General features: G+C 73.7%; 191 protein-coding genes, 1 tRNA gene and 4 pseudogenes (1 of these 196 only partly in view). 102 read left to right on the forward strand and 94 right to left on the reverse strand.

Annotated features, from left to right (window positions below):
* Positions 1-1,214 (forward strand): hypothetical protein (locus ACIA8O_RS12280; RefSeq protein ID WP_396293614.1); only part of this gene is annotated, 1,214 nt, incomplete at its 5' end.
* Positions 1,211-2,092 carry a tetratricopeptide repeat protein gene (locus tag ACIA8O_RS12285; protein WP_396293615.1) on the forward strand — a complete coding sequence of 294 codons (882 nt, stop codon included), beginning with the start codon at positions 1,211-1,213 and terminating at the stop codon, positions 2,090-2,092. The genes ACIA8O_RS12280 and ACIA8O_RS12285, both read left to right, overlap by 4 nt.
* An 83-nt stretch (positions 2,093-2,175) precedes the next feature.
* On the opposite strand, the gene ACIA8O_RS12290 is transcribed toward ACIA8O_RS12285, so the two are convergent.
* On the reverse strand, positions 2,176-3,528 hold the full coding sequence (locus ACIA8O_RS12290) for a DUF1015 family protein (protein ID WP_396293617.1): 1,353 nt from the start codon (positions 3,526-3,528) through the stop codon (positions 2,176-2,178).
* A gap of 93 nt (positions 3,529-3,621) precedes the next feature.
* On the opposite strand from ACIA8O_RS12290, the gene ACIA8O_RS12295 reads away from it, so the two are divergent.
* Both ACIA8O_RS12295 and ACIA8O_RS12300 read left to right on the forward strand, forming a co-directional pair.
* Complete coding sequence (locus ACIA8O_RS12295; RefSeq protein ID WP_396293618.1) at positions 3,622-4,080, forward strand: tetratricopeptide repeat protein; 459 nt, start codon at positions 3,622-3,624, stop codon at positions 4,078-4,080.
* A 43-nt stretch (positions 4,081-4,123) separates the two neighbouring features.
* Positions 4,124-5,152 carry an HAD-IIA family hydrolase gene (locus tag ACIA8O_RS12300; protein ID WP_396293619.1) on the forward strand — a complete coding sequence of 343 codons (1,029 nt, stop codon included), beginning with the start codon at positions 4,124-4,126 and terminating at the stop codon, positions 5,150-5,152.
* A 119-nt stretch (positions 5,153-5,271) separates the two neighbouring features.
* Here ACIA8O_RS12300 and ACIA8O_RS12305 read toward each other — a convergent pair whose 3' ends face one another.
* A complete protein-coding gene (locus ACIA8O_RS12305) occupies positions 5,272-5,619 on the reverse strand; it encodes a sterol-binding protein (RefSeq protein WP_396293620.1) in 348 nt (115 codons plus the stop codon).
* Positions 5,620-5,725: 106 nt separating this feature from the next.
* Between ACIA8O_RS12305 and ACIA8O_RS12310 the strand changes: the two genes are divergently transcribed.
* The 4 genes from ACIA8O_RS12310 to ACIA8O_RS12325 all read left to right on the forward strand — a co-directional run bounded on the left by ACIA8O_RS12310 (position 5,726) and on the right by ACIA8O_RS12325 (position 8,437).
* A complete protein-coding gene (locus tag ACIA8O_RS12310; protein WP_396293621.1) occupies positions 5,726-6,409 on the forward strand; it encodes a hypothetical protein in 684 nt (227 codons plus the stop codon).
* Positions 6,402-6,578, forward strand: coding sequence for a hypothetical protein (locus ACIA8O_RS12315; RefSeq protein ID WP_396293622.1), 177 nt, complete (start codon positions 6,402-6,404; stop codon positions 6,576-6,578). The genes ACIA8O_RS12310 and ACIA8O_RS12315 overlap by 8 nt, the downstream gene beginning before the upstream one ends.
* A 20-nt stretch (positions 6,579-6,598) precedes the next feature.
* Positions 6,599-7,405, forward strand: coding sequence for a TlyA family RNA methyltransferase (locus ACIA8O_RS12320; RefSeq protein WP_396294244.1), 807 nt, complete (start codon positions 6,599-6,601; stop codon positions 7,403-7,405).
* A gap of 129 nt (positions 7,406-7,534) precedes the next feature.
* Positions 7,535-8,437, forward strand: coding sequence for an NAD kinase (locus ACIA8O_RS12325; protein ID WP_396293623.1), 903 nt, complete (start codon positions 7,535-7,537; stop codon positions 8,435-8,437).
* 183 nt (positions 8,438-8,620) lie between these two features.
* Here ACIA8O_RS12325 and ACIA8O_RS12330 read toward each other — a convergent pair whose 3' ends face one another.
* Positions 8,621-10,096 carry a PLP-dependent aminotransferase family protein gene (locus ACIA8O_RS12330; protein WP_396293624.1) on the reverse strand — a complete coding sequence of 492 codons (1,476 nt, stop codon included), beginning with the start codon at positions 10,094-10,096 and terminating at the stop codon, positions 8,621-8,623.
* Positions 10,097-10,206: 110 nt separating this feature from the next.
* Between ACIA8O_RS12330 and ACIA8O_RS12335 the strand changes: the two genes are divergently transcribed.
* The 3 genes from ACIA8O_RS12335 to ACIA8O_RS12345 all read left to right on the forward strand — a co-directional run bounded on the left by ACIA8O_RS12335 (position 10,207) and on the right by ACIA8O_RS12345 (position 13,941).
* Positions 10,207-10,845 carry a YitT family protein gene (locus tag ACIA8O_RS12335; RefSeq protein ID WP_396293625.1) on the forward strand — a complete coding sequence of 213 codons (639 nt, stop codon included), beginning with the start codon at positions 10,207-10,209 and terminating at the stop codon, positions 10,843-10,845.
* An 87-nt stretch (positions 10,846-10,932) separates the two neighbouring features.
* The gene (recN, locus tag ACIA8O_RS12340) at positions 10,933-12,666 is read left to right on the forward strand and encodes a DNA repair protein RecN (protein ID WP_396294245.1); all 1,734 of its coding nucleotides are present in this window, start codon (positions 10,933-10,935) and stop codon (positions 12,664-12,666) included.
* Positions 12,667-12,777: 111 nt separating this feature from the next.
* Positions 12,778-13,941 (forward strand): glycosyltransferase family 4 protein, encoded by a 1,164-nt coding sequence (locus ACIA8O_RS12345; protein WP_396293626.1) that lies wholly within the window; start codon positions 12,778-12,780, stop codon positions 13,939-13,941.
* Positions 13,942-13,990: 49 nt separating this feature from the next.
* Here ACIA8O_RS12345 and ACIA8O_RS12350 read toward each other — a convergent pair whose 3' ends face one another.
* Complete coding sequence (locus ACIA8O_RS12350) at positions 13,991-15,946, reverse strand: glycoside hydrolase family 15 protein (RefSeq protein ID WP_396293627.1); 1,956 nt, start codon at positions 15,944-15,946, stop codon at positions 13,991-13,993.
* A gap of 686 nt (positions 15,947-16,632) precedes the next feature.
* Here ACIA8O_RS12350 and ACIA8O_RS12355 point away from each other — a divergent pair.
* The 10 genes from ACIA8O_RS12355 (at position 16,633) to ACIA8O_RS12400 (ending at position 28,977) form a co-directional block, all read left to right on the forward strand.
* Positions 16,633-18,267: a CTP synthase gene (locus ACIA8O_RS12355; RefSeq protein ID WP_396293628.1), complete on the forward strand. Its 1,635-nt coding sequence runs from the start codon at positions 16,633-16,635 to the stop codon at positions 18,265-18,267.
* A 96-nt stretch (positions 18,268-18,363) separates the two neighbouring features.
* Positions 18,364-19,005, forward strand: coding sequence for an NUDIX domain-containing protein (locus ACIA8O_RS12360; RefSeq protein WP_396293629.1), 642 nt, complete (start codon positions 18,364-18,366; stop codon positions 19,003-19,005).
* Between the two features lie 308 nt (positions 19,006-19,313).
* The gene (locus ACIA8O_RS12365; RefSeq protein ID WP_396293630.1) at positions 19,314-21,341 is read left to right on the forward strand and encodes an AAA family ATPase; all 2,028 of its coding nucleotides are present in this window, start codon (positions 19,314-19,316) and stop codon (positions 21,339-21,341) included.
* A 241-nt stretch (positions 21,342-21,582) separates the two neighbouring features.
* Positions 21,583-22,698, forward strand: a complete 1,116-nt coding sequence (gene ald, locus ACIA8O_RS12370; protein ID WP_396293631.1) for an alanine dehydrogenase — start codon at positions 21,583-21,585, stop codon at positions 22,696-22,698.
* Between the two features lie 378 nt (positions 22,699-23,076).
* Positions 23,077-24,168: a ParA family protein gene (locus tag ACIA8O_RS12375; RefSeq protein ID WP_396293632.1), complete on the forward strand. Its 1,092-nt coding sequence runs from the start codon at positions 23,077-23,079 to the stop codon at positions 24,166-24,168.
* 41 nt (positions 24,169-24,209) lie between these two features.
* A complete protein-coding gene (locus tag ACIA8O_RS12380; RefSeq protein WP_396293633.1) occupies positions 24,210-24,647 on the forward strand; it encodes a hypothetical protein in 438 nt (145 codons plus the stop codon).
* 55 nt (positions 24,648-24,702) lie between these two features.
* On the forward strand, positions 24,703-25,545 hold the full coding sequence (locus ACIA8O_RS12385; RefSeq protein ID WP_396293634.1) for a segregation and condensation protein A: 843 nt from the start codon (positions 24,703-24,705) through the stop codon (positions 25,543-25,545).
* Between the two features lie 236 nt (positions 25,546-25,781).
* Positions 25,782-26,414 carry an SMC-Scp complex subunit ScpB gene (gene scpB / locus ACIA8O_RS12390; protein WP_396294247.1) on the forward strand — a complete coding sequence of 211 codons (633 nt, stop codon included), beginning with the start codon at positions 25,782-25,784 and terminating at the stop codon, positions 26,412-26,414.
* Between the two features lie 54 nt (positions 26,415-26,468).
* Positions 26,469-27,776, forward strand: a complete 1,308-nt coding sequence (locus ACIA8O_RS12395; protein ID WP_396293635.1) for a pseudouridine synthase — start codon at positions 26,469-26,471, stop codon at positions 27,774-27,776.
* A 220-nt stretch (positions 27,777-27,996) separates the two neighbouring features.
* Entirely contained in the window at positions 27,997-28,977 is a 981-nt protein-coding gene (locus ACIA8O_RS12400; RefSeq protein WP_396293636.1) for a helix-turn-helix domain-containing protein, read from the forward strand.
* Between the two features lie 159 nt (positions 28,978-29,136).
* On the opposite strand, the gene ACIA8O_RS12405 is transcribed toward ACIA8O_RS12400, so the two are convergent.
* The 3 genes from ACIA8O_RS12405 to ACIA8O_RS12415 form a co-directional block, all read right to left on the reverse strand.
* On the reverse strand, positions 29,137-29,499 hold the full coding sequence (locus tag ACIA8O_RS12405; RefSeq protein ID WP_345285179.1) for a DUF952 domain-containing protein: 363 nt from the start codon (positions 29,497-29,499) through the stop codon (positions 29,137-29,139).
* A gap of 83 nt (positions 29,500-29,582) precedes the next feature.
* Entirely contained in the window at positions 29,583-31,127 is a 1,545-nt protein-coding gene (locus ACIA8O_RS12410; RefSeq protein WP_396293637.1) for a DUF4139 domain-containing protein, read from the reverse strand.
* A 4-nt stretch (positions 31,128-31,131) separates the two neighbouring features.
* Positions 31,132-33,159, reverse strand: a complete 2,028-nt coding sequence (locus tag ACIA8O_RS12415; RefSeq protein WP_396293638.1) for a DUF4139 domain-containing protein — start codon at positions 33,157-33,159, stop codon at positions 31,132-31,134.
* Positions 33,160-33,552: 393 nt separating this feature from the next.
* On the opposite strand from ACIA8O_RS12415, the gene ACIA8O_RS12420 reads away from it, so the two are divergent.
* Positions 33,553-34,638, forward strand: coding sequence for a prephenate dehydrogenase (locus ACIA8O_RS12420; RefSeq protein WP_396293639.1), 1,086 nt, complete (start codon positions 33,553-33,555; stop codon positions 34,636-34,638).
* A gap of 60 nt (positions 34,639-34,698) precedes the next feature.
* Here ACIA8O_RS12420 and ACIA8O_RS12425 read toward each other — a convergent pair whose 3' ends face one another.
* The 3 genes and pseudogenes from ACIA8O_RS12425 to ACIA8O_RS12435 form a co-directional block, all read right to left on the reverse strand.
* Positions 34,699-35,964, reverse strand: coding sequence for a hypothetical protein (locus tag ACIA8O_RS12425; protein WP_396293640.1), 1,266 nt, complete (start codon positions 35,962-35,964; stop codon positions 34,699-34,701).
* Between the two features lie 9 nt (positions 35,965-35,973).
* Complete coding sequence (locus tag ACIA8O_RS12430; RefSeq protein WP_396294248.1) at positions 35,974-36,291, reverse strand: M23 family metallopeptidase; 318 nt, start codon at positions 36,289-36,291, stop codon at positions 35,974-35,976.
* Positions 36,292-36,372: 81 nt separating this feature from the next.
* Positions 36,373-36,612: pseudogene (locus ACIA8O_RS12435) on the reverse strand (peptidoglycan-binding protein); the annotation flags it as partial.
* 365 nt (positions 36,613-36,977) lie between these two features.
* On the opposite strand from ACIA8O_RS12435, the gene ACIA8O_RS12440 reads away from it, so the two are divergent.
* Positions 36,978-37,739 carry a histidine kinase dimerization/phosphoacceptor domain-containing protein gene (locus tag ACIA8O_RS12440; protein WP_396293641.1) on the forward strand — a complete coding sequence of 254 codons (762 nt, stop codon included), beginning with the start codon at positions 36,978-36,980 and terminating at the stop codon, positions 37,737-37,739.
* Between the two features lie 7 nt (positions 37,740-37,746).
* Here the strand turns inward: ACIA8O_RS12440 and ACIA8O_RS12445 are convergent, their stop codons facing one another.
* Complete coding sequence (locus tag ACIA8O_RS12445; protein ID WP_396293642.1) at positions 37,747-38,310, reverse strand: TetR/AcrR family transcriptional regulator; 564 nt, start codon at positions 38,308-38,310, stop codon at positions 37,747-37,749.
* A gap of 135 nt (positions 38,311-38,445) precedes the next feature.
* Between ACIA8O_RS12445 and ACIA8O_RS12450 the strand changes: the two genes are divergently transcribed.
* Positions 38,446-39,315: an alpha/beta fold hydrolase gene (locus tag ACIA8O_RS12450; RefSeq protein WP_396293643.1), complete on the forward strand. Its 870-nt coding sequence runs from the start codon at positions 38,446-38,448 to the stop codon at positions 39,313-39,315.
* An 82-nt stretch (positions 39,316-39,397) separates the two neighbouring features.
* Positions 39,398-39,901 (forward strand): HPP family protein, encoded by a 504-nt coding sequence (locus tag ACIA8O_RS12455; protein WP_396293644.1) that lies wholly within the window; start codon positions 39,398-39,400, stop codon positions 39,899-39,901.
* A 101-nt stretch (positions 39,902-40,002) separates the two neighbouring features.
* Here ACIA8O_RS12455 and purN read toward each other — a convergent pair whose 3' ends face one another.
* Positions 40,003-40,590, reverse strand: coding sequence for a phosphoribosylglycinamide formyltransferase (gene purN / locus ACIA8O_RS12460; RefSeq protein WP_396293645.1), 588 nt, complete (start codon positions 40,588-40,590; stop codon positions 40,003-40,005).
* Between the two features lie 42 nt (positions 40,591-40,632).
* Positions 40,633-41,223: a TetR/AcrR family transcriptional regulator gene (locus ACIA8O_RS12465; RefSeq protein WP_396293646.1), complete on the reverse strand. Its 591-nt coding sequence runs from the start codon at positions 41,221-41,223 to the stop codon at positions 40,633-40,635.
* Between the two features lie 65 nt (positions 41,224-41,288).
* Here ACIA8O_RS12465 and ACIA8O_RS12470 point away from each other — a divergent pair, with 65 nt between their 5' ends.
* A complete protein-coding gene (locus ACIA8O_RS12470; protein WP_396293647.1) occupies positions 41,289-41,729 on the forward strand; it encodes a DUF3995 domain-containing protein in 441 nt (146 codons plus the stop codon).
* Between the two features lie 40 nt (positions 41,730-41,769).
* On the opposite strand, the gene ACIA8O_RS12475 is transcribed toward ACIA8O_RS12470, so the two are convergent.
* Complete coding sequence (locus tag ACIA8O_RS12475) at positions 41,770-42,561, reverse strand: alpha/beta fold hydrolase (RefSeq protein ID WP_396293648.1); 792 nt, start codon at positions 42,559-42,561, stop codon at positions 41,770-41,772.
* A 168-nt stretch (positions 42,562-42,729) separates the two neighbouring features.
* Between ACIA8O_RS12475 and cmk the strand changes: the two genes are divergently transcribed.
* Both cmk and der read left to right on the forward strand, forming a co-directional pair.
* Positions 42,730-43,440 (forward strand): (d)CMP kinase, encoded by a 711-nt coding sequence (gene cmk, locus ACIA8O_RS12480; RefSeq protein WP_396293649.1) that lies wholly within the window; start codon positions 42,730-42,732, stop codon positions 43,438-43,440.
* Between the two features lie 122 nt (positions 43,441-43,562).
* A complete protein-coding gene (gene der, locus ACIA8O_RS12485; RefSeq protein WP_396293650.1) occupies positions 43,563-45,002 on the forward strand; it encodes a ribosome biogenesis GTPase Der in 1,440 nt (479 codons plus the stop codon).
* A gap of 43 nt (positions 45,003-45,045) precedes the next feature.
* Here the strand turns inward: der and ACIA8O_RS12490 are convergent, their stop codons facing one another.
* Positions 45,046-45,474 (reverse strand): hypothetical protein, encoded by a 429-nt coding sequence (locus ACIA8O_RS12490; protein WP_396293651.1) that lies wholly within the window; start codon positions 45,472-45,474, stop codon positions 45,046-45,048.
* Positions 45,475-45,689: 215 nt separating this feature from the next.
* Positions 45,690-46,568 (reverse strand): hypothetical protein, encoded by an 879-nt coding sequence (locus ACIA8O_RS12495; RefSeq protein WP_396293652.1) that lies wholly within the window; start codon positions 46,566-46,568, stop codon positions 45,690-45,692.
* A 590-nt stretch (positions 46,569-47,158) separates the two neighbouring features.
* Between ACIA8O_RS12495 and ACIA8O_RS12500 the strand changes: the two genes are divergently transcribed.
* From ACIA8O_RS12500 to ACIA8O_RS12510, 3 genes are all read left to right on the forward strand, one after another.
* Positions 47,159-47,923: a transglycosylase family protein gene (locus ACIA8O_RS12500; protein ID WP_396293653.1), complete on the forward strand. Its 765-nt coding sequence runs from the start codon at positions 47,159-47,161 to the stop codon at positions 47,921-47,923.
* A gap of 157 nt (positions 47,924-48,080) precedes the next feature.
* On the forward strand, positions 48,081-48,416 hold the full coding sequence (locus tag ACIA8O_RS12505; protein ID WP_396293654.1) for a transglycosylase family protein: 336 nt from the start codon (positions 48,081-48,083) through the stop codon (positions 48,414-48,416).
* Positions 48,417-48,455: 39 nt separating this feature from the next.
* Positions 48,456-49,121 carry an alpha-ketoglutarate-dependent dioxygenase AlkB family protein gene (locus ACIA8O_RS12510; RefSeq protein ID WP_396293655.1) on the forward strand — a complete coding sequence of 222 codons (666 nt, stop codon included), beginning with the start codon at positions 48,456-48,458 and terminating at the stop codon, positions 49,119-49,121.
* Between the two features lie 19 nt (positions 49,122-49,140).
* On the opposite strand, the gene ACIA8O_RS12515 is transcribed toward ACIA8O_RS12510, so the two are convergent.
* Together ACIA8O_RS12515 and ACIA8O_RS12520 are read right to left on the reverse strand one after the other, a co-directional pair.
* Positions 49,141-51,762: a DUF6493 family protein gene (locus ACIA8O_RS12515; protein ID WP_396293656.1), complete on the reverse strand. Its 2,622-nt coding sequence runs from the start codon at positions 51,760-51,762 to the stop codon at positions 49,141-49,143.
* 241 nt (positions 51,763-52,003) lie between these two features.
* Positions 52,004-53,407 carry an SWIM zinc finger family protein gene (locus ACIA8O_RS12520; RefSeq protein WP_396293657.1) on the reverse strand — a complete coding sequence of 468 codons (1,404 nt, stop codon included), beginning with the start codon at positions 53,405-53,407 and terminating at the stop codon, positions 52,004-52,006.
* A gap of 152 nt (positions 53,408-53,559) precedes the next feature.
* Between ACIA8O_RS12520 and ACIA8O_RS12525 the strand changes: the two genes are divergently transcribed.
* The 4 genes from ACIA8O_RS12525 (at position 53,560) to ACIA8O_RS12540 (ending at position 57,794) form a co-directional block, all read left to right on the forward strand.
* A complete protein-coding gene (locus ACIA8O_RS12525; RefSeq protein WP_396293658.1) occupies positions 53,560-53,859 on the forward strand; it encodes a WXG100 family type VII secretion target in 300 nt (99 codons plus the stop codon).
* Between the two features lie 2 nt (positions 53,860-53,861).
* Positions 53,862-55,496 carry an alpha/beta hydrolase gene (locus ACIA8O_RS12530; protein ID WP_396293659.1) on the forward strand — a complete coding sequence of 545 codons (1,635 nt, stop codon included), beginning with the start codon at positions 53,862-53,864 and terminating at the stop codon, positions 55,494-55,496.
* A 107-nt stretch (positions 55,497-55,603) separates the two neighbouring features.
* Positions 55,604-56,008 carry a hypothetical protein gene (locus tag ACIA8O_RS12535; RefSeq protein WP_396293660.1) on the forward strand — a complete coding sequence of 135 codons (405 nt, stop codon included), beginning with the start codon at positions 55,604-55,606 and terminating at the stop codon, positions 56,006-56,008.
* A 217-nt stretch (positions 56,009-56,225) separates the two neighbouring features.
* Positions 56,226-57,794, forward strand: a complete 1,569-nt coding sequence (locus ACIA8O_RS12540; protein ID WP_396293661.1) for an APC family permease — start codon at positions 56,226-56,228, stop codon at positions 57,792-57,794.
* A gap of 54 nt (positions 57,795-57,848) precedes the next feature.
* Here ACIA8O_RS12540 and ACIA8O_RS12545 read toward each other — a convergent pair whose 3' ends face one another.
* Together ACIA8O_RS12545 and ACIA8O_RS12550 are read right to left on the reverse strand one after the other, a co-directional pair.
* Positions 57,849-58,643: a VOC family protein gene (locus tag ACIA8O_RS12545; RefSeq protein ID WP_396293662.1), complete on the reverse strand. Its 795-nt coding sequence runs from the start codon at positions 58,641-58,643 to the stop codon at positions 57,849-57,851.
* Between the two features lie 91 nt (positions 58,644-58,734).
* A complete protein-coding gene (locus ACIA8O_RS12550) occupies positions 58,735-59,451 on the reverse strand; it encodes a TetR/AcrR family transcriptional regulator (RefSeq protein WP_396293663.1) in 717 nt (238 codons plus the stop codon).
* A gap of 170 nt (positions 59,452-59,621) precedes the next feature.
* Here ACIA8O_RS12550 and ACIA8O_RS12555 point away from each other — a divergent pair, with 170 nt between their 5' ends.
* From ACIA8O_RS12555 to ACIA8O_RS12575, 5 genes are all read left to right on the forward strand, one after another.
* The gene (locus ACIA8O_RS12555; protein WP_396293664.1) at positions 59,622-61,076 is read left to right on the forward strand and encodes an APC family permease; all 1,455 of its coding nucleotides are present in this window, start codon (positions 59,622-59,624) and stop codon (positions 61,074-61,076) included.
* Positions 61,077-61,192: 116 nt separating this feature from the next.
* Positions 61,193-62,830, forward strand: coding sequence for an amidohydrolase (locus ACIA8O_RS12560; protein ID WP_396293665.1), 1,638 nt, complete (start codon positions 61,193-61,195; stop codon positions 62,828-62,830).
* Between the two features lie 166 nt (positions 62,831-62,996).
* Positions 62,997-63,362, forward strand: a complete 366-nt coding sequence (locus ACIA8O_RS12565) for a hypothetical protein (protein WP_396293666.1) — start codon at positions 62,997-62,999, stop codon at positions 63,360-63,362.
* A 510-nt stretch (positions 63,363-63,872) separates the two neighbouring features.
* Positions 63,873-64,814, forward strand: coding sequence for an esterase/lipase family protein (locus tag ACIA8O_RS12570; RefSeq protein WP_396293667.1), 942 nt, complete (start codon positions 63,873-63,875; stop codon positions 64,812-64,814).
* A 137-nt stretch (positions 64,815-64,951) separates the two neighbouring features.
* Positions 64,952-65,812 carry a hypothetical protein gene (locus tag ACIA8O_RS12575; RefSeq protein WP_396293668.1) on the forward strand — a complete coding sequence of 287 codons (861 nt, stop codon included), beginning with the start codon at positions 64,952-64,954 and terminating at the stop codon, positions 65,810-65,812.
* A 14-nt stretch (positions 65,813-65,826) separates the two neighbouring features.
* Here ACIA8O_RS12575 and ACIA8O_RS12580 read toward each other — a convergent pair whose 3' ends face one another.
* Complete coding sequence (locus ACIA8O_RS12580) at positions 65,827-66,357, reverse strand: GNAT family N-acetyltransferase (RefSeq protein ID WP_396293669.1); 531 nt, start codon at positions 66,355-66,357, stop codon at positions 65,827-65,829.
* A gap of 153 nt (positions 66,358-66,510) precedes the next feature.
* On the opposite strand from ACIA8O_RS12580, the gene ACIA8O_RS12585 reads away from it, so the two are divergent.
* Together ACIA8O_RS12585 and ACIA8O_RS12590 are read left to right on the forward strand one after the other, a co-directional pair.
* Positions 66,511-67,554, forward strand: coding sequence for an NlpC/P60 family protein (locus ACIA8O_RS12585; RefSeq protein ID WP_396293670.1), 1,044 nt, complete (start codon positions 66,511-66,513; stop codon positions 67,552-67,554).
* Between the two features lie 223 nt (positions 67,555-67,777).
* Entirely contained in the window at positions 67,778-68,365 is a 588-nt protein-coding gene (locus ACIA8O_RS12590; RefSeq protein WP_396293671.1) for a lytic polysaccharide monooxygenase, read from the forward strand.
* A 117-nt stretch (positions 68,366-68,482) separates the two neighbouring features.
* Here the strand turns inward: ACIA8O_RS12590 and ACIA8O_RS12595 are convergent, their stop codons facing one another.
* Genes ACIA8O_RS12595 through ACIA8O_RS12610 form a run of 4 tightly spaced genes read right to left on the reverse strand, consistent with a single transcriptional unit; the run spans position 68,483 to position 72,663 of the window.
* Positions 68,483-69,784, reverse strand: a complete 1,302-nt coding sequence (locus ACIA8O_RS12595; protein WP_396293672.1) for a cytochrome P450 — start codon at positions 69,782-69,784, stop codon at positions 68,483-68,485.
* Positions 69,781-70,332, reverse strand: a complete 552-nt coding sequence (locus tag ACIA8O_RS12600; protein ID WP_396293673.1) for a cupin domain-containing protein — start codon at positions 70,330-70,332, stop codon at positions 69,781-69,783. The genes ACIA8O_RS12595 and ACIA8O_RS12600 overlap by 4 nt, the downstream gene beginning before the upstream one ends.
* 10 nt (positions 70,333-70,342) lie before the next feature.
* Positions 70,343-71,566 carry a cytochrome P450 gene (locus tag ACIA8O_RS12605; protein WP_396293674.1) on the reverse strand — a complete coding sequence of 408 codons (1,224 nt, stop codon included), beginning with the start codon at positions 71,564-71,566 and terminating at the stop codon, positions 70,343-70,345.
* Positions 71,563-72,663, reverse strand: coding sequence for a type III polyketide synthase (locus ACIA8O_RS12610; RefSeq protein ID WP_396293675.1), 1,101 nt, complete (start codon positions 72,661-72,663; stop codon positions 71,563-71,565). The genes ACIA8O_RS12605 and ACIA8O_RS12610 overlap by 4 nt, the downstream gene beginning before the upstream one ends.
* Positions 72,664-72,913: 250 nt before the next feature.
* Between ACIA8O_RS12610 and ACIA8O_RS12615 the strand changes: the two genes are divergently transcribed.
* Both ACIA8O_RS12615 and ACIA8O_RS12620 read left to right on the forward strand, forming a co-directional pair.
* Complete coding sequence (locus ACIA8O_RS12615) at positions 72,914-73,516, forward strand: hypothetical protein (protein WP_396293676.1); 603 nt, start codon at positions 72,914-72,916, stop codon at positions 73,514-73,516.
* On the forward strand, positions 73,516-74,220 hold the full coding sequence (locus ACIA8O_RS12620; RefSeq protein ID WP_396293677.1) for a hypothetical protein: 705 nt from the start codon (positions 73,516-73,518) through the stop codon (positions 74,218-74,220). Before ACIA8O_RS12615 ends, ACIA8O_RS12620 begins: the two co-directional genes overlap by 1 nt.
* Here ACIA8O_RS12620 and ACIA8O_RS12625 read toward each other — a convergent pair.
* From ACIA8O_RS12625 to ACIA8O_RS12635, 3 genes are all read right to left on the reverse strand, one after another.
* Entirely contained in the window at positions 74,189-74,851 is a 663-nt protein-coding gene (locus tag ACIA8O_RS12625; RefSeq protein WP_396293678.1) for a hypothetical protein, read from the reverse strand. The genes ACIA8O_RS12620 and ACIA8O_RS12625 overlap by 32 nt on opposite strands.
* Before the next feature lie 115 nt (positions 74,852-74,966).
* On the reverse strand, positions 74,967-75,404 hold the full coding sequence (locus ACIA8O_RS12630) for a PPOX class F420-dependent oxidoreductase (protein WP_396293679.1): 438 nt from the start codon (positions 75,402-75,404) through the stop codon (positions 74,967-74,969).
* 10 nt (positions 75,405-75,414) lie between these two features.
* Positions 75,415-76,998 (reverse strand): cytochrome bc complex cytochrome b subunit, encoded by a 1,584-nt coding sequence (locus tag ACIA8O_RS12635; RefSeq protein WP_396293680.1) that lies wholly within the window; start codon positions 76,996-76,998, stop codon positions 75,415-75,417.
* A 93-nt stretch (positions 76,999-77,091) separates the two neighbouring features.
* On the opposite strand from ACIA8O_RS12635, the gene ACIA8O_RS12640 reads away from it, so the two are divergent.
* On the forward strand, positions 77,092-77,748 hold the full coding sequence (locus ACIA8O_RS12640; RefSeq protein ID WP_396293681.1) for a TetR/AcrR family transcriptional regulator: 657 nt from the start codon (positions 77,092-77,094) through the stop codon (positions 77,746-77,748).
* Positions 77,749-77,753: 5 nt separating this feature from the next.
* Here the strand turns inward: ACIA8O_RS12640 and ACIA8O_RS12645 are convergent, their stop codons facing one another.
* Entirely contained in the window at positions 77,754-78,203 is a 450-nt protein-coding gene (locus ACIA8O_RS12645) for a pyridoxamine 5'-phosphate oxidase family protein (protein ID WP_396293682.1), read from the reverse strand.
* Between the two features lie 133 nt (positions 78,204-78,336).
* Between ACIA8O_RS12645 and ACIA8O_RS12650 the strand changes: the two genes are divergently transcribed.
* Positions 78,337-78,882: a hypothetical protein gene (locus ACIA8O_RS12650; RefSeq protein WP_396293683.1), complete on the forward strand. Its 546-nt coding sequence runs from the start codon at positions 78,337-78,339 to the stop codon at positions 78,880-78,882.
* Positions 78,883-78,889: 7 nt separating this feature from the next.
* Here ACIA8O_RS12650 and ACIA8O_RS12655 read toward each other — a convergent pair whose 3' ends face one another.
* The gene (locus ACIA8O_RS12655) at positions 78,890-79,369 is read right to left on the reverse strand and encodes a VOC family protein (RefSeq protein ID WP_396293684.1); all 480 of its coding nucleotides are present in this window, start codon (positions 79,367-79,369) and stop codon (positions 78,890-78,892) included.
* Between the two features lie 90 nt (positions 79,370-79,459).
* Here ACIA8O_RS12655 and ACIA8O_RS12660 point away from each other — a divergent pair, with 90 nt between their 5' ends.
* Both ACIA8O_RS12660 and ACIA8O_RS12665 read left to right on the forward strand, forming a co-directional pair.
* Entirely contained in the window at positions 79,460-79,684 is a 225-nt protein-coding gene (locus ACIA8O_RS12660; protein WP_396293685.1) for a hypothetical protein, read from the forward strand.
* Between the two features lie 162 nt (positions 79,685-79,846).
* The gene (locus tag ACIA8O_RS12665) at positions 79,847-81,922 is read left to right on the forward strand and encodes a discoidin domain-containing protein (RefSeq protein ID WP_396293686.1); all 2,076 of its coding nucleotides are present in this window, start codon (positions 79,847-79,849) and stop codon (positions 81,920-81,922) included.
* A 74-nt stretch (positions 81,923-81,996) separates the two neighbouring features.
* Here the strand turns inward: ACIA8O_RS12665 and ACIA8O_RS12670 are convergent, their stop codons facing one another.
* Complete coding sequence (locus tag ACIA8O_RS12670) at positions 81,997-82,521, reverse strand: NUDIX domain-containing protein (protein WP_396293687.1); 525 nt, start codon at positions 82,519-82,521, stop codon at positions 81,997-81,999.
* Positions 82,522-82,673: 152 nt separating this feature from the next.
* Here ACIA8O_RS12670 and ACIA8O_RS12675 point away from each other — a divergent pair, with 152 nt between their 5' ends.
* The gene (locus tag ACIA8O_RS12675) at positions 82,674-82,895 is read left to right on the forward strand and encodes a hypothetical protein (protein WP_396293688.1); all 222 of its coding nucleotides are present in this window, start codon (positions 82,674-82,676) and stop codon (positions 82,893-82,895) included.
* Between the two features lie 40 nt (positions 82,896-82,935).
* On the opposite strand, the gene ACIA8O_RS12680 is transcribed toward ACIA8O_RS12675, so the two are convergent.
* The 4 genes from ACIA8O_RS12680 to ACIA8O_RS12695 form a co-directional block, all read right to left on the reverse strand.
* Positions 82,936-84,066 carry an aminotransferase class I/II-fold pyridoxal phosphate-dependent enzyme gene (locus ACIA8O_RS12680; protein ID WP_396293689.1) on the reverse strand — a complete coding sequence of 377 codons (1,131 nt, stop codon included), beginning with the start codon at positions 84,064-84,066 and terminating at the stop codon, positions 82,936-82,938.
* 108 nt (positions 84,067-84,174) lie between these two features.
* Positions 84,175-87,060: a hypothetical protein gene (locus ACIA8O_RS12685; protein ID WP_396293690.1), complete on the reverse strand. Its 2,886-nt coding sequence runs from the start codon at positions 87,058-87,060 to the stop codon at positions 84,175-84,177.
* Positions 87,060-88,922, reverse strand: coding sequence for an HSP90 family protein (locus ACIA8O_RS12690; protein WP_396293691.1), 1,863 nt, complete (start codon positions 88,920-88,922; stop codon positions 87,060-87,062). The genes ACIA8O_RS12685 and ACIA8O_RS12690 overlap by 1 nt, the downstream gene beginning before the upstream one ends.
* A 53-nt stretch (positions 88,923-88,975) precedes the next feature.
* Positions 88,976-90,001: a hypothetical protein gene (locus ACIA8O_RS12695; RefSeq protein WP_396293692.1), complete on the reverse strand. Its 1,026-nt coding sequence runs from the start codon at positions 89,999-90,001 to the stop codon at positions 88,976-88,978.
* Between the two features lie 279 nt (positions 90,002-90,280).
* Between ACIA8O_RS12695 and ACIA8O_RS12700 the strand changes: the two genes are divergently transcribed.
* Positions 90,281-91,297 (forward strand): glycosyltransferase family 2 protein, encoded by a 1,017-nt coding sequence (locus tag ACIA8O_RS12700; protein WP_396293693.1) that lies wholly within the window; start codon positions 90,281-90,283, stop codon positions 91,295-91,297.
* Between the two features lie 103 nt (positions 91,298-91,400).
* Positions 91,401-92,297 (forward strand): polyprenyl synthetase family protein, encoded by an 897-nt coding sequence (locus ACIA8O_RS12705; protein ID WP_396293694.1) that lies wholly within the window; start codon positions 91,401-91,403, stop codon positions 92,295-92,297.
* Between the two features lie 8 nt (positions 92,298-92,305).
* On the opposite strand, the gene ACIA8O_RS12710 is transcribed toward ACIA8O_RS12705, so the two are convergent.
* The 4 genes from ACIA8O_RS12710 to ACIA8O_RS12725 form a co-directional block, all read right to left on the reverse strand.
* Positions 92,306-93,985: an FAD-dependent oxidoreductase gene (locus ACIA8O_RS12710; RefSeq protein ID WP_396293695.1), complete on the reverse strand. Its 1,680-nt coding sequence runs from the start codon at positions 93,983-93,985 to the stop codon at positions 92,306-92,308.
* 238 nt (positions 93,986-94,223) lie between these two features.
* Positions 94,224-94,868: a bifunctional 4-hydroxy-2-oxoglutarate aldolase/2-dehydro-3-deoxy-phosphogluconate aldolase gene (locus ACIA8O_RS12715; RefSeq protein ID WP_396293696.1), complete on the reverse strand. Its 645-nt coding sequence runs from the start codon at positions 94,866-94,868 to the stop codon at positions 94,224-94,226.
* Complete coding sequence (locus tag ACIA8O_RS12720; protein WP_396293697.1) at positions 94,865-96,466, reverse strand: amidohydrolase family protein; 1,602 nt, start codon at positions 96,464-96,466, stop codon at positions 94,865-94,867. The genes ACIA8O_RS12715 and ACIA8O_RS12720 overlap by 4 nt, the downstream gene beginning before the upstream one ends.
* Complete coding sequence (locus ACIA8O_RS12725; RefSeq protein WP_396293699.1) at positions 96,466-97,773, reverse strand: alanine racemase; 1,308 nt, start codon at positions 97,771-97,773, stop codon at positions 96,466-96,468. Before ACIA8O_RS12725 ends, ACIA8O_RS12720 begins: the two co-directional genes overlap by 1 nt.
* A gap of 120 nt (positions 97,774-97,893) precedes the next feature.
* Here ACIA8O_RS12725 and ACIA8O_RS12730 point away from each other — a divergent pair, with 120 nt between their 5' ends.
* From ACIA8O_RS12730 to ACIA8O_RS12740, 3 genes are read left to right on the forward strand one after another with little or no spacing between them, the layout of a single operon-like run.
* On the forward strand, positions 97,894-98,940 hold the full coding sequence (locus tag ACIA8O_RS12730) for a sugar kinase (protein ID WP_396293700.1): 1,047 nt from the start codon (positions 97,894-97,896) through the stop codon (positions 98,938-98,940).
* 49 nt (positions 98,941-98,989) lie between these two features.
* The gene (locus ACIA8O_RS12735; protein WP_396293701.1) at positions 98,990-99,742 is read left to right on the forward strand and encodes an IclR family transcriptional regulator; all 753 of its coding nucleotides are present in this window, start codon (positions 98,990-98,992) and stop codon (positions 99,740-99,742) included.
* 29 nt (positions 99,743-99,771) lie between these two features.
* Complete coding sequence (locus tag ACIA8O_RS12740) at positions 99,772-100,179, forward strand: RidA family protein (RefSeq protein ID WP_396293702.1); 408 nt, start codon at positions 99,772-99,774, stop codon at positions 100,177-100,179.
* Between the two features lie 7 nt (positions 100,180-100,186).
* On the opposite strand, the gene ACIA8O_RS12745 is transcribed toward ACIA8O_RS12740, so the two are convergent.
* The 3 genes from ACIA8O_RS12745 to ACIA8O_RS12755 form a co-directional block, all read right to left on the reverse strand.
* On the reverse strand, positions 100,187-101,284 hold the full coding sequence (locus ACIA8O_RS12745; RefSeq protein WP_396293703.1) for a Dyp-type peroxidase: 1,098 nt from the start codon (positions 101,282-101,284) through the stop codon (positions 100,187-100,189).
* Positions 101,285-101,481: 197 nt separating this feature from the next.
* Positions 101,482-102,243 (reverse strand): hypothetical protein, encoded by a 762-nt coding sequence (locus tag ACIA8O_RS12750; protein WP_396293704.1) that lies wholly within the window; start codon positions 102,241-102,243, stop codon positions 101,482-101,484.
* Between the two features lie 90 nt (positions 102,244-102,333).
* Positions 102,334-102,696 carry a hypothetical protein gene (locus ACIA8O_RS12755; protein WP_396293706.1) on the reverse strand — a complete coding sequence of 121 codons (363 nt, stop codon included), beginning with the start codon at positions 102,694-102,696 and terminating at the stop codon, positions 102,334-102,336.
* A gap of 172 nt (positions 102,697-102,868) precedes the next feature.
* Between ACIA8O_RS12755 and ACIA8O_RS12760 the strand changes: the two genes are divergently transcribed.
* The gene (locus ACIA8O_RS12760; RefSeq protein WP_396293707.1) at positions 102,869-103,225 is read left to right on the forward strand and encodes a hypothetical protein; all 357 of its coding nucleotides are present in this window, start codon (positions 102,869-102,871) and stop codon (positions 103,223-103,225) included.
* Positions 103,226-103,231: 6 nt separating this feature from the next.
* Here the strand turns inward: ACIA8O_RS12760 and cpt are convergent, their stop codons facing one another.
* From cpt to ACIA8O_RS12780, 4 genes and pseudogenes are all read right to left on the reverse strand, one after another.
* Complete coding sequence (cpt, locus tag ACIA8O_RS12765) at positions 103,232-103,774, reverse strand: chloramphenicol phosphotransferase CPT (RefSeq protein ID WP_396293708.1); 543 nt, start codon at positions 103,772-103,774, stop codon at positions 103,232-103,234.
* 34 nt (positions 103,775-103,808) lie between these two features.
* The gene (locus tag ACIA8O_RS12770; RefSeq protein WP_396293709.1) at positions 103,809-105,797 is read right to left on the reverse strand and encodes a calcium-binding protein; all 1,989 of its coding nucleotides are present in this window, start codon (positions 105,795-105,797) and stop codon (positions 103,809-103,811) included.
* A 199-nt stretch (positions 105,798-105,996) separates the two neighbouring features.
* Positions 105,997-106,356, reverse strand: coding sequence for a helix-turn-helix domain-containing protein (locus tag ACIA8O_RS12775; RefSeq protein WP_396293710.1), 360 nt, complete (start codon positions 106,354-106,356; stop codon positions 105,997-105,999).
* 151 nt (positions 106,357-106,507) lie between these two features.
* A pseudogene (locus ACIA8O_RS12780) lies at positions 106,508-106,969 on the reverse strand (DJ-1/PfpI family protein); the annotation flags it as partial.
* Between the two features lie 71 nt (positions 106,970-107,040).
* Here ACIA8O_RS12780 and ACIA8O_RS12785 point away from each other — a divergent pair.
* Positions 107,041-107,691: an HD domain-containing protein gene (locus ACIA8O_RS12785; RefSeq protein WP_396293711.1), complete on the forward strand. Its 651-nt coding sequence runs from the start codon at positions 107,041-107,043 to the stop codon at positions 107,689-107,691.
* 104 nt (positions 107,692-107,795) lie between these two features.
* Here the strand turns inward: ACIA8O_RS12785 and ACIA8O_RS12790 are convergent, their stop codons facing one another.
* Positions 107,796-116,720 (reverse strand): SpaA isopeptide-forming pilin-related protein, encoded by an 8,925-nt coding sequence (locus ACIA8O_RS12790; protein ID WP_396293712.1) that lies wholly within the window; start codon positions 116,718-116,720, stop codon positions 107,796-107,798.
* A 213-nt stretch (positions 116,721-116,933) separates the two neighbouring features.
* The gene (locus ACIA8O_RS12795) at positions 116,934-118,379 is read right to left on the reverse strand and encodes a glyceraldehyde-3-phosphate dehydrogenase (protein WP_396293713.1); all 1,446 of its coding nucleotides are present in this window, start codon (positions 118,377-118,379) and stop codon (positions 116,934-116,936) included.
* A gap of 315 nt (positions 118,380-118,694) precedes the next feature.
* On the opposite strand from ACIA8O_RS12795, the gene ACIA8O_RS12800 reads away from it, so the two are divergent.
* Positions 118,695-120,014, forward strand: a complete 1,320-nt coding sequence (locus tag ACIA8O_RS12800; protein WP_396293714.1) for a hypothetical protein — start codon at positions 118,695-118,697, stop codon at positions 120,012-120,014.
* A gap of 28 nt (positions 120,015-120,042) precedes the next feature.
* Here ACIA8O_RS12800 and ACIA8O_RS12805 read toward each other — a convergent pair whose 3' ends face one another.
* On the reverse strand, positions 120,043-121,071 hold the full coding sequence (locus ACIA8O_RS12805) for a BadF/BadG/BcrA/BcrD ATPase family protein (protein ID WP_396293715.1): 1,029 nt from the start codon (positions 121,069-121,071) through the stop codon (positions 120,043-120,045).
* A 566-nt stretch (positions 121,072-121,637) separates the two neighbouring features.
* Between ACIA8O_RS12805 and ACIA8O_RS12810 the strand changes: the two genes are divergently transcribed.
* From ACIA8O_RS12810 to ptlI, 3 genes are all read left to right on the forward strand, one after another.
* Positions 121,638-122,558: a transporter substrate-binding domain-containing protein gene (locus ACIA8O_RS12810; RefSeq protein ID WP_396293716.1), complete on the forward strand. Its 921-nt coding sequence runs from the start codon at positions 121,638-121,640 to the stop codon at positions 122,556-122,558.
* A gap of 140 nt (positions 122,559-122,698) precedes the next feature.
* Positions 122,699-123,043: a gamma-glutamylcyclotransferase family protein gene (locus ACIA8O_RS12815; protein ID WP_396293717.1), complete on the forward strand. Its 345-nt coding sequence runs from the start codon at positions 122,699-122,701 to the stop codon at positions 123,041-123,043.
* A 100-nt stretch (positions 123,044-123,143) separates the two neighbouring features.
* On the forward strand, positions 123,144-124,595 hold the full coding sequence (ptlI, locus tag ACIA8O_RS12820) for a pentalenene oxygenase (RefSeq protein ID WP_396293718.1): 1,452 nt from the start codon (positions 123,144-123,146) through the stop codon (positions 124,593-124,595).
* 78 nt (positions 124,596-124,673) lie between these two features.
* On the opposite strand, the gene ACIA8O_RS12825 is transcribed toward ptlI, so the two are convergent.
* Positions 124,674-125,456: a DUF4253 domain-containing protein gene (locus tag ACIA8O_RS12825; protein ID WP_396293719.1), complete on the reverse strand. Its 783-nt coding sequence runs from the start codon at positions 125,454-125,456 to the stop codon at positions 124,674-124,676.
* Between the two features lie 81 nt (positions 125,457-125,537).
* Between ACIA8O_RS12825 and ACIA8O_RS12830 the strand changes: the two genes are divergently transcribed.
* The gene (locus ACIA8O_RS12830; RefSeq protein WP_396293720.1) at positions 125,538-126,011 is read left to right on the forward strand and encodes a macro domain-containing protein; all 474 of its coding nucleotides are present in this window, start codon (positions 125,538-125,540) and stop codon (positions 126,009-126,011) included.
* A gap of 2 nt (positions 126,012-126,013) precedes the next feature.
* On the opposite strand, the gene ACIA8O_RS12835 is transcribed toward ACIA8O_RS12830, so the two are convergent.
* From ACIA8O_RS12835 to ACIA8O_RS12850, 4 genes are all read right to left on the reverse strand, one after another.
* Positions 126,014-126,910 (reverse strand): LysR family transcriptional regulator, encoded by an 897-nt coding sequence (locus tag ACIA8O_RS12835; RefSeq protein ID WP_396293721.1) that lies wholly within the window; start codon positions 126,908-126,910, stop codon positions 126,014-126,016.
* 135 nt (positions 126,911-127,045) lie between these two features.
* Positions 127,046-127,243 carry a hypothetical protein gene (locus ACIA8O_RS12840; protein WP_396293722.1) on the reverse strand — a complete coding sequence of 66 codons (198 nt, stop codon included), beginning with the start codon at positions 127,241-127,243 and terminating at the stop codon, positions 127,046-127,048.
* A gap of 44 nt (positions 127,244-127,287) precedes the next feature.
* Positions 127,288-128,775 carry an MFS transporter gene (locus ACIA8O_RS12845; protein ID WP_396293723.1) on the reverse strand — a complete coding sequence of 496 codons (1,488 nt, stop codon included), beginning with the start codon at positions 128,773-128,775 and terminating at the stop codon, positions 127,288-127,290.
* 46 nt (positions 128,776-128,821) lie between these two features.
* Entirely contained in the window at positions 128,822-129,175 is a 354-nt protein-coding gene (locus ACIA8O_RS12850; protein ID WP_396293724.1) for a VOC family protein, read from the reverse strand.
* A gap of 195 nt (positions 129,176-129,370) precedes the next feature.
* Between ACIA8O_RS12850 and ACIA8O_RS12855 the strand changes: the two are divergent.
* A pseudogene (locus ACIA8O_RS12855) lies at positions 129,371-129,592 on the forward strand (aldo/keto reductase); the annotation flags it as partial.
* A gap of 297 nt (positions 129,593-129,889) precedes the next feature.
* Here the strand turns inward: ACIA8O_RS12855 and ACIA8O_RS12860 are convergent.
* Both ACIA8O_RS12860 and ACIA8O_RS12865 read right to left on the reverse strand, forming a co-directional pair.
* Positions 129,890-130,378: a GNAT family N-acetyltransferase gene (locus ACIA8O_RS12860; RefSeq protein ID WP_396293725.1), complete on the reverse strand. Its 489-nt coding sequence runs from the start codon at positions 130,376-130,378 to the stop codon at positions 129,890-129,892.
* 91 nt (positions 130,379-130,469) lie between these two features.
* Positions 130,470-130,796: a nuclear transport factor 2 family protein gene (locus ACIA8O_RS12865; protein ID WP_396293726.1), complete on the reverse strand. Its 327-nt coding sequence runs from the start codon at positions 130,794-130,796 to the stop codon at positions 130,470-130,472.
* 269 nt (positions 130,797-131,065) lie between these two features.
* Between ACIA8O_RS12865 and ACIA8O_RS12870 the strand changes: the two genes are divergently transcribed.
* The 4 genes from ACIA8O_RS12870 to thpR all read left to right on the forward strand — a co-directional run bounded on the left by ACIA8O_RS12870 (position 131,066) and on the right by thpR (position 135,997).
* Positions 131,066-133,279 (forward strand): MMPL family transporter, encoded by a 2,214-nt coding sequence (locus ACIA8O_RS12870; protein WP_396293727.1) that lies wholly within the window; start codon positions 131,066-131,068, stop codon positions 133,277-133,279.
* A 96-nt stretch (positions 133,280-133,375) separates the two neighbouring features.
* Positions 133,376-134,620, forward strand: coding sequence for a sensor histidine kinase (locus ACIA8O_RS12875; RefSeq protein ID WP_396293728.1), 1,245 nt, complete (start codon positions 133,376-133,378; stop codon positions 134,618-134,620).
* Complete coding sequence (locus ACIA8O_RS12880; protein WP_396293729.1) at positions 134,617-135,288, forward strand: response regulator; 672 nt, start codon at positions 134,617-134,619, stop codon at positions 135,286-135,288. Before ACIA8O_RS12875 ends, ACIA8O_RS12880 begins: the two co-directional genes overlap by 4 nt.
* Before the next feature lie 112 nt (positions 135,289-135,400).
* Positions 135,401-135,997 (forward strand): RNA 2',3'-cyclic phosphodiesterase, encoded by a 597-nt coding sequence (gene thpR, locus ACIA8O_RS12885; RefSeq protein WP_396293730.1) that lies wholly within the window; start codon positions 135,401-135,403, stop codon positions 135,995-135,997.
* Positions 135,998-136,004: 7 nt separating this feature from the next.
* Here the strand turns inward: thpR and ACIA8O_RS12890 are convergent, their stop codons facing one another.
* The 3 genes from ACIA8O_RS12890 to ACIA8O_RS12900 form a co-directional block, all read right to left on the reverse strand.
* Positions 136,005-136,949 (reverse strand): RNA-binding protein, encoded by a 945-nt coding sequence (locus ACIA8O_RS12890; protein WP_396293731.1) that lies wholly within the window; start codon positions 136,947-136,949, stop codon positions 136,005-136,007.
* A gap of 85 nt (positions 136,950-137,034) precedes the next feature.
* Positions 137,035-137,406, reverse strand: a complete 372-nt coding sequence (locus ACIA8O_RS12895) for a hypothetical protein (protein ID WP_396293732.1) — start codon at positions 137,404-137,406, stop codon at positions 137,035-137,037.
* Positions 137,407-137,469: 63 nt separating this feature from the next.
* Positions 137,470-137,748: a hypothetical protein gene (locus ACIA8O_RS12900; protein WP_396293733.1), complete on the reverse strand. Its 279-nt coding sequence runs from the start codon at positions 137,746-137,748 to the stop codon at positions 137,470-137,472.
* A gap of 226 nt (positions 137,749-137,974) precedes the next feature.
* On the opposite strand from ACIA8O_RS12900, the gene ACIA8O_RS12905 reads away from it, so the two are divergent.
* From ACIA8O_RS12905 to ACIA8O_RS12950, 10 genes are all read left to right on the forward strand, one after another.
* A complete protein-coding gene (locus ACIA8O_RS12905; RefSeq protein WP_396293734.1) occupies positions 137,975-138,343 on the forward strand; it encodes a hypothetical protein in 369 nt (122 codons plus the stop codon).
* A gap of 83 nt (positions 138,344-138,426) precedes the next feature.
* Entirely contained in the window at positions 138,427-138,987 is a 561-nt protein-coding gene (locus tag ACIA8O_RS12910) for an ArsR/SmtB family transcription factor (protein WP_396293735.1), read from the forward strand.
* Complete coding sequence (locus tag ACIA8O_RS12915; RefSeq protein WP_396293736.1) at positions 138,984-140,258, forward strand: MFS transporter; 1,275 nt, start codon at positions 138,984-138,986, stop codon at positions 140,256-140,258. Before ACIA8O_RS12910 ends, ACIA8O_RS12915 begins: the two co-directional genes overlap by 4 nt.
* 107 nt (positions 140,259-140,365) lie before the next feature.
* Positions 140,366-141,991, forward strand: coding sequence for a phospholipase D-like domain-containing protein (locus ACIA8O_RS12920; RefSeq protein ID WP_396293737.1), 1,626 nt, complete (start codon positions 140,366-140,368; stop codon positions 141,989-141,991).
* A 270-nt stretch (positions 141,992-142,261) separates the two neighbouring features.
* Positions 142,262-151,039: a toxin glutamine deamidase domain-containing protein gene (locus ACIA8O_RS12925; protein ID WP_396293738.1), complete on the forward strand. Its 8,778-nt coding sequence runs from the start codon at positions 142,262-142,264 to the stop codon at positions 151,037-151,039.
* Between the two features lie 121 nt (positions 151,040-151,160).
* Positions 151,161-152,402: a serine hydrolase domain-containing protein gene (locus ACIA8O_RS12930; protein ID WP_396293739.1), complete on the forward strand. Its 1,242-nt coding sequence runs from the start codon at positions 151,161-151,163 to the stop codon at positions 152,400-152,402.
* 146 nt (positions 152,403-152,548) lie between these two features.
* Positions 152,549-153,211 (forward strand): hydrolase, encoded by a 663-nt coding sequence (locus ACIA8O_RS12935; RefSeq protein ID WP_396293740.1) that lies wholly within the window; start codon positions 152,549-152,551, stop codon positions 153,209-153,211.
* A 5-nt stretch (positions 153,212-153,216) separates the two neighbouring features.
* The gene (locus tag ACIA8O_RS12940) at positions 153,217-153,738 is read left to right on the forward strand and encodes a DoxX family protein (protein WP_396293741.1); all 522 of its coding nucleotides are present in this window, start codon (positions 153,217-153,219) and stop codon (positions 153,736-153,738) included.
* Positions 153,739-153,827: 89 nt separating this feature from the next.
* Entirely contained in the window at positions 153,828-154,409 is a 582-nt protein-coding gene (locus tag ACIA8O_RS12945; RefSeq protein WP_396293742.1) for a Dps family protein, read from the forward strand.
* An 83-nt stretch (positions 154,410-154,492) separates the two neighbouring features.
* Positions 154,493-155,134 carry a GPR1/FUN34/YaaH family transporter gene (locus ACIA8O_RS12950; protein ID WP_396294249.1) on the forward strand — a complete coding sequence of 214 codons (642 nt, stop codon included), beginning with the start codon at positions 154,493-154,495 and terminating at the stop codon, positions 155,132-155,134.
* 39 nt (positions 155,135-155,173) lie between these two features.
* Here ACIA8O_RS12950 and ACIA8O_RS12955 read toward each other — a convergent pair whose 3' ends face one another.
* The 11 genes from ACIA8O_RS12955 to ACIA8O_RS13005 all read right to left on the reverse strand — a co-directional run bounded on the left by ACIA8O_RS12955 (position 155,174) and on the right by ACIA8O_RS13005 (position 170,619).
* The gene (locus tag ACIA8O_RS12955; protein ID WP_396293744.1) at positions 155,174-157,906 is read right to left on the reverse strand and encodes an ATP-binding protein; all 2,733 of its coding nucleotides are present in this window, start codon (positions 157,904-157,906) and stop codon (positions 155,174-155,176) included.
* A 223-nt stretch (positions 157,907-158,129) separates the two neighbouring features.
* Positions 158,130-160,844, reverse strand: a complete 2,715-nt coding sequence (locus ACIA8O_RS12960) for a LuxR C-terminal-related transcriptional regulator (RefSeq protein WP_396293745.1) — start codon at positions 160,842-160,844, stop codon at positions 158,130-158,132.
* A gap of 103 nt (positions 160,845-160,947) precedes the next feature.
* Complete coding sequence (locus ACIA8O_RS12965) at positions 160,948-161,913, reverse strand: helix-turn-helix domain-containing protein (RefSeq protein WP_396293746.1); 966 nt, start codon at positions 161,911-161,913, stop codon at positions 160,948-160,950.
* A 219-nt stretch (positions 161,914-162,132) separates the two neighbouring features.
* Positions 162,133-164,043, reverse strand: a complete 1,911-nt coding sequence (locus ACIA8O_RS12970; RefSeq protein WP_396293748.1) for an amidohydrolase — start codon at positions 164,041-164,043, stop codon at positions 162,133-162,135.
* A gap of 38 nt (positions 164,044-164,081) precedes the next feature.
* Entirely contained in the window at positions 164,082-164,894 is an 813-nt protein-coding gene (locus ACIA8O_RS12975) for an alpha/beta fold hydrolase (protein WP_396293749.1), read from the reverse strand.
* A gap of 74 nt (positions 164,895-164,968) precedes the next feature.
* A complete protein-coding gene (locus ACIA8O_RS12980; protein ID WP_396293750.1) occupies positions 164,969-165,601 on the reverse strand; it encodes an FMN reductase in 633 nt (210 codons plus the stop codon).
* Positions 165,598-166,716, reverse strand: a complete 1,119-nt coding sequence (locus ACIA8O_RS12985) for an LLM class flavin-dependent oxidoreductase (RefSeq protein WP_396293752.1) — start codon at positions 166,714-166,716, stop codon at positions 165,598-165,600. The genes ACIA8O_RS12980 and ACIA8O_RS12985 overlap by 4 nt, the downstream gene beginning before the upstream one ends.
* An 86-nt stretch (positions 166,717-166,802) precedes the next feature.
* Positions 166,803-167,639, reverse strand: coding sequence for an alpha/beta fold hydrolase (locus tag ACIA8O_RS12990; RefSeq protein WP_396293753.1), 837 nt, complete (start codon positions 167,637-167,639; stop codon positions 166,803-166,805).
* A 213-nt stretch (positions 167,640-167,852) separates the two neighbouring features.
* On the reverse strand, positions 167,853-168,440 hold the full coding sequence (locus ACIA8O_RS12995; RefSeq protein WP_396293754.1) for a histidine phosphatase family protein: 588 nt from the start codon (positions 168,438-168,440) through the stop codon (positions 167,853-167,855).
* Positions 168,441-168,472: 32 nt separating this feature from the next.
* Positions 168,473-169,996, reverse strand: a complete 1,524-nt coding sequence (locus ACIA8O_RS13000; RefSeq protein WP_396293755.1) for a pyruvate, phosphate dikinase — start codon at positions 169,994-169,996, stop codon at positions 168,473-168,475.
* Complete coding sequence (locus ACIA8O_RS13005; protein ID WP_396293756.1) at positions 169,990-170,619, reverse strand: transcriptional regulator; 630 nt, start codon at positions 170,617-170,619, stop codon at positions 169,990-169,992. The genes ACIA8O_RS13000 and ACIA8O_RS13005 overlap by 7 nt, the downstream gene beginning before the upstream one ends.
* Positions 170,620-170,790: 171 nt before the next feature.
* Here ACIA8O_RS13005 and ACIA8O_RS13010 point away from each other — a divergent pair, with 171 nt between their 5' ends.
* The gene (locus ACIA8O_RS13010; protein WP_396293757.1) at positions 170,791-171,915 is read left to right on the forward strand and encodes a TetR family transcriptional regulator; all 1,125 of its coding nucleotides are present in this window, start codon (positions 170,791-170,793) and stop codon (positions 171,913-171,915) included.
* 407 nt (positions 171,916-172,322) lie between these two features.
* Here ACIA8O_RS13010 and ACIA8O_RS13015 read toward each other — a convergent pair whose 3' ends face one another.
* From ACIA8O_RS13015 to ACIA8O_RS13045, 7 genes are all read right to left on the reverse strand, one after another.
* Positions 172,323-173,768: an RICIN domain-containing protein gene (locus tag ACIA8O_RS13015; protein WP_396293758.1), complete on the reverse strand. Its 1,446-nt coding sequence runs from the start codon at positions 173,766-173,768 to the stop codon at positions 172,323-172,325.
* A gap of 236 nt (positions 173,769-174,004) precedes the next feature.
* Positions 174,005-175,144 (reverse strand): ABC transporter substrate-binding protein, encoded by a 1,140-nt coding sequence (locus ACIA8O_RS13020; protein WP_396293759.1) that lies wholly within the window; start codon positions 175,142-175,144, stop codon positions 174,005-174,007.
* Positions 175,145-175,290: 146 nt separating this feature from the next.
* The gene (locus ACIA8O_RS13025) at positions 175,291-178,038 is read right to left on the reverse strand and encodes a SpoIIE family protein phosphatase (RefSeq protein ID WP_396293760.1); all 2,748 of its coding nucleotides are present in this window, start codon (positions 178,036-178,038) and stop codon (positions 175,291-175,293) included.
* 60 nt (positions 178,039-178,098) lie between these two features.
* On the reverse strand, positions 178,099-179,850 hold the full coding sequence (locus ACIA8O_RS13030) for a beta-galactosidase family protein (protein WP_396293761.1): 1,752 nt from the start codon (positions 179,848-179,850) through the stop codon (positions 178,099-178,101).
* Positions 179,851-179,931: 81 nt separating this feature from the next.
* Positions 179,932-181,269, reverse strand: a complete 1,338-nt coding sequence (locus ACIA8O_RS13035) for an ABC transporter substrate-binding protein (protein ID WP_396293762.1) — start codon at positions 181,267-181,269, stop codon at positions 179,932-179,934.
* 62 nt (positions 181,270-181,331) lie between these two features.
* Complete coding sequence (locus ACIA8O_RS13040) at positions 181,332-182,225, reverse strand: carbohydrate ABC transporter permease (RefSeq protein WP_396293763.1); 894 nt, start codon at positions 182,223-182,225, stop codon at positions 181,332-181,334.
* The gene (locus tag ACIA8O_RS13045) at positions 182,222-183,172 is read right to left on the reverse strand and encodes a carbohydrate ABC transporter permease (protein WP_396293764.1); all 951 of its coding nucleotides are present in this window, start codon (positions 183,170-183,172) and stop codon (positions 182,222-182,224) included. Before ACIA8O_RS13045 ends, ACIA8O_RS13040 begins: the two co-directional genes overlap by 4 nt.
* A gap of 421 nt (positions 183,173-183,593) precedes the next feature.
* On the opposite strand from ACIA8O_RS13045, the gene ACIA8O_RS13050 reads away from it, so the two are divergent.
* From ACIA8O_RS13050 to ACIA8O_RS13065, 4 genes are all read left to right on the forward strand, one after another.
* Positions 183,594-184,640 carry a substrate-binding domain-containing protein gene (locus ACIA8O_RS13050; protein ID WP_396293765.1) on the forward strand — a complete coding sequence of 349 codons (1,047 nt, stop codon included), beginning with the start codon at positions 183,594-183,596 and terminating at the stop codon, positions 184,638-184,640.
* Positions 184,641-184,770: 130 nt separating this feature from the next.
* Positions 184,771-186,330 carry a sugar ABC transporter ATP-binding protein gene (locus ACIA8O_RS13055; protein WP_396293766.1) on the forward strand — a complete coding sequence of 520 codons (1,560 nt, stop codon included), beginning with the start codon at positions 184,771-184,773 and terminating at the stop codon, positions 186,328-186,330.
* Positions 186,327-187,325, forward strand: coding sequence for an ABC transporter permease (locus ACIA8O_RS13060; RefSeq protein WP_396293767.1), 999 nt, complete (start codon positions 186,327-186,329; stop codon positions 187,323-187,325). Before ACIA8O_RS13055 ends, ACIA8O_RS13060 begins: the two co-directional genes overlap by 4 nt.
* 250 nt (positions 187,326-187,575) lie before the next feature.
* Entirely contained in the window at positions 187,576-188,637 is a 1,062-nt protein-coding gene (locus ACIA8O_RS13065; protein WP_396293768.1) for a LacI family DNA-binding transcriptional regulator, read from the forward strand.
* Positions 188,638-188,694: 57 nt separating this feature from the next.
* On the opposite strand, the gene ACIA8O_RS13070 is transcribed toward ACIA8O_RS13065, so the two are convergent.
* Positions 188,695-191,175 carry an RICIN domain-containing protein gene (locus ACIA8O_RS13070; RefSeq protein WP_396293769.1) on the reverse strand — a complete coding sequence of 827 codons (2,481 nt, stop codon included), beginning with the start codon at positions 191,173-191,175 and terminating at the stop codon, positions 188,695-188,697.
* An 82-nt stretch (positions 191,176-191,257) separates the two neighbouring features.
* Positions 191,258-192,697 carry an RICIN domain-containing protein gene (locus ACIA8O_RS13075; protein WP_396293770.1) on the reverse strand — a complete coding sequence of 480 codons (1,440 nt, stop codon included), beginning with the start codon at positions 192,695-192,697 and terminating at the stop codon, positions 191,258-191,260.
* Positions 192,698-193,192: 495 nt separating this feature from the next.
* Here ACIA8O_RS13075 and ACIA8O_RS13080 point away from each other — a divergent pair, with 495 nt between their 5' ends.
* Positions 193,193-194,062, forward strand: coding sequence for an LLM class flavin-dependent oxidoreductase (locus ACIA8O_RS13080; protein ID WP_396293771.1), 870 nt, complete (start codon positions 193,193-193,195; stop codon positions 194,060-194,062).
* A 54-nt stretch (positions 194,063-194,116) separates the two neighbouring features.
* Here the strand turns inward: ACIA8O_RS13080 and ACIA8O_RS13085 are convergent, their stop codons facing one another.
* Positions 194,117-194,710: a TIGR03086 family metal-binding protein gene (locus tag ACIA8O_RS13085; protein ID WP_396293772.1), complete on the reverse strand. Its 594-nt coding sequence runs from the start codon at positions 194,708-194,710 to the stop codon at positions 194,117-194,119.
* Between the two features lie 63 nt (positions 194,711-194,773).
* Between ACIA8O_RS13085 and ACIA8O_RS13090 the strand changes: the two genes are divergently transcribed.
* Positions 194,774-195,586 carry a DUF6597 domain-containing transcriptional factor gene (locus tag ACIA8O_RS13090; protein ID WP_396293773.1) on the forward strand — a complete coding sequence of 271 codons (813 nt, stop codon included), beginning with the start codon at positions 194,774-194,776 and terminating at the stop codon, positions 195,584-195,586.
* 91 nt (positions 195,587-195,677) lie between these two features.
* On the opposite strand, the gene ACIA8O_RS13095 is transcribed toward ACIA8O_RS13090, so the two are convergent.
* Entirely contained in the window at positions 195,678-196,652 is a 975-nt protein-coding gene (locus ACIA8O_RS13095; protein WP_396293774.1) for a LuxR C-terminal-related transcriptional regulator, read from the reverse strand.
* Between the two features lie 357 nt (positions 196,653-197,009).
* Between ACIA8O_RS13095 and ACIA8O_RS13100 the strand changes: the two genes are divergently transcribed.
* The 10 genes from ACIA8O_RS13100 (at position 197,010) to ACIA8O_RS13145 (ending at position 204,889) form a co-directional block, all read left to right on the forward strand.
* Positions 197,010-197,183: a hypothetical protein gene (locus ACIA8O_RS13100; RefSeq protein ID WP_396293775.1), complete on the forward strand. Its 174-nt coding sequence runs from the start codon at positions 197,010-197,012 to the stop codon at positions 197,181-197,183.
* A gap of 9 nt (positions 197,184-197,192) precedes the next feature.
* Positions 197,193-197,462 (forward strand): hypothetical protein, encoded by a 270-nt coding sequence (locus tag ACIA8O_RS13105; RefSeq protein WP_396293776.1) that lies wholly within the window; start codon positions 197,193-197,195, stop codon positions 197,460-197,462.
* 195 nt (positions 197,463-197,657) lie between these two features.
* On the forward strand, positions 197,658-198,089 hold the full coding sequence (locus ACIA8O_RS13110) for a hypothetical protein (RefSeq protein ID WP_396293777.1): 432 nt from the start codon (positions 197,658-197,660) through the stop codon (positions 198,087-198,089).
* 200 nt (positions 198,090-198,289) lie between these two features.
* The gene (locus tag ACIA8O_RS13115; RefSeq protein ID WP_396293778.1) at positions 198,290-199,198 is read left to right on the forward strand and encodes a peptidoglycan-binding protein; all 909 of its coding nucleotides are present in this window, start codon (positions 198,290-198,292) and stop codon (positions 199,196-199,198) included.
* A gap of 66 nt (positions 199,199-199,264) precedes the next feature.
* Positions 199,265-200,083, forward strand: coding sequence for a CHAP domain-containing protein (locus ACIA8O_RS13120; protein ID WP_396293779.1), 819 nt, complete (start codon positions 199,265-199,267; stop codon positions 200,081-200,083).
* Positions 200,084-200,474: 391 nt separating this feature from the next.
* Positions 200,475-200,807, forward strand: a complete 333-nt coding sequence (locus ACIA8O_RS13125) for a hypothetical protein (RefSeq protein ID WP_396293780.1) — start codon at positions 200,475-200,477, stop codon at positions 200,805-200,807.
* Between the two features lie 137 nt (positions 200,808-200,944).
* Entirely contained in the window at positions 200,945-201,346 is a 402-nt protein-coding gene (locus ACIA8O_RS13130; protein ID WP_396293781.1) for a hypothetical protein, read from the forward strand.
* A gap of 703 nt (positions 201,347-202,049) precedes the next feature.
* Positions 202,050-203,897 (forward strand): hypothetical protein, encoded by a 1,848-nt coding sequence (locus ACIA8O_RS13135; RefSeq protein ID WP_396293782.1) that lies wholly within the window; start codon positions 202,050-202,052, stop codon positions 203,895-203,897.
* A 163-nt stretch (positions 203,898-204,060) separates the two neighbouring features.
* The gene (locus ACIA8O_RS13140) at positions 204,061-204,471 is read left to right on the forward strand and encodes a hypothetical protein (RefSeq protein ID WP_396293783.1); all 411 of its coding nucleotides are present in this window, start codon (positions 204,061-204,063) and stop codon (positions 204,469-204,471) included.
* Positions 204,472-204,577: 106 nt separating this feature from the next.
* A complete protein-coding gene (locus ACIA8O_RS13145) occupies positions 204,578-204,889 on the forward strand; it encodes a hypothetical protein (RefSeq protein ID WP_396293784.1) in 312 nt (103 codons plus the stop codon).
* 357 nt (positions 204,890-205,246) lie between these two features.
* Here ACIA8O_RS13145 and ACIA8O_RS13150 read toward each other — a convergent pair.
* The 4 genes from ACIA8O_RS13150 to ACIA8O_RS13165 form a co-directional block, all read right to left on the reverse strand.
* Positions 205,247-205,323: transfer RNA gene (locus ACIA8O_RS13150), tRNA-Pro, on the reverse strand.
* A gap of 143 nt (positions 205,324-205,466) precedes the next feature.
* Positions 205,467-206,834 carry an MFS transporter gene (locus ACIA8O_RS13155; protein ID WP_396293785.1) on the reverse strand — a complete coding sequence of 456 codons (1,368 nt, stop codon included), beginning with the start codon at positions 206,832-206,834 and terminating at the stop codon, positions 205,467-205,469.
* Positions 206,835-206,943: 109 nt separating this feature from the next.
* The gene (locus tag ACIA8O_RS13160) at positions 206,944-207,732 is read right to left on the reverse strand and encodes a DUF1684 domain-containing protein (protein ID WP_396293786.1); all 789 of its coding nucleotides are present in this window, start codon (positions 207,730-207,732) and stop codon (positions 206,944-206,946) included.
* Positions 207,733-208,009: 277 nt separating this feature from the next.
* Complete coding sequence (locus ACIA8O_RS13165; RefSeq protein ID WP_396293787.1) at positions 208,010-208,879, reverse strand: acyl-CoA thioesterase; 870 nt, start codon at positions 208,877-208,879, stop codon at positions 208,010-208,012.
* A 207-nt stretch (positions 208,880-209,086) separates the two neighbouring features.
* Between ACIA8O_RS13165 and ACIA8O_RS13170 the strand changes: the two are divergent.
* Positions 209,087-210,861 (forward strand): annotated as a pseudogene (locus ACIA8O_RS13170) (TerD family protein).
* A 66-nt stretch (positions 210,862-210,927) separates the two neighbouring features.
* Here the strand turns inward: ACIA8O_RS13170 and ACIA8O_RS13175 are convergent.
* From ACIA8O_RS13175 to ACIA8O_RS13185, 3 genes are all read right to left on the reverse strand, one after another.
* Positions 210,928-212,292: a nitrate/sulfonate/bicarbonate ABC transporter ATP-binding protein gene (locus ACIA8O_RS13175; protein ID WP_396293788.1), complete on the reverse strand. Its 1,365-nt coding sequence runs from the start codon at positions 212,290-212,292 to the stop codon at positions 210,928-210,930.
* Positions 212,293-212,317: 25 nt separating this feature from the next.
* The gene (locus tag ACIA8O_RS13180) at positions 212,318-214,042 is read right to left on the reverse strand and encodes an ABC transporter permease (RefSeq protein ID WP_396293789.1); all 1,725 of its coding nucleotides are present in this window, start codon (positions 214,040-214,042) and stop codon (positions 212,318-212,320) included.
* Positions 214,043-214,347: 305 nt separating this feature from the next.
* The gene (locus ACIA8O_RS13185) at positions 214,348-215,130 is read right to left on the reverse strand and encodes an IclR family transcriptional regulator (RefSeq protein WP_396293790.1); all 783 of its coding nucleotides are present in this window, start codon (positions 215,128-215,130) and stop codon (positions 214,348-214,350) included.
* Positions 215,131-215,352: 222 nt separating this feature from the next.
* Here ACIA8O_RS13185 and ACIA8O_RS13190 point away from each other — a divergent pair, with 222 nt between their 5' ends.
* The 4 genes from ACIA8O_RS13190 to ACIA8O_RS13205 all read left to right on the forward strand — a co-directional run bounded on the left by ACIA8O_RS13190 (position 215,353) and on the right by ACIA8O_RS13205 (position 219,154).
* Positions 215,353-216,645, forward strand: a complete 1,293-nt coding sequence (locus ACIA8O_RS13190) for an extracellular solute-binding protein (protein WP_396293791.1) — start codon at positions 215,353-215,355, stop codon at positions 216,643-216,645.
* On the forward strand, positions 216,635-217,567 hold the full coding sequence (locus ACIA8O_RS13195) for a carbohydrate ABC transporter permease (protein ID WP_396293792.1): 933 nt from the start codon (positions 216,635-216,637) through the stop codon (positions 217,565-217,567). Before ACIA8O_RS13190 ends, ACIA8O_RS13195 begins: the two co-directional genes overlap by 11 nt.
* The gene (locus tag ACIA8O_RS13200) at positions 217,564-218,427 is read left to right on the forward strand and encodes a carbohydrate ABC transporter permease (protein WP_396293793.1); all 864 of its coding nucleotides are present in this window, start codon (positions 217,564-217,566) and stop codon (positions 218,425-218,427) included. Before ACIA8O_RS13195 ends, ACIA8O_RS13200 begins: the two co-directional genes overlap by 4 nt.
* 190 nt (positions 218,428-218,617) lie before the next feature.
* Entirely contained in the window at positions 218,618-219,154 is a 537-nt protein-coding gene (locus ACIA8O_RS13205; RefSeq protein ID WP_396293794.1) for a GNAT family N-acetyltransferase, read from the forward strand.
* Between the two features lie 45 nt (positions 219,155-219,199).
* Here ACIA8O_RS13205 and ACIA8O_RS13210 read toward each other — a convergent pair whose 3' ends face one another.
* From ACIA8O_RS13210 to ACIA8O_RS13220, 3 genes are all read right to left on the reverse strand, one after another.
* A complete protein-coding gene (locus tag ACIA8O_RS13210) occupies positions 219,200-219,565 on the reverse strand; it encodes a MerR family transcriptional regulator (RefSeq protein WP_396294250.1) in 366 nt (121 codons plus the stop codon).
* 29 nt (positions 219,566-219,594) lie between these two features.
* Positions 219,595-220,629: an MDR family NADP-dependent oxidoreductase gene (locus ACIA8O_RS13215; protein ID WP_396293795.1), complete on the reverse strand. Its 1,035-nt coding sequence runs from the start codon at positions 220,627-220,629 to the stop codon at positions 219,595-219,597.
* 71 nt (positions 220,630-220,700) lie between these two features.
* A complete protein-coding gene (locus ACIA8O_RS13220) occupies positions 220,701-221,141 on the reverse strand; it encodes a MarR family winged helix-turn-helix transcriptional regulator (protein WP_396293796.1) in 441 nt (146 codons plus the stop codon).
* Between the two features lie 67 nt (positions 221,142-221,208).
* Between ACIA8O_RS13220 and ACIA8O_RS13225 the strand changes: the two genes are divergently transcribed.
* Positions 221,209-222,267, forward strand: coding sequence for a hypothetical protein (locus ACIA8O_RS13225; protein WP_396293797.1), 1,059 nt, complete (start codon positions 221,209-221,211; stop codon positions 222,265-222,267).
* Between the two features lie 50 nt (positions 222,268-222,317).
* Positions 222,318-222,620 carry a putative quinol monooxygenase gene (locus tag ACIA8O_RS13230; RefSeq protein ID WP_396293798.1) on the forward strand — a complete coding sequence of 101 codons (303 nt, stop codon included), beginning with the start codon at positions 222,318-222,320 and terminating at the stop codon, positions 222,618-222,620.
* 9 nt (positions 222,621-222,629) lie between these two features.
* On the opposite strand, the gene ACIA8O_RS13235 is transcribed toward ACIA8O_RS13230, so the two are convergent.
* The 3 genes from ACIA8O_RS13235 to ACIA8O_RS13245 form a co-directional block, all read right to left on the reverse strand.
* Positions 222,630-223,424, reverse strand: a complete 795-nt coding sequence (locus tag ACIA8O_RS13235) for a TIGR03943 family putative permease subunit (protein WP_396293799.1) — start codon at positions 223,422-223,424, stop codon at positions 222,630-222,632.
* 8 nt (positions 223,425-223,432) lie between these two features.
* Complete coding sequence (locus tag ACIA8O_RS13240; RefSeq protein WP_396293800.1) at positions 223,433-224,449, reverse strand: permease; 1,017 nt, start codon at positions 224,447-224,449, stop codon at positions 223,433-223,435.
* A gap of 106 nt (positions 224,450-224,555) precedes the next feature.
* On the reverse strand, positions 224,556-225,143 hold the full coding sequence (locus tag ACIA8O_RS13245; protein ID WP_396293801.1) for a GNAT family N-acetyltransferase: 588 nt from the start codon (positions 225,141-225,143) through the stop codon (positions 224,556-224,558).
* A gap of 145 nt (positions 225,144-225,288) precedes the next feature.
* On the opposite strand from ACIA8O_RS13245, the gene ACIA8O_RS13250 reads away from it, so the two are divergent.
* The gene (locus ACIA8O_RS13250) at positions 225,289-226,557 is read left to right on the forward strand and encodes an ATP-grasp domain-containing protein (protein ID WP_396293802.1); all 1,269 of its coding nucleotides are present in this window, start codon (positions 225,289-225,291) and stop codon (positions 226,555-226,557) included.
* On the forward strand, positions 226,554-227,133 hold the 5' portion of the coding sequence (locus ACIA8O_RS13255; protein ID WP_396293803.1) for a Rossmann-like domain-containing protein. 440 nt of this gene lie beyond the right edge of the window; 580 of the gene's 1,020 nt are visible here — the first part of the coding sequence; the start codon lies at positions 226,554-226,556; its stop codon lies beyond the right edge, outside the window. The genes ACIA8O_RS13250 and ACIA8O_RS13255 overlap by 4 nt, the downstream gene beginning before the upstream one ends.

The following is a 227,133-nucleotide window of genomic DNA, read 5'->3' on the forward strand; positions in this document are numbered from 1 at the left end:
CAACCGTGACGACCGTGGCGGCCGTCCGTCCTACGGCAACCGGGATGACCGCCCGCGCCGCGACGACCGCGGTGACCGTCCCTCGTACGGCAACCGTGACGACCGCGGTGGTCGCCCGTCCTACGGTGACCGTCCCTCGGGTGGTGGCTTCCGCCGTGACGACCGTGGTGACCGCCCGTCGTACGGCAACCGTGACGACCGTGGCGGCCGTCCGTCCTACGGCAACCGGGATGACCGCCCGCGCCGCGACGACCGCGGTGACCGTCCCTCGTACGGCAACCGCGATGACCGTGGCGGCCGCCCGTCCTACGGCAACCGCGACGACCGTCCCTCGGGTGGTGGCTTCCGTCGTGACGACCGGGGCGACCGCCCGTCGTACGGCAACCGCGATGACCGTGGCGGCCGTCCGTCCTACGGCGACCGTCCTTCCGGTGGTGGCTTCCGCCGGGACGACCGTGGTGACCGCCCGTCGTACGGCAACCGTGACGACCGTGGCGGCCGTCCGTCCTTCGGCGACCGTGGTGACCGCCCCTCGTTCGGTGACCGTCCCCGTCGGGACGACCGTCCGTCCGGTGGTGGCTTCCGTCGTGACGACCGGGGTGACCGTCCCTCGTACGGCAACCGCGACGACCGTGGTGGTCGCCCGTCCTTCGGTGACCGTGGTGACCGCCCCTCGTACGGCAACCGTGACGACCGTGGCGGCCGTCCGTCGTACGGCAACCGGGATGACCGCCCGCGCCGCGACGACCGTCCGTCCTACGGTGACCGTCCCTCGGGTGGTGGCTTCCGTCGTGACGACCGTGGTGACCGCCCGTCGTACGGCAACCGCGATGACCGTGGTGGCCGTCCGTCCTTCGGCGACCGTGGCGACCGTCCTTCCGGTGGTGGCTTCCGCCGGGACGACCGGGGCGACCGTCCCTCGTACGGCAACCGTGACGACCGTGGCGGCCGCCCGTCCTACGGCGACCGTGGCGACCGTCCCTCGTACGGCAACCGCGACGACCGCGGGCCGCGCCGGGATGACCGCGGCGGCGACCGTGGCGGCTTCCGCCGGGACGACCGTGGTGGCCGTCCGTCCTACGGCAACCGCGATGACCGTGGTGGCCGGCCGTCGTACGGGGACCGTGGGCCGCGGCGTGAGGAGCGGTCGGACTACGACGACCGCCGGGGCAACTACGAGCCCGTCAAGCGGCTTCCGATCCCGGAGGACGTGACCGGCTTCGAGCTGGACGCGGACGTCCGTCAGGACCTGAAGAGCCTGCCGAAGACCCTCGCCGACGACGTGGCGCGCAACCTGGTCATGGTGGCCCGGACGCTCGACAGCGACCCGGAGGAGGGGTACCAGTACTCCCGTGTGGCGCTCCGCCTCGCCTCCCGCGTCGCGTCGGTCCGCGAGGCGGCGGGCTTCGCCTCGTACATGACGCAGCGTTACTCGGAGGCGCTGACCGAGTTCCGCGCCGCGAAGCGGATGACCGGCCGGGTGGACCTGTGGCCGGTGATGGCGGACTGCGAGCGCGGTCTGGGTCGTCCGGAGCGGGCGCTGGCGATGGCCGGTGAGCCCGAGGTGAAGCAGCTGGACAAGGCCGGCCAGGTCGAGATGCGTCTGGTCGCGGCGGGTGCCCGCAGCGACATGGGCCAGTTCGACGCGGCCGTGGTGACCCTGCAGAGCCCGGAGCTGGCCTCCAACGCGGTGCACCCGTGGACCGCCCGTCTGCGGTACGCCTACGCCGAGGCGCTGATCGCGGCCGGCCGTGCCGACGAGGCGCGCGAGTGGTTCGCCAAGGCGGCCGAGGCGGACACCGACGGGGCGACCAACGCCTCGGAGCGGCTGGCCGAGATCGACGGCCTGGAGTTCACCGACACCATGGACCCGGAGGTCGAGGACGAGGCCGAGGGCGCCGAGGACGAGGCTCCCGAGGCCGAGGAGAAGCCGCGTCGCAAGGTCTCCGTGGACGACACCGGCGAGGACCGGGTCATCTACGAGGACGAGGAGGACGTCGAGGAGTACTACGACGAGGACGACCTCGAGATCGACGAGGCGGACGAGCACGAGCTCCGCGACGGCAAGGGCAACGGCGACGACCGTCGCTGAGGCTGAGTGAACGTCAGAAGGCCCCGGCCACCGAGAGGTGGCCGGGGCCTTCTGCGTTGCGGAGCCCGGTGCCTGACGCCGGTTCAGCCCAGTTCGAGGCTGCGGATCACCAGGCCGGTGGCCGGCTTGGGGCCGAAGGAGGTGGACTTGCGGGGCATGGTGACGCCCTGTTCGGCCAGGCGGCGGACCACGCTCTCGTCCACCGGGTGGAGCAGGACGGCGGTGCCGCCGGTGCGGGCGGCCTCGCGTTCCGCGGCGGCGGCGGCGTGCAGGTAGCCGATGTCGTCGGGTCCGTCCGGCACCCGCCAGGTGTGGTCGAGCAGGACGGAGTGCAGGACGGTGGCGTCCAGGTGGCGCCACTCCTCGGGGCGGTCGGCCCGGACGTTGGCCTCCAGCAGGGCCGGGTCCGGGTCGGTGAGCAGGCGGAAGGCGCCGTCGCCGGAGGTGAGCAGGAAGGCGTTGCCGCCGTGGCGCTTGGCCTCGCCGAGGGCGGCCAGGGCGTGGTCGAGCGGGCCGGGGACGTCCTTGACGTGCCACTGCTCGCCGAGGGCGGCCAGGGCGTCGGCGAGCGGCAGGCGGTAGAGCACGCGGTGGATGGCGCGGACCCGGAGCGGGTAGCGGGCGGTGTCCACCAGCAGGACCATGCCGCGGTCCCAGGGGCTGCGGGGGAGGTGCCGGTGCTCGCGCTGGAGGCGCAGGTACATCTCCCAGCGGTGGTGGCCGTCGGCGATCAGGGCCCGGCAGGTGGCCAGGTCGCGGGTGACGTCGGCCAGTTCGGCGGGGTCGGTGACGGCCCAGAGCCGGTGGTGGGTGCCGTCGGTGGTGGTCGTGGTGAGCAGGGGCTCGCGGAGCACGGTGCGCTCGATCACGCCGGCCGCGCCGCCGTTGCCCCGGTAGGTGAGCAGCAGCGGTTCGAGGTTGGCCTTGGTGGTGCGCATCAGGCCGACCCGGTCGGCGACCGGGCGGGGCATCACGTCCTCGTGCGGGAGGACGACGCCGGCCTCCTTGCCGCTGACGGCGAGGGAGCCGATCAGGCCGCGCTGGAGGATGCCGCCGGCGGTCTGCTCGTAGACGTAGAGGGCGGCCTCGGGGTCGGGGGCGAGCACGCCCTCGCGCTGCCACTCGGCGAGCAGCCGGGCGGCGTGGCGGTAGCGGGTGTCGCGGTCGGGCCGGTCGCCGCTGTCCTCGGGCTCGGGGCGGGGGAGGATCAGCCGGACGATGTTGTGGGGGTCGGCGGTCTCCAGGTCGAGCCGCCGGTTCGGGTCCACCACGTCGTAGGGCGGCGAGGTGACGGCGGCCAGGTTGCCGACCCGGTCCGGGCGGTAACGGAGGGCGCGGAACGGGGACAGGGAGAGCCCCGCCGTGGCGACCTGCCCGGGGTCTCCGGGGCCGCCCGACGGGACACCTGCTCCACTGGGTGCACTGGGTGTCGTCATCCTGGGCATGGTAACCGGGTATGTGCTGTTGAGTGATCACAGTGACTGCAAGCTGTGTCAGATTCTGTGCCGGCCGGAGGGAGCGGGGACGGTATGAGCAACGGTGACGGGGCGCCCGAGGGCGAGGTCTACGACTGGTTCCGGCGCGGGGCGCAGCTGCTGGAGCAGGGGCATCCGGCGGCGGCGGTGCAGCTGCTGCTGCGGGCGGCGGAGGCCGAGCCGCACTCGCGCAGCGTGCTGGAGGCGCTGGCCCGCGCGCAGTACGGGGCGGGGCTGTACCGGGAGGCGCTGGAGAACTTCAGGACGGTGGCGCAGCTCGATCCGTCGGACGACTACGCTCAGTTCGGGTGGGGCCTGACGGCGGCCCGGCTGGGTGACTTCGAGGCCTCGGCCGAGCACCTGGCGCTGGCGGTGGCGATGAGGCCGGACGCCGAGCACTACCGGGCGGCGCTGCGGCAGACCAAGGCGACGCTGGCGGCCCGGGCCGGGGCGTACGGGCCCCTGCTGCCGGGGGCGCCGGGGTACCGGGAGCCCGGGCAGGACTCCGCCTGACGGGGCGACAGACCGACGACGACGAGCACGAGGTGGCAGCAGCATGACCCAGACCGCGAGCGGTACGGCCCGGACGGCGCCCGGGGGCAGTGGGCTCCCGCTGGCCGAGGCGTACGACACGGCGCTGCTGGACCTCGACGGGGTCGTCTACGCGGGCCCGTACGCGATCGACCACGCGGCGGCCTCGCTGGAGGTGGCCCGGGCGGGCGGGATGCGGTTGGCGTACGTGACCAACAACGCCTCCCGGCCGCCGCGGGTGGTGGCGGAGCACCTGACCGAGCTGGGCGTGCCGGCCGAGCCGGCGGACGTGATCAACTCGGCGCAGGCGGCGGCCCGGCTGGTGGCCGAGAAGGTGCCGGCCGGGGCGAAGGTGCTGGTGGTCGGCGGGGCCGGGCTGGTGGAGGCGCTGGCCGAGCACGGGCTGGTGGCGGTGCGCTCGCTGGAGGAGGGGCCGCTGGCGGTGGTGCAGGGGTACGACCCCTCGGTGGGCTGGCCGCAGCTGGCGGAGGCCTCGTACGCGGTGGCTTCCGGGCTGCCGTGGGTGGCCTCGAACACCGACCTGACGGTGCCGACGGCGCGCGGCATCGCGCCGGGGAACGGGACGCTGGTGGCGGCCGTGCGGACGGCGACCGGGGTGGAGCCGGAGGTGGCGGGCAAGCCGCTGCCGCCGATGCACCGGGAGACGGTGATCCGGACGGGCGCGAAGCGGCCGCTGGTGGTCGGTGACCGGCTGGACACCGACATCGAGGGGGCGTGGAACGGCGGGGTGGACAGCCTGCTGGTGTTCACCGGTGTGACCACCCCGGCGCTGCTGCTGGCGGCGCCGCCGGAGCACCGGCCGACGTACCTGGCGGCGGACCTGCGTGGGCTGCTGACGGCCCATCGGGAGGCCGTGGCGGTGGACGGCGGCTTCGAGTGCGGCGGCTGGCGGGCCTGGGCGGAGGACGGCGTGCTGCGGCTGGCGGGGGGCGGCGAGGACGTCTACGACGGGCTGCGGGCGCTGTGCGGCGCGGCCTGGTCGGCGGAGCGGCCGGTGGACGGGCGGAAGGCGCTGGCGGAGCTGGGGCTCTGAGCCCGGCCGGTCCGGTGATCCGGTGGTGCGGAGGGCGGTGGCTGCCGCCCTCCGGCGTTCCGTCTGACGGTCCGTCGGGTCCTGGGGCAAGCGCTTTCCTGCGGGGAGGGTGGAGCGGGTCAGAGCAGTGAGCGCAGGCGGAGCAGGTCGCGGAAGCCGGCCTCCAGCTTGACCCGGCCGGAGGCCCAGGCGGAGGCGAACTTCAGGGAGCCGCCGACCAGCGCGACCAGGTCGTCGCCGGTCATGGTGAGGCGGATCTCCGCCTTGGTGGTGGGCGAGCCGGGGTGCTCGGTGAGGTCGGTGATCTCGCCGCCGCGCAGCCGGCCGGTGAAGGTGACGTCCAGGTCGGTGAGGCGGCAGCTGAGCGAACGGTCCAGGGCCGCGGCCTGGCGCACGTCGCCGTCGGCGCCCGTGAGGTTGCGGCTGAGCTGTTCCAGTGCCGTGCGGCACTCCTCGGTGCTGGCCATCGCTGTGATCTCCCGTCAGGTCCGGCCGCCCACGCTATCGCAGTGCCGGGCGCCTCCCTCGGGTAGCGTCGTCGGCGAGGGCCGGAACGGCACGGAGGAGGCGGAGATGCTGCGGGATCTGGTGCGCGGGGTGGTCGTGGTGGCCACCGAGGTCGCCGAGGAGGCGGGCAAGCGGGTGGCCGGGCTGCTGGTGCAGCTGCCGCCGACGGTGAAGCGGGTGGAGACCCTGGCCGGGGAGGCCGTGACGGCCGGACGGGCCGGGATCGACCTCGCGGTCGGGGTGACCCGGGCCGAGGTGGAGAAGGTCGTCGAGAAGGTCGGCGACCAGGTGGTGAAGGTCGGCGTGGTGCTGAGCTACCTGGAGAAGCAGCTCGTCGGCGGGGCGGAGGAGGAGAAGGCGGCGGAGCCCGAGCAGCCCCAGGAGCGGCGTGCGGCGGGGCTGTTCGACCAGGGCTGGGAGCAGGAGGTCCGCCGTCCGGAGCCCGGGCCCGAGCCCGAGGAGGAGCCGGAGGAGGAGGTGGGGCCCGACGCGTGGTTCGTGCCCGAGCCCGAGGAGGAGCCCGAGCCGGTGGCGGCTCCGCCGGTGAAGAAGGCGGCGGCGAAGCGGACGGCGGTGAAGAAGGCCGCTCCGGTGAAGAAGGCGGCGGTCAGGAAGACGGTCGTGAAGAAGACCACGACGGTGAAGAAGACGGCCGCCGCGAAGAAGACCACCGCCGCGAAGACCGCCGCCCGGAAGGCGGCGCCCGCGAAGAAGGCCGCGCCCGCGAAGAAGAAGCCCACCGATGACTGACCCCGGTGTCGCGGAGGAGTCCTACGACCCCACCGGCCTCCCCGAGGTGGACGCCGAGCTGGCCCGGCTCGCCGAGTCGGCCGGGGCGGGGACCGGTGAGCGGGTGGCGGTGTACGAAGATGTACAGCAGCGGCTGGCGGACGTGCTGGCCGCGCTCGACCGGCAGTAGGAGATGGAACCCCAGTGGCAGTGGCACGACGCCGACTCGACGCGGAGCTGGTCCGCCGCAAGCTGGCCCGTTCGCGTGAGCACGCGAGCGAGCTGATCGCGGCCGGGCGGGTCACCGTCGGCGGCACCACCGCGACCAAGCCGGCCACCCAGGTGGAGACCTCGGCGGCCGTGGTGGTGGCGAAGGACGAGAACGACCCGGACTACGTCTCGCGCGGCGGGCACAAGCTGGCCGGGGCGTTCGCGGCCTTCGTGCCGCAGGGGCTGGTGGTCGAGGGCCGCCGGGCGCTGGACGCGGGCGCGTCCACCGGCGGGTTCACCGACGTGCTGCTGCGGTCCGGGGCCGGGCACGTGCTGGCGGTGGACGTCGGCTACGGGCAGCTCGCCTGGTCGCTGCAGAGCGACGAGCGGGTGACGGTGATGGACCGCACCAACGTCCGGGAACTGACGCTGGAGCAGATCGGCGGCGAGCCGGTCGACCTGGTGGTGGGCGACCTGTCGTTCATCTCGCTGGGCCTGGTGCTGCCGGCGCTCGCGGGCTGCTGCGCGCCGGACGCGGACCTGGTGCTGATGGTGAAGCCGCAGTTCGAGATCGGCAAGGACCGGCTCGGCAGCGGCGGGGTGGTGCGCAGCCCGCAGCTGCGCGCCGAGATGGTCCGTCAGGTGGCCGCCCACGCCTGGGAGCTGGGGCTCGGGGTGCGGGCGGTGACCGCCAGTCCGCTGCCGGGGCCGTCGGGGAACGTGGAGTACTTCCTGTGGATGCGCCGGGACGCGCCGCAGCTCGACCCGGCGGACGCGGAGCGGGCGGTGGCGGAGGGCCCGCAGTAGGCGTGCGTGGCCGCCTACCGCCGATCAGGTCTGAACCGCCCCCGGCGGGTGGGTGCCCGGATAGGGTGCTCCGCAGGCGTCCGGTCCGTTGCGCCGCAGCGGGGCAGGTGTGAGGGAGAGGGCAGCAGCATGAGCGACGAACGTACGGTCTTCCTGATCGCGCACACCGGCCGGGAGACCGCGCTGCGCAGCGTCGAGGCGCTGGTGCACGGCCTGCTGAAGGCGGGGATCAGGATCCGGCTGCTCTCCGCCGAGGCGGTCGGCCTGGACCTCCCCGACGGGGTGGAGCTGGTCGGCGGCGGGCACGGCGCGGCGGACGGCTGCGAGCTGATCCTGGTCGCCGGCGGGGACGGCACGCTGCTGCGCGGGGCCGAGCTGGCCCGGGAGTCCGGGCTGCCGATGCTCGGCATCAACCTGGGCCGGGTGGGCTTCCTGGCGGAGGCCGAGCGGGACGACCTCGCGGTGGTGGTCGAGCGGGTGGTCGACGCCGACTACGAGATCGAGGACCGGATGACCCTCGACGTGGTGGTGCGCACCAACGGCGACGTGCTGTACGAGGACTGGGCGCTGAACGAGGCCTCGATCGAGAAGGCGTCCCGGGAGCGGATGCTGGAGGTCGTCACGGAGGTGGACGGCCGGCCGGTGTCCAACTTCGGCTGCGACGGGGTCGTGCTCTCCACCCCGACGGGGTCGACGGCGTACGCGTTCTCGGGCGGCGGGCCGGTGGTGTGGCCGGAGGTGGAGGCGCTGCTGATGGTGCCGATCTCCGCGCACGCGCTGTTCGCGCGGCCGCTGGTGACCTCGCCGCACTCGGTGCTGGCGGTGGAGGTGCAGCCGAAGACGCAGAACGGGGTCCTCTGGTGCGACGGGCGCCGCTCGTTCGAACTCCCGGCGGGGGCACGGGTGGAGGTCCGCAGGGGGCGCACCCCGGTCCGGCTGGCCCGGCTCCACCGGGCGCCGTTCACGGACCGGCTGGTGGCCAAGTTTGCGCTGCCGGTCACGGGGTGGCGCGGCCGCGGCGGGTCCTGCTGACGGGAACTCGGTGATCGCGGGGACCGGGGTGGTTGGTCACCCCGGGGGCGCGGGGAACTGCGCGCTTCGGAAGGCGGCTCACCTGCAACTGAGGCTCCGTCAGCCGGTTGCAGGTGCTGCCGTTCCCCTGCGCGCAGTTCCCCGCGCCCCTGCGGGGCGCAACCACCTGCGCCACCGGTTCCGTCAGACGGCCAGGGGCAGGGCCGAGTCGAGGCCGGGCCAGTGGCCGGTGGCGGCGAGGGCGGCGGTGGCGGCCAGGCGGGCGGCGGCGTCGGGGGCGGCGGCGGGCGGGACGGTGAGCGGGATGCGGATGTGGTGCTCGAAGGCGCCGTCCACGCCGAACCGGGAGCCGGCCGCGATGCGGACGCCGGTCTGTTCGCCGGCCTGGGCGAGGGCCGCGCCGGAGAGGCCGTCGGTGGAGACCCAGAGGGTGAGGCCTCCCGGGGGCAGTTCGGCTCCCCAGCGGGGGAGTTGATCGCGTAGGGCGGCCAGGAGGGCCTCCGCGCTGGAGCGCAGCCGCTGGTGCCGGTCGGCCCGTGCCTCGTCCAGGTGTTCGGTGAGCAGTTCGGCGGCGATGAGCTGCTCCATCACCGGGCTGCCGATGTCGGTGAAGGCCCGGTCGGTGGCCAGGCGGCGGATCAGGCCGGGGGCGGCGCGGACCCAGCCGATCCGCAGGCCGCCCCAGAGGATCTTGCTGGCGGAGCCGACCGTGACCACCTGGGCGCCGCGGTCCAGGGCGGCGGTGGGGCGGGGCATCTCGGTGGTGTTCCAGCCGAGTTCGGCCGGGGTCTCGTCGACCAGGACGGTGGTGCCGGAGGTGCGGGCGGCGGCCAGCAGGGCGCGGCGCTGGTCCTCGTCGATGAGGGCGCCGGTGGGGTTGTGGAAGTCGGGGATGACGTAGGCCAGCCGCGGGGCGGCGTCGCGCAGGACCCGCTGCCACTCGGGCAGGTCCCATCGGCCGCGGTGCTGGGCGACGGGCACCAGGCGGGTGTCGGCGCGCTGGAGGGCGCGCAGGGTGTGGGCGTAGCTGGGGGCCTCGACGGCGACCCGGTCGCCGCGGGAGAGCAGCGCGTGGTGGACGAGCTGAAGGGCCGTCATGGCGCCGGTGGTGACCAGGATCTGGTCGGGGGTGGTGGGCAGGCCGCGCGCGGTGAAGCGGCGGGCGATGGCCTCGCGCAGGACCGGGACGCCGGTGGGGAAGTTGCCGTGGCCGGCGGCGTAGGCGGGCAGTTGCTCGACGGCGCGGGCGGCGGCCTGCCCGAGCCAGGGCTGCGGGGCGGGCAGGGCGGCGATGCCGAGGTCGAGGGTGCGGCCGCTCTCGTCCGGCGGGAGGGGGTGCAGGGCGTCGCTGGGTGGGCTGCTGCCCTCGGGCAGGGTGGTCCAGCTGCCGGAGCCGCGGCGGCTGCGCAGGTAGCCGTCGGCGCGCAGGGCCTCGTAGGCGGCGGCCACGGTGGTGCGGCTGAGGGCCAGGGCCTGGGCCAGTTCGCGTTCGGCGGGGACCCGGGTGCCGACGGCCAGGCGGCCCTCGGAGACCAGCAGGCGGACCTGCCCGGCGAGTTCGCGGTAGGCGGGGCGGTGGCCGGCGGGCTCGGGCAGGTGCGCGGTGCGCAGCTGGCGGGCCAGGGCGACGGGGGAGACGGTGCTCTGCCACTCGGCCATTTCAGTCCACTTCCATCAGATTGGCCCTGTCGGTACCTCAGGTGGACTCCCCATGATGGCAGGGCGGCCGCTCGGCCGCCAGCATCCACCCGTACGAGGAGCGCCCTGCCATGGCCACTTTCACCCAAGCACCCCGCAGTGTCTGGACCGCCGGCCGGCTCGGCCGCCGGGTGCCGCAGCTGCTGGTGGGCCTGTGGCTGTACGGGGCGAGCCTGGCGCTGATGATGCGGGGCTCACTGGGCGTCAATCCCTGGGACGTGCTCAACCAGGGGCTGCGACATCACCTCGGCCTCAGCATGGGCAGCTGGGTGACCATCGTCGGCGCGCTGGTGCTGCTGCTCTGGATCCCGCTGCGGCAGGTGCCCGGCGTCGGGACGGTCGGCAACGTGGTGGTGCTCGGCATCGCGATGGACGTCACCCTCGGCCTGCTGGACGCGCCCCAGGCCTGGGCGGCCCGGATCGCCCTGTTCGTCTCCGGCCTGCTGCTCAACGGGCTGGCCACCGGCCTCTACATCGGCGCCCGGCTCGGCGCCGGGCCCCGGGACGGCCTGATGACGGGCCTGCACCGGCTGACCGGCCGTTCGATCCGGCTGATCCGCACCTGCATCGAGGTCACCGTGCTGCTGGTGGGCGTCGCGCTGGGCGGATCGGTCGGTGTCGGTACCGTCGCCTACGCTCTGGCGATCGGGCCGCTTGCACAGTTCTTCCTGCGCAGGTGCACGGTGCCCGAGGACGCCCGGAAGGGATGAACTTGCCCCGCAAGTTCCCCGTCCGACACCGGTGCTCGTCGCGCGCCGGGGGTGGAACCTCGTAAGGTCGTCACCGTGTTGGACGAGATGCGGATACGGGATCTTGGCGTCATCGACGACGCGGTGGTCGAGCTGGCGCCGGGCTTCACGGCGGTCACCGGCGAGACCGGGGCGGGCAAGACCATGGTGGTGACCAGCCTCGGGCTGCTGCTCGGCGGTCGTTCGGACCCGGCCCTGGTGCGGCGCGGGGCCGAGCGGGCCGTGGTCGAGGGGCGGCTCACGCTGCCCGCCGGCTCCTCGGTGCTGGAGCGGGCCGTGGAGGCCGGGGCGGAACTGGACGAGGGCGAACTGCTGATCAGCCGGACGGTCTCCGCCGAGGGCCGCTCGCGCGCCCACGTCGGCGGCCGCTCGGTGCCGGTCGGCCTGCTCGCCGAGCTGGGCGAGGACCTGGTCGCCGTGCACGGCCAGACCGACCAGCAGCGGCTGCTGCGCCCGTCCCGCCAGCGCGGCGCGCTGGACCGCTACGCGGGCGCCGCGGTGGCCGGTCCGCTGGCCCGCTACCGGGAGACCTACCGCGCGCTGCGCGAGGTGGCCGCGACCCTGGAGGAGCTCACCACCCGGGCCCGCGAGCGGGCCCAGGAGGCGGACCTGCTCCGCTTCGGCCTGGACGAGATCGCCGCCGCCGAGCCGGTGGCCGGCGAGGACGTCGAGCTGGCCGCCGAGGCCGAGCGGCTCGGCCACGCCGACGCGCTCAGCTCCGCCGCCGCGCTGGCCCAGGCCGCCCTCACCGGCCACCCCTCGGACCCGGAGGGCGTGGACGCGGGCACCCTGCTCGGCCAGGCCCGCCGGGCGGTGGACGCGGTGCGCCACCACGACGAGCGCCTGGCCGCGCTCTCCGACCGGCTGAACGAGGTCGGCTACCTGCTGGCCGACGTCGCCCAGGACCTGGCCGGCTACGCCGACGACCTGGACGCCGACCCGGTCCGCCTGGCCGCCGTCGAGGACCGCCGGGCCGTGCTGGCCCAGCTGCTGCGCAAGTACGCCGGCGAGGAGAACACCCTGGCCGAGGTGCTGGAGTGGTCCGAGGCCTCGGCGGCCCGGCTGGCCGAGCTGGACGGCGACGACGACCGGATCGTCGAGTTGACGGAGCGTCACGCGCAACTGCGGGCAGAGCTCACGGAGTCGGCGGCCGAGCTGTCGGCCGCCCGGCAGGCCGCGGCCGGCCGCTTCGCCGAGGCGGTCTCCGCCGAGCTCGCCGAGCTGGCCATGCCGCACGCCCGGGTCACCTTCGACCTGAGCCGCACCGACGACCCGGACGGGCTCGAACTCGACGGCCGCACCGTCGCGTTCGGCCAGCACGGGGTGGACGAGGTCGAGGTGCTGCTCGCCCCGCACCCCGGCGCCTCGCCCCGGCCGATTGCCAAGGGCGCCTCGGGCGGTGAGCTGTCCCGGGTGATGCTCGCGGTCGAGGTGGTCTTCGCCGGTGCCGACCCGGTGCCGACCTACCTCTTCGACGAGGTGGACGCCGGCGTCGGCGGCAAGGCGGCGGTCGAGATCGGCCGCCGGCTGGCCAAGTTGGCCGAGTCCGCCCAGGTCGTGGTGGTCACCCACCTCCCGCAGGTGGCGGCCTTCGCCGACCGGCACCTGGTGGTGGAGAAGACCAACGACGGCACGGTCACCAGGAGCGGCGTCAAGGTGCTCTCCGACGAGGAGAGGGTGCGCGAACTCTCCCGGATGCTGGCCGGTCTGGAGGACTCCGAGCTCGGCCGTGCCCATGCGGAGGAACTGCTCGCGGCCGCCCGGGGCCCCCGGCACGCCTGACGCGGCGGAGCCGACACGGAAGGCGCCGACTGTCCAAAGGGGCGCCTCACCTGGCATGGTGGCGGCTGGAAACTGACTGACCAGGCCGTGATCGAGTCGGAGCGAGACGACGTGGACCATTCCGCCACCCGCGCCACCAAGGGCACCGAAACGGGGCAGCTGCACGTGGTGCTGGTGCTCTCCGCAGGGAGCGGGGGCATCGGCGCCCACGTGCGCTCGCTGGCCCAGGGCCTGGTCGCGCACGGCGTGGTGGTCACCGTCTGCGCCCCCGGCGGCACCGACGCGCTGTTCGGCTTCGGCCGCACCGGCGCGCGCTTCCACCCCGTCGACATCACCCCCACCTCCGGGGCACGCAGCGACGCCACGGCGATCGGCGAGCTGCGCCGCGCCTTCACCGGCGCCGACATCGTGCACGCGCACGGCCTGCGCGCCGGTCTGCTCTCCGACCTGGCGCTGCGCACCGCCGGCCGCTTCCCCGGCCTGCGGCCGGAGACGCCGCTGGTGGTGACGTCCCATCACGCGATGCTGGCCACCGGCCTGGACCGGCGGCTGCAGCGCCTGATGGAGCGTCGGGTGGCCCGCTCGGCGGACCTGGTGCTCGGCGCTTCGTCCGATCTGGTCGCCCGGGCCCGCGAGTTGGGCGCCACGGACGCCCGGCTCGGGCCGGTGGCCGCCCCGCCGATGCCGCCCGCCGAGCTCGGCCGCGAGGCGGCCCGCGCCGCGCTGCTCGGCGGCGGCCCCGACCGGCCGCTGGTGCTGGCGATCGGGCGGCTGGTGGCGCAGAAGTCCTTCGGGCTGCTGCTGGACGCGGCGCGGCTGCCGGAGTTCGGCGAGGCCGACCCGCTGGTGCTGATCGCCGGGGACGGGCCGGAGCGGGAGCAGCTCGCGGAGCGGATCGCCGCGGAGAAGCTGCCGGTCGAGCTGCTCGGGCACCGCACCGACGTGCCCGACCTGCTGGCGGCGGCCGACCTGGTGGTGGTCAGCAGCCGCTGGGAGGCGCGCTCGTTGGTCGTCCAGGAGGCGGTCCGGGCGGGTGTCCCGGTGGTCGCCACGGCGGTCGGCGGCATCCCCGAACTGGTCGGCGAGGCGGTCGCGTTGGTGCCGTACGGGGACCCCGCGGCGCTGGCCGGGGCGGTCGGCGGCCTGCTCGCGGACCCGGCCCGGCGGGCGGCCCTGGTGGAGGCGGCCCACCAGCAGGCGGCCACCTGGCCCGAGGAGTCCGACACCGTCGCCCAGGTGCTCAGCACCTACGACGAACTCGTCCAGCGGACCTAGGGGCGCTAGGAACGTACGTGGTCATGCCGGGGGCGCGGCCCGGATGCCGTCAGAGGGTGGCCTGCTCGCGTTCGCGGCCGTCGGGCTGGGCCGAGAGGTAGGCGCCGGCGCAGGCGGTGAGCCGCAGTGCGGTGTCGATCAGCGGGACGTGGCTGAAGGCCTGCGGGAAGTTGCCGACCTGCCGCTGGGTGCGGGAGTCCCACTCCTCGGCCAGCAGTCCGAGGTCGTTGCGGAGCGAGAGCAGCTTGTCGAACAGCTCCCGGGCCTCCTGCACCCGCCCGATCATCGCCAGGTCGTCGGCCAGCCAGAACGAGCAGGCCAGGAAGGCGCCCTCGTGGCCGGACAGGCCGTCCACGTTGTTGCCCTGGTCGTCGTGGGTCGGGTAGCGGAGCACGAAGCCGTCCTCGGTGGAGAGCTCGCGCTGGATCGCCTCGATGGTGCCGATGACGCGCTTGTCGTCCGGCGGCAGGAAGCCGACCTGGGGGATCAGCAGCAGCGAGGCGTCCAGCTCCTTGCCGCCGTAGTACTGGGTGAAGGTGTTGCGCTCCGGGTCGTAGCCCTTCTCGCAGACGTCCCGGTGGATCTCGTCGCGCAGCTCCTTCCAGCGCTCCAGCGGGCCCTCGGTCGGGGTCTGCTCGATCAGCTTGATGGTGCGGTCCACCGCGACCCAGGCCATCACCTTGGAGTGCACGAAGTGCCGGCGGGGCCCGCGCACCTCCCAGATGCCCTCGTCCGGCTCGCGCCAGTGCTCCTCGAGGTAGCTGATCAGCCGGAGCTGGAGCAGGTGGGCGTGGTCGTTGCGGGTCAGGCCGGTCATGTGGGCCAGGTGCAGGGCCTCGACCACCTCGCCGTAGACGTCCAGCTGGAGCTGGTTGGCGGCGCCGTTGCCGACCCGGACGGGCCGGGAGCCCTCGTAGCCGGGCAGCCAGTCGAGCTCGAACTCCTTGAGCTCCCGCTCGCCGGCGATGCCGTACATGATCTGCAGGTTCTCCGGGTCGCCCGCGACGGCCCGCAGCAGCCACTCGCGCCAGGCCCGGGCCTCCTCGCGGTAGCCGGTGCGCAGCAGCGAGGAGAGGGTGATCGCGGCGTCCCGCAGCCAGGTGTAGCGGTAGTCCCAGTTCCGCTCGCCGCCGATGTCCTCGGGCAGCGAGGTGGTGGGGGCGGCCACGATGCCGCCGGTGGGGGCGTAGGTGAGCGCCTTGAGGGTGATCAGCGAGCGGACCACCGGCTCCCGGTAGGGGCCCTGGTAGGTGCACTGGGCGACCCAGTCGCGCCAGAACTCGGCGGTGTGCTTGAGCGCCGCCTCGGCGTCCGGGGCCTCGGGGGCGGGCAGGTGGCTGGCCTGCCAGGTGAGGGCGAAGGCGATCCGCTCGCCCTCGGTCACGGTGAAGTCGGCGTAGGTGGTCAGGTGGGCGCCGTAGGTCTCGGCCTCGCCGTCCAGCCAGACCGAGTCCGGCCCGGCCACCGCCACCGTGCGGTGCCCGCCGTCGGGCTGCTCGACCCGGTGCACCCAGGGCACCACCCGGCCGTAGCTGAACCGCATCCGCAGGGCCGAGCGCATCCGGACCCGGCCGGAGACGCCCTCCACGATCCGGATCATCTGCGGCACCGCGTCCGGCCCGGTGAGCGGGCGCGGCGGCATGAAGTCGGTCACCCGGACGGTCCCGCCGGGGGCGTCCCACTCCTGCTCCAGGACCAGCGAGTCGCCCCGGTAGCGGCGCCGGTCGGCCGGCACCGCGGGTGCGGCGGCCGTGGCCGGGGGCTGCCGGTCCTCGCCGGGGGCGGAGTGGGCCGAACGGGGGTCCGGAGCGGTCGAGGCGGCACCGACCGGCTCGGCCGGGCCGATCCGCCAGAAGCCGTGTTCGTCCGTTCCCAACAGCCCGGCGAAGACCGCCGGCGAGTCGAACCGGGGCAGACAGAGCCAGTCCACGGCCCCGTCCCTGCTGACCAGGGCGGCGGTCTGCATGTCCCCGATGAGTGCGTAGTCCTCGATACGGCCGGCCACGTTCGGTTCTCCAGTTCGCAAGATGTGCTCGGCGGGCACCGGCGACGGGCGCGCGCGGCCGCTGCGGGACCGGAGCCGTCCTCGGCGGGCGGGGCTGGTGGCCACCGGGGCGGGGCCGTGGTGGGCCCCTGGCCTGGGACGGGTGAACTGGTACGGGAGGATCCGGTCGCGCATCGGGGACCGAAAGGGCGTCGTCCGGCCCCCTCGCCCTCCGCGTGCTGTGCTGTCGGCGATGCGTCCGTGCAGGATACTTCGGGCGGCTCGGGCAGGGCACGCGCAAGTGCCGCGAACCCGACGCAGTCCCACTGATTGCCCGCAAACTGGTCCGAACGGGTCAGCCCGGATGATCCACTCGGACCACCCGGAGTTGATCCTTCCGGGCCAGTCCGTTCAGTGTCGAGGGAACGGTGGATGAACGTCACACGGACGGGCCACACCGCCCGGGACGCCGTCAGGTTCGGCTCGCTGATACCCTGGTATCCCGTGGACTGGTGGGCAGACGCCCCGGAACCGCCGACCCCGACGACCCCGCCGGAGCAGCCGAGAGGCCTCCGGCCGAGTGCGAACTCCTCGTCGTGAGCCGGCGCCCCGGTGGCCGCTCCACCGGCGTTACACCTCGACACGCGACCCACGGGAGCCCCCTCTTGGCACAGCCCCATTCCGGCAAGGCAGCGAACGGCCGCGCCGTGACGACCAAGCACCTCTTCGTCACCGGGGGTGTCGCCTCGTCGCTCGGCAAGGGCCTCACCGCCTCCAGCCTCGGTGCCCTGCTCAAGGCACGCGGCCTGCGCGTGACGATGCAGAAGCTCGACCCGTACCTCAACGTGGACCCGGGCACCATGAACCCGTTCCAGCACGGTGAGGTCTTCGTCACCGACGACGGCGCCGAGACCGACCTCGACATCGGTCACTACGAGCGTTTCCTCGACACCAACCTGCACGGCTCGGCGAACGTCACCACCGGCCAGGTGTACTCGACGGTCATCGCCAAGGAGCGCCGCGGCGAGTACCTGGGCGACACCGTCCAGGTCATCCCGCACATCACCAACGAGATCAAGTCCCGGATCCGCCGGATGGCGACCGAGGACGTCGACGTGGTGATCACCGAGGTCGGCGGCACCGTCGGCGACATCGAGTCGCTGCCGTTCCTGGAGGCGGTCCGCCAGGTCCGCCACGAGGTCGGCCGGGACAACGTCTTCTTCGTGCACGTCTCCCTGCTGCCGTACATCGGCCCCTCGGGCGAGCTGAAGACCAAGCCGACCCAGCACTCCGTCGCCGCGCTGCGCAACATCGGCATCCAGCCGGACGCGATCGTGCTGCGCGCCGACCGCGAGGTCCCGCAGGCCATCAAGCGCAAGATCTCGCTGATGTGCGACGTGGACGAGGAGGCCGTGGTCGCGGCCATCGACGCCAAGTCGATCTACGACATCCCCAAGGTGCTGCACGGCGAGGGCCTGGACGCCTACGTGGTGCGCCGCCTGGACCTGCCGTTCCGCGACGTGGACTGGACCACCTGGGACGACCTGCTGCGCCGGGTCCACGAGCCCCAGCACATCGTCAAGGTGGCGCTGGTCGGCAAGTACATCGACCTCCCCGACGCCTACCTCTCGGTCACCGAGGCGCTGCGCGCGGGCGGCTTCGCCAACAACGCGCGGGTCGAGATCAAGTGGGTCACGAGTGACGACTGCCTGACCCCCGAGGGCGCGCAGGAGCAGCTCGGCGACGTGGACGCGATCTGCATCCCCGGTGGCTTCGGCGACCGCGGCGTGGACGGCAAGGTCGCGGCCATCACCTACGGCCGGGAGAACGGGATCCCGCTGCTGGGCCTGTGCCTGGGCCTGCAGTGCGTCGTGATCGAGGCGGCGCGGAACCTGGCCGGCCTGCCGGACGCCAACTCCACCGAGTTCGACGCGGCGGCCAAGTACCCGGTCGTCTCGACGATGGCCGAGCAGCTGGCGATCGTGGACGGCAAGGGCGACCTGGGCGGCACCATGCGCCTGGGCCTCTACCCGGCCAAGCTGGCCGAGGGCTCGATCGTGCGCGAGGTCTACGGCGGCGAGCAGTACGTCGAGGAGCGCCACCGCCACCGCTACGAGGTCAACAACGCCTACCGCGCCGACCTGGAGAAGACCGGCCTGCAGTTCTCGGGCCTGTCCCCGAAGGGTGACCTGGTCGAGTACGTCGAGTACCCGCGCGAGGTCCACCCCTACCTGGTCGCCACCCAGGCGCACCCGGAGCTGAAGTCCCGCCCGACCCGCCCGCACCCGCTCTTCGCGGGTCTGGTGGCGGCGGCCATCAAGATCAAGACCGCCGCGGAGTAATTCCGCGGGCGGTTCCCGGACGGCGGTCGTGCGTTTCGCACGGCCGCCGTTCGCATGTGGGTTAATGTCTGAGTGACGAGAAGGGGAGTGGCAGACATGACCGAGGTTCAGCGCAGGCAGGTCCGGGACGAGGCGGAGGAGTGGACCGTGCGGTCCACCACGGAGCCGTTCCGCGGGCGGGTCACCGGGGTGCGGACGGACGAGGTCCTGATGCCCGACGGCAGCTACGCCCGGCGGGACTACCAGACCCACCCGGGGTCGGTGGCGGTGCTCGCCGTGGACGAGCGGCAGCGGGTGCTGATCCTGCGTCAGTACCGGCACCCGGTGCGGCAGCGGCTCTGGGAGCTCCCGGCCGGACTGCTGGACGTACCGGGGGAGAACCCGCTGCACGCCGCCCAGCGCGAGCTCTTCGAGGAGGCCCACTGCAAGGCGGGCGAGTGGCGCGTCCTGGTCGACTTCTACACCTCGCCCGGCGGGACGGACGAGGCGCTGCGGCTCTTCCTGGCGACCGGCCTGTCGGCGGCGGAGGGGGACCGCTACGCCGCCCACGGGGAGGAACTGGAGATCGAGGTGGAGCGGGTGCCGCTCGCGGAGCTGCTGCGGCTGGTGCTGGCGGGGGAGCTGCACAACCCGACGCTGGCGATGGGGACGCTGGCGCTGCACACCGCCCTGACGACGGACGGGATCGACGCGCTGCGGGCGGCGGACTCGCCGTGGCCGGCGCGGCCGTTCAACTGACCACCTGAGGGCGCACGGCAGGTTGGTGGCTACCCCGGGGGCGCGGGGAACTGCGCGCTTCGGAAGGCGGCTCACCTGCAACTGAATCGCTGTCAGCCAGTTGCAGGTGCTGCCGTTCCCCTGCGCGCAGTTCCCCGCGCCCCCGGCATCGCCGCTCCGGGCATCGCCGCCTCGGGCGGGGTTGCCGCCGGGTGGGTGATTCGGTGGTTCGTAGTACTGGTGTCCGGGCATGTGCGGGCGGGGGGTCGAACTACGCTCGCCGCAGGGCCCGGCCGGGGTCCGTCGGCTGACGGTCGGGAGTGGCGCGGGTGGCGAGGAAGACGGCGACGGTGGAGGCGCGGCCGGCTGTCGAGCTGGGCGGGCTGCCGCCGGGGCCGGGGCTGTTCGTGGGGCGGCGGGCGGAGCTCGCGGCGTTGGAGGCGGGCCGGGGCGGGGTGGTGGCGGGGCGCTGCCCGGTGCTGGTGGTGGCGGGGCGGCCGGGGTCGGGGCGGAGTTCACTGGCCGTCAGGTTCGCCGCCTCGGTGGCCGCGGAGTACCCGGACGGGGTGGCGTCCGCGCGGATGTCGGCGCCGGACGGGCGCCGGGTGGCGCCCGAGCGGGCGGCGCGGGAGCTGTTGGAGCAGCTGGGCGTGGAGCCGCCGGCCGCGCTGCCGGAGGGAGCCGAGGCGGAGGCCGGGGACGGACCGGCCTGCCGGGCGCTGCGGGAGGCGGTGGCGGGGCGGCGGACGCTGCTGGTGCTGGACGACGTCCGGGACGCCGGTCAGCTGTGGCCGTTGCTGGCGGTGGCGCCGGGGGCGCTGGTGGTGGTGACCACGGCGGGGCCGTTGACGGGGATCGAGGGGATCGACCCGGTGATCCTCGGGGGGCTGGGGCTGCGGGCCTCGATCGAGCTGGTGAGCGCGCTGGCCGGGGGCACCCGGGTGGCGGCGGACCCGGTGGCGGTGGCCGGGCTGGTGGAGGCCTGTGCGGCGCGGCCGGCCGCGCTGCGGCTGATGGCGGGCTGGCTGCGGGCGGTGCCGAAGGCGGCGGTGACGGAGGCGACCAGGGCGCTGAACGGGGCTGCTGCGGCCGGGCTGATCGACCTGACCGCGGAGGGGCGCCGTCGCGGCAAGGAGGAGCGGAACGGCGGGCGGGCCCCGGCCAAGCCGACCGGCAGCCCGCAGGGGGTCGGCCCGGCGAAGGCGCCGGCGGGGGAGAAGGGCCCGAAGGCCGGGCGGCCGGTGCTGGAGGACGTCGGCGAGCCGGTGCCGGTGCCGGACAGCGATCCGCTGGACGCCGCCTTCCTGCTGACCTACCGCGCGCTGCCGGCTCCGCAGGCCCGGATGCTGCGGATGCTCACGCTGGCCCCCCGGCAGCAGGCGGACGTGCGCACCGCCTCGGCCCTGCTGGGCTGCCCGGCGCCCGAAGCCGCCTCCGTGCTGCAGAAGTTGACGGACCGTGAGCTGCTGGAGGAGGAGCCGCCGGCCGCCGACGGGACCGCGCGCTACCGGGTGCCGGGCCGCTTCCTGCCGAGGCTGGTGCGGATGCGGGAGGAGCTGGACCGGCCCTCGGAGGTGCAGCTGGCCCGGGCCCGGCTGCTGGAGCGGCTGGTGCGGCTGGTGGAGTCGGCCCGGGCGCTGCTGGATCCGGCGGCGGGCCCCGGGCCGGAGCCGCTGCCGGGGGCGCTGCGGCTGCGCGACGCGGCGCACGCCCGGCTCTGGCTGGCCCAGGAGCGCGGGCGGCTGCTGGCGGCGGTGGCGGACGCGATCGGGCAGGCGGACCTGGACGGTTCGGCCGGCCGGCTGGTCTCCGCGCTGCTGCGGGCGCTGCCGCTGACCGGGCAGGCGGCCCCCGCCGACCTGTACCGGCTGCACGGGCTGGTGCTGCGGGTGGCCGAGCGCGGCGGTGCGCCGCGCCGGGCGGCGGCCGCGCTGCTCAACCTGGGGAACCTCCAGGCGGCGGCGGGCCACTGGGAGGACGCCGCCGAGCGGTACCAGCAGGCGCTGGGCCTGGCCCGGACGGCGGGCGACGAACTGGCCTGTGCCCGGGCGTTGGAGGGCGTGGCGGAGAGTCGCAGGGCGCTCGGGGACGCGGTGCGCGCCGCCGACTGGTACGGCCGGGCGCTGGCGCTGCGGCAGGGGCTGGGCGACCAGCGGGCCGAGGCGCGGCTGCTGGCCCGGGTGGCGGAGGCGCACCTGGCGCAGCGCCGGTACGAGGAGGCCGAGCGGGAGTACCGGGCGGCCCTGGCGGTACTGCGGCGGTTGGCCGACGAACGGGGCCTGCGGGCGGTGGGTGCGGCGCTGGAACGGCTGCGCGCGCTGGTCGAAGCCGAGCGCCTCCATCCGTCTTCGGAGTAATGTCCGAAGAGTCACATTCGCCCCTGTTTGACAGGCTCTGGCCCAGGCAAGCCTACGAATCTGCCAATGCTCCGAGCTGATTTATTCAGTTTGGAAGGCTGACGGATGCCCTGGGCTTCATTACACTCGACCTTAGTCGCGCAGCGCAGCGTGCCCCGGCGTCTTCCGGAGGCTTGGCCGTGCGCGTCTCCCGCCGGTGTTCCCCGGCCGGGTTCCACAGGCAAGAGGGACGTGTTCAGTCGTGAAGGTCGGCATCCCCCGCGAGGTCAAGAACCACGAGTACCGCGTGGCCATCACGCCCGCCGGCGTGCATGAGCTGGTCCGCAACGGACACGAGGTCGTCATCGAGAACGAGGCCGGTCTCGGCTCCTCGATCTCCAACGAGGAGTACGTGGCCGCCGGCGCCACCATCCTCCCCACCGCCGACGAGGTGTGGGCCGCCGCCGACCTGCTCCTGAAGGTCAAGGAGCCGATCGCCGAGGAGTACCACCGCCTCCGCAAGGGCCAGACCCTCTTCACCTACCTGCACCTGGCGGCCGACAAGGCCGGTACGGACGCCCTGGTCGCCTCCGGCACCACCGCGATCGCGTACGAGACCGTGCAGCTGGCCAACGGCGCGCTGCCGCTGCTCGCCCCGATGTCCGAGGTCGCGGGCCGGCTGGCCCCGCAGGTCGGCTCGTACCACCTGATGCGCCCGGCCGGCGGCCGCGGCACCCTGCCGGGCGGCGTCCCCGGCACCCACCCGGCCAAGGCCGTGGTCATCGGCGGTGGCGTCTCCGGCTGGCACGCCGCCACCATCGCGATCGGCATGGGCTACGACGTGACCCTGCTGGACCGCGACATCAACAAGCTGCGCGAGGCCGACAAGATCTTCGGCAACAAGATCAAGGCCATCGCCTCCAACGCCTACGAGCTGGAGAAGGCCGTCCTCGAGGCCGACCTGGTCATCGGCGCGGTGCTGATCCCGGGCGCCAAGGCCCCGAAGCTGGTCACCAACGAGCTGGTCTCCCGGATGAAGCCGGGCTCCGTGCTCGTCGACATCGCGATCGACCAGGGCGGCTGCTTCGAGGACTCCCGTCCGACCACCCACGCGAACCCGACCTTCGAGGTCCACAACTCGGTGTTCTACTGCGTGGCCAACATGCCGGGCGCCGTTCCGAACACCTCCACCTACGCGCTCACCAACGCGACCCTGCCCTACGTGGTCGAGCTGGCGAACCGTGGCTGGAAGGAGGCGCTGCAGCGTGACGCGGCGCTCGCCAAGGGCCTGAACGTGCACGAGGGCCAGATCACCTACGCCGCCGTGGCCGAGGCCTTCGGCCTGCCGTCGGTGACGCTGGAGAGCGTCCTCGCCTGACGTCCCGTCAGCCCCCGGTCGGATCCGTTCCGGCCGGGGGCTTCGGCATGCCCGCGCGCGCGTACCGGAGGCCGGCCGCGCGGCGGGGGTGTCGCCAGGAGTTCGCCGACGGTTCGTCAACTCGCTTTGTCGACATTTGCGTTCCGTCGGGCGACCGTGTCAATTTGTGTGCACCACGTCACCCGACGCAGAAACGTTGGGGTCCGACGGCCGCGCAAGCCTTGACAGTGAGCGGTCCGGAGCCCGACACATCCGGCCCACAACCGTGGATTGTGTTGCTGCGAACGCCGCGGACAGCCTAGAGTCGCAAACCGTCGGCATGCTGCCACGCTGACGAATCGACAACAGTCCCGGATGCCCAAGGAGGTAAGACGACTTGTGAATGAGTCGACATTTGCTCCCGGGGGTGGTCAGCCTGGACTGGCGGAGCACTCGGTCGCCGTCCGCACCTTCGAGGCGCGCCAGAGCACCGCACCCACCGCCGACGAGGCCGACCTGCTGCCGACCCACGGCCTGGCCTACGGCGACTTCGCGTACGGCTCCTACGAGGACCCGGACGCCGAGTACGAACCCGATCCGGAGTACGCCGCCACCTTGGCCCCCGATGCAGCCCGCCAGCGCCGTGAACGAGTCGGACCGACCGGACGGCCGCTGCCGTACTTCCCGATCCCCGCGCCGCTGGCCGAGCACGGCCCCGCGCAGATCATCGCCATGTGCAACCAGAAGGGCGGCGTCGGCAAGACCACGTCGACCATCAACCTGGGCGCCGCGCTGGCCGAGTACGGCCGCCGGGTGCTGCTGGTGGACTTCGACCCGCAGGGCGCGCTCTCGGTCGGCCTCGGCGTCAACCCGATGGAGCTGGACGTCACCGTCTACAACCTGCTCATGGAGCGGGGCCTGACGGCCGACGAGGTGCTGCTGAAGACCGCCGTCCCCGGCATGGACCTGCTGCCCTCCAACATCGACCTGTCGGCCGCCGAGGTGCAGCTGGTCAGCGAGGTCGCCCGCGAGTCGGCACTGGCCCGCGCGCTCAAGCCGCTGCTGCCGGACTACGACTACGTCATCATCGACTGCCAGCCCTCGCTGGGCCTGCTCACGGTGAACGCGCTGACCGCCGCGCACAGCGTGATCGTCCCGCTGGAGTGCGAGTTCTTCGCGCTGCGCGGTGTGGCGCTGCTCACCGAGACCATCGAGAAGGTCTGCGAGCGGCTCAACCCCGACCTGCGGCTCGACGGCATCCTGGCCACCATGTACGACTCCCGCACGGTGCACAGCCGCGAGGTGCTGGCCCGGGTGGTCGAGGCCTTCGGCGACCACGTGTTCCACACCGTGATCGGACGGACCGTCAGGTTCCCCGAGACCACCGTGGCCGGCGAGCCGATCACCACCTACGCGACCAACTCGGTCGGTGCCGCCGCCTACCGCCAGCTCGCCAGGGAGGTGCTCGACCGGTGCCGCCCCGCCGAGTGAGTCTCCCGGGTGCCGACGAGCTGTTCCGGACCACCGGAGGGATGGCCCTGTCGCCCTCCCTCAACCGGCCCGAGGCACCCCGCACGGAGACCGCCCGGCCCGCCACCGAGGAGGGCGGCGCGGCGGAGGTCCCGCAGGCCCGTCAGGAGCCCCAGCAGGCCCCGGCCGAGGGCGCGGTGACACCGCGTCAGCACGCCGAGGGGGAGACCGCCGCGGAGGCCGCCCGGCGGTCGTCCCGCGCCCGGGGCCGCGGCACCCGCCGCCCGACCGGGCGGGAGCGGCACGACGAGAAGATCACCGTCTACGTCTCCGCCGAGGAGCTGATGGACCTGGAGCACGCCCGCCTGGTGCTCCGCGGCGAGCACGGCCTGGCCGTGGACCGCGGCCGGGTGGTCCGGGAGGCCATCTCGGTCGTCCTGGCCGACCTGGAGCAGCGCGGCGAGGCGAGCATCCTGGTCCGGCGCCTGCGCGGCCGCTAGGTTTCCGGGTACCGGCCCGACCCGCTCCACCCGCACCGCACGTACGGACCCGCCCATGCCAGCACCCGCAGGACCCGAAGCCGCCGGACCGCGCGCGGGCTTCCAGGTGCGGCTGGACAACTTCGAGGGACCGTTCGACCTCCTCCTCGGGCTGGTCGCCAAGCACAGGCTCGACATCACCGAGCTGGCGCTCTCCAAGGTCACCGACGAGTTCGTGGCGCACATCCGGGCCATGGGCCCGGACTGGGACCTGGACGCGGCCACCGAGTTCCTGGTGGTGGCCGCCACCCTGCTCGACCTCAAGGCGGCCCGGCTGCTGCCGGCCGCCGAGGTGGAGGACGAGGAGGACCTGGCCCTGCTGGAGGCCAGGGACCTGCTCTTCGCCCGGCTGCTCCAGTACCGGGCCTACAAGCGGGCGGCCGGCGTGCTGGCCGACCGCTGGGCCGCCGAACTGCACAGCCGCCCGCGCACGGTCGGCCTGGAGCCCCGGCACGCCGCCCTGCTGCCCGAGGTGGTCATCACCATCGGCCCCGAGGGCTTCGCGCGGCTGGCGGCCGGGGCGATGACCCCCAAACCGAAGCCGGTGGTCTACGTGGACCACATCCACACCCCGCCGGTCAGCGTCCGCGAGCAGGCCGCCCTGGTGGTGGAGCTGCTCGCCACCCTCGGCGAGGCCCGGTTCGGGCAGCTGGTGGCCGACGCCGACGGCGACACCCTGGTGGTGGTCGCCCGCTTCCTGGCCCTGCTGGAGCTCTACCGCGAGAAGGCGGTGGACTTCGACCAGCCCGAGGCGCTGGGCGAGCTGACGGTCCGTTGGGTGGCCGGGGCGGGGCAGGCGATCGAGGTCACCGACGAGTTCGACCGGCCGCCGGAGCCGGACGGGAAGGAACGGCCGTGAGCGAGCGGGACGGGACCGAGAGGCCGGAGCGGCCCGCCAGGCGCTCGCTGGGCGTGCCGGGGCGGATCCGGGCCGAGGAGTGGCAGCCGTCCGCCTACGCGTGGGTGGAGCCCCCGGACGAGGCCCCTGAGGCCCCCGCCGCGGTGCCCGGGCCCGCCCCGGCCGCTCCCGCGGGGGTTCCGGAGGCCGGCGAGGTCGCCGAGGCGGCCGAGACGGCCGAGGTCGCTGCGGCCGCCGTGGCCGTCGTGGCGGAGGCCGGGCCCGAGCGGGGCCCCGGGCTGCGGGCCGAGCTGGAGGCGGTGCTGCTGCTGGTCGACGAACCGGCCACCGAGCAGCACCTGGCCTCGGTGCTGCTCCGCCCCCGGGCCGAGGTGGCCGCCGTCCTGCGGGAGCTGGCCGCCGAGTACACCGCCCAGGGCCGCGGCTTCGACCTGCGGTTCGTCGCCGGGGGCTGGCGCTTCTACACCCGCGCCGAGTGCTCCCCGGCGGTCGACCGGTACGTCCTGGACGGCCAGCAGGCCCGGCTCACCCAGGCCGCGCTGGAGACCCTGGCGGTGGTCGCGTACCGGCAGCCGGTGTCGCGCGGCCGGGTCTCGGCGGTCCGTGGTGTGAACTGTGACGGCGTGATGCGTACCCTGGTACAGCGAGGACTGGTGGAAGAGACCGGATCCGAGCCCGAAACAGGTGCGATCCTGTATCGGACGACGAACTACTTCCTGGAACGGATGGGGCTGCGCGGCCTGGAGGAACTCCCGGAGCTCGCGCCCTTCCTGCCCGAGGTCGACGACGTGGAAGCGGAGTCCCTCGAAGGCACGATGATCGCGGAGGCGGTCGCCGCCGCACGCGCGGACGGCGGGGAAGTGCAGTGAGGTCGGCCGGGCACGACGAGCACTTCCAGACGGATACGACGTACGGACATTTTGATGCGTAGCAGTGGCAACGGCAGGAACAGCGGCGGCGGTGGCGGGAGCCAGGGCGGCCGGGGCGGACAGGGCGGGGGCCGGAGCGGCGGTTCCTCGTACGGCGGCGGTGGCCGCAGCGGAGGGTCGGGCGGCGGCTCGTCGTACGGTGGCGGCCGCGGTGGCGGCGGCTCGTACGGTGGCGGGTCGGGCGGCGGCTCCTACGGCGGCGGTTCGCGCGGCGGGTCGGGCGGCGGCTCCTACGGTGGCGGCCGCGGTGGCGGCTCGTCGTACGGCGGGGACCGGCGGGACGACCGTCGCGACGACCGCGGCGGCCGCCGGGACGAGCGGAGCGGGCAGCGCGACGAGCGCCGTCCGCTGCGTCCGGAGGAGCGCCGGTACGACCGTCCCGAGTACGGTGGCGGCCCGAACGCCACCCCCGGGCGCGGCAAGTACGAGGCCCGCCGTCCGGGCCCGGCCCCGCGGCCGCGCCGCGAGGGCCAGCCGGCCCCGGGCGACCCGCGGCGCCAGCCGCAGCGCTCCCGGGAGCTGCAGGCCAAGATCGAGGACGCGGTGCTGGCCCGGCACGAGCAGGGCGTGACCGTCGGCGCCGAGGGCGAGCGCCTGCAGAAGGTGCTGGCGCGGGCCGGCATGGGCAGCCGCCGGGCCTGCGAGGAGCTGATCGAGCAGGGCCGGGTCGAGGTGAACGGCAAGCGGGTCACCGAGCAGGGCAAGCGCGTCGACCCGATGACGGACGAGATCAAGGTGGACGGCCTGACCGTCGCCACCCAGTCCTACCTGTTCTTCGCGCTGAACAAGCCGGTCGGCGTGGTCTCCACCATGGAGGACCCCGAGGGCCGGCAGTGCCTGGGCGACTACGTGAACAACCGGGAGACCCGGCTGTTCCACGTCGGCCGCCTGGACACCGAGACCGAGGGCATCATCCTGCTCACCAACCACGGCGAGCTGGCCCACCGTCTGACCCACCCCAAGTACGGCGTCACCAAGACCTACCTGGCCGCCATCCAGGGCCCGATCCCGCGCGACCTGGGCCAGCAGCTCAAGCGCGGCGTCGAGCTGGAGGACGGCTGGGCCCGGGTCGACGACTTCAAGGTGGTCTCCAACCTCGGCAAGAACTACATGGTCGAGGTGACCCTGCACGAGGGCCGCAAGCACATCGTGCGCCGCCTGATGGCCGAGGCCGGCTTCCCGGTGGACAAGCTGGTGCGCACCCACTTCGGGCCGATCTCGCTCGGCGACCAGAAGTCCGGCTGGCTGCGCCGCCTGACCAACCCCGAGGTCGGCCAGCTGATGGCCGAGGTCGGCCTGTGATGGTCGTCCGCTAGGACCGGCAGTTCAGAGGGCCTCCCCGCCGAACGGCGGGGAGGCCCTCCGTCGTTCGGCGGGCACGGTGTGAGTCTGACCGCATACGGCTTGTCAGGCCCAGCGCTCCTGGCGGAGGATGGCCAGCGGACAGCGGCGCGCCGAATGGCGGACTCGCGCCACCAGGGGCGGTGGCGGACGGGTGCCGGTGGGGGAAAGAGGGAGCAAGGTGCTGGACGCATTCGGGGTGCTGGGACTGGGGAGACCGGACGGGCAGGTCTACGCGGCCCTGGTCGTCGCGCCGCAGTCGACGGCCGAGGAGATCGCCGCCCAGTGCGGGCTGCCCCTCGACCAGTGCCACGCGGCCCTCGACCGGCTGGCCGACCAGGGCATGGTCACCCGCGCCCCGGTCGACCGGGACCGCTTCATGGCGGTCGCCCCCGACGTCGCCATCGGCACCCTGATCGGCCACCGCGAGGCCCAGCTGCGCTCCGCCCGGGCCGAGATGCACCGCCTGATGGACGCCTTCCGGGAGGCCTCCCGGTTCACCGACCCGGCGCACTCGGTCGAGGTCCTGACGGGTGGTGAGGCGATCGCCCAGCGGCTGGAGCACCTGGTCGAGACGGCCCAGTACCAGGTCCGCGGCTTCGACTGCCCGCCGTACATCCAGGACCCGATGGCCAACCTGCCGCGGCAGCGGCAGCGCCTGAAGGCCGGCGTGCGGTTCCGGACCGTCTTCGACAAGGAGGCGGTCGCCTGGCCCGGGCGGCTGGAGAAGGAGATCCTGGTCGGCGTCGCGGACGGCGAGGAGGCCCGGGTCCGGCCGGTGCTCCCGATGAAGCTGATGATGGCCGACGACCGGATGGCGATCATCCCGATCAGCGTCGGGGACGCGGTGCTCGACGCCGCGTACGTGATCCATCCGTCGGCGCTGCTGCAGGCGCTGGACGCGCTGTTCGAGGCGGAGTGGGAGCGGGCGGTGCCGCTGCAGGCGGCGATCGGCGACGGCGACGACGGGCTGGGGCCGGAGGAGGACCAGCGCAAGCTGCTGGGGCTGCTGGCGGCGGGGCTCACGGACGAGTCGATCGCGCGGTCGTTGGGGTGGAGCGCGCGGACGACGCAGCGGCGGTTGCAGACGCTGATGCGGCAGCTCGGGGCGACGACGCGGTTCCAGGCGGGGATGGCGGCCCGCGAACGCGGGTGGCTCTAGGGGCGCGTCGGGTTGCGCCCCGCAGGGGCGCGGGGAACTGCGCGCTGGGGTACGGCAGCACGTGCAACTGGCTGACGGAGCCTCAGTTGCAGGTGGGCTGCCTTCCGCACTCGCGCAGTTCCCCGCGCCCCTGGGGCGCTGCCCTGCCGGGCGCCGTCGCTAGCTCCACGGGGTCAAGGCTGCCCAGACGCCGTTCTCGTTGCGTTCGAGTTTTTCGAGGCCGATGACGGCGGTGCGGTTGAGGCGGCCGTAGATGTGGGGGAAGAGGGTGCCGGGGGTGGCGCCGGGGGGCGGGGCTCCGTTGGGGGCTTCCCACTTGACCATGGGTTCGACCAGGCGTTCCTCGATGAGGAGGGCCATCAGGGGGTCCCGCGCGTCCTGGAAGAAGGCGTTGGCCACGGCGAGGGCGGTGGGCTCGTCCGCCGAGCAGTGGATGAAGCCGTCGGTGAGCAGGGAGGCGGCGGTGTAGGGCCGCCCGGGTTCGCGCAGCCAGTCGTCCAGGGGTGCGAGATGGTAGATCATGCCTCTAGTTCTACCGGAGTTGACGGCATTTCACCGGAGTTGAGTGGGTGTGCCCCGCCCGGTCGGACGGGGCACACCCGAGGTCAGAGGCCGGCGACCTTGGCGGAGGCGGAGAGCTCGTAGACCAGGGTGACGGTCCGTCGGGCGCCGGGCTCCAGGGGGAGGTCCCAGCGGACGATGCCCTCGGCGTCGACCTCGTCGGGGGCGGGGGCGCAGTGCTCCTTGCGCAGCTTGACCTCCACGGCGGAGACCTCGGCGACCGGGACGCGCTCCCGGAGGGTGACGGTCCGGGTGCCGTGGTCGTCGGGGGCGGAGAAGCGGGTGAGGTGGAGCCGGACGGTGCGGGTGAGGACGGTGCGGCCGGTCAGGCCGGTGGTGGCGCGCTTCTCCTCGGTCTCGCGCAGGACGCGGTAGTCGTCGGAGCTGCCGAAGGAGAGTTCGGCGGGGGCGCCGGGGGCGGTGAACTCCAGTTCGCCGCGCCCGGTGAAGCCGCCGCCGACCACCAGGTCGACCGGCCCGGCGAGCAGGGCGTGGCCGGAGGAGTTGGTGAACCGGGCCACCCGGGTGACGAGGGGGGAGAGCTCGGGGGCACAGGCGTACTCGGTGCGGGCGGGGGCGGTGAGGACGGTGAGCGGGACCCGGTGGGGGCGTCCGTCCGAGGGGATCCGGGCGGGTGCGGGGGCGCGGAGCACCCGGACCTCGCCGCCGTCGTCCACGCCGGGGAGGCCGTCGGCGGCCGGGCCGGTGGAGCCGATCTCCTCCTCGCGCAGCTCCACCTCGACGGTGCGGCGCTCCTCGGTGGTGCGGTCCCGCAGGGCGAGGTGGTCCTCGGTGAGCCACGGCGGGTCCCCGGCCAGGGCGGAGCGGGCGGTGGAGAGGGTGAGCCGGACCTCCGGCCAGTCCTCGCCGGTCCGCTGCCAGACCACGGCCTCGGTCTCCAGGGTGAGGCTGCCGTCCTCGCCGAGGGCGGCCCGGTAGGCGGGGCGCCAGAGCGCACAGGGCGTCAGGTGGCCGACCGTCAGCTCGGAGGGGCCGCCCGGGGTCTCCACGGTCAGTTCGAGGTGGGCGAGCAGCTCGGGCTCGGGCTGCTCGGTGAGGTCCAGGGCCTGCCGGGCCTCGGCCAGCTCCAGACGGGTGGCGTCCAGGCGGATCCGGGCGTTCACGGTGCGCTCGGCGCAGTGGTCCCGTTCGGCGTCCACCCGGTCGAGCTCGCGGGCCCAGCGGACCGGTTCGCTCTCGCCCAGGCCGGCGCCCTCGGCGACCTCCCGGAGCAGGTCGGCGGCGAGCGAGTCGAGCAGGGCGGTGCGGGCGGCGAGGCGTTCGAGTTCGGCCTCCAGGGTGCTCTCCCGGCGCTGGAGCTCGTCCTCGCGGTGGCGGAGCGCGGAGTCCCGCTCGCCGGGCGGGAGCGGGGCGGGCTTGGTCCAGGCGCGGGTGATCCGGGCGTCCAGCACGGTGCCGGCGGTGAGTTCGGCGCGCAGCGTGCGGTCCACCGCGAGGGCGCTGACCGGGCCGAGGCGCAGCCGGTGGACGCCCGGCGGCAGGTCGAGGGCGGTGGTGCGCTCGACCTGGGCGCGGTCCTCCAGGCAGGTGACGGCGGTGACGGGCAGGGGGATGGTGGTGGTCGTCATCGGGTCAGTTCCTCCGGTCTCCGCCGAGCAGGGTCTTTCCGGCCGGGATGCGGATCTCGTAGCCGCCGTCCAGCTCCGCGCGGCCGTGCGCGGGCAGCTCGACCCGGCGCAGCCGGGTGCTCGGCGGGTACTCCTCCGACGGTCCGTCAGGGGCCGTCCAGCCGGGCCGTTCCTGCACCTTGATGTCGGGTTCGCCGGCGACGGGCACCCGTTCGCGGACCTCGACGGTGACGGGGTGGGCGAGGCGGTTGACCAGTTCGACGTGGACCCGGTGGTCCAGCACGGTGGTCTTGGACAGGGCACCGGTGGTGGACTCCCGCAGCTCGGTGCGGCGGGCCACCCGGACGCCCTCGGCCACGCCCAGCCCCAGCCGCCGGGTGGCGCCCGGGGCGAGGGTGGGCAGGGCGGCGGTGAGCAGGAAGTCGCCGTCCACGGTGACCTCCACCGGGCCGGCCAGCAGGGCGTGGTCGGTGGCGTTGGCCAGCAGCAGGGTCGCGTAGACCGTCTGCTCCACCGAGGGCACGCAGACGTGCTCGGTGGCCAGGCCGACCGGGACCTCCCCGACGGTGACGGTGTGCCAGGTGCCGTCCGAGGGGACGTCGACGGGCGCGGCGGTGTCGTACCGCTGGTCGAAGGAACCGGCCGAGATCCGGGGCGGCACGCCGTAGCGGGGCAGCGTGGTGGTGACCGCCGGGGCGGAGGCGGGCGCGGCGGGCGGGGCGGGGACCAGTTGGCCGCGGTGGCGGCCGCCCGGGCCCTGGAGGGTGAGGGCGCGGTAGTCGAGCCAGCGGGCGTCCGGGTGCGGCGCGCCCTCCGGCTCGGGCGGGGGCGGAGGTGCGGCCTGCGGGGCGGGCGCGCCGGGCGGGGGCGGGGCCGCGAAGGCGGCGGGCGCGGCCGGTGCGGCGGGGGCGGGTGGCGGCGAGCCGCCGTACGTGGGGCGGGCGACGGAGCGGGCCGGGCCGGAGGGGGCCGAGGGCAGCGGGGCCGGCGGGGCGCCGCCGGCGGTCAGGAAGCCGGTGCTCTCCTCGGCGGCGGGCGCCCGGGTGCCGCCCCGGGCGGCGCGGCGCGGGGTGCTCGCCGCGACCGCCACCGGGGAGGAGAGGGTACGGGCCGTGGACGGGCGCGGGCCGGCGCTCTCGTACGCCGTGAAGAGGTCGGACAGGCCGGGCGGGACGTCGCGCCAGCCCGAGGGCGGCGGGGCGCTCTGGCGGCGGCCGATCCGCAGGGAACGCAGGCGGGGCAGGTCGGTACGGCGCTGCAGGTCGGCGGTGGAGAGGCCGAGGCGGACACCGGTCCAGTCCTCGCCGGTGCGCTGCACCACCGAGGCGCGCAGCACCAGGCGGCCGGTGGACTCGCCCTGACGGTGGCTCAGCCGGTAGGAGGGCACCCAGCGGGCGCCGGGGATGCCGTACTCGAGGGTGAGCCCGACGGGGCCCGCGGGCTGGTCGGGGGCGGTCGGGGTGAGGGTGAGGAGGGCGGTCGCGGTGGGGGTGACCGGGCCGGTGGAGGCGGCGCTGTCGGCCCGTCGGAGGCGCTGGTCGGCGTCGGTGACGGCGTGTTCGGCGAGGGCGTGCTCCTCGCGGAGGCGGGCGACGGCCTCGTGCAGCGCGGTGAGGCGCTCCTCGGTGAAGTCGGCCAGGGCCAGCCAGGACTCGGCGGGGGTGCGGCGGTGTGGCGGGTCGTCGCGGCGGCGGGGCGGGGCGACGGGCCGCAGGGCGGTCAGTTCGGCGATCCGGGCCTCGTGGCGGTCGATCCGGGAGCGCACGGCGTCGGCCTCCTCGCGGGCGCGCAGGAGGGCTCGGAGCAGCTCGGAGGTCTGCTCGGGGGCGCGCAGTTCGGTGGCGTACTCCACCCGGGCCTCCGTGACGCGCCAGCCTCCGGCGGTCACCCGGCCCCGGAGGGAGGACGGGTCCAGCCCCGCCGGCAGCCCGGTCAGCCGCACCACTCCGTCCGGTGGCACCTCACCGCTCGCCCGGCGGCGGCAGAGCGCCCCGGCGGCGTACACCACCACCTCGTCCAGTACCGACTCCACGCCTGCCCCTCTCGTCCTATGGCCACGGGCTGGGCCAGTCTGCCGCGCCCTTGACGGGGTGTCAGCGGGTTTGCGGCCGACGGGCGCCGTGTGTCGTGGGACGTGGGGGAGGGACGGGCGGTTCTGGGGGCGAGGACGTACGTGGTGAGGCCGGGGGCGCGGGGAACTGCGCGCGGGGGAACGGCAGCACGTGCAACTGGCTCGCCTGCCCCGATCCAGCGCTGGTCCGCCTTCCGAACTCGCGCAGTTCCTCGCGCCCCCAGAGGTGTAGCCACTTGCGTGTCCCCGATGTCTCGCGCCGCCGGTCCGGTGGGTGGGCCGTGGCGGCGAGGGGGTGGGGGAGTGCGAGAGGATGGGCGGAACTGGAACGCGCTGTTGGGAGACGTACGAGCCATGCGCACTGTCGCCGTTGTCGGCACCGGACTGATCGGCACCTCCGCCGCCCTGGCCCTCACCGGCCGTGGGCTGCACGTCTATCTGGAGGACGCCGATCCGGATGCGGCGCGGACGGCCGCCTCGCTCGGTGCGGGCACCACCGAGGTGCCGGACGGGCCGGTGGACCTGGCGGTGATCGCGGTGCCGCCCGCTCTGGTGGGCAAGGCGCTGGCGGACTGTCAGCAGCGCGGGCTGGCGCGGTGGTACACCGATGTGGCGAGCGTGAAGAGCGGGCCGCGGGCGGAGGTGACGGCGCTCGGCTGTGACACCAAGCACTACATCGGCGGCCACCCGATGGCGGGGCGGGAGCGGTCGGGCCCGTTGGCGGCGCGGGCGGACCTGTTCGAGGGGCGGCCGTGGGTGCTCACGCCGACCGCCGACACCGACACCGAGACGCTGAACGCGGCGCTGGAGCTGGTCGCGCTCTGCGGGGCGATGCCGATCGTGATGGACGCCGCCGCGCACGACCGGGCGGTGGCCTTGGTCTCGCACGCGCCGCAGTTGTTCTCCTCGCTGGTGGCGGCCCGGTTGGAGCACGCCGACGAGACGGCCATAAGGCTCTCCGGCCAGGGGGTCCGGGACGTCACCCGGATCGCCGCCTCCAATCCGGCGATGTGGGTGGACATCCTGTCGGCCAACGCGGGGGTGGTCGCCGACATCCTGGAGGAGCTGGCGGTGGACCTCGGTGAGACCGTGACCGCGCTGCGGGCGATGCAGGCCGTGGACGAGGGCGAGCGGCAGGCCGGGGCGGCCGGGATCGAGGCCGTGATGCGGCGTGGCAATTCCGGTCAGGCCCGCATCCCCGGCAAGCACGGTGCCCCGCCCACCCGCTACGAGACCGTCGCGGTGGTCCTGGGCGACCAGCCGGGCGAGCTCGGCCGGCTGTTCGGCGAGGTCGGCGTGCTCGGGGTCAACATCGAGGACGTCGCGATCGAGCACTCCTCCGGCCAGCAGGTCGGCTTCGTCCAGCTCTCGGTGGCCCCGGCGGAGGCCAAGCGCCTCACCGTGGCGCTCCGTCAGCAGGGCTGGAGCGTCCGGGACTAGGGCTGTCTCCCGGGTCCTGTCCGACGGGGGTCGTCGGACAGGACCCGGAGCCCTCCGGGGTCAGGCGCCGGCCTGGAAGCCGTGCAGGTCGGCGAGTTTGCGGAGGCTGGTGAGGCCGGGGTGGCCGTCGGCGTCGGGGCCGGTGAAGCCGCAGCGCTGCTGCCACTTGGAGTAGGCGTCGAGGGTCAGGGTGCCCCAGGAGCCGTCGGCGAAGGAGGGGGCCAGCAGGCCCTCGGCGACCAGGGCCTGCTCGACCAGCAGGACCTGCGGCCAGCTGTACGAGCGGTGGCCGGTCGGGGCCGGTACGTCGGCGGCGATGGCGTGCTCCAACTGGCCGGCGTACACCCAGGGGCGGGGGTCCGAGGTGGCGGAGGCGGTGTGGCCGGTGGGGGCGGGCAGGTCGAGGTACGTCCCGGTGGTGCGGCCGCCCCAGCGGGGGTCGGCGGAGATCCGGCCCTCGGGGAAGGGCGGGCAGCCGTAGCCGTACACCCGGACGTCCTGGCGCGGGATCGGGCCCCGCAGGTAGACGCCGTCGCCCTGGCTGGAGCCGGTGGTGTTGGTGTTGCCGCCGACCGTCCAGATGCTGTCGGGGTTGAACTTGTACACCCGCTCGATGTGCGAGCCGCCGGCTCCCCACTGCTCGCCCGCCGTGCCGTAGAAGACCTCGGCGCCGACCATCGGGTACTCGGACCACCACTTCCGGTCCGGGTGCTTGTAGTAGTTCACCCCGTCGGGGCAGAAGGCGGAGAGCAGGCAGTAGCTCTCCAGCCCGGCCTTCCAGGTGCCCCAGGACTGGAAGACGTAGCACCACGCGTTGTTCTGCCACCAGGCCGGTGCCTTGCCGGCGGCGATCAGCTCCTCGGCGTACTTGGTGTGGTTGTCGGGGCCCTCGCGGTAGCCCTCCTCGGCCATCAGCAGTTCCAGGCAGAGCCGGACGGCGGAGCCCGTCCCGGGGTCCCCGTCGTGCTCGTGGGGCAGGTGGGCCTTGTAGGCCCCGCCGGTGAACGTCGACCAGGGGCCGAAGCCGCCGGCCTCGGCGTGGATCGCCTTGGCGGTCTTGGCGTTGTAGGTGGGGGAGCGGAGCGCGGACTCCACCCGGAGGTTGTCCGGGAAGCCGAAGTCCTGGGGCCTGCGGAGCGATCTGATCTGGAAGAGGCCGATGCTCGGCCCCCACTTCGCGTCCTGCAGGTCGACGTCGCCCACCGCGTCCGGATTGCCGCTGGACTCGGCCAGCGCGACGGCCGCCGCGATGTCGACGTCCTCGCCGCCGAAGCCCGCTTCCCGGGTCAGGTCACAGAGTTGGGAGAAGGTCAGCACCGTACTCACCGTGTCCTTTCACCAGGTGGGGGAGACGTCGGAGCCGAAGCCGCCCCCGGCGGGGCGCTTCTCGAAGTGCAGGTGCGGCCCGGTGGCGTTGCCGGTGGAACCGACCCGGCCGACCGCCTGTCCGGCACCCACGCCCTCCCCGTCGCCGACCGACCGGGAGGAGAGGTGGCAGTACCAGTAGTCGAAGCCGCCGCTCCGCAGCACCAGGAAGTGCCCGAAGCTGTTGTCGTCGCCGACCCGGGCGATCGAACCGCCGCGCACCGCGACGCAGGTGGTGCCCTCGGGGGCGGAGTAGTCGGCTCCGGTGTGGCGGCCGAGGCTCCACATCGGCCCGGTCTTGTTGTAGGCGGTGGTCACGCCGTGGCCGGGCACCGGGGAGTCGACCCCGCCGCTGCCGGACACACCGTCGACCGCCGGGACCCGGAGCTCGTCCCAGGACCGCTGGCCCGGGATGCCGTCCGCGTCGGAGCCCGAGAACCCGAGCTTCTGCTGCCAGGCGGAGTAGGACTGGCGGTCGACGTCGGTCCACTGGGGCCCCGGCCCCACCTGGTACCGCCCGCATCCCTCCGCCACGAGCCGGTGGCCCATCGCGGTGATGACCGGGCTGTGCTGTCCGTCGTGGAAGAACTCCGCTCCCGGGAATGGTTGGGTAGGCATGGCGCCTCCTCGGAAAAGACCTCGGACGGGCGCGCTCCGTCAGGACGCAGCCCTCTCCCGGGGCGCCCGACACGAGGTGGCCAGGCCCGTCCTGCGCGGCAGAACCAGTCCCGTGCCTCTGCTACGGGCTGGGCCGCACACGATCTCAGTCAACCACCGGTGCACCGTGGACGGAAGACCCGCACGGCCCGATCGGCGAAATGGCGTACAGCTGACAGGAATTGGGGGCCGGGCGGTGAGTTGACGCCAGCTCAGTGAGGGTGGGGCGCGACGGGGCCGGGGTACCTCCGGAGGAGGAGGGCGGATCGGCTCGCGGGCTGACTCGGGGTCAGGTGACCGTTCCGTAGCGTGGGGGGATGCACCGACTCCACCAGTGGTCCCTCCGGCATCCCGCCGTCGGCGACGGTCTGTGGGCCGTGGCCGCGCTGCTGTTCGGCCTGGGGGAGACGCACGTCGAGCCGTGGCCCGGCTGGCCGGGGCCGTACGGCGGTCTGGTGCTCGGGGTGCTGTACGCCGGGCTGGTACCGCTGCGCCGCCGGTACCCGGACGCCGTGGTGCCGGCGGCCGTGCTGGTCGAGGCGGGCCGGCTCGCCGCCGGTGCCTGGCTGCTGGTACCGGACCCGGGCTTCCTGGTGCTGCTCCACTGGGCGGCCGACCGCTGCTCGCCCCGGACCGGACGGGCCGCGCTGGCGGTCGCGCTGCTGACCGGGCCCGCCGCCGTGCTGCGCGCCCTGGCCGGCAGCGGCGGCCACGGCACGGGGTTCGCCGACCTGGGGTACCTGGCGGCCGTCGCGGGGGCGTGCTCGCTGCCGTTCCTGCTCTGCTGGCTCCTGGGCCGGCGGGCCCGTTCCCGCCGGGAGGCGGCGGAGGCGGCGCTGGCCAGGGCGGCCGAGGCCCGGACCGAGCTGGCCCGGGCCGAGGCGCGGTCGCGGATCGCCGGTGAGCTGCACGACGTGATCGCCCACGACCTGATGGCGATGACGGTCCAGGCGGGGGCCGCGGGCCACGTGCTCCCGGCGCACCCGGGGCCCGCCGGGGAGGCGGCCCGGGGGGTGGGCGACCTGGGCCGCCGGGTGCTGTCCGAGCTCGCCCACCTGGAGCGGGTGCTCCGGGCCTGAGGTCCCGTCAGGCCTTCGGCAGCGCCGCGTCGAGCAGGACCTCGGCGGCGGCGCGGGCCTGGCCGGCGGTCTCGGGGGTGCCCATGATGCCGGCGGTGGCCATGGCGCCGTTGGCCAGGATGGCCAGCTGGTCGGCGAGCAGGGGCGGGCCGCCGGCGGCGGAGACCAGGACGCGGAAGTGGTTGTTGAGGCTCTGCTTGTGGGCGCGGGCGAGCTCGGTGACCTCGCTGGAGACCCCGCCGAGCTCCCCGAACGAGTTGATGAAGTTGCAGCCGCGGAACGTGGGCTGTGCGAACCATTCGGCAAGATGATCGAAGACGTCGAGCATCCGCTCGCGGGGGCTCGCGCCGGGGCGGGCGTGGGCCAGGATCGCCTGGTCGGAGGCCGTGGCCCGGCGGCGCAGGACGGCGCCGACCAGGTCGTCCTTGGAGGGGAAGAGCTGGTAGAGGCGTTTCAGTGACACCCCCGAGGCGGTCCGGATGGCGTCCATCCCGACGGCCTGCACGCCCCGCTCGTTGAACAGTTCCTCGGCGCTGTCGAGCACTCTGAGTTCGGCTGTCTCGGCGTCCATGAGTGATCTCCCCTTGCAACGAGAACGAAGGTTCTCTACTGTATACCTCGGGGCGGGAGAACGAAGGTTCTCCTGCGTCATCGGGAGAACGGTCGTTCTCCACCTTTTGTTCACTTTTTTATCAAGGAGCCCGTTGTGACCGCCTTCGCCACCCGCTACCGAACCGCCGAGGTCGACGGTGTGCAGCTCGCCTACCGGGAGGCGGGCGACCCCGCCAAGCCCACCCTGGTACTGCTGCACGGCTTCCCGTCCAGCTCGCACATGTTCCGCAACTTGATCGCAGACCTTGCCGACGAGTACCACCTGATCGCCCCCGACCATGTCGGCTTCGGCCGCTCGGCCGCCCCGGCCGTCGAGGACTTCGAGTACAGCTTCGCCAACCTCAGCCGGCTCACCCTCGGCCTGCTCGACCAGCTCGGCCTCGAGAAGTTCTTCCTCTACATCCACGACTACGGCGCCCCGATCGGCCTGCGGATCGCCTCCGCCCACCCGGAGCGGGTCTCCGGCCTGATCGTGCAGAGCGGCAACGCCTACGAGGCCGGCTTCACCCCCTTCTGGAAGGTGCTCTTCGACCACGCGGCCGACCGTCCGGCCCACGAGCCCGAGGTGCGCAAGCTGCTCACCGTCGAGGCCACCGAGTGGCAGTACACCCACGGCGTGCCGGAGGACCGCCTGGAGCGGATCGCCCCCGAGGCGTGGCTGCTGGACCAGGCGGGCATGGACCGGCCGGGCAACAAGGAGGTGCAGCTCCAGCTGTTCTGGGACTACCAGTTCAACCTCGGCGAGTACCCCGCGTTCCAGGAGTACTTCCGCACCCACCAGCCCCCGACGCTGGTCACCTGGGGCAAGAACGACGAGATCTTCGGCGAGGCCGGAGCCGTCGCCTACACCGACGACCTGCCGGACGCCGAGCTCCACCTGCTCGATGCCGGGCACTTCGCCCTGGAGAGCCACGGCACCGAGATCGCCGCGCTGATCCGCGACTTCCTCGGCCGCACCGCCTGACCTGACGCACCGCCAGCGGGCCGACCCCCGACCGGCGTACCGTCCCGTCCCGTATGCCCTGCCGCTCCCGAGGAGGAGTCCGATGTCCGAGTCCACGGCCACGAGGCCGCCCGTCTCCCTGCTCCGCGTCCTCGCCGGCCGGCGGGCGGCGCTCACCGCCGGCGGCGTGGCGCTCGGATCGGTGCTGCTGCTGGCCGTCTTCCAGCAGCTGACCGGCCTGCACGTGTTCGCCATCCCCTACATCGCCACCGCCGCGGTCCTGGCGCTGGCGCCCGGTGCTCCGCTGGCGACGCCCAGGGCGGTGCTGATCTCGTATCCGGTGTCGGTGCTGGTCGCCCTGGCGGTGACCGAGCTGTTCGGGCACTCGCACTACTCGACCGGGGTGGCGGTGGCGCTCACCGTCCTGGCCCTGGCCCTGCTCAAGGCTCCGCACGTGCCGGCGGTGGCGGCGGCGGCGTTCGTCGGGCTGCAGTCGCCCGGTGCCTGGTACCTGCTCGACCCGATGGTGCCGGGGGTGGTGCTGGTGCTGGCGGTGCCGCTGCTGGTGAGCCTGCTGAAGATCGGTTACAAGTACCCGGCCGGCTGAACGCGCCGGTGACGCACGGGAAGGCCCCGCCGAGGGAATCGGCGGGGCCTTCCGGCGTCTTTGGCAGGAGGCGCAAGGAACGCGGCGGGGCTGACGCGGGGTCAGGGGGCGGCCGCGAGGCGGCGGACGGTGGCCGGGAGGAGGGTGTGTTCGGCGGTGAGGACGCGGGCGGCCAGGGTGTCGGGGGTGTCGTCGGGGAGGACGGGGACTTCCCGGCGGGCGATGACCGGGCCCTCGTCGTACTCGGCCGTGACGTGGTGGACGGAGGCGCCGGAGACGGTGTCGCCCGCGGCGAGGACGGCGGTGTGGACGTGGGTGCCGTGCATGCCGGGGCCGCCGTGGCGGGGGAGGAGGGAGGGGTGGACGTTGACGATCCGTCCGGCGTAGGCGGCGAGCACCGCGGGGCCGACCCTGCGGAGGTAGCCGGCCGTCACGACCAGGTCGACGCCGTGGTGCAGGAGGGCGTCGAGCAGGGCGCGGTCGAGGGCGTCGGGGTCCGGGTGGGTGCGGCCGGAGAGGTGGAGGGCCGGGATGCCGAGCTCCCGGGCGTGGGCGAGTGCGCCCGAGCCGCTGTTGTTGCTGACCACCAGGGCGACGGCGTAGCCGGAGCCGGGGAGCGGGGCGTCGGCGGTGAGGGCCCGGAGGTTGGAGCCGGTGTGGGAGGCGAGGACGGCGACCTTGAACGTCATGGTGGGGAGCATGGCAGCCGGGCCCCGGGTGGTGCGGGGTGATTAGCGGGCGGTTGGTGCCGGGGTCAGCAGCAGGGTGATCAGGTGGTCCAGGGCGGCCGCGGCCTCCGGGTGGCCGGGGGTGAGCTCCGGGGCCGGGCCGGGGGAGGTGCGGCGCAGCTCCAGCCAGCCCAGGTAGGCGGCGTAGCAGGCGAGGGCCCGGTGGCGGGCGGCCTGCGGGGCGAGGCCGATGTCCTCGGCGAGTTCGGTGAGGAAGGCGAGCCGCGCCCGGGTGACGCGGTCGATCACCTCGGCGACGGCCGGGTGGGCGGCCTGGGTGGCCAGGGCCGGTTCGAGGCCGGCGATCTCCTCGGTGCCGAGGGCGGTGGCGAGCAGGGCCCGGGCCCGTTCCCGCGGTCCGCCGCCGACGGCCCGGACGGCGGCCACCACGTCGGTGGTGGCGTGCTGCTCCCAGGCCTCCAGGGCGGCCACCAGGAGGGCCTCGCGGTTCTTGAAGTGCCAGTAGAAGCTGCCCCGGCTGACCTCCAGCTCCTTGGCGAGCACGTCCACCGCCACCGCCGGGACGCCGCCCCGGGCCAGGGCGCGGAGCGCGGCCATCGTCCAGTCGTCGCGGGTGACTCTCCCCTTCGCCATGTCCGTACAGTACTGTACGGATCGGTTCCATACAGGACTGTACGGAACGGGGAGAGGGGTGTGCCGTGGGAACGGACGGGACGAGGGCCGCTGCGGCGGTGGCGGCGGCGGGGCTGTTCGCGGCCGGGGCGCTGCACCTGGTGTGGACGGTTTCGCCGTGGCCGCTGGGGTCGGCCGCCGAACTGGCGGAGGCGGTGGTCGGGGTGACGGAGGATCAGCTGCCCCCGACGGGGCTCACCCTGGCGGTGGCCGGGCTGCTCGGCGCGGCGGGCGGGCTGGTGCTGGCCCGGCCGGGGAGCGGCGCGTGGGTGGTGCGGGCCGGGGTGTGGACCGTCTCCGGCGTGCTGCTGGTGCGCGGGCTCGGCGGACTGGTGGTCTCCGGGGCCGGGCTGGGGGAGGCGCCGGAGGCCTTCCGCCGCTGGGACCTGGCGCTGTACTCACCGCTCTGCGTGGCCCTCGGCGGCCTGGCCGGGTACGTCGCGCTGCGGGCCCGCCGGCGGGGCTGACCGTTCGTCAGGGGCGGTCGGGGAAGGGGCTGGCCGCCCGTCAGAGGCGGGCGAGGAAGGTGCGGACCGCGTCGGCGAAGGCGGCCGGGGCGGCGGCGTGGACGAAGTGGTCGGCGTCCAGGGTGACCAGGTCGGTGTGCGGGCGGCGTCCGGCCATCGCGGTGGCCAGGGCGGGGGGCAGGCAGGGCATCCGGTTGCCGCTGACCAGGAGGGCGGGGCAGCTGCTGCCGAGCCAGTCGGCCCAGTGGTCGCCGTGCACCAGGGCCTCGGAGCGGACGGTGTCCCCGGGGTGGAAGGGCAGGCGCCAGGAGCCGTCCGGCAGCGGGCGCAGGCGGTCGCCGGCCATCGGGGCGATCGGGCCGATGGCGGCGAGCAGGTCCTCGCGGGTGGGTGCGGTGTAGGGGAAGGAGAGGACGAAGGAGAGCGGGCTGGGGCCGTCGGGCAGTTCGGCCGCGCCCTCCTCGTCGATCAGGGCGGAGACCAGCTCGGGGTGACGGGCCGCCAGTTGGTACGCGGTGACGGCGCCGCCGGAGTGGCCGAGCACCGGCAGCGGGCCGAGGCCGAGGTGGTGCAGCAGGGCCACCGCGTCGGCGAGGTAGCCCTCGCGGGAGTAGTCGGCGGCCCGGTCGGAGTCGCCGTGGCCGCGCTGGTCGGGGGCGATCACCCGCCACTCGGGGGCGAGCAGGGCGGCCGTGCCGGCGAAGTCGGCGCCCTCGGCGAGGTGGCCGTGCAGGGCGAGCAGCGGGCGGCCGGGGCCGCCGAAGTCCAGCCAGGAGAGGCGGCGGCCGTCGGCGAGGACCAGGGTCGAACGGACGGGCGTGGTGGTGGTCATGGTGGCTCCCTCGGGTCGGTGCGGGCTGACGACCGAACTCTAGCGAGGATTTGCACAAGCGTGCAAGACGTTTGTCTTACCCGCTCCGCGGCCCTGGCCGGGGAAGCCCGGCGGGTCGACTAACCTAGAGGTGGTCCCCCGCCTGGAGTACGAAGAGAGGTTCGCGCCGTGGACACTGCCGACCGAGCGGACGCCCCGGTCGTCGTCGCCATCGACGGACCCTCCGGCTCCGGCAAGTCGACCGTCTCGCGGGCGGTCGCCGCCCGGCTGGGGCTGAGCTTCCTGGACACCGGCGCGATGTACCGCGCGATGACCTGGTGGATGCTCACCAACGAGGTGGACGTCAACGACCCCGACGCGGTGGCCATCGCCTGCTCCAAGCCGGTGATCGTCTCCGGCACCGACGCGGCCGGCCCCACCATCACCGTCGACGGCCAGGACGTCTCCGGCCCGATCCGCGGCCAGGAGGTCACCTCCCAGGTCAGCGCCGTGGCCGCGGTCCCGCAGGTGCGGGCCCGGCTGGTGGAGCTGCAGCGCGGCTGCGCCCGGGTGGCCGGGCGCGGCATCGTCGCCGAGGGCCGGGACATGGGCTCGGTGGTGTTCCCGGACGCCACCGTCAAGGTCTTCCTCACCGCCTCCGAGACGGCCCGCGCCGAGCGCCGGGCCGCCGAACTGCGGGCCAAGGGCCTGGACGAGGCGACCATCACCGCGATGGCCGCCGACCTGGCCCGCCGGGACGCGGCGGACTCCTCCCGGGAGACCGCCCCCCTCACCCAGGCGGCCGACGCCGTCCTGGTGGACACCAGCGACCTGACGCTGGACCAGGTGATCGACACCATCGCCACCCTGGTCGAGCAGCGGGCAGGTCTCGCGGTCTGACGACCGCTCACCCCCTCGCGTCTGCCGGAGGAACCGGCCGGACGCACCGCGCTGCCCCCGTGGGGCAGGTACGCACGGCGCATCCCTGGGAAGGGACGGGCCGGGAAACGGAAGTACGGAACATGAGCAACGACAACGACTCGTACGGCGAGCTCGACGCCGCCGACTACGCCGAGTTCATGGCGCTGGCCGCCGAGGAGGGCCTCGACGGCGAGTTCCCGGACGGCGAGATCGAGGGTCCGCTGCCGGTGCTGGCCGTGGTCGGCCGCCCGAACGTCGGCAAGTCGACCCTGGTCAACCGCATCATCGGCCGCCGCGAGGCGGTCGTCGAGGACAAGCCCGGCGTCACCCGTGACCGGGTCACCTACGAGGCCTCCTGGAACGGCCGCCGCTTCAAGCTGGTCGACACCGGCGGCTGGGAGATCGACGTCCTCGGCATCGACGCGATGGTCGCCGCGCAGGCCGAGCTCGGCATCGAGCAGGCCGACGCGGTGCTGTTCGTGGTGGACGCCACCGTCGGTGCCACCGACACCGACGAGGCGCTGATCAAGCTGATCCGCCGGGCCGGCAAGCCGACCGTGCTCTGCGCCAACAAGGTGGACGGCCCGTCCACCGAGGCCGAGGCCGCGTACCTGTGGTCGCTGGGCCTGGGCGAGCCGTACCCCGTCTCGGCCCTGCACGGCCGCGGCTCCGGCGACCTGCTCGACGCGGTGTTGGCCGCGCTGCCCGAGGCCCCGCCGCAGACCTTCGACGGCACCCCCCTCGGCGGCCCGCGCCGGGTCGCGCTGATCGGCCGTCCGAACGTCGGCAAGTCCAGCCTGCTCAACAAGGTGGCCGGCGAGGACCGGGTGGTCGTCAACGAGCTGGCCGGGACCACCCGTGACCCGGTCGACGAGATGATCGAACTCGGCGGCAAGACCTGGAAGTTCGTGGACACCGCCGGCATCCGCCGCCGGGTGCACCTGACCGCCGGCGCCGACTACTACGCCTCGCTGCGCACCTCCTCCGCGCTGGAGAAGGCCGAGGTCGCGGTGGTCCTGATCGACGCCAGCGAGACCCTGGCCGAGCAGGACACCCGGATCATCTCGATGGCCGTCGAGGCCGGGCGCGCCGTGGTCGTCGCCTACAACAAGTGGGACCAGCTCGACGAGGAGCGCCGCTACTACCTGGAGCGCGAGATCGAGCGGGACCTGGTGCAGGTCCAGTGGGCGCCCCGGGTGAACGTCTCGGCCAAGACCGGCCGGCACATGGAGAAGCTCGTCCCGGCGATCGAGACCGCGCTGGAGGGCTGGGAGACCCGCGTCCCGACCGCCCGGCTGAACGCCTTCCTCGGCGAGCTGGTGGCCGCCCACCCGCACCCGATCCGCGGTGGCAAGCAGCCGCGCATCCTGTTCGGCACCCAGGCCGGCATCCGCCCGCCGCGGTTCGTGCTCTTCGCCTCCGGCTTCCTGGAGGCGGGCTACCGCCGCTTCGTCGAGCGCCGGCTGCGCGAGGAGTTCGGCTTCGTCGGGACGCCGATCTCGATCTCGGTGCGGGTGCGCGAGAAGCGCAAGCGCAAGTAAGCGGTGGCGAAAGGGCCCCCTCCGGGGGGCCCTTTCGCATGGGTCAGTACTGGCCCGGGGGGAGCGAGAGCATCGGGCTGCTGCGGTGGCGGCCGCCGACGGTGGGGGAGAGGTAGCCGGTGGCGACCCAACCCTGGCCGGTGCTCGGGCCGCCCTGCTGGGCGGGCATGAACTGCGGGGTGCCCTGGGCGTGGCCCGGGTAGGTGTGGAAGGTCTGCTGCTGCGGCGGGTACGCCTCGGGGCGCTGCGGGCTCTCGTACGGGGAGCGGGTGGCGAAGCCCTCGAAGCGCATGGACTCCTCGCCGGAGCGGTCGCCGGGCAGGGCGCGGAAGAGGCGGCGGTACTCGGAGTACAGCGCGTCGTAGATCGGCGTCGGTGAGGTCGGGTGCTCGGCGTCGTACGACGGGCGCATGCCCGGGATGGGACGGGTCGTGGGCTGGCGGTTGGCGGCGGCGACCTCGTAGCTGTACACGCAGGAACCAACGAGCCAGTCGGGCCGGGGATGCGGGCAGCGCGGATGCTGGCATGTGCCGACCTGCGGGGATGCCGGGGTGTGACCGGGTCGTCACGGGAGCGGGGCGGGCGGGGTGGGTGTCTGCGCGGGCAGGGGGTGCGGGGGCCGGCCGGGCACGGGCCGGGGCCCGGACGTGGGGTGGTGTCCGGGCCCCTGACGGTGCGTCGGACGGCTCAGGTGCCGGCCAGCGGGAGGGAGGCGGCGACCAGCAGGCCGCGTCCGGCGGCCCGGTCGAGGGCGGCGCGGAGCAGGTCCTCGCGGGGCTGGCGGCCGATGGTCCCGGCCGGGGCGGCGTACATGGTGACGGCGGAGAGCTGGCGGGCGGCGGACCGCCAGGACTCGGTGACCTGGAGCGGCTGGTGGGCCTGCCACCAGGCGGCGTTGCTGCCCGCCGGGGTGGGGTGGAGGATCGCGTGCAGCTGGCCCATCGCCATCAGGACCGACCAGCCGGGGAGCTGGCCGGGCGCCTTGTCCACGTCGGTGACCTGGTGGAAGCCCTGCTCCAGCAGGAGGTCGAGGAACTCGTCCTGGCCCGAGGTGTTGCCCGGGCGGCCGACCGGGCCGGTCGGCTCGATCACCAGGGCGGCGTGGCCGGTGTTCTCGCAGAGCACCAGGCCGCAGGTGATGCCGAGGACGGCGGGCTGGCCGGTGCTGGAGACCGAGGGCTGTCCGGCCACCGGCGCGGGGGCGGCCGGGACGGGGGCGGGCGCCGGAGCCGGGGCCGGGGCGACCGGAGCGGGAGCGGTCGGGAGGGGGGACGGGGCCGGTGCGGACTGGGACTCGTTGATGCTGCGGACGGCGCCGAGCAGCTGGTCCTCGGAGACCGGCACCACCTGGGAGGGGATGCAGCGGGCGTGGGCGAAGGCGAGCACGGCGGTCTCGTCGGCGACGAAGAGCACCGTGCTGGTGGCCTCCTGGCTGGAGTTGCCCGGGGTCCGGCAGGAAGCACAGTCGTAGCTGTCGGGGGCGTGGGCGCCGGCGAGCAGGTTGTCTGCCTCGTCGTCACCGATCTCTGCTCGGACCTCGTCGCTGACTTCGAGCAAGCGCGGCACGGGGGACTCCTCGGTTCGTCTGGGGGTGGTGCGGGCAGCCCCGACCGCCATTACCAACGGGCCGTTGTGGCTGGGGTCACGGGTGAACGGCGCCGCGACGGGATTTGCCGCGATTTCGACTGCGCTGTGTGGATGGGAGGTCGCAATCTGTCGATGCTGTGCGCGAGGTCACAGGGGCGCGAAAGTGGCCCAGGTCACATGGCGAGGATGTTTGATCATGGAAATAGTGGTCAAATCGGACATAGGGCCCACATTTACTTGATCTTTACTGCGGGTAACACCTGGCTGAGCTGCGAAAACCCGAGAACGTTTGGGATCTGCTGATCCGGCTCGTAGCTTCGTAACCAGTGCAACGAGCACTACCCGGGTTCACCCCCCGGCGCACGGCCCACCGGTTCACTCCGGCGCGGCAGGTGCCCACCAGCGTGAACGCTCCGACGAGCGGCGCAGGTGCGCGGGGAAGGTTGCCGGGACGGCGCGGCACGTCGGAACAGCGACGGGCACGGCCGTCTTGCGGACGCGGCGGACGAAGACCAGCTCTCACGGGGCTTGGTTCCGGCTGCCCGCCCGGGATTGTCGAGAGGATACTCATGACCTTCCGTAACGAGACCGCCGCTGCCACCACCGCCGTCAAGCGCAACCGCGTTCGCATGGCGGTCATGGGCGGCGCCGTCGCCGTCCTGCCCGTGGCCGGCCTCGTCACGGCGACCTCCGCCTCCGCCGCCGACGTCTCCACCTGGGACAAGGTCGCGCAGTGCGAGTCGACCGGTAACTGGAGCATCGCCAACGGCAACGGCTTCTACGGTGGCCTCCAGTTCACCTCCAGCACGTGGGCCGCCTACGGCGGCACCCAGTACGCCCCGTCGGCCAACCAGGCCACCAAGGCGCAGCAGATCGCCGTCGCCGAGAAGGTGCTCGCGGGCCAGGGCCCCGGCGCCTGGCCGGTGTGCTCCGTCAAGGCGGGCCTGACCAAGGGCGGCGCGGCCGCCAAGGTCGACACCTCCAGCACCTCCGAGAACAAGGCCTCGCGCTCCGAGACCCGCACTGCCGCCCCGAAGCAGCAGGCCGCGCCGAAGACCGAGCAGAAGGCCGCGGCCGCCCCCAAGGCCGCCGCCGCGCCGAAGAGCACCCCGAAGGCCGCCGAGGCCCCGAAGGCCGCTCCGAAGGCCGCCACCCCGAAGACCCAGGCCCCGGCCAAGTCCAACGGTGGCAACTACACCATCAAGGCCGGCGACACCCTGAGCAAGATCGCCGCCAAGAAGGGCCTGGACTGGAAGGTTGTGTACAACAACAACGCCGGTGTCCTGGGCTCCAACCCCGACCTGATCTTCCCGGGCCAGGTCATCAACCTCTGAATCGTCTGACGCTCCCGCGAGCTGACGAAGTGCCAGCACGGCCGCCCCTTCCTGACGGAGGGGCGGCCGTTGGCGTTTCCGCGCGACACGCCGGGGGTCGTCGCCTGGACGGACCGGTGGTGGTGCCGGGCGGTACCGGCCGTGCCTTCATGGGCCCATGATGCGACCGACAGTCCTGCTCGCCCTGACCACCGCGCTGCTCCCGCTGGCCGCCGCCACCCCGGCCGGGGCCGCCGCCGTCCCGGACGCCACCTGGCAGCGGCTGGCCGACTGCGAGAGCGACGGCGACTGGCACGCCAACACCGGCAACGGCTTCTACGGTGGGCTGCAGATCTGGCAGCCCACCTGGCAGGAGACCGGCGGCCTGCGCTACGCCGAGCGGCCGGACCTGGCGCCGCGGCGCCACCAGATAGCCGTCGCGCAGGAGATCCAGCGCCGGCAGGGGTGGAGCGCCTGGCCGCAGTGCGCACGGGAGTTGGGGCTGATCCGCTGATCGTCCGCGGGGCTGGGCGCGGGCTGGGAGGATGGGGGCATGGAGCTCTTCCCGCGTGAGCGGTCCGTCGTCGCCCCGGGCGTGGTGCACGTGCCGGACTGGCTGGACCCGGCGGAGCAGCGCGCGTTGGTCGAGGCCTGCCGGGAGTGGGCCCGGCCGCCGGCCGGGATGCGCACGGTGCGGATGCCCGGCGGTGGCGAGATGTCGGTGCGCTCCTTCTCGATGGGCTGGCACTGGTACCCGTACCGCTACGTCCGCACGGTGGTGGACGGGGACGGGGCGCCGGTGAAGCCCTTCCCGCCGCTGCTGGGCGAGTTGGGGCTGCGGGCGGTGGCCGAGGCGTACGGGGACGGGGCGGCGGAGATCGCCGGGGCGGTCGGGTACCGGCCGGACATCGCGGTGGTCAACCACTACGCGCACGGCAGCCACATGGGCCTGCACCAGGACAAGGACGAACGGGCCGACGCGCCCGTGGTCTCGTTCTCGCTCGGCGACAGCTGCGTCTTCCGGATGGGCAACACCGAGACCAGGACCCGGCCCTGGACCGACGTCGAACTGCGCAGCGGCGACCTGCTGGTCTTCGGCGGGCCGATGCGCTTCGCGTACCACGGGGTGCCGCGCACCCTGCCGGGGACGGCCGATCCGGAGCTCGGGCTGACCGGGCGGCTGAACGTGACGCTCCGTCAGTCGGGGCTGGAGGGCTGACGGGGCGCCGGTACCGCGTTCAGAGCAGGGCGTGCAGGGCGCGGGCCTCCTGGAGCAGCTTGGTGGTGCCGGGGCGGGCGGCCAGGGCGGCCAGGGCGGGGAGGTCGAGGCCGGAGGGGCCGCAGCGGCGGACGCAGTCGGCGGCGAGGGCGAGCAGGTCGGCGGTGCCGCGCGGGGGGTCGGTGGTGAGCAGGGCGGGGAGGGTGGCGGCCAGGACGGTCCAGGCGGTGCGGTACGCGCCGGTCTCGGCGGCGGCGCGCAGTGACCGGGCCGCACGGGAGGGCGGTGTCGTGCCGTCCAGGATCAGCTCGACGGTCTCCCGTCCGAGCAGGGTGGGGTCGAGATCGCCCCGGGCGGCCAGGACCAGCAGGGCGTCCACGGCGGCGGTGCGGTCCTCGGGCTGCTTGGCGCCGAGGCCGTAGGCCAGCGCGAGGTGCAGGGCGGGCCCTGCCGGACCCTCGGCCTCGGCGAGGAAGGGGAGCAGGGGGCCCCAGTCCCCGATGCCGTCGTGGTTCACCAGGGCGGCCAGGACGAACCTGGAGGCCAGCTCCTCCCGGTGGTTGGGGAGGACGGCGACGGCGTGCACGTCCGCGGGCGGTTGGTAGTCGAACCGGACCACCGTCTCGGTCGGGCCCAGCAGTTGGGCGGCGCAGTGGGGCAACACCGGTGTGCCGGGCCCGACTTCGGGCAGCAGGGCGTCCGGGGCCAGGCCCGGCTGGACGGCCGAGCGGTGGCTGAAGCGCAGCAACCGGTGGGCCCCCGTGCCCGGGACGGTCCGCCCGACGGTGGTCGGCTGGTGCGGCAGGCCGCCGGTGCGCAGCCAGGCGGCGAGCCGCCGACCGTGCGGAGAGTTCAGCCGGGCGGCGGCGGCCCGGACCTCGGGCCCGGCGGGGGTGGCCCGGAGCAGGGCCTGACCGTAGTCGGCCGGGCCGGGGGTGACGCCCAGCTCCTCGTACCGGGCGAGCCGGTCCACCAGCACGGCCGGGGCCAGCGCACCGGTCTCCAAGGTGGGGGTGGCGAGCAGGAAGGGGACCCGCTCGGTGGCGAGTTGGCGGGCCGCTTCGGCCAGGCGGGAGGCGATCTGGTCGGGGAAGGGGTAGTGGAGCGGTTCGTGGAAGGCGGGGTGCCGGCCGTCGGCGGGCACGGTCGTCCAGTTCTCGGCGCGCAGGCCGGCGGCCGCCTCGGCGAGGAAGCGCAGCGGTACGTACGGGGCGGCCGCCAGCACCGGGGCGAGGGCCTCGGCGAGCCCGGGGGCGTCCAGCCAGGCCCAGCGGACCAGGCCGTCCAGGGCGCGCTCGAACTCGGCGACGCCGGGCGAGCCGGCGATCGCGGCGGAGAGCTCCTCGGCGGCCTCGGCCGGGCCGGCGACCGGGGCGGGGACGGCCCGGGGGAACGGGACGGGCGGGAGCTGCTCGCGGTACTCCTGACCGTCGGCCGCAGGGGCGGCAAGGCCGAGCAGCTCGGCGGCGGCCGCGTGGTTCGCCGGGTCCAACTGCTGTGCGGTGCTGCGGAGTTCGGCCATGGTGGGGTCGTCGGCCGCCTTGAGGTGACGGGCCGTCAGCTTGAGGGCCTGCTCCTGGAGGGTGCGGTCCGGGTGACCGTAGGCGTCCGAGGCGGCGAGCAGGACGGCGGCGGCCCGGGACGGATCCTGCTTCGCTGTCCGGTCCAGCCAGGCGAGTTGGGCCTTGACGAGCTTCTTCTCGGGGCGGAACAGCACGGTGCGGGAGGCCTCGGTGAGCACCTCGGGCTCCAGGGCGCCGGTGGCGTCCAGCTCGGTCAGGGCCTGCTGGGCCCAGCCCGCCACCGTGGAGGAGCCGTCCAACAGGGCCAGCAGGGTGCGGACCTCGGCGGCGAGCTCGGCGGCGGTGGGGGCGAGGGCGGTCAGGGTGGCGAGCACCGGCCGGAGGTCGGCCGGGCGGCCGCCGCGCAGCAGACGGGCCAGCACCCGGGAGACCAGGGCCGCGCGGTCCAGGACGCCCTCGGCGGCGAGCCGGGAGAGGGCGGCGGGCCAGCGGTCGGACTCCGGCTGGCCGCTCCAGCTGTGCTCCAACACCCGCTCGGTGCCCACGACTTCGAACATCAGCGGGGCGAGCAGCGGGGTGAAGGAGTCGGCCAGCAGGCGGGCGTGCAGACCGGTGCCGACCGGCAGGCGGCCGGGCAGGTCGGGGCGGGGCTGCGGGAAGGAGCGGTCCTCGGCCCAGTTGAGCACCAGGGCGTCGGTGAGCGGGAGCGGGCAACCGGTGGTGCGCACCAGGTACTCGGTGACCTGGAACGGCACCGAGAAACCCCAGCCGACGGTGCGGCGGCGGTGCTCGGCCAGCCGGGCGGCCACCTCGGCCCGCCAGGCCTCCGGCTGGGCATCGATCAGGCGGCGCAGGGCCGGACGGTGCCACTCGGTGGCGCCGTCGAACTCGGCGGCGCGGAGCCAGGCGGCGGCCTGGGAGGGGGCGGAGTGGCAGACCGCACCCGCGACCATCAGGGCGGGGGCGGCGGTGGAGCGCAGCCGCCAGTCCTCCCGGAGCTGCGCGCGCAGGGCCTTCAACTCGGGGAGCAGGGCCCTCCGTTGGGCGGTGGTGAGCGGGAGGACGGCCGCGCTGACGGCGGGGGTGCGGCCGGCCAGGAGGTCGTCGGCGAGGCTCATCGGGGCGGGTCCTTGTCGGGAGTGGGGACGGGGAGTGGGGTGGCGGCGGGGGCAGGTGTAGGTGGTCACACCGGGGGCGCGGGGAACTGCGCGAGGCGGGAGGAGGTGGCCCGTGTGCCGGGTACGGACATCCACTTGCAAGTGAGTCTCCGTACCCGGCGTACGGTTTGCTTCTTCCGATTCGCGCAGTTCCCCGCGCCCCTGATGGCCCTTCGGGCCGCCAGGGGCGCGGGTCCGCAGGTCAGGGGGTGGGCTGCTTCTCGGGGGTCGTGGTCAGGGTGACGGCCAGGGCGTGCTTGCACGGGCCGCGGCCGCCGCGGTACTTGGCCCACCAGAGGCAGGTGCAGCTGAGCCTGCCGTCCTCGGCGATCCGCACCCGCTGCTCGTGGTCCTCCACGGTGACGGTGGCGATCGGGCCGGAGCGGTGCACGGCACCGGCCGCGACCAGTGCGCGGGCGGCCCGCAGGCGGGGATTGTCCGCCTCCGCGCGTCCTGCGTGGTACGGGAGCCGGCGGTGGAAGTAGGAGGCCTCGGCGGTGTCGTAGCCGACCTGGCCGGCCGTGCCGAGACGGACCAGTGCGGCCCGTACCCGCTCCACCGGCAGCCCGGCCTCCCGGGCCAGCTCGGCCGGGTCGATCCGGGGCTCCCAGGCGAGCAGCACCGAGACCAGTTCGGCGTCGGCCTCCGAGGGCCCGCCGGTGAGGGCGGTGAGCACTCCGCCCTCACCGGAGAAGCCGCGCGAGACGTCCGGCGAGAGGGTGAGGGTGAGCCGCATCCCGGCGGGCAGCACCACCTCCCAGGCCGAGGCGGACGGGGCGGCCCCGGCGGTGACCGGCGGCCCGTACACCCGCAGGGCGAGGGCGTGCCGCAGCACCCGTTGGAGCGCGGTCAGGCGCTCGGGGCCGGGCAGGCAGACGGCTCCCGGTGCGGGCCGGGTGGCGGGGCGCAGTGTCCGGCCGCCCGGGCCGGGGAGCACCCAGCCGACCGGGCCCCGGCTGCCGCCGCGGCCGTTGGCGGCCTGGCCGCCGCGCGGCAGTGAGCGCAGGAAGCGCACCGCCTCGGCGGCCGGCAGCTCGGCCCGCAGGTCGAAGCCGGCGGCCACCACCTGGGTCTCGGCGAAGCCGCGGACCCAGCGCTCGGGCAGCGGGACCTTCTTCTCCAGCAGCGGGCCCTCGGGGCCGGTGACCGCCAACTCCTCGGCGCCGACCGAGAGTCGGAGGGCGTCGGTGGAGCCGATCCGGCTGAGCGCCTCGCGCAGCGGGTGGTTCACGTCCACGTTGGTGGTGCCGTGGCCGGGCTCGGCCCCGGCCAGGCCCTCGGCGGTCACGTCGAGGCGGGCGTACACGCCGCAGCAGGCGGAGAAGGACTCGAAGCGCAGGCGGTCCCCGTTGGCGGTGACCACCGGGTCGAGCAGCACCGGGCGCTGCGGCTGGTGGTAGCGGGTGGCGGCCACGTCGGCCACCGCGAGCAGGCCGGCGGCCGCGGCGGCGGGGGCGGTGAGGGCGCCGGTGAAGAAGTGCGGGTGGGCCGTGGCGCCGAGCGGACCGGTGCCGCCGGAGGTGGCCAGGGCGAGCCGGGGCCCGTCGGGGGCGGCCAGCACGGCGGAGGGGTGGCGGTAGGCGTACGCCAGTACGGCTTGCGTCATGACTGCACGTTAGGGCCCCGGACCGACAGTGAGCCGGGGGCGGTCTGTCCCAGGTGGGTGACGGTTCGTCCGAGTGGATCGCGGACGGGCCGGTCCGTTCACTAGGGTGTGGCCACTGTTGACCGAGTGCAGACGTACCGCGGGGGCGGACCTTGTCATCGTTCGAAGTGAAGCCGGAGGACCTGCGCGCTTCCGCGCAGGTGATCTCCGATGTCAGTGGGGAGCTGCGCCCGTCCTCGGACCGGGCGGTCCGGGACGCGGGCGACGCGGCGGCCTCCACCGCCGGGTGGTCCGTCTCCGGCGGGCTGGCCCAGGTCTCGGACAGTTGGCGCACCGCGCTGACCGGTCTGCACGGGTTGCTGGAGAAGAACGCGGAGGGCCTGCGCACCAACGCCGACGACTACGAGGGCACCGAGCGCCGCGAGGCCAGCCGCTTCCGGGCGGTGATGTAGCGGTGGCGAACAGCTTCGCGCTGCTGCTGCGGCAGAACTTCGGCGACCTGGAGGAGGCGGCCTCCTCCTGGCGCAAGCTCGGCGAGTCGGCGGGGGAGGCGCAGCAGCGCCACCGCTCCCAGGCCAGTGGTCCGCTGGGGAACTGGAGCGGTGCGGCCGCCGAGGCCGCCCGGCCGGAGATCGACAAGGCCGAGCAGCGGCTCGGCATCGTGAACGCCGAGGCGATGGCGATCGCGGTCACCATCGACACCGTGTTCCAGCGGATGTCCGCGGCGCAGCAGGAGCTCCGCTCCGCGGTGGCCGAGGCGGAGGGCAACAACTACCGGGTCGGCGACGACGGTTCGGTGACCGGGCCGCAGCTGGACCCGGCCTACCGGAACGACCCGGACTACCAGGAGATCAACCGTCAGCAGAACGCCCGGCTCGGCGAGTTCAGGCAGCGGATCGAGGACGCGGTCCGCAAGGCGGAGCAGGCGAGTGCGGACGGCGCCGCCTCGCTGTCGGGGCTGAACGGGGACATCCTCGAAGCGGACCTGAACAAGGCCCAGGCGGAGGTCGCCAACGACGTCTCGGGCATGCGGTCCAGCCTGGGCCTGGCCTCGGTGGTGCCCAACCACGACAACCCGGCGGACAACGCCAAGTGGTGGAACTCCCTGACCGACCGTCAGCAGCGCGAGTACCTGGCGCTCTACCCGGGTGAGGTCGGCAACCGGAACGGCATTCCCAGCGACAAGCGGGACGTCGCGAACCGGGCCTTCCTGGAGCAGCAGTTGGACCTGGCCAGGACCGACGGCTCGGAGGACGGCCGCAAGCGGCTGGGCGCGCTGCAGAAGCTCAAGGACCGGTTGGACAAGGAGGACCGCGACCCGAACGGGCCGGAGGTCTACGTGATCGGTCTGGACCCGAAGGACGACGGGCAGGCGATCGTGGCGTTCGGCAATCCGGACACCGCGAAGAACACCGCCGTGTACGTCCCGGGCACCACCGCCGACCTGGACAGCATGGGCGGCGACCTGGACCGGATGAAGCGGCTCCAGCAGGCGGCCGGCCAGTACGGCGACCCGGGTGAGACCGCGACGGTCATGTGGCTCGGGTACGACGCGCCGGACTCGGTGTGGAAGGACGCGCCGTTCGACAACTACGCGGAGGCCGGCGCACCCAGGCTCGACCGCTACATCGACAGCCTCGGCACCACGCACGACGGCGGGCCGCGCCACACCTCGGTGGTGGGCCACAGTTATGGTTCGGTCGTGATCGGTGACGCCGCGCGCAACGGCAACGGGCTGGCCGTCGACGAGATCGTCGTCGCGGGGAGTCCCGGCATGCACGTCCAGCACGCCAAGGACCTGAACATCGACCCCAAGCACGTCTGGGCGGCCGAGGCGGACTGGGACCCGGTGCCCGCCGCGGGGGTGGCCAAGCACGGACGGGGTGGCTGGTGGGACCTGCCCAACCACCCGACCTCGGACGACTTCGGCGCGAACCGGATCACCACCGAGGGGAACAGCGGCCACAGCGAGTACTGGAACGACAACAAGGTGGAGAGCGGCCGGCCGCACAACGCCTTGGACAACCAGGCCGCGATCATCACGGGGCAGTACGGCAGCGTCGACCTCGAGCACGGGACGCGTCCGTGAGGCCGCCCGGACCGCGGAGGAGGACGGCCGCGGCCGTCGCGGCCGCCTTCGCACTGACCCTGCTGACCTCCTGCGGGCTGACCGCGGGCTCCACGAAGGACGAGTCGATGCGCGTTACCAACGAGGCCACGATCGAGGCGGAACTCAGGAAGGTGTCCGAGCAGGTCTACGGCGTGCTCGGGGTGAAGGGCCGGCGGGGCGAGGGCGACGCGGTGAACTTCTCGCAGTGCGAGGGGCAGAGTGATCCGAACGTGCGCGACGCCATCCACTTCTGGCAGGTGGACGACCTCGACCCGGCGGAGCTGAACCCGGCGGTCGAGCGGCTCCGTGACCACCTGAAGGCGAGCGGCTGGATCGGCCTCGGCGAGAAGTGGGACGCCGGCAAGGTGGACCTGGAGGTCTGGGGCAAGAACCCGGAGAAGACGGTGGCGGTATGGGCGCAGGCCTTCCACCCCAAGAACCGGGTGATCTTCCGGGTGAGCACGCCGTGCTTCCGGCTGCCGGCCGCGTGAGGCAGATCACAGGGGTGGTGCGAACACCCCGGATTTGGTAACGGTGCGGGTTTCGTTGCCCGGGCGAACCAGGCATGCGCCTCTGATTTGAAGATCCTTTATTGATTACGGCTGGTAATCATTGGGGAAATGCAGATCAGGGGCGCATGATCCATGTCACGGTTCGTCACCCTCGCGCCGCTGAGCTGCGGAAACAGTTCAACGTACGGTCGGGGGCATGGTTCAGCTCGACTCCAAGCCCGCGACCGGCCGCAGCGCGGCGGCCGGCGGAGCTGACGCCGCCCAGGGCGTCCGCTCCAAGGGGCTCAACAGCAACTCGGTCGGCCTGCTCGGGAACTCCGTCATCGGAGTCTCGACGGTGGCCCCGGTCTACTGCCTCACCACCACCCTCGGGACCACGGTGGCGGCGGTCGGCCTGCAGATGCCCGCGCTCTTCCTGGCCGGGTTCCTGCCGATGATGCTGGTCGCCTTCGCCTACCGGGAGCTCAACAAGGCCGTCCCGGACAGCGGCACCTCCTTCACCTGGACGGTGAAGGCGTTCGGCCCGAAGGTGGGCTGGATGTGCGGCTGGGGTCTGGTGGTGGCGACCATCATCGTGCTCTCCAACCTGGCCGGTGTCGCCACGGAGTACTTCTACATCCTGCTCGGCGAGGTCACCGGGAGTGACTGGCTGGCCGGACTGAACGACAACAAGGCCGCCCACGTGCTGACCTGCCTGGCGCTGATCGCGGTCGCCACCGCGATCAGCTACCGGGGCATGACGGCCACCAAGGGCGTGCAGTACGCGCTGGTCGGGCTGCAGCTCACGGTGCTGGCGGTGTTCGCGGTGATGGCGATCTCCAAGGCCGTCTCCGGTGACGTCGCGGGCTCGCTGGACTTCTCCTGGAGCTGGCTCGACCCCTTCCAGGCCTCGTCCTGGTCGGCGTTCATCGCCGGGCTCTCGCTCTCGCTCTTCATGTACTGGGGCTGGGACGCCTGCCTGAGCGCCAACGAGGAGACCGGCGGCAGTGAGAAGACCCCGGGCCGGGCCGCGATGCTGGCCATGGTGGTGCTGGTCGGTTCGTACCTGTTCACCGCCGTCGCGGTGCAGATGTACGCGGGCGTCGGCGAGACCGGGACCGGCCTCGGCAACCCGGAGACCTCGTCCAACGTGTTCCGTGCGCTGGCCGGCCCGGTGATGGGCCCGACCCTGGGCGTGCTGCTCTTCGTGGCCGTGCTCGCCTCGGCGGCCGCCAGTCTGCAGACCACCTTCATCCCGGTCAGCCGCACGGTGCTGGCGATGAGCGTCTACGAGGCGCTGCCGCCGTCCTTCACCGAGGTGAACCGCAAGTACGGCACCCCGGGCCGGGCGATCGTCACGGCGGGCGTGGGTACCGGGGTCTTCTACACCGTGATGACGCTGATCAGCGAGAACGTGCTGACCGACACCATCGCGGCGCTGACCCTGATGATCTGCTTCTACTACTCGCTGACCGCGTTCGCCTGCGCCTGGTACTTCCGCAAGGACTTCACCCGCTCGGTCCGGGACGCGGTGCTCAAGGTGGTCTTCCCGGTCACCGGCGGGCTGATCCTGACCGGGATCTTCCTGCAGAGCCTCAAGGACATGTACAGCACCGACTACGGCAGCGGCAGTTCGGTGCTCGGGATCGGCTCGGTCTTCGTGATCGGTGTGGGCGTGCTGCTGCTCGGCCTGGTGGTGATGGCGGTCATGATGAAGCGCAGCCCCGCGTTCTTCCGCGGCGAGGTGCTCACCAAGGAGACCCCGGCGTTGGTGCTGCCGGAGTGACGCACGTCCGGGAGGGCGGGACACCAGCCGGTGTCCCGCCCTCCCGGCGTACCGTCAGACGTCGGTGAGGTCCGGCATCTCGCCCTCGACGGTGGCGAGGTCGATGACCGAGAAGTTCGCCCCCTGCGGGTCCGTCAGGGCGGCGAAGCGGCCGAACGGGCTGCTCATCGGGCCGAACTGGAGGGTGGCGCCGAGCTTCTGGGCCTTCTCCAGCGCGGTGTCGCAGTCCGGCACGGCGAAGTAGACGTTGACGTAGGCGGGGACCTCGGGCGGGAACTCCTCGCCCATCCCCATCCGGCCGAGGGCGGGGCCGCCGGGGAGGTTGTAGGTGCGGAAGTCGACGTGCTCGTCCGCCATGGTCTTCACGCCGTACGGGAAGACCGCGGGGAAGAACGCGTCGGCCTTCTCCGGCTCGCGGGTGAAGACCTCGGCCCAGCAGAACGCGCCGGGCTCGTTGACCTTCTCGAAGCCCTGGTGGGCGCCGCCCTGCCAGACGCCGAAGACGGCGCCGCCGGGAGCGGCGGCGATGGCCATCGTGCCGAAGTCGCCGACCTGCATCGGCTCCATCAGCACCTGGCCGCCGGCCGCGGTGATCTTCCGCGCGGTGGCCGCCGCGTCCGGCGAGGAGATGTACAGGCACCAGGCGGACTGGCCCTCCTGACCCGGCATCGGCGGCACCACGGCGGCCACCGCCTTGCCGTCCGAGTACGCCTGCGTGTAGCCGCCGTACTCGGAGGAGGCCTCGGCGAAGGTCCAGCCGAGCACCTCGCCGTAGAAGGCCTTGGCGCCCTCCACGTCGGAGAACATCGCGTCGGCCCAGCAGGGGGAGCCTTCGGTGAATGCGGTCATGACCCTGATCCGTCTCTCGTGGGGAGCTTCCGTGGCGTGTGTCCCACGTCACGCTAGCCAGGGCCACTGACAACCGCGCGCCGACGGTGCGTCAGGTGTGCCCGGGCGCCTGCCCGGGCAGGCGGGCGGCGAAGGAGTCGAGGAGGAGGTCGAGGGCGAGCGGGTAGGCGGAGCGGTTCATCTCGGCGATCAGGAGCGGGGTGGTGGCCGCGATGTTGGGGTGGGTCTCGGCGTCGAGGGTGGCGTAGCGGGTGGTCCAGACGGCGGAGTCGGCGGCCCGGGCGGGGGCCGGGAGGGCCTCGACGGCGGCGTCCAGGGCGGCGAAGGCCAGGCTCTGGTCGACGAAGACGTGGTAGAGCCGGACGGCCTCCGGGTCGGGGAAGCCGGCCCCGCGCAGGATGCCGAGGATCGACTCGACGGCCCGGATCTCGTGCTGGCGGCCGGTGGTGCGGGCGGCGGAGAGGGCGGCGGCCTGCGGGTGGGCGCGGTAGGCGCGCTGGATCCGCAGGCCGATCTCGCGCAGGTCGGCCTGCCAGTCGCCGGTCGGCTCGGCGCCCTCCTGGGCCCGGGCGATCAGCTCGTCGGTGATCGCCACCACCAGGTCGTCGGCGGAGTGGAAGTAGCGGTAGAGGGCGCTCGGGTCGGCGCCGAGGGCGGCGCCCAGGCGACGGACCGTCAGGGCCTCGGAGCCGTGCTGGCCGAGCAGTCGCAGCGCCGTCTCCACGATGACCTGCTCGGAGAGGACGGTGCCGGTCTTGGTGGGCCGGCGGCGGCGCCGGTCGGGTTCGCGCACCACGCGTTCACTCATGCTTCGGAGCCTAGGCGCGGCCCGTTCTTATGACAACGGCATTGACGTGAGAATGGGGCCGGAGTTTCATGTGCGCACCCGGGGCTGACGGAAAGCCCCCTGGTCAAGGCGGTGGTCTGTTGGGCGCGACTGCGAAGGACGGGGTAAGAACCCCCGCTCCGGCTCCTGTGATGAAGAAGTCCATCGGGATGGTGGACGGTGTGGCCATCGCCGCCTCCAGTACGGCGGCCACCTCCAGCATCGGCATCGGGCTCGGCCTGACCGCCGGAGTGGTCGGCCTGCACCTGCCGGCCATCATGCTGCTCGCCTTCCTGCCGGTGCTCGGCATCGCGGTGGCGTACGGCCGGCTGAACCGGGTCGAGCCCAACGCGGGCAACGCCTACACCTGGGTCGGCCGCACGCTCAGCCCCTGGCTGGGCTTCCTGACCGGCTGGGTGAACACCGTCGGCACCATCGTCTTCATGTCCTACACCGTCGCGGTGACCGGCTCGGCGCTGATCCAACTGGCCGCCAAGGGCGGCGTGGAGAGCGTGGCCGGGCTGCACCTGGACCCGGACTCCACCCTGCAGACCACCCTGATCGGCCTGGTCGTGCTGGCCGGTGCCACCGCGATCGCGGTCCGCGGCCTGGGCCTGGCCGCCCGGCTGCAGAAGTACCTGCTGGTCTTCGAGTACCTGGTGCTGCTGGGCTTCTGCGGGTACGGGCTGTTCGCCGGTGACCAGCCGTTCTCGCTGGAGTGGTTCAACCCCTTCGCGATCCCGACCACGGCCGCGCTGGCCCAGGGCATGGTGCTCGCGGTCTTCTGCTACTGGGGCTTCGAGTCGGTCTTCACCGTGGCCGAGGAGACCCACGACCCCAAGGACGCCTCGCGCGGCGGCATCATCGCGCTGGTCATGATGCTGCTGCTGTTCCTGCTGGCCGGCACCGCCTTCCAACGGGTGCTGCCGCTGGAGGAGTTGGCCGACAACGGCGCCCAGGGCCTGACCTACTTCGGCGAGAAGCTGGCTCAGCAGCCGCTGGCCGCGCTGCCGCTGATCGCCCTCACCATGTCCGCCGTGGCCTCGCTCCAGGCCTCCGTGATCCCGACCGCGCGCGGCACCTTCGCGATGGGCCGCGACCGCACGCTCGGCCCGGTCTGGACCCGGATCCACCCCAAGTACGGCACCCCGGCCGTCGGCACCGTGCTGCTGGTGCTGATCGCCTCCGCGATCGCCCTGCTCGCCCTGGTCATCCCGACCGTCACCGACCTGATCAGCGCCGCGGTGAACGCGATCGGCATCGTGGTGGTGCTCTACTACGCGCTCACCGCGCTGGCCGCCGCCGTCCGCTTCCGCGGCCTGCTGCGGACCGAGCCGCTGGCCGGGCTGCGGGTGGTGGTCGCGCCGCTGCTCGGCGCGGCCGTGCTGCTCGCCGTCGGCGGCTACCTGGCCTGGTCCTTCTGGGACTCGGCCGACCACTTCGAGGTCAGCGCGGCGAACGGCTGGTTCCAGCTGCTGGTGCCGGCGCTGATGATCGGCAGCGGACTGGTGGCGGCCGCCTGGGCGCGCTACGTCCGCAGGTCCCCCTACTTCACCACCGGCCGGGGCACCGACGCGGACCGCGCCGACCTGCTGCCCGCGGGCTGACCGGCACCGGCCGGGCCGTGTCCCGCGGCCCGGCCGGCCCGTACCGTACGAACCGCATCTCACCCGAATCACATCTCACCCGAAACACATCGAACGACGTGTCAGGAGCACTCCTCATGACCCACGCCGACCTGGTCTTCACCGGCGGCCCGGTGTTCACCGCCGACGCCGCCCGCACCCGGGCCACCGGCCTCGCCGTCACCGGCGAGCGGATCACCGCCGTCGGCCACCACGAGATCCGCGAGCTGATCGGCCCGCGCACCGAAGTGGTGGACCTGACGGGCAAGTTGCTGGTCCCCGGCTTCCAGGACTCGCACATCCACGCGGTGTTCGGCGGTACCGAGCTGGGCGAGTGCGACCTGAGCGGCACGGTCGGCGTGGCGGACTACCTGGAGCGGATCCGGGCCTTCGCCGAGGCCCACCCCGAGCGGGAGTGGATCACCGGCAGCGGCTGGTCCATGGAGAGCTTCGAAGGCGGGCTCCCCAGCCGCCAGTTGATCGACTCGGTGGTGCCGGACCGCCCGGTCTACCTGGTCAACCGGGACCACCACGGCGCCTGGGCCAACACCCGTGCCCTGGAGCTGGCCGGCCTCACCGCCGACACCCCGGACCCGGCCGACGGCCGGATCGAGCGCGAGGCCGACGGCACCCCGAACGGCGTGCTCCAGGAGGGCGCCACCGCCCTGGTCGCCAGGCTCGTCCCGCCGACCACCGCCGCCGACCGGCTGGCCGGGCTGCTGCGCGCCCAGGAGCTGCTGCACTCGCTCGGCATCACCGGCTGGCAGGACGCCCTGCTCGGCGTCTTCAACGGCCAGCCCGACCCCTCCGACGCCTACCTGGCCGCCGCCCGCTCCGGCGAGCTGACCGCCCGGGTCCGGGGCGCGCTCTGGTGGGACCGGGAGCGCGGCGGCGAGCAGATCGCCGAACTGGTCCAGCGTCGGCAGGAGTTGACGCACGGCCGGTTCCGCCCGTGGTCGGTCAAGATCATGCAGGACGGCATCGCGGAGAACTTCACCGCCGCCATGACCACCCCGTACCTGGACGGCTGCGGCTGCGCCACCGCCAACTCCGGCCTCAGCTTCGTCGACCCGAAGGCGCTGCGCGCCTACGTCACCGAGCTCGACGCGCTCGACTTCCAGGTGCACTTCCACGCCCTCGGCGACCGCGCCGTGCGCGAGGCGCTGGACGCGGTCGAGGCGGCGCTGGCCGCCAACGGCCAGCGCGGCAACCGCCACCACCTGGCCCACCTCCAGGTGGTGCACCCGCAGGACATCGGCCGCTTCGCCCCGCTCGGCGCGATCGCCAACCTGCAGCCGCTGTGGGCCGCCCACGAGCCGCAGATGGACGAGCTCACCATCCCGTTCCTCGGCCCCGAGCGGGCCGCCTGGCAGTACCCGTTCGGCGACCTGCTGCGCGCCGGGGCCACCCTGGTGGCCGGCAGCGACTGGCCGGTCTCCAGCCCCGACCCGCTGGCCGGCCTGCACGTGGCGGTCAACCGGATGGAGCCGGGCAGCGAGGACGAGCGGGTCTTCCTGCCCGAGCAGCGCCTGGACCTGGGCACCGCGCTGGCCGCGTACACGGCCGGCTCGGCGCACGTGAACGGCTGCGACGAGGCCGGCTCGCTCCAGGAGGGCCTGCTGGCCGACCTGGTGGTGCTGGACCGCGACCTGTTCACCCGCCCGGCGGCCGAGATCGCCGAGGCCCGAGTGGAGCGGACGTACGTCGGCGGGAAGCTGGTCTTCCAGGCGGAGTGAGGCGGGGTCAGCCGGGCGGGGGCGCTGGGGTGACGCCGGGTCAGCCGGGTGGGTGCGGTCCCGACGGGTGACGCGTACGCCGCACGGGCGCGGGGCGTACGCCGTCCGGGGTGCGCGGCGGTAGAAGTGCGGTGAAACGGTTCCCTTCCGAGGAGACGAGATCCCCGTGCGTCCTTGGCACACCCTCGGCGCCGTGTGCGGCGCCCTCGCCGTCACCGCCACGCTCACCGCCACCCCCGCCCAGGCCGTCCAGGTCGCCACCGGCAGCTTCACCTACCGGTACACCGACCTGGACGGCCAGGTCAGGACCCGCAGCATGCAGAACCCCACGGCCGCCCTCTGCATCACCATCGAGGAGGCCGCCGACCCGGCCTCCACCCGGCCCGCCTTCGCCCCGCACAACGACACCGACTGGTGGACCATGGTCTACGACGACGCGGTCTGCGCGGGCGACGCCCGCAGCCTGCGCCCGCACGGCATCACCACGGGGGACCGGCTGAAGCTGCGCTCGGTGAAGTTCCTCTATCGCTAGGGGCTGTCTCCCCGAGGGCGCGGTGGCGCAGCGCCGCCTCCAGCTCGAACCGGGCGTCCGGGTCGGCACCGACGGTCCGACCACCGCGCCCCGCCCGTCCATCAGCCGTTCGGGCGGGGCGTCGGAGGGCGGCCGGCGGACGGGCCGGAGCAGGTGCAGGGCAGGGGAGTTGAGGTCCGCCGGCACCTCGTCCGGCACCTCGTCCGTCACCCGGCGGCGGATCTCGCGCCGTACCTCGGCCACCGGGACGGCCGGGAAGGCGGGGCCGACGGTGCTCTCGCTCCCGCTCCTGCGGGCCGCTCCCTCCGTCGTGTTCCGGTGACGGTTTCCGCGTGGGCGCCGCCGCACTTCCGGGCATCCGCGCGAACTTCTCCGGTGCCGTGCCGCTTCCGCCGCCCGCTTGGTGCCCGCTCGTGGCGTCACCGTCCGGCTCCTGCGGCAGTTACCACTTCTGACGCTCCGTCGGGAGCGGCGGGTTCCGGTTTTCCCGCATCCGGAGAGGGACGTCCTGTGACCAGAGTTCTGAGGCCCCGTGTGCTCGCGGCCGTGGTGGCCGCCGCGTTCGCGCTGGTGGCGGGCGGCGGTGGTGCCGCGGCGGCCGGGCAGCGGCCGGTGGAGACCAACTTCACGGTCGGCTTCCTGAAGGGCTTCCCCAAGCCCGGCGAGGCACCGGACGGCGCGAACGACTGGGCCTGCCGGCCGGGCGCCGCGCACCCCGCACCGGTGGTGCTGGTGCACGGCACCTTCGAGAACCAGAACGACAACTGGGGTGGCGCGGCCCCGCTGCTGGTGAACAACGGCTACTGCGTCTTCTCCTTCAACTACGGTGCGGCGGAGGGGAATCCGATCCAGGGGACCGGTCCGGTGGCGCAGAGCGCCGGGCAGCTGGCCGCCTTCGTGGACCGGGTGCGGGCCGCCACGGGGGCGGCGAAGGTGGATCTGGTCGGGCACTCGCAGGGCGGCATGATGCCGCGCTACTACCTCAAGCACCTGGGCGGCGCGGCCAAGGTGGGCACCCTGGTCGGCATCGCGCCCAGCAACCACGGCACCACCCTGGACGGCATCGCCACCCTGGCCCGCGGGCTCGGCCTGCTGGAGCCCGTCAACGCCTTCCTGCTCGGCCCGGCCTGCCCCGCCTGCGTGGACCAGGAGTTCGACTCCCCGTTCATCACGGCCCTCAACGCCGGCGGCGAGACCGTCCCCGGGGTCCGCTACACCGTGATCGCCTCGAAGTTCGACGAGGTGGTCACCCCCTACACCTCGGCCTTCCTCGACGGCCCCGGGGTCACCAACATCACCCTCCAGGACGGCTGCCCGCTGGACGCCGCCGACCACCTGGAGATCGCCTACGACCCCGTCACCCTCACCCACGTCCTCAACGCGCTCGACCCGGCCCACCCGCGCACCGTCCCCTGCACGGTGGTCCTCCCCCTGACCGGCCCGCTCGTCTGACGGGCCGTCGGGCAGGGGCGGCTCGAACCCCGGGTCGCCCCTGCCCGTTCCCCACGCGCGACCCCGGTGATCACGGGGTGGACCGCCGGGTGTAGAACTTCGGCCGGAACACACGAGATCCTGAGGGGGAACCGACCGTGAAGAGACGCGCCCTGCGCGACGCCGTGGTCGCACTGCTCGCCGCGACGGCGCTGGCCGCCACCGTGCCCGCGACGGGGGCCGCGGCCGCCGACGGGCCGAACTGCCAGCAGCCGCCGAACGACCTGAGCGCGGCCACCGGTCTGAACCCGGGAGGCCGGCTGGCCCCCGGCGCGGGCATCACCACCAGGGACAACACCGCCACCCTGCGGATGCAGGCCGACGGCAACCTGGTGCTCTCGCTCGTGAACGCCACGGGCGGACCCGACCACGTGCTCTGGGCCAGCGGTACCTGGGGGAACCCCGGTGCCCACGCCGACATGCAGACGGACGGCAACCTGGTGGTCTACGGGGACGGCGGCGCCGCGCTGTGGTCCAGCGGCACCTGGGGCGCCGTCCAGGCCAGCGCCGTCCTGACCAAGGGCGGGGCCCTCTACGTGGCAGGGGTGGGGGACGGGCCGACCTGGCACTCCGGCACCGGGCAGTTCTCGGCCGTCTTCTGCTCCCACGACGCCTCCTGGCCGTACGCGGAGGGGGCGCTCGGCCTCGGCAACTGGGCGGAGTCGGCGAAGGTCTGGCTGGTCCTCCAGCGGGACGGCAACCTGGTGATGTACCGCAAGCGGGACGACGCCCCGATCTGGCAGAGCGGCACCTACGGCAAGCCCGCCTGGAGGTTCACCGTGCAGAACGACGGCAACCTGGTGATCCTCGACGGCAGCGGCTACCGGGCCGTCTGGGCAGCCGGCACCTGGGCCAATCCGGGGGCCCACGCGGTCCTCCAGGACGACGGCAACCTGGTCGTCTACCGCCGCGACGGCGCGGCCCTGTGGGCGAGCGGGACCTGGCGCACCGCGGGCTGACCCGGGACGGAGGTTCAGCGGGTCGGGCGGACCATCACCGCGAGCCGGGGTGAGTCCGCCGTGGCCGGCTGGCTGTTGAACTCCCGGTAGCCCCAGGACTCGTAGAGCCGCTGGACCCTGCCCTCCCCGGCGAGCGGGTTCACCATCAGGGTGACGCGCTCCTCGGGGCGGGCGGCCAGCAGCGAGTCGTGGATGCGGCGGGCGGTGCCGGTGCCGCGCCAGGGCGTGCGGACGCCGATCTCCCGCAGGGCCAGCACCGGGGTGTCGGTGAAGCCAGGGGGGAGGGGTTCGCCCATCCGCCGCCAGTACGGGTCGGCGGCGTCGACGGAGGTGCCGTAGGCGTAGCCGGCCACCGTCCCGTCGCGGTGGCCGAGGACGAGTTCGAAGCCGGGGTCGGCGGCGTACCGGTCCAGGCGTTCGGCGAAGGCGGGGAGCGAGTAGTTCGGCAGGTGCAGCAGCGGCGCGCGGACGTCGGCGTAGACCTCCAGCAGGGCCCGGCGGGCCCCGGGCGTCAGGGCGGTGTGGTGCTGGAGGTCGACGGTCACGCGGGACAGCCAAGCACAGCGGCAGCCGACGGGTACTCAGCGGGTGTGCCCTAAAGGGCAGTTCACAGGTCACGGCGTGGACACGGAGGTGGACGTCCGATTACGTTCGAGGTCCACCCCGTTCGGTCTTCGCTCTGACGAAGGAGCTTTCCCATGGCCTCCCACCGGCGCCCCCGGCGGCCCAGTCGCGCGCACACCTCGGTGCTGACCGCCGCCGCCGCGACCGCGGTGGCGCTGTCGGCCCAGGCGGGCGCGCACGCGGCTCCGGCTCCGGCGGGCAAGGACCAGGTGAAGGCGCAGGTGGACAAGCTGCTGCTGGAGCAGGAGGAGGCGGCCGAGAAGTACAACGGGGTGAAGGAGCGGGCCGACCGGCTGCGCGAGCAGGGCGGCCGCCTGCAGGACCAGATCGCCCGCGGCCAGGAGCGGATGGCGGAGCTGGCCTCGGGGCTGGCGGCGGTGGCGGGGGAGGAGTACCGGCACGGCGGGGTGGACCCGACGGTGCAGCTGATGTTCTCCTCCGACCCGGACGGCTACCTCTCGCGGGCCTCCTCCGCGGACCAGGCGGCGAGCACCCAGGCGGGCGTGCTGCGGGCGCTGCGCGCGGAGCAGCTCCGGCTGGACCAGCAGAAGCAGGAGGCCTCGGCCGTCCTGGGCGAACTGGACCGCTCCACCCAGGTGTTGAACTCGACCAAGGCCGAGGTGCAGCAGAAGCTGCAGGAGGCGCAGCGGCTGCTCTCCACCCTGAACGCCGCCGACCGGGCCGCCGTCATGCGCCAGACCGACGGTGCGACGACGGCGTCCCGGAGCGCGAACCGGGTCGACCCGTCCACCCTGCCGCAGGCGAGCGGGAACGCGGCCGCCGCGGTGCGCACCGCCCTGGACCAGCAGGGCAAGCCGTACCACTGGGGTGCGGTCGGCTCGTCCACCTTCGACTGCTCGGGGCTGATGGTCTACGCCTACGCCAAGGCCGGGGTGGCGCTGCCGCGGACCTCGCAGGAGCAGGCCACGGTGGGGACCGCCGTGGGCAAGGACTGGCGCAACGCGCAGCCGGGCGACCTGGTGGTCTACCGGGCGAACCGCTCCCACGTGGCGATGTACATCGGCAACGGGCTGGTGGTGCACGCGCCGCGCGAGGGCGACGTGGTGAAGACCATGAAGGTGGACGCCATCGAGATCTCCACCATCCGGCGTATCTGAACCCGTACCTGACGGTGTGACAACTGTACTTTTCCATGGTCGAGTTGGACTGGACTGGGATACTGGTCTGGACCATTGACGCCCGGGCGGCCCGGTGCCTACGGTGTGCTCACACCTGGCGCAGGCATGCCAATGACCGGCTCCGCGGCGGTGCACCCCCACGTGTACCGTGCCGCCGCCTGCGTTCGGCGCACCTCTCCATCCACCCCCACGGAGGAGCACCATGCGCACGCGCACCATCATCGGCGCGGCCGTCGCCGCGCTGGCCGTCCCGATCGGGATGGCCGTCCCGGCCCAGTCGCACGGCTTCGTCAACCTCCCGCCGAGCCGCGCCGCGCTCTGCGGCTCGGGCGTCGTCAAGAACTGCGGCGACATCCAGTGGGAGCCGCAGAGCGTCGAGGGCCCCAAGGGCTTCCCGTCGCGCGGGCCGGCGGACGGCACCATCTGCGCCGGGGCGGACGCCCGTTGGGCCCCGCTGGACAACCCCCGGAACGGGGCCTGGCCGACCACCAAGGTGACGGCGGGCGCCCAGCGGACCTTCACCTGGAACATCGAGGCCCGGCACGCCACCAGCAACTTCCGGTACTTCCTCACCAAGCAGGGCTACGACCCGACCCAGAAGATCACCCGGGCCAGCCTCGACCTCACCCCCTTCCTGACCGTCCCGTACGGCGGCCGGCAGCCCGCGGCCGTCACCACCCACACCGCCACCCTGCCGACCGGCCGGACCGGCCACCACGTGGTCGTGGCGGTCTGGGACGTGGCCGACACCACCAACGCCTTCTACTCCTGCACGGACGTGCAGTTCTGACGAGGCCTCGCCCCCATGGGAGACAGCGCGTGCCCGTCCGCCCCGGTGGGGGTGGACGGGCACGTCCGCATGCGGGTCCGCCCGTGGGGTCGGCCGTGGGTCCGGCTGGTGCGCGGCCTACCAGGCGACCGGCAGGGCGGCCGGGCCGCGGTTCACGGTGCCCCGCAGCCAGCGGACCTCGGCGGCCGGGACGGCGAGGTGCAGGGTGGGGAGCCGGGCGAGCAGGGTGGCGAGGACGACCTCGGCGTGCATCCGGGTGAGGGCGGCGCCGACGCAGTAGTGCGGGCCGTGCCCGAAGGCCAGGTTGGGCGACTCCTCGCGGGCGAGGTCGAGGACGTCGGGCTCGGTGTAGACCCCGGGGTCACGGTTGGCGGCCAGGTAGGAGACGTAGACCGGCTCCCCGGCCCGGATCAGCACGCCGCCGACCTCCACGTCCTCGGTGGCGACCCGGGGCATGCCGACGCCGTTGCGCTGCGGGACGAAGCGGAGCAGCTCCTCGACGGCGGCGGGGAGCGCGGCGGGATCGGCGCGTAGCGCGGCGAGTTGGGCCGGGTGGGTGAGCAGGGTGTAGACCATGGTCGAGGTCTGGTTGCGGATCTGGTCCAGCGCGTTGAGGACGATCATCACCGAGAGCGAGACCAGTTCGGGCCGGCTGAGCCGCCCCTCGCCGTGGGCCGCGACCAGCTCGCTGAACAGGTCGTCGCCCGGGTGCTCCGCGCGGTGGTCCGCCAGCGCCCTGAAGTAACCCGCGATCTCGGCCTTGACCGCGCCCGCCTCGGCGGCGGTGTGGTCGCTGGAGAGGATGACGGCCCGCCAGGCCTGCAGCAGCGGGAGGTCGGCCGTCGGCACGCCCATGAGTTCGGCGGTGACGGCGGCCGGGAGCGGACCGGTGAGCGCCTCGGTGAGGTCGGCGGGCGGGCCCTGCTCCAGCATGGCGGCCAGCAGTTCGTCGGCGGTCCGCTGGGTGCCGGCCCGCAGCCGCTCGACCCGCTTGCGGTGGAAGGTCTGCGCGGTGAGGCGGCGCAGCCGGGTGTGGTCGGGCGGGTCGGCGCGGCCGACGCCGCCGGGCGGGGCGACGTTGTGCGGGGTCATGCTGGTGATCGGCCGGTCCACCGTGAGGGCCCGGCTGAACCTCGGGTCGGCGGAGACGAACTTGACGTCCTCGTAGCGGGTGGCCAGCCAGGCGTCGCCCTCGCCGTACGCCAGCTTGACCCGGGCGACCGGCTCCTCGCGGAGCAGGCGGTGCAGCAGCGGGTCGAAGGCCAGCTCCGGCAGGTGGTCGACCGGCCAGGAGTGCACCTGGCCGGGCTGCACGTGCCCGGGCTGCACCTGGCCGGGCTGCACGTGCCCGGGCTGCACCTGGCCGGGCTGCGCCTGCTCGGGCTGCATCTGCCCGGCGGGGCAGTGGAGTTCGGTCATGCGGGGAGCTCCGTGGGGAGGGAGTGGCGCAGCGGGGTGAGCTGCTGGATGTCGTAGCGCAGGCGCAGTGCCTCGACCGCCTCGTGGTCGATGCCGCCGTCCGCGTTCAGCAGGTCGAGCAACTCCTCGAAGTAGCGCTCGTGGTGGGGCGGCGGGGAGGCCTGGAAGAACATCCGGGCCGGGCGGCCGGTCGGGTTGGCGAAGGCGTGCGGGCAGCCGGGCGGCACCAGGATCACGGTGCCGGCCCCGACCCGTTGGTACCGGGCGCCCCCGGGCGAGCGCCAGCTGCGCCAGTCCTGCGGGGTGCGGTCCTCGGGCTCGAAGGCCAGGATGTCCAACTCGCCGTCCAGCACCAGGAAGAGCTCCTCGCTGCGGCCGTGCGCGTGGGCGCCGACGTCGAAGCCGGGCGGCACCACCACCTCGAAGCTGGAGGCGGCCAGCGAGTGCGCCCCGGTCACCTTGAAGGTGACCTGCTGGGCGGCGGCGTGCACGGTGCGGCCGCCGCCGGGCGGGACGACCAGGCCGTCCCGGGGGTTCAGGTACGTCACGGTTGCCCCCTCACCACTCGACCGGGAGGGTCTCCGGACCCCGGATCAACGCCCCGCGCTGCCACTGGAGTCGGTCCACCGGGACGGCCAGGCGCAGCCGGGGGAAGCGGTCCCAGAGGGAGGTGAGGATCAGCTCGGACTCCAGCCGGGCCATCGAGGCGCCCGGGCAGTAGTGCGCGCCGTGCCCGAAGGAGACGTGCGGGTTCTCGGTGCGGCCGAGGTCGAGGACGTCCGGGTCGGCGAAGACCGAGGGGTCGCGGTTGGCGGTCAGGTAGGAGACGTAGACCGGGTCCCCGGCCGGGATCAGCACGCCGCCGACCTCGACGTCCTCCAGCGCGATCCGGGACAGGCCGACCGCGTTGCGGTGCGGGATGTAGCGCAGCAGCTCCTCCACCGCCTGTGGCAGCAGGGCGGGTTCGGTCCGCAGCCGGGCCAGCTGCCCGGGGTGGGTGAGCAGGGCGAAGACCATGTTGGCGCTGTTGTTGCGGACGGCGTGGCCGCCGCCGAGCTGGATCAGCACGGCCAGGCCGACGGCCTCGCGCAGGGTGAGGGTGGTGTCCTCGACCGCCTCGGCCAGCACTCCGGCCAGGTCGTCCCGCGGCTCCAGGCGGCGGCAGCCGAGGAGTTCGGTGAAGTACTCGGCGAACTCCTCCTTGGCCCGCTCGCTGGCCTCCCGGCCGGAACCGGCGGAGATCACGGTGTCGGTCCAGTCGGCGATCAGCTGGTGGTCGGCGGTCGGCACGCCCATCAGCTCGCCCATCATGGCCAGCGGGAACGGCCGGTTGAGGTGGGCCATCAGGTCCACCGGGCCGCCGTGGCGGGCCCGTTCGGCGGCCATCGCGTCGAGCAGGCCGTCCATCACCTCCTGGGCGCGCTCCCGCAGCCGGCGCATCGCGCGGGCGGTGAAGGCCTTGGCCACCACCCGGCGCATCCGGGTGTGGTCCGGCGGGTCGGCGAAGCCGAGCGCCCCCTCCATCGGGATGAAGTGCGGCGCGACCCGGGTGACGTCCCGGCCCCAGACCGCCTGGCGGCTGAACCGCGGATCGGCGGAGACGAACTTCACCTCCTCGTACCGGGTGACCAGCCAGGCGTGGCCGGTGCCGTTGGGCAGCCGGACCCTGGCCACCGGGTCCTCGTGCAGCAGCCGGTGCAGCATCGGGTCGAACTCCAGCCCCGGCAGGTCGGGCGGGTTCCAGAAGTGGACCTCGGCGGTCTCCGCGGTGGTCGTGGTCAATTGACGCTCCTGATCAGCGTGTTGGCGAAGGAGTGCGGCGCGACCGGGACGGTCCAGCGGCCGAGCGCGACCTCGGCGGTGATGCCCGGGCCGAACCCGGCGATCAGCCCCCTGGCCCGGTCGGTCGCGCTCCCTTCGTCGAACAGCCGGGCCAGCGCGTCGAGCACCACGGCGCTGGCGATGTTCCCGTACTCGGTCAGGGTGGCCCGGCTGAACCGGAACACCTCGGGTGCCACGCCGAGATGGGTGCAGAGATCGTCCAGGATGCGCGGGCCGCCCGCGTGCACCAGGTAGAAGTCCAGGTCGGCGACGTCCCAGCCGTGCCGGTCGGCCAGCGCGGCGAGGACGGGCGCCAGCGGCTCCATGGTGCCGGGCACCCGCTTGTCCAGCAGGAAGTGGAAGCCGGTCTCCCGGACGCTGTAGGCGATCCAGTCCTCGGTGCCCGGCACCAGGTGCGAGGCGTTGCGCTCCAGCCGGATGCCGGTGGCACCGCTGCCGCTGCCGCGCACGGCGGTGGCGGCGACCGCGTCGCCGAACAGGCCGTTGGAGAGCAGGTTCCCCACGCCCAGGTCGGTGGGCTGGTAGCAGAGCGAGCAGAACTCGCAGGCCACGATCAGGGCGTTGGCGTTCGGGTAGGCGGTGCAGAAGTCGTGCGCCCGGTTGATCGCGGCGCCGCCGGCCGCGCAGCCGAGCTGGGCGATCGGCAGCTGGCGGGTGTCGGAGCGGAAACCCATGGAGTTGATCAGCCAGGCGGTGAGCGAGGGCATCATGAAGCCGGTGCAGGAGACGTAGACGATCAGGTCGATCTCACGGGGCGTCAGCCGGGCGTGCTCCAGGGCCTCCCGGACCACCGGCGGGACACGGCGTTTGGCCTCGGTCTCGTAGCGCCGGTTGCGCTCCTCGAAACCCGGGTGCTTCAGGGTCTCCTCGATCGGCTGCACCAGGTGGCGGGTGCGCACCCCGGTGTTCTCGATCAGGCGCAGGGCGAGCGGGAGTTGGGGGTGCTCGGGATGCAGCCGCCGGGCCAGGTCGAGGGTGTCCTCCTGGGTGATCACGTACTCGGGCACGGCGACGGCGGGACGGCACAGGGTGGCCACGGGCGGGACGTTCCCCTCACTGGACGGCGGCCCGCGCACGTCGGGGGACACCGCCGCCGGGGCCGGGAACCGGGACCGGCTCCGTTGGTCAGCCCTTCCCGTCCGGGGGCGGTCGCCCTGCGCCCGGCGGCCAAGTGCACACGAACGAGCCAATGACCGGCGTGGCCGACCGTGTGCCGACCGTGCGGGCACGGGCGTTCCCGGGGGAAATCCGCCTGCCCGAACGCCGGGGGTCGGCGATACTCGCCCGGTGATCGTGACCCGGGCCGTACTCGTCAGCCACCCGTCCGCCCTCGCCGGCTTCACCACCTGGCCGGTGGCGGCCGGCCCGCCGCCGCCCCTGGACGGGACCCTGACGCCCGATCAGGTCGGCACGGTGGTCGCGCTGCTCGTCGGCCCGGTGCGGGTCGGTCCCGCCGGGCTCGGCCCCGGTGTGTACAGCCTGGCCGAGCTCGGCCCCGCGACACCGGAGCGTTTGGTCGAGGTGCTGCTCGACGAGGACGGCTTCGACGCCCCTGGCGGGCTGAGCTTCGAGGACACCCTGACCGGCGCGGTGTGGGAGCCGTGCGGCTGTCACGGGCTGGAGCTCTGGCGGGAGTGGTACGACTCCGTGCCGCCGGACGGCGACCCGGCCCGGCCGGTCCGGATCGGGAACCGGGCCGACGACCCGCGGCTGCCGGTCATCGAGGTCACGGCCGCCGGGCTCGCCGCGCTGCTCGACGGGGTGCAGCGGGACCTGGCGGACTTCCTGGTGCTGCTGGGCGACTGGGCGCGGTGCACCGTGCCGGAGCGGGCGGCGGAGTTGGTGCGGGCCTTCGACCGGGCCCTGGAGATCTCCGGGCCGGTGGAGTGATGGGCAGCTTCCTGACCCAGCGGGCGCGGGTGCTGGACGAGGGGCTGCCGTCGGAGCGGCGGCACCTGGCGCTGCGGTACTGCGTGGCGGAGTTCCCGGTGCACGGGTTCCAGGCCACCTACCACCACCTGACCGTCCGTCAGCGGCGTCCGCGGGACCTGGCGGCCGATCCGGGCTGGCTGGTGCGGGCGGTCGGGGAGCTGCACGAGGCGCGGGAGCTCTGGCTGGCGGCGGCGAGGGAGTACGCGGCGCGGCGCAAGGCGCGCAAGCGGGCGGGCCTTCGGACGGCGGAGCGGCCGCAGCCGTGGGTGTGGGACTCCGGCTGGATGGTGCCGGACGATCCGTTCTGCCACCCCGCGGCGCGGCTGGTGGACCACGTCCGGCGGCGGCTGCTGGTGCTGGGCGGTGCCGAGCTGCCCGGGTGCGAGCGGTGCGGGGACGAGCGCGGGCCGCTCTCCCGCTCCACCGGGCACGGGTTCGTCGACCTGTGCCGGGGGTGCGGCCTGGTGCTGACCCCGTGCGGCTGCGGCCCGCACCCCCTCTCGGCGCCCGAGCCGCGGATCTGGGGCTCCCTCTGGCACGGGGAGCACCTCACCGAGGACGGGGCGGCCGCGCCCGGGTGGCCGGGCACGGCCGAGGAGCGGCTGGGTGCGCTGGTGCTCTCACCGTCCGTCAGGAGCCGGTGGGGTACCCGGTCTCCGTGAGGTCCTCGGCGAGGTCGTCGAGGGTGAGCTCGGGGTTGAGGGCGCGGACGACCTCCTCGGTGAGCGGCCGCAGGGCGAAGACGTGGCGCACGGCGTCCAGGCCCACCTCGGTGCCGTAGTAGTCCGAGGCGAACTCCGCGTAGGTCTCCGGGGCGGTGTCGGTGAGGGAACGGAACAGCCAGTCGGCGCCGTCCGCGTCGGGGAGGCCGGGCGGGAAGTCGATCTCGCCGGTGCGCCAGGCGGTGTCCCCGGTCAGCCGCCAGATCGCGGCGGTGAGGGTCGGCGTGCCGTCGTCGCAGAAGGCGGGCTCGGTGACGCAGTGCCGCAGCTCCGCCGGGACGGAGTCCACCACACCGGGCCAGACCCGGCCCTCCGCGTACGGGCTGAGGTACGACTCGTGGTCGAAGCCGCGCAGGTAGACCCCGGCGGGGGTGAAGACCACGGAGTGCTCGTCGCCGTTGCCGTTGCGCATCGAGGCGAGCTGCTCGCCGGGCGCCCAGGCGGCGTCGAAGGCGTGGTACCGGAAGTCCTCGTCGGGGCAGAGGATCGCCTCCAGTACGGCCAGTGCGAGGCAGTGCTCCCGCAGGCGGTCGGGCTCGGGCAGCAGGCGGGCGACGTCGGGAGCGCTCATGACGGATATTCAAGCGCTCGCCCCTGACAGCGGACCGGCCAGGGCGCCACGGCCGTGCGGGCCGGGCGGGCCGGGCGGGCCGGGCCCGACGGGAACGGTGGGGCAACCCCTGGTCCTAGTTGAGGCTGTACCGGGGGGAGGGGCGGAAGGGCTCGCCGAAAGGGAGCGGGGTGGTGAGGGTGAGCCGGATGCCGACGGTGCCGGCCAGGCCGAGGCGGAGGCGGCTGCGGGTCAGGGCGAGCAGGCCGGTGAGGCCGTACTTGTTGAGCAGCGAGGTGCGGTAGCAGGCGGTGGCCTCCGGGTCGCAGAGCGCGGCCCGGGCGGTCCGGCTGGTGCCGAGCGGGCGGCCGTGCGCGTCGCAGGGCTGGACCAGCACGCCGGGGTGGCGGCGGATGCGCCGCACCTCGGCCGAGTCGGCCCTGGTCCAGACGCCGAGGGCGGTGCCGTCCGCCACCACCCAGGTGGGGGTGGCGGCGGCGCTGCCGTCGGCCTCGAAGGTGGTGAGCAACAGGTAGCGGGTGTCGGCCAGTCGGTCGCCGTCGAGGCTGCTCATCCCGTCCCCCTCAGTGCGCGTCGGTGAGTTCGCGGTGCTGGTCGGCGGTCGGCTTGGGGATCTGGCCGGTGGGGCCGTGGTAGGCGTGCGAGAGGCGGACCCGGAGCCTGGTCAGCAGCCCTGCCCGGGGCGGGAGTTCGGCCGGGGCGTGCTGCTGGTGGGCGGTCAGGCGGTACGCCTCGGCCGGCGGGAGCGGCTGGTGGACCTCGGTGAACTCGCCGTGCGGCAGCCGCTTGATGATGCCCGTCTCCCGGCCGTGCAACACCTTGTCCCGGTCGCGCCGCTGGAGGCCGAGGCACCAGCGCTTGGTGACGGTGAAGACCACCACCGGGACCACGAAGGCACCGATCCGGGCCGCGACGGTGATGGTGTTGAGGGAGAGGTGGAAGTGGGTGGCGAACAGGTCGTTGCCACCGGCGGCGAGCAGCACCAGGTAGAGGCTGATCCAGGCGGCGCCGAGAGCGGTGCGGACGGGGGCGTTGCGGGGGCGGTCGAGCAGGTGGTGCTCGCGGGTGTCCTTGGTGATCCAGTTCTCGATGAACGGGTAGGCGGCGATGGCGCCGAGGACGGCGGGGAAGGCCAGGAAGGGGATCAGGATGCCGAGGTTGAGGGTGTGGCCCCACAGGCCCACCTCCCAGCCGGGCATGATCCGGATCAGGCCCTCGGCGAAGCCCATGTACCAGTCGGGCTGGGCGTCGGTGGAGACCTGGTCGGGGCGGTACGGGCCGTACGCCCAGATCGGGTTGATGGTGGCGACGGCAGCCATGGCGGCGATGATGCCGAAGACCAGGAAGAAGAAGCCGCCGGCCTTGGCCATGTAGACCGGCATCAGCGGCATGCCGACCACGTTCTGCTCGGTCCTGCCCGGGCCGGCCCACTGGGTGTGCTTGTGGTACCAGACCAGGATCAGGTGCGCGACCAGCAAGCCCAGCATGATGCCCGGGACCAGCAGCACGTGGATGGTGAAGAACCGCGGCACGATGTCGGTGCCGGGGAACTCGCCGCCGAACAGGAACATCTGCGCGTAGGTGCCGATCAGCGGTACGGCGAGGATCGCGCCCTCGACGAAGCGGATCCCGGTGCCGGAGAGCAGGTCGTCGGGGAGCGAGTAGCCGAAGAAGCCGTCCAGCAGCCCGAGGAAGAGCAGCAGGAAGCCGAAGACCCAGTTGACCTCGCGCGGCTTGCGGAACGCGCCGGTGAAGAAGACCCGCATCATGTGCACGAACATCGCCGCGACGAAGACCAGGGCGGCCCAGTGGTGGATCTGACGGATCAGCAGGCCGCCGCGCACCTCGAAGGAGATGTCCAGGGTGGAGGCGTAGGCCTCCGACATCCGGATGCCGGAGAGCGGGGCGTAGGAGCCGTGGTAGACGGTCTCGGCCATGCTCGGCGTGAAGAACATGGTCAGGTAGACGCCGGTCAGGATGATGATCAGGAAGCTGTAGAGGCAGATCTCGCCCAGCATGAAGGACCAGTGGTCCGGAAAGACCTTGCGCAGGTTGGTGCGGGCGAGCGAGTAGATGCCGAGCCGGCCGTCCAGCCAGTCCGCTTTCTCACGGGTGGTCATGGCACTCCCCTGGTGCGTGCGGGCCATTGAAACGGGGACTGATCCTCGTTTCTGCTGTCGGCAGCCTAGCAGTAGCGGGGAGTGCTCCCCGTTTGGTGGTGGCGGCCTTAGGGTGGGCGCATGACGGACGAGCAGGCCGCCCCCCGGCGGCGGGACGCGCGGCGCAACCGCGAGGCACTGGTGACGGCGGCCGCGGAGCTCTTCGCCGAACAGGGGCTGGACGTGGCGCTCGACCTGATCGCCCGTCGGGCGGGCGTCGGCAACGCCACCCTCTACCGGCACTTCCCGAACCGGGAGGAGCTGATCGGCGAGGTCTTCGCCACGGCCGGCGAGGCGATGGTGGCGGCCGGGGAGGCCGCGCTGGCCGAGCCGGACGCCTGGACCGGGATCGAGGTCTACTTCGACCGCGTCTTCGAACTGGTCGCCGCCAACCGGGGGTTGAACGACCTGGTGACCGCCGCCATCCCGGCGGTGCCGGCCATGATGGAGATCAGCCGGCGCAACGCCGAGACGGTCGGCGGGCTGGTCGAGCGGGCGCAGCGGCAGGGCAGCATGCGGACCGACGTGGTGGTGATGGACCTGCTCTTCATGCTCGGCCCGCTCTGCCGCTCCGTCCCGGCCGCGGAGGCGCTGCGCCCCGGCCTGTGGCGCCGCTACCTGGCCCTCCAGTTGGACGCCTTCCGCGCGAGCGCCGCCCGCCCGATCGTCGAACCCCCGGTCGGCAGCGAGCAGTTGGACGAGCTCTTCACCGGCCTCTGGGAGGCGGAGGGGGCGTGACCGGCTCACGGCCACTGCTGGTGGTGGCCGAAGCCCTTCGAGTTGTCGATCAGCCGGAGGTCGGTGGGGGTGAGTTCCCAGAGGGCGGTGCGGGCCAGGGCGGTGGTCAGGGCGGGGTCGTCGGCGAGGAAGGTGAAGCGGGCGGTGTAGGTCGCCCAGGCGGTGGCGCGGGCGTCCGGGGCGTTGAGGAGGCGGCAGGTGCCGTGGCCCTGGAGGCCGGTGATGGTGCGCCAGTCCTGGTGGTCGGCCTGGACGGTGAAGGCGGTGCGGGCGCCGTCGAGGGCGCGGCCGTGGCGGGTGGTGGGGGAGGAGACGAAGAGGAGCGTGGCGCGGTCGGTCGGGGCGTAGAGGACGGCGCAGGCCTGGGGGCCGTCGGCGTCGGTGTAGGCCAGGGTGACGGTGGTGTGGGCGGCGAGGGCGTGGTGGAAGGCCGGTGCGGGGGTGCTGATGGTCATGGGGACATGATCGCCCGGGGTGGTCCGGCGGGCCGCACCGGCGCTCCGGGAGGCGGCAGGTGGAGTGTCAACTTCCGTTCACTGCAAGGGATTACGGGTTTCTTGCGAACCCCGTGGCGGATAGGGTGGGCGGGTGGAGAGTGCCTACTGGCCGGGGCCGCCCCGGCACGTCCTGGGTGTGCCGGTGCCGGTCGAGCCGTTCGCGGTGCGCAGCGGTCACGCCGTCGTGGCCCTGCAGCACCTGGAGGCGTTCGGCGAGGGATGCGGCCTGTACCTGCGGGTGGCGGCGCGGCGGGGCGTGCTGTCCGAGGAGGTGTGGCGAGGCGTCCTCGGTGACCACGGGCCGCCGGGGGCGGACGGGGCCGTTCCCGGCACCGACCTCGCCTTCGGGGTGTGCCTCGCCGACGGGTCGGAGGCGACCGCGTCGGAGCAGGCCTACCGCAGTTGGCGGCCGGACGACCGGGGGCCCATGGGTCTGATGTCCGTGGGCGGGTCGAGCAGCGCCGGCGACCGGTTCTACGAGGCCGAGCAGCAGCTGTGGCTCTGGCCGTTGCCGCCGCCGGGGCCGTTCGAGTTCACGGTGGAGTGGCCGAGTCTCGGGCTGGAGCGTGCCGCCGTCACCCTGGACGGGGCGGCCGTGGCGCGGGCGGCGGAGCGGGCCCGGCCGTACTGGGCCTGACCGGCGGTCAGTTCCCCTCGTACGCGCGGCGGAGCGCGTCGATGTCGAGCTTGACCATCCCGAGCATCGCGCCGAAGGTGCGGGAGGCCTTCTCCGGGTCGGGGTCGGCGATCCAGTCGTTCAGTACGGCCGGGGTGATCTGCCAGGAGACCCCGAAGCGGTCCTTGAGCCAGCCGCAGGCCACCGGCTGCCCGCCGTCGGTGAGCCGCTCCCAGTAGTGGTCGAGTTCGGCTTGGTCGGCGCAGTCGACCTGCAGGGAGACCGCCTCGTTGAAGGTGAACTCCGGCCCGCCGTTGAGCGCCACGAACCGCTGGCCGTTGAGTTCGAACTCGACGGTGAGCACCGGCCCCGCGGGCCCCTGCTCGGAGGCGGGCCGGCGGAGCGTCCGGCCGGGCCGGAAGTCCGGGAAGACGGAGGCGTAGAACTCCGCCGCCTCCTCGGCCTGCCCGTCGAACCAGAGGCAGATGGTGAGACCGTCGTTGCTCATGCCCTCATGGTGGGGCACGGAAATCGTTTGCCGGAGTGCGACACGTGGGCCAGGGTGGGGCGGTCGATTCCATAGGACAGAGGAGAGCACGTGCCCGCACCGTCGGGGTTCGAGTACCAGCAGCGGCCGGACGGGACGGTGCTGATCCTGCACCGCCGCAAGCCGGCCGGGACGCTCCGCGGGGCGCGGGCGGCGGAGTTCCTGGACGAGGTGGAGTCGGGGGACGCGCAATTGGTGATGGCGCGGTGGACGGGCAACTACAAGCGGGGGAACGAGCGTTCGGCGAAGCAGCATCCGCGCAACTCGGGGCGCTGAGCGATTTCGGGGGTTTGAGGGCGTTTCTGCGCGCTTCTTGCTGACGGGATGTCAGGAAGATGGTCAGAAACCTTGACGCGTCCCGGCCGTGCTCGCGATCCTCGTCGCACTGTGCACGCGGGCCGTGACGGCCCGCGGAGGGCCGGATCGCGGAGGTGTCGGATGAGGGCTGCTCGTCGCCCGGACCGCAGACGCGGAGTCGTCGCGCTGCTGTCGTTGCTGCTCGCCGTGGCGGTGCTGCTGGTCGGTCCGGCCCCAGGGTCGGCCGCCGGGGCCGCCGCCGGGGGGAACTGGTGGGACCCGACGGCGCGCCCGGCGCCGGACTCGCAGATCAACGTCACGGGGGAGCCGTTCAAGGGCACCGACGCCAACGGGAAGGTGCGCGGCTTCGTCGACGCGCACGACCACCTGATGTCGGCGGAGGCCTTCGGCGGCCGGCTGATCTGTGGTCAGGCCTTCTCCCAGCAGGGCGTCGCGGAGGCGCTCAAGGACTGTCCGGAGCACTACCCGGACGGTTCGCTGGCCATCTTCGACATGATCACCAATGGCGGTGACGGCCGGCACGACCCGGTCGGCTGGCCCACCTTCAAGGACTGGCCCGCCCACGACTCGCTGACCCACCAGCAGAACTACTACGCCTGGGTCGAGCGGGCCTGGCGCGGCGGCCAGCGGGTGCTGGTCAACGACCTGGTCACCAACGGCGTGATCTGCTCGGTCTACTTCTTCAAGGACCGCAGCTGCGACGAGATGACCTCGATCCGGCTCCAGGCCCAGAAGACCTACGAGCTCCAGGACTACGTGGACGCCATGTACGGCGGCCCGGGCAAGGGCTGGTTCCGGATCGTCACCGACTCCGCGATGGCCCGGCAGGTGATCGAGCAGGGCAAGCTCGCGGTGGTGCTCGGCGTGGAGACCTCCGAGCCCTTCGGCTGCAAGCAGATCCTCGACGTGGCCCAGTGCAGCCGGGAGGACATCGACCGGGGGCTGGACGAGCTGCACCGGATCGGCGTGCGCAGCATGTTCCTCTGCCACAAGCTCGACAACGCGCTCTGCGGCGTGCGCTTCGACGAGGGCGCGCTCGGCACCGCGATCAACGTCGGCCAGTTCCTCTCCACCGGCACCTTCTGGAAGACCGAGAAGTGCGCCGGACCGCAGCACGACAACCCGATCGGCCTGGCCCCCTCCGCGCAGGCCCAGGGCCTGCTCCCGGCGGGCACCTCGGTGCCCGGCTACGCCGCCGACGCGCAGTGCAACAGCCGGGGCCTGACCGAGCTCGGCGCGTACGCAGTGCGCGGGCTGATGAAGCGTCACATGATGCTGGAGATCGACCACATGGGCGTCAAGGCGGCCGGGGCGGCCTTCGACATCCTGGAGTCCGCCTCCTACCCCGGCATCATCTCCTCGCACAGCTGGATGGACCTGGACTGGACCGAGCGGGTCTACAAGCTGGGCGGCTTCGTCGCCCAGTACATGCACGGCGCCGAGGGCTTCTCGGCCGAGGCGAAGCGGACCGACGCGCTGCGCGACAAGTACGGCGTCGGCTACGGCTACGGCACCGACATGAACGGCGTCGGCGGCTGGCCCGGCCCGCGCGGGGCGGACACCCCGAACCCGGTCCGCTACCCGTTCCGCTCCACCGACGGCGGCTCGCTGATCGACCGTCAGACCACCGGGCAGCGCACCTGGGACCTCAACACCGACGGGGCCGCGCACGTCGGCATGGTGCCGGACTGGATCGAGGACATCCGGCTGACCGGCGGGCAGGGCGTGGTGGACGACCTGTTCCGCGGCGCCGAGTCCTACCTGAGCACCTGGGGCGCCTCCGAGAAGCACAACGCCTCGGTGAACCTGGCCGCCGGCCGCCCGGCCGCCGCCAGCTCCACCGAGTGGAACCCGTTCGTCAGCTACGCCGCCGGGCGGGCGGTGGACCGGGACTCCGGCAGCCGCTGGGCCAGCGACTGGAGCGACGGCCAGTGGCTGCGGATCGACCTCGGTTCGCCGACCGTGGTCGGCCGGGTCACCGTGCTCTGGGAGCGCGCGTACGCCAAGGGGTACCGGATCGAGGTCTCGGACGACGGCGCGGCCTGGCGGACCGTCTGGTCGACCACCGAGGGCAACGGCGGGCTGGACACCGCCCTCTTCCCGCCCACCCTGGCCCGCTACGTCCGCCTGTACGGCGAGCAGCGCGGCACCCAGTGGGGCTACTCGGTCTACGACCTGGGCGTGCACGGCAGTTGAGGTGAGCGTTCGAGCTGAGCGTTCGAGCTGAGCGTTGACCACGGGCCCCGTCGGCAGTCGCCGGCGGGGCCCGTTCAGCTGTCGTTCGGGGGGAGGGTGAGGTAGACCGGGCGGCCGGTGCGGCGGGCCTCGGCGACGGCGCGCAGCACCCGGCCGCGGCGGGTGTCGGCGAGGGCGACCAGCTCCTCGGCGGGGCGCAGTGCGAAGCCGTCGTGCTCCACCGGGTCCAGGACGATCCGGGCGGTCTCCGCCTCGGTGATCACCCCGCCGTCGAAGAACGCGGCCATCCGCCACGGCCAGTGGCGCTCGGGGGCGGACCAGGCCAGCACGAGCAGGGGCGGTTCGGCGGCCGCACGGGCGGCGGCGGGCAGGAAGCCGAGCTCCTCGACGGTCTCCCGGAGGGCGCACGCGAGCAGGTCCTCACCCTCCTCCAGGAAGCCGCCGGGCAGCACGTACTGGTCCGGCCCCCGGACCGAGCGCAGGGCCAGCATCCGGCCGGCGGCGTCGGTGAAGAGCAGCCCGGCGCAGGCCAGGCCGTGGGGCAGCGTGGGCACGAACCGTTCCGGCGGGAGCCAGCCGGGCGGGAGGGAGGTGGGCACTCCGCCACGGTAACCGGCGGGGGCGCCGGTGCTGACGAGGCATCAGTGCCGTTGGGGAAAAGGATTAATGACCTGCGATCAAGACAGAGTCGGGCGTATGGTCATGAACCCCCTGAAGGAGCCCCCCGAAGGTGGAAGGAGGTACACCGGACATGGGAATGTTCAAGGACGCCCCGCCGCACGAGCACCCGGACTTCACCCAACTACGTTTCATGGCGGCGGGTTCGCCGTCCTGGTGGAAGCAGAACCGGCACAAGGTGTTCGCGGTGGCGGGTCTGCTGGCCGGTTTCTGGCTGGCCGGCCACCAGGACAGCACCCCCGCCGCCCCGGCCCCGGGCAACGCCCCGCCGACGGCCACCGCCCCGGCCCGCTGACCGGGGCACCGGGGCGCCGGGCCACCGGGCCGGCTGCGGCTCAGCGGGCGGCCAGCCAGTCGGTGAGGGCGGCCAGGGCGGGGGCCGGGTCGCGGCGGCCGAGGCCGATCCGGAAGCGGTCGGTGGGGGCCGGGGTGAGCTCGGAGCGGAAGACGGAGGCGGGGAGGAGCAGCACGCCGGCCTGTTCGACCAGCTCGGTGCAGAAGCGCTCCACGCCGTCCGGGCCGAGGTAGCGGGGGAAGGCGACGCAGCCGCCGGCCGGGGGGTGCCAGTCGAAGAGGCCGGGGTGGGCGGCGAAGAAGGCGTCGAAGAGCGGGCGGTTGGCGGCCAGGAGCGCGCGGTTGCGGGCCAGGATGCGGTCGGAGGCCTTGACCGCGATCCGGGCCAGCAGCTCGCCCGGGGCGGAGTTGCAGATGGAGGTGTAGTGCTTGGCCCGCTCCAGCCGGGAGAGCAGCTCGCGGTCGCGGCAGACGATCCAGCCGACCCGCAGGCCGGGCAGGCCGAGCGCCTTGGAGGTGACGTTCAGTGAGAGGGCGCTGGGCGAGAGGTCGGTGGCCTGCGGGAGGGTGGTGGCCGGGTCGGCCTCCAGGCCGCGGTAGACCTCGTCGCTGAACAGGCGGATGCCGCGCTCGTCGCAGAGCTCGGCCAGCGCGGCCAGGTCGGCGGCCGGGATCAGCGCGCCGGTCGGGTTGTTGGGGAAGTTGACCGAGACCACCCGGGTGTTCGGCCGCAGCGCGGCCCGCACCTCGTCCAGGTCCAGCGCCCAGCCCCTCGCCGGGTCGAGGGCCACGCCGGTCACCTCGCAGATCGCCAGCGGGACGGTCTCGGCGGCCTGGTAGTTGGGCGTGACCACCACGGCGTGGTCGCCGGGGGAGAGCAGCACCCGCATCGCCAGGTAGAGCGCCTCCTCGGCGCCGGCGAAGCAGAGCACGTCCTCGGGCCCGGCCAGCACGCAGGTCTCCGCGATCGCCTGCCGCAGGCCCGGGTCTCCGTAGGTCTCGGTGTACCCGAGGGTCAGTGCCTCCCAGGCCTCCCGGTCGGATTCGTCGGCCAGCTCCAGCAGCTCGGTCATCCGCATGCTCTGCGCGTCGGAGGCGGTCAGGTGGTACCGGGCGGTGAACTCCCAGCGGGAGAAGTACGTCTCCAGCCGGAAGTCGGGCAGTGCGGTCACGCGGCGGCTCCCAGGTGCTGATGCGGGGCGGACGGCCTCATCCAACACCGCAACGGCCCGGGCCGCCCCCGCGCAACGGCGGGGACGGCCCGGTCGGGTGAGGGAGGGTCAGTCCTCCTGCATGCGCTCCCGCAGGTCGGCCAGGATCCCGGCGGCCTCCAGCAGGCCGGCCCGGGTGCAGCGGTCGATCCCGGCCGTCAGGCGGGCCACCGCCTGCTCGGTGCGGCCGAGCCGGCCGCCCTCCAGGACCGCGGCCAGCCGGACCGACTCGGCCCGCGGGCCCTCGCCGCGCTCGGCCCCCGCCCCGTAGGCGGCGATGGAGAGCTCGGCCTCGGCCAGCGCCTCCTCGAACTTCTCGGCGATCGCGTACACCCGGGCCCGGGCGTCGTGCGCGGCCCCCTCCAGGTACCAGAAGTCCAGCTCCTCGCCGGACTCCCGGGCCGCCTCGCGGATCCGGTCGGACTCGGCCAGCAGGGCCAGCGCCTCCGGCAGGCCGTCCGGGCCCTGGTCGTTGACCGTGAGGCGGGCGAACTGCTGGAAGGTGTCGGCCAGTTGGCCGGTGCGCGGGGCCACGGCGTGCGAGGCCACGGCCCGGTCCCGGGCGGCCTTGGCGGCCTCCCAGTGCCCGGCCTCGGCCAGCGCGACGGTGGCCTCGCAGGCGACCATGGTGTGGATGTCCTGGTCCTCCCAGCCGGCCACCACGTCGGCCAGCTTCAGGTACTCCTCGGCCGCCTCGCGGTTCTCGTCCAGCGCGTACAGGCCGCGGGCCAGGTCCAGCCGGAGCTGGGCCAGCAGCCGCTCGTCCACCCCGTCGGTCTCCAGCAGGGCCGACTCCAGCACCGCGACGGCGTCCGCCGGGCGGCCAGACTCCCGCAGCTGGGAGGCCAGTTGGCCGCGGATCTCGGCGGCGCCGGCGGTGTCGCCGTCGGCGTCCAGCCGGGCCGCCGACTCGGAGAGGGCGCGGACCGCGCCGGCGTGGTCGCCGCCGTGCGCGTAGGCGTGGCCGAGCATCGCGTAGGTGGAGCCGAACGGGAAGCCGTCGTCGCCCCAGCGGTTGGCCTCGGCCAGCGCGCGGTGCAGCAGCGGGACGGCCTGGCCGGGCTCGCCCGCCTGGAAGCGCAGCTGGCTCAGCAGGCTGAGGGTGCGCGGGGTGTGCCACGGGGCCTCGGCCCGCTCCTGCAGCGCCAGCGCCTCGGTGGCGGCGGCCTCGGCCGGTTCCAGCTGCCCGGCCCGGCCCAGCGCGTCGGCCCGGTACATCAGCGCGGTGGCGGCGCGGTGCGGGTAACCGTGCGCCAGGGCCTGCGTCCGGTACGCCTCCACCTCGCGCTCGAAGGTGGCGGCGGCCTCCTCGGAGGGCTCGGGCAGCCCCCCGACCAGGCCGCGGTAGGCGGCCATGGCCCGGCACTGGCGGACCACCAGCACGTCCTCCGGGCCGGTGGCCCGGCCGGCCGCGAAGGCCTCCTCGGTGATCCGCAGGGACTCGTCCAGCACCGCCCAGTCGGCGGTCCACTCGTCGGAGGTGAAGTTGACCAGGGTCGTCCTGGCGCGCTGTGCGGCGGCCTTGTCCGGGTACCCGGCCAGCTCGAACTGCCGCTCCGCCTCCGCCAGTTCGGCGGAGGCCGCGTCGTCCTCGTCGCGGTCGAAGGCGTCCGAGGCGCGCTGCAGGGCGAGGTCGGCGAGCAGCCGCGCCTCGGGGCCGAGCTCTGCCGGGACGGCGGTCTCCCCGGCGGCCCGGCGCTCCGCGACCAGGTGCCAGAGCCGGTCCGCCTCCGGGTGCGCGGTGAGCCGCAACTCGCGGGCCCGCAGCACCAGTTCGGTGAAGTCCTCGGGGGCGGGCTCGACCGGCTGGGCCGGGGCGGCCGGGGCGACCGGTACGGCGGCACCCTGGCGGGCCCGCAGGCCGAGCGCCAGCGGCTCGGCGAGCAGCGGCTGCCGCTCCAGCCGCTGCCGGCGCCGGTCGCCGATCCGGCCGGTGCCGTTGCGCGCGTCGAAGCGGGCCGCCAGCTCCTCGGCCTCGCCGTGCACCAGCTCCAGCAGCCCGGCTACGGTGGCCGGCCCGCCGGGCGGGCCGCTGACCGCGAGCTCGCCGTGGCCCTGCCCGGCCAGGGTGGCCAGCAGCAGCTCCACGCCGGTCAGGAAGGAGAGGTGGGAGATCGGGTCGCCCTGGCCGGCCGCGAACAGGTCGCGGTTCTCGGCCAGGATCTCCAGGCCGCGCGCCGCGTTCCCGGAGAGCGCGCAGAACTCCAGGTGCAGGCCGATCTGGCTGGCGGCGTTGGACTTGCCGCGGGCCGCCCGGTACCCGGCCAGGTGGGCCGAACGGGCCTGGTCGGTCCGGCCGAGCCGCAGCAGCGGCAGCAGCGCGTCGGCCTGGCTGGTGTAGGGCTCCTCGGTGCAGGTGTCCCGGCCGTCGAGCACCGGGGCCCAGGTCTCCAGCGCCCGGGCGTCGTCGCCGCGGCGGACGTGGTACCGGGCCCGGGCGCGCAGCTCGCAGGCGTGGCAGTCGCTGTAGCGGGTGCGCGGGCGCCCGGCCCACAGGTCGTAGGCGTCCGGCTCGCCGTCGCCGGTGTGCGCGGCCAGGTGGAACCGCTGGGCGTAGTACGGCTGGAGGCCCAGCCCCTCGGTCCGGTACCGGTCGCGCATCTCGGCGTGCCAGCGCTCGATCGCCGCCAGCGGCACGTCCGGCACGCTGAGCAGGGCGCTGGCCACCCACTTGAACCGCCAGAACAGCTGGAGGCGGCTCCACTCGTTGAAGTCCTCCGGGTGCTGGTCCCAGAGCTTGAGGATGCGGGCGAAGACCACCGGGGCCTTGCGCGGCTCGGCGTCGTACTCGTACGCCTCCATCAGGTCGAAGAGCGCGAGCAGCAGCAGCTCGCGGTCCTCGAACTGCTCGGCGGCCTCGGCGAGTTCCTCGGCCTTGACGGTGCGGGGGCGGCCGTGCGGCTCGGCGTCGTTGTCGCGCAGCGCCTGGTGGAGCGCGTCCTTGGTGTCGGTCATCAGGACTCCTCGTGCGGCGCGGCCGACTCGTGGCCGAGCATGGCGTGGTCCAGCAGGCTGATGAAGGAGCGGTTGAGCAGGGCGCTCTCGCTCGACTTCAGCGGGCGGCGGGTGAGCAGCAGGGCCTGGCCGTAGAGCGCCTCCACGGCGGTGACCGCGAGCTCGCGGTGGCCGATGCCGGCGGCCCGGCGCACCAGCGGGTTGAGGTGGTTGAGCACCAGCTGGGCGCGGGGCACCTCGGACCGCAGCGAGCCCAGGATGTCGGCCCACAACCCGTCGGCCTCGTCGGCCAGTTGGGCCCGGTTGCGCTCGTGCCGGGCCTCCCGGTTGTCCAGCAGCAGGGCCGGGGCGCTGGCCGGGTGGAAGGTGCGCAGCACCACGTCGCAGTCGAAGCGGCCGACCACCTCGCGGGCCACCGCCAGGAAGGCGGCCGCGGCCAGCTCGGCGTCGGGGGAGACGGCGTCCAGGTGGGCGGTGACGGTGCCCGGGTCGAGGTCGGCCACCGAACTGCCGGGGCGGATCTCGGGCAGGCGGTGCACCAGGTCCCGGTCGTAGGTGTAGCCGCCGTTGACCACGCCGAGCCCGGCGGCGGCCGCGATCGGGGCCACCTGGCGGAACTCCTCGACGGTGCGGGCGACCAGCACCACCGGGTGCGCCCGGGCGAACTCGTCCAGCGTGACGTTGCCGTCGGTGGTCTCGAACGGCAGCCAGGGCAGCAGCATCCGCAGCAGCTCGTCGTCGTGCCTGGCAAGGGACTTGACGGCCAGGTGGTGCGCGCCGATGAAGCGGTGCAGCAGCGCCGGGTCGCTGGCCGACAGGCCGGTCAGCCAGTCCCGGATCCGGGCACCGAGCGCGTCCCGGACGGCGGCCAGGGTCTCGTCCGCGTACAGGCCCTCGCGGGAGGCGGTCGGGCGCAGGCTGTCGGCGTCCACCACGCAGCGGACGAAGAAGGCCCAGTCCGGCAGCAGCTCCGGCGCGGTGTCGGAGACCAGCATGCCCTTGAGGTGCACCCGGTGGCCGGCCTGACGGGACGGCGGCACCGCGTCGGGCAGCACGTAGGCCACGCCGCGCAGGCCGACCAGCGGCAGGTCCAGCTCGATGGAGTCCAGCGGGGTGAAGTCGAAGGTGGAGCGGCAGTACGCGGTGAGCGCCTCGCGCCGGGCCAGCGGGGAGCCGTGGGAGGCGGCCCACGGGGCGGGGGAGGGGTTGACCGGGATCTCCACCCCGCCGCCGTCGACCACGGTGACCTGGTGGCGCAGCAGGCTGCCGTAGTGGCGGGCCAGTTCGAGCACCCTGCCGGGCGTGGTCCACTCGGCGGCGTCCGCGCGCGGGCGCAGCGTCACGGTGGTGCCGGGCTCCGGCTTGGCGCTCGCGGGCAGGGTGGTGATGGTGTACCGGCCGTCGGAGCCGCCGCGCCACTCGATCACCGGGGCGTCCGGGGTCTTCGCCGAGCGGCTGACCACGGTGATCTCGTCGGCCACCACGAAGCAGGCCAGCAGGCCGATGCCGAACTGGCCGATGAAGTCGCCCCGGGCCTGGGCCAGCCCGGAGCCGTCCAGCCCGCCGTCGGCGGTCCGCTTGGAGCTGCGGCCGATGGTGGCCAGGAAGGTGTGCACGTCGGCCTCGCTGAGGCCCACGCCGCTGTCGGTGACGGAGAACTCCGCACCGGCCTTGATGGTGATCGTCGCCGGGGCGGCCGGGTCGAGCGCCTGGCGGGCCGAGATCGCGTCGACCGCGTTCTGCATCAGCTCGCGCAGGTAGACCCGCGGGCTGGAGTAGAGGTGGTGGGAGAGCAGGTCCACCAGGCCGCGCAGGTCCACCTGGAAGGTGTGCGCGCCGGGGGCGTTGTTGGTGGAGGACACCGGTGCTGGCTCTTTCGGTGAGAGGGGCGGGCGCAGGGAGGGCTGACGGCCGGTCAGCGGGCGCAGGAGTCGCGGAGCCGGGTGAAGGCCGCGACCGGGTCCCGGTCCAGGTACTGCCAGGGGAACTCGGTCACCGCGTCGTCCAGCTCCTCGAACAGGCGCCGGGCGTAGAACTTCTCGCCGACCATGGCGAGCGCCATCGCGAAGGTGTTGTGCGCCCCCTGCCAGCCGGGCTCGCGCTGGTAGCCGGGGTGGCCGACCGAGCGCTCGTAGGCCTCCCGCAGGTCGGCGACCACCTGACGGCTGCTCAGGTACCGCGAGTCCTCGCCGGGCTCCAGGTCCAGCCAGTGCTCCAGGTGGGCGAGCACCACCAGCTCGGCCAGCCGGCTGCCGACCGGGGCGGCCAGCATCGAGGAGCGGGCGAAGGCGTGCATCTGCTCGTGCGAGCCGCCCCACTTGCGGCAGGTCTGCTGGAGCTGCTGGGTGTACGAGGCCCGGTGGAAGGGGTAGCGGCGCACCGCGGCGTCGAACCGGGCCCGCACCACGTCGTGGCCCAGCGAGGCGCCCCGGCCGGAGACCTGCAGGAAGTACCACGGGGCGAGCCAGCCGGGCTCCCGCTCGGCCACCTCCAGCAGCTGCTCCTCGGCCTTCTCCAGCCGCTCGCCGAACAGCTTCCACTGCTCCTCGGAGACGTGCTGCGCCCGGGCGCCGGTGCGCGCCTCCCAGGCCCAGGCGACCTGGCGGGCGCCGGAGACCAGCAGGGTCAGCGCATCCGCCGGGTCGGCCGCCAGCGCGGCGTCCAGCGTGCGCTCCAGGCCCTCGGTGTCGGTCACCAGGTCGATCACCCTGGTCAGGTCGGCCTGGTCGTCCAGGGCGGCCAGCTCGGCCCGCAGCGCGGCCCAGCCGGCCGCACCGCCGGCCACCGCCGCCTCCGCCAGCCGGAGCAGCTCGCCGAGCCGAGGGTCCCCCAGGGTCGGGTCCAGCGTCGGCACCTGCTTGGAGCGCGCGGCCCGTCCGAACCCCCAGCCGGAGCGGCCCGAAGAGCCGTCACCGCCGGACCGCCGTCGGAATAGCGCCATGATCTCGTCCCCCGGGAGTCGTCCTCGGAACCTTCACCGGGCCGCCATGATCGGCGCCCGTGCCCGAATGAGTATCACGGGCCGCCCACAGGGCCGACGGCACCCCGGTCGTTCGGGCACGGGCCCGGGGAGGGCGGCGCCGGTCCGCGCGGACGGGGGCGGGCGGGAGGCGGACGGGAGGCGGGCGGGCGGAGCCGCGCGGCCGCTGTCATAAGCTGGGGCCTCCCGACTGATGCACCCCCGTGGCCGCCCGCCCCGCTCCGAAAGGCCAGCCAGCCGATGGCTCCCCAGCTCTCCGTCGTCGTCCCCGTCTACAACGTCGAGCAGTACCTGGAGGAGTGCCTCGACTCCATCGCCGCGCAGACCTTCACCGACTTCGAGTGCGTGATGGTGGACGACGGCTCGACCGACTCCAGCGCCGCCCTCGCCGAGCGGTACGTGGCCAAGGACTCCCGCTTCCGGCTGGTGCGGCAGGAGAACAAGGGCCTCGGCGCGGCCCGCAACACCGGCTACCGCAACATCTCGCCCGGCTCCACCTACCTCACCTTCGTGGACAGCGACGACACCGTGCCGTCCGGCGCCTACCGGCTGATGATCTCCACCCTGGAGCAGACCGGCTCGGACTTCGTCACCGGCAACACCCTGCGCCTGCGGATCGCCGGCCTCCAGCCCTCCGGCGCCCACCGCCGCGCCTTCGGCCGCACCCGGCTGCAGACCCACGTCAGCGAGTTCCCCGCGCTGCTCACCGACCGGACGGCCTGGAACAAGGTCTACCGCCGCTCCTTCTTCGACGCGGCCGGCGTGCTCTACCCCGAGGGCATCCTCTACGAGGACGCCCCGGTCAGCGTGCCGCACCACTTCCTGGCCAAGAGCGTGGACGTGCTCTCCGAGCCGATCTACCACTGGCGGATCCGCGAGGACGGCGCCTCCATCACCCAGCAGCGCACCGACACCCGCGGCCTGACCGACCGGGTGCGCTCGATGCAGCTGGTCCGCGAGTGGCTGCAGGCTCGGCCCGAGGCGAAGTTCCGCGAGGAGTACCTGGCCGCCTACGACGCCAACTGCCTGACCGAGGAGATCCCGATGTTCTTCTCGACCGTGCCGGACGGGGACGCCAACTACCGTGCGGCGTACCAGGAGAGCGTCAGCCGGCTGCTCCGGGAGATCGGGGTGGAGAAGCTGGAGGGCCTGCGCCCGCTGCCCAAGCTCAAGTACCGCCTCACCCTGGAGGACCGGATGGACAGCCTGGTCACCCTCCAGCGCCTGCACCGTCGCTACCGCAAGCTGCGCGGCTGACCCGCGGGTGTCCTCGGTCGAGGCGCTGCTGCGTGCGGCGGGTGAGGCCTGTGAAGGGCAACTGCGCAGCTGGGTACGGGAGTTCGACGGTATTCCGGGAGAGGTGGCGGCCTATCAGTTCGGCTGGGCGGGGGCCGGGGAAGGCGGAAAGGCCGTCCGGGCCGCGCTGACCCTGGCCTGCGCGCGGGCGGTCGGCGGCGACGCCCGGTCGGCCGTGCCGGCCGCCGCCGCGGTCGAGATGGTGCACAACCTCTCGCTGCTCTACGACGACGTGCTGGACGGCGATCCGGTGCGCCGTCACCGGGACGCCGCCTGGCGGGTGTTCGGCCCCTCGGCGGCCGCCCGCGCCGCCGACGCGCTGCTGCTCACCTCCTTCGACGTGCTCACCGGCCCGGACGGCACCCCCGGACCGGTGGCCCGGGAGGCCTCCGCCGCCCTGCTGGAGACCCTGGTCGCGCTCGCCGTCGGGGAGGGCCTCGACCTGGTCTTCGAGCGGCGGGACGCGGTCTCCCTGGAGGAGTGCCTGGAGATGGTCGAGGCCAAGACCGCCTCGCTGTTCGCCTGCGCCTGCCGCCTCGGCGCGCTCTACGGCGGGGCCGGATCGGAGGCGGCAGCCGGGTGGGCGGCCTTCGGGCAGGACCTCGGGACGGCCTTCCAGATGACCGACGACCTGCTCGGCATCTGGGGCGATCCGGCGGTCACCGGCAAGCCGGTCTTCGCCGACCTGGCCCGCCGCAAGCTCTCGGTCCCGGTGGTGGCCGCCCTCACCTCCGGTACGCCGGAGGGCGCGGAGCTCGCCCGGGAGTACCGCCGCCCGCAGGCCCGGCCCGAGGAGCTGGCCCGGCTGGTGGAGCTGGCCGGCGGCCGCCGCTGGACCACGGACCGGGCCGCCGCCCACGCCGCCGCGGCCCGCACCCGCCTGGCCGGGCTCACCGGCGACCCCGACGCGGCGGCCGAACTCGCCCTGCTGGTGGCCTTGGTGGTCGACCGCGAGCACTGACCGCCCGGCTAAGCCCTCGGCTCCCACGGGGCCGGGCCGTCCAGCAGGTGGGGGCGGCCCTGGTGGTACAGCTCGGCGTCCACCTCCTTCAGCCGCCGCAGCTCCTCCGGCTGGTGGAGCCGGTGCACCTCGGCCGGGTCGGCCGGGTGCCCGGCGGCCTCCAGCAGGGCGTTGACCGCCAGGCGGGCCGCCTGGTTGGCGCCCTCCATGGTGGCGAGGTTGACCGGGCAGCGGACGTGGTCGCCGGCCATGAAGAGGTTGGGGGCGGCGGTGACGGCGGACGGGCGGGCGGCCCAGGAGCCGGTGGTGTTGATGAGCAGGGCCTCGTCGTTGACGGCCGGGCCGGGGCCGTCCAGGCCGCGGACGGCCGGGTCCAGGTGCCAGGAGTGCAGCAGGCCGGGGTGCAGCCCGGGGCGGCCGGGGCCGTTCAGGCCGTCGCAGAGCTGGGCCCAGACCTCGGCGGCGACCTCGGCCCGGGTGCACTCCCGGGCCGGCTTGCCGTACAGGACGCCGGGGGTGTCCCAGGCGGAGACGTCCACCGAGAGGCAGTCCGCCACCGTGCCGTCCCCGTAGGTGGCCCGGAAGTCGTGGTCCCAGAACTGGGCCTGGCTGATCGAGGTCAGGGCCCAGGGGGAGTCCAGGAAGAGCACGTGGCCGCGGACCACCGGCACCGGCTCCCGCAGGTAGAACTGGATGCCCACCATCCAGTCGGTGCGCAGCTCGGTCACGCTCTTCAACTCCGGGTCGGCCGCCGCGAGTCCGCGCTCCAGCAGCGGGCCGAGCCGGTCCACCGGCAGGGCGCAGACGTACCAGTCGGCGGTGAGCTCCTCGCGTTCGCCGTGCGGCCCGCGCAGTACCGCGCCGGTGACCGCGCCGCCGGAGACGGTCAGCCGCTCCACCCGCCGGCCCAGCTCCAACCGGACGCCCAGGGAGGCGAGGTGACGGACCCACGGGTCGATCCAGGCGGTGCTGGTCGGGCCGTTCAGCACCCGGTCGGCCGGCTGCACCTCGCCGCGGCCGAGGAAGCCGTAGCAGAACGCCTCCAGGAAGCCGCCGACGGTGTGGGTGCTGCAGACCTCGGCCCGGGCCGCCACCACGGTGCGGGTGGTGCCGACCACGCAGGCCTTGCGGTACTCCTCCGAGGCGCCGTCGGCCCGGCTGAAGTCCCACCAGGAGGTGGACTCCCACTGGCCGAGACGGCGCTCCTCGCTGCTGGTGATGTACACCAGCAGGCGGTTGGCGTAGTAGAGCAGTTCCTCGGAGCTGAGCCCGGTGCCGCCGGTGCCCAGGCCGATGGCCCGGAGGAACTCCAGCGGGCTGCGCGCCCCGGCGGCCGACGAGACGTCGGTGAGGCGCTCGCCGATCCGGCCGGAGCGGGCCGAGAGCATGTGGGTGGCCTCGCGGAGGTTCCCCGCGACCCCGTCGGGCCGCCCGGCGAACGGGATCCGGCGCAGGGTGTCGGGGAGGCTGCGGTAGAAGCCGGGGAAAAACCGGAAGCCGTGCTCGCTCGGCAGGTCGAGCCGTCCGCCGGTGCCGGTGCCGGGCACCGAGGAGCTGCGGGCCTTGCCGCCCCAGCCGGTGGGTTCCACCACCGTCACCTCGAAGCCGCGCTCGGCCAGTTCCGTCGCCGCCGTGAGCCCGGCCACCCCGCCGCCGAGCACCGCCACCCGTCCACCCCTGGCCGCCACCGTCCGGTCCCCCCGCTCCGTGCCCGCCCCCGCGCGGGGCGCTCCGGGCTCGATTCGATCATGTGGGGAGGAATCGTCGGAACGGCCGGGTGGCCCGTTCCGGGGCGGAACCGGAACGGCGGGGCGGACGCGGGGCCCGGCGAACCCTCCCGCGACGGCGGGCGCTCCGGGGGAGGACACCAGGGCCGGGCCGGCCGGAACCTGCTGACCCCGTGCGCCGCGGCCGCCCGACGGCCCGTCAGCTCCGCCGCAGTGCCTCGGTGAAGGCCTTGGCCCGGCGGGTGATCTCGGCCCAGTCCCCGGCCGCGACCGCCGCCGGGGGCACCACGTCGGTGCCCGCGCAGACGGCGAGGGCGCCGTGGGCCAGGAAGTCGGCGGCGTTGCCCGCGTTGACCCCGCCGGAGGCGACCAGCGGCACGCCCGGGTAGGGGCCCTGGAGGTCCTTGAAGTAGCCGGGGCCGAAGGCCTTGGCGGGGAAGACCTTCACGGCGGCGGCGCCCAGGTCCAGCGCGGCGGCCACCTCGGTCGGGGTGAGCGCCCCGAGCAGCACGGGCGCTCCGGCCCGGTGGGCGGCCTCCGCCACCTCGGCCCGCAGCCCGGGGGTGACCAGGAAGCCCGCCCCGGCGTCCAGCGCCTGCCGGGCCTGTTCGGCGGTGAGCACGGTGCCCACCCCGACGGGGTGCCCGGCGGCCGCCGCGCGGGCCAGGTGGGTGGTCACCTCCGGGGTGGTGAAGGTGAGTTCGGTCCAGCCGATGCCGCCGGCCGCGAGCGCCTCGCAGAGTGCGGCGGCGTCGGGTATGCGCGGGGCGCGGACCACGGCGATCACCGGGTCCTCGGCCAGCGCGGCGCGCAGGCCCTCGGGGGAGAGTGCGGTGGTGGTCATCGGGCTCGGGTCCCTTGTTCGGTGCGGCGCAGGGCGCGGCCGGGCAGTGCGCCGGTCGGCCGGCCCTGCGAGAGGACGGGGCGGCCGTTGACGTAGACGTGCTCGATGCCGACGGCGGGGGTGCGGGGGTGGTCGAAGGTGGCCGCGTCCCGGACGGTCTCCGGGTCGAACAGCACCAGGTCGGCGTGGAAGCCGGGGCGGACCAGCCCGCGGCGGTCCAGCCGCAGCCGCCGGGCCGGGCGGCCGGTCATCCGGGTGACCGCCTGCTCCAGCGTCAGTACGCCCAACTCCCGGCCGTAGTGGCCGAGGTAGCGCGGGAAGGTGCCCCAGGCCCGGGGGTGCGGGCGGGCGCCGACCAGCAGGCCGTCGCTGCCCGCGGTGTGCGCGGGGTGGGCCATCACGGCCCGGACGTTCTCCTCGTGGCCGACGTGCTGGAGGATGGTGGTGGCCAGCCGGTCCGCCAGCAGCAGGTCGAGGAACACCTCGGTGCCCGGCTTTCCTTCGGCGGCGGCCAGTTGGGCGACGGTACGGCCCACCCGGTCGGCCAGCGCGGGCTCGCCGACCCCGGAGACCTGGATGGTCTCCCAGTCCGTCACCACCCCGTGGCAGCCGTCGCTGCCCTTCTCCTCCACCTCGATCCGCACGCCCTCCCGGACGGCCGGGTCGGTGAGCCGGGCCAGGGTGGCGTCCGGGCCGCCCTCGGTGGCCCAACTGGGCAGCAGGGCGGCCAGGGTGGTGGAGCCGGGCAGGTAGGGGTAGCTGTCCAGGGTGAGGTCGACCCCGTCGGCCAGCGCCCGGTCCACCAGCTCCAGCAGCTCGCCGGCCCGGCCCCGGTTGACCCCGAAGTTCATCGTGGCGTGCGTCAGGTGGAGCGGGCAGCCGGACCGCCGGGAGATCTCCACCATCTCCGCGTACCCCTCCAACGCGCCCGCGCCGTACGAGCGTTGGTGCGGCGCGTGGAAGCCGCCGTAGTGGGCCACCACCTCGCAGAGCGAGACCAGCTCCGCGGTGTCCGCGTACATCCCCGGGGTGTACGTCAGCCCGGTGGAGAGCCCGACGGCACCCTCCGTCATGCCCTGCGCCAGCAGTCCGCGCATCCGGCTGAGCTCGGCGGGCGCCGGCGGGCGGTTCTCCCAGCCCATCGCCAGCATCCGCAGCGAGCCGTGCGGCACCAGGTAGCAGGCGTTGACCGCGATGCCCGCGTCCAGGCGGTCCAGGTACTGGCCGACGCTGCGCCAGTTCCAGTCGAAGCCGTCCGGATCGCCGTTCCAGCCAGTGAGTTGGCGGCGCAGGGCGGGCAGGGTGGCCTCGTCCACGGGGGCGTAGGAGAGGCCGTCCTGGCCGAGCACCTCGCAGGTGACGCCCTGGGTGACCCGGGACGGGTGGGCGGGCTCGGCCAGCAGCCGCAGGTCGGAGTGGGCGTGCATGTCGATGAAGCCGGGGGCCAGCACCAGGCCGTCGGCGTCGATCACCTGACGGGCGGTCAGGCCGGTGCCGATCTCCTCGACCAGGCCGTCGGTGACGGTGACGTCGGCCCGGTACCGGTCGGCGCCGCTGCCGTCGACCACGGTGGCGCCGCGGAAGAGCAGGTCGGCCATCAGAAGAAGGTCCGCACCAGGCCGGTCACCAGCGGCTCCGGCGCGTCGGCGTCGTCCAGCACCGGGATGAGCTGCCACTTGTCGAAGGCGGTGCACGGGTGCGAGAGGCCCAGCCGGACCACCGCGCCGACTGGGGCGGCCTCGCCCGCGTCGCGCAGGAAGGCGTGCTGGTCGTTCAGCGCGGTGACCACGGCTCCCTTCAACTCCCCGCCGCCCCGGACGAGTTGCGGCTCGGGCAGGCCCTCGTCGTAGGGGAAGTCGCGCTTGCCGCCGTCCAGCAGGCTCAGCTGCGGCTCGGGGTGCGAGACCACCCGGGCCCAGCCGTGCATGGCGGAGCGGAACGGGCGGCCCCGGCCGTCCCGGGCCAGCGGGGAGATGCCCCGGTAGAAGCCGTCGTCGTGCACCAGGTAGGCGCCGGAGCGCAGCACCAGCGGGGCGCCGCCGACCTCCCGGGCGACGGGGGCCAGCTCCTCCACCACGGTGTCGAAGTAGGCACTGCCGCCGGCCGTCACCAGGGGGTGCGGGCCGGGGTAGTCGTCGGCCAGCGAGCGGTGCAGGTAGGCGAGTTGGCGCAGGTAGTCGCGGACGGTGTCCAGCCCGGCGGTGGTCGCGTCGTGGGCCAGCGCGCCCTCGTAGCCGCCGACCCCGGCGAGGCGCAGGGTGGGCGAGCGGAGCACCTCGGCGGCCACCTCCAGGGCCTCCGGGACGCCCCGGGCGCCGGTGCGGCCGCGCGGGCCGCCGAGCTCGACCAGCACCTCCACCGGGCGTTCGGCGGCGGCGGTGCGCAGCGCCCGGTCCATCAGCCGGACACTGGCCACCGAGTCCACCCAGGAGACCACGGCGAACTCCGGGTCGGCGGCCAGCTCGCCCGCCAGCCAGGCCAGCCCGCCCGGGTCGAGCAGGGTGTTGGCCAGCAGCACCCGCTGTACGCCGAAGGCCCGGGCGACCCGGAGCTGGGAGAGGTTGGCCAGCGTGATGCCGTGGCAGCCGGCCTCGATCTGGGACCGCCAGAGGGCGGGGGCCATGGTGGTCTTGCCGTGCGGGGCCAGCGAGACCCCGGCCTCGTCGCACCAGGCGGCCATGGTGCGCAGGTTGTGCGCCAGGGCGCCCGCGTCGAGCGTGAGCAGCGGGGTGCCGAGCCGGGTCAGGCGCGGTGCGGTGGCCAGGTACTCACGGACCGTCAGGCCCCAGGCGGCCGGCGGCAGCGCCTTGAACCGCCAGTCCAGCCTCTCCTCGTCGAGGGCGGCCACCAGGCCGCCGTCGATCCCCGGTCCCTCGCTGCCGGTCGCGTAGCACTGCGGGCCCACTGCGGTACCTCCGATGAAGTTGCAACATGTGCAACGTGCATTGCGCATGTTGGTAGGACGGTTCTAGCATTCGGGCCGGGCGCAGTCAACGGACCGCCCGGTCACAGGGGAGTGCACACCATGACTGTTCACCACGGGGGAGCCGGAACGCCCCAAGCGGTCTGCCTCGGTGAGTCGATGGCGGTGCTGCTGCCGGACCGTCGGGGGCCGCTGGACACCGTCGACTCCTTCGCCCCCGCCGTCGGCGGCGCCGAGTCCAACGTCGCCTGCGGCCTGGCCGCCCTCGGCGTGCCCAGCGCCTGGGTCAGCCGGGTCGGCGCGGACGGCTTCGGCCGCCGCCTCACCGAGGAGCTGGCCGCCCGCGGGGTGGACGTCTCCGGGGTGCTCACCGACCCCCACCGCGCCACCGGCGTCTACCTCAAGGAGACCGGCGGCACCTCCCACCCGCACGACCTCGGCCCCGGCCGCAGCCGCCTGCACTACTACCGCACCGGCTCCGCCGCCTCCGCCCTCTCCCCGGCCGTGCTCGCCGAACCGGCCGTCGCCCGCCTGCTCGACGGCGCCCGGCTGCTCCACCTCTCCGGCATCACCCCCGCCCTCTCCGACAGCTGCCTGGCCCTGGTCCGCGCCCTGCTCGCCGACCGCCGCCCCGGACGCCTGGTCAGCTTCGACCTCAACTGGCGCCCGGCCCTGTGGCGGGACCGCGACCCCGCCGTGCTGCCCGCCCTGCTGGACGCCGCCGACGTGCTGCTGCTCGGCGCCGACGAGGCCGAGGCCGCCTTCGGCGTCGGCGACCCCGGGAAGCTGCGCGAGCTCTTCCCCTCCCCGGAGGTGCTGGTGGTCAAGGACGCCGCCCACCAGGCCGGCGCCCTGGCCAAGGACGGCACCGTGGTCACCGAGCCCGCGCTGGCGGTGGAGGTGCTGGAGCCGACCGGCGCCGGCGACGCCTTCGCGGCCGGCTACCTGGCCGGCACCCTGCGCGGGCTCGGCGCCCGCGAGCGGCTGAGGCTCGGTCACCTCTCCGCCGCCTCCGCCCTCACCACCCCCGGCGACCACGGCGTGCTGCCCCCCGGGCGGGTGATCACCGCCCTGCTGGCCGCCTCGGCACAGGAGTGGGCCGCGACCAGGGTGACGGCGGATGGCATCGTGTCCCCTGTCCTTCCCTGACGTGCACCACGGAGCTGACCACCATGGACCTGACCACCGCGGACCCGGCATGAGCCAGACCGTCACCCGCGCCCTGCGCCTGCTCGCCGAACTCGGCGAGGGCGAACGCTCCCTGGACCAGCTCGCCGAACTGATCGGGGTGCACAAGACCACCGTGCTCCGCCTCCTCCAGTCCCTGGAGGAGGAGCGCTTCGTCTACCGCGACGCCGCCTACCGCTACCACCTGGGCGCCGGCCTCTTCGCCCTGGCCGGGCTGGCCCTGGAGCAGCGTGGCATCCGCGCGGTGGCCGCCCCGCACCTGCGCGAGCTCAACGCCGCCACCGGCCAGACCGTCCACCTGGCCGCCTACGAGGGCGGCGAGGTGGTCTACATCGACAAGTACGACTCCCGGCACCCGGTGCGGATGTACTCCCGGGTCGGCCTGCGGGCCGCCCTGCACAACACCGCCGTGGCCAAGGTCCTGCTTGCCGACCTCCCGCTCGCCGAACGGCGCCGGGTGGTCGAGACGATCGAGTTCACCCGGCACACCCCCCGCACCATCACCGACCCGGCCGCCCTGCTCGCCGAGCTGGACGTGGTCGCGGCCCAGGGCTGGGCCCAGGACCACGCCGAGCACGAGTCCTTCATCAACTGCGTGGCCGCGCCGGTCCGGGACGCCACCGGGCGAGTGGTCGCGGCCGCCTCCATCTCGGTGCCGGACGTGGTGCTCCCGTACGAGCGGGTGCTGGAGCTGGTGCCCCAGCTGCGGGCCACCGCCGCCGCGATCTCGGCCGACGCCGGGCTGCCCCCCAAGACCCCCTGATGGTTCCTCAGCAAGGAGACCCCGAGAAGATGTCAGAGAAGACCGAGATCCGCACCGACGGCGCCCCCGCCCCCGCCTGGATGTTCTCCCAGGGCGTCCGCAAGGGCCCGATCCTCCAGGTCTCCGGCCAGGGCCCGCAGGACCCGGCCACCGGCGAGTACCTCCACCACGGCGACGTGAAGGCGCAGACCCGCCGCACGCTGGAGAACGTCAAGGCGATCGTCGAGGCCGGCGGCGGCACCGTCGAGGACGTGGTCATGTTCCGCGTCTACCTCACCAAGCGCTCCGACTTCGCCCTGATGAACGAGGTCTACGCCGCCTTCATCGAGGAGAACGTCAAGCCGGGCGGGGTGAAGCCCTGCCGCACCACGATCTTCTGCGAGCTGCCGCAGGAGCCGATGCTGGTCGAGATCGACGCCCAGGCGGTGCTCGACTGACCGCCGGTCAGAAGACGGGGACGCCGTCCGGCCCGGCGGGCGGCACCCAGCCGACCGCCGAGGCCCGGTGCTCGGTGAAGGCGGACAGCGCGTCCTTCTCGGCCAGGCGCCGCTGCACCCGGACGAAGTGCTCCGGGTCGCGCAGGTAGGCGCAGAACACCAACCCCTCGTCCCCGGGGCCGTCCTGGTAGCCGTAGCCCAGCCGGAGCATCCGGGCACCGCCGTCCTGGCGGGGGCTGGCCTGCCGGACGTGGGAGGTGGCGGGCACCACGTACGCGCCGTCCGGGTACTTGGCGTACAGGTCCGGCTCGTCCTGCTCGGTGCTGCCGCCGAGCGGGCTGCCGTCCTCCTTGCGGCGGCCGAACACCTCCTCCTGACGCTCCGTCGGGAGGGCCGCGAAGCCGGCCGTGTCCATCGCGATCCGCCGGTACACCAGGTGGCAGCCGCCCGCGTACGGGCCCTCCGTGAGCCAGATCCGGTCACGCTCGGCCGGGGCGGGGTTGGCGGTGCCGTCCTTGAAGCCGAAGAGGTTGCGCGGCGTCTCGCCGGGCGCGGTCGCCGGAAGGGCCCCGGCCTGCCGCCAACGGGGCGTCAGCAGCCCGGCCGCCCGGCGGTCCAGCGCCGCCGCGGCCTCGGCGAGCCGCTCCGGCCCCTCGGCCCCGCAGAGTTGGATCAGCACGTCCGCGCCGCTGCGCGCCGGGTCCAGCCGGTCGCCCGGGAAGGGCGGCAGCTCGGCCAGGGCGGGGGCGTTCAGCGGCAGGCGGTGCAGCGCGCCCGGGCCGAGGGCCAGCGCGGCGCGCGGGTTCCCGTCCAGGGAGCGGGTCCAGGCCGCGCACAGGGCGCGCAGGGCGGCCGCGCCGGAGTGGCCGGTGACGGCCTCGGGGAGGTCGTAGGCGAGCACCAGGGTGTGGGGCGACTGCCGCTCGGTGAGCAGGAGTTGCGGCGTCGCGGCCGAGGCCGGCCCCGGTGGGGGCGGCGCCTCGGCCGTCGTCCTGGTGGGCCGGGGCGCGGTGGCGGCGAGGGCGGCCCCGGCGGTCAGGGCGGCGGCGCCGCCCAGGATCAGGCGCCGGGGGAGCGGCCGGTGGCCGGACGGGGAGGAGTGCACGGTGGCGATTGAACCCGCTGGGCGGGGCCGCTGCGAGTCGCGCGCGGCCGCCGTGTCGCCGGGCCCGGCCCGGCCCCGGGAGCCGGGTGCGGTGCGCAATCGCGGGTGCCCGGGCACCTGGGCGCTCCCGTCGGTGGACCCCGGGCGGTGGGGGATTCCGCCCGTCCGGGCGAGCGTGCGCTGGTCCGTCCGGGCACTCACGGCGAGGGCGCGGCCGTGGGCCGGCCGGTGACCTCCCACGGCGTCGCCGGTACCCGCTCCGGCGCCCGACGCCCCGTCAGGTCCACCGTCACCGGCCGGGCCAGGCCGTCCACCCGCAGCTGGAACCTGCGCAGGTTCCCGTCCGCGTCCACCCAGTAGGAGAGCCGGGCCTCGCCGTCCGCGTCCTCCCTCGGCAGCGGGCCCGAGAACACGCCGTAGACGTGGCCGCCGTCCAGCCGCTCGTCGCGCAGCCAGCGGGCCCCGGCCCGGGCGAGCAGCTGGGCGTTGTCGGGACGGTCGGCGCCGAGGGCCATCAGGACGCGCAGGGCCGCGTCGAGCGGGTCGGTGGTGTACGTGCGCGCCGACCAGGCGGCGGGCGGCATCGTCTCCGCGGCGCGCGCCGCCTCCGGCACCGTCCTGCGCGTCCCGTCCGGGGCCACGCCCAGGCCGGTGGTGTCCCAGGCGACCAGCCCGGCCGCTCCGGTGGCCGACGTGTACGCCCCGACGGCGTGCCCCGTCCGGTAGTCCACCAGCCCGCGCACCTCCGTCCGGGCCTCGCCGTCCGGGACCTCCACCTCGACCACGACCGGGCTCGCCGCGTAACTGGTCAGCCGGGACAGCGCCAGCCGCGCCGCCTCGTCCGTGGTCACCGGCCGGCTCCGCGCCGCCCCGCCGTCACGGGCCGCCACCCCGCCCACCACCGCCGCGACCACCAGTCCCGTCCCGGCCACCGCCACTGCCGCCCTCTTGCCGCGCACCGCACACCCCTCGCCTCTCGCCCGCCGGGCCGCCAGTTCAGCGCCCGGTGGCCGGTGCGGCAAAGGAACGCGCCCCGTACGGCGGCCGGTTCACCCGCTCGGGCCCCGTACGGCGGAGGCGTCGAGCAGCACCTGGTTCCGGGTCCAGCAGTCGGACTCCCGGGTGCCGACCTCGGCGCCGCAGGCCGCGCAGACCAGGTTGGGCCCGTCCAGGCCGTCGAGCCGGCAGCAGCCGTTGAGGCGGTCCTCGTCCGGGTGCGGCGCCGTGCCCGGCAGGTCGTCGGGGTGCAGCACGAAGCGGTCCGGCGCCTCGACGGTCATGAAGGTGCCCCGCACCATCACCGGCTTCGCGATCCCGCGCCGGTCCCGCTGCCCGGCGTCACGGGCGGGCTTGGCCCGGCGGACCTCGGCGGTCAGGGGCGCGGCGCAGGCCAGGCAGGCGAAGACGGTCATCCCGGCATTCTGCCAGCGCGCCGTCCCGGGGCCGCGGGCCACCGCCCACCGGGGAGCGCGGAGCAGCGGCCGGGCCGGGGGCGCCTCACCCAACTCCGCTGCGCCGATCCTCTCCTGACGCACCGACAGCCGGCCGCCGGGGTCTGTCGGTGCCCCGCCGTACGGTCCCGGCATGGATACCACCACCGCCCCCGCAGGGGCCCGCACCTGCCCCGACACCGCCGGCCACCCCGGCCTGGACGGTGCTCCCGTGACCTGGATCACCCCCGCCCTCTGGGCCGCCCTCACCGCCCTGGCCGCCCACCTCGACCCCGCCTCCACCGCCGCCGACCCGGACACCGCCGCCTGCCACGCGCTCCGGCTGGTCCTCGCCGCCGCCTACGACACCAGCGACCCCGGCGAACCGCGCGGCCAGCTCTACGTCACCCCCTCGGTCGCCCAACTCGGCCACCGGCCCGTCTGGATCCACCGCTCCCGCCCCGACGGCCCCCTCACCGCCCGCTTCCCCACCGACCCCTGGCCGGACTGACCCCGGTCAGCTCCCCAGGACCCGGGCCGCGATGGCGGCGGCGCAGTCGGCCGCGGCGGTGCGGGTGGTGTCGACCTCCAGGTCGTAGCGCACGCCCACGTGCACCAGCTCCGCCTGCTGCGCCGCCATCCCCTCGGTCCGGTCGCCGCGCAGCCGTTCCCGCCGGGCGGCCTCCCCGGCCTCGCAGCGGACCCCGACCCAGAGCGCCTCCGTCCCCTCCAGGGCCTGCTGCCAGCGCAGTTGGGAGGCGGCCTGGCCGAGGAACACGTCGTCGACCACCACCCGCGCCCCGGCCCGCGCGGTGGCCACCACCCCCGCCGCCCAGGCCGCCTCCAGCACCCGGAACTCCGCCCCGACGTCCACCCCGCCGTCGGCGGCGAAGGTGATCCCCTCCTCCTCCCCGTCCCGCAGCCGCGCGGGCAGCGCGTCGACGAACCCGTCGATCCCGAACGCGAGCCAGGGCTCCGGCAGGACCTCCTGCAACTCCCGCACGATGCTCGACTTCCCGGAGCTGGAACCGCCGTTGAGGATGATCACCCGAATCGTCATGCCCTCACCGTACGGCTGCCGGCACGGGCCGCCGCTACGGGCAGCCGATGCGGGTGTCGGACGGGTCGGTGGTGCAGGTGTCGGTGCCGGGGCCGCCGTTGGCGGTGTCGTTGGCCGGGGTGTTGTCGACGGTGTCGAGGCGGTCGTTGCCGTAGTTGCCGGTCAGGGTGTCGTTGCCGGGACCGCCGTAGAGGGTGTCGTCGCCGTAGCCGCCGTCGGGGCGGTCGTTGCCGGAGCCGCCGTAGACGGTGTCGTTGCCGCCGCCGGCGTAGATGACGTCGTCACCGCCGAAGGCGCAGATCACGTTGTTGCCGCTGGTGCCGGTGAGGGTGTTGGGGCCGCTGGTGCCGAGGATGGTGCAGCCGAGCGCGTTGTTCACCGGGGTGGCCGGCCGGGCGGTGTTGTCGGCCGTGGCCGGGTCGGGTTCGGTGGCCGTCACCTTGGCGGTCTGGGCGAGGGTGCCGAGGGCGGTGGGCTCCACCGTCACGGTGACGGTGGTCCGGGCGCCCGGGGCGAGGGTGCCGAGGGCGCAGGTGGCGCTGGTCGCGGTCCGGGTGCAGGAACCCTGGCCGGGGGTGGCCGAGAGCAGGGTGCCCGGGCCGGTGAGAGTGTCGGTCAGGGTCACGGCGGTGGCCGTGACGGGGCCGGCGTTGGTCACGGTGTAGGTGTGCGTGCCCTGGTCACCCAGGCTCACGGCGCCCGGTCCGGCCGCCGTCACCGCCAGGTCGGCACCGGAGGGAGGCGGCGGAGGCGGGCTTCCGCCACCCTCGTAGCCCGCCAGGGCGAAGTCGGACCCGCCGGTGCCGACGGCCACGATCGTGCCGTCGGACCGCAGGGCCACGCCTGACGCCACGTCATGGCCGCCGAAGTCGGTGACCGCGCGTCCGCCGGTGCCGAAGGTGGGGTCGAGCACGCCGTTGGCGGCGTAGCGGGCCAGGACGAAGTCGGAGCCGCCGGCGCCGACGGCCGCACCGGCGACCAGCAGGCGGCCGTCGGGCTGGAGCGCCAGTGAGTAGCCGGTGCCGCTGCCGCCCTGGAGGACCTTGCCGCCGGTGCCGAAGGTGGTGTCCAGGGTGCCGTTGGCCTGGTAGCGGGCGAGACCGAAACCGGCCCCGCCGGAGCCCGCGGCGACGATCCGGCCGTCGGGCTGGACCGCCACGTCGTACGCGGTCTCGTAGCCGCCGAAGTCGGTGACCACGGTGCCGCCGGTGCCGAAGGTGGTGTCCAGGCTGCCGTTGGCGTGGTACCGGGCCAGACCGAAGTCGAAGGCGGTGAAACCCGTGTAGCCGGCCGCGACGATCCGGCCGTCGGGCTGGACGGCGAGGCCGTACGCGATGGTGCCGAAGCCGGTGGCCACCGTGCCGCCGGTGCCGAAGGTGGTGTCCAGGCCGCCGTCGGCGTTCAGCCGGGCGAGGGCGAACTCGCCGCCCCGGTGGCCGGCTCCGACGATCTTGCCGTCGGACTGCAACGCCACCGCGAGACCGGAGTCCGCGCCGCCGGTGCCGAAGTCGGTGACCACGGTGCCGCCGGTGCCGAAGGTGGTGTCCGGGCGGCCGTCGGCCTGGTACCGGACCACCGTGAACCAGCAGCAGCCGTTCTCCGGCACCTCGCTGGTGCCGATGGCGACGATCCGGCCGTCCGGCTGCACGGCCACGGCTGACGCGGCGTCGGCGCCGCCCGCGATGTCGGTGGTCACCCGGCCGCCGGTGCCGAAGCCCGGGTCCAGGGCGCCGTCCGGGTTGTAGCGGGCCAGCGCGAAGTCGCCGTTGCTGCTGCCCGCCACGACGATCCGGCCGTCGGGCTGCAGGGCGACGTCGTCGGCCTGGTCCTCGCCGCCCGGCCCGAAGTCGGTCGTCACCTTCCCGGCGGTGCCGAACCCGGGATCCGGGCCGCCCGGCGCGGCCGTCGCGGCGGAGGGCAGCACGAGGGCGAGCACCAGGCCCGCCACCGCCGCCACCCCGGCCCGGTGTCTCCGGACACGTCGTCCGGACAGTCGCTGCAGACCGACGGGGAACGCGGACATCTGGCCCACTCTGCCTCTCCGCACCGAGGACCACGGAGCGTTCGGCGGTGGCCCGTGCGGTGGCGGGCGGCTGTGGGTGCCGCGTCCGCCCCGGGGCCGACCGGCGCGTGGGCCACTCGGCAGACGACGTGCGGTGACGCCGTACAGGTAGGACGTACTTGCTCCCAGCCTTCCCCTCGCGCGAGCACCCGTCAATCCGTTACCGGCGGAAATCGGGCAGGCCGGCGCTGCCGTTGAACGTCTCGCGGTACGTGCTCGGCGGGACCCCGACGTGCGTCTTGAACAGGGTTCGGAAGTTGGCCGGGGTGCCCAGGCCACAGCGGCGGGCGATGGCTTCGACCGTGAGATCGCCGGAGGTGAGGAGTTCGCGGGCACGGGAGAGCCGGGCATCGAGCAGCCAGCGCATGGGTGGTTGGCCGGTGTCGGCGTGGAAGCGGCGGATCAGGGTCCGTCGGGACAGACCGGCCCGGTGCGCCAACTGGTCGACGGTGAGCGGTCGGTGGAGGTTGCGCAGCGCCCAGTCGTACAGGGCGGGGACGGCCGACGACCCGGGCCGCACCGGCAGGTCGATGAACTGGGCCTGGCCGCCGGTGCGGTGCGGCCACCAGCATGCGGGCCTGCCGGTTCGCCAGGTGCGGACCGTGGTCGCGGCGGATGAGGTGGAGGCACAGGTCCAGGCCGGCGGACACCCCGCCCGAGGTGAGGACCTGGCCCTCGTCGACGTACAGGTCCTCGGGCACGACCGTCACCCGGGGGTACCGCCTGGCCAGTTCCCGTGCGTACAGCCAGTGCGTGGTGGCCCGGCGGCCGTCGAGCAGGCCGGCGGCGGCGAGGGCGAACGCACCGGTGCAGATGGACGCGATGCGGGTGCCGCGGGCCGCCGCCTCCGCCAGTGCACCGGTCACTGCGGCGCCGGGCACGGTCGACTCCTCGTAGCCCGGGACGATCACGGTGTCGGCGGACGCCAGGCGGTCCAGGCCGTGCGCGACGTGCAGGGCGGGGCCGCCGTGCACCTGGACGGGGCCGGGCCGTTCGGCGCAGACCGAGAGCGTGTAGGGCCCGTCCGGCCAGCTTCCGAAGGTCTGCCAGGGAATCCCGAGGTCCAGCGCGAGGACGTTCTCGAGGGCGAGCACGACCACGTGGTGCGTCTCGCCCGAGGCCTGACCGGTCATGGCACGATGCTATCGCCGCATGGCACGCGTGCCACTGCCGGAGGGGCCCGACGCGCTCCTAGGGTCGCCTCATGGACACCGAAGACCGCATCCTGCCGATGCTTCCGGACAATCCCGTCGCCCGTGCCGCCGTCGAGCTCGTCCGGTCGTGCGAGAGCGCACCCGTCGCGAACCACAGCATCCGCAGCTATGTGTTCGCCGTACTGGCGGCCGAACACGAGGGACTGGAGGCCGGCACCGACTTCGACGCCGAACTCCTCTTCCACGCCTGCGTCCTGCACGACCTCGGCGCCTCGCCGTCGGCGCCGGGCCTGGAACGATTCGAGGTGGAAGGCGCCGACATGGCCGCCCGGTTCCTCACCGAGCACGGCTACGGTGCCGATCGGACCGATCCGGTGTGGGAGGCGATCGCCCTGCACAGCTCGGGCGGCATCGCCGAACGCCGGGGCGCACTGGCCTACCTGACCCGGCGGGGCGTCGGCCTGGACTTCGGCGTCGGCAGCGAGTTCGTCACCGACGCCCAGGCCGAGGCACTCCACGGTCGTCACCCGCGCCTGGACATGGCCACCGTGCTGGTGGACGACATCGTCCGGCAGGCCGCCCGGTCGCCGCAGGCCGGTGCCCGCTACACCCTGCCCGGCGAGTTCCTCCGCGAACGCGGCGAACCCGGCGGCGTCACCGCCGTCGAACTCGCGGCGCGGGCCTCCCGGTGGGGCTCCTGACGGCAGGTCGGCCGAGCGGCGTTCACGGGCGGGCGGTGGGCGCAGCCGAGCGGGCGCGGTGGCACCGGTCGGTGCTGCCGCGCCCGCTCGGCGTGGGGCAGGGGTCAGCCCTTGCGGCGGCGGTGACGGAGGGTCAGGAGGAGGACCAGGCCGGCGCTGGAGAGGGCGGTGGCGAGGAGGGTGAGGAGGGTGGTGGGGGTGCTGCCGGTGGCGGGGAGGGGCTTCTTGGGCTCCTTCGGCTTCTCGGGCTCGTCGGGGGTGGGCGGGATGCGGTCGTTGTCGACGGTGACGGTGGTGGAGGCCTCGGGGCCGGTGGTGGTGAGGGTCAGTTCGGTGACGGGGGTGGTGGGGAGGCGGTAGCCGGCGGGGGCGGTGGTCTCCTCGGCGTAGTAGGTGCCCGGGGAGAGCGGGCCGAAGTGGCAGGCGCCTGCGGAGTCGGTGGCGCAGGGGGAGCCGGTGCGGGTGTCACCGTCGGGCTGGAGCCCGGCCGTGCCGTTGGTCTCGTGCCAGAGCTGGAAGACGGCTCCGGCGAGGGAGGCGTGGGTCCCGCCGTCGCGCTTGAGGACGTGGACGTAGCCGGGGCGGGGTTCGTTGACGGCGGTGACGAAGACGGGCTTGCGGTGGTTGTCCTGGGTGACGGTCAGCGGTCCGAGGACGGCGGGGGTGGGGAGGAGGTAGCCGGGCGGTGCCTGGGTCTCCTGCCAGTAGTAGCTGCCGAGCAGGACCTCGGCGCTGCACTGGCCATCGGAGGGGGTGGTGCAGGGGGTGCCGACGCGGGTGTCGGTGTCCGGCTGGAGGCCGGGGGTGGAGTTGGTCTCCTGCCAGAGCTGGAAGACCGCGCCGGGGAGGGCGTGGCCGTCGGGGGTGGTCTTGAGGACGACGACCCAGCCCTTGAGCGGACGGTCGACCGCCGTGACGGTGACGCCCCGGTCGAAGTTGGCGACCGTCAGGGTGAGCGGGCCGAACACCGGGTTGGCGGGGAGCTCGTAGCCGGAGGGGGCCTTGGTCTCCTGCCAGTAGTACGTGCCGATCCGGGTGATGGTGAAGCACCGGCCGTCGGTGGGGGTGGTGCAGGGATCACCGACGCGGGTGTCGCTGTCCGGCTGGAGGCCGGGGGTGGAGTTGGTCTCCTGCCAGAGCTGGAAGACCGCACCGGCGAGGGGTCGTCCGTCGGGGTCGGTCTTGAGGACGCTGACCGAACCGGGGAGGGGCTGGTCGACGGCGGTGACGCTCGCGCCGGTCGCGTAGGTGGAGGAGGTGATGGAGAGCGGGCCGAAGACGGCGGGGAGGGGGAGTTGGTAGCCGGCCGGGGCCTTGGTCTCCTGCCAGTAGTAGGTGCCGATCCCGACGGTGGCGGAGCACTCGCCGGAGAGCGGGGTGGTGCAGGGGGTGCCGATGCGGGTGTCGGTGTCGGTCTGGAGTCCGGTGGTGCCGTCGGTGTCCTGCCAGAGCTGGAACTCGGCTCCGGCAAGCGGGGCACCGCCCGGGTCGGTCTTGGTGACCGTCACCTTGCCGGTGACGGGCTGGTCGACGGCGGTGGTGGTCACGCCCTGCTGGTAGTTGGTGGGGGTGAGGGTGAGGGGGCCGAAGACGGGCTGAGTGGGGATCAGGTAGCCGTCGGGTGCCTGGGTTTCCTGCCAGTAGTAGGTGCCGAGGCCGACGGTGGTGGTGCACCGGCCGTCGGTGGGGGTGGTGCAGGGGGTGCCGATCTTGGTGTCGGTGTCGGTCTGGAGGTCTTCGACGGAGTTGGTGTCCTGCCAGAGCTGGAAGACGGCTCCGGGGAGGGCGTTGCCGTTCGGGTCGGTCTTGGTGACGGTGACCTGGCCGGTCATCGGCTGGTTCACCACGGTGATGGTGGCGCCGGCATCGGCGTTGGCGGCGGTGATCTCCAGGGGGCCGTTGATGCGCTGGGCCGGAAGGAGGTGGCCGTCCGGGGCCTTGGTCTCCTCCCAGTAGTACCGGCCGATCTCGACCTGCTGGGCGCAGAGGCCGTCGGCTGCGGCCCGGCAGGGTTCACCGACCGTCAGGTCGGGTGTGTCGCCGTCCCGTTGGAGGCCTTCGGTGCCGTTGTTCTCCCGCCAGAGGCGGAACTCGGCGCCGGAGAGGATCTTGCCGTTCGGGTCGGTCTTGAGCACCGTGACGCGGCCCCGGACGGGCTGGTCGACGGCGGTTGTGGTCACGCCCGCCTGGTAGTTGGTGGTGGTGAGGGTGAGGGGGCCGAAGACGGGCTGAGCGGGGATCAGGAAGCCGGGCGGTGCCTGGGTTTCCTGCCAGTAGTAGGTGCCGAGTTCGACGTTCGCGGTGCACCGGCCGTTGGCGGGGGTGGTGCAGGGGGTGCCTACGCGGGTGTCGGTGTCGGTCTGGAGTCCGGTGGTGCCGTTGGTGTCCTGCCAGAGCTGGAACTGAGCCCCCGTCAGGGGGTTGCCCTTGGGGTCGGTCTTGGTGACGGTGACGGCGCCGGTCATCGGCTGGTCGACGGCGGTGGTGGTGACGCCCGCCTGATAGGTGGTGAGGTCGAGCACCAGGGGCCCGAAGACGGCGGGGTCGGGGAGGAGGTAGCCGGTGGGGGCCTTGGTCTCCTGCCAGTAGTAGGTGCCGAGTTCGACGTTCGCGGTGCACCGGCCGTCGGCGGGCGTGGTGCAGGGGGCGCCGACCTTGGTGTCATCGGCTTGAAGGCCGGTGGTGCCGTTGGTCTCGTGCCAGAGCTGGAACTCGGCTCCGGCGAGGGTGTTGCCGGCGGGGTCGGTCTTGGTGACGGTGACGTCGCCCTTGACGGGCTGGTCGACGGCGGTGACCCCGGCGCCGGCCGAGTAGTTGGCCACCGTCAGGGTGAGGGGGCCGAAGACGGCGGGCGAGGGGAGGAGGAAGCCGGGCGGGGCCTTGGTCTCCTGCCAGTAGTAGGTGCCGATCTCCACGGAGTCCGAGCACTGGCCGGAGGCCGGGGTCGTGCACGGGGTGCCGACCGTGGTGTCCGGGGTGGTGCCGTCGGTCTGGAGCCCGGGGACCGAGTTGGTCTCGTGCCAGAGCTGGAAGGTTGCTCCGGCCAGGTTGTTGCCCTTGGGGTCGGTCTTGGTGACGGTCACCGTGCCCCGGGCGGGCTCGTTGACGGCGGTGACGCGGACCCCGGCGGTGTAGGTGGTGAGGTCGAGCACGAGCGGGCCGGCCACCGGCTGCGCCGGGAGGAGGAAGCCCGCCGGTGCCTGGGTCTCCTGCCAGTAGTACGTGCCGAGTTCGACGGTGGCACCGCACTCACCGACGGCCGTGGTGGTGCAGGGAGTGCCGATGCGGGTGTCGGCGTCGGTCTGGAGCCCGGCCACGCCGCTGGTCTCCTGCCAGAGCTGGAAGACCGCACCTTCCAGCAGGTTGCCCCGGGGGTCGGTCTTCACCACGGTCACCTTGCCGGTGACGGGCTGGTCGACGGCGGTGGTGCTGACGCCGGCCTGGTAGTTGGTGGTGGTGAGGGTGAGGGGGCCGAAGACGGGCTGAGTGGGGATCAGGAAGCCGTCGGGGGCCTGGGTTTCCTGCCAGTAGTAGGTGCCGAGGCCGACCGTTGCGGTGCACTGGCCGTTGGCAGGGGTGGTGCAGGGGGTGCCGATGCGGGTGTCGGTGTCGGTCTGGAGGCCGGTGGTGCCGTTGGTGTCCTGCCAGAGCTGGAACCGGGCGCCCGCCAGGAGGTTGCCCTTGGGGTCGGTCTTGGTGACGGTCACCCGGCCGGTCATCGGCTGATTGACCGCGGTGACGGTGACCCCGGTGGTGTAGGTGGTGAGGTCGAGCACCAGGGGGCCGGCCACCGGCTGCGCCGGGAGGAGGTAGCCGGTGGGGGCTTGGGTCTCCTGCCAGTAGTACGTCCCGAGTTCGACGCTGGTGGTGCACTGGCCGTTGGCAGGAGTGGTGCAGGCGTCGCCGATGCGGGTGTCGCCGTCGGTCTGCAGGCCTTCGACGGAGTTGGTCTCGTGCCAGAGCTGGAAGACGGCTCCGGCGAGGGGGGTGCCGTTGGGGTCGGTCTTGGTGACGGTGACGTTGCCTTTGACGGGCTGGTCGACGGCGGTGGTGGTGACGCCGGTTGAGTAGTTGGTGGTGGTGAGGGTGAGGGGGCCGAACACGGCGGGGGCGGGGAGGAGGAAGCCGGGTGGGGCTTGGGTCTCTTCCCAGTAGTAGGTGCCGAGGCCGACGGTGGTGGTGCACCGGCCGTTGGCGGGGGTGGTGCAGGGGGCGCCGACCCTGGTGTCGTCGGTCTGGAGTCCGGTGGTGCCGTTGGTGTCCTGCCAGAGCTGGAACTGAGCCCCCGTCAGGAGGTTGCCCTTGGGGTCGGTCTTGGTGACGGTGACGGCGCCGGTCATCGGCTGGTTCACCGCGGTGACGCTGACGCCGGCGGTGTAGGTGGTGAGGTCGAGCACCAGGGGGCCGGCCACCGGCTGGGCCGGGAGGAGGTAGCCGTCGGGTGCCTTGGTCTCCTGCCAGTAGTAGGTGCCGAGTTCGACCGAGGCGGTGCACTGGCCCGTGGCGGGGGTGGTGCAGGGGGTGCCGATGCGGGTGTCGGTGTCGGTCTGGAGCCCGGTGGTGCCGTTGGTCTCGTGCCAGAGCTGGAACTCGGCTCCGGCGAGGGTGTTGCCGGCGGGGTCGGTCTTGGTGACGGTGACGTTGCCCTTCACCGGCTCGTTGACGGCGGTCGCGGTGACACCGGCCTGGTAGTTGGCGGAGGTCAGGACCAGCGGGCCGAAGACGGGCTGAGCGGGGATCAGGTAGCCGTCGGGGGCCTGGGTTTCCTGCCAGTAGTAGGTGCCGAGTTCGACCGTGGCGGTGCACTGGCCGTTGGCGGGTGTGGTGCAGGGGGTGCCGATGCGGGTGTCGGTGTCGGTCTGGAGGCCGGTGGTGCCGTTGGTGTCCTGCCAGAGCTGGAACCGGGCGCCCGCCAGCAGGTTGCCCTTGGGGTCGGTCTTCACCACCGTGACCACACCGGTCATCGGCTGGTCGACGGCGGTTGCGGTGACTCCGGCCTGGTAGTTGGTGGAGGTCAACTCCAGGGGACCGAAGACGGGTTGGGCCGGGAGGAGGTAGCCGTCGGGGGCCTTGGTCTCCTGCCAGTAGTAGGTGCCGAGTTCGACCGTGGCGGTGCACTGGCCGTTGGCGGGTGTGGTGCAGGCGGTGCCGACGCGGGTGTCGGTGTCGGTCTGGAGCCCGGCGGTGGAGTTGGTCTCGCGCCAGAGCTGGAACTGCGCCCCCGCCAGTACCTGGCCACGCGGGTTGGTCTTGGTGACGGTGACGGCGCCGGTCATCGGCTGGTCGACGGCGGTGACGGTGACGCCCGCCTGATAGGTGGTCAGGTCGAGCACCAGGGGGCCGAAGACGGCGGGGGAGGGAAGGAGGAAGCCGTCCGGTGCCTTGGTCTCCTGCCAGTAGTAGGTGCCGAGTTCGACCGTGGCGGTGCACTGGCCGTTGGCGGGGGTGGTGCAGGGGGTGCCGATGCGGGTGTCGGTGTCGGTCTGGAGCCCGGCGGTGGAGTTGGTCTCGCGCCAGAGCTGGAACTGCGCCCCCGCCAGCACCTGGCCCTTGGGGTCGGTCTTGGTCACCGTGACGCTGCCCTTCACGGGCTCGTCGACGGCGGTCGCGGTGACGCCGGCGGTGTAGTTGGTGGAGGTCAGCACCAGTGGGCCGAAGACCGGCTGGGCGGGCAGCAGGTAGCCGTCCGGTGCCTTGGTCTCCTGCCAGTAGTAGGTACCGAGGCCGACCGTGGCGGTGCACTGGCCGTTGGCGGGCGTGGTGCAGATGGTGCCCACGCGCGTGTCGGTGTCGGTCTGGAGGCCAGGGGTGGAGTTGGTCTCGCGCCAGAGCTGGAACTGGGCGCCCGCCAGCACCTGGCCGCTCGGGTTGGTCTTGGTGGCGGTGACGGCGCCGGTCATCGGCTGGTCGACGGCGGTGGCGGTGACGCCGGTCTGGTAGTTGGCGGTGGTCAGGACGAGCGGGCCGAAGACGGGCTGAGCCGGCATCAGGAAGCCGTCGGGCGCCTTGGTCTCCTGCCAGTAGTACGTTCCGAGCGGGACGGTGGCGGTGCACTGGCCGTTGGCGGAGGTGGTGCAGACGGTGCCCACACGGGTGTCGGCGTCGGTCTGGAGCCCGGCGACGGAGTTGGTCTCGCGCCAGAGCTGGAACTGCGCTCCGGCCAGCACCTGCCCGGCCGGGTCGGTCTTGGTGACCGTCACGGCGCCGGTGAGCGGCTGGTCCACGGCGACCGTGGCGACGCCCGCCTGGTAGTTGGCGGAGGTGAGGACCGCCGGGCCGAAGACGCTGGGCGTCGGGAGCGAGTAGCCGTCGGGGGCCTTGGTCTCCTGCCAGTAGTAGGTGCCGAGTTCGACGGTGGCGGTGCACTGCCCGGACGCGGGGGTGGTGCAGGGGGTGCCGACCTTGGTGTCCGGGGTGGCGCCGGTGGCCTGGAGGCCCTCGGTGCCGTTGGTGTCCTTCCAGAGCTGGAAGACGGCACCCGGGAGCACCTTGCCCGCCGGGTCGGTCTTGGTCACCGTGAGTACGCCGGTCATCGGCTGGTCGACGGCGGTGACGGTGACGCCCTGCTGGTAATTGGTCAGGGTCAGGACGAGCGGGCCGAAGACCGGCTGAGCGGGCATCAGGTAGCCGGGCGGGGCCTGGGTCTCCTGCCAGTAGTAGGTGCCGAGCCCGACGGTGGCGGTGCACTGCCCGTTGGCGGGGGTGGTGCAGGGGGTGCCGACCTTGGTGTCCTGGCCGGCGCCGGTGCTCTGGAGCCCGGTGGTGGAGTTGGTCTCGCGCCAGAGTTGGAAGACCGCGCCCGGCAGCACCTTGCCGCTCGGGTCGGTCTTGGTGACGGTGACGGCGCCCTCCGGCTGGTTGAAGCCGAAGTCGTAGGTGTGGTTGTTCTGGCCCGGGCCGCCGGTGGTGACGGTGTACTCGGGGTACGTGCCCCCGGCCGGGACCCGGCCGTCGCTGTCGATGAAGTCGTTGGTCCCGGCGTCGGCCTGGGTGGGCACCCACTGGAAGAGCGGGCCGCCGGAGGCGTAGTCGGCGGGCAGGTCGACCTTGATCGTGTACTGGGTGTTCGGCTTGAGGCCGGTGGCGACGTTGGAGTTGTCGAAGTAGTACTCGCCGCGCGCGGTGGTCCTCATGGTGGCGACGATCGCACCGGTGGTGTCGTACAGCCGGACGGTGGCGCCGACCACCGGGTTCTCGCCCGGGTCCTGGATGCCGTCCTTGTCGACGTCGTACCAGACCCGGTTGCCGATCTGCAGCGGCGCCTCGTCGCACATCACTTCGAGGTCGGCCATCGAGCCGCCCTTGCCGAAGGAGGTGGTGAGCCGGTTGCCGTGGGTGGCGTCGCGCGGGCTGTCGGAGCCGTCGCGGTCGGCGAAGGCGGTGCCGCCGGAGAAGATCTCGCCGATCGGGTCGACGGCGGAGCTGGCGACGGTGGACTCGACCTTGGAGAGGGCGGTGCCGGCGAAGAAGCCGTTGCCGTGCTCCCAGTAGGTGCGGGTGTAGTAGTAGTTCTCGCCGCGGCCGGTCTTGCCGCAGCCGCCGTTCTCGGCCATCACGAAGGTGGTGCCGGACAGGCAGGCCCGGCTGAGCGAGCCGCCCGAGGCGGGCTGGTAGAGGCCGCTGCCGACGGCGATGATCTGGCCCTGGCCGACCTGGTCGGTCAGCCGGTCGCGGAAGCCGAGGATCAGCGAGCCGTCGGTGTCCACGATGACGTCGGCCAGGATCGGCTCGGGGTTGGAGTAGTACCCGGCCGGGCAGTTCTTGCCCTCCTGGGTGGTGGGGATCTGGTCGTTCCACGGGTACCAGGAGGCACCCTTGCAGTTCGACGCGGACTCGAAGGAGATCGGGCGCGGGAAGTCCAGCTTCTGGTCCATCACCACGGAGCCGAAGGTGCCCGCCACCGGATCGAAGGTGCGCACCACCGCCCGCAGGTCCGACTTGAGCTGGGTCGACTCGCCGGAGCAGACACCGCCGACGTAGACCACGCCGTCCTGGACGCCGAGTCCGTACGGGCGCCAGTCGCCCGCCTTCGGGCAGGCGGTGTCGGGCTGCGGGATCGGGTAGACGGCCTTGTAGGTGCTCGCGGTCTTCTGGGTCGCGTCGTAGCGGTAGAGCTGACGGTCCGCCAGGTTGACGACGTAGAGGTCCTTGCCGTCCTCGGAGACCTCGACGTCGCCGAGCGACTCCTTGGCGACGACCGGGGTGAAGGCGACGTCGGTGTTGCTGGTGAACTTGTGCGCCGTGGTCCCGGCGTCCGGGACGGTGGTGAAGAGGGTGGTGGTGTTGGTGGCCCGGTCGGTCAGGTAGATCGCGCCCTGGCCCGACGGGCCGTAGGCGGAGCTGCGGTGCGCGTGGGCGCCGCTGAAGATCCACTTCTTCTGCTTGCTGTACCCGATGCCGTAGAGCGCGCCGGTCTGGCTCTTGGTGGCCAGGTCGGTGGTGTCCTTGTCCACCCCGCGCGAGTTGTACGGGAACTGCACCAGGGTCCGGGTGGTGGCCGCCTCGGCCGGGTTCTCGCTGCGGATGCAGGCCGTGACCAGGGGGGCGTTGGTCTGGCAGTAGTCGCCCGGGTTCCAGAACGCGGTGGTGTACGAGACGTTCTTGCCGCCCGAGAGGTCGACGAACTCCTCGGTGCTGCTCAGCTTGGTCGGCGCCCCGGTCAGGCCGGTCCGGTCGGCGAAGGCCGAGTACAGGACGCCCGGCTTGGGGTTGACCACCTGGACCCGGTACCTGCCGCCGGTCAGCGTGCTGGTGCCGGCGTTCAGGGTGACCTGGCCGTTGGCGCCGGTGGTGCCGCTGACGGTGGTCCCGGCGTCGTCGGTGAGGTTGACCGTCACGCCGGACATGCCGGGCTCCAGGACGCTGTCGTACGCGCCGTTCCCGTTCACCTCGCGGACCACCCGGACGGTGACCGAGCCGTCCCCGGCGGCGGCCTCGGCGCCGGGCACCCAGCCGCCGAGGTAGCCGGCGCAGAGGGCGAGGACGGTGAGGGCGGCTGCCCTCTTCGGCGGACGGTACAGGGCGGACACAGGCGGTACCTGGGCCTTTCTCCGGACGGTGCTGTTCTCCGGAGAATGTCCTAAGAGATGAGACCCCTACTTTCTGAAACGCCGTCAAACCGTATTGTCCGACGCCCGTTTTCATCCCCTCGGCCGAGCAGGGGTTGCGCGAACGGCCGAGGCCGCCCCCGCGCGGTGGCGGGGGCGGCCTCGGTCAGCCGGGTGCGGCGTCCTGACGGGAGGTCAGGCCGTCGGGGCCGGGAAGGTCGGGTACTCGACGCCCGAGACGTGCTGGACGACCCGCACGACCTGGCAGGAGTAGCCGAACTCGTTGTCGTACCACAGGTAGAGGATGGCGTTGTCGCCGTCCACCTTGAGCGCGCCCGCGTCCACGATGGAGGCGTGGCGGGAGCCGATGAAGTCGTTCGACACCGCGTCGGGGGCGTTGGTGAAGTCGATCTGACGGCGCAGCGGCGAGGTCAGCGACACCTCGCGCAGGTGGTCCAGGACCTCCTCGCGGGTGGTCTCGCGGGCCAGCTGCAGGTTCAGGATCGCGATCGAGACGTCCGGCACGGGGACGCGGATCGAGCTGCCGCTGATCTTCGCCTTGAGGTCCGGCAGGGCCTTGGCGACGGCGGACGCGGCACCGGTCTCGGTGATCACCATGTTCAGCGCGGCGGCGCGGCCACGGCGGTCCGAGGAGTGGTAGTTGTCCAGCAGGTTCTGGTCGTTGGTGTACGAGTGGACGGTCTCCACGTGGCCGCGGAGCACGCCGTACTCGTCCGCCATCGCCTTCAGCGGCGGGACGATCGCGTTGGTGGTGCAGGACGCGCAGGAGATGATCTGCTCGTCCGGCTTGATGGTGTCGTGGTTGACACCGTGCACGATGTTCGGCACGTCGCCCTTGCCCGGGGCGGTCAGCACGACCTTGGCGATGCCGGGCCGGAGGTGCTTCGACAGGCCCTCGCGGTCCCGCCAGATGCCGGTGTTGTCGACCAGGATGGCGTCGTTGATGCCGTACTCGGTGTAGTCGACCGTGGTCGGGTCGTTCGAGTAGATGACCTGGATCGCGGTGCCGTTGGCGATGATCGTGTTGGTCGCCTCGTCCACCGTGATGGTGCCGTTGAACTGACCGTGGATCGAGTCGCGGCGCAGCAGCGAGGCGCGCTTCACGAGGTCGTCGCCCTTGCCCTTGCGGACCACGATGGCCCGCAGGCGCAGGCCGTTGCCCGAGCCGGCCTTCTCGACCAGCAGACGGGCCAGCAGGCGGCCGATCCGGCCGAAGCCGTAGAGGACGACATCGCGGGACTCGCGGCGCTCCAGCTTGTTGGGGCCGACCGCACCGGCCACCGCCTCAGCCGTGAACTCCTCGACCGTCAGGCCGCGGGTGTCGTTCTTGTAGGTGGCCGCGAGGATCCCGAGGTCGATCTGGGACGGGCCGAGGTCGAGCGAGGTGAGCGCGTGCAGGAAGGGCAGCGTCTCGGTGACCGAGAGCTCCTCGCCGGCGATCTGGCGGGCGAACCGGTGGGTCTTGAGGATGGAGACAACCGACTTGTTCACCAGGGAGCGGCTGTGCAGCAGGACGTTGACGTCCTTCTCCCGGTGGAGTCGGCCGATGATCGGAATCATCGACTCCGCGATCTCCTCGCGGTTGTTCCAGTTCGTGAGCACGTCGTCGTTGACAGTCACAAGTCCATCTTTCGAGGGTAGGGCCTTGGCTCCATGCTAACTTCGGCCGCTCTCGATCTTGCCGCCGGACCACCTCTGACCAGGTACGGAGCCCGGGCGGGGTGACGGACTTCACGGTCAGGACCCTCGCGAACCGTCAGATCGGGCCGCCCGGGGGCGGGTGGGGCGGTGACCGTTCAGGAACGAACCGTTCCCGGGGACGCCGGAAAACCCGGTTGCCCGGGCGGGCGGAGGCACCGATGATCGGGCGGGCCCGTGCCGCGTACCCGGGCGCCGTGACGCATCCGTCGCACCGAGAACCCTGGAGGAAGACCTTTGCACCCTGACCTCGCCAAGGCACAGGAACTGCTCGACGCCGAGGACCTGCCCGGGGCGGCCCGCGCGTTGCGGGGGCTCGCCGAGCAGGTCCCCAGCGGTGAACTCGCCTGGTTGGTCCAGAGGTTGGGGTGGCTCGCCGGGATCGAGGAGCTGGCCGGGGCGGCCGCCGTGCTCAAGGACAACCAGGACGACCCGGCGGCGCTGTACGAGTACGGCTACGCCTGCATCGAGCACGGGCTCCCGGCGCTCGCCGTGCCCGCCCTGCGCGAGGCCCTGGCGATCGTCACCACGCCGAAGCGCCGGCTGTTCGGCCGGCCCCGGCCGGTGGACCCGAAGCAGGTCCGGCGGGTGCTGCTGGAGCTGGTGTCGGCGTTGGAGGACGGCGAGCGGCACGCCGAGGCCGTCGAGGTGCTGCGCGCGCACGAGGCGGGGCTGGGGGACTGGCCGGAGCGCTACCTGATGGCGTTCAACGCGCTGATGGGCGGTCAGCTGGAGGCGGCCCGCGAGGTGTACGGGCGGCTGTCCGGGCCCGAGGAGATGTGGCGCCCGGCCGGGGAGCGGATCGCCCGCTCGCTGGCCCGGGCCGCGGCCGTCCCGCCGGTGGGCGAGCAGGACCTGCGCGGCTGGCACCACGTGCTGACGGGCGGTCTGCTGCTCACCCTCTCGCCGCACGGCTTCCGGGCCGGGATGACCGGCCGCTACGCCTACCTGGGCGACACCTTCGACAACTGCCGGTTCGGGCTGGAGCGGCTCCGCCTGGTGCTGGACGCCACCGGGCGCGGGGTGACCTCGGTGGCGCTGCTGCCGGACCGGGGCAGCCGGGCGCTCGGGCTGGCCGCGGCCGCGCTGCTCGGGGTGCCGGCCGCGCCGTACCGGCCGGGGGTCGCGGGCGCGCTGGTGGTGGCCTACGACCTGAACGCCTGTGACCAGGAGCTGGTCGCCCGGCTGAGCGAGCGCGCGCCGGACGAGCTCCTCTACGAGCACGCCACCTGCTGGACGGACACGCCGATCGTCTCGGCGGACGTCTGCGGCCTGCTGGTGCAGACGGTGGTCGCGCCGTGGGAGCCGGGCCTGAGCTTCGACGAGGACGGGCGGCGCCGCGAGGCGCCGCCCGACGAGCGGCCGGCCGAGCAGCTCGCGGAGGAGATCCTCGCGGCGGCCGGCACGCCGGACGAGGGCGACGAGGACGCTCCGGCCGACCCGGACTCCGCGCTGGCGGAGTTCGCCGCGCGGGCGGCCGGGGTGTGGGCGGTGGCGGGGGCGCCGCGCGACCGGGTGCGGTCCTCGGGGCCGGTGCCGAGCGGGCGCTTCGCCTGACGGGGCGTCGGACGTCAGGGGGCGGGCGTCAGAGGTCGCGGACGTCCAGGAGCGGCGGGCTCACCGGCCAGGGCGGGTCCGCCGCCGTCACCGTTGACGCGGCCAGGCGGAGGGCGCCGAGCAGGGGCGGGCCGTCGGGGGTGTGCAGGCGGACCTCCGGGGGGAGGGCGGCGAGGGTCGCGGCGCGGAGCGGTTCGAGGTTGAACAGGCCGCCGGTGAGGGCGAGACGGGGCTCGCGCAGGCCGGCCACGGCTGCCGTGGCGGTGGCCGCGATCTCCGCGCCGGCCCGGCGGAGCAGCTCGGCGGAGACCGGGCAGCCCTGCGCGGCGGCGGCGGCCACGTCGGGGGCGAAGGCGGCCAGCAGACCGGCGCGGTCGGCCCGGGTCTGCAGGGCGGCGGGGAGTCCGTCGGCCGGGCCGTAGCGTTCCCGGGCCAGCGTCAGGAGGGCGGGGGAGCCGCCGGTGCGGCCGTCCTGGGCGCGCAGCGCGGCCTCCAGCCCGGCCCGGCCGAGCCAGGAGCCGCCGCCGCAGTCGCCGAGCAACTGGCCCCAGCCGTCGACCCGCCGCCAGGCGGCGGTGGCTCCGGGCCGGTCCTCGGACGTGGGGCGGGGGTCGGCGGAGGGTGCCGGGTGGAGGCCGAGGGCGACCACGCCGGTGCCGGCGGCGACGACCGCGCCCGGGTGCGGGCCGAGGGCTCCGGCGTAGGCGCTGACGGCGTCGCTGGCCAGGACCAGGCGGCGCGCGCCGGTGGCACGGGCCAGGGGTGTGGGCAGCTCGGCGGCCAACTCCCGCCCCAGCAGGGCCATTCCGGTCGCGCCGACCGCCACGGCGGTCACCCGGATGCCGGGCGTGACCAGCTCGGCGAGGGCGGGCAGCAGCCGTTCGAGCAGGGCGGCGGCGTCCTGGCCGTCGGTGCCGATCCGGGCGGGGGCGGGGATCCGGGTGGAGCGGAGGACGGAGTCCGGCCGGTCGGCCGGGGCGAGGGCGAGCCGGATGCCGGTGCCGCCGACGTCGATGCCGAGGACCTGCTCGGGGGTGCCGGCCGGGCTGCGGTGCACTCGTTCCCTCCCACTCGTGTCGCTCCGCGACATTCTGGCACTGCCGTTGCCGCATCGGCGCGGCTGCCGACGGACCGTCTGTTCCGGTACGCCGGGCCGGGCCTGGACGCCGGTGGTCTCCTGGCGGTGGTCTCCCGGACCGCCTCCGCTCCGAGGACGGCGGCCCACCGGCCTGGTCGGCTGCCCAGCCTTCGGCGTCCTCGCCTCCTGAGGGGCCGTGACCTGGCCTTTCGTGCAGGAGGAGCTGCCCGTTCGGTCCTCCGCCCGGCGGCCGGGCGGACGTGATCCCGTGAAGATCCTGGAAGGGCTCGGTGAACTCGCGTGGCGGAGCATCGCCCCAGCTGGGAGGACGTGCCCGGGAACCTGACGGTGCACGAACCCGGGGGAGGGGTGGCGTGGGCATGCTGGTTATCATCGGTCCGGCAGTTCGTCGGACGGCGGTCGACGGAAGCGTTCCCGTGGCAGTGCCATGCGCGGGGAGGGACCCATCGGCGCGGGGGCCGGACGGGTGCCCGCGGTGTTCCCGCCGAAGCCGTGCCCGGCCCCGCACCGCGCGATCCGTCGGGATGAACATGAACAAGGGCCTCGCCAGCCGTGGCACCCAAGCCGTCACCGGAGCCGTCATCGGCGCCCTGCTGCTCACCGCCTGCGGCTCGGGCTCGGCGGCCGACAAGAAGGTCGACCTCAAGGACCAGCTGCCGCAGCAGTACCGGGACGCCGGGGTGATCAAGGTCGGCGCCTCCTTCACCGCCGCCCCGGTGATCTTCAAGAACGGCCAGGGCAAGGCGGACGGACTGGACGCCGACCTGGCCGCCGCGATGGAGAAGCTGCTCGGCGTGAAGTTCGAGTTCTTCGACGCCGGCCCGTTCGCCAAGGTGCTGCCCGGGCTGTTCGAGAAGAAGTACGACATCGGGATGTCCGGCATCACCGACACCCGCGAGCGCCAGCAGGGCCTGGACAAGAACGGCGACCAGATCAACGAGGGCGTGGACTTCGTCGACTACTTCATGGCCGGCATCGGCATGGTGGTCAAGGAGAAGAACCCCAAGGGCGTCTCCAGCATCGACGACCTCTGCGGCCACTCCGTGACGGTCAAGAAGGGCACCACCCACAACGACCTGGTGGCCCGTCAGCAGAAGGCCTGCGACCACGCCGGCAAGCCGCTCAAGATGCTGGAGACCGGCTCCGACGACGAGGCCCTGGTCAACGTCCGCAACGGCAGCGCCGACGTCTACCTCACCGACTACCCCAAGGCCCAGTACAACGTGCTGATGCTGGACGAGGGGCGCACCTACGACCTGGCCGGGCCGCAGCTCCAGTCCCGCCCGTTCGGCATCGCCGTCCGCAAGGGCGACCAGCAGCTCCGCGACGTCCTGGTCAAGGCGGTCAACACCCTGATCCTGGACGGCACCTACGACGCCGTCCTGCAGAAGCGCCAGCTCACCGAGGGCGCCATCCAGAACGCCGTGGTCAACGGCAGCCACTGAGGCCCGCCGCCGCGGCCCGCACTCGCGGTCCACACCTGTGGTCCGTCGCACCCGTACCGGTGATCCGCCCTCCCGGTACGGGTGTTCGGCCTGCTTGGATGGCGGGTGCCCCGTCCCGAGCGACCACGGAGGAACCCGCGATGACCCACCGTCTGTTCTCCTACGGCACCCTGCAGCTGGAGCAGGTCCAACTCGACCGCTTCGGACGCCTGTTGGAGGGGATCCCCGACGCACTGCCCGGCCACCGGATGACCGTGATCCGGGTCACCGACCCCGAGGTGATAGCCGCCAGCGGCACCGACCACCACCCGCTGGTGCTGCCCTCGGACGATCCGGAGGACCTGGTCGAGGGCAGCGTCCTCACCCTCACCGACGAGGAGCTGGCCGCCGCGGACGACTACGAGGTGGACGACTACGCCCGCCGCGAGGTGCTGCTCGCCTCCGGCACCCGGGCCTGGGTGTACCTCTCCGCCGCCGAGGTCTAGAAGCCCCTGGGACTTCACCCGTGCGGCCGACCGGCCGATGTAGTCCTCGAAGCGTGCCGCCGGACGGGTGCGGCGCGCTCCGAGGGCGAGGAGGAGCGCGGTGGTCCAGCAGGGCTTCGAGGTCGGGACGGCACCCGGGGCGGTGCCCGGGATCGGGCACGCCTGGCAGATGATGCGCAGTCCGGTCCGGTTCATGACCTCCCTGGCCGCCCACGGCGACCTGGTGCGGATCAGGATCGGGCCGTCCACCGCCTACGTGCCCTGCCATCCCGAGCTGCTGCGCCGGGTGCTGACGGGCGATCAGGTCTACGACAAGGGCGGGGTCTTCTACGACCGGGCCCGCGACGTGGCCGGGAACGGCCTGGTCACCTGCCCGCACCGGGACCACCGGCGCCAACGGCGGCTGATGCAGGGCGCCTTCACCCGACCGCAGCTGCGGCACTACGCCGGGGCGATGCAGGCCGAGATCGAGGCCACCACCGGGCGCTGGCGGGACGGTCAAGTGATCGACGCCTTCCCGGAGTTCTACGGTCTGGCACTGCGGGTGGTGGCCCGTACGCTCTGGTCCACCGCGCTCGGGCCGGAGGACACCCGGGGCGTGGAGCGGGCCTTCGACACGGTGCTCAACGGGCTGTTCCGCCAGATGTTCCTGCCCGGGCCGCTGCGCCGCCTGCCGACCCCGGCCAACCGCCGCTACCGGTCGGCGCTGCGGCACCTGCACGAGGTGACCCGGCGGCTGGTCGCCGGGTACGACGGGAAGCCGGGGCCGGGGCCGGCGCCGGCGGGCGGCGCGGCGGCCCCGGGCGGGCTGGACCTGCTCGGCGCCCTGCTGGCGGCCCGGGACGAGGACGGCGGGCGGCTGGGCGAGGCCGAACTGCACGACCAGGTGATCACCGTGATGGCGGCGGGCACCGAGACGGTGGCCGCCACCCTGGTCTGGGTGTTCCACCGGCTGGCCCAACACCCCTCGGTGGCGCAGGAGTTGTACCGGGAGGTCGACGCCGTGCTGGGCGGCCGCCCGGCGGCCTGGGAGGACCTCCCCGCCCTCGCGCTGACCGACCGGGTGGTCACCGAGACCCTCCGCCTGCACCCGCCCGGCTGGCTGTTCACCCGGCTGACCAGCACCGGGACCGAACTGGCCGGGGTGCCGCTGCCGGCCGGCTCCACCCTGGTGTTCAGCCCGGCCGCGGTGGCCCGCGACCCGGAGGCCTTCCCGCACCCGCACGAGTTCCGCCCCGACCGCTGGCTGCCCGAGGAGGAGACGCCGCTCGCCCGCCAGGCGTTCACCGCCTTCGGCGCCGGGGCCCGCAAGTGCCTCGGCGACCTCTACGCCCGGACCGAGGCCACCCTGGCCCTGGCCACCGTGCTGAGCCGCTGGCGGCTCGAACCCGAGCCGGACGCCGACGTCCGCGCCGTGCCGCTCGCCACCGTGTACCGGCCCCGGCGGCTGCGGCTGCGCCTGACGGACCGTACGCCCGCGGCGGGCCCGGAGGAGCCGGGGGAGTCGGCGGAGTCGGTGTACAGAGGTGCGGAGGGGGCGCGCGGGGCATAGGCGATCAACTCGCGCACCACCATCCGCTCCGGGCGGCCGATCACGGTCTGACGGACGGTCAGCGACTGGTCCGCTCCGTCAGTCCCACCAGAACGTCCAGGCAGGGGAGTTGACGAGGGTGGCGGCGTGGCGGGCCAGCGTGTCGGCCCGCCCCTGCCGGAGCGTGCCCGGGCAGAAGGCGACGTGCTCGGCCGCCAGGTGCAGCGCCGCCCCCTCCGTCGCCGGGGGCGCTGCCACGCTCACCACCAGCCCCGTCGCGTCCGCCGAGACCAGCCGGGCCCCGAAGCGGTCCTCCCAGCTCGCCAGCACCGCGGCGTACGTGCCGGTGTCGTCCTCCTGCTCCGCCACCCCGTCCCAGCCCACCACTGCCAGCGCCTCGGCGCCCGACTCCGCCGGCACCAGCCCGAGGCGGCAGTGCGGCCGCCTCGCCAGCACCTCCCGGGCACAGCGCCCCGCGGCCTCCTCGGGGGACTCCCTCCGCACACCCCTCGGTGCCGGCCCCGGCCACCGCACCCCGAACGGCGCGGTCGTCCCCGGGTCGTCCTCCTCCCGCAGCCAGCTCTCCCACCAGCGGGCCAGCAGCCGCTGCGGGTCGTACAGGTCCGGCCGGGAGGCCCTGCCCGGCGACAACTCCCCGCCACCCCAAGGCCGGTAGCCCTCCTCGTCCGGATCCTCCGAGTCGAGCAGCAGTGGCCACAGCCCCGACCGCGGGTGCTCCGCCAGCAGCCGCTCCCACACCCGCGCCGTCGTGGGCCCCGCGCTCATCCAGAGCACCGGCCCGTCCCCGGCCCCGTACTCCTGCTCCACCGGCGCCCCGGGCGGCAGCAACGCCGCCACGTCCGCCAACAGTTCCGTGATCACCCGCCGCACGCTACTTCCGCCCGCCGACACCCCCGAGGGATTGCTCGAACGGATGTCCGTCGGTCGCGCTAGCGTGGCGCGATGCACCCGCTCCGGATCGTCAAGGGCGACGCCACCGCCCCGCAGGCCAAGGGCCCCAAGCTGATCGTCCACGTCTGCAACGACCTCGGCGGCTGGGGCAAGGGCTTCGTCCTGGCCGTCTCCCGCCGCTGGCCCGAGCCCGAGCGCGAGTACCGCCGCTGGCACCGCCAGCGGGCCCACAACGACTTCGCCCTCGGCGCGGTCCAGTTCGTCCCGGTCCGCCCGGACACCGAGGTCGCCAACCTGATCGGCCAGCGCGGCATCCGCACCGGCAGCGCCGGGGTCCCCGTCCGCTACGAGGCCCTGGAGCGCGGCCTCCACACCGTCGCGGCCCACGCCCTCGCCACCGGGGCCTCCGTCCACATGCCCCGCATCGGCTGCGGCCTCGCCGGCGGCAGCTGGGACCGCGTCGAACCCCTCGTCACCACCGCCCTCACCGACCGCGGGGTCGCGGTCACCGTCTACGACCACTGAGTTCAGGGGCCCTGCGGGTCGTGGACGCCGAGGTCGCGGACGACGGCGGCGAAGGCGCGGATCAGGTCGGTCTCGGTCTCGCCGCGCCAGACCAGGCCGAAGTCGAGGGGCGCCATGTCGGTGACGGGGAGGTAGGCGACGTCGGGGCGGGGCCAGAAGCGGCTGACGTGCCGGGGGAAGAGGTTGACGATCTCGCCGGAGCTGATGAGGGTGAAGGCGTCCTCCATGCTGTCGATGCGCGGGCCGCGCTCGATGGTCCGGCCCTTGGGGGTGTGGGGCGGGGTGAAGGAGTCCATCCAGTAGGCCGGGAGGTCGAGGTTGGACGAGGTCTGGAAGTCGCCGAGCATCTCCAGGCCGACCGAGCGGCGTCCGCCCAGGTCGTGGTCCAGGGAGACCGCCAGGACCCGGGACTCGGCGAGGAGTTGAGGGCCGGTCACCAGGTCGGGTTCGAGGACGGGGAGCCAGCAGACCAGGATGTCGACCTCGCCGTTGCGCAGGCCCGCGAAGGGTTCGGCGAAGGGGGCGTGGCGGATCTTGAGGCCCCACCGGGGGTGGCGGGTGCGGAAGGTCTCCCAGTAGGGGCGCAGGTCGTGGGCGTTGCCGGGGATCATGCCGATGCGCAGGACGTCGGTCTTGCCCTGGGCGGCGAGCCTGGCGCGTTCGAGGCTCTCGCGCAGGCTCCGGTAGACGGGTGCGAGGTCGTTGCGCAGCTGTTCGCCGGCCCGGGTGAGCCGGACGTTGCGGCTGTCGCGGAGGAAGAGTTCGGTGCCGATGGCGCGTTCCTGGGCCTTGATGGCCTGGCTGACGCGGGCGGTGGTGACGTGGAGGCGTTGGGCGGTGCGGCCGAAGTGGAGCTCCTCGGACAGCGTCAGGAAGATCTCGATGTCCCGCATTTCCATGGTGCCCACCCCGTTGACCAGCGGCTCGACCCCGTTCGAGCGCGAGTCACAGTGACACGTCGCGACCGCTGTGGCAAAGCGGGGACGGGCCGTCGGGGCGGTGGGGTTCCGCTCCGACGGCCCGGTGACGGTCCGTCAGCGTACGCACCGGGTCAGGAGGGCGGAGATCCCGGCCGTCCCGACCGGCCAGCTCGTGGGGGCGGGGAGCCCTCCGGCGCCGTGCCGCCGGTGCTGTTCCAGCGGGTCGGCATGGGAGGGGAGGCCGGTGCCGCCGAGCAGGCCGACGACGGCCATGGTGGCCACGACGAGGGCGAGTCTCTGCTTGAGGTCCACGGGTGGCCTTCCTGGTGCGGTGCGGTGGGGTGTACGGGGAGGCGTCAGGCGTGCGAGTCGGCGAGTTCGGCGGACTCGGCCGGCGGGGCCTCCGGGGTCTTGGTGCCGTGGGGCAGGACGACCAGGGCCACGACGGCCGCGGCCACCACGCCGACGGCGCTGACCACGAAGGTGGAGGACATCGCGGAGGTGAAGGCCTCACGAGCCTGGCCGGCCAGGCCCGTGTCGCCGAGGGCCAGGGCGTCGGCGATGGAGCGGCGGGCGGCGGCGGGCGCGGTGTCCGGCATCTCGGAGCCGTAGCGGTCGACCAGGATGCTGCCGAGGACGGCCACGCCGAGGGCGGCGCCGGCCTGCTGGATGGTGTCGTTGAGGGCGGAGCCGACACCGGCCTGCGCCGGCGGGATGGCGGCCATCAGGGTGGAGACGGCGGCCGGCATGGCGATGCCGCCGCCCGCGCCCATCAGGACCAGGGCCAGCGCGGTGGGCAGGAAGCCGTCCCCGGCGTCCAGGGTGCCGAGCACGCCGAAGCCGCCGGCGCAGAACAGCAGGCCGGTGACGACCATGGTCCGGTTGCCGAGCCTGGCACCGAGGGCGGCGCCGATGCCGTTGAAGACCAGGGAGGCGACGGCGAGCGGGATGAAGGCCAGGCCGGCCTCGGTCGGGGTGTAGCCGAGCACGAACTGGAGGTACTGGGTGAGCACCAGCAGCAGCCCGCCGTTGCCGATCTGAACCAGCGTCAGGGAGAGCGAGCCGCCGCTGAAGGTGCGGTCGCGGAAGAGCTGGAGCGGAACCATCGGGTGCGGCGTGCGCAGCTCCCAGGCGACGAAGGCGCCCAGGCCGAGGACGGTCACCGCGAGGGAAGGCAGCGAGAGGCCGTGCGGCAGCTCGATGATCGTCCAGACCAGGGCGGACATGCCGACCATCGAGAGCACGGCGCCGAGCGGGTCGGGCCGGGTCTGCGGGCCCTTGGACTCGGGCATCAGCACCAGCGAGGCGAGGATGGCCAGTGCGGCGATCGGCACGTTGATCAGGAACACCGAGCTCCACGAGTAGTGGGCGATCAGTGCGCCGCCCAGCACCGGCCCGCCGACTAGGCCGAGCATGGCGGCCGCGCCCCAGGCGCTCATGGCCTTGCGGCGCTCGTCCTCGTCGAAGACGGTGATCAGGATGGAGAGGGTGGAGGGCATGATCAGCGCGCCGCCGACGCCCATCACGGCGCGGGCGCCTATCAGTTGGGCCGGGTCGGTGACGTAGGTGGCGGCCAGCGAGGCCGCGCCGAACAGGGTCAGGCCGACGATCATCACCTTGCGGCGGCCGTACCGGTCGGAGAGGCTGCCGGAGGTCAGCAGCAGGCCGGCGAAGACCAGGATGTAGGAGTCCAGGATCCACTGGAGGTCCTGGCTGGTGGCGCCCAGGTCCTCGGCCAGCGGCGGGATCGCCACGGTGAGCACCATGTTGTCGATGACCAGGACCAGGGTGCTGAGGCACAGCACGATCAGGATCAGCCACCTGCGGGGATCGCGGTTCTGCATCGGAGCCTTTCGAAGGGGAAGCGGGGTGGGTCGGAAGGGGACGGGGTCAGGCACCGGCAGGCGGGAGCCACTGCACGAGCCGGACCAGGACGCCGTTGGGGTCGGTGAGTTCGAGCAACAGCTCGCCCCAGGGCTCGCGGCGCAGCGGGAGGGTGACGGCGGCGCCCTCGCGCCGCAGCCGCTCGTCCTCGACGGCCAGGTCCGTGACGGCGAGGGAGAGCGCCACCCGCACCGGCCCGGGGCCCGGCGGCAGTTCGAGGTCGCGCCGACAGAGCATCAGGTCCGGGGCGCCGTCGTCCCGGGCGAGGGCCACGGAGTCCTCGTCCACGAGCACCTCCCGGTAGCCGAGGTGAGTGGTGAAGAAGCGGCCGGAGGCGGCCGGGTCCGTGACGCTGAGCACCACGGCGGAGGTCAGGACGTGCAGGGGAACCGACCCCCCCGGGCTGCGGGGACGGGCATGCGGCACCACTCCTCATCTGCGGTTCTCCGGGACCGCACCAGCATTCCGGGGCCGGGGCGGGGGAACAACGACGGAAATCGCAACGGTCGTTAACCCAGGGGTTGACGAAGCCGGGGAGGCGGGACGGGCGTCAGGTACGTGCTCTCGGCCAAGACCGGCCGGGTGGTCCTCGACGAGCACGGCAACCCCGACCGGATCCTGCACGAGTGGACCGCCGACTCCACCGGGCGGGCCGTCGAGGGCAGCCTGCGGCGGCTGCGCACCGGCCGGCCGGACGTGGTCCGGGTGCACGACATCGCCCAGGACTTCCACGGCGGCCTCTGGCTGCGGAAGTTCGAGGAGGCCCGCACGGGTGCCGGGCCGAGCCGCGCGGGTCCGGACCGGTCGGCCCGGCCGCCCCGCTGCCCACCGGTGTCTGAACTCCCTACCGCCGCAAGGAGATTCCCCCGTGGCTTCCCTGCCCGTCAGCCGCGTCCTGCCCGCCACCCCGCAGCAGGTCCGGAACCTGATCGGCGGCTTCGACGCCCTGCCGGACCGAATCCCCCGCATCCCCGAGTCCGCCCGGTGGCCGGCCGGGAGGACCTCGCCGAGGTGCAGTGGTCCGGAGGCGCCGGCCGGGTGCCCGATTCCCCGCGCACCCGGCCGCGCCTCCCCCTACGCCGTACCGGGGCCGCCGCGGACGCCGAACCACTGCTCGGCGCCGAACTCCTCGAAGCGCTCCGCCTCTGTGAAGCCCAGCTTCTGCGCCAGGCGGACGGAGCGGAGGTTGGTGCTCTGGGTGCAGAGCACCACCGGCTCGCCGGGCAGCGCACCGGCCGACCAGTCGAGCACGGCCGCGCAGGCCTCGGTGGCGTAGCAGTGCCCCCAGGCGCGCGGCAGTAGGAGGTAGCTCAGCTCGGCCTCCCCGCCCTCGGGGCGCAGGCGGCCGGGGCGCCCGGCCTCGCGGCGGTCAACCGTGACGGTGCCGATCATCGCCCCGTTCAGCTCCACCACGAACTGTCCGGTCCGCTGCCCAGGCACCTCGGGCATCGCCTGCTCCAGCTCGGCCCGGGGCCGGGCGCCCCCGAGGTGCGCGAACACCTCGGGGAAGGAGAAGAGGTCCACGTACGCGGCCCGGTCGCCGGCCCGGGAGGGGCGGAGCACCAGGCGTTCGGTACGGATCGGGGCGGCCGCCCGACGGGGCCGAGGTGTCGTCCCGTCAGTCCGGCCGGTCCCGAGGGTTCTTGAGGGGGCGTCAGCCGAGAAAGTCCACCCGGTCGATCAGGCCGTCGCGGACCCGGTAGGCGACCAGGACGCGGACCGGGTCGGCGGCCACGCCGTGGGCCAGTTCGTGGTCCACCACCCACTCGCCCTCGGTGAGCCGGCCCAGGATCTCGGCCCGGCAGCGGGCGGCCGCGAACTGGCCGGCGTAGACCTCGCGCAGGGCCTCCCGGCCGCGCAGCGGGTCGGCGCCGCGGCGGGTGACCACCACGTCCTCGGCGTAGGTGGCGGCGAAGGCGTCGAGGTCGTGGGCGTTGTAGGCGGTGAGCTGACGCTCCACCACCTCCTGCGGATCGGTCACGGTCACGGCCTTCCGGTCGGGGCGGGCGATGGCCCCAGCCTAGGGAGGAGGGGTGTTCGTCCGGAAGTACCGGACGGCGGGCGGGGGCGTACTGCGGACGCAGTACGGCGGATGCCTGCGCAGGGACGACGACGGGGGAGGGGGCGGGCGCGAAGGATGGGGGACGCTGCGGGCGGACCGTACCGGGATGGTGGCGGGCCGCTCGCGGCGCGTTCCCGAGTCCGTGCACCGAACGTCCGTGCACCGAACCCGAAGGAGGCCGCACCCCCGTGGCCACGTTCCTGTACCGCTTGGGCCGTTGGGCCTTCGACCGGCGCAAGGCGGTGACGCTGATCTGGGTCGCCGTGCTGGCGGTGGCCGGAGTGCTCGCGGCCAAGGCGCCCGCCGCGCCCGACGACGGCTTCGCGATGCCCGGCACGGAGGCGCAGCGGGCCTTCGACCTGATGAACGAGCGCTTCCCCGGCGGCCACGCGGACGGTGCCCAGGCCCGTCTGGTGTTCGTGGCCCCGGGTGGGCAGAAGATCACCGCGGGGCCGGCCAAGGAGGCCGTGGAGCGGACGGTCGCCGAGCTGGCGCACGCCGAGCAGGTGACCGGCGCGGTCGACCCGTTCCGGGCCGGGACCGTCTCCCAGGACGGCAGTACCGCCTACGCCACCGTCAGCTACGCGGCCAAGGCGGGCAAGCTCTCCGAGGGCGCCACCACCGCGCTGGAGCAGGCTGCCCAGCACGGCCGGGACGCCGGGCTGGAGGTCGAGATCGGCGGTACCGCGCTGATGGCGGAGCCCGAGGCCGGCGGCAGCAGCGAGGCGATCGGCATGGCGCTCTCCGCCGTCGTGCTGGTGATCACCTTCGGTTCGCTGCTGGCGGCCGGGCTGCCGCTGCTCACCGCGCTGCTCGGGGTCGGCCTCGGGATGGCGCTGATCACCGCGCTGGGCAGCGCGCTCGGGCTCTCGGCCACCACCGGGACGCTGGCGATGATGCTGGGCCTGGCGGTCGGCATCGACTACGCGATGTTCATCGTCTCCCGCCACCGGGCCGAGCTGGCCGAGGGCCGGGAGCTGCGCGAGGCGGCCGGCCGGGCGGTCGGCACGGCCGGGTCGGCGGTGGTGTTCGCCGGGCTGACGGTGGTGATCGCGTTGGCGGGGCTCTCCGTGGTGGACGTCCCGATGCTCACCAAGATGGGCCTGGCCGCCGCCGGGACGGTGGTGATCGCGGTGCTGGTGGCGCTCACCCTGGTGCCCGCGCTGCTCGGCTTCCTCGGCCACCGGGTGCTGCCGCGCAAGGTCCGCAAGGGCGCGGCGAAGGGCACGGCGGCGGGCGGGGGCGAGAACGGCGGCGCCCGCTGGGCCCGGTTCGTGCTCCGCCGCCCGCTCGCCGTGCTGCTCGGTGGTGTGATCGGCCTCGGCGTGCTCGCGGCCCCCGCCCTCGACCTGCGGATGGGCCTGCCCGGCGACGAGTCCAAGCCCACCTCCACCACCCAGCGCCGCGCCTACGACCTGCTCTCCGAGGGCTTCGGCCCGGGCTTCAACGGCCCGCTCACCCTGCTGGTCGACGCCAAGGGCGCACCCGACCCGAAGGCCGCCGCCGACGCGGTGGCGAAGACCGTCTCCGGCCTGCCCGGGGTGGCCGCGGTCGCCCCGCCGGTGTTCAACCCGGCCGGGGACACCGCGCTGGTCAACGCCGTCCCGAAGACCGGTCCGGCCGAGGAGGCGACCAAGGACCTGGTCACCGCGATCCGCGGCCACGCGGACGGGCTGAAGGCCGGGACCGGCGCGACCGTCCTGGTCAGCGGCACCACCGCGATGAACATCGACGTCTCGCAGAAGCTCACCGACGCCCTGCCGGTCTACCTCGCCGTGGTGGTCGGCCTGGCCGTGCTGCTGCTCCTGCTGGTGTTCCGCTCGGTGCTGGTCCCGCTGAAGGCGGCGCTCGGCTTCCTGCTCTCGGTGGCCGCCGCGCTCGGCGCCGTGGTCGCGGTCTTCCAGTGGGGCTGGCTGGCGAGCCTGATCGGGGTCGAGCAGACCGGCCCGGTGATGAGCATGATGCCGATCTTCCTGGTCGGGGTGGTCTTCGGCCTGGCCATGGACTACGAGGTCTTCCTGGTCACCCGGATCCGCGAGGGCTTCGTGCACGGGGAGAGCCCGGACGAGGCCATCGTCACCGGGTTCCGGCACAACGCCCGGGTGGTCACCGCCGCGGCCTTCATCATGATCGCGGTCTTCGCCGGGTTCATCGGGATGAGCGAGCCGATGATCAAGATGATGGGGCTGGGCCTGGCCGCGGCCGTCGCCTTCGACGCCTTCGTGGTCCGGATGGCCATCGTCCCGGCCGTGCTCGCCCTGCTCGGCCGCCGCGCCTGGTGGCTGCCGCGCCGGCTCGACCGGGTGCTCCCGGACGTGGACGTCGAGGGCAGCAGGCTCCACGCCGCCGGACCCGCGCCCGCCGGGGAGCGGCAGCGGGAGCCGGAGCCGGCCCGCGTCTGACCGTGTGAAACGCCCTCCGCTCCCGGCCTTCGGCCCGGGGGCGGAGGGCTACCGTTGGCAGCCAGGACCACCCCTTCCGACCGGAGCGCGATACCCGTGAGCGACCTGTGGCGGCGTCTGCGCCGCGACCACCCCCGGCTGCTCGACGCCGTGGGCGGCACCACCCTGGTCGCGGTCGTGGCGCTGGGCGTGACGGTGGAGCAGCACGGCGGCCGGTACGAGGCCCCGGCCCCCGGCACCGCGCTGATCGCCGCCCTCTCCACCGCCGCCGTCTTCCTGCACCGCAGGTACCCGCGCGCGGTGGTCCTGGTCACCCTGCTCTGCACCACCTTCCTGACCGCCACCAGCACCAAGATCAGCCCCGCGCTGGCCACCCCGCTGCTGCTGGCCCTCTACTTCCTCGCCGTGCGCACCGACCGCACCACCGCGCTGCGCGCCTCGCTGGTCACCGCCGTCCTGCTCACCGGCATGACCCTGGCCTTCGGCCCCGGCGGCCCGATCGCCGAACGGCTGGGCGTGCTCGCCTGGTCACTGCTGCCCGGCGCCCTCGGCGACTCCATCCGCAGCCGCCGGGAGCAGCTGGCCGCCATCGAGGAGCGGGCCGAGCGGGCCGAGCGCACCCGGGAGGAGGAGGCCCGCCGCCGGGTCGCCGACGAACGCGTCCGGATCGCCCGCGACCTGCACGACGTGGTCGCCCACCACATCGCCCTCGCCAACGCCCAGGCCGGCATCGCCGTCCACCTGATGGACCGTCACCCCGACCGGGCCCGCGAGGTGCTCAGCCACCTCACCGAGGCGACCGGCTCCGCCCTCCAGGAGCTGCGCGCCACCGTCGGACTGCTGCGCAGCACCGAGGAGCCCGCCCCGCTCGAACCCGCCCCCGGCCTCGACCGGCTCCCCGAGCTCCTGCAGGCCTTCGAACGGGCCGGCCTCCCGGTCCGGCTCACCGTCGAGGGCGAGGCCCGCCCGCTCTCCCCGGGCATCGACCTGACGGCCTACCGGATCCTCCAGGAGTCGCTGACCAACGTCGCCAAGCACGCCCGCGGCGCCGAGGCCCGGATCACCCTCGCCCACGGCCCCGGCCGCCTCACCCTCACCGTGGCCAACGGCCGCCCCGCGCCCGGCGGCCGCGCCGCGCTGCCCGTCACCGGGCCCGGGGGCGGGGGCGGCTTCGGCCTGATCGGCATGCAGGAACGGGCCGCCGCCGTCGGCGGCCGCCTGAGCGCCGGCCGCCGCCCGGACGGCGGCTTCCTGGTCACCGCCGAACTGCCGCTGCGCACCGGCAACGTGACCGCCCTGGACGAAGAGACCCCGCTCACCGGGAAGGACGACCCCGCATGACCATCCGCGTGCTGCTCGCCGACGACCAGGCCCTGCTCCGCGGCGCCTTCCGGATGCTGATCGACTCCGAGGAGGACATGGAGGTGGTCGGCGAGGCCGCCGACGGCCGCCAGGCGGTCGAACTGGCCCGCGCCACCAAGCCGGACCTGGTCCTGATGGACATCCGGATGCCCGGCTCCGACGGCCTCGGCGCGACCGCCGAGATCTGCGCCGACCCGGAGCTCGCCGGCACCCGGGTGCTCATCCTCACCACCTTCGAGGAGGACGAGTACGTCGCCCGGGCCCTGCGCGCCGGGGCCGGCGGCTTCCTCGGCAAGGGCGCCGCACCGGCCGAACTCCTGGCCGCCGTCCGCACGGTGGCGGCCGGTGAGGCGCTGCTCTCGCCCGCCGCCACCCGCGCCGTCATCGACCGCCTGCTCGCCCAGCCCGGCCCGGCCCCGGCCGTCGTCCCGTCCGAGCGGCTCGCCGTCCTGACCGCCCGCGAACGCGAGGTCATGTCGATGGCCGCCACCGGCCTCACCAACGAGGAGATCGCCGAACGGATGGTGGTCAGCCCCTTCACCGTCCGCACCCACGTCCACCGGGCGATGGCCAAGCTCGACGCCCGTGACCGCGCCCAACTCGTCGCCATCGCCTACCGGTCCGGCCTGGTCCCGCCCACCGGCTGACCCGCCGGCCCGGCCGGGCGGTGCGTCCGGTGGTGCGCCGGGCGGTGCGCCTGACGCTGCGCCGGGCGGTCCCGCCGAGGGCCGGGGGCCGCCGAGGTGCTGGAATGTCCTGGTGGACGATCACCCCGAGCCCCCGACCCGGCGCGTCTTCGTGGCGCTCGCCCCGCCCGACGAGGCCAAGGACGAGCTCGCCCGGGCCCTCGGACCCGCCTACGCCGCCCACCCGCAGCTGCGCTGGAACCGCATCGAGGACTGGCACATCACCCTGGCCTTCCTCGGCGAACTCCCCAGCACCACCGTCCCGTCGCTGCGCGCCGCCCTCTCCGGCACGGCCGCCTCCCGCCCCGCCCTGCGGCTCTCCCTGCGCGGCGGCGGCCACTTCGACGAGCGCCTGCTCTGGAGCGGCATCGACGGCGACCTGGACGGCCTCCACCGGCTCGCCACCGAGGTCCGCGCCCTGGTGCGGTCCTGCGGCGTGGACTTCCCCGACCGCCCGCTGCGCCCCCACCTCACCCTGGCCCGCGCCCGCCGCGACGACCGCACCAGCGTCCCCGAGGCCGCCGCCACCCTGGCCGCCTTCACCGGCCGGGCCTGGCCCACCGACCGCCTCCACCTGGTCGGCAGCAACATCGGCCGAGGCCCCGGCCGCATCTACTACCGCGACATCGAGGCCTGGCCGTTCGCCGGCCCGTTCGCCGGCCCGTCGTGACGGTCCGTCAGCCGTAACCGCGGACCCGGACGACGCCGTCGGCGTCGGGCAGCACCGCGTCGGGCAGTGCCCCGGGCCCCTCCGGCACGAGGGCCAGCCGGACCGCCCCGTCGAGCACGGCGGTGTCCTCGGCGTCCTCGAGGTCGACCCAGCACCCGCTGAGCACCCCGCCGGGGTGCTCGACCAGCAGGTGGTGGTAGCCCTCGGGGTCGAGCCCGCCGAGGACCTCCGCCGGAGCGGCGCCGAACAGCGAGGGCCAGGCGGAGAGCCGCGACCGCGGCACGAGGCGGGCGCGGACGGCCGCCACGTCGCCCTCGGCCTCCAGCCGGTGCCAGCGTGCCGCGCTCCCCGCGAAGTACTCCTGGAGCAGCCGTACCCCGCCCGCCGCGACCGCGCGCTCCAGCCGCTCCCAGTACGCCGCGTCGGCCGGCACCTCGGAGGCGCTCCCGTCCGGCTCGGGGGCGTACGGCGACTCGTCGAGGGGCTCGGGGAAGAGGCCGAGCTCCCGGGCCCGTTCGACCCCGGGGCCCACCGGACCGGCCGTGCCGACGTACATGTACAGGTCCCACCCGACGTGCACGAAGAAGCGGTCACCGGCCTCCAGGCGGCACCACCCGCCGCTCTCCCGCAGCATCGCCCGGACCAGTTCGATCCCGGTGGCGAGGTCCACCTCGGCGCCGTCGTGGAAGCCGGTCGGCTCCGCGAACAGGCCGGCCGCACCGGTCCGTTCCGCGGCCGGCCCGCTCCAGTCGTCGACCGCGGTCCCACCCGGGTCACGGACCGTCAGCCGCTCCACCCCGGCAGCCCGGGCGAAGGCCGCGGCGGTCTCCAGGTACGCGGCCTCGATCGGGCCCTCGTCGCAGTCGACGTCGAGCGGGCCCACGTACCAGCCGTTCTCGTCGCGGTCGGCGGGGTCGTACTTGGTCACTCGGTGGACGCGGAGCTCGGGCATCCGGCCATCGTAGGACCCGCCCCGCACGGGGCCGCGCCCGCCACCCATCGAGCGGGCGCGGCCCCGTGCGCGGCGTGACGCCGGGTCAGCCGCCGAGGACGCCGCCCTTGTGGAACTGGTCGACGGGGGCCTCGCTGCAGGCGTTCTTGTTGCCCCACACGCCCGCGACACCGGTCGGGTTGGCGGCCAGGCAGCGCAGGTCGGCGTCGACCAGCGGGGCGCCGTTGCTGTTGATCACGCCGTTCTGGGAGCCGACGAGGGTGTCGCCGAAGTGGTTGCCGAAGGTGCCCTCGCCGGCGGTGGTCTCGCCGTCGCCGTGCATCTGGTACGAGCTGATGGCGCCCTGGGCGCTCTCGTGGGTCTCCATGCCCATGCACTCGGCGGCGGTGGCGGGGGCGGCGACGGCGACGGTGGCGGACACGGCCAGGGCGGTGCCGGACAGGACCTTCTTCAACATGGTCGTTTCTCCTTGCGGTACTGGATGGTTGAGGGAGAGGGAGGGGGTTCGGTGCCCGGGGGGTCAGCCGCCGAGGACGCCGCCCTTCTGGAACTGGGCGACCTGCTCCTCGGTGCAGGCGTTCTCGTTGCCCCACACGCCGGCCACGCCGGTCGCGTTGGCCACCGCGCAGCGCAGGTCGGCGTCGACCAGCGGGGCGCCGTTGCTGTTGACCGCGCCGTTCTGCGAACCGGCCAGGGTGTCGCCGAAGTGGCTGCCGTAGGTGCCCTCCGCCACCGCCGGGCTCGCGATCGAGACCGCGGCGGACAGGGCCAGCACGGCCCCGCTCAGAACCTTCTTCACGTGGTGCTCCTGGTCGTCCGGGCCCCGGGTGGCGCCCTTGCACAGACCGGAACGAGCTAATCGGGCGGAGGTGACTTGACGGACATCCGTTCGGCGCAAGGGCTCATGCGTTCGGCGGACCGTTCCTGCGCCGCCCGAGCTAATCGACGGTGACCCACCGACTCGATCGCCGTTGCGACTGTCGACGCACCGTCAACCTCCCTCCCGCAGACCGGAGAAGAAGCTCATGAAGAAGTTCCTGGCCGGCGCCGCGCTCGCCGTCTCCGCCTCGGTCTCCCTCACCGGGACCGCCACCGCCACCGCCGCCTCGACCATGGGCGCGGACACCAACGACAACGCCCGCCAGGCCATCGACGCCTACCGCATGTACGAGAACGGCGGCCCCTCCGAGGGCACCTTCGGCAACCACTTCGGCGACACCCTCGTCGGCTCCCAGAACGGCGTCATCAACAGCAACGGCGCCCCCCTGGTCATGGTCGACCTGCGCTGCGCCGTCCCCAACGCCACCGGCGTCGGCGCCGACTTCGGCAACAAGAACGCCTGCAGCAACGCCCCCGTCGACCAGTTCCAGAAGGGCGGCATCCTCGGCGGCTGACCGGTCGGCGCTCTGGCCGGCGCCCCGAGCGGCATGCACAAGAGGTGTTGCACAACACCTCTTGTGCATGCCAGGATCGCCGTATGACAGAGGATCAGATCAAGAACTCCGAACGCCTCTCCGCCCTGGCCCACCCCCTCCGCCGCCGCCTCGCGGACATCCTCCGGGCCTACGGCCCCGCCACCGCCAGCACGCTCGCCGAGCGCACCGGCCAGGCCGTCGGCAACGTCAGCCACCACCTGCGGGTGCTGGGCGCCGCCGGGATCATCGAGGAGGCCCCCGAACTCGCCCGCGACAAGCGCGAACGCTGGTGGCGCCGCTCCTCGGAGAACCTCTCCTGGAACCGCAGCGACTTCGCCTCCGACCCGGCCGCCGCGCTCGTCTCCCAGACCGTCCAGTCGATGCTGCTGGACCGGCACACCGCCGCCGCGCGCGAGTGGCTGCTCGGCGAGCAGTCCGAGGAGTGGGTGGACACCTCCTTCGTCGCCGACCGCTGGCTGATGCTCACCCCGGAGGAGCTGGAGGAGATGGCGCGGGAGATCATCGCGGTCCAACTCAAGTGGGGGACACGGGAGATCCCGGACGACGGGCGCGAGCGCCAGTCGGTCCTGGTCTTCTCCTACGGAATGCCGGCCCAGCCGTGACCACCACCTCCACCCCCGCCTCCCTCGCCCCCGCCCCGCCGCACCTCCCGCACGCCGCACGCGACTTCCGCCTGTTCTGGTTCGGCGAGACCGCCAGCAGGATCGGCAGCGGCATCAGCGGCGTGGCCGTGCCGCTCGCCGCCGTCACCGTGCTCGACGCCTCCGCCTTCCAGGTCGGCGTGCTCACCGCGATGACCTGGCTGCCCTGGCTCCTGGTCGGCCTGCCCGCCGGCGCCTGGGTGGACCGGATGCCCCGGCGCCCCCTGATGGCCGGCTGCAACCTGCTGTCGGTCCTCCTGCTCGTCAGCGTCCCGGCCGGCTCCTGGCTGGGCGTGCTCTCCTTCACCCAACTCGCCGTCACCGCACTGCTGCTGGGCACGGCCGGCGTCTTCTTCCAGGCCGCCTACCAGGTCTACCTGCCCTCGCTCCTGCCCGCCGACCGACTGGCCGCGGGCAACGCCAGGATGCAGGGCTCCGAAGCCTTCGCCCAGGTCGCCGGCCCCGGCCTGGCCGGGGCGATCACCCAGGCCCTGGGCGTCCTCGGCGGACTGCTCGCCGACGCCGCGACCTTCGTGGTCTCCACCGTCTGCCTGCTCTCCATCCGCTCGAAGGAGGCACCGGTCGAGCGCCGGGAGAACACCACCCTCGGCCGCGACATCCGCGAGGGCCTGCGCTTCGTCGCCCACGACCCGTACCTGCGGGTCTTCGCCCTCTTCGGCGCCCTCTTCAACCTGGCCTTCATCGCCTACCAGGCCGTCCTGGTCGTCTTCCTGATCCGTGAACTCCGCCTCCCCACCGGCCTGGTGGGCCTGCTCCTGATGGGCATCAGCGTCGGCGGCGTGATCGGTGCGACCCTGGCCACCCGGATCGCCGCCCGCCTCGGCACCGCCCGCGGCCTGCTGACCGCCCTCTTCGCCACCGTCCCGGCCGCCCTGGTCATCCCGCTCGCCGCCCCCGGCCCCCGGCTCTCCCTGCTCGTCGCCGGCGGCCTGCTGATCGGCCTCGGCACCGTGGTCAGCAACGTCATCCGCGGCAGCTTCCGCCAGCTCTACACCCCGCGCCCACTGCTCGGCCGGGTCAGCACCGGCATGATGTTCCTCAACTTCGGCACCATCCCCCTGGGCGGCCTCCTCGGCGGCACCCTCGCCGAGACCATCGGCCTGCGCCCCACCCTCTGGCTGGTCGCCGCCGTGATGGCCGCCTCCCCGCTGACCCTCCTGATCGGCCCCCTCAAGTCCCGCCGCGACCTGCCGACGGCCCCGGTCCGCTGAACGGCGGGGGTCGGACGGCGGGCGCGGTGGGACATTACTTGTCAGTAATGTCAGGGCGTCCCGGCGGTGAACCACGCACCAACCGCCATGTTCTGAAGGATCGTCACGTGTCCCGACCCGGCCGCGCCCTGCGCACCGTCCTCGCCACCACCGCCTCCGCCGCCCTCCTGACGGTCGTGCCGGCCGTGCCCGCCAGTGCCGACTCCGGCGGGGCCGGGGGCACCGCCCACCTCGACGCCGTGGAGCGCGTCCTGCGGGAGGTGTCGCCCGGGCTGGAGGGCACCGTCTGGCAGCGCACCGAGGGCAACAGCCTCGCCGGGACGGCCGGGGACCCGGCGGGCTGGCTGCTCCAGACGCCCGGGTGCTGGGGCGACGCCACCTGTGCCGACCGGCCCGGTACCCGCGCGCTGCTCGCGAAGACGACCGCCGACGTCGCCGCCGCCACCCGCACGGTCGACGTCTCCACCCTGGCGCCGTTCCCCGAGGGGGGCTTCCAGGACGCCCTGGTGGCCGGCCTCAAGGCCTCGGTCGCGGCCGGCCACCGCCCGGTGGTGCGCATCCTGGTCGGTGCGGCGCCGGTCTACCACGCCAACGTCCTGCCCTCCCGCTACCGCGACGAGCTGATCGCCAAGCTGGGCCCGGCGGCCTCGTCGGTCAGCCTCAACATCGCCTCGATGACCACCTCGCGCACCGCGTTCTCCTGGAACCACTCCAAGCTCCTGGTGGTCGACGGACGCACCGTCATCGCCGGTGGCATCAACGGCTGGAAGAACGACTACCTCGACACCGCCCACCCCGTCACCGACGTCGACCTCGCGCTGACCGGCCCCGCCGCCACCTCCGCCGCCCGCTACCTGGACACCCTCTGGGAGTGGACCTGCAGCCGGACCGGCGTCTTCGACATGGCCTGGTTCGCCTCCTCCGACGGCGGCGCCTGCCGCCCGTCGATGGAGCGCGAGCTCAACCCCGTCGCATCCGCCACCGGGACCGTCCCGGTGATCGCCGTCGGCGGCCTCGGCGTCGGGATCAAGGACAAGGACCCCCGGTCCGCGTACCGGCCCGCGCCGGTGAGCGGAGCGGCGGACGCCAAGTGCGGCCCGCTCACGCTCTCCGACAACACCAACGCCAACCGCGACTACGAGACGGTCAACCCCGAGGAGAACGCCCTGCGCGCCCTCATCGGCAGCGCCCAGCGGCACGTCGAGATCTCCCAGCAGGACGTGAACGCCAGCTGCCCGCCGCTGCCCCGCTACGACGCCCGCCTCTACGACCTGCTCGCGGCCAAGCTGGCGGCCGGCGTCAAGGTGCGGATCGTGGTCAGCGACCCGGCCAACCGCGGCGCCGTCGGCAGCGGCGGCTACTCGCAGATCAAGTCGCTCGCCGAGATCAGCGACCTCCTCAAGGCCCGGCTGACCGGCCTGACGGGTGATCAGGCCCGCGCCACCGCAACGATGTGCGGCAACCTCCAGCTCGCCACCTTCCGTGCCGCCCCCACCGCCACCTGGGCCGACGGCCGCCCGTACGCGCTGCACCACAAGCTGGTCGCGGTCGACGACTCGGCCTTCTACATCGGCTCCAAGAACCTCTACCCCGCCTGGCTCCAGGACTTCGGCTACATCGTCCAGGACCGCACCGCCGCCGCCCAGCTCGACCGCGACCTGCTGGCCCCCGAGTGGCGGTACTCCCAGGCCACCGCGACCGTCGACTGGGCCACCGGGACCTGCCGCGCCTGACCCGCCTGGCCCGACTGACCCGCCTGACGCCCCCGGACCGTCTCCGGTGCCGTTGCCCCTCGGGACGCGTACTGCTGCCCGAACGACTCTTCCCTTTTCGGGGTTGTCAAGGTGCTGCGGCCCGGAGACGGGTCTTTTCCGATTCCCTTCACCCGCTCGTCGCCTGTGTTGCCCTTCGGCAGTACCCCGTGGTCACGCGGGACGGATTGATTGACGTGCGCTCGCGCGCTGTTCTGTCGGTCAACTGTCTTTTAGGGGTACGGGTCCACGATGGCTGTCGAACTCCCGGAGCCCCTGCAGTGGGTCCTGATGCTGCTCGCCGGTTCGCGTTGGCCCGAGGGCGACGAGGACCTGATGCGGGACATGGCGCGTCGTTGGCGGTCGGCCGCCGAGAGCGTGGACGAGGGCGGGCGGGCCGCCGATTCGGCGATGAAGCGCGCGCTGGACGGTCAGCAGGGCGCGGCGATGGACGAGTTGGCGAAGAAGTGGGAGACGCTCACCCTGCCGGTGGACGGTTCCAAGCCCGGTTTCTTCCCCGGCATGGTCAAGGCCTGCAATTCGATGGCCGACAGTCTGGAGGCGATGGCCAACTCGACCGAGACGGCGAAGATCTCGATCGTGGCGCAGTTGGGCATCCTGGCTTTCGAGATCGCCACGGCGGAGGCGGCGGCGCCGGTGACGGCGGGTGCGTCGTTGGCGGCGATCCCGGTGGCGATCCAGGCCAGCAAGATGACGGTCCAGCAGATCCTGAAGAAGCTGGCGAAGGAGATCATCGTCCTGGCGTTGAAGGAGGCCTTCCAGGAGGTCGCCATCAACCTGCTGGCGCAGTCGATCCAGCTCGCGGCGGGTAACCGCAAGGAGTTGGACGGCAAGGAGTTGGGGATGAGCGCGGCCGGTGGTGCCATCGGTGGCGCCGCGGGTGGTGTGCTGGGCAAGGGACTTGGTGCGGCGGGCAACAAGCTCATCGGCAAGAACATGGACCGGCTGCCGGCCCAGATGGTCGAGGGCGCCATCACCGACGTCGGTGCTGACGCGTTCACTCAGTTCGCCCTCACCGGTGAGGTCGACGCGGGTCAGCTCGGTGGCTCCGCGCTGAGCGGCGCGGGCAGCCCGGCCATCATGCGGGGTGCCTCCGCGCTCAAGGGCAAGTTCAACTCCTCGGACATCCCGGACGCCTCCGACTTCACCGGGGGCGGCACCGACGGTCCGGGGGCGGGCGGTACGGGCGGCACGGCCAGCGCCGGCTCCGGGGGCGGCACTGCGGGCGACTCGGGTTCCGGTGCGGGTGCGGGCAACAGCTCGTCCGGAAGCGAGAGTTCGAGCGACAGCGGTGGCTCGACCGGTGACCACGGGCCGACCCCGGGCAAGCCCGGGAGCAACGGGAACGACGCCGACGTCGACCCGTCGATGCTCTCCCCGATCGGCAGCGACGGCCACCACACCCGTGGCGGCGGCGACTTCGACGCTCCCGCCTCGCGCGGACCGGCGGCGGACGGCGGCACTCCCCAGACCCCGACGCCGCGCAACCCCGACGCCCCGCGCACCTTCGCCGCCCCCAGCCACGACACCACCGTCCCCACCCCGGAGACCGCCCCGTACCAGGGACCCACCTCCGCCACCCCGCGCACGGACGCCGCGCCCCACCTGGCCCCCTACGAGCCGCCGGCCCAGCGCAGCGCCCCGGACACCACCCCCACCCCGTCGGTACCGACCGCGCACACCGAGAGCCCCGCACCGCGGACCGAGGCCCCGACGCCGCGCGCCGAGAGCCCCGCACCGCCGCACGTCGAGACTCCGACCCCGCGCGCCGAGGCCCCCGCACCGCGGACCGAGACCGCGCCGACCCCGTCGCACGAGTCCACCCCGTCCCAGGACAACCGCCCCTCCCCGCACGAGAGTTCCAGCACGCCGACCTCCTCCGCCCCGCCGCGGGGCGACGGCGCCCCGAACCCCGGCCACCCCACCGGCAGCACCGCGGGTGCGCCGCACCCCGAGGGAGTCCGTCTGGCGAGCGGTGGCCCCGCCGCCGTGCGGGCACCGTCCCACGACACCGCCCCGTCCACCCCTGACGCCCCGTCGGTCCCGCCCGCCCGGTCCGCCGACAGCCCGGTCCAGACGTCGAACGGCCCCGGCGTCCCCGTGGCGTTGGGCCCCGTCAACGGCGGCCGCCGCGGCGCCGGCCCGCAGCCGGCGCCCGCCGCCCCGCCCACCCGGCCCAAGGCCGAACCGGTCGCGCCCCCGGCGCCCACCCCCGCCAACCCGACCCGCCCGCGCCCCGAACGCGGCGCCCCGCCCACCGACTCCACGCCCGACAGCGCGCCGATCGACAGTGCGCCCACCGACACTGCGCCCACCGACAGTGCCCCCGCCCCCGAGGCCCCGCCGGCACTCCGCCCGCCCGCCACGGCCGGACGCCCCCTGGGTGGCGAGGGCGGTCTGACCGAGCCGACCGGTCAGGACCTCGAACGCCTCAAGCAGGCACTGCCGCCGCGCGACGGGGACGACCCCCACCCCGACCCCGACCCCGGCTCCGACAAGGGCGACTGGATCGCCGCCATCAACGGCGACGGGCCCGAGGCCCCCGGCCGGACCAACAACTGCGTCGACACCACCCTCGCCTTCCTCGACACCTACCACGGCAACCCCACCCCCGCCGCCGCGCGGACCCCCGACCCCGACGCCGACGGCAACCCCTCCGCGCTCGGCGAGCGCAACGGCCGCGACCGCATCGAGAACAACCTCGGCGCCCGCTTCACCGACCTCGGCGACGGCCCCGCCGCCTTCGACCGGTTGAAGCAGACCCTCGTCAAGAGCGGCCACGGCTCCGCGGCCGCCATCACCACGGTCGACGCCGACGGCCGCTCGCACGCGTGGAACGCCGTCAACCACAAGGGCACCGTCACCTACGTCGACGCCCAGACCGGCCGTCGCAGCAACGAGCCCCTCCACCAGGGCGAGAACGGCGTCTTCGCCATCCCCCTCGGCCCCGACCGCTCGCCCGTCACCCCCGAACCCCACGCCGACCCCGACCACGACCCCGCCACCGAACGCCGCGCCCCCGAACGCCCCGCCGCCGACACCGGCTTCCCCTCGCCCGGGCCACGCGTGGCGGTGTACGGGGACGGCCTCTGCCTGCTGCGCTCGCTCGTCGTGAGCGCGCCCGACCTGACGGGTGGTCCGCCGGCGGCGCAGGGCAGCTCCGCGCAGCAGCTGAAGTCCCGGGTCCGTGACCACTTCGACGGGCTGGCCCCGCAGGCCTGGCCGCTGGAGATCGTCTCCAACTACCGCGGCCAGCTGCCCAGTCGGCCCGACCTGACCAAGGACGACCTGCTCGCGTACCTCCCCGAGGACGTCCGCAACGACTACGGGCAACTGCCGCTCCCCGACCTGCGGGAGATCGTGGTCGGGCACATCACCGAGAGCGCGCCGCCGCCGACACCGGAGGAGCGGGCCGGTCTGCTCGAGACGGTGGACCAGTGGGCGAGCCGCTGGGGCACGCCGCAGGGCGAGATGCTGCCGGCCGCCGCGGCCCACGCACTCGGCCTCCGTCTACGGGTGGTCAACCACGACGGCGTCCCCCTGGCCGTCTTCGGCCCCAACACCGGCCAACCGGTGACGGTGTATCACCGGGGCAACCACTACGACGGCAGCGGACCGTCCCCGGTCGCCGGAGGCCACGAGTCCGCCGCCCCGAAGCCCGTCACCGCTGCTTCGAAGCCTGCTCCCGCCGCCGAGTCCGAGTCCGAGACCAAGCCGAAGGACGACGAGAAGCCCAAGGACCTGCCCGAGGACAAGCCCGAGAAGGACGCCGAGGACAAGCCCGAGGAGAAGTCTGAGGACAAGCCTGAGAAGGACGCCGAGGAGAAGTCTGAGGACAAGCCTGAGAAGGACGCCGAGGAGAAGTCTGAGGACAAGCCCGAGAAGGACGCCGAGGACAAGCCCGAGGAGAAGTCTGAGGAGACGTCCGAGGACAAGTCCGAGCAGCCGAAGCAGGACCCCGATGCCCCTCGTCCGATCGCCGGAAACGATCTGGTGGTCGGCCTCAACAAGAACGAGCAGGCCGTCCGGGACCAGGTCATCGCCGTCCTCACCGAGTCGGTCCCGGGTGACCGCGCCGTGGTCCGGGCCTTCGCCGACGCCCACTTCAGCCCGGCGACGCTGCGTCCGATGGTCAGTGCGCTCTCCCGCGGCGAGACGGTGACCGTCCCCTTCGAGGGCGACGGGTTCAGCGGCAGCATCAAGCTGAGCGGTGCCGTCACCAAGTCGGTGCCCGGGTCGACCCAGAAGATCGAGTTCGAGAACGGCGCCGACCGCACGGTCTCCCTCGGCAGCACCCAGAGCTCCCAACTGGGGCTCAACATCGGCATTCAGACCCGCCAGTCGACCAGTATCGTCGACCCCGCCCAGCTCGCCGGCTACTTCCACGACCGTGGCCAGAGCCGGGTCAAGGTCGACCTCGGCGGCATGGTGGCGCGGACCAAGACCTCCGTGAACGCCCAGATGTACGACTCCACGATGAAGCTGGAGCTCGACTTCGGCGGCCTGCGCCACGGCGGCAAGCCGGTGCACCCCGAAGCCGGCAAGGACACCAGCACGGTGGACCTCGGTGTGACCGTCGCGGTGCCCAAGGTGCCCGACGCGCTGGCCGACAAGGATCTCCGGACGGCGCCGCCGCGACTGCAGGGCGGCCGGATCGGCGGTCAGGAGGTGGTGCTGGACCTCTCCCCGAAGGGCGGGCCCCAGGGCGGGCGGCCGGTCGAGGCGCTGCTCGACCAGGTGCAGGAGGCGGGGGAGAAGGAGTTCGGCAAGGACTGGCCCGCGATGCGCGACAAGGTCCTCTCCGAGGTCGACTTCGCCCGTCTCCAAAGGGACTTGAAGGGCATGACGGCCGGCGAGCCGACCACCGTCACGCTCACCGACAAGAACGGCAGGCCGCTCGGCACGGTGGAGATCAGTGCCAAGCTCGGCGGCCTGCAGCAGACCGGGGTCCCCACGACCACCGAGTTCAACATCGGCACCACCGTCCAGCAGGTCCGCAGCACCGCCGAGAACCGCGGCAACGCGGGGCAGTTCGGGCTGGGGCTGGGCGTGAACCCCGGTGCCCTCCTGGCCAACGGTGTGGCCTCCGGCCGGCTCGGCCAGGACCGGATCGAGATCTCGGGCAACAACCGGGTCTCCCAACTGACCGTCAAGTCCAAGGTGCCGGGCGTCCGGTACGACGGCACCGTCGACTTCACGATGACCTTCAACGGCAAGCCCGACGTGCACCAGGCGGGTTCGGCCGACGTCAAACTCATGGTGGACGAGGCCGACACCACCGATCCGGCCAAGCCCGCGGAGCCGCGGCCCACGGAGGTCGCCACCCCGCCGGACTCCGTCTGGAAGGAGGACGGCGGCCTCGGCGAGACCGTCGTCGTCCGCGACCTGGAGACCACCGCCGCGCTGCGCAAGGCCGTGGACGAGAAGGGGCGGGCGGAGTTCGGCGACGACTGGGACGCCGTCAGGGACCAGGTGCTGCAGGGCTTCAGCCAGCCCAACCTCGCCGCCAAGCTGACCGGCATGACCCGGGGCGAGCCGCTGGAGATCAAGGTCCCGGGGAAGAAGGACCTGGTGGTCACGGCCACCGCCAAGGTCGAGTCGATGACCTTCCGCCGCAACGACACCGCGGCGGAGCTCAACACGGTGAACGAGACGGGTTCGTTCGGGGCGGATCGCCGGCTGATGTCGCGCACCGCCGCCGCCGACGGCCACCTGGGCCTCGCCGCCAAGAAGAGCACGCCCCCGGCCGACCTGCTCGCCACCGCCGCCGGCCACCAGCGGGACCGGGTCGGTGCCCAGGGCCGCCGCGCGGACCGGGTGTACGCCAACGGCAAGTACGCGGCGCCGCAGGTGATCTACGGTGCCAAGCTGACCGTCGACGTGCACTTCGGCAAGCCCGGCGAGGCGCCCGGCCGCGCGGGCGACCCCTCGGCCCCGCTCGACGTCGAGATCAGCATGGACGCCCTGGACACCGTCAAGAAGCCGACCCCGGACGGCGAGGACGGTTCGATCGCCTTCACGCGCCCGACCGCCCCGGCCGAGGGCCCGGCCCCGAAGACGGAGGACAAGGGGGCGGAGGACAAGGAGACCGAGGGCAAGGAGACGGAGGACAAGGGGACGGAGCACACCCCGCCGGCCCGGATGAGCGAGCAGCACGAGCTGAACGCCTCCTACGTCGTCCACACCCTGAGCGGCGCCGACAAGGTGCGTGCCGAGGTGGAGGGCGCGATCAGGAAGAAGCACGGCGAGCCCACCGAGGAGGTCAGGCAGCGGATCGACGACGCCTTCGACCGGGTCGCCCTCAAGACCCAGCTCTCCCAGCTCACCCGGGGCGGGAAGATCACCGAGACGGTCTCCGGTGCCACCTGGAAGGCCGAGATCACCGTCACGGCCAAGCTGGGGGGCGTCAAGTACCACTCCGAGGTGGGGAGTTACGAGTTCGAGTCGGGCACCCGGACCTCCCGCGGCCAGGGCAACGTCCAGGACCACCGCACCCGTACCGAGTACGGCGGCCAGCTCAAGGTGAAGACCCCGGTCGTGGACGTCACCGGCGGCTACAGCCACCGGACGGACCGCACCTACGCGCACGGCGTGGAGACCGTCGGCTCGACCTCCAACCGGGCCAAGCACACCGAGGCCGCCGCGTTCTTCGACGTCGGTGTGGACTACGACGTCAAGGTCGAGTTCAAGCGGCTCGGCTTCGACGACGGCTCGGTCACCGTGCCGGTCGGTACCACCGCCCGGGTGGCCGTCCCGATGCGTGACGCCGACCCGAAGCCGCCGCCGGTTCCCCCCAAGGACGTCGAGGGTCCCGGGGACGGGAAGGAGGACGGGAAGGAGGACGGGAAGACCGAGCCGCCGAAGCAGCCCAAGGGCTACGTGAACGGCAAGCGCCTGGACTCCTCGGCGGTCGTCACCGACGTCCACCTGCCGGCCGGCCGGCCGCGGGTCGAGGGCATGACGCTCGGTCAGTCGATCCTGTCCGAGGTCGAGGCCAAGGCCAAGCAGAAGCCCGGCGCCCCGGTCCCGCAGCCCAAGCTGAAGGCCGACCCGTTCGGCGGCGACCGCGACGGCATCCGCCGCAAGCTGGACCAGGAGCTGACCCCCGACCGTCTCCAGGCCCGCCTCAAGAGCATGACCGCCGGGGACGCGATCGTCGTGCGGCACGGCAACACCACCGTCCGGGTCACCGCGGTGCTCGGCGACAAGATGGACCACCTGGGCGGTTCCGGGAAGACCGAGTTCAACACCGGCACGGACGTCCAGCAGTCCGTCACGGACTCGGCCGGCAACGCCGGGAGCCACCAGGGCCGGCTCGCCGTGATGGGCTCCGCCCCGGTGCCCGGGTCGCCCGTCTCGGTGACGGCCGGGCTGACCGGCACCGGCGGCAAGGGCCAGGACCACACGGAGGTCCACAGCTCCAGCACCTCGGCCGGCTCGGCCACCAAGGCCAAGGTGGCCGGCAGCGCCTACCAGGGCGAGGCCGAGCTCCAGTTCACCATCACCCGGACGCCGTTGTTCGGCCCCTCCACCTTCGAGCGGCGCACCGCGACGATCGGCTTCGAGACCATCGTCGAGACGAGCGAGACCGTGCCGCCGGCCGCCGAGAAGCCGGCCGCCGAGAAGCCGACTGCCGAGAAGCCCGCCGCCGACGCGCCGCGCCCCGAGAAGCCGCCCCTGGTCCTCCCGACCGAGGCCCCCGCGCCGACCGAGGTCCGCATCCCCCCGGAGCGGGTCTGGGAGAGCGGGCTGCGCGACAGCGACGTGCTGCGCTTCCTCGGCGACGTCGGCGGTGTCCAGGACCTGGTGCGGCTGCGCGGGCCGGAGTACTTCGGCAAGTCCACCTGGCAGAGCATGGAGCCGGTGGTCGGCGCGGTCACCTCGCACAGCCAGCTCTCGGCGCTCTTCAACAGCGCGACCCAGGGCGGTGACGTCTCGGCGACCCTCCCGACCTCGCGGCTCACGCTCGGTGGCGGGAAGGGCGTCGAGGTCGGCATGAAGATCGTCTCCCTGGAGCACGAGCAGAACGACCCGGACGTCGAGTCGAGCCCGTCCAACTCCAGCTCCACCGGCGTCGGCCACTCCGACCAGTCGGTGAAGAACGCGGGCCTGCGGGCCCAGGTCGGCGCCAAGATCCCCGGCGACGTCGTCCACAACCCGGCCGTCATCGGCGGGGCGCAGCGGATCTGGCGCGAGGGCGACACCCACGGCGACGCGGGCCAGATCGTCTCCAACGGCAAGTACCCCAACCCGATGGCCCGTTACTCCGGTGCGGTCCAGGTGGAGGTGACCCTCTTCGACGGCAAGCGCGACCCGGTCAAGGAGAGCGGCGTGCTGCCCTTCACCGTCGACATCCCGCTCACCGACACCACCAAGGCCGACCGCCCGGGCGACCACCAGTTGGCCTTCACCCCGGAGAACCACACCGGCGAACTGCGCTTCGACGAGGACCCCGGCCTGGCCGCCGACATCCTCGGCGCCCTGCCGCCGACCGCCCCGCCTGCCGGCCGGGCGACCGCCACCCCCGAGCAGAAGGAGCAACTCGCCGGTACCGTACGGCTGGTGCACACCGCCTTCGGCGAGCACTCCGTCCCGACCCCGGCCGACCTGCGGACCGCCCACCGCCTGGTCGAACTCGGCGGCGGTACCACCGGTGGCACCGCCACCCTGCTCGGCGGTGCCCTCGGCACCCCGGAGGGCACCGCGCCGAACGCCCCCCAACTCCGCCGGGTGATCGCCTCGATGGGCCTGGTCGCCGACCACTCCACCCTCGCCCCGGGCGATGTCCGGTCCGTCCACCGCCTGGTCGAACTCGGCGGCTCCGTCCAGGGCGCCACCACCGTCGTCGGCGACCTCTTCGGCACCCCGGAGGGCACCGCGCCGAACGCCGCCCAGATCGGCCAGGTGATCGCCTACATGAACCGGATCTCCGGCGACGGGCCCGTCACCCTGGACGACCTCTACCTCGGAGCCGCCCACGGCTGGCCGCAGTCCGGGCCCCGACCCTGACGGCGGGTCAGGGCGCGGGGCCGGGGTGCGGTCAGGGTCGGACCCGGATGGCAGCGCGGCCCAGGTCGGCGAGACTCGTTCCCGAACGAAGCGAACGACGACGAACCTGGAGCACCGAAGCGTGAACACCCTTGCGAACAGCCGACGTTGGACCAACCTCGCGGTCGCCGGAGCCGTCCTGGCCGCCGTGGTCGCGGGGACGGGCGGCTCGGCCCTGGCCGCCTCCCCGTCGGCCCCGGCCACTGCCGCGTCCGCCGGCGTGACCGCCGCCCCCGCCCTGCCGCCGCTCGACCGGGCGGCGATCCGGGAGGCGGTCGCCAGTTACCCGAGCGGCGACGTCAACGGCGTGCTGGTGCGCGTCACGGGCAGCGCCGGGCAGTTCGCGGCCTCGGGCGGCATCGGCGACAAGGAGACGGGCCGGGCGCCGGACCCGGAGGGCCGGTTCCGGATCGGGTCGATCTCCAAGGTGTTCACCGCCACCGTGGTGCTCCAACTGGCCGCCGAGCAGCGGCTGGACCTGGACGGCACCGTCCAGCAGTACCTGCCGGGCCTGCTGCCCGCCGAGTACCCGCCGGTGAAGGTCGGCCAGCTCCTCGACCACACCTCGGGCCTGCCGCACGGCAGCAGCGGCGCCTGGGGCGACGGCACCTCCGCCTGGTTCGTCGACCACCGCTTCGACAGCTGGACGCCCCAGCAGGTGGTCGCCACCCTGGCCGGACAGCAGATGGTCTTCGCCCCGGGCACCGGCCAGCAGTACAACGGCTTCAACACCTTCGTCGCCGGCCTGCTGATCGAGAAGGTCACCGGCCACTCCTACGCCCACGAGGTCAAGCACCGGATCATCCAGCCCCTGCGCCTGCGCGACACCGCCGTCCCCGACCGCGACGACCCCCGGCTGGCCCGCCCGGCGGCCCACGCCTACCTGACGGTCCCCCACCAGGACGGCACCAGCCACCAGGTGGACGTCACCGAGCAGAGCCCCTGGCCCTGGGCCGAGGGCGGCCTGATCTCCAGCGCCCCCGACCTGGACCGCTTCTTCACCGCCCTCTTCCAGGGCCGCCTGCTGCCCCCGGCCCAGCAGGAGCTGCTCTTCACCGTCCCCGACGTACCCAACGTGAACAACCCGCAGTGCCTCCCCGGCCAGCAGCGCGCCTGCATGAGCAAGGGCCTGGTCCGCACCGAGATCAACGGGGTCACCCTCTGGGGCAAGACCGGCTCCCGCCCCGGCTGGACCAGCGGCGTCTTCGCCACCCGCGACCTCCAGCGCCGCATGGTCTACTCGTTCAACCCGACCAGCCCGCGCGGCGCCGACATGCGCCACATCCTCCGCCTCGCCAACGCGGTGGTCCCGCCGGCGAAGTAGCCCCTCCCCAGCGGCGGTGGTAGTGCACTGTCGTGCAAGGTCCCGGTCGTGGGGGGAGAAAACGGGAGGTCGGGGCGGTCGTAGTTTCGGTTCTGCCCGGCCGCGGAGGCGGCGGGGCAGACCCCGACCGCTCCGAAAGGACCCCCGTGTTCGACATCGCCCAGGTGACCGCCGCCCCGAGCGCCGACCTGCTCACGCCCGACAACGCCGTCATGCTCTTCGTCGACCACCAGCCGCAGATGTTCTTCGGCACCGGCAGCGGTGACCGCGCCGCGATCGTCAACAGCACGGTGGGCCTCGCCAAGGCGGCCCGGGCCTTCGACGTGCCGGTCGTGCTCACCACGGTCGCCGCCGAGTCGTTCTCCGGGCCGCTGCTGCCGCAGCTCGCCGAGGTCTTCCCGGGCCACGAGGTCATCGACCGGACCAGCATGAACGCCTGGGAGGACGAGGCGCTGGTGGCGGCGGTCAAGGCGACCGGGCGGAAGAAGATCGTCCTGTCGGGCCTGTGGACCGAGGTCTGCCTGGTGCTGCCCGCGCTCTCCGCGCTCGGCCAGGGGTACGAGGTGTACGTGGTCTCCGACGCCTCCGGCGGTGTCAGCCCCGCCGCCCACGAGCACGCCCTGCAGCGGATGGTGGCCGCCGGCGCGGTGCCGGTGACCTGGGTGCAGGTGCTGCTGGAGCTGCAGCGCGACTGGGCGCGCCAGGAGACCTACGGCGCCGTCATGGAGATCGTCAAGGCTCACGCCGGCGCCTACGGCCTCGGCGTCGTGTACGCGCAGGCCGTCATCGGCGCGCACGCCGCGGGCTGACCCCGTTGGACACCGGCATTCTGATCCTCCGTCTGCTCGCGGGGCTGCTGATCGCCGGGCACGGCGTGCAGAAGGTCAGCCCGCACCTCGGGGGCAGGGGGTTGGAGGGCGGGGCGGCGGAGTTCCGCGCCGACGGTTTCCGGGGCGGCGTCCTCACCGCGCTGGCGGCGGGCGGCGGGCAGATCGGGTCCGGCCTGCTGCTCTCGGCCGGCCTGCTGACCCCGCTCGCCGCGACCGGGGCGATCGGGGTCATGACGGTCGCCCTGACCGTGAAGTGGCACAACGGCCTCTGGGTGCAGAACGACGGGTACGAGTACCCGCTCGTCCTGATCGGGGTCGCGGCCGCCCTGGCCGCCACCGGCCCCGGCGCCTGGTCGCTCGACGCGGCCCTCGGCCTCACCCCGTACCCCACCTGGTGGGCCGCCGTGGTGCTCGCGGCCGGTCTCGGCAGCGGCCTGCTCACCCGGCTCGTCCTGCACACCGCCCCCGCCTCCGCCGCCACTACCGCCACCACCGGCGGCCGCTGAGCACCCGTCACCTCCCGGGGCCGCCGCCCGCAGACCCCCGCGTGGCGGCCCCGGTCCCCTTCCGTCCCCCCACCCCCAGGAGTACTCACTTGGACACCACCACCGCGTCCGCGTACGGCGGAGGGCAGCCGCTGCTCCGTCAGAAGGGTCCCGAGACCCAGGCGTTCGGCACGCTGAAGCAGCTGCCGATCGGCCTCGGCCACGACACCCGGCTGTACGCCTGCCAGCGCCTGAACCGGGTGCTCGCCGACACGCAGATCCTCTACTCCCTCTACAAGAAGCACCACTGGCTGATGCGCGGGGCGACCTTCCACTCGCTCCACCTGATGCTGGACCAGCACGCCGCGGCCCAGCTGGCCATCGTCGACTCCCTGGCCGAGCGGGTCCAGAGCCTCGGCGGCGTCGCGGTCGGGGACCCGCGCCACGTGGCGGAACTGACGGCCGTTCCGCGGCCGCCGAACGGCGTGGAGCCGGTCCCCGTCATGCTCTCCAGGCTCCTCGACGCGCACGAGCGGATCCTGGTCGACGCCCGGGACGCCGCCGCCCGGATCGCCGCGGAGGGCGACGAGGGCAGCACCGACCTGCTGGTCTCCGAGGTCATCCGCACCGGCGAGGCGCAGGTCTGGTTCCTGGCCGAGCACCTGGTGGACACCCCGCTGGTGCAGGCCTGATGGACCCCGTGAGCACCACCTCCCCCGAGGGCCCGGACGGCGCGGCCCCGCCCGCCCGCCGCCACGAGCCGGACCTCCGGTCGATGACCCGGATCAACCTCCGCCCCGTCGCCTCGCCCATGCCGCTGGGCTTCTTCACCGTGGCCATCGCCTCCGCGATGACGGCCTGCCTCCAGCTCGGGATCCTCGACGACGAGGCCCGCCGGGCGGTCGCCCTGTGCGTGCTGCCCGCCTTCGCACTGCAACTCCTGGTCAGTCACCTGGCGTTCGGGGCCCGCGACGTGATCGCGGCGACCCTGATGGGAGTCTTCGCCGGCAGTTGGCTGGCGTACGCGCTGGTCCTGTACAGCGGCGCGGCCGACGGGCTGCGCGTGCTCGGCGTCTTCAACCTCGCGTTCCTGTGCTTCGGGGCGTTGATGGCGGCCGTGACGGGGCCCAAGCGCGCGCTCTGGCTGGTGCTGGTGGTCTCCCTGCCGCGCTGGGCCGCCACCGGCGCGGCGGGTCTCACCGGCGCCGAGTGGCTGACGCGGGTGTCCGGGGTCCTCGGCCTGGCCGTGGCCCTGGTCTCGGCCTACGCGGCCTACGCCCTGATGCTGGAGGACATGCGCAGCGAGGAGGTCCTGCCCATCGGCCGCAGCGGTCCCGCCCACACCGCCGTCGAGGGCGATCTCGCGGTGCAGCTGCGCAACCTGGAGCGCCACGCGGGCGTGCGCCGCACGCTCTGATCACTGGAAGCCGCGTAACTCGCGGGAGTTGACGGTACGTCAGTCCGGGACGGCCGCCGCCTTGGTGTACAGGGCGGCGGCGTCCGCGTGGCCCAGGGCGGTGAGCAGGTCGGCGGCGCGGTGCCAGGCGGCACGGGCCCGGTCGTGCAGGCCGAGCACGAGCAGGGTGTCGGCCAGGTGGTCCAGGACCTCGGCCTGGTTGTACTCGTCCGCGGCGTCGACGTAGCCGTCGAGGGCCCGCTCGTAGCACTCCAGGGCCCGCCGGTGGCGGCCCAGGTGGTGGTGGGCGTAGCCGATGCTGTCCCAGGTGGCCGCCTCGCTACGGCGGTTGCCGTTGGCCCGGAGGATCGGCAGGGCCTGCTCGCAGTGCCGGATCGCCTCCTCGTGCTCGCCCAGCAGTGCGTGGTACCAGCCGACGGCGTTGAGCTCCCGGGCGACCTTGTTGCGGGTCGCCTCGTCGTCACCGAGGGCCCGGAACAGGGCCAGTGCCCGCCGGGAGTGCAGCAGCGCCTCGCGGTGGCGGCCCTGGCGGCCGCGGACCCAGCCGGTACTGCGCTCGACGGCCGCCCGCATGGTGGCCGAGAAGGCGGACAACTGGTCGAGGAGCGGCTGCAGTTGAGCGTCGGCCTCGGCGTGGCGGCCGCTCAGGGCGTAGGAGCGGGCCAGCGAGAGGCGGGCCCGGACGACCTCGTCGGGCGGGCCGACCAGGGCCGGTCCGCCGAGCGCGATGCGGAGGATCTCGATCTCGTCCTGTGCCCAGCCCTGCTGGGAGGTGTACAGATGTCCGGTGAAGGCCAGGCTCCAGATCCGGCGCAGGTGCTCCTCACCGGCGGCCGAGCGGAGCAGGGCCAGGATGCTGCGGTACTCGGCCCCGTACCAGGCGGTGCCGGCCGCCCGGTCGTCGAAGGCGAGGACCACGGTGCCCGGCAGGGCCGGCTCCAGGGTGACCTCCTCGCGGCGGGTGGAGACCGCGTCGTTCGCGGCGGCGGCGGAGTGCGCGTAGTGGTCGAGCAGCCGCCCCAGGGCGGCGGAGCGGTCGTCCCCGGGCTCGGCCGGCAGGCCGGCGGCGTAGGCGCGCAGCAGGTCGTGGAGGGAGTAGCGGTCGTGGGAGTGCTCGGTGAGCATGTTCGCCTCGCACAGTGCCCGGGCCAGCGCACGCGTGCGGTCGACGGACAGGGCCGCGGCGCTGGCGGCCGAGGCGAGCGAGATCTCGCTGCCGGGGTGCAGGGCGAGCAGGCGGAACAGGCGGGCGGCGTCCGGGCCCAGCGCCTGGTAGGACCAGGCGAAGACGGCCCGCAGGTCGGTGTCGGGGTCGTCGAGTCCGAGCACGGACAGCCGGTCGGCGCCCGGGGCGAGTTCGGCGGCCACCCCGGCCAGCGTCAGCCCGGGGCTGAGCACCACCCGGGCCGCGGCTATGGAGACGGCCAGGGGCAGTCCGCCGCAGGCCGCCAGGACGATCTCGACCGCAGCGGGTTCGGCTGCCAGCCGCTCCGGTCCGAGCCGGGCGGCCAGCAGTTCGCGGGCCTGTGCCGTGGTGAGCCGGTCGACCGGGACGGCCAGGGCGCCGTCGTGGACGACGAGCGAGCTCATCCGGTTGCGGCTGGTCACCAGCACCAGGCAGCCGGGGGTGCCGGGGAGCAGCCAGCGCACCTGGTCGGCGTCGCGTGCGTTGTCGAGGACCAGCAGCAGCCGCCGTCCGGCGACCACCGCGCGGAAGCGCGCGGCCCGCATCGCGAGGTCCTCGTCGCGGCCCTCCCCGGCGGGCTCGCCGAGCGCGACCAGCAGGACGGCCAGTGCCTCGGCCGGGTCCAGTGGAGGGCTGCCCGGGTCGAAGCCGCGCAGGTTGAGGTAGAGGCGCCCGTCGGGGAACCGCTCGGCGACCTGGCGGGCCCAGTGCACGGCCAGCGCGGTCTTGCCGACGCCGCCCATGCCGGCCACCGCGGTGATCACCACGGTCGCCGACGGGCCGGCCACCCGGGCCAGCGTCTGCGCCAACGCGTCGGCCAGCTCCGGGCGTTCGGTGAAACCGGGTACGGGCAGCGGGAGGTTGTCCGGTGCGCCGGCGGCCGCCGGCGCGGTGGGCTCGGCACGGGCGGGCCGGACGCGGGCGGGGGCCTCCGGCTCGCGCAGCGCCGCCAGGTGGGCGTCCCCCAGGACGGCGGACGGGCCGACGCCCAACTCCTCGGCCAGCCGTCGGCGCACCTCCTCGAACAGGGCCAGTGCCTCGGCCCGGCGGCCGACCGAGGCCAGTCCGCGGACCACCGCGGCGTGCAGGGGTTCGTCGAAGGGTGCGCTCCGGGCCACGTCGAACGCGGCGGCCAGCACGGCATCGGCGTCCCCGGCCTCGTCGGCGGCCGTCATCGCCTCCGTCGCGGCGGCGATCCGGGCCCGCTCCACCGCCGCGAAGTGCGGCCGGGCCAGGGCCTCCCGGTCCAGGCCGGCCAGCAGCGGCCGCCGGACCAGCTCCGCGAGTTCGCGCCAACCGCCGGCGGCCCCGGGCCCGCCGTCCCGCCCGCGCGCCAGCAGTTCGTCGAAGAGTGCGAGGTCGTCCCGGGCGCCCGAGGTGTCGAGCCGGTACCCGGACGGGACGGGGAGCAGCCAGGACCCGGCCGCGCGCGGCGGCAGCCCGGGCTCCAGGAGACGGCGCAACTGCCCGACGTGGCGGTGCAGTTGGTTCACCGCGGTGGACGGCGGTCGCTCGCCCCAGACCAGGTCGACCAGTTCGGGGGTGCCGAGCCCGCACTCCCGGGCCACCAGCAGGGCCGCGAGCACGGTGTGACGGTGCGGCGGACCGATCTCCAGGGCGGTGCCGTCGCGTTCGACACGTAGTCCCCCGAAAACCCGGAACCGTACTGCCGTCCGCGCCTGCCCGTTCACCGGATCAAGGTAACCCGCCGGTGGGGCCGGGACCAAAGTCACCCAAAGGTGACGACGGACACGGTGGCGCGGCCGGGCTGACGGACGCTCACGGGCGCGGGCGTGGGCGGACGGAGGGTCAGGCGGCGGCGGCCAGCAGCGCGGCGAGGTGGGTGCGGGAGGTGACGTTCAGCTTGGGGAACACCCGGTGCAGGTGCCAGCCCACGGTGCGCGGGGAGAGCAGGAGCCGTTCGCCGATCTCCCGGTTGGTCATGCCCGAGGCGGCCAGTTGAGCGATCGTCAGCTCCTGGGCGGACAGCAGCTCGGTGAGCCCGCCGCCCTGCGGCCCCCGGTCGACCCCGGTCGCGCGCAGCTCGCGGCCGCTGATCTCCCGCCAGGCGGCGGCCTCCAGGACCTCGAAGGTGTGGCAGGCCTCGCGCAGCAGCGGCCGGGCCTGCCGCGGACGCCGGTCCCGCCGCAGCCACATCCCGTAGGCGAGCTCCACCCGGGCGCGCGGCCACGGCCACTGGCGGGGTGTGATCCGCAGTGCGTGCTCGAACAGCCCTTCGGCGTCCGGGCCTTCGGCCAGCAGTGCCCTGGCCTGCGCCAGGTTGACGGCGGTGGACAGCGGCAGCCCGTCCCCGTCGCCGTACCCGGCGAGCAGTCGTCGCGCGTCCTCGGCGTCGCCGGAGCGGACGGCGGCCTCGGCGAGGTAGCAGAGGGTGCGGCGCTGCGAGGTGAGGTGGTGCGAGGGCGAGCCGGGCTCGAAGACCGGGCGCAGGGTCTGGTAGGCCCCGCCCGGGTCGTCCGAGTCGAAGAGGGCGACGCTGCGGGCCAGGCGCAGGGTCGCCAGCACCGCGCCCACCTGGCGGCCGGCGGCGATCCGTTCGACGGCCGCGATGTCGGCGGCCGAACCGGCGAGGTCCCCGCGGAAGGCGAGCAGCACCGCACGGGTGGCCCGGGCCCGGATCGACCACAGCTGCTGGCCACTGGCCTCGGCCAGGGCGAAGGCCTCCTCGTTCACGGTGTGGGCGAGGTCCCAGTCCCCGACCACCACGGCGGCCTGCGCGTGCTGGGCCTGGACCTGGGCGAGCAGGCCGGTGCGGCCGTCGGCCCGCAGCAGCCGGGCCGAGCGGGCCAGCAGGTCGCCGGCCCAGCCGGGCTCCCCGGCGGTCAGGGCGGCGGTGCCGAGCAGCCGGAGGTCCTCCGCGTCGGCGGGAACGGCCGGGTCACCCGGGTCGGCGGGAGCGGCCGGGGCACCGCTGCCGGCCGTCGCGGCCGGAGCACCGGCGACCGCCCCGGCGATCCGCTCCCGGGCCTCGCCCGGTGCGACCGCCGCCTGGGCGAAGAGCCAGCGCGGATCGTCCCGGAGGTCGGCGAGTCCGGCGAGGCAGGCGGTGACCGCCTCCTGGGCCCGGGGGTCGCGGTCGGCCCAGGCGGCGGCCTCGGTGGCGCCCGCCAGGACGTCCAGCGCGGCCTCGCGGCGGCCCGCCCGGACCAGCCGGGACACCAGCCGGCAGTGCTCGCTCAGGCTCCGGGCAGCGCGCTCGGGCCGGGCGGTGAACCGGGTGCGCAGGTTGTCGGCGAGGATCCGCTGCTCCAGGTCCGGGCCCAGCCGCTCGGCCCGGAGGAGCAGGTGCTCGGCGAGGCCGGGCCGGTCCAGCTCGAAGGCGGTCCGCGCGGCCCGGACCAGTCGGCGGGCCCCGTCCGCCGGGGTGGGGGAGAGCCGGGCCGCGAGCTCCAGGCGGCGCAGCGCCTCGACCGGCTCGCGGCGGCGCCGCGCCTCGGCCTCGGAGGCCTCCAACGGCCCGGCCACCTCCTCGTCCGGATGGACCGCGCCCTGCGCGGAGTGCCAGGCCGACAGGTACGGATCGCCGGCGCTCCGGGCGAGCGCGGCGTGGGCGGCGAGCAGCGCGGGGGTGCCCGCGTGCTGCTGGACGGCGGCGCGCGCGAGGCCGGACCGGAACCGGACCCGGCCGTCGGCGGGCCGCAGCAGTCCGAGCGCGACGGCCGGGTCGAGGACGTCCGGTCCGACCGCGCGCCCGGTCAGTGCCCGGACGGCGGTCAGCACCCCGGCGAGGTGGTCGCCGAGCTGGACGGCGGCCAGCAGGACGGCGCACGCGGTGTCCGGCGGCAGCCCGTCCAGACCCGGGGCGGCCGAGCGGACCAGACGCTCCGTCAGCGGCGGCAGGCGCCGCAGCGGTTCCTCGGCCGGGGCCCCGGCCGCCCGCCAGGCCGCGGGCAGTTCCCGCAGGGCGAGCGGGTTGCCGCCGGCGTCCCGGACGATCCGCCGCCGCAGGGCGTCGTCCGCCACACCCGCCTCCCGGAGCAGTGCGTCGGCCCGGTCGTCGTCCAGGGGGCGCAGCACCAGCTCGGCCACCCCGTCCGGGGCCGGCCCGCCGAGCAGGAGCACGGCGGCGGCGCCGGGCAGTTCGCGCGCGAGGTCGGCCAGGCACCGCCGGGACCGCTCGTCGAGGAACCGCGCGTCGTCGACGCAGACCAGGACCGGGCGCGGGCTCCCGGCGATCAGTCGGAACAGCTCGGCGGCCGTGACGGGCTGCGCGGCCGCCGCGCCGAAGAGGGCGGGGGAGAAGGCCGGGCGCAGGGCCCGGAACAGCCGGTCGCGCAGCGCCCGCACCACCGCGCCCGGCACGTCCGCGTCGGCGGCGAGCGCGGCGGTCTCGACCACCAGGAACCCCCGGCGCCGGGCGGCGGCGGCCGCCCGGCCCAGGACGGTGCTGACCCCGCAGCCCGGCTCCCCCGTGACGGCCAGGGCCGCCCCCACCGTCCGGGCCGACTCCAGGATCCCCTCGACGACGTCCCGCTCCTGCACCTCGTTGGCTGCTGACCGCACGGCCACCTCCCGCTCTCGTTACGCCCCGAAGCGTAGGAGCGGGCCAGTGACTTCTGACTGACCGTCAGAAACCGGGGTCGGTCACCGGCCCGGCCCGGCCGGATCAGGCCGCCTCCGCGATCCCCTCCCGGCCGCCGCGCCACTCGCGCGGCGGCACGCCGTAGGCGGAGCGGAAGACCCGGCTGAAGTGCGCCGGGCTGACGAAGCCCCACCGCTGCGCGACCGAGGACACCGTCGCCGCCCCGGGGCGGCGGGCGAGCTCGCGCGCGCACATCTCCAGCCGGCGGCGCTGGATCCAGCGGGCCACCGTGGTCTCCTCGTCCTGGAAGAGCCGGTGCAGGTAACGCACCGACATGTGGTGGGCGGCCGCGATCCGTTCGGGCGAGAGGTCCGGGTCACCGAGGTTCCGGATCACGTAGTCCTTGATCCGCGCCACCATCGCCCTGGCGGACTCCGGCGCGGCCGGGCGCAGGCTGCCCGACCGCTCCTGCACCAGCAGGGCCAGCAGGTCGACGGCGGTGTCGGCGAGCCGCCCGCCCGCGTACGGGTCGAGGTTGGAGGCGTCGCGCGCCAGCCTGCGCAGGTAGGCGCTGACCAGGCCGGCCGAGCCGGACCCGGCGGTGAACGGGGTGGCGACGGCGCCGCGCAGGTCGTCCTCGTGGACGTGCAGGGCGGTGCGCGGCAGGTGGTACGCCGTGAAGTCGAAGTGATCGGGGAACTCCTTGGTGAAGGGGCGGCTGGAGTCCCAGACGGTGAACTCGCCGGGGCCGATCACGGCCTCCTTCCCGTCCTGGGTGAGCCGGCCGCGGCCCCGGTGGTGCAGGGTCACGGTGACCCACCCCTCGCCCCCCGCCGCGATCGTCCGCCGGGTGCGGCTGGCGACCTGCGGCCCGGCCGTCGCCCGGGTGATCTGGACGGGGCCGAACCGGTCGCTGCTGAGGAGGCCGGCGCTCGGGATCGGTTCGAGGAGTCTGACCTCCAGGGGGATGAACGTCCGCGTGACCGCGTTGTGCCAGAAGTCCGCCCGCTCGGCGGGCGGGAGTGGTGCGGTGGAATACGTGGTGGGCACAGGAGTCCCTTCCTCGTGCTGTGCCGGGTACTGCTGCTGCTGTGCCCCAGCCTCGCTGAGAGCGCTCTCTCGCCGCTCCTGTCAAGTGACCGGCGACATGCCGACCCAGGCCGTGGCGGCCGTCACCTCCTCCCGCGTACTGCGCCGGGACGGCAAAACTCCCCGCTCCGCAGAACGCGGAACGGGGAGCGGGGAGCGGGGGAGCGGTGAGCGGGCGGCTCAGAAGAAGCAGGGGTCGTCGAGCACCTGCCCGTCGCCCTGGCCGGGGAGCCGGTGGCCACGGGCCGCGCGCCAGGCGAGCTGGTCGGCGGAGTCGGCCGCCGCCTCGGTGAGCCGCTCGGCCTGCCGGACGCCGGACAGGCTCGGCGCGGGGGTGGCCCGGTAGCCGCCGAAGCGGGCCACCGGGCTCCACGGCGGGGTCACGGCCGGCAGCTCGGGGGCGAGGCCCTCGTGCTCCAGGGCGCCGTGCACGATGCGGCCGCCGACGACGGTGAGCACCGACTCGATGTGCGGGAGGTCCGCCTCGGGGGCGGTGAACCAGTCCGCGCTGAGCACCGCGAGGTCGGCGTAACTGCCCACCCGCAGACGGCCCTTGACCTCCTCCTCGCCGGTGAGCCGGGCACCGCCGAGGGTGTACAGCTCCAGCGCCTCCTCGCGGCTCAGCCGGTTGGCGGCCGGGCGGAGGGTGCGGCCGCCGACGGACCGTCCGGAGACCAGCCAGTGCAGTGCCACCCACGGGTTGTAGGAGGAGACCCGGGTGGCGTCGGTGCCGGCGGCCACCGTCAGCCCCCGCTCCAGCATGGCCCGCACCGGCGGGGCCTCGGCGGCGGCAGCCGCGCCGTAGCGGCCGACGAACGCCTCGCCCTGGAAGGACATCCGGTTCTGCACCGAGACGGCGCCGCCGAGCGCCGCGATCCGGTCCAGGCTGCTGGGGGAGACCGTCTCGGCGTGGTCGAACAGCCAGCGGTTCCCGCCGGGGAACAGGCCCTCGGCGGCCAGCCGTTCGAAGACCCGCAGGTCGCGGCGGATCGTCTCGTCGTAGCTCGCGTGCAGCCGGAAGCCCCAGCCGTTCTCCGTCAGCAGTCGCACCGCCTGCTCGAACCCGGCCTCGTACGGCCCGAGTTCGGGCCGCGGCTCGGAGAAGTTCTCGAAGTCGGCGGCCGCCCAGGTGAGGTTCTCCCCGGCCCCGTTCAGGCGCAGCCACGCGTCCCCGTCGCCGGGCTTCACGGTCTCCACCCAGCGCCGCAGGTCGTCCAGCTCCTGTCCGGCGGTCTGCGGGAAGAGGTGGTAGGCGATCCGGAGCGTCAACTCCCCGTTCCGCGCCAGCTCGGTGACGGTCCCGTAGTTCTCCGGGAAGCTCTGGAAGCCGCCCGCCGCGTCGATCGCCGAAGTGAGCCCGAAGCGGTTGAGCTCCCGCAGGAAGTGCCGGGTGGAGGCGGCCCGGTCGGCCTCGTCCAGGGTCGGGGCCTTGGCCAGCGTGGAGTACAGCAGCAGGGCACCCGGGGCGGCCAGCAGCAGGCCGGTCGGCAGGCCGTCGTGACCGCGCACGATCTGCCCGCCGGCCGGGTCGGCGCTGTCCCGGGTGAAGCCCGCGGCCCGCAGTGCGGCCCGGTTGAGCAGCGCCGACTGGTACAGGTGCAGCACGAACACGGGGGTGTCGGGCGCGGCGGCGTTGAGCTCGGCGAGGGTGGGCAGCCGGCGCTCGGCGAACTGGTCGGCGGACCAGCCGCCCACCACCCGGACCCACTGGCCCGGCGGGGTGCGCTCGGCCTGGGCGCGCAGCATGGCCAGCGCTTGACGCAGCGTCGGCACGCCGTCCCAGCGCAGCTCCAGCACGTAGTTGAGGCCGCCCCGGATGACGTGCAGGTGCGAGTCGTTGAGACCGGGAACGGCCCGCCGGCCGAGGGCGTCGACCACCCGGGTGTGCGGGCCGACCTGCGGCAGGACGTCGGCGTCGTCGCCGACGGCGGTGATCAGGCCGTCCCGGACCGCCACGGCGCTCGCCTGGGGTCGCAGCGGATCGCCGGTGTACACCTTGGCGTTGCGCACCACCAGGTCGGCGGCCGGGCCGGGAGGGCCCTCGGCGGACGGTCGGCCGGGACGGATCCCGGCGACGGGCATGCTCGACATGCGAACTCGCTTTCTTCGTGCGGGGGTTGGTCGGTCTCTCACTCGCCGGCGAAGGCGAGCAGCTCCCGGTTGACCTCGGCGGCGTGCGTCCAGATCAGCCCGTGCGGCGCGCCTTCGAGCACCACCAGGCGGGAGCCCGCGATGGCCTCCGCGACCGGAACGGCGGTCGAGCGCAGCGGCAGGGCACGGTCGGCGTCGCCGTGGACGATCAGGACGGGGACGCGGATCCTCGGCAGGTCCGTACGGAAGTCGGCCAGGCCGCCGGGGTCGCCGGGGCCGGCGGAGCCGGTGCGGCCGACCGCCGGCCCGCTCGCGGAGGCCGCGACCCCGACGTTCCAGCTGTACGCGACGACCCGGTCGCTCACCGGGCCGCCACCGCCGAGCACGTCCACGTCGTACAGGTCGGCGAGGTGGCCGGCGACGAAGACCGGGAGGTCGGCGCGGACGGCACCCGCCTCCGGGGGGAACGGCGGGAGCGCGCCGAGCAGGACGGCCCTGGCGACCCGCCCCGGGCCGTAGCTGCCGAGGTAGCGGGTGACCTCGCCGCTGCCCATGGAGAAGCCGACCAGGACCGCGTCCCGCAGGTCGAGGGTCTCCAGCACGACGTTCAGGTCGGCCGCGAAGGTGTCGTAGTCGTAGCCGGAGGACGGCTTGTCGGAGGCGCCGAAACCGCGGCGGTCGTAGGTGACGACGCGGTGGCCGGCGGCCAGCAGGGCGGCCTCCTGCAACTCCCAGGACGCGCCGTTGAGCGGCCAGCCGTGCACGAGCACGACCGGCCGCCCGCTGCCGTGGTCCTCGTAGTAGAGGTTGACGACGCCTGAGTCCTCGTCACGGACCGGAAGGAAGGGCATGGTGCTGCTCCGTGCGGTTGGGCTCTCGGGGCCGGTCGTCGGATCGCCGGCCGGGCACCGGACCTGACGGTCCCTCAGTCGAACCGCAGGTCCGCGAGGCCCCGTTCGAGGGCCGTGATCTCGTCCTCGTCCTCGTCCTCGTCCTCGCCCTCGGCGCGGTCGGGCCGGCCGGCCATGAGCGCGGCCAGCTCGCCGCCCGCCCGGTGGATGCGGGCGGGCAGGCCGTCGGAGTACTCGTCCCCCGCGGTGCCCCAGTCGGAGGTCGCCGCGTACACGGCGGTGGGGACGACCGTGGCGCGCAGGTACGCGAAGAGGGGGCGCAGGGCGTGCTCCAGGACCAGGGAGTGGCGCGGCGTCCCGCCCGTCGCCGCGACCAGCACCGGCTTCCCCGTGAGGGAGTCCGGCGCGATCACGTCGAAGAAGGACTTGAACAGCCCGCTGTAGGAGGCCGTGAACACCGGCGTGACGACGATCAGCCCGTCGGCCCCGGTCACCGCCTCGACGGCGGCGGCCAGCCGCGGCGCCGGAAAGCCGGTCACGAAGTGGTGCGCGATCTCGCCCGCTAGCTCGCGCAGTTCGATGACCTCGGTCGACACCGCACGTCCCCGGCCGGCGAGTCCGTCCTCGGCCGCCCCGGTCAGCCGGTCCGCGAGCAGGCGGGTGGAGGAGGGGGTGCTCAACCCCGCGGAGACGGCGACCAGCCTCACGCCGTGACCTCCTTCTCCCCGGTCGCGTCCGCCGCGGCCGTATCCGCCGCGGCCGCGACGCGGGCCGCGTGCGTCGGGGCGTCCGGCACGTCGGCCGGGCGTCCGAGCGCGAACTCCCTGCGCAGCACGGGCACGACCTCCTCGCCCAGCAGGTCGAGCTGCTCCAGGACGGTCTTCAGGGGCAGCCCGGCGTGGTCCATCAGGAAGAGCTGGCGCTGGTAGTGGCCCACGCTCTCCCGGAAGGACAGGGTCCGTTCGATGACCTGCTGCGGCGAGCCGACGGTCAGCGGGGTCTGCTCGGTGAACTCCTCGAGCGAGGGGCCGTGGCCGTACACCGGCGCGTTGTCGAAGTACGGCCGGAACTCCCGCACCGCGTCCTGCGAGTTCCGCCGCATGAACACCTGGCCGCCGAGCCCCACGATTGCGTCCTCAGGACGGCCGTGCCCGTGGTGGGCGTACCGGCGCCGGTACAGCTGGACCATGCGCCTGGTGTGGTCGGCCGGCCAGAAGATGTTGTTGTGGAAGAACCCGTCGCCGTGGAACGCGGCCTGCTCCGCGATCTCCGGCGACCTGATCGACCCGTGCCAGACGAACGGCGCGACCCCGTCCAGCGGCCGGGGCGTCGAGGTGAAGCCCTGCAGGGGAGTACGGAAACGGCCCTCCCAGTCCACCACCTCCTCGCTCCACAGCCGGCGCAGCAGCGCGTAGTTCTCCCGCGCGAGGTCGAGCCCCTGGCGGATGTCCTGCCCGAACCAGGGGTAGACCGGCCCGGTGTTGCCGCGCCCCAGCATGAGGTCGACCCGGCCGTCGGCCAGGTGCTGGAGCATCGCGTAGTCCTCGGCGATCTTCACCGGGTCGTTGGTGGTGATCAGCGTCGTGGAGGTGGAGAGGATCAGCCTCTCGGTGCGGGCGGCGATGTGGCCCAGCAAGGTCGTCGGCGACGACGGCACGAACGGCGGATTGTGGTGCTCGCCGGTCGCGAAGACGTCCAGGCCGACCTCCTCGGCCTTGAGCGCGATGGCGACCATCGCCTTGATCCGCTCGTGCTCCGTCGGGACACGGCCGTCGGTCGGGTCGGGCGTCACGTCCCCGACGGTGAAGATGCCGAACTGCATGGTGCTTCCGTTCTGCTGGTTCCTGGACCTGTCCGGTGCCGGCCGGGCCCGCGGCAGCCGGTCGTCGCGCTGCCGCGGGCCGGACCTCACTTCGCCAGGAAGGACAGGAGCGCGGCGTTGACCTCCGCCGCGTGCGTCCACAGCAGACCGTGCGGCGCGCCCTCGATCTCGACGTAGTCGGCCGACGGGAGGGCCTTGTGGAACGGACGCGCGGTGCCCTCGGCGGGGAGGATGCGGTCGGCCGTGCCGTGCAGGATCAGCGCGGGCACGTCGACGGCCGGGATGTCGGCCCGGAAGTCGGTGTACCAGGTCGCCGGCGCGGCCGAGGCCGCGAACGAGCCGCCGCCGGCCGCGGTGTTCCAGCTGTTGCGGACGGCCTCCTCGCTGATCCGGGTGCCCAGGTTCTCGTCGAGGTTGTAGAAGTCGTGGAAGAACGCGGTGTAGTAGGCGTACCGGTCGGCCTTCACCGAGGCGACGATCCCGTCGAAGAACTCCTTCGGCGCGACCCCGTCCGGGTTGTCCTCGCTCTGCAGCAGGCACGGCTCCAGGGACGCCAGGAACGCGACCTTCCCGACCCGCGCCGACCCGTACCGCGCGACGTAACGGGCCACCTCACCCGTCCCCATCGAGAAGCCCACCAGCACGGCGTCGCGCAGGTCCAGGGTCTCCATCACGACGTTCAGGTCGGCCGCGAAGGTGTCGTAGTCGTACCCGGTCGTCGGCTGCGACGACTGCCCGAAGCCCCGGCGGTCGTACGTGATGACCCGGTGGCCGGCCTCCAGCAGCGCCGCGCTCTGCAGCTCCCACGAGTGCCCGTCCAGCGGGAACCCGTGGATCAGCACGACCGGCCGGCCGGTGCCGTGGTCCTCGTAGTAGAGCTCGATGGCGGTGGTGTTCTCATGGCCCACGGTGATGTACGGCATGGCGGTCTTCCTCGCTTCGCTTCGATCCGTCCGCACCACACGGCGGCGCGGCATGCCGTCACGCTAGGGCGGCCCGGCCGCCGTGCCTTGTCACCTGGTGCCCGCACCCTTGCCTCCCCGCGCAGGGGAGATCCGGCGTCCCCGCCCCCGGAGCCGGGGCCCGCCTCTTCCACCTCGCCGCGTTCCTGCGGGCGTCACTCCGGCTGCGCCGCCTCAGGGGCGGGTGCCGGCTCCGAACCCCGTCCAGCGCAGCTCGACCGGGAGGTGGCCCATGTCGTTGTACAGCAGGACCGTCGGTGCGTCGCCGTCGCGGTACTCGATCGCGGTGAGCGCCGCGTTCCCGCAGTTCAGCCCGAGCCACCGCACCGGCGGCGCGCCCAGGGCGTCCCGGACCAGCCAGGCCACCTGGTAGGCGTGGGTGACCAGGACCTCGTGCGTCTCGGTCCCGGCGGGGCGCGCGAACCGGGCGGTCAGCGCGTCGGCGGCGCGGGTCGCCTCCGCGGCCTCCTCGGCGCCGTAGCCGTCGAAGAACGCCGCCCACGGCGGTGGTACGTCGGCCGGGACGTGCGGGATGTGATCGACCAGCTCCGGCGCCTCGCGCACGACGGTGTCCGGCAGGCAGCTGCCCACGATCCGCGCGCAGTGCACCGCCCGGGGCAGCGGCGAGTGCCAGACCGTGTCGACCGGAAGGTGGGCCAGCCGCTTCCCGAGCAGCTCCGACTGCCGCTCCCCGATCCCGGTCAGGGTGCCGAAGGGGTCGGCCGCCCCGTGCCGTACGAGGTAGACGTGCCGAGTCGCCATGGTGGGTCTCCTGTCGGTGCGGTGAGGGGGTGTCAGCGGTCGCGCAGGGCCGCGTGGGCCGCGGCGAGGCGCTCGGCCTCGTCGCGGGCGGAGTGGTCGCCCGAGGCGTCGTCGGCCCAGGCGAGCAGGCGGTGGAGGTGTCCGGCGGCGGCGTCGGTGACGGTGCGCGGGCTGCCGAGGACCACCTCGCCGCCGGTGCCGTCGATGGTGACGAGCGTGCCCTCCGGGAGGGTGCGGCCGCCGGCCGTCACGGAGCCGTCGGCGACGGTGAGGCCGGCCACGCCCACCACGGCGGGCTTCCCCAGGGAGCGCGCGACGACCGCGGCGTGGCTGGCGGGCCCGCCGCGCGCGGTGACGATCCCGGTGGCGGCGGCGAGGCCGTGCAGGTCGCTCGGCGAGGTCTCCGGGCGCACCAGGACGACCGGGCCGGTCCGGGCCATCCGCACCGCGCCGTCCGACGTGGTCGCGATCCTGCCGGTGGCGACACCGGGGCAGGCGCCGATCCCCCGGGCGAGCAGGTCGGCCTCCTCGGCGGAGGCGATGCGCGGTGTGCGGACCTGCCGGAGGTGGACCGGCGAGATCCGGAGCAGTGCCTCGTCCCGTCCGATGAGCCGCTGGTCGACGAGTTCGGTGGCGACGCGGACCGCGGCGCCTCCCGTGAACCGGCCGGGCCGGACCTGCAGGAGCCACAACTCGCCGGACTGGAAGGTGAATTCGACGTAGCAGGCGTCGCGGTAGTGCCCCTCGATCCGGCGCAGGGCGTCGAGCAGTCCGCGCCACACCTCCGGCTCCCGTTCGGCGAGTTCGCGCAGGGGCCGGGTCGTCGCCCTCCCGGAGACGACCTCCTCGCCCTGGCGTCCGAACAGCACGTCGCCGAACGGGACGTCCTCGCCGGTGTTGGGGTCGCGGCTGAACGCGACTCCGCTGCCGCTGCTGCCGTCGCGGTTGCCGAAGACCATCCGCTGGACGATCACGGCCGTGCCCAGGTCGTCCGGGATGCCGTTCAACTCGCGGTAGGTGCGCGCGCGTTGGGATTCCCAGGAGGAGAAGACGGCTTCGACCGCCCGGGTCAGCTGCCGGCCGGCGTCGTCCGGGACGGGCCGGGCCGGGGCGTCCGCGTCCGCGGTCGCGGAGGCGAAGCCGGTCAGGAAGCTCTGCCGCGCGTCCAGGGCGAACGCCCGGTCACCGGTCTCGGCGGCCAGCCCCTGGGTGGCCCCGGTCGTGAGGCCGAGGTTGAGGACGGTGTTCATCATGCCGGGCATGGACACCCCGGCCCCGGAGCGGACGGAGACCGCCAGTGGCCTGTCCGGTCCGCCGAAGACCCGCCCGGTGGAGCGTTCGAGAGCGGCCACGGCCGCCGTGAGCTCCTCGGCGAGCCCCTCGGGGAAGCGCCCGTCCCGCAGGAAGGCGCGGCAGGCCTCCGTGGTGATGACGAACCCGGCCGGCACCGGCAGGCCGAGGCGGTGCAGGGTGACCAGGCCGAGCGCCTTGCCGCCCAGGGTCCCGGCCGTCCCCTCGGTCCGGGCGGAGATCGGGTGGATCCACCTCGTCACCATCGCTCCAACCCGAGCGTCGCCAGCAGGTCCTCGTGCAGCTCCGCCCAGACGACGTGGTACGACGCGGTGTCGTCGGCCACGTACGCCAACTCGCCTGCGGCGGCGCGTCCGAGGGCGTCGGCGAGGCGGACCGGGTAGCGGCCGAACCGGGGCAGGGCCGCGGAGAGTTCGGCGCAGACCGGGGCGGCCCGCCGGTCCAGGTCGGCGAACCGGGCGAGCACCCGGGAGTCGTAGCCGGGATCGTCGTGCTCGTTGACGCTCATGACGCCGTCGACGGGACGGAGCTGCCAGGCCGTGCAGAGGTCGAGCAGCTCGGGGTTGAGGACCATGAACCGCTCGTACGCCGCCGTCACGCGCTCGCGGGCCCGGGCCGAGTCCAGCTCGCCGGCGATCCGCTCGGCGTCCGCCGCGCGCCCGGCGTCGGTGAGGCTCCACACCGGCATGCCGCCGGACAGGCGGCTGACCAGACCACCGGCCCCGAGGTCGATGAGCTCGAACTCGGCGTCGGACTCGTCGAGCCCCGTGATCGCGCCGAGCCGGGCGACGCTGACGGAGCCGGCGCAGCGCAGGGCGTGCAGGACCAGCAGGGCGGCGTCCGGAGCGTGGGCTGCGGACCGGGTCATCGGGTGCTCCTCGCGGGGAAGGGGCGGGCGGTGGGCGTCGTCGTTCCCTCGGTCCGTCGACCTCGGGTCCGTTGTCCTCCACGGCCAACTCGCATGTTGGCGCCATCCGAATGTCTTCATCATCCGAATGCCGGTTGTATCATGACACGCCAGGAGCCGGAAGGGGACACGATGGCGAGACTGACCCGCGCGCAGCAGCAGGAGCGGACCCGTGCGGCGGTGCTGGTCGCGGCCTGGCGGGAGTTCGCCGAGTTCGGTTACGTCGAGGCCAAGATCGACCGGATCGCCGAGCGGGCCGAGCTGACCAGGGGGGCGGTCTACTCCAACTTCACCGGCAAGCGCGCGCTCTACCTCGCGGTGCTGGTCGACGACGCCGAACGGGCCCGGGACGCCGCCGAACCCCCGGCGGAGCCGCCCGCCTCCGTCGGGCAGGGGCTCAGCTCCTTCGCCCGGGTCTGGCTCGAACGGCTGCCCTTCCTCGGCGACACCCCCGGCAGCGGCCACCTGCAGGTGCGCTCGCTCTCCGGCGTGCTGGGCGCCGAGCCGGCGCGGGCCGCGCTCGCGGAACTCGTCCGCTTCGAGGCGCTGCTGCTCGCCCTGGCACTCGAACCGCGTCCCGCCGCACCCGCCGGGACGGTGCGGCGCGCCGGGCTGGCCCTGACCCTGCTCCACGGTGCGGCCGCCGTCGCGGAGAACGCCCCCGGCGCCGGCGACCCCTTCGACCTGGCGCGCGCCGCCGAGCACCTCGCCGGCCTCGCCCTCGGCGACGACCCGGAGCCGCCGCACCTGCCCTACGTCGCTCCGGCCCGCCCGGCCGAGGCCCCGTGGGCCCCGCCGGGCGGTCTGCACGACGAGATCACCGGCCGTCCGGTCGACCTCGGCGACGACGGGGTGGTCGTCGTGCTGGGTGCGGGGCGCCTGTCCGCGGCCGAGGACGCGGTGCGCTCGGCCGGGCCGGACGACCGGGTGACGATCGTCGTCGTCACCGGCGACCCCGCCGAGACCGGCCGCCTGGCCCGGCTCCGGATCGTGGACCTCGTCGGCTGCCTGCGCCGGGTGTTCCCGGCCGACCGGCTGCCGCGGGCCCGCGTCGTGTTCGACGCCACCGGCGCGGTCCCGGCCGCCCTCGACCACCTCCCGGCCGACGACGCCGACCCCGACGCCGACCTCGACCTCACCGAGATCGCGATCCAGGTCCGCGGCGGACTGGTCACCGCCCACGCGACCGGCCGCGGCGCGGGCTACGCCGCGGCCCGCCACCCCTCCCTCGACCCCGGCCGGAGCGGCGCGCTCTGACGCTACGTGGTGAGCAGGTCCACCGCGCCGGACCAGGAGCCGGCTGTCGAGCACGTCCCGGGCCGGGACCTGACGGCCGCTCAGGTCACGCGCCGCCCGGAAGGCGGTCTCGACCGGGGCCTCGCACGTCGCAGATCACCGTGAGCGGCAGCCGGGCCGCGGCCCGGCTGAAGTCGCACTCGCCGGCCTCCAGTACCTCGTCCAGAACGGCGGGGGGGGGGGGGGGGGGGGGGGGGGGGCGGGGCCCCCCGGCGGGGGGGGGGGGCCCCGGGGGGGGGGGGGGGGGGGGTGTGGGGGGGGGGGGGGGGGGCCGCGCGCCCCCCCCCCCCGCCCCCGCCGGCCCCCCCCCCCCGGGGGGGGCCCGGGGGGGGGGGGGGCCCCCCCGCCCCCCGCCCGGTCGTGGGGCCTCAGACCGTGGTGCGCTTCCAGTGCTGGTTGGTGCCGGTGCCGCAGGTCCACTGCTCCAGCGGGGCGCCGTCGGTGGTCGCCTGGTTGGTCACGTCCAGGCACTTGCCGCTGTGCCGGGCGGCGAGCTGGACGTGGGCGGCGCTGTCGGTGGCCCGGAGCTTCCACTGCTGGGAGGGCCGGCCGTCGCAGGGGTTCTGCACGACGAGCGCGCCGTCGGCGGTGGAGGCTCCGGCCACGTCCAGGCACTTGCCGCTGTGCCGGGCCATGATCTGGACGTAGCCGGTGCCGTTCTTCTTGAACCAGAACTGCTCGTTGATCTCCGGGCTGCAGCCCCACTGCACCAGCTGGGCGGCGTCACGGGTGTCGAAGTTGGCGACGTTGGCGCACCGGCCGCTGTGACGGGCCGTCAGGGTCTCCCAGATCACGTTCATGCCGCGCACGCTGCCGGTGGCGGTGTCGACGGTGAGCTGGGGCGAGTAGTCCATGGTCATGGTGGTCTTGGTGGGGAACTTCAGCGGCAGCCAGACGTACTGGGAGTCGTTCACCATGGCGCCCATGGAGTTGCCCCAGCGGTCGCCCATGTAGAGGTAGCCGGTGCCGTTGGTGCCCTGGACGGGGAGGACGTAGGCGGTCTGGGTGCGGTAGGTGGTGGAGTCGCCGATGTCCTTCAGGCCGCTCCAGGAGCCGGTGATGCTGGTGGCGGTGGCGTACTTCTGCTGGTTGGGGGCCCAGCCGGTGGCGCCGGAGGTGAGCAGGAAGTACACGCCGTTGCGCTTGAACATGGCGGGGGCCTCGCGCCAGTTGCCCGGCCAGAGCTTCTGCACCTGGGCGTCGACCGAGGTGTAGTCGGGGGTGAGGCGGTAGACGTGCAGGTCGGCGTTCTCGTTGGCCGCCGAGATCATGTACCCGGTGCCGTCGTCGTCGACGAAGGTGGTGATGTCCCGGGACATCTCGCCGAAGGGGCGGAAGCTGCCGCGCCAGGTGTAGTCGCCGTCGACGGTGTCGGAGACGGCGACGGCGGCGCGGGCCTCGCCGTAGTCCTGGCTGTTCTCCTTGTGCATCCACATCACGAACTTGCCGGTGGCGGCGTTGTACATCACCTTGGGTCGTTCGATGTTGGCCGAGGCCAGCTCGGGGTCGGTGGCCTGGGTGAGGACGTGGTTGCGGAACTCCCAGGTCTTCAGGTCCGCCGAGCGGTAGGCCGAGACGTAGCGGAAGGTGTTGTCGGCGTTCCGGTCCTCACCGAACCAGTAGTAGAACTGGCCCACCTTCACCACCCCGCCACCGTGGGCGTGCACCGGATTCCCGGCGGTGTCGGCGAACTGCGTGCCGTTGGTGACGGTCACGGTCGCGGCCCTGGCGGTGCCGACACCGCCCAGCAGGGAGAGGAGGAGGGCCGTGAGGACGGCGGACACGGTGGGGATGCCTCTGGCTCTGAAGGACATGGGTGGGTACCTCTTGCTGTTCGCTTCGGGGCGTGACGGGCGCGCGGTTCGGCGGGGAGGGGGCGCCGTGGGGGTGGGCACTGCTGTCACGCGAGGGGGGCGGGGCGATGGGCCGACTCGCCGGGTACCGTGCGGGCGCTCCGACGGGTCTTCGTCGTGTCCGCGTTAACACGGTGTGGTGAGGAGAGTCTGTAAGCCCTGTCCGGCCCTGTCAATACCCCGGAAACACCGGCGAATCATTCGGGTACGGCCGCTGACCAGTTCTGCTGGACGGTGCGCTGGGCCGCCGCCAGCTGCTGCGAGGTCGGGAAGGCCGGAGTGCCCTCCACCGTCGGCAGCCGCCCGGCCAGGGCGGTGTCGAGGGAGCCGTCCTGCTCCATCTCCGCCATCAGCACCGGCCGTGCGTACCCCGCCAGCCGGAGGTTCTGCCCCTCCGGGCTCGCCAGGTACTCCTCCCAGAGCCGGGCCGCCGCCGGGTGCGGCGCGTCCTTGTTGACCGCCTGGGCGTAGTACTGCGAGAAGCTGCCGTCGAACGGGATGGACACCCGCCAGTCCACGCCCCGGGCCCGCAGCTCGTCGGTGTGCACCAGGTTGAGGAAGTCCCACTCGATGCTGATCGGCGTCTCGCCGCGCACGATGGCGTCCGGGTTGGGGTTGCCCCGGTTGTAGTTGCCGACGTCGTCCAGCCGGGAGAAGAAGTCGATGCCCGGCTGGATGTCGTCGAACGAGCCGCCACTGGCCAGCGCCGCCGCGTAGACGCCCGCGAAGGCCGAGCCGGCCGTGGTGGGGTTGCCGTTGAGCGCGACCATGCCCCAGTACTCGGGCTTGAGCAGGTCGAGGAAGGAGACCGGGCAGTGCGCGACGCGCTTGGCGTCGCAGCCGATCGAGACGTAGCCGCCGTAGCTGTTGTACCAGCGCGCCCTCGGGTCCTTCTGGGCCTGCGGGATGCGGTCGAAGCCGACGGTCCGGTACGGGGCCAGCAGGCCCTGCTCGGCCGCCGACTGCGCGAAGGAGTCGCCGAGGTCGAGCACGTCCGGGGCCTCCGGGCGGCCCTTCAGCCGCTTGATGTCGTCGATCTCCTGCTGGCTGGAGCCGAAGGGGTTGTCGACCACCACCTCGATCCCGTACTTCTTGCCGAAGCCGTCGATCAGGCCGCCGTAGTTCGCCCAGTGGCGCAGCAGCGTGGTGGTGTTCAGCCGCCCCTCCCGCTGGGCCGCCCGGACCAGGGCGTCCATCCCGCCGAGCTCGGCGGCGGTGACGGCCGTGGACGGCGTGACGGGCGTGTCGTCACCGGCGCCGCAGCCGGCCAGGACGGTGACCAGCAGGACGAGCGAGGCGGAGAACGCGGTGACGCGGCTCCGCGGGGATCTGACCACGACGCCTCCGGGGGTGAAGGAAGCCGGCCCGCACGCACCGGCCGTCGGACGTCCCCCTGACGACGGCACCGGTGGTCCTCCAGCCTACCCGTCCCGGGTGGGGGCGCACCGCCGGGCTGACGGTGGGTCAGGGCGCCGGAACGCCGTCAGAGCTCCAGGTCGTCCCAGTCACCGCCGAGGAAGTCGGCGAACGCCTCCTCCTCCCCGGCCCCGGCCTCGAGCGACTGCGAGGCCCAGATGGTCTTGCCCCGGACCGAGTAGCGGGTGCCCCAGTGCTGGGCGTACTGGGCGACCAGGAACAGGCCGCGGCCGCCCTCGTCGCTCTCCTTGGCGCGGCGGATGTGCGGGGCGGTGCTGCTGCCGTCGGAGACCTCGCAGATCAGGGTCCGGGTCTTCAGCAGCCGCACCCGGATCGGGGGTTTCCCGTAGCGGACCGAGTTGGTGATCAGCTCGCTGAGGATGAGCTCGGCGCCGAAGGCGAGGTGGTCCAGGCCCCACTCCTCCAGCTTCCGGGCGCAGGCCCGGCGGACGGGGCCGACCGCGGCCGGATCGGGCTCGACGTCCCAGACCGCGACCAGGTCCGGGTCGAGCAGGTGGGTCCCGGCGACCAGCAGGGCGATGTCGTCGTCGGGGCGGACCGGCAGGGACTCGGTCAGCGCGGCGCGGATCTGCTCGGGTGTCCGGCCGGGGCCGGCGACCGTCGTCAGGAGGGAGGCCAGCGCGGTGTCCAGGTCACGGTGCCGGCCGGCCAGCAGGCCGTCGGTGAACAGCACCAGCCGGGACCCCTCGGGCAGGGTCAGCTCGGTGGTCTCGACCGGCAGGCCGGCGCCCAGGCCGAGCGGCGGGGAGACCGGCGGCTGCAGGAGGGAGGCCGTGCCGTCCGGCAGCACCACCGCGGCCGGGAGGTGGCCGGCGGTGGCGGCGGTGACCGTGCCGGACACCGAGTCGTAGACGACGTAGAGGCAGGTGGCGCCGGTGATGGCCGGGGCGTCGTCCTCGGTGTCCTCGTCCTGGACGTCCAGTCTGGCCACCAACTCGTCCAGGTGGCCGAGGAGTTCGTCGGGCGGGAGGTCCAGGGCGGAGAAGTTGTGGACGGCGATCCGCAGCCGTCCCATGGTCGCGGCGGCGTGCAGGCCGTGGCCGACCACGTCGCCCACCACCAGGGCGATCCGGGCGCCGGGCAGTGGGATCACGTCGAACCAGTCGCCGCCGACGCCGGCCCGGGCGGGGAGGTAGTGGTGGGCCAGCTCCAGCGCCTCCTGCGGCGGCAGTGCCCGGGGCATCAGGCTGCGCTGGAGGGTCACCGCCATGGCGTGCTCGCGGGTGTAGCGGCGGGCGTTGTCGATGCAGACGGCCGCCCGGCCGGCCACCTCCTCCGCGAAGGAGACGTCCTCGGTGTCGAAGGGCGCGGAGTCGCCGGAGCGCCAGAAGTTCACCAGGCCGAGCACCACGCCGCGGGCCCGGAGCGGGACCACCATCAGGGAGTGGATGCCGGAGTCCAGGATCCGCTGGGCCCGCTCCGGGTCCTGCGAGCGCCAGCCCGGCGAGGCGGCGAGGTCCGGCTCGACCACCGAGCGGCCGCTGTGGACGCTGTCGGCCATGGGGGTGCCGGGGACGAAGTGGATCAGGCGGCCGACCGGGTAGAGCGGATGGTCCTCGGCCAGCCCGGCCACCGCGCTGCGGCGCAGCTCGGGGCCGGCGCCGTCCGGCTCCTCGCCGCGCAGCACCGGGTCGCGCAGCTCGACGGTGACCACGTCGGCGAAGCCGGGGACGGCGACCTCGGCGAGCTCGCGGGCGGTGCGCACCACGTCCAACGAGGAGCCGATCCGCATGCCGGCGTCGTACAGCAGCCGCAGCCGGGCGCGGGCCAGCTCGGCGCGGCCGGAGAGGGCGCGCAGCTCGGTGGTGTCGCGCAGGGTCACCACACTGGTGCGGGGGCCGCCGAAGGGGGTGGTGGAGCGCTTGTTCAGGGCCAGCAGGCGGTCGCCCGCCGGGTGCACCTCGTCGTCGGCGGCGCGGTCGGAGGTGAGCAGCTCCACCGTCCCGGGTTCGAGACCGAGCTCGGCGACCTCCCGGCCCTCGGCGTCCTCGGGCAGGGCCAGCAGTCGGCGGGCCTCGTCGTTGGCGAGCAGCAGGCGGCCGTCCCCGCCGGTGATCAGGACGCCCTCGCGCACCGCGTGCAGGACGGCGTCGTGGTGCTCGTACATCCGGGTCATCTCGGCCGGGCCCAGGCCGTGGGTCTGCCGCCGGAGCCGGCGGCTCACCAGGGCGGCGCCGCCGGCCGCCAGGCCGACCGCCACGGCGGCGCTGGCCAGGAAGACGGGCAGCTGGCGGTTGACCGCGTTCTGCACCGACTCGACGGTGAGCGGGGCGGAGACGATGGCCACCACCTGGCCGGTCCGGTCCTTCACCGGGGCGGCGGAGACCACCGAGAGGCCGAGTGCGCCGTGGAAGGTCCTGGTGAAGGCCCGGCCCTCGGCGGCCTCGGCGTAGGGGCCGATGACGTGGCGGCCGAGCTGGGCCGGGTCGCTGTGGGTGAGGGTGATCCCGTCCAGCTTGTAGACGATCAGCGCGTCGACCCCGGCGTCCTTGCGCGCGGCCTCGGCCAGCGGTTGGAGCACGGCGGTCGGGTCCGGGGCGGCCAGTGCCTGGAGCAGGCCGGGGGCGTGCGCGAAGGACTGGGCGGCGGCGGTGGTGCGGTGGCGGGCGTCGGCCATGGTGTCGCGCCGGGTCTGCACCACCACCGCCACCAGGGCGGCGACCACCAGCAGGGTGACCAGCAGCAGTTGGAGCAGGAAGACCTCGCGCGCGAAGCTGCGGGACGGGCCCGCGCCGCGGGGCGCACCGGGGTGGCGGCCGGACCGCCTGCGCTGCCCTCCCGGTTCCGAGCTCATGTCTCCCATTTATCCCGCCCCGGCCGGGACCGGCAACGCGTGGCCGGACGGGGTCGGTCCCTACTCCTCCGTCGGGCCCAGGTCCGGGGTCTCGCGCAGCTCCACGGCGAGGCCCCGGTGGGCCGCGTGCAGCTCCAGCACCACGATCTCGTTGGCCCCTTCGCGCAGCACCGGGCCGGGCAGGTAGAGCGAGCGCTGCGGTCCGCGGGACCAGTGCCGGCCGAGGTGGAAGCCGTTGACCCAGACGTTCCCCTTGGTCCAGCCGGGGAGGTGGACGAAGGTGTCGGCCACCGTGTCGAGATGGAGGACGCCGCGGTGGAAGGTGGGGCCGACCGGTGCGGTGACGGTCTCGGTGAAGGCCAGCCCGCCGAGGTCGGTGAGGGGCAGCGGCAGGCTGCTCCAGCCGGTGAGTTCGGTGCCGTTCAGCAGGACCCGGCCGAGCAGGCCCTTGCGGTCGTGCAGGCCGGTGCCGTAGTTGACCCGGCCCTGGTTCTCCACCAGGACGCTCAGCAGCGCGCCGGGCCGGGGCACGGCGAAGGCGACGGCCCGCTCGTGGTCCTCGCGCGCCAGCACGCCGACCGGCTGGCCGTCGACGAAGAACTGGGCCCGGTCGTGGACCGCGTCCACCTCCAGCAGCACCGCGCCCTCGGCCGGCAGCGTGGTCCGGTAGAGGACGTAGCCGAAGTCCTGGCCCAACCGCTCCATGGTGAGCGGGCGTTCGGTGAGCACGGGGGCGCCGAGGAAGGGCAGGTTGGCGAAGAGCGGGGCGCTCTCGCCCAGCCGGACGGGGCCGGCGGCGGTCCTGGGCCCGGGCTCGGGCGCCGGTTCGGCCGGGACGGGGGCGTACTTGGCGATGACCTGGCGGAACAGGTGGTACTTCTCGGTCGGGTCGCCCGCCTCGTCCAGCGGGGCGTCGTAGTCGTAGGAGCCGACGGTGGGCCGGTAGGTGTGCTTGTCGTTGGCGCCGTTGGTGAAGCCGAAGCTGGTGCCGCCGTGGAACATGTAGAGGTTGACGGAGGCCCCGGTGGCCAGCAGCGCGTCCAACTCCTGTGCGGCCTGGGCGGGTTCGCGCACCACGTGGCGGCCGCCCCAGCGGTCGAACCAGCCGATCCAGAACTCCGTGCACATCAGCGGCCCGCGCGGCTGGTGGGCGCGCAGCGCAGCCAGGCCCTGTTCGGCGCGGCTGCCGAAGTTGGCGGTGGCCAGTATCCCGGGCAGTGAGCCCCGGGCCAGGTCGGCGGGCTGGTCGCAGGTGAACAGCGGGACGTCTACGCCGCACCGGCGCAGCAGCCGGGCCAGGTGGGCGAGGTGGGCGGTGTCGTCGTCGTACGCGCCGAACTCGTTCTCCACCTGGACCGCGATCACCGGGCCGCCGTGGGTGGCGAGGTGGCGGCGGAGCGGGGGGAGCAGGCGCTCGAAGTAGTCGTCCACCGCGGCCAGGTAGCGCGGGTCCTGACTGCGCAGCAGGATGCCGGGGTCGGAGAGCAGCCAGGACGGCAGACCGCCGCCCTCCCACTCCGCGCAGATGTACGGGCCGGGGCGCAGCAGGACGTGCAGCCCTTCGGCGGCGGCCAGGTCGAGGAAGGCCGACAGGTCCAGGCCGCCGTCGGTGCGGAGTTCTCCGGGGGCGGGCTGGTGGAGGTTCCACGGGACGTAGGTCTCGACCGTGTTGAGGCCCATCAGCCGGGCCTTGCGCAGGCGGTCGGCCCAGTGCTCCGGGTGGACGCGGAAGTAGTGCAGGCCGCCGGAGATGATCCGGAAGGGCTGGTCGTCGAGGCGGAAACCCTCGTCGGTGATCTGCAGGACGGGCATGGGGCTGGGGCTCCTGGGGGGAGGGGTGAGCGGGCCGGTGCGGGTGGGCGGTGGCCCCGCCCGCACCGGTCTGACGGGTGGTCAGGGCGTGGTGACCTTGAAGCCCTGCTGGGTGCCGTACTCGACGATGCGCTTCTGCCAGGCGCCCAGGCCGGCGTCGATGCCGGTGCCGAAGGTCTGGCCGACGGTGTCCTTGAAGACCGAGTTGGCGTAGACCTGGTAGGGCAGGTACTGCCAGCCCTTGCCGACCTTGGAGGAGGAGTCGGCGAAGACCTGGTTGGCCTTCTGGCCGCCGAGCGAGTCCAGCGGCTGGTCGAGGAAGGCCGGGTCGTTCAGCAGCTCGGTGGTGGCGGGGAAGAGGCCGTTGCGGTTGAGCGAGCGGGTGGCCTCGGGGTCGGAGTTCAGCCAGATCGCGAAGGCCGCGGCGGCGGCCTTGTTCTTGCTGGTGCTGGGCACCGCGACGGCGGAGCCGCCGTTCTCGGCGGAGACGGCGTCCCCGGCGGTCCACTGCGGGACCGGCGCGGCCCGCCAGTCCTTGGCGGTGTCGGGGATGGTGGAGGCGATGTTGCCGGGTGCCCAGGCGCCGGTGATCCACATGGCGTACTGCCCGGTGTTCATGGACTGCCACCACTCGTTGGTCCAGCCCGGCGCGGGGTCCACCAGCTTGCGGCCGACCAGGGAGGTCCACAGCTCGGAGACCTTCCTGGCGCCCGGGTCCTGGAGGTTCACCGAGACGGAGGTGGCGTCCTTCTGCTGGAACGGCCGGCCGCCGGCCTGCCAGAGCAGGCTGTCCAGGCCGCCCGCGTCGCTCGGGTCGATCGAGGCGATGAAGCGCTTGGGGTCGGAGGCCTTGATCCTGACCGCGGCCGCCTCGAACTCGGCCCAGGTCTTCGGCGGTTCGATGCCGAGCTGGTCGAGCAGCTTCTTGTTGTAGAACATCGCCATCGGGCCGGTGTCCTGGGGGACGGCGTAGACGCCGTCGTGGATCGCGACCTGCGACCAGGCGGACGGGGTGAACTTGGACTCCAGACCGGCCGCGCCGTACTCCTTGAGGTCGACCAGCCGCTTGGACATCGCGAACTCGGGCAGCGCGAAGTACTCGATCTGGGCCACGTCCGGACCGCCGCTGCCGGCCTTGATGGCGGTCTGCAGCTTGGTGTACTCGGTCGCCGACTGGCCCGCGTTGACCAGGTTGATCTTGATCTTGGGGTACTTCTGCTCGAACAGCGCGACCGTCTTGTCGAGGTTGGGCGCCCAGGTCCAGAAGGTCAGCGTGGTCGGGGTGTCCAGCGCCTTGGCCGGGTCGGAGCCGCCGCCGTCGGAACCGCCGGAGGAGCCGCAGGCGGTGAGGCCGAGGACGAGCGCGGCGGCCGGGACGAGGGCGAGCAGTCTGCGGCGGGAGGGGGTGGTACGGGTCATGGCGTGACTTCCTTGCCGGATCGCGGGGGAGCCTGGACGGGGGGAGGGGGGCTGACGGGTGGTCACTCCTTGACGCTCCCGGCGGAGAGGCCGGACTGCCAGAAGCGCTGGAGGAAGAGGAAGGCGACGACGAGCGGGACGACGGCCAGCACGCTGCCGGTGATGACGAGGGGGTAGAAGCCGGTGGTGGTGGCGCCGCTGCCGGCCGCGCCGGTGGCGAGCGCGTTCCACTGGTTGAGCCCGACGGTCAGCGGGAACCACTGCGGGTCGCTGAGCACGATCAGCGGCAGGAAGTAGTTGTTCCAGGTCGCGACCAGGGAGAACAGCAGCACCGTGACGAAGCCGGGGGCGAGCAGCCGCAGCGAGATGGTGAAGAAGGTGCGGACCTCGCCGGAGCCGTCGATGCGGGCGGCCTCCAGCATCGAGTCCGGCACCGCGCCGATCGCGTAGACCCGCATCAGGTACACCCCGAACGGGCTGACCAGCGAGGGCAGCAGGACCGCCCACGGGGTGTCGACGATGCCCGCCTTGCTGAACAGCAGGTAGGTGGGCACGGCCAGTGCGGTGCCGGGAATGGCGACGGCGCCGAGCACCACGGCGGCCAGCAGGTTCCGCCCGCGGAAGCGGTACTTGGCCAGGGCGTAGCCGGCCGCGGTGGAGATGAAGGCCGCCCCGCCCGCGCCGACCACCGCGTACAGCAGGGTGTTGGCGAACCAGCGCAGGTAGATGCCGTCGTCGTGGGTGAGCACCTCGCCGATGTTGTCGAAGAGGTGGAAGCCCCTGCCGAACCAGAGGCCGAAGCTTCCGGCCAGTGAGCCGGAGTCCTTGGTGGCGGACATCAGCAGCCAGACCAGCGGCAGCAGGGCGTAGACCAGCATCAGGCCCATGGCCAGGGTGAGCGCGGTGCTCGGCCGGTGTCCGCGACCGCGGCGGCGGACGGTCGTGTTGGCGCTCACAGGCTCTGTTCCTTCCGCATCGACCGGGCCTGCACGGCGTAGGCGACCACCACGGTCACCCCGCCCAGGACCACGGCGACGGCTGCCGAGTAGTTGAACTGCTGGCCGTTGAAGGCCAGGTTGAAGGCGTACATGTTGGGCGTGTAGCTGGTGGAGATCACGTCGGGGGCCAGCGACTGGAGCACGTTGGGCTCGTTGAAGAGCTGGAAGGTCCCGATGATCGAGAAGACCGTGGCCAGCGCCAACGCGGGCCTCAGCGCAGGGAGTTTGATGCTCCAGGCCTTGCGGAACTCTCCCGCCCCGTCCATCTCGGCGGCCTCGTAGAGCTCGTGCGGCACGGTGCGCAGCGCCGCGTACAGGATGAGCATGTTGTAGCCGACGTACTCCCAGGTCACCACGTTGCCGATGGAGGCGAGCATCCAGGAGCCGCCGAGCAGGTCCGGGACCTCGGTGTGCAGCGCGTCGCCGATCTGGCCGACCAGGCCGAACCGGTCCCCGTACAGGTAGCCCCACATCAGCGAGGCCACCACGGCGGGGACGGCGTACGGGACGAAGATCCCGACCCGGAACAGGGCCGGCCAGCGCAGCCGCCCGCTGTCGATGGCCAGGGCGGCCAGCAGGGCCAGGGTCAGCATGACGGGCACCTGGACCAGCAGGAACAGGGTGACCCGCCACAGGCCGGCCCGGAACAGGTCGTCGCCGAAGGCGCGGACGTAGTTGTCGAGGCCGACGAAGACGTTGCCGCCGACCAGCCGGTCCTGGAACAGGCTGAGGTAGGCGGCGTAGGCGAGCGGTGCCGCGATCCCGATCACGAAGACGACCAGGAACGGCGCGAAGAACAGGTAGCCGTAGGACCCGTGGCCGGACCGGGCGCTGCGTGGTGCTCTGCGGGACCGGCCCGCTGGTCGGTCCGGTGCGGCCGGGGCCGGGGGGTGCGACGTGCTCACGGTAGTGCCCTTCGCGGCTGATGTTTACGCCAACATGAAGCTGCGGATGAGTCTTGACCGCTGACGGCGGGCCAGTCAAGGCCCGTTCACGGCGCGATGCGCCTTCGTGATGAAACCGGCCCGTAACTCCTCGGTCACCGGGGGCCGGTCGGACCTGCCGTTCCTTCAAGGGGCTCTGGTTACTTGCCAGTTGGCAGGGAGGCCCAGGTCACGAGCGGGTATCGGTGGGTCCTTCGGCTTGACGCGGGGCGGCGCGCCGGGCCACATTGCTTCCACCTCGTTCGAACATGTTGGATTCTGATCGCTTCTGAGGTTTCACCGTTCTGGCGCCCGCGTCCCCGGGCCTGCCCCCGGCCCGCCGTGGCCTCTCCCTCCCGCTTGCCGCGTGCCCGGACCCCGGCGCGCGTTCCAAGGAGTTCCCATGATCACCACCCGTGCCACCCGGGCCGCCTGCGCCGCCGGCCTGCTGCTCGCCCTGGGCCTCACCACCGCCTGCTCCACCGGGCAGTCGGCCGTCTCCGGGGGCGACGCCCCGGTCGCCCCGGTCGACGGCCGGATCTCGCTCACCTACCTGCAGAAGCAGGGCGACCAGGAGTACTTCGTCGGGGAGGCGGCCGGCGCCAAGGCCAAGGCGGCCGAGCTCGGCGTCGACCTCAAGGTGGTCAACCTCGGCAGCGACGCCAACAAGACCGTGAGCGAGGTGCAGTCCGCCCTCGCCCAGAAGAGCAACGGCGTGATCGTCGTGGTGCCGGACCCGGCCGTCGGCCCCCAGGTGGTGCAGCTCGCCAAGGACGCCAAGGTGGCCCTGCTGACCTCGGACGACCAGATCTGCGCCACCGGCCCCGATCCGGCCGCCTGTCCCAAGGAGAACCTCGTCCCCCGGATCGGCTTCTCCGGGCAGCAGATGGGCGGCGAGGTCGGCAAGCGCGCGGCCGAGGAGTTCGCGAAGGCCGGCTGGAACCCGGCCGAGACCCGTACGGTCTCGGCCTGGAAGCAGGACGTGACGGTCTGCGGCGACCGGGTGAAGGCGGCCAAGGACGCCTTCGCCGCCGCCGTTCCCGGAGTGCAGAACATCGACGTGGCCACCGACAACACCCCCACCGGTGCCCAGGACAAGATCGCCGCGACCGTCACGGCCAACCGGGGCGTCAAGCACTGGGTGGTCTGGGGCTGCAACGACGAGAACGTCCAGGGCGGCGTCACCGCGCTGGCCAACGCCGGGGTGAAGGCGGAGGACGTGATCGGCGTCGGCCTCGGCGCCTACCTGGCCTGCAAGGAGTGGGGCGGCGGCAAGCCCTCCGGCATGAAGGCAGCGCTGTTCATCAACGGCCGGGACGTCGGCGCCCTCGCCGTCCAGACCATGGTCGACAAGCTCAAGAACGGCAAGGCCTTCCCCGCCGAGGCCTTCGCCCCGACCACTATGGTCGACGCCGCCAACTGGAAGGCCGCCGGCGTGTCCTGCGGCTGAGCCCCTCCCGGACCGACCGGCCCCACCCCCCCTGACCGGGGCCGGTCCACCGCCGCCTCCGGCCGCGAGGCCCCCCGCCCGGCCGGAGGCGGCCGCCACCCTCCGCACCACCCCAACGAGGTGATCCGTCATGCCCGCAGCGCACTGCCCACCCGGCTCGGCGCCCCGGCCGCCCACCGCCGCCGCCTCCGTCGTGGGGGTCACCAAGCGCTTCGGCTCCGTCCGGGCGCTGAGCGGCGTGACCCTGGACTTCCCGGCCGGCCGGGTGACGGCCCTGATGGGCGAGAACGGCGCCGGCAAGTCCACCCTGCTGAAGATCCTCACCGGCGACCACCGGCCCACCGAGGGCCACGTCGCCCTGGACGGCGTCCGGCTGGAGCTCGGCTCGCCGCAGCGGGCCAAGGCGGCCGGCATCCGGATCATCCCGCAGGAGCCGGAGATCATCCCGCACGTCTCGGTCGCCGAGAACGTCTACGCCGGCGCGCTGCCCCGGCGGGCCGGCCGGCTGCTGGACCGGGCCGGACTGAACCGGCGGGTGCGGGCCGACCTGGAGCGGATCGGCTTCGCCGACGTGCTCGATCCCGACCTGCTCGGCTCCGAACTCACCCCGGCACAACGCCAGTTGGTGGAGATCATGCGGGCGGTCACCGGGGAGGCGAAGGTGATCGCCTTCGACGAGCCGACCTCCTCCCTCTCCGAGCACGAGGTGGACGCGCTGTTCGCCCTGATCCGGCGGCTGCGCGACCAGGGCATCGCGATCGTCTACGTCTCGCACCGGATGCAGGAGATCTTCCAACTCGCCGACCGGATCGCCGTGCTGCGCGACGGCGCACTGGCCGGTGTGCAGGACGCCGCCACCACCAGCGAGGGCGAACTGGTCCGGCTGATGGTCGGCCGGGACCTGTCCGCGCTGTTCGTCCGCCGCTCCGCCGCCACCGACCGGGTGGTCCTGGAGGTCGACGGCCTCACCACCGACCACGTCCGGGACATCGACCTGACGGTCCGGGCGGGCGAGGTGGTCGGCCTGGCCGGGCTGATCGGGGCCGGGCGCTCGGAGCTGGCCCTGGCCCTGGCCGGCGACCTGCCGGTCCGTCAGGGCACCGTCACCCTCGACGGCGTGCGGCTGCGCCCCGGCCGCCCGGGCGAGGCGATCCGGGCCGGGCTCGGCCTGGCCCCCGAGGAGCGCAAGGCCCAGGCCCTGCTGCTGCACCGCTCGATCCGCGACAACACCTCGCTGGTGGTCCTCGACCGGCTGCGCCGCTGGCGGTTCGTCAGACGCCGCGCGGAGCAGGAGCTGGCCCAGGAGTACACCGACCGGCTGCGGGTGCGCACCCCCTCGATCGAGCACGAGGTGCGCAAGCTCTCCGGCGGCAACCAGCAGAAGGTGGTGCTGGCCCGCTGGCTGGCCCGCAGGCCCAAACTGCTGATCCTGGACGAGCCCACCCGCGGCATCGACATCGGTGCCAAGGCCGAGATCTACCGCATCATCGCCGACCTGGCCGCCGAGGGCGTCGCCCTGCTCGTCATCTCCTCCGAACTGCCCGAAGTCCTCGGCCTCGCCGACCGGATCGTGGTCATGCAGAACGGCCGCGTCACCGGGGAGCTCGACCGCACCGAGGCGTCCGAGGAAGCGATCCTCGCCCTCGCCATGGCCGACGACCTCGCCCCCACCCCAGGAGCCACCCCGTGACCACCACCACCGCCCCCGCCCCGACCGTACGCGCCCGGACCCGCCTCAACGGGCAGAACCTCAGCCTGGCCGGCGCCCTGGTGGTCGTCCTGGCGCTGTTCGGCGTCCTGAACGACAACTACCTCAGCCTGCCCAACCTCCAGGTCATCGCCGAGGCCGCCACCATCACCGGCCTGCTCGCCGTCGTCCAGACCGTCGTCATCATCTGCGGCGGCCTGGACATCTCGGTCGGCTCCCAGGTGGGCATCGCCTCCGTGGTCTCCGCGATGGCCTTCACCGGCGCCGGCTCCGACCCGCTGACCGGAATGGCCGCGGCCCTCGCCGTCGGGCTCGTGGTCGGCCTCGTCAACGGCGCGGTCATCGTCTACGGCCGGGTCAACCCGACCATCGCCACCCTGGCCGGCCTGGCCGCGTACAAGGGCGTCGCCCAGTTGCTGTCCGACGGACGGGCCCAGGGCTACGTGCTCAACGACGACGTCTTCGTCTTCCTCGGCCGCGGGGCCGTCGCCGGACTCCCCGTCATGGTCTGGATCCTCGTCCTCACCGCCGTCGCCGTCCACCTGCTGCTCAAGTACACCGACATCGGCCGCAACCTCTACGCCATCGGCGGCAACGACACCGCCGCCCGGCTGGCCGGCATCAACATCAACAAGTACCTGATCGCCGTCTACGCCCTGATCGGCGTGGTCGCCGCGGTGGCCGGCGTGCTGCTCACCGCCCGGACCGGCTCGGGCCAACCCGTGTCCGGCAGCGAGGGCCTCGAACTCAAGGCCATCACCGCCGCCGCGCTCGGCGGCTGCGCCCTCAAGGGCGGCAAGGGCGGCGTCGGCGGGACCCTGCTCGCCGTCGCCCTGCTCGGCGCGCTGGAGAACGGCCTCACCGTCCAGGGCATCAACACCTTCTGGCAGAACGTCGCCCAGGGCGCCCTGCTGGTGGTCGCCGTCGTCATCCAGCAGCGCCGCAGCGGCGAACGCGCCATCGGCCTCCCCGCCTGACCCCACGGACCTCCGCTACCGGACGGGTCGCACAGGGCCGCCGCAGGGCCGCGGCGGCCCGGCCCGTCCGGGAACGGCAGGGCGGCAGGCCGCCGAGGGTCGGCCGGGCCGTCACGGGCTGCCGGCCTCCATCCCCCACCGGGGAGGGGAGACCGGCAGCCCACTTTCGCGTTCCTCCTGCGTACCCTCTTTCGAGGGACGGGTGGCCCGCCGCTACCATGTTCACGCAGCCACGCGAGGAAGGACCGGTATGGAACAACGTGTGACGCCCGGCGCCACGTCCAAGGGCAAGCAGCGCCCGCCCTCCCAGGCCGACGTCGCCGCCCTGGCCGGAGTCTCCTCCCAGACCGTCTCCCGCGTCGCCAACCACCGGTCCAACGTCGAGCCCGAGACCCGCGAGCGCGTCCTGTCCGCGATGCGGCTGCTCGGCTACCAGCGCAACAGCGCGGCCCGGGCGCTCACCCTGGGCCGTTTCCACGTGCTCGGCGTGGTCGCCTTCGACATCGCGGCCCAGGGCAACGCCCGCACGCTGGCCGCCATCTCGCACGCCGCCCAGGCCGCCGGCTACTCGGTGAACGTGGTCTGCGCCGAGGAGCAGACCGAGGACGCCGTCCAGCAGGCCGTCCGCCAGCTGACCGACCAGGCGGTGGACGGCCTGGTGGTGATCGAGGCCCAGATACTCGACCGGCGGGGCTTCAACGTCTCCTCCGGCGTTCCGGTGGTGGTCGCCGACGGCGACCCCGAGCGCCGCTTCCCCTCGGTGGACACCGACCAGGCGGCCGGGGCGACCGCCGCCACCCGGCACCTGCTGGGCCTCGGTCACCGCACCGTCTGGCACATCGGCGGGCCGCAGGACTCGTACGCCGCGCGCCGCCGCGCCGCCGCCTGGCACGCCACGCTCAAGACCGCGGGCGCCCCGGTGCCGCAGCTGGAGCTGGGCGACTGGACCGCCGCCTCCGGCTACCGGATCGGCAAGGCGCTGGCCGACCGCCCGGAGGTCACCGCGGTCTTCGCCGCCAACGACCACATGGCGCTCGGCCTGATGCTCGCCCTGCGCGAGGCCGGCCGCCGGGTGCCGGAGGACGTCAGTGTGGTCGGTTTCGACGACGTGCCCGAATCCGCCTTCTTCGCACCGCCGTTGAGCACCGTCCGGCAGGACTTCGAGGAGGTCGGCCGCCAGTGCGTGCGCCTGCTCCTCGACCAGATCGACGCCCCGGTCGGAGAACGCCCCGAGACCCGGCTGATCTCCGTGACGCCCGAGCTGGTCGTCCGGTCGAGCTCCGCCCGTCCGCCCGCCGACCTGAGGGCATGACGAACGGCGCACCTCCCGCCGGAGGTGCGCCGTTCTCGTTCCCGCGGTCGGGACGCGTCAGCCGAGCTGGATCTGCTGGCTGGTCCCGCCGGTGCAGGGCCGCTGCACCAGCTGGGCCCCGTCGGCGGGTGAACTCCCGGCCACGTCCAGGCACTTGCCGCTGTGACGGGCCATCAGGGTGACGTAGCCGGTGGCGGTGGTCCGCACCGACCACTCCTGGTTCCGGGCTCCGGAGCAGGTGTACTGGACCACCGGGGCGTCGTCCGCCAGGGACTCGCCCGCCACGTCCAGGCACTGCCCGGCGTTCCGCCCGGCCACCGTGACGTAGCCGGGGCTGCTCGGGCGCAGGGACCACTGCTGACTGGTGGCCGAGCTGCAGCTCTGCTGCACCACCACCGCGCCGGGCACCGTCGAACCGCCCTGCACCGCCACGCACTTGGCGCTCTGCCGCAGCCGCAGGGTCTTCCAGGTGTCGGGGGCCGCGCCGCGCAACTGCCAGAGCTGGTTGGCGCCGGTGGTCGGCTGGTAGACCCCGACCGGGGCGCCGTCGTGGGTGGCCGCGCCGGAGACGTCGAGCAGCAGGCCGGTGGCGCTGTTGACCACCGTGCGGCGGCCGTCGCCGGTGTCGGAGAGCAGCCAGAGCTGCCGGTCGGAACCGCCGGCCGAGGCGAAGCCCAGGGCGCCGGTGGTGGAGACGGTCAGCGCCTTGCCGTTCTTGGCGTTGGTGATCCGGTAGCTCGCGGTGCTGTTCCAGCCGCCGGCCACCCTGGTGAAGGTCCAGCGCTGCGCGGCGTCCGCGGTGTCGGGGGTCCGCTGGACCAGTGCGGCCTGGCCGCTGGTGCCCGCCGAGAGCGCCAGCCCGCTCTGCTCGCCGATCAGTTGGCGCACCGGCCCGGTGGGTGCGGTGGTCGCCGAGGGGTCGACGCCGGTGGCGCCGGGGAGGACGAAGGTGGTCACCGAGGCCGGGCCGACCGTGACGGTGAGGGTCTTGGCGGCAGTGGTGGTCAGGTCCGCCTCGCGCTGCACCTCCTTGGTCGCGTCGGTGGTGTACCGCTGCACGGGGACGGAGCCGTCGACGGTCTGGAAGCCGCCGAGGTCGAGGGTGACGGTCTGCGGGGCGCCGGTGGTGTTGGTGTGGACCGCGACCGCGCCGGCCCCGCCGGGCCGCAGGGCGGCCAGGGTGTCGGCGGAGTCGGTGTTGATCACCCGCGCGCCGGGGCGGACGAAGCGGCTGTAGTTGGCCATCGCCCAGTACTTCCGGTTCTTGCGGACCGGCTCGACGGCCGGGTCGGCGGCGCCCAGGTCGACCTGGATCAGGCCCCAGTTGGAGTTCTCCCGGCCGGGCGCCATGTTGGCGTAGTCCTCCACCGCCTGCCACAACACCCAGGAGCCGGGCTCCAGTTCGCGCAGGTCACCGTTGATCCGCCGGGCCAGGTCCAGGCCCGGCGCCATGTCGGTGAAGCTCTGCGGCCCGCTGCCGCCCAGGTCCACCTCGGACATCCAGAGCGGCTTTCCGGAGCCCTTGGCGATGTCGCGGACGCCGGTGCGGCCACCGGTGCTGTAGGTGTGGGTGTTGAGCTTGCCGACGGCCGCGCGGACCGCGGGCGCGTAGGAGTTCCAGTTGTCCCGGAACAGGTTCGGGTCGGTCTCGTCCATCCCCGACACCGGGGTGGTCAGGCTCGCGCCGTCCAGGGCGGTGCGCAGGCTGGAGACCATGTGCGCCTGGGAGTCCCGGTTCCAGTGCGAGCCCTCCTGCCGCCCGTACGCGCCCCAGTAGTTCGTCCCGGGCTCGTTCATCGGCGACAGCGCGCCGAAGGTGACGCCGGTGCTCGCCTGTACCCGCTGGACCGCGCCGGCCAGGTAGGCGGCGAACCGGTCGTACTGGTCGGCCCGGAGGTTGTCCTCCCAGCTGTTGTACGCGCCGGAGACCACGCCGCTGCGGGTCATGAAGTACGGCGCGGAGTTGGAGAAGGCCTCGAAGGTGTCCGCCCCCCGGGCCTTGGCGGCCTGGAGCCACCAGCGCTGGTTCGGGTCGGCGGCGTCGTTCCAGTGCGTCGGGTCGGCCGGGTTCCACCAGTCGGCCGGCTCCGTCCAGCCCGCGGTGCCGCCGGACGGCGGGCCGTAGGCGGCGGGGCGGTTCCAGTACCCGGGCACGGCGGCGCCCGGGCGCAGGTAGGGCTGGGTCTCGGGACTGTCCCCGCCGCCGATGTTGTACCGGGCGACGGTGAAGCCGAGGCCGTCGGCGCCGTAGAGGGCGTCGGCCAGTTCGGCGCGCTTGGCCTCGGGCCAGCCGCCGGTGACCTCGGCGAACCAGGCGAGCGAGGTGCCCCAGCCCTGGAACGGGGCCTGCTGGTAGGACGGGTCCAGCCGGACGGTGACCCGGGCGGCGGCCTCCTCGGCAGCGGCGGCGGCGGCGGGCGGCGCGGTGAGCGGGGCGGCCAGCAGGGCGGTGGCCGTGGCGAGGGCGGCGCCGAGGACGGTGCGGGCCCGGGTGGTGCGGACGGCCCTGAGGGCGGGCGGGGGTTGACGGAGAGTCACGGGAGCTCCCTGGGGGGTCGGGCAGGCAGGGGGGACGCCCCTCCGCCGGGCGGCGGCCGGAGGGGCGTCGGGGGAGGGGGCGTCAGGCGGCGGTGCGCTGCCACTGCTGGTTGGTGCCGGTGCCGCAGGTCCACTGCTCCAGCGCGGTGCCGTTGGCGGTGGACTGGTTGGTGACGTCCAGGCACCGGCCGCTGTGCCGGGCGATCAGGCGGATCCAGCCGGTGGAGCCGCTGACCTTCTGCACCTGCCACTGCTGGGAGGTCTGGCCGGAGCAGGGGTTCTGCACGACGAGCGCACCGTTGGCGGTGGATCCGCCGGCCACGTCCAGGCACTTGCCGCTGTGCCGGGCCATGATCTGGACGTAGCCGGTGCCGAGGTTCTTCAGCCAGAAGTCCTGGTTGGCGCCGTTGCCGCAGTTCCACTGGATGAGCTGCGCGGACGGGGCGAAGGAGTAGCCGCTGACGTCGGCGCACTTGCCGCTCTGACGGCCGGTCAGGCTCTCCCAGGTGACGTTCATCCCGGCCACCGTGCCGGTGGCGGTGTCGACGGTGAGCTGGGGCGAGTAGTCCATGGCCAGGGTGGTGTCGGTGGGGAAGCGCAGTGGCGCCCAGACGTACTGGGAGTCGTTCACGGTGCCGCCCATGGAGTTGCCCCAGCGGTCGCCCATGTAGAGGTAGCCGGTGCCGTTGGTGCCCTGGACGGGGAGGACGTAGGCGGTCTGGCTGCCGAAGGTGACGCCGTCGCCGAGGTCGCTCAGGCCGCTCCAGGAGCCGGTGATGCTGGTCGCGGTGCCGTACTTCTGCTGGTTGGGGGCCCAGCCGGTCGCCCAGGAGGTGAGCAGGAAGTACACGCCGTTGCGCTTGAACATCGCCGGCGCCTCACGGGACTGGCCTGCCCAGAGCTTCTGCACCTGGGCGTCGATGGCGGTGTAGTCGGGGGTGAGGCGGTAGACGTGCAGGTCGGCGTTCTCGTTGGCCGCCGAGATCATGTACCCGGTGCCGTCGTCGTCGACGAAGGTGGTGATGTCGCGGGACATCTCGCCGAAGGGGCGGAAGCTGCCGCGCCAGGTGTAGTCGCCGTCGACGGTGTCGGAGACGGCGACGGCGGCGCGGGCCTCGCCGTAGTCCTGGCTGTTCTCCTTGTGCATCCACATCACGAACTTGCCGGTGGCGGCGTTGTACATCACCTTCGGGCGTTCGATGTTGGCCGAGGCCAGCTCCGGATCGGTGGCCTGGGTCAGGACGTGGTTGCGGAACTCCCAGCTCTTCAGGTCCGCCGAACGGTAGGCCGAGACGTAGCGGAAGGTGTTGTCGGCGTTCCGGTCCTCACCGAACCAGTAGTAGAACTGGCCCACCTTCACCACCCCGCCACCGTGGGCGTGCACCGGACTGCCGTTCTGGTCGGCGAACTGCGTGCCGTTGGTGACGGTCACGGTCGCGGCCCGGGCGGAGCCGAAGCCGCCCAGCAGGGGAAGGGCCACCGCCAGCAGGGCGGCGCACAGCAACGATCTCAAACGTGGCATCTCGTCAGACCTTCGCGTTCTGCGATGCGACGCACTCCGAGCTGGCTGCGCAAACACGTGAGGGGCGGTCTGCGAGCGGCTTCCGGGAGTGGTCTTCTGCCACCTCACCGCGGCGGGCCGGCCGGGGCGGGGCGCACTCTGCGCGTGCATCGTGGGTGGGGGAGGATGCGGCACCGCTGGGCAGCACGGCGCCGAGCCACGCCAACTCTGCTGTTCCGAAGCAGAGTTGCCGGGACATCGGCAACCACGGAGGAGCGACCCCGGAACGAGGTAGGGGCGGGGTCGGCCTGCCGGCAGCCCCGGCCGCCCGCCCGGGAGATCCGGACGGGCGGCCACGGCTGACCACCCGTCAGCGCCCTTCCGCCCGTCCCGGCATGTTGGCGCAAACAAGTGGTCGTCCCAGAGTCTCGGAGGAGAGGGCGGCAGTGTCAAGGCTTTGCGCGGACTTCCGGAGCTACCCGGCGGTCGGCGGAGCCTGCGGTAGCTTGGCCCCGCATGACTGCCTTTCGCATCGGTGTGGTGTACGACCGCGCCTGGGATCCAGCCGAACTGCCCGCCTTCGCACGGGAGGTGGAGGCACTGGGCGTGGACGACCTGTGGGTCGTCGAGGACCTGGGATGGAACGGCGGGATCTCGTCCGCGGCGGTGGCCCTCGGCGCGACCCGGCGGCTCCGGGTCGGCCTCGGGATCGCCCCGGCCCCCCTGCGCAGCCCCGCGCTCCTGGCGATGGAGGTGGCCACCCTGGCCAGGGTCTTCCCGGGCCGGTTCGTCGCCGGGATCGGTCACGGCGTACGGGAGTGGATGCGGCAGGCCGGGGTGGCCCCGCGGTCGCCACTGGCGCTGCTGGAGGAGACGCTGACCGCGGTGCGCGCCCTGCTGCGGGGCGAACGCGTCACCGTGGAGGGCCGTGAACTCCGGCTCGAAGGCGTGGAGTTGGTCCACCCCCCGGCCGCCGACACGATCCCACCGGTGATCGCGGGCGTGGTCTCACCCAAGTCCCTGGAACTGGCGGGCCGCGCCGCCCAGGGCACCCTGGTGGCCGAGGGCCACGGCCCGGACGACCTGCGCACGGTCCGCGCCGCCGCCGAACGCGGCGGAGCCACCGCCGACCACACGGTCACCGTGTTCGCCTTCGTCGGCGTCGGGGAGGCGGCGGCACCCGCCCTGCACGAGGCCGTCGCCGGTCACGCGCAGTGGCTGGGCCGCGAGGAGTCGGCGACCTTCGCCGCCGGCGGCACGGCGGCGGAGGCGGCCACCGCCCTGCGCACCCTCGGCGACGCGGGCGCCGGGACGGTGGTCCTGCGCTTCTGTGGCCCCGAACCACTCGGACAGCTCCGCGCGGTCCTGACGGCCCTCGCGACCTGAGGGCTCCGCCGGCCGCCCCGGTACCGGTACGGCCAACGGATCGGTGACGGAGGCTCAGAAGCTGGGCTGCCGCCAACCGGGGTCGCGGCCGGAGGCGGCCAGGGCGCGGTCGAGGTGCGGGGCGGTGCCGGGCACCTCGACCGGATCGGCGAAGCCGCCGTACCGGCGGTAGAGCTCGGCGTGCTCCTCGACCACGTCGAGGACCGCGCGGGCCAGGTCGTCGTCGATCGCGAACCGCTGTCCGGTGGCCCGGGCGACGTCCCAGCCGTGCAGGACCATCTCCTTGACCACCATCCGGGCGACGGTCGCCGCCGGCATCGCCGTCCCGCCCAGGTCGATCTCCCCCTCCCAGGCGGCCGGGTCCGCCCAGGCCGCCACGGCGCGGCCGAGCTGGTCCGCGTAGGCCTCGGCCCAGTCCGGGGCGGCGGTGAAGTCGCTGGTGACCAGCTCCTCCGGCAGCGGCTCCCGGCGCGCGCGCCGCTCCAGGCCGTGGGCCGTGTAGAGCACCCAGTGGTTGACCAGCGTCCTGGTGTCGAAGTCGGCGCAGGGCGTCGGCCCGTCCAACTGCTCGGTGCGGACGCCGCGGGCGACGCCGGCGGCCGCGGTGGCGGCACGTGCCATCAGGGGGTGGAGTTCGTGACCGTTCATGCCTCGATCCTCGCGGCGCGGCCGTGCCGGGTCTTGAACAAACACGACGGTTAGCCTGGTGCCGTGAGCTCTCCGAACCTCGGACGCGGGGTGCTGCACCCGGACCGGGCGGCAGCCGTGATCGACGTGACCCGGCACGGTCCCGCCGCCGAGCTGGCGGGCTTCGTCGAGTTCTACTGGATGGTGCGCTGGGAGCGCGGCGACCTGCCCTTCCACGAGCAGAAGGTGCTCGCGCACCCCAACGTCCACCTCGTCCTCGAAGCACCGGAGGCCCGGGTGTACGGGGTCCAACACTCCTTGTTCTCACGGAAGTTGGAAGGAAAGGGCCATGTACTGGGCGTGAAGTTCCGCCCCGGTGGCTTCCGTCCCTTCCTCGGCCGCCCGGTGTCGGAGCTCGCCGACCGGGCGGTCCCGGCGGCGGAGGTCCTCGGTGACGGCGTGAACGCGCTGAACGAGGCGGTGCTCCGTGACGACGGGAACCTCCCCGCCCTCGCCCCTCGGGTGGACGCCTTCCTGTCGGCCCGCCGACCCGAGCCCGATCCGGTGGTCGAGCGGGCCGCCGAGCAGGCCGCCGCGCTGGTGGCGCGCATCACCGGCGACACGGAGCTGCGGAGGGTCGACCAGGTGGCCGCGGAGTCCGGCCTCTCCGTGCGCCGCCTGCAGCGCCTGTTCGCCGAGTACGTCGGCGCGGGCCCCAAGTGGGTGCTCCGCCGGGCCCGGCTGCACGAAGCCGCCGAGCGCGCCGACCGGGGCGGCGCCATCGACTGGGCACAGCTCGCCGCAGACCTCGGCTACGCCGACCAGGCCCACCTCACCCGCGACTTCACCGCCACCGTGGGCACCTCCCCGGCCCGCTACGCCGCGGGCCGGGGATGACGGGACGCTTCCGGTCACCGCCCGAGGAACTGCCCGAGGCACCGCCCGACGCACCGCACCGGCGAGGTCCCGCCCGGGGGCGGCCCCGGGGTCACAGCCAGTCCTTCCGTACGGCTTCGGCCCCTGCCTGGAAGCGGCTCTCGGCGCCCAGCCGGTTCATCAGGTCCTGCATCATCCGACGCACCGTCCGCAGGGACAGGCCCAGCTTGCGGCTGGCGGACTGGTCCGTGTGGCCGTCGGCCAGCAGTTGCAGCAGAGCGCGCTCGGACCCGGTGAGGTCCTGGTCGTCGCGGGCGGCGGGCTGCCCGAAGTCGGTTCCGCTGCGCCACAGTTCGTCGAAGAGCGCGCACAGGGGCTGGATGAGGGCCTCGCCGTGCAGTTCCAGCGCGCCGCGGCGGCCGTCACTGGGGTCGGTCGGGATCAGGGCGATCCTGCGGTCGACGATCACCAGCCGGATCGGCAGGAGCGGCACGGTGCGCGTCAGGCCGCCCAGCTCGGCCAGCCACCGGGCGTAGCGCAGGGTGTCGGGGTCGTTGCGGAAGCTGTCCTGGAAGATGCTGCGGATGACCACTCCGCGCTCCAGCGCCACCTGGTTGGGGTGCTTGCCGGCCTGGATCGAGTCGGGGGCGACGGCTCCGCCGCGCATCAGGGACAGGCACTCCTCGGTCGCGGTCGCCGCGAGTTCCTCCAGGCGGTCGCGGACGGCTTCGAGGGAGTCCAGCCGTAGGACCCTCTCGTCGTCGGGCCGCCGGTCGACGTACTCGGCGGAGAGGGCCGCGATCGCGGCGCGGGTGCTCTCCAACTGCTTCTGGCGGAAGAGCAGTTGGTTCTGGTTCTCGGCGAGCAGTCTGGTCAGTCCGACCTCCGGACTGACGGCCCGGAGGGTCTGCGGGTCGGTCGTGGGCCGCAGCAGCGTCAGGTCCAGCAGTTCGTCGAGCGCCTCGCGCGTCCGTGCTTCCGACAGGTGCAGGTGGGCGGCTATCCGGTCGACTCCCCAGTCCGGCTCGGCCAGCAGGGTCCGGTAGACGTTCTCCGTCAGTGCGCTCAGTCCGAGTGCCTGCAGCATCGTTCCCCCTTCTCGATGTCGAAGATCATCATCAGTCCACGGCGGGCGGCGACGCAATGCCTTTCGGTGGGTCAGAAGCCCATCTCCCCGGGGGTTTTGCGTATACAGATGAGGGGTTGTGGCGATACCAGCGAGGGTCACGGGCGGAGCGGTGGTCCAGACCGCGTAGCCACGCCGACCGATAAATGATCTTGCACCTAGTTGCCACGGGAATTGGTGCCAGCCCCGGAGCCGTGACACGGCCCCAGGCGGACGGCAGGATCTTTCTCGGCAGCGGAGAACGCAACGAGAACCGGGGCGGGCGCCGCGAACCATTCACGGACACCGCAATCGGTCACCGAACGGGAGAGAACAGTCATGGGGAACTCGATGCGCATCGCCTGCGCTGCCGTCGTCGTCGCATTCACCGTCGGCCTGGGCGTCGCCGCCGCCGACGCGGTGGTCGCGGACCGCTCGGACGTCCAGCGCACCGCCACCCCCACGGGTTTCGACTGGGACACTCCCCACCACGCACGCCCCGCGCAGAGTTGACCGGACTCCGTGCACCTGGTCGCGGTGACCCTCATCTGCCCTGACCCGCCGTCACCTCAGCTGACGGCGGGAACCGTCACCGATCTGATCTGGAACCACAGCCGACGCGAGGACCGGGTGGAGCACATCCGCGCCCGCGTCGACCTCAACCTCTGCCGCATCGCCGCCGCGATCATCGCGGCCACCCCGGACGCGGCGACCGCGAACCTGCGCCGCGTCTGCGAACGCGCCGTTCGGCACACGCCGGCCCTGCGCGGCTGGTGCCTCGTCCCCGCGTAAGGCCTCCACGCACCAAGTCCACGGCCCTCCTGGCCACTTGAGTGCAGCCACGCCGGGATCACGCTCTTCCATCCCACCTTGCCCCGCCCCGCCCCGTCCCGGCGGTCCGGCCTGCCCGCGAACAGGCCTGCCCCGACTCCCGGCGGCCACTGACACCTCATCAACTCCCTTTCTCCGAAAGAAGGTCGTTCCACCATGCGCATTCTGACCAAGATGGCCGCTGTCGCCGCCCTCGCCGTGCCGGCGCTCATCGCGGTTCCCGGGACCGCTCAGGCCTCCACCCCGTCCGGCTGCTCCAGCGTCACGCAGATCGGCAGCACCGCCTACCTCAACGTCGGCGGCGAGACGATGGCCTCGGTGAAGCAGTACAAGGGCTGCGGCAAGAACTACTCCTACCTGTACGTGTGGCAGAGCTACCGCAACTCCCACAGCAGCTGGGACGCCTGCGCGGCCATCGTCACCGGCGGCTCGCACGTCCAGGACCCCCGCTGCGGCCACAACGACGTGGAGATCTGGTCCTTCGGCGCCTCCACCCTGTCGGAGTGCACCCAGGCCCTGGGGTGGAACGGGACCGGCCCGATCCCGTACTCGGGCGAGGTCGCGGTCAAGACCGACGTCCGCTGCTGACCCTCAACGCCCTTTCCCTCAGCGGCCGTTGCCGACAGTCCGATGGCGTCCGCGCAGCCGGTCACGTCCATCGAGCAGTACCGGCGAGCGCGCCCGCACGGACGCCGCACGTCCCCGTGTCACCCACGTGCGCCCGTGCAGGCGCCGTTCCCGCACGCAGCAACGGCCGCACCCACCACCGAACCAGAAGGAACCACCCCATGGCATCCGCCACCAAGACCCGTACGACCCGTACGACCCGCAAGACCGCCACCCGACTGCTCACGGCCGTCGCCGTCCTGAGCGGCCTGGTGCTGGGCGCCGCCCAGGCCCACGCGGCCACCCCGCAGCCCACCACCGAGGCGCCGGCGGCCGCCGCCACCGCGCTGCCCGTGGTGAACATGGAAGCCACCGTCCTGGCCGCCCAGATCGACCCCCGGCGCGCCGACAGCACGCAGACCCCGGGAGCCCACGACTCGGTCCTGGCCGTCGAACAGGCCCTGCAGGCCCGCGGCTTCCTGGAGGCCCGCTGGGTGGACGGCTACTTCGGCACCAGCACCACCAGCGCCTACGCCGCCTTCCAGCGCTCCCTCGGCTACACCGGCCTGGACGCCAACGGACTGCCCGGCGCCACCTCCCTCACCACGCTCGGGCAGGGCCGGTACACCATCACCCGCCAGATCGGGCCCGGGGCGAAGCTCAAGCGCGACGGATACACCGTCAACACCCGCACCCAGAACATGCTCACCGAGGCCGAACGCATCTCGGGCGTCCACCTCACCCTGGACCAGGGCTCCTACAACCCCGGCGGCGACCCCACCTCCGCGGGCACCCACGACGGCGGTGGCGTCGTGGACATCAACGTCGACGGCATGACCAGCGCCACCCGCACCGCCGTCGCCAAGGCCCTGCGCCAGGTCGGCTTCGCCGCCTGGGTCCGCAGCCCCAGCCAGGGCAACTGGCCGTGGCACATCCACGCCGCAGCGATCAACGACACCGATCTCGCCACCCAGGCCCAGAACCAGACCGGTGACTACTACCTCGGCCTCAACGGCCTGGCCAACCACGGCGCCGACGACGGCCCGCGCGTCCCCATCCAGACCTGGGAGGAGTACCAGCGCACCCACTGACGGCGCGCGGTACCGCCCGAGCGCGACCTCGCACCAGCTGATGACACGTCAAGAAACGAGAATGCCTTGAAGACCATACGCACCACCCTCGCCGTCGCCGGCACCGCCCTCGCCATGGCCGTGCCCCTCGTCGCCACCACCCCCGCCTTCGCGGCCGGCCGCGACGGGTCCTGCGACAGCGGCGAGTTCTGCCTCTACTACAACAGCGACCAGGCCGGCTCGGTCTCCGACTTCACCACCTCCATCAGCGACTACGGCGCCACCCAGCCGTCCTGCTACGAGTTCAAGGGCGCCGGCAACGGCCAGGGCGTCTGCGTCAAGAACAACGCCGCCTCGGTGTGGAACCGCACCGGCAAGACCGTCCGCGTCTACTTCAACAGCGGCTACGCCGGCGCCAGCCAGGACTTCGCCCCCGGCGCCAAGGGCAACCTCAACGCCACCCTGAAGAACAACGAGGCCTCGCACAAGTTCCTCGGCGACGGCGGCGGCGACAACGAGAGCCCCACCAACGACTTCGACCACGCCCTCCGCGGCTTCGCGAAGGACAACTGCACCGCCTTCGCGGCCTTCCGCATCGCCGACCGCCTCGGCGTCCCGAACTTCAGCAACTCCTACGGCGGCACCACCTGGGGCAACGCCGAGAACTGGGACGACGCCGCCCGCCGCGTCGGCATCAGCGTCAACTCCACCCCCACCGTCGGCGCCATCGCCGTCAACGACACCCACGGTGCCTACGGCCACGTCGCCTACGTCAACGCGGTCTACGCCGACGGCTCCTTCGACGTCGAGGAGTACAACTGGAACACCCGCCTCGGCTACGGCACCCGCAAGGGCCTCCGGGTCAGCAGCGCCGAGTCCTCCTTCCAGCACATGATCCACTTCTGAGCACCCACCGGCAGGACCCCGGCCGCACAACTCCCCGGCCGGACTGATCCTGCGGACACACAGCCCACGGCGGCATGACGACCCCCGCCGCAGCACGCCCCGTCGAAGCCCCGTCGGCGAGGCGGCCCTCCCAGGCCACCTCCGCCCGACGGGGCTCCGACGTGCCCCCGGACGGCATGCCCCCGCCCCATCCGCCCCGGGAAGGACCAGGGCACGGGTTCCCCGGCCGGGCCCCGTCGGCGAACGAACAACCGCCCGCCCCGAACACCCATACCGGCTACCGGGCATGCGCGGAACGCGACCCGATCCCCGCCGCCTGCGGCTCCCGGACCCGCGCCCCAGGCACATCGACGACCGGATCTCCGCCCAACTCGCTCCCGGCCGCAGGCGCGTGACCGTCCACCAGGCCGTGCCGACCCTGCGCAACGCGCTGAACGCCGCGGTGCGCCCCTGGCGGCTGCGGCACAGCGCCGACCACTACGCGGACCAGCCGGCCGACTCGTTCGAGGTCATGCTCGGCACCGGCACGCGCCGCGGCGAAGTCCCGGCCCTGCACGGGGAAGACGCCCGCCGGCCGGGCCTCGGCCAGAGGGGTGACGTCGAAATGCGGAACCCGTTTCATCTGATCATCCGGCTGACTCGCCATCGGGTTCGTGCTCGCTCTGGTGAAGTGCGAGTGGGAGATAGGCTCGGCACGAAGATTCCGAGGATCGGTCAAGGGTGAGACAAATTTTGCGCACTCCCTCTCATGGCTCCATTCATGCCCGTCGCCGTGTAACCCTGGCGGGAGTCGCTGCCTCGATTCTTCTGGTGGCAATTCCTGGCGCGCATGCAGTCCAGCGCGATGGTTTCCTACCTCCGATGAAGAGTGGACCGGCGGCGGCTCAGATCACTGAGATGTTCCCGAGGAACTGGAGTAACGACACCGGCCTGCGGGAGGGCAACGCGACGTTCGGACGCCAGCACATCGCCAGGGGCGGGAGCACCGGGAACACGCAGAATCACGAGCTGACCGCCGGTGCGAAGAGCCTGTGGGTCAAGGCCATGGACAACGTGGAGGCGGGTTCGTACATCCACCCCTTCCCCGGGGGCAGCCTGTCCACCTACCAGTACCGAGCGGATGGGGCATGGCGGACCATGTGTGTTCTCGTGGATGACAATGACTACACGTACAGCGGAACGAACTACGGTCCCAAGGGAATCATCACGGCTTACTGGGTGAACGGTCGCGTAGGCCCCAACGAATGCAGCACCACCGACTGACAACTTCCCTTCTCTGCCTCACCCCTTGGATGAAAGGATGGAGCGACGATGAGATCCTGGGAGATCGGGGACCGTGTCACGGTGACGGTGGAAACCGACCATCCCGAGGACCCCGTCGGCAAGGTCGTCATGTTCACCGCTGATGGTGGAGTAGTTGTGCGGTTCCCCCTGGCCGGGGCCGAGGTGCACGCCCCCCAGGAGCTCGCGCCGGCCCCTGGCGAACCAGAGCGCGAACAACCAGATGCCGGTCCAGCCGGTAGGGACTGACCGGCAGGCGGCTCGGTCCCGTACGCGTTGGCCTGGCCGGTCTGCACCGTCGCCGACCGCAGCGAACCACCGTCCCGGGCCCGCACGTCGCCGCGCGGCCCGGTGATCCTCCACTGATTGAGCCCACTCAGCACGCCGGTCGTGAACTCACTCACCTGGCAATGCAGTTCAACGTCCAGCTTTCGGTGGGCCGCACCGGGCAGTGCTGGGGCAACACCCCCGCCGAGTCCTTCTTCGCCACCCTTAAAGGCGAGTCGGCCGACAACACCGCACATCGGACCGTTGACAGCTGGTGCGTCATCCGTTCGCCGCAGATGCCTCGGAGACAAGGGCGATCGACGTCCGGTCCCTGGTTCTCCCCGGCGGCCCGCCGGGCTTCCCTCCAGGGACATGCCCCCACCCGCACGATTCACTTCGTGCTGCCTGGGAGCATGTCTTGCTGTTCCGCGACTCCGCGTCCGCGGTCGCCGCCGAGAGGCTGGCCGGATCACTCTTCGTGCGCCTCATCGACCAGTTCGTCCACCAGCACGGCCACAAGCCCAGCCCGTCCGAGGTGCGCTCCTGGGAGATGAGCATCCCGGCTCTGACCAACGCCCTTCTGGACGCGGGGCTGGGCATGGTGGAGGTGCTCCTCGAGTGCTCACTCCCGCTGAACAGCAAGCGCGCCGACGTCGCGCTCGCCGGCGTCCACCCGGGCACCGGCGAACCGTCGTACGTGGTGGTCGAGCTCAAGCAGTGGAGCAGCGCGCTCCCCGAGGACGGCGAGCCGCTGCTGTGCCGGGTCGACGCGTACACCCGACCGGTGCTGAACCCGATCGAGCAGGTCCGCGGCTACTGCGACTACCTGATCCCCTTCAACGGGGCGCTCACCGACCACCCCGAACGGCTGTCCGGCGTGGCCTTCCTCCACAACGCGACCGAGTTCGGCGTCCAGGGCCTCTACGAGGTGCCGCAGGACGAGCGTGGCCGGCTCTTCACCGCCGAACGGCGCGGGGAGTTCGTCGAGTACCTGCGCTCGAAGCTGAAGCCGGCCTCCGGCGCGGAGGCGGCCGACCTGTTGCTCGCGGGGAAGGTGGCCCCGTCCAGGCAGTTGATGGCCGTGGCAGCCGAAGAGGTGCGTGAGCGCGAGCAGTTCGTCGCCGGCTATGACTTCCGATCGCCCACTACGACTTCCGGTCACAATCCTGAAGACCTTCGGCGGGTAGAGCCGACGATCCCGTTCGCTCGTTCGAGTGAACGGGATCTCTGCTGTGCTCGGGCGGGGCATGCGCACGACAGACTGCTGCGCGTGACCACTATCGATGAACTCACCCAGCCCGCCATCCGCGCCTTCTTCCAGGCCCTGACGGCGAACGACCTGGCCGCCATGGCGGACGCGGTCTACGAGGACTTCGCCGCCGTGGACGGTGAGATGGACTTCGGTGTCGAGGATGTCCTCATGTACACCGCGTCGTACGAGCTGTACGACCAGAGCGAGGACGGCCTCACCGTCGGTCTGGTCGCCTGCGGCCGGATGGGGCGGGCCCAGAGCTGGGCCTTCACCGTGGAGGAGGGCTTGGTGGCCGGGGTGGTCATCACCCCGAACGAGAAGATCCCGCAGGACTTCGTCCTGTCCGCCAACTCCCGGTCCAGCTTCCACCAGGTCCCGGTGGTCGACCACGAGAAGCTCGCGCGGGAGGAGGAGGCGCGGGCCTTCGCGGAGACCACCGACCAGGACGGCCGTACACACCTGCGGGGGACGGCCCGGCGGCTGGACCTGCTCGGCAAGTACTACGTGCACCTGTGGGACCGGGGCGCGGGTGGCACGATCGACTGGATCAACACGGGCGAGCAGGCCGTGGACCCGGACGTCTTCCGGACGGCCGGCAGCCCGGCCTCCGGCGACATGGTCAGCAAGGGCGGCAAGAGCAAGCTGAACTCCAGCCTCACGGTCGAGGTCGGCTGGGCCGACACCTACCAGAAGGCCACCGTGCGGTACGCGGCCAAGCCGTACCACGCGGACTCGCTGTTCTGGATCGAGGAGAACGTCCCGGGCTGCACGCTCCGGGTGACGGGGACCCTGACCCTGACCGGCCCCGGCGGCACCGTGGTGAGCAGTGAGACGATGACCGTCGAGAGCGTCAAGAAGCCCTATCTCCTCTCCTGGAGCCGCGAGTTCGCCCTCGCCGACCTGCCGGTCGGCGACTACACCCTGACCCTGACCAGGACGGTCAAGACCGGCGGCCGTTGGAACGACCGCCTCCGGGTCAAGCCGCACAGCGTGACCTTCCGGGTCGGCCGCTGACGACCGGTGGCCTTGTCGTGGCAAAGCTCGGGTGCGATCGAATCTGACGCAGTCGTGGGCGAAGCCTCGGCCGTTGGGGGTGCGGCTGCCTGAGGTCGTCGCACGGTGACCTGGGATCCGGTGTCCGTGGCCGGTCGGGCCGCCGGGTCGGAGCGCCTGCTCGGTGTCCGCGGCGCCGGAGCGCGACCCACCCGGGAATCCCCAACGGCCTGTCTTCCCCGGTGCCCGCGGGTTCACCGTCACCCTCGACGGTCAGGACGACGAGGGACTGCGCCTGCTCCTTTCCGGCACCTCGCGTCTCGTGCGGATGGACCAGCGGAACTTCCAGCTCGACTCCGCCGGACACGTCCTCACCCTCGGGCTCGTCCGGGCCTTCCACCCAGCCGTCACCGCCGCCGATCACGAGAGGGCACTCGCCGCACTGACCACGGGAACCGCGGCAGGGTATCTGCTTCAAGTCGCCCCGAGGGACGGGGAGAACTTCCGGCTGCACATGCCCGACCAGTGGCCCGACGAACCGAAGCCCCTGGCGGCCACGCCACTGGAGCTTCCAGGGCTGGCACAACCACGCTGATCACAAGTCAAGGGATCACCGCAGGCCAGCGGGGGTTTCGGGGGAGTGGTGGTCGGGTTGTGGTCGTGCCCCTGGCCCATCGTGAGCGGGCGAAGCAGGATGGGTGGTGCCGCTCACCGCACCCGCCTGCCTGAAGGTGATCGTCATGCGTGCCCACCTTGCGGTGGGACGTGTCTACCGTCGCTGCGGCTGCCACGACCTGCGCCACTTCGCCGTCACCACCGCCCTCGACGAAGGCGTCGAGATGACCATCGTCTCCAAGACGGTGCGCCACTCCACCTTCTCCACCACCGCCAACCTCACCCGCCGCGCAGCCCGCCAAGCCGTCGACGCCATCGCCCACGCCCTCGACCGCGAAGAACGACGCCGCTCCCGAAAACCGAAACAACGTCAGACGGGCTACGCCCGAGCAGCATGACCACCCATCAATGACGACCACGAAAGACGGCCGCCCGGCGCGTAAGCGAGGTGAATGCCGGCGACCAGGTGCGGCGGACACTGAAACCGCGACGGACCGTGCCCGCCGCGGCCTTCCGGTGTGCCCTGATGGATCGGTGAGGCAAGGAATATGGCGCTCCCTCAGCTCAGTCAGCCGCGCTGAATGCACCTGGGCGGAGTTCGGCCAACAGCCGATTCGGAATCGCTCCGCTCGGCGGCCGCGTTCGCCAAGCCCTCACGGCGTGGCCTGTGCCGGAGGACGACCACTGGACGGCCACCTACGGAGAAAGGCCGCTCCCACCATGCGGTGGAAACGGCCTCCGACCTGCGTAAACGCTGGTCGGGACGACAGGATTTGAACCTGCGACCCCTTGACCCCCAGTCAAGTGCGCTACCAAGCTGCGCCACGTCCCGTGGTCCGAATGCTTCTGCCTTGCGGCTTCGACTCTCCGACCTTGTCCCCGGTGTCCCGGCGACGTGGAAAACAATACAGCACCGGGAGGGGTGCTCGCTGCCAGGTTTCCGGGGTCGGGGGCGGTGTGGTGCAGGTCAGGGGTTCAGGGGGTGGGGTGGCGGGCGTCGTAGCGGAGGAAGGCGGGGCGGCGGGCTGCGAGGAGGAGGATGGCGGCCACGCAGGCGAGGCCGCCGATGAGGAGGGCGGTGGTGGTGGAGGTGAGGGAGGCGGTGGTGCCGGCGAAGAAGTCGCCGAGGCGGGGGCCGCCGGCCACGACGACGATGAAGACGCCTTGGAGGCGGCCGCGCATGTCGTCGGGGGCGCCCACCTGGAGGATGGTGTTGCGGAAGATCATGCTGACGGAGTCGGCGGCGCCGGCCACGCCGAGGGCGAGCAGGCCGAGCCAGAGGTGGTTGGAGAGGCCGAAGACGGCGATGGCGAGGCCCCAGGCGGCGACGCCGGCCACGATGGCGGCGCCGTGGCGGTGGACCCGGGTGATCCAGCCGGAGAAGAGGGCGCCGGCCAGGGCGCCGACGGCGGGGGCGGACATCAGGAGTCCGACGGTGCCGGGGCCGCCGTGGTAGACGGTGAGGGCGACGGCGGGGAAGAGGGCGCGGGGCGAGGCGAGGAGCATCGCGATCAGGTCGGCGACGAAGCTGGTGCGCAGGTTGGGGCGGCTGCGCAGGAAGCGGAGGCCGTCGAGGACCGAGGCCCGCTTCCGGGTGGTGTCGGCGGTGCCGTCGCCGGGGAGCATCGCGGGCAGCCGCCACATCGCGTAGAGGATGCCGCTGAAGGCGAGGGTGTCGATCAGGTAGGCGGACTGGACGCCGGAGGCGCCGATCAGCAGGCCGCCGATCATCGGGCCGACGGTGGTGCCGAGGTTCATGCTCATGCTGCCGAGGGCGTTGGCGGCGGGGAGCTGATGGGCCGGCACCAGGCGGGGGATCATGGCGGAGCGGGCGGGGGAGCTGAGGGCGAAGAAGCCGGCCTGCACCGCGACCATGGCGTAGAGCAGCGGTACCGAGCGCAGGTCGAGCAGGGCCTGGACGGCGAGTACGGCGGAGGTGGCGGCGAGTCCGGCCGCGCCGAGCAGGCCGAGCAGGCGGCGGTCGACGGTGTCGGCGATGGCGCCGCCGAAGAGGCCGAGGACGATCAGCGGGACGAGCGAGAAGAGGCCGACCAGTCCGGTGGCGAAGGTGGATTCGGTGAGCCGGTAGACCTGGACGGAGACCGCCACGGCGGTCATCTGCTGGCCGACGGCGGAGACCACCTGGCCGGTCCAGACCCGGCGGTAGTCGGGGTGGTCGCGCAGCGGGCTGAGGTCGGCGAGGGCGAGCCGCCGCAGCCGCTGCCAGCGCCCGGGGGAGGCGGCGGAGGCTGGCGGAGCGGCGGCCCCGGCGGGAGCGGACGGTTCGTCAGGCGGCGGCGGGACGGACTGCGAGGAGGTGGGATGCGTCGACACGCGCTTCATCCTCACCCACCCCGCAGCCCGTGGACGAACGGTTTCTGCCGGACTCCGTCGGATCCCCGTCGGATCACCGCCGATGCACCGAGGCCCCGCGGCGACCGCGAACCGGCTGTTACTTCGTCAGGACCTGCTTCTCGCCCGCCTCGACCACCAGCGGCAGCCGGTTCCCCGGCGGCGGGAACGGGCAGATGAAGTGGTCGGCGAAGGCGCACGGCGGCAGGTAGGCCCGGTTCAGGTCGAGTACGGTGCGGCCGTCCTCGTCCGGGGCGGGCAGGGTGATGAAGCGGAAGCGGTAGCTCTCCCGGCCGCTGCCGGCGTCCGCGATCACGCCGCTGAGCTGGTCGCCGGAGCGGCTGACGGTGAGGGTGTGGGGCTCGCCGGCCAGCTGGAAGGCGATCTGGCCGGTGGTGGCGAGCGGGCGCTCGCGGCCGTCAGCGTTCTCCACCAGGACGTCCTGGTCCTGCTCGAACGGGGTGAAGACGGCGGGCACCGCCCAGTCCGGCGAGTAGGGGAAGGCGGAGATCCCGGCGAAGCCGAGGCGGCCCTCCGAGCGGGGGTCGAAGACCCGCAGCGCGAGCTCGCCCTCGCGCTCGATCGGCACCAGCAGCACCTCACCGAGCGTCAGCAGGTCGGCGCCGGGGGCGGTGTCGGGGGTGAGGCGGCGGGTGCCGTCCACCGGCCCGCCCTCCGCCCCCTCCAGCGACAGGCCGTCGGCGGCGGAGGCCTCGACGTGTACGGCCCCGTCCGCGGCCCACCAGCGGCCGGGGAGGCCGGGCACCTCGGCGGGCTCGGGCTCCAGCCAGTGGGTGCCGGTGAGGGCGAGTGCGCCGTGCGGGGCGCTGACGCTCGCGGTGCGGCGCTCCGTCCAGTGCTTCCACTCCTGGGCGGCGGTGTCGGTCATGTCGGCTTCCTCCCTCGGGTCGCCGGGCCCGGCCCGGGGTACGGGCGGGCGCCGGGGGTGTGGCCCGGGTCCGGGAGTGGCCGGAGCACCGGGGTACGGCTCGTGCTCAAGGTCGAACGCGAACCGTACCCCGGGTCTTCCGGCTGTGCGTGACCGACATGGTTCCGCAACGGCGCGCGACGGCCCGCAACACCACCGAACCGTCCCGCAACACCCACGCACCACGGGGCAACGCCCCGTCAGGCGGACGACGCTCCGTCAGGCGGACGACGCCCCGTCAGGCCTTGCGGCTGGAGAGCGGGCGGAACAGGCCCTCCTGCATCACCGACACGACCAGCTGCCCGCTCCGGTCGTAGATCTGACCCCGCGCCAGGCCGCGCGCGCCGTGCGCGATCGGGGACTCCTGCTGGTACAGCAGCCACTCGTCGGCCCGGAACGGACGGTGGAACCACATCGCGTGGTCCAGCGAGGCCATGTCGAAGTTCCGCACGCCCCAGAGCGGTTCGACCGGGGCCCGGACGGCGTCCAGCAGGGTCATGTCGCTGGCGTAGGTGAGGGCGCAGACGTGGATCAGCGGGTCGTCGGGGAGTGCGCCGTTGGTCTTCAGCCAGACGCCGCTGCGCGGCTCGACCCCGACCAGCTCCTCCTTGCTCCAGCGCAGCCGGTCGACGTACCGGATGTCGAAGGGCTGGCGGCGGCTGATGAACGGGGGCAGCTCGCCCAGCTTCTGCCCGACCTCGTCCAGCGCGCTCGGCACTTCCTCCGGCCCGGGCACGGCCGGCATCGTCTCCTGGTGTTCGATCCCGCCCTCCTCGGGGACGTGGAAGTCGGCGGTGAGGGCGAAGATGCTGCGGCCCTGCTGGATGCCGAGCACCCGGCGGGTGGTGAACGAGCGGCCGTCGCGGATCCGGTCCACCTGGTAGACGATCGGCACGCCGGGCACACCGGGGCGCAAGAAGTAGGCGTGCAGCGAGTGGACGGGGCGGTCGCCGTCCACCGTGCGCCCCGCCGCCACCAGTGCCTGGCCCGCCACCTGGCCGCCGAAGGTCCGCTGCAGGGCCTCCTCCGGGCTCCGGCCGCGGAAGATGTTGAGCTCGATCTGCTCCAGGTCGAGCAGGTCCACCAGCTGGTCGACGGGGGTGCCCATGGGTCACCAGTCCTCTCTCGCCCGGCCCGTCGCGTACCCGTCCGGCCCGGAACTCTGTTCGTTCTACCGAGAAGTCTGCACACCGACCCGGCATTCCCGCCCGCCCGGTGTCAGCTCCGCCGACGCCGGTTCCCCCGGCGAGTTGTGCGGAGAGTGTGTCCGGGGGCTTGGCCGGAGGGGCCGGAAGCCGCGATGCTGTCGGTCGTGATGCGAACTTCCCCGGCCGTCGAACCGGCGACGAACGATCCCGCTCCGGACTGGGCGGTGGTCGACGTCGAGACCTCGGGGCTGCGGCCCGGCCTGCACCGGGTGCTCTCGGTCGCGGTGATCACGCTGGGCCCGGACGGGCGGCAGACCGGCGAGTTCTCCACCCTGCTGAACCCGGGCTGCGACCCGGGCCCGGTGCACATCCACGGTCTGACGCCGCAACGACTGCGCGGCGCCCCCGCCTTCGAACGGGTGGCGGACCGGATCGGACGGCTGTTGGCCGGCCGCGTGATGGTGGCTCACAACGCCCAGTTCGACTACGACTTCCTGGCGCAGGAGTTCGCGTTGGCCGGGGTGGCCATGCCGGTCGGCCGCCGGCTCTGCACCGTGGCGCTGAACCGCCGGGTGGGGACGCCACCGAGAACCTGAAGCTGGGCACGCTGGCGGCCTACTACGGGGTGCCCCAGCGGAAGGCGCACGACGCCCTGGACGACACCCGGGTCCTGACGGGGGTGCTCCGCGGTTCGTTGGAGGAGGCGGCCCGGCTGGGTGTGCCGCTGCCGCTGGTGGAGTGTCCGCCCAGGCGCGTCTCCTCCTTCCCGGCGAGGCCGCCCAAGGCGCCCTGTGCCTTCCGCAGCCCCGGCCGCTACCGGCCCGGCGGCTCCTTGGTGCAGGGGACGAAGGTGGCCTTCACGGGGGAGACGGACCTGCCGCGCGAGGACTTGGTCGGCCGGGCCGTGGCGGCCGGGCTGAACGTGATGACCTCGGTCAGCCGGCACACCGGCCTGCTGGTGGACAACGGTTGGGGGGACGGCTCGGCCAAGTCGCGGCGTGCCGTCGCCGAGGGGGTTCCGGTGCTCACCGAGCGGGACTTCCTGGCGCTGCTCGGGAACGTCGAGCCGGGGGAGCCGCACACCGCCTCTGCCGTCTCCCCCGCGGTGGCTCCGGCACGGCGGCGGGAGCCTCCGGCCGCCGGGGCGTTGACGGGGCGTCGGGTGCTGGTCCTCGGTGGTCCGCACGACGCCGCCGTCGAGGCCCGCACCAGGGTGGTCGGCCTCGGCGGCGCCGCCGCGGTGAACCTCTCCAGGGGCGTCACCGACGTGATCGCCCTGCCCGGGGCCGAGGACGACCGGCGGATGGTGCGGGTGACCGCACTCGGCATCCCGGTGCACCGGCCGGGCTGGCCCGACTCCGCCCGCCCCGAAGAGGTTCCGCCGTCCGGAGCCACCGGGGCCGCCGAAGCGGCCCAGGTCCTCGCCCGAGGGGGCGTGATCGACCTGCCGGTGTCCGCCGAGGGGGAGCCGTGGACGGTCAACGCGTCCTGGGCCCAGCTGACGGACTGTGAGGTGGACGTGGTCGCGTTCAGCGTGGACGAGGACGAGCAAGTCGGCGCGGACGAGGACTTCGTCTTCTACGGTGCGCCGCTCAGCCCCGACGGGAGCGTCGAGCTCGCCGTCGACGGCCCGACGGAGCAGGCGGTCAAGGTCGCCCTGGACCGCCTGCCCGACGGGGTGCGCAAGGTCGTGGTGGCCGCGGCGTTGGACCGGCGGGCGACGTTCGGAGAGCTCGGTGCGGTCGAGCTGACGATCACCGAGGGCTCCGGCGGCAGGTCGGTCGCCCAGGCCACTCTGGACGCCGCCACCACGGAACGCACGTTGCTGCTGGCGGAGTTGTACCGCCGCGGCCCGGTCTGGCGGGTGCGTGCGGTCGGGCAGGGCTACGACCACGGGCTGGCGGAGCTGGCCCGCGGGTACGGGGTGGACATCGCGGACTGACCCCCCGTCGAGCCGTGGCAGCCCGGGCCGGTGGCCGCCCGGGCCGGTGGTCGCCCGGGGTGCCGGTCACCGGCCGGCCGCGCCTCCGACGAGCCGGTACTCCTCGCGGTCGGCGGTGTAGGTGAAGAGTTCGGCGTACCGGCCCCAGTCGGTGGCGGTGGCCAGCTGACGGTCGGTCTGCTCGCGGGTGAAGTGGTGGGCGAGCAGGTCGCGGAAGAAGCCGGCCCGGAGGGTGCCGTCGGGGGACTGGCGCAGGCCGGCGGCGATCAGGCGGATCAGCGGGACGGTCACCGCGCCGGTGGCGAAGAGCCGCTTGGAGTCCTGGACGGAGGCGGCGGCGAAGGCGGTGCCGTGCTCGGTGAGGAGGAGTTCGTCGCCGGTGAGGGTGGCGAAGCCGAGCAGGTCGAGGGCGTCGACCAGGGGGAGCAGGTCGTCGGCCTCCAGGCCGAGGTCGTCGGCGAGGTCGGCCAGGTCGCGCTGGCCGCCCGCGTGGGCGACCAGTTCGGCGAGCCCGGAGAGGCCGTCGACGCCGGCGGACGGGAGCGGGGTGTTGGCGGTGGTGCGCGGGGCGGGCTCCGACGAGGCCGGGGAAGCGGTGTCGCGGCCGGTGAGGGTCCGGTAGACCTGGTCGACCAGGGACTGGAAGGCGGGGGAGGTGCGGTCGCGGGAGCGGCCGGGGCCGAGTTCGGCGCCGGGCTCGAAGACGGCGCGGACGGTGCCGTACGGGCGGGAGCCGAGCACCACGACGCGGTCGGCCATCAGGACGGCCTCCTCGATGTTGTGGGTGACCAGGACCATCGCCCGGGTGGGGAAGGTGCCGGACTCCCAGAGCTCCATCAGTTCGCCGCGCAGGTTCTCGGCGGTCAGTACGTCCAGCGCGGAGAACGGCTCGTCCATCATCAGCACGTCCGGCTCGACCACCAACGCCCGTGCGAAGCCGACCCGTTGGCGCATGCCGCCGGAGAGCTCCTTGGGGTAGGCGGCCTCGAAGCCGTCCAGGCCGACCAGGTCGATGGCGCGGCGGGCGGCCTCGGCCCGCTCGTCCGCCGGTAGTCCCCGTGCCTCCAGGCCGAGTTCGACGTTCTGCCGCACCGTCAGCCAGGGCAGCAGGGCGAAGGTCTGGAAGACCATGGCCGTCCCGGGGTTGGCCCCGTTCAGCGGGGTGCCGCGGTAGTGGACGCTGCCGGAACTGGGGGCGACCAGCCCGGCCAGGCAGCGCAGCAGGGTGGACTTGCCCGAGCCGGAGCGGCCGAGCAGGGCGACCACCTCGCCGGCCCGGATCTCCAGGTCGATACCGCCGAGGACGGGGAGTTCGCCGTCGGCGCCGGCGTAGGTCTTGGTCAACTCGACCGTTTCCAGCAGCAGTTCGCCGTCGACGGCGGGGGTGAGGGGAGCGGTGGGACGGCGCGGGCGCAGCAGGGTGAGGTTCACGGGAAGCTCCAAGCGGAAGGGAAGTTCAGAGGGCGTAGCGGACCCGGGCGAGCCGGTGCAGCGGCTGCCAGACCACGCGGTTGAGCACGATGACGTACAGGCTCATCACGGCGACCCCGGCCAGCAGGCGCGGGAAGTCCCCGGCCGAGGTGGCCTGCGCGATGTAGGCGCCGAGGCCGGTCGCGGTGAGGGTGGTGGCGCCGAAGGTGACCACCTCGGAGACGATCGAGGCGTTCCAGGCGCCGCCCGAGGCGGTGATGCCGCCGGTGACGTAGGAGGGGAAGACGGCGGGGAGGATCAGCCAGCGCCAGCGCTGGAGGCCTCGGACGCCGAGGTCGTCCATCGCCTCGCGCAGGTCGGTGGGGACGGCCATCGCGCCGGCGATGGTGTTGAAGAGGATGTACCACTGGGCGCCGAGGGCCATCAGCAGCACGCCGCCGACGTCCAGCGAGAGGCCGGTCCGGAGGAAGAACCAGACGGCCAGCGGGAAGAGGAAGTTGGCCGGGAAGGAGGCCAGCACCTGGACCACCGGCTGGGCGATCCGGGTGAGCTTCGGCGAGCCGCCGATCCACACGCCGACCGGTACCCAGACCACCGTCGCGGCTGCCACCAGCACCACCACCCGTGCCAGGGTGGCCAGTCCGAGCAGCAGCGGCTCGCCGAGGACGCCCAGCCCGGTGCTCCGGTGCAGGTAGCCGCCGAGGTCGTACAGGCCCCAGGCGATCAGGCCGCCGGTGACCACCGCGAAGACCGCGTCGCCGGCCTTCCGGCGGCCCGGCGCCACCCGCAGCGGCCGGTCGTCGACGCCGAAGACCCGCCCGGCCCGGGAGCAGAGCAGCCCGACGGGGCGGAGCCAACGGCCGAGCAGCGCAGGCCAGTTGGAGCGGCGCAGCAGGTCCAGGACGGCCGAACGCTGGGGCTCGCCGGCCCCCGACTGCTCGTTCTTGAAGCGCTCCGCCCAGGCGGTGAGCGGGCGCCAGAACAGGAAGTTGACCCCGGTCACCATCACGGCCATCGCGAGCACCGCCCAGCCGACCTTGCCGAGGTCGCCGTCGGCGATCGCCGCCCCGGCGTAGGAGCCGACGCCCGGCAGGGCGTAGTCCTGGCCGCCGATGGCGATCATCTCGGAGGCGACCAGGAAGAACCAGCCGCCGCCGAAGCTCATCATGCCGTTCCAGACCAGGTCGATCGCCCCGGAGGGCAGCTCGACCTTCCAGAACCGCGTCCACCGAGTGAAGCCGAACGACCTTGACAGTTCGTCGAGTTCACGCGGCAGCGAGGTGAGCGAGCGGTGGAACGCGAAGGTCATGTTCCAGGCCTGCGAGGTGAAGACGGCGAACACGGCCGCGCACTCCGGCCCGAGCATCGAGCCGGGGAAGAGCGCCAGGAAGCCGGTCACCGCCACGGTCAGGAAGCCGAGCACCGGCACCGACTGGAGGATGTCCAGAGCCGGGACCAGCACCTTGCCGAGCCGTCGGCTGCGCGCGGCGGTGTAGGCGAACACGAAGGTGAAGACCACGGCGGCGGCCAGCGCGGCGAACATCCGCAACAGGCTGCGCGCCGCGTAGTACGGGAGCCGGGCCGGATCGGTGTCGATGCCGAGCTTCTCGCCCGGGGTGAAGGAGACGGTGGTGCCGTGGCCCACGCGCAGCGCGGCGTAGAACAGCAGCAGGACGCCGGCCGCGACGGTGACGTCGGTCAGCGAGAAGCGACGGCGGACGGACGGAGCGGGGGTACGGAAGAACGACATGACGGAACGACCTCCGCCCGCACCGGGGCGTGCGCCGACGAGGCGCCGATGAGGCGCGGGCGCGGGGGTGCGGGGTGCTACGGGAAACGATCAGGGAGCGACGGGGAGGAAGCCGGGACTGGGCGGTTCGTTGCGCATGGCTTGCCTCCCCTCGGGATCGTTCGTCGGCACGGGTCGGTGTGCACGGGTCGGTGTGCACGGCAGGGCGAGACGCCCGTGCCGGTCCGTCCCGTCGAGTCTGCCCCGGGCCCGCCCGGATGGGCAAATGGCTCGTCCGCCCGGGCGTGGCGTGAGGACGACGACGCTCAGTGCCGCGAGGACCCCAGTGCCCGGGAGACCCGCTGGGCGGTGGCCGCCACCGCCGGCCCGAGGACGCGCACCCGGGCCGCGGTCACCCGTGAGGTCAGGCCGGAGACCGAGAGTGCCCCGGCGACGGTGTCGGTGTGGTCGAAGACGGGGGCGGCCACGCACCGCACCTCGGGCTCGTTCTCCCGGTCGTCCACCGCGTAGCCGCGGGCCCTGATCCGCGCCAACTCGGCCCGCAGGGTGGCGGGTTCGGTGAGGGTGCGGTTGGTGCTCGGTGGCATTCCGGCCGCCACCACGGACGCGAAGGCGTCCTCCGGGAGCCAGGCCAGCATGGCCTTGCCGACGGCGGTGCGGTACATCGGGGCGCGGCTGCCGATCCGGGAGGCCATCCGGACGGCGGTCTCGTTCTCCACCTTATCGATGTAGACCACGTGCGGCGGGTCCGGGACGCACAGGTGCACGGTGCCGCCGACCTCGTGCATCAGCCGGTGTGCCTGCTCGGCGGCGACGGTGCGCAGGTCCAGGCCGGAGAGGTAGGACTGGCCGAGCATCAGCGCGCCGGGGCCCAGCCGGAAGTGTCCCGACTCCCTTTCGCGGCTGAGGAGTTGGGAGTCGAGCAGTGGCTCGGCGAGCCGCAGCACGGTGCTCTTGGACAGGCCCAGCGCCTCCGCGACCGCGGTGAGCGAGAGGCCGGTCGAGCCGCCCGCGTGGTCCCGGACGTACTCCAGCACCGCGAGCGCCCGGCGCAGCGAGGCGGACTGGTTCCGCTGCGTGACCTCCACCGGCCCTCCTCAGGTGCCTCAAGAAATCCCCATGAACGACCCATGAACGGACCGTCGGATTCATCGGACCGTACGCCAAGGACCACACCCGTACCAGCTACGCGGCACACAGTTTTGCACTGCACAACATTCGCCGGGGCGTCTTGCCGCCACGCCGGGCGGGTTCCTACCGTCACCGCTCACCTGCCCTACCAGCGCTCTACCACCTCCCGAGGGGGTTCCGTGAAGCTGTCCCGTCTCGTCCTGTTCGCCGCTGCCGGTGCCGTGTTGGCCGCCTGCGCGCCGGGCACCGCCTCCAGCACCAAGTCGGCCGACCAGCAGACCGGCACCCTCAAGGTCTGGCTCTACGACGAGGCCAACCGGGCCCCGAAGGAGAAGGTGGTCGCGGCCGCGGTCGCCGACTTCAAGGCCGCCCACCCCGGCTCCGACGTCGAGGTGTCCTACATCCCGACCGATGCCGGACCGCGCGCCGAGAAGATGAAGGGTGCCTTCAACGACCCGGCCAGCGCGCCGGACGTGGTGGAGTTCGGCAACACCGACCTGTTCGGCTACGTGGCGGCGGGCGGCCTGGCCGACCTCACCTCCGAGCTGGCCGGCTGGTCCGAGGGCGGCGACCTGCCGGCCGACCTGCGGGACACCGCCGTGGTGGACGGCAAGACCTACGGCCTGCCCTGGTGGCTGGGCGTGCGGGCGCTCTACTACCGCACCGACGTCTTCACCGAGCTGGGTCTGAAGGCCCCCACCAGCTACGCCGAACTCGCCGACGCGGCAACGAAGGTGAGGGCCGCCAAGCCCGAGCTGCTGGGCATCGCGGTCGGCGGCAAGTACACCTTCGGCGCGCTGCCCTTCCTCTGGGCCAACGGCGGCGACCTGGCGGCCAAGTCCGGCGCCAAGTACGCGGCGGCGGTGAACTCCGACGGCTCCAAGGCCGGGGTGAAGGCCTACACCGACCTGTTCTCCGACGCGATCTGTCCGGCCCAGCGCTGTGCCGACCTCACCGGCGGCAAGACGGTGGAGGCCTTCGCCTCCGGCACCGCGGGCATGGCGATCCTGCCCAACTCCTCGCGCAGCGCGGTGGAGGCGGGTGCGGCCAAGGGCAAGTACGCCGTGGTGCCGCTGCCCGGCGCCGCGGCCGGCTCGATCGCCCCGGCGTTCTCCGGCGGCAACGACCTCGGCGTGCTGAAGTCCACTCAACACCGCACGCTGGCAGCGGACTTCCTCAAGACCCTGGGCGGCAAGAAGCACCAGCTGGCGCTCTTCGACGCGATGGGCACGCTGCCGACGCTGACCAGCGCCCGTGCCGAGGTGGTGGCCAAGGAGCCGTGGCTCAAGCCCTTCACCGACACCATCGCGGCGGGCACCAAGTTCGTGCCCAAGGACCAGGCCTGGGCGAAGATCGACGCCCAGGCGGTGGTGCCGACCATGCTGCAGAAGGTGATCACCGGCAAGGCGGACGTCACCACCGCCACCGCCGAGGCCGCCACCGCGATGAACGCCGCCTTCGATGGCAAGTGACGCCCTGACCGTCGCCGAACCGGTGAAGGCACCGGCCACCGTGAGGCGCAGGCGGGTCCTGACCCCGGTCTGGCTGCTGCTGCCCGCCGCGGTGGTGCTGCTCCCGCTGTTCGGCTACCCGCTCTACCAGCTCGGCCTGCTCTCGGTGCTGGACTTCGGCCAGCCGCAGGCCAGCGGCGGGGTGCCCGCCGCGTTCGTCGGCCTGGCCAACTACACCGAGCTGCTGGGCAAGTCGCAGTTCTGGGAGGTGCTGGCGCAGACCCTGGTCTTCGCGGGCGGCTGCGTGGTCGCCACCCTCGCGGTGGGCGGCGCGCTGGCGGTGCTGCTGACCAGGGTCGGCCGGCGCTCCAAGCTGTTCCTGATGTTCGCGGCGCTCGGTGCCTGGGCCGCCCCGGCGATGACCGGCTCCACCGTCTGGCTCTTCCTGCTGGACACCAACTCCGGTCTGGTGAACGACGTCCTGGGCATGACCGGCCACAACTGGATGTACGACAAGTGGCCCGCCTTCGCGGTGGTCGGCGCGGTGGTGGTCTGGCACTCCTTCCCGTTCGTGATGATCACCCTCTACGCGGGCATCCAGGCCATCCCGGACTCGGTGCTGGAGGCGGCCCGCCTCGACGGCGCCTCCACCTTCACCACCGCCCGGCTGGTGATGCTGCCGATGCTCCGGCCGCTGCTGGTGATCGTGGTGATCCAGTCGGTGATCTGGGACTTCAAGGTCTTCACCCAGATCTACGTGATGACCAGCGGCGGCGGCATCGCCGGCCAGAACCTGGTGCTCAACGTCTACGCCTACCAGGAGGCCTTCGCGGCCTCCGACTACAGCCTGGGCGCGGCGATCGGCGTGCTGATGACGCTGATCCTGCTGGCGATCACGGCGCTCTACATCCGCGCCCTGCGGCGCTCCGGGGAGGAACTGTGACCACGCGGACCACGCGGGCGACGCGCAAGGGCTCCCGCCGGCTCGCCAACTCCCTTGCGGTGCTGGCCGGTCTGGTCACCGTCTTCCCGCTCTACTGGATGGTGCTGTCCGCCCTCAAGCCGGACGGCGAGCTCACCTCGGCCCACCCCCGGCCGTGGACCTGGGCGCCGACCCTGGACAACTTCCGGGACGCGCTCGGGGTGAGCGGCTTCGGCCGGTACTTCCTGAACAGCCTGCTGGTGGCCGTGGTCGTGGTGGTGCTCTCCGCCGGGGTGGCCTTCCTGGCGGCGGTGGCGCTGTCCAGGTTCAAGTTCCGGTTCCGCACCACCGTGCTGGTGATGTTCCTGGTGGCGCAGATGGTGCCGATCGAGGCGCTGACCATCCCGCTGTTCTTCCTGATCCGCGACCTCGGCACGGTGGCACCGGGGCTGGGCCTGTCCACGCTCGGCTCGCTGATGCTGGTGAACCTGGCCTTCTCGCTGCCGTTCGCGGTCTGGATGCTGCGCGGCTTCGTGGCGGCGGTGCCGGAGTCGCTGGAGGAGGCCGCCCGGCTGGACGGGGCGAGCCGCTTCACCATCCTGTGGCGGATCCTCTTCCCGCTGGTGGCACCGGGGTTGGCGGCCACCTCGGTGTTCTCCTTCATCATGGCCTGGAACGACTTCGTGTTCGCCCGGACCCTGATCCTGGACACCGACCACCAGACCCTGCCGGCCGCGCTGATGGTCTTCTTCAAGCCGGACGAGAACGACTGGGGCGGCATCATGGCGGCCTCCACCCTGATGACCCTGCCGGTGCTGGCCTTCTTCGTGCTGGTGCAGCGTCACCTGGTCTCGGGGCTGGGAGGTGCGGTCAAGGACTGACGGCCGGGAGCGGGGCCGGTGCGCCCTCTCGCGCCGTCCCGCTCCCGCTTGCCGCACCCGTGCGAGCGTGAGCACATCACATCCGGGGGCGCGGGCGCGCGCGACGCACCGTAGGTGGATGAATCAGGACAAAAAGGGTGTCCGCGAACAGGGGCTGACGACTCGTCCGGGTGCGCACTAGGGTGACGGGATGACTCAGAAGAGCGTGGAGTTGCGGCCGGTGCGGGAGAGCGACCTGCCGGTGCTGGAGCGGTTCTCGACCGAACCCGAGACGGTCGGCGAGTACCAGTGGATGGGCTGGGAGAACCCGGGCCGCTGGCGTCGCCAGTGGCAGGAGAACGGCATGCTCGGCGAGAAGCACGGCCTGCTGATGATCCAGGGCGACGGGGAGCCGGCCGGCTTCGTCTCCTGGCGCGAGGTCATCTGCTGGCGCGGCTCGTCCTGCTGGAACACCGGGATCTCCCTGGTCCCGGAGGCCCGCGGCCGGGGCTACGGCGCTCCGGCGATGCGGCAGCTGGTCCGCCACCTCTTCTCGCACACCCAGATGGTCCGCGTCGAGGCCGCCACCGAGGTGGCCAACGTCCCGGCCCAGCGCGTCCTGGAGCGGGCCGGCTTCACCCGCGAGGGCGTCCTGCGCAGCGTCGCCTTCCGCAGTGGCCAGTGGTGGGACGGCGTCGGCTACAGCGTGCTGCGCGGTGACGAGAGCTGGCAGTCCGACACCTACTGACGAGCACTCGCCCCGCCTGCCCGCCTCCCCCGGTTCGCCTGCTGCTCAGCTGCTCAGTCGCGCGGCGAGCGCCGTACGGAGCGCCGTCAGCCGGGCGATCTCGGCGTCCAGGGCGGCGAGCCGGCGGTCCACCACGGCGGCGGCGGGGGAGGGCGGACCGTCGGCCCGGGCGCAGCGCGGCGGCGGCTGCTCGGTGAGCAGGTGCAGCCGCCCGGCGCAGGCGCGGACGTCCTCGACCGTCAGCCCGAGCGCCAGCAGCTCCCGCACGGCCCGGATGCGGTCCAACTCCTGCTGCCCGTACTCCCGTTGGCCCGAGGTGCTGCGCCGTGGCGCGACCAGCCCCCGCTCCTCGTAGAACCGCAGCGCCCGCGGCGTTGCTCCGGTGGCCGCCGCCGCGTCGCCGATCCTCAACCGGTCCGCCATCCCCGCCGCCCCTCCGGTCAGACTCCGACCAGGACGGCCCCCAGGTGGTGACCGTCGATCAACTCCCGCAACGCTCCCGGCGCCCGTTCGATGCCCGGCAGCACCACGTGCGGGAAGGTGATCTCCCCGGAGCGCAGCCAGCCGCCGAACCGCTCCGTCCACTCGCCCGCCACCCCGGGGTGGTCCCCGCCCCGGTAGCCGCGCACGGAGACGCCCTGGACCACCAGCCGGAAGCTGTCCAGCGTCACGGGCGCGCTGCCGCCCCCGGCCCGGTCCGCCGCCAGCTGCCCCGAGACGGCGCCGACCAGGGCGAACCGGGCCCCGGGCCGCGCCAGCCGTACGGCGGCGGCCAGCTGCTCACCGCCGACCGTGTCCACCAGTACGTCGATCCCGTCCGGCGCCGCTTCGGCCAGCCGTTCGGCGAAGGACCGCCCGTCACCGCGCAACACGACGGTGTCGTAACCGAGTTCGGCCGTCAGGCGGTCGGCCTTGGCCGCCGAGGAGGTGGTGCCGATGACCGGCCCCGCGCCGAGCAGCCGGGCGATCTGCCCGGCCAGCGAGCCGACACCCCCGGCCGCGCCGGTCACCAGGACGGTGTCCCCGGGCCGGACCTCGGCCAGCCGGGTCAGGGCGCCGTACGCGGCCTCGCCGGAGGAGAGCTGGGCCACCGGGTCGGGCAGTGCCGGGTCGAGCGGTGCGCAGTCGGCGGCGTCCAGCACGGCGTGCTCCCGCCAGCCGGCCAGGTGCGAGACCAGGTCGCCCGGCCGCAGAGGCCCGTCCGCCGGGGCGGCCAGCACCTCCGCCACGGCGGGTCCGAACAGCGTGCCCCCGGGTCGTAGTTGCGGCAGCGGCACGCCTTCCGTCTCACCGCCGATCAGTGTGCGCAGGCCGGGGAAGACCAGGAAGTACCGGTTGCGCACCAGGACCTGGCCGGGGCCGACGGCCGGGAGCGGTGTCTCCGTGACCGTGAAGTGGCGTGCCTCGGGCAGCCCTTCGGGGCGGGCCAGCAGGCGGACCTCACGGGTGACGGTGGGCAGGGGGACAGGGCTCATCGGCGTGCTCCAGGAGTTCGGGAGCGGCGACGGTAAACCCTGACGCGCGGGTCAGGGGCAAGCCCGCCCGGTCACTCCGCCTCGTTGTAGCGGGCCAGGTAGCCCGCCAGGCGGGTGAGGTCGGCGTCCTCCCAGTCGGTGAAGCGGGCCAGGAAGGCGAGCCGCCGCCGTTCGGTGGCCTCGCCGACGGCCTGCTCCCCGGCGGGGGTGAGTCGCAGCAGCTGCCCGCGGTGGTCCTCCGGGTCGGCCTCCCGGGCGATGAAGCCGAGCTTCTCCAGCGAGCCGACCTGGCGGCTGACGGTCGACTTGTCGAGCATGAAGTACGCGGCCAGGTCGGCGCCCCGGACCGGCCCGCGCTCGGCCATCAGGTCGAGCATGCTGAACGCCACCAGGCTGAGCTGCGGGTGCAGCTCGGCGGCCCGGCTGCGGGCCCGCCGGGCGAAGGCCGTCAGCTCGCGCTGGATGGTGTGGATCGCCTCGTCCCGGGCACGGCTCGCGGTCTCCTCGCTCATGGTTGTAGAGTACATCCATTCGCTTCAGTTGTACTTACCAACCATTCAGCTCGGAAGGTCGCACCCCATGGCCGCCGCCCCGCCCGCCCCCGGCACCAGGACCGTCCTGCGCCACGTCCTGACGCACCTGCTCACCCCGCTGCTGATGTGCCTCGGCATGGCCCTCGCCTACCAGGGCGCCTTCCACCAGCCGACCCCGCACCACCTCCCGGTGGCCGTCGTCGGCACCACCCCGCAGGCCCGGGCCCTGGCCGACGGGATCGCCGCCGAGGCGGGCCCCGCCCTGGAGGTCTCGGTGCTGCCCGACCGGGCCGCCGCCGAGCAGCGGCTGATGGACCGTGACCTGGTCGGCGCCTTCCTCCCGGACCGGGACCGTCCCCAACTCCTGGTCGCCACCGGCAACTCGGACACCTCCGCGATGGCCGCCGAGAAGGTCTTCCAGACCGTCACCCACGCCCAGGGCGTCCCGCTCACCCTCACCGAGCTCACCCCGATGGCGGCCGGCGACCCGACCAACCAGGGCATCTTCTTCCTGATGGTCGCCCTCAGCATCGGCTCCTACGGCTCCGTCGCCGTGATCGGCGCGGCGGGCGCGGCGCTGAGCATGCGCCTGCGCGCCCTGGTCGGCCTCGGCACCTCGCTGGCCGTCAGCCTGATCGGCGCCGTCACCGCCGGCCCGGTCTTCCACGTCGTCGACCACGACCTGGCGGCCGTCTGGGCGATCGGCTGGCTCTACTCGGCGGGCGTGGTGGCGATCGGCGCCGGCCTGCACACCTTCCTCAAGCGCTGGACCACGCTGGCCCTGATGGTGCTCTTCGTGATGCTCAACTTCACCAGCTCCGGCGGCATCTACCGCCCCGAGCTGCTGAACGGCTTCTTCGCCACCCTGCACTCCTTCTGGACCGGCGCCGGCTTCGTCGAGGGCGTCCGCTCCCTCCTCTACTTCGACGGCGGGGCCGGCTTCACCGGCCACCTCCTCACCCTCGCCGCCTGGTTCGCCCTCGGCCTGCTCGTCCTCCTCGCCGCCCACCTGCGCGAACGCCACCTGCGCGAACGCCACCTGGCCGCCCGGGCCCGCCGACCCGACCCCGCCGAGGAGGAGATGGCGGAGGCCGTCGCGGTCTGACATGCGGACGGCCCGGGTGGGTGGTGATCACCGGCACTAGGCTGCCGCGCATGTCGCAGCCCGTCAGACTCCTCATCCACATCACCACCCGCCCGGGCCACGGGCCGCAGCAGGTCGCCGCGTTCGAGCGCCTGGCCCCCGTGGTCCGCGCCGAGGAAGGGTGCCTCCAGTACGACCTGCACGCGGTCGAGGGCGACCCGGAGCGCTTCGTGCTGCTGGAGCTCTGGGCCTCCGAGGAGGCCCTCGCCGCCCACGACGCCACCCCGCACATGGTCGCGGCCGACGCGGCCAGTCCGGCCTTCCGGGCCGGCCCGGCCGAGGTGATCCGCCTGGCCGCCGCCCCGTCGGCCTGACCGGCCTCCTCAGGAGGCGAGTTCGGGCGCCCGGTCCGCGTACGGGTTCCTCGGCGTCGGCACCGCTGTCACGCTCAACACGTCCAGGTGCGGCACCGGCGAGCGCGCGTCCACCGCCCCGGCCCGCCACCGCCCGGTGACCTGCACCCAGCTGTCGGCCGCCGGGGCGTCGGCGGCCCCGTGCACCGCCACCCGGAGCGGACGGGCGTCCGCCGCACAGCAGTTGACGGTCAGCCGGTTGAGGTGCCAGTCCGCACCGCCGGCGCCCCGGCTGACGAAGCCGGTCAGCACCACCTGCCGCCCCTCCAGGCTGCCGGTGTCGTGCAGGCTGCGCCCGATGAACTCGCGCATCGACATCGGCGTCAACTGCCCGTTCCGCAGGGCCTGGTAGTCGGCCTGCTCGACGGCGGCCGCCGCCCCGTCCCGGGAGGCGGTGTACGAGCCGAGCGCGGGCGGCGCGAAGAACAGCAGCGCCAGGGCCGGTGCCCCGAGCAGGAAGGCCACCCGCGGTCCGGCGCCGTGCCCGTGTCCGTGCCCGTGCCCGTCCTCCTCGTCCTCCAGGTGGACGGCGTGCGGCTCGACGCGGTACGAACCGTCCGCCTCCCGGCGGTGGTTGAGCACCGGCTGCCGCAGCCAGGCCCGCCCCTCCCGGACCAGACCGACGGCACCGAGCAGCACCAGCACGGCCCCGGTGGCGACCACCATCGGCCGCAGCCCCTCCTTCACGTACCGCAGGTACACCTCGCTGCCCACGGTGATCCGCAGCAGGGCCCCGCCGAGCAGTACCAGCAGCGCGGGGTGCATCAGCCTCTTCACAGGACCACGGCTCCGATCAGGACGCTCACCAGCACGGCCACCACGAAGGTGGTGCCGGTGAAACGGACGGCGAAGGCCCGGCCGAAGGAGCCGGACTGCAGGGCGATCAGCTTGAGGTCGACCATCGGGCCGACCACCATGAAGGCCAGCCGGGCGGTCGGCGAGAAACCGGTGAGCGAGGCGGCCACGAAGGCGTCGGCCTCCGAGCAGACCGAGAGCAGCACGGCGAGCAGCGCCAGCAGCACCACACCGAGCCAGGGCGAATCGGTGAACAGCGCCAGCACCCCCGGCGGCACGGCCACGTTGAAGGTCGCGGCGGCCATCGCGCCGACCACCAGGAAGCCGCCCGCGTGCAGGAAGTCGTGCTGCATCCCGCGCCGGAACTCCTCCCAGCGCGAGCCCCCGTGGGTGTGCCCGCCGGGCAGCTTGGGTAGCCGCAGCCACTCCTCCCGCCCGAACCGGACCCAGAGCCAGCCCATCGTCACCGCGGTGGCCAGCGAGGCGGCCAGCCGGGCCGCGACCATCGCGGGCTGCCCGGGGAAGGCGATCGCGGTCGAGACCAGCACCACCGGGTTGACGGCCGGCGCGGCCAGCAGGAAGGTCAGCGCGGCCGCCGGGGTGACGCCCCGTCGGATCAGGCTCCCGGCGACGGGCACCGAGGCGCACTCGCAGCCGGGCAGCACCACGCCCGCCACCCCGGCCACCGGCACCGCGAGGGCCGGCCGCTTGGGCAGCGCCTTGGCGAACAGCGACGGCGGCACGAAGGCCCCGATCGCGGCCGAGATCACGGTGCCCAGCAGCAGGAACGGCATGCCCTGCACCACGATCGAGACCAGCAGCGTCCGCCAGGCCTGCACCACCTCGGCCTCGGCCAGTCCGAGCACCCCGGTGGCGGCCAGCACCACCGCGGCCAGGCCGAGCAGCGGCAGCGCGGCACCGCGCTGCCGCTGCTCGGTGAGTGGTTCGGCGGCCGCCGCCCGTGGTCGGTGGGCCGTCTGCTGTCCGGTCGTCAATGTCCGCCCCTTGCCGTCCAGGCTGCTCGTGGCAGCACGAGGGCCGCCCGGTCGTGGTCCGACCGGTCGGTGGCCGCTCACACTAGGGGATGACAACCATCTTCATCTAGATCTGGGCTCCTGCCAGCTTTCCCGTCCGTCCGGCGCTCCGGTGGAGCGGGATCTCGAAGTGCACGGTGGAGAAGCCGGGGCCGTGCTCCCCGGTGGCGCGGGCGTCGCAGACCTCCACCGCCAGGCTGCGCCAGAACGGCTCGGCTCCCGGGATGTCCACGTTGGTGTGCAGGTAGAGGTGCTGGTAGCCACCGTCGGATTCGGCGAACTCGACCGCCAGGTCCACCAGTTGGCGGGCCAGGCCGTGCCGCCGGTGCTCCGCCCGGACGTAGACCCGGACCAGCTGGGCGGTCAGTCCGGAGGGGTAGCGCTCGGCCAGCCAGGCCGGGTGCGGCGGGTGGGCCGGGCCGCGCGAGTGCAGCGCGGTGGTGCCGACCACCTCGCCGTCCCCGGTGGTGGCCACGAAGAGCGCGTGCCGGGGGTGGTCGAGGTAGGTCGGGCCCAGGTCGACCACGTCCTGGTGCCAGGCGGGGACGTAGCCGTAGCCGAACTCGCGGTAGAAGGTGTCGAGGATCAGCGCGCGGGCGCCGGGCAGGTCCTCGGGGCGCGCCGGCCGTACCTCGTACGGGTGTTGACGGGTCATCGGTCGCTCCTCGGTGGGCTCGGCGGGTGTGCGGGATCACAGCCTACATGGAAACGGTTTCCATGTAGCTGTATTGAAAATGAAAACGCGTGTCGAGTACGTTGCTGCCTCACACCGTCCTGTCGGGTGGAGGAGAGGAAGCCCCGTGGCACATCTGTTGGTGATCGAGAGCTGGGTCGGGTCGATGAGCAGGCTGCTGCCCAGGGCCATCGGGGAGGGCGGCCACCGGTTCACCTTCCTGACCAGGGACCTGCACCACTACCTGCGGGCCGCCCCCGGCGACACCGCCCACCCGCTGCTCGCCGCCGCCAACGTGCTGACCGCCGACACCAACGACCCGGCCGTCCTGCTGCCGTACGTCGAACGGCTGCACGGTGTGCTCGGCTTCGACGGGGTGGTCTCCTCCTGCGACTACTACCTGCCGACGGTCGCCCTGGTGGCCGAACGACTCGGCCTTCCGGGTCCCTCGGCGGCGGCCGTCGAGGCGGCCTGTCGTAAGGACCTGACCCGGGAGCGGCTGGCGGCGGCCGGAGTGCCCGGGCCCTGGTACGCGCTCTGCCGGGACCGGGTCGAGGCCGTCGCGGCGGCGGCCTCGGCCGGGTACCCGTTGGTGGTCAAGCCGGTCGACCTGTGCGCCGGGATGCTGGTCCGCAAGGTCGCCGACGAGGCGGAACTGCTGGCGGCCTACCGGGAGTTGGACGAGTTCCCGGCGAACGCGCGCGGGCAGCGGAGGGAGCCGGTGGTGCTGCTGGAGGAGCTGCTCGCCGGGCCCGAGGTGAGCGTCGAGACGGTCTCCCGGGGCGGCCGGACGGAGGTGGTCGGCGTCACCAGCAAGAGCATCGGCGGGGCGCCCGCCTTCATCGAGACCGGGCACCAGTTCCCGGCACCGCTGGACCCGGGCGACGCCGCCGCCGCCGTCTCGACGGCGGTCGCCGCGCTGGCCGCCCTCGGGCTCGACCAGGTGGTGGCCCACACCGAGGTCAAGCTCACCCCGCGCGGCCCCCGGGTGGTCGAGGTCAACCCCCGGCCGGCCGGGAACCGGATCACCGAGCTGGTCCGCCGGGTGTCCGGCATCGACCTGGCGGCCGCGGCGGTGGACGTCGCCCTCGGCCGCGAGCCCGACCTGACGGTCCGTCCGACCGGCGTGGCCAGCGCCGCCGTCACCTTCCTGCTCCCCGAGCGGGACGGCCTGCTGACGGCGGTCGACGGCGCGGACCAGGTCTCCCGTGACCCGGCCGTGGTCGAGCTCACCCTCGCCGACCCGGGCCGCCAGGTCCGCCGCGCCGTCAGCAACAACGAGTACCTCGGCCACCTGATGACCACCGACACCGACGGCCCCGGCGCCCTCGACACCGCCGAACGCCTGCTCGCCCGCCTGACCCCCTGTTACACCGAAGAGGCGGCCCGCGTATGACCCCCCACCGGAACACCACCCTGCTCCGTGACCACCCCCACCCGAGCCCCGCCCCCGAGCCCGCCGCCGGCCCGGCCCGCCCCGGCAGCGGGCCCTCGGAGAGGCTTCCCGACCCCCGTCCCACCGCGGTCGCCCCCGGCGTCGCGGAACCTCGGCCGGCCGACGACGCGCCCCGCGCCGCCGCGCCGGAACGGGCCGCAGGCGCGCCCTGCGCCGCCGACGGGGCCGTGGGGCGGCTGGTCGAGCGCGTGCTGGCCGGTGCCTACGGTCTCGACCCCGCCGCCGAGCGGGTCGCGGTGGCCTTCGCCACCAGTCAGGCGGTGCGGCACGACGGCCGCTCCGGCGGGTACCGGAACGAGGTGCTCAGCCTGCGGGTCGGCAAGGCCGTCGGGTCCTGTGCCGTCGAGCCCGGGCAGCTGCCCCCGCTGGAGGAGTACGTGGGCGCGACCGTGGCCGAGCTGCTGGCGCGGCCCGTCCCGCAGCCCGTGCGGATCGCCGCGCTGGACGCCTTCCTCGCCCTGGCCCGCCCGCACACCCCCGCCAACGGGGCCCGGGACGTCCCCGTCCCCGGCGGGA

Source organism: Kitasatospora sp. NPDC051853, assembly GCF_044452665.1.
Lineage (GTDB): Bacteria > Actinomycetota > Actinomycetes > Streptomycetales > Streptomycetaceae > Kitasatospora.

Bases quoted from the DNA above. Each gene is read 5' to 3' on its own strand.
- ACIA8O_RS12700 (WP_396293693.1), top strand. From the start codon at position 90,281: ATGGCTCCCCAGCTCTCCGTCGTCGTCCCCGTCTACAACGTCGAGCAG.
- ACIA8O_RS12545 (WP_396293662.1), bottom strand. From the start codon at position 58,643: ATGACCGCATTCACCGAAGGCTCCCCCTGCTGGGCCGACGCGATGTTC.
- ACIA8O_RS12905 (WP_396293734.1), top strand. From the start codon at position 137,975: ATGAAGAAGTTCCTGGCCGGCGCCGCGCTCGCCGTCTCCGCCTCGGTC.
- ACIA8O_RS12835 (WP_396293721.1), bottom strand. From the start codon at position 126,910: ATGGAAATGCGGGACATCGAGATCTTCCTGACGCTGTCCGAGGAGCTC.
- ACIA8O_RS12420 (WP_396293639.1), top strand. From the start codon at position 33,553: ATGCGCACTGTCGCCGTTGTCGGCACCGGACTGATCGGCACCTCCGCC.
- ACIA8O_RS12890 (WP_396293731.1), bottom strand. From the start codon at position 136,949: ATGCCCGAGCTCCGCGTCCACCGAGTGACCAAGTACGACCCCGCCGAC.
- ACIA8O_RS12645 (WP_396293682.1), bottom strand. From the start codon at position 78,203: ATGACCATCAGCACCCCCGCACCGGCCTTCCACCACGCCCTCGCCGCC.
- ACIA8O_RS13055 (WP_396293766.1), top strand. From the start codon at position 184,771: ATGCCCGCAGCGCACTGCCCACCCGGCTCGGCGCCCCGGCCGCCCACC.
- ACIA8O_RS12515 (WP_396293656.1), bottom strand. From the start codon at position 51,762: ATGAGCCTCGCCGACGACCTCCTGGCCGGCCGCACCCCCGCCGTCAGC.
- ACIA8O_RS12590 (WP_396293671.1), top strand. From the start codon at position 67,778: ATGCGCACGCGCACCATCATCGGCGCGGCCGTCGCCGCGCTGGCCGTC.
- ACIA8O_RS12560 (WP_396293665.1), top strand. From the start codon at position 61,193: ATGACCCACGCCGACCTGGTCTTCACCGGCGGCCCGGTGTTCACCGCC.
- ACIA8O_RS12655 (WP_396293684.1), bottom strand. From the start codon at position 79,369: ATGAGCAACGACGGTCTCACCATCTGCCTCTGGTTCGACGGGCAGGCC.
- ACIA8O_RS12445 (WP_396293642.1), bottom strand. From the start codon at position 38,310: ATGGACGCCGAGACAGCCGAACTCAGAGTGCTCGACAGCGCCGAGGAA.
- ACIA8O_RS12810 (WP_396293716.1), top strand. From the start codon at position 121,638: ATGAACATGAACAAGGGCCTCGCCAGCCGTGGCACCCAAGCCGTCACC.
- ACIA8O_RS13205 (WP_396293794.1), top strand. From the start codon at position 218,618: ATGACTCAGAAGAGCGTGGAGTTGCGGCCGGTGCGGGAGAGCGACCTG.
- ACIA8O_RS13160 (WP_396293786.1), bottom strand. From the start codon at position 207,732: ATGACCGACACCGCCGCCCAGGAGTGGAAGCACTGGACGGAGCGCCGC.
- ACIA8O_RS12330 (WP_396293624.1), bottom strand. From the start codon at position 10,096: ATGGCCGAGTGGCAGAGCACCGTCTCCCCCGTCGCCCTGGCCCGCCAG.
- ACIA8O_RS12715 (WP_396293696.1), bottom strand. From the start codon at position 94,868: ATGACCACCACCGCACTCTCCCCCGAGGGCCTGCGCGCCGCGCTGGCC.
- ACIA8O_RS12760 (WP_396293707.1), top strand. From the start codon at position 102,869: ATGGATACCACCACCGCCCCCGCAGGGGCCCGCACCTGCCCCGACACC.
- ACIA8O_RS12325 (WP_396293623.1), top strand. From the start codon at position 7,535: ATGAGCGACGAACGTACGGTCTTCCTGATCGCGCACACCGGCCGGGAG.
- ACIA8O_RS12815 (WP_396293717.1), top strand. From the start codon at position 122,699: ATGACCCACCGTCTGTTCTCCTACGGCACCCTGCAGCTGGAGCAGGTC.
- ACIA8O_RS12360 (WP_396293629.1), top strand. From the start codon at position 18,364: ATGACCGAGGTTCAGCGCAGGCAGGTCCGGGACGAGGCGGAGGAGTGG.
- ACIA8O_RS12395 (WP_396293635.1), top strand. From the start codon at position 26,469: ATGCGTAGCAGTGGCAACGGCAGGAACAGCGGCGGCGGTGGCGGGAGC.
- ACIA8O_RS12535 (WP_396293660.1), top strand. From the start codon at position 55,604: ATGCGCGTTACCAACGAGGCCACGATCGAGGCGGAACTCAGGAAGGTG.
- ACIA8O_RS13155 (WP_396293785.1), bottom strand. From the start codon at position 206,834: ATGAAGCGCGTGTCGACGCATCCCACCTCCTCGCAGTCCGTCCCGCCG.
- ACIA8O_RS13015 (WP_396293758.1), bottom strand. From the start codon at position 173,768: ATGTCCTTCAGAGCCAGAGGCATCCCCACCGTGTCCGCCGTCCTCACG.
- purN (WP_396293645.1), bottom strand. From the start codon at position 40,590: ATGACGTTCAAGGTCGCCGTCCTCGCCTCCCACACCGGCTCCAACCTC.
- ACIA8O_RS12830 (WP_396293720.1), top strand. From the start codon at position 125,538: ATGCACCCGCTCCGGATCGTCAAGGGCGACGCCACCGCCCCGCAGGCC.
- ACIA8O_RS12385 (WP_396293634.1), top strand. From the start codon at position 24,703: ATGCCAGCACCCGCAGGACCCGAAGCCGCCGGACCGCGCGCGGGCTTC.
- der (WP_396293650.1), top strand. From the start codon at position 43,563: ATGAGCAACGACAACGACTCGTACGGCGAGCTCGACGCCGCCGACTAC.
- ACIA8O_RS13245 (WP_396293801.1), bottom strand. From the start codon at position 225,143: ATGACCCGTCAACACCCGTACGAGGTACGGCCGGCGCGCCCCGAGGAC.
- ACIA8O_RS12845 (WP_396293723.1), bottom strand. From the start codon at position 128,775: ATGCAGAACCGCGATCCCCGCAGGTGGCTGATCCTGATCGTGCTGTGC.
- ACIA8O_RS12290 (WP_396293617.1), bottom strand. From the start codon at position 3,528: ATGACGACACCCAGTGCACCCAGTGGAGCAGGTGTCCCGTCGGGCGGC.
- ACIA8O_RS12730 (WP_396293700.1), top strand. From the start codon at position 97,894: ATGACTGTTCACCACGGGGGAGCCGGAACGCCCCAAGCGGTCTGCCTC.
- ACIA8O_RS12630 (WP_396293679.1), bottom strand. From the start codon at position 75,404: ATGAGCAGCCTCGACGGCGACCGACTGGCCGACACCCGCTACCTGTTG.
- ACIA8O_RS13050 (WP_396293765.1), top strand. From the start codon at position 183,594: ATGATCACCACCCGTGCCACCCGGGCCGCCTGCGCCGCCGGCCTGCTG.
- ACIA8O_RS13115 (WP_396293778.1), top strand. From the start codon at position 198,290: ATGGCATCCGCCACCAAGACCCGTACGACCCGTACGACCCGCAAGACC.
- ACIA8O_RS12950 (WP_396294249.1), top strand. From the start codon at position 154,493: ATGACCCGGATCAACCTCCGCCCCGTCGCCTCGCCCATGCCGCTGGGC.
- ACIA8O_RS12975 (WP_396293749.1), bottom strand. From the start codon at position 164,894: ATGCCCTTCCTTCCGGTCCGTGACGAGGACTCAGGCGTCGTCAACCTC.
- ACIA8O_RS12625 (WP_396293678.1), bottom strand. From the start codon at position 74,851: ATGAGCGCTCCCGACGTCGCCCGCCTGCTGCCCGAGCCCGACCGCCTG.
- ACIA8O_RS12595 (WP_396293672.1), bottom strand. From the start codon at position 69,784: ATGACCGAACTCCACTGCCCCGCCGGGCAGATGCAGCCCGAGCAGGCG.
- ACIA8O_RS12620 (WP_396293677.1), top strand. From the start codon at position 73,516: ATGGGCAGCTTCCTGACCCAGCGGGCGCGGGTGCTGGACGAGGGGCTG.
- ACIA8O_RS12740 (WP_396293702.1), top strand. From the start codon at position 99,772: ATGTCAGAGAAGACCGAGATCCGCACCGACGGCGCCCCCGCCCCCGCC.
- ACIA8O_RS12380 (WP_396293633.1), top strand. From the start codon at position 24,210: ATGGCCCTGTCGCCCTCCCTCAACCGGCCCGAGGCACCCCGCACGGAG.
- ACIA8O_RS12720 (WP_396293697.1), bottom strand. From the start codon at position 96,466: ATGGCCGACCTGCTCTTCCGCGGCGCCACCGTGGTCGACGGCAGCGGC.
- ACIA8O_RS12880 (WP_396293729.1), top strand. From the start codon at position 134,617: ATGACCATCCGCGTGCTGCTCGCCGACGACCAGGCCCTGCTCCGCGGC.
- ACIA8O_RS12735 (WP_396293701.1), top strand. From the start codon at position 98,990: ATGAGCCAGACCGTCACCCGCGCCCTGCGCCTGCTCGCCGAACTCGGC.
- ACIA8O_RS12970 (WP_396293748.1), bottom strand. From the start codon at position 164,043: ATGTCGAGCATGCCCGTCGCCGGGATCCGTCCCGGCCGACCGTCCGCC.
- ACIA8O_RS13220 (WP_396293796.1), bottom strand. From the start codon at position 221,141: ATGAGCGAGGAGACCGCGAGCCGTGCCCGGGACGAGGCGATCCACACC.
- ACIA8O_RS12640 (WP_396293681.1), top strand. From the start codon at position 77,092: ATGACGGACGAGCAGGCCGCCCCCCGGCGGCGGGACGCGCGGCGCAAC.
- ACIA8O_RS12785 (WP_396293711.1), top strand. From the start codon at position 107,041: ATGGACACCGAAGACCGCATCCTGCCGATGCTTCCGGACAATCCCGTC.
- ACIA8O_RS12550 (WP_396293663.1), bottom strand. From the start codon at position 59,451: ATGAGTGAACGCGTGGTGCGCGAACCCGACCGGCGCCGCCGCCGGCCC.
- ACIA8O_RS13235 (WP_396293799.1), bottom strand. From the start codon at position 223,424: ATGCACCCCGCGCTGCTGGTACTGCTCGGCGGGGCCCTGCTGCGGATC.
- ACIA8O_RS13005 (WP_396293756.1), bottom strand. From the start codon at position 170,619: ATGACCCGGTCCGCAGCCCACGCTCCGGACGCCGCCCTGCTGGTCCTG.
- ACIA8O_RS13080 (WP_396293771.1), top strand. From the start codon at position 193,193: ATGACTGCCTTTCGCATCGGTGTGGTGTACGACCGCGCCTGGGATCCA.
- ACIA8O_RS12440 (WP_396293641.1), top strand. From the start codon at position 36,978: ATGCACCGACTCCACCAGTGGTCCCTCCGGCATCCCGCCGTCGGCGAC.
- ACIA8O_RS12635 (WP_396293680.1), bottom strand. From the start codon at position 76,998: ATGGCCCGCACGCACCAGGGGAGTGCCATGACCACCCGTGAGAAAGCG.
- ACIA8O_RS13130 (WP_396293781.1), top strand. From the start codon at position 200,945: ATGAAGAGTGGACCGGCGGCGGCTCAGATCACTGAGATGTTCCCGAGG.
- ACIA8O_RS13085 (WP_396293772.1), bottom strand. From the start codon at position 194,710: ATGAACGGTCACGAACTCCACCCCCTGATGGCACGTGCCGCCACCGCG.
- ACIA8O_RS12770 (WP_396293709.1), bottom strand. From the start codon at position 105,797: ATGTCCGCGTTCCCCGTCGGTCTGCAGCGACTGTCCGGACGACGTGTC.
- ACIA8O_RS12675 (WP_396293688.1), top strand. From the start codon at position 82,674: ATGGGAATGTTCAAGGACGCCCCGCCGCACGAGCACCCGGACTTCACC.
- ACIA8O_RS12335 (WP_396293625.1), top strand. From the start codon at position 10,207: ATGGCCACTTTCACCCAAGCACCCCGCAGTGTCTGGACCGCCGGCCGG.
- ACIA8O_RS13100 (WP_396293775.1), top strand. From the start codon at position 197,010: ATGGGGAACTCGATGCGCATCGCCTGCGCTGCCGTCGTCGTCGCATTC.
- ACIA8O_RS12455 (WP_396293644.1), top strand. From the start codon at position 39,398: ATGTCCGAGTCCACGGCCACGAGGCCGCCCGTCTCCCTGCTCCGCGTC.
- ACIA8O_RS13215 (WP_396293795.1), bottom strand. From the start codon at position 220,629: ATGAGCCCTGTCCCCCTGCCCACCGTCACCCGTGAGGTCCGCCTGCTG.
- ACIA8O_RS12755 (WP_396293706.1), bottom strand. From the start codon at position 102,696: ATGACCGTCTTCGCCTGCCTGGCCTGCGCCGCGCCCCTGACCGCCGAG.
- ACIA8O_RS12430 (WP_396294248.1), bottom strand. From the start codon at position 36,291: ATGTGGAGCCTCGGCCGCCACACCGGAGCCGACTACTCCGCCCCCGAG.
- ACIA8O_RS12300 (WP_396293619.1), top strand. From the start codon at position 4,124: ATGACCCAGACCGCGAGCGGTACGGCCCGGACGGCGCCCGGGGGCAGT.
- ACIA8O_RS12665 (WP_396293686.1), top strand. From the start codon at position 79,847: ATGAGGGCTGCTCGTCGCCCGGACCGCAGACGCGGAGTCGTCGCGCTG.
- ACIA8O_RS13025 (WP_396293760.1), bottom strand. From the start codon at position 178,038: ATGAGCTCGGAACCGGGAGGGCAGCGCAGGCGGTCCGGCCGCCACCCC.
- ACIA8O_RS13095 (WP_396293774.1), bottom strand. From the start codon at position 196,652: ATGCTGCAGGCACTCGGACTGAGCGCACTGACGGAGAACGTCTACCGG.
- ACIA8O_RS12895 (WP_396293732.1), bottom strand. From the start codon at position 137,406: ATGTTGAAGAAGGTCCTGTCCGGCACCGCCCTGGCCGTGTCCGCCACC.
- ACIA8O_RS12995 (WP_396293754.1), bottom strand. From the start codon at position 168,440: ATGGCGACTCGGCACGTCTACCTCGTACGGCACGGGGCGGCCGACCCC.
- ACIA8O_RS12405 (WP_345285179.1), bottom strand. From the start codon at position 29,499: ATGATCTACCATCTCGCACCCCTGGACGACTGGCTGCGCGAACCCGGG.
- ACIA8O_RS12315 (WP_396293622.1), top strand. From the start codon at position 6,402: ATGACTGACCCCGGTGTCGCGGAGGAGTCCTACGACCCCACCGGCCTC.
- ACIA8O_RS12540 (WP_396293661.1), top strand. From the start codon at position 56,226: ATGGTTCAGCTCGACTCCAAGCCCGCGACCGGCCGCAGCGCGGCGGCC.
- ACIA8O_RS12295 (WP_396293618.1), top strand. From the start codon at position 3,622: ATGAGCAACGGTGACGGGGCGCCCGAGGGCGAGGTCTACGACTGGTTC.
- ACIA8O_RS13180 (WP_396293789.1), bottom strand. From the start codon at position 214,042: ATGTCGTTCTTCCGTACCCCCGCTCCGTCCGTCCGCCGTCGCTTCTCG.
- cpt (WP_396293708.1), bottom strand. From the start codon at position 103,774: ATGACGATTCGGGTGATCATCCTCAACGGCGGTTCCAGCTCCGGGAAG.
- ACIA8O_RS12410 (WP_396293637.1), bottom strand. From the start codon at position 31,127: ATGACGACCACCACCATCCCCCTGCCCGTCACCGCCGTCACCTGCCTG.
- ACIA8O_RS12695 (WP_396293692.1), bottom strand. From the start codon at position 90,001: ATGGCGCTATTCCGACGGCGGTCCGGCGGTGACGGCTCTTCGGGCCGC.
- ACIA8O_RS13110 (WP_396293777.1), top strand. From the start codon at position 197,658: ATGCGCATTCTGACCAAGATGGCCGCTGTCGCCGCCCTCGCCGTGCCG.
- ACIA8O_RS13225 (WP_396293797.1), top strand. From the start codon at position 221,209: ATGGCCGCCGCCCCGCCCGCCCCCGGCACCAGGACCGTCCTGCGCCAC.
- ACIA8O_RS12510 (WP_396293655.1), top strand. From the start codon at position 48,456: ATGGAGCTCTTCCCGCGTGAGCGGTCCGTCGTCGCCCCGGGCGTGGTG.
- ACIA8O_RS13035 (WP_396293762.1), bottom strand. From the start codon at position 181,269: ATGACCCGTACCACCCCCTCCCGCCGCAGACTGCTCGCCCTCGTCCCG.
- ACIA8O_RS12520 (WP_396293657.1), bottom strand. From the start codon at position 53,407: ATGACGCAAGCCGTACTGGCGTACGCCTACCGCCACCCCTCCGCCGTG.
- ACIA8O_RS12465 (WP_396293646.1), bottom strand. From the start codon at position 41,223: ATGGCGAAGGGGAGAGTCACCCGCGACGACTGGACGATGGCCGCGCTC.
- ACIA8O_RS12555 (WP_396293664.1), top strand. From the start codon at position 59,622: ATGAAGAAGTCCATCGGGATGGTGGACGGTGTGGCCATCGCCGCCTCC.
- ACIA8O_RS12505 (WP_396293654.1), top strand. From the start codon at position 48,081: ATGATGCGACCGACAGTCCTGCTCGCCCTGACCACCGCGCTGCTCCCG.
- ACIA8O_RS12685 (WP_396293690.1), bottom strand. From the start codon at position 87,060: ATGACCGACACCAAGGACGCGCTCCACCAGGCGCTGCGCGACAACGAC.
- ACIA8O_RS13165 (WP_396293787.1), bottom strand. From the start codon at position 208,879: ATGGGCACCCCCGTCGACCAGCTGGTGGACCTGCTCGACCTGGAGCAG.
- ACIA8O_RS13195 (WP_396293792.1), top strand. From the start codon at position 216,635: ATGGCAAGTGACGCCCTGACCGTCGCCGAACCGGTGAAGGCACCGGCC.
- ACIA8O_RS13075 (WP_396293770.1), bottom strand. From the start codon at position 192,697: ATGCCACGTTTGAGATCGTTGCTGTGCGCCGCCCTGCTGGCGGTGGCC.
- recN (WP_396294245.1), top strand. From the start codon at position 10,933: ATGCGGATACGGGATCTTGGCGTCATCGACGACGCGGTGGTCGAGCTG.
- ACIA8O_RS12500 (WP_396293653.1), top strand. From the start codon at position 47,159: ATGACCTTCCGTAACGAGACCGCCGCTGCCACCACCGCCGTCAAGCGC.
- ACIA8O_RS12475 (WP_396293648.1), bottom strand. From the start codon at position 42,561: ATGACCACCACCACGCCCGTCCGTTCGACCCTGGTCCTCGCCGACGGC.
- ACIA8O_RS13030 (WP_396293761.1), bottom strand. From the start codon at position 179,850: ATGCCCGTCCTGCAGATCACCGACGAGGGTTTCCGCCTCGACGACCAG.
- ACIA8O_RS13010 (WP_396293757.1), top strand. From the start codon at position 170,791: ATGGCGAGACTGACCCGCGCGCAGCAGCAGGAGCGGACCCGTGCGGCG.
- ACIA8O_RS12305 (WP_396293620.1), bottom strand. From the start codon at position 5,619: ATGGCCAGCACCGAGGAGTGCCGCACGGCACTGGAACAGCTCAGCCGC.
- ACIA8O_RS13000 (WP_396293755.1), bottom strand. From the start codon at position 169,996: ATGGTGACGAGGTGGATCCACCCGATCTCCGCCCGGACCGAGGGGACG.
- ACIA8O_RS12310 (WP_396293621.1), top strand. From the start codon at position 5,726: ATGCTGCGGGATCTGGTGCGCGGGGTGGTCGTGGTGGCCACCGAGGTC.
- ACIA8O_RS13230 (WP_396293798.1), top strand. From the start codon at position 222,318: ATGTCGCAGCCCGTCAGACTCCTCATCCACATCACCACCCGCCCGGGC.
- ACIA8O_RS12985 (WP_396293752.1), bottom strand. From the start codon at position 166,716: ATGCAGTTCGGCATCTTCACCGTCGGGGACGTGACGCCCGACCCGACC.
- ACIA8O_RS12585 (WP_396293670.1), top strand. From the start codon at position 66,511: ATGGCCTCCCACCGGCGCCCCCGGCGGCCCAGTCGCGCGCACACCTCG.
- ACIA8O_RS12925 (WP_396293738.1), top strand. From the start codon at position 142,262: ATGGCTGTCGAACTCCCGGAGCCCCTGCAGTGGGTCCTGATGCTGCTC.
- ACIA8O_RS13065 (WP_396293768.1), top strand. From the start codon at position 187,576: ATGGAACAACGTGTGACGCCCGGCGCCACGTCCAAGGGCAAGCAGCGC.
- ACIA8O_RS12990 (WP_396293753.1), bottom strand. From the start codon at position 167,639: ATGCCGTACATCACCGTGGGCCATGAGAACACCACCGCCATCGAGCTC.
- ACIA8O_RS12910 (WP_396293735.1), top strand. From the start codon at position 138,427: ATGACAGAGGATCAGATCAAGAACTCCGAACGCCTCTCCGCCCTGGCC.